We start from the raw sequence: 207,741 nt of genomic DNA, 5'->3' as shown, positions 1-207,741 counted from the left end.
CTCAATCAACAAAGTTGCGCTTTGCCGACCTGGTGGTTATGGCGGGGTGGCTGCACCCGTTCCCTTTCCGAACACGGCCGTGAAACGCCCCTGCGCCCATGGTACTTCGTCTTAAGACGCGGGAGAGTAGGTCGCTGCCAGGTCTGCTAAACGCAACTCACTTGATAAACAATCTTCTCACAACAAACTCTACGGCCCATGCCGAACAAAAAGGGTCGCGCAAGCGGCCCTTTCTGCTGTAAAATAATATCGCGGGGTGGAGCAGCCCGGTAGCTCGTCAGGCTCATAACCTGAAGGCCGCAGGTTCAAATCCTGCCCCCGCAACCAAACTTCCCAAAAGCCCGCCAACACGGCGGGCTTTTTGTTTGAGTACCGGGTCGAGGATTTTAATGCCTAATCAGGGGCCCGCAAGGAGGCAAAGCCGACGCCGCGGGACAGAAAAACCCCAGATCCTCCACCGCAACCAATCAACTTGCAAGGTTACCTACGCAAGTCGCTTGACAGAAAGCTCCTCGACATAAACCTCAAGGAGCTTTTACGATTCTGCAGGGTGTTCAACTCCTCGGATGACGCCAGCTGACCTGCCACGGACCTTTCATCCGGCGCGATGAGAGCCTCTGCGGTCTTTGATACGCAATATGGCGCGGTGCAACCGCAGAAACGCGAAGCCTTCATCTTGCGCAGCGAGCTACTCGTCTCAAAACGTCCCGAGCCGAACGCATCACAGCCCGCGACGGCATAACACCGACGGCATTGTATGAGGTGCGTCGCCGTTGTACCATGTAGCCTGACAAGTGTGCGCAGTCCTAAATGTAGAGCCGGAGCCAAAGCCCGGTCGCGCGCTTCAACCCGATGAATAAGTAGCCCGGATCATGGAACTTATCGTCGCCCTTGGCCTGATCGTCGTGAAGGTCGCGTTCCTGATTGCGATCCTGCTGTTGCTACCCTTGCCGCTAACCTGGCTCGAACGGAAGGTTGCCGGGCACATGCAGCAGCGGATGGGGCCGATGCGCGTGGGATGGCACGGGCTGTTGCAGCCGGTGGCGGACGGAATCAAGCTCCTGACGAAAGAGGATAACATCCCGGCCGACGCCGATCGGTTCCTGTTCAAACTGGCGCCAATCCTGGCGCTCGCCCCGCCTTTTGTGGTGTTCGTCGCGATCCCCTTCGGCGAGACTGTCTCAGTCCTCGGCCACGACATCACGCTCTACGTCTCCAACATGAATGTGGCGCTCCTTTTCGTTTTCTCGGTGATCGGGATCGAGGTTTATGGCGTCATCTTCGGCGGCTGGGCCTCCAACAGCAAATACGCTGTCCTGGGCAGCCTCAGAACCTGCGCGCAGATGATCAGCTACGAAATCCCGATGGGGTTCGCGGTCATCGGCGTGGTCATGCTGGCGCAATCCATGAGCCTTCTCGAGATCGTGCGGGCGCAGGCAGAGGTCTGGAACATCGTCTACCAACCGGTCGGGTTCTTCGTGTTCTTCGTCGCCGGATTGGCCGAAGCGCAGCGCATTCCCTTCGACCTGGCGGAAGCGGAAGGCGATCTAGGGGCCGGGTTCCATACCGAATACAGCGGTATTCGCTTTGCCTTCTTTATGGTCAGCGAATATGCCATCGTATTGCTTGTGTCGGTCTTGGTGGTGATCCTGTTCTTCGGCGGTTGGAACGGAGTACTGATTCCCTTGCCACCGCTCCTGTGGTTTGCTCTCAAGGTCGCGTTCTTCGTCTATGTGTTCATCTGGTTCCGCTTCACTTTCCCCCGCTACCGCTACGATCAGTTGATGGCGATCGGATGGAAAGTCTTGCTTCCTCTGTCGATGGCGAACATAATTATAACTGGCGTACTTTTAGGGGCCGTGACGGCTCCATAGCGAGGCGGCGATGTCGCGCGCGCAGGACAGAGTTGGAACATGGATTGGCTGGGCGTTCTTCGCCGATCTGGCGAATGCCTTGGCTCTGACCTTTGGATATCTGTTCACCAAATCCGTGACCATGCAGTATCCGGACAACGAAAAATGGTTGCCCTACTCGCGTTACCGCGGACATCACTTTCTGAAGCGTGACGAGGAGGGCGAGATCAAGTGCGTGGCCTGCGAACTCTGCGCCCGGATCTGTCCCTGCGACTGCATTGAAGTCGTCCCGTACGAGGACGAGAAGGGCAACCGGCACCCGGCGAAATTTGAAATCGACACAGCACGCTGCCTGTTCTGCGGGTTGTGCGAGGACGCCTGCCCGGCGGATGCAATCGCGCTTGGGCAACAATACGAATTTTCCAGTTTTTCCTCAGCTGACCTGGTGATCGGGCGCGACGATCTGCTCGTCAAGCCGGGTAAGGCGGCAACCGGCGGCGGCGTGGTTGCCGCGCGCCTGAATACGAAGAAGGACGTACTTGTCGAGACGAAAGAGACGCAGGGCTACAACTGGTGGCGGAATATCCGCCGAACATGAAAGCGCGCCAGCCATCACACCGAAGCGCTCGAACAGGAGGCTCAGATGTTTGTCGGTGAAATCATGAAGAACAAGGGTGTCGGTGTCATCGCAGTCGCTCCCGATCAGACGATGGTGGAGGTACTAAGGTTGTTTCGAGACAACAATATCGGCTTCGTCGTCGTGAGCCGCTCGAACAGCAAATACATCGGTACACTGTCGGAGCGGGATTGCTGCAACGCGATGGCGGAATACGGGGCCGAGGCGGCGGCGATGCGGGTCGCGGACATCATGAACCGCAACGTGGCGACGTGTTCGACACAAGATCTGCTGCCCGTTGCGATGGGGATCATGACCCAGCGGCGTACGCGCCATGTGTTGGTCACGGATGGAGGCAACGTGCTCGGCGTGGTCAGCATCGGAGATGTGGTTAAGCACAGGCTCGACGAAGCGCAGCGTACAGAGCAGGAGCTGCAGGATTACATATGCGGGACCAGGTATCACTGACGCCGCCAACTCGATGTGATGACGCTGGGGCGGGCAGCTTGCCGCGAAGCCTTGCGCTGCCCTATCCCAAATCTTCAAACCCCACGCCAGATCCGGCCTGGGTGGTCGACGTCAGAAGTGGCATGCGCCTTCTGGACTTCCACCGCGCATGGATATTCGCCTCGCCGCAGCAGGCTGTTGAGACGCAAGGCGCTATAATTTTCCGGAACGAAGACGAGGCCCTTGGGAAACCGCCTGTCGACCTTGAGCTGCGCCGTCAGTTCGCCCTGGCCGGAACGCACGATTACCTGATCGCCATCCGAAAGGCCAAGCTCCGCAGTATCTGGCGCGCTCATCGCAACATAGGGATCGTTGGCGATCGTGTTCAGCATGTCCGACCGTTCGGAAAGATATCCGTTGTGGAACAGGCAGTCGCCGGTGATCAGCATGAGCCGGTCGGCTGCTGTTCGAACAGATGGCGGCGAAAGGACCAGGCCGGCCGATAATGTTGGCACCGTCCTGGTGAATGCGCCGTCGGCGCCAAGTCCGTCCTGCGTTAACCCCTGATAGGCCGGAACCAGCCGGGCAATCTCGTCGAAAATTTCGCCTTGCGTCGATGGCCGCAGCGCCTCGTTGCGTAGCGCGGCGACGAAGTCGACAATCGCCAGATTGCCTCGCGCCTCGAAAACGGGCTCACGGAATTTGCGAACGTTCTGGACCCGGCCCTCATTGTTGGTGAATGTTCCGGATTCCTCGCCGTAGCCCGCCGCAGGCAGGACGACCTCGGCCATGCCCGCCGTATCCGTGAGGAACGCGTCCTGCACGATCACGAGATCAGCTGCGCCAAGCGCCCGCGTCACAAAGTCCCGGTCGGGATAGGCGGCCAGGGGGTCGGTTCCGACGATGTAGAGTGCGCCCATCCGGCCCCCGACGCAGAGCTCCAGCATGGCGTCGAGATTCGCGCCGGGTTGAGACGGCATTTGGGCGCCCCAGTTTCGTGCAAGAGCTGCGCGCGCCGCGTCATCGGCGACCGCCCGCAGCCCCGGCAGAGCCGCCGGCAGGACCCCCATGTCCCAGGCGCCCATCTGGTTGGCACGGTCGAACAGAAACTGCATCGCCGGGCCCTTGCCTAGCAGGCGCAGAACCTGCAGCAGGTTGTTGAGCTGCAGCAGCGTCGCGCGCGCTTCGGGTGATCTCAGGAGGTCGACGCTGACAAGCACGGTGACGCTACGGCCTTCCTTGAGCGCGGTGGCCAGACGATCCGGCCCGTCGCTGCCGGTGCCCGCTGCCGGCCTGCCGATCGTCGCACCGATGTCCGCAAATGCGTCGCCCGGCAAGGTCTGATCGGCCACCGCCATGAGCGCGGTTACCACCGCCGCAAGGCTCGCCTCTTCTCCGCCCGGCGGCACGCGAACCACCACCCTGGCATCGGCGTCCAGACGCGAGGGCCGCGCCGAAAGCATCAGCAATCCGGCCTGCCGCCGCCGCACGGCGTCTCGCAGCAGGTATTCGGTGACGGGATTCTCCTCGGTCACGTTGCCGCCGACGACGAGCACGCAGTCGTTGCCGATTACATCGTCCAGCGGGGTGCGGCTGTAGAAAGTTCCCAATAGCGGGCCGAGCGTATCGAAGGGCGCGGCCCAGCGTGACGAACAATCAATGTTGTTGGTCCGGAATACTGTTCGCATCAGCTTCTGGAACTGATAAAGCACCTCGTTTGGCAGGCGAGGCGAGGCCAGCCCGCCGGCATCCTTGCTCTCGACAGCCACCAGTCGCCGGCGCAGATAATCCCCCGCTTCGTCCCAGGAAACCGGAACCAGGGCGCCATCCTGACGGATCATTGGCTGCTTGATCCGGTCCCGGCTTGCAACGAAATCGAGGCCGAAGCGTCCTCGCACGCAGAGAGTTTCGTGGTTGACACCGTCGTCCCACTTCGAGCGCACCCGCATGAACTCGCCCTTGCGCGTGCCCACTGTCAGCTGGCAACCGGTGCCACAATGCGGGCAGATCGTGTCGGTCTCTACGAGATCCCAGGGGCGCGCCTTGTAGCGGTAGGGAAAGCTCATCAGCGCGCCGACCGGGCAGACCTCGACGCAATTGCCGCACTGGTCGCAACTCGCCAGACTGCCCTCGAAGCCGGTGACGGCGGTATCCATGCCTTTTTCGACGGTACCCAGCGCCACCGCGCCGACGACCTCCTCGCACATACGGACGCAGCGCTGGCACTGGATGCAGCGGTTGACGTTCATGATGATAACCGGGCTCAGGCGAATGTCGTCGGAGTGGAACACACGTTTGTCATCGCGGAACTGGCTTTCTCGAGGCCCATAGGCCATCACCATGTTCTGAAGCTCGCATTCGCCGCCCTTGTCGCAGATCGGGCAGTCAAGGGGGTGGTTGGCGAGCAGCATGTCGAGCATGGAAGAGCGCGTTTCCTCGATCAGAGGCGTATTCGTCCGCACGACCATTCCATCGGTGACCGCAGTGGCACAGGACGGCTGCAGCCGCCGCAGGCCCTCGATCTCCACCAGACACATGCGGCAGGAGGCCAGCGGCGGCAGACGCTTCAGATAGCAAAAGGTCGGGATATCAGTGCCCAAACGCCGGGCGGCCTGCAACACTGTCGCGCCAGCCTCAACTTCCAGCGTTTGTCCATCGATCGTGACTTTAAGCATGGTTTCCTCGCAACTCTGATCCAGCACACTCCTTCAGTGGAACGGGCACCTCCGCTCCTCGACATGGGCGACGAATTCATCTCGGAAATGTGCAAGTGCCGCCCGCAATCCCATCGCTGCACCGTCACCCAAGGCACAAAACGTGTTGCCGAATATGCCCTTGCAGAGCATATCCAGCTGCTCCAGATCGCCGGGTGCGCCATCCCCGCCTTCAACCCGGCGCAGGACCTTCACGACCCAGTTCAATCCTTCCCGGCAGGGCGTGCACTTGCCGCAGGACTCATGGTGGAAGAACTCGACGATCCTGGTGGCGACCTTAACCATGCAGGTGCGATCGTCGATCACGATAACGCCAGCCGAACCGAGCATCGAGCCGGCGGCAGCCAGCGAGTCGAAATCCATCCTCACCTCCAGGCCGTGCTCAGGGATGACCGGCGCTGAGACCCCGCCCGGGATCACTGCCTTGATTTTGCGTCCCGGCAAGGCTCCGCCGGCATGTTCCTCGACCAGCTCGCGCAGCGGTATGCCCATCGGCAACTCGTAGAGGCCGGGTTTGCGCACCTGCCCACTGAGGCAGTAGAGCTTCGGGCCGGGGCTCTTGTCCGGGCCGATACCCCGAAACCAGTCCGACCCCCGCATAACGATGTGCGGCACGCAGGCCAGCGTCTCGACATTGTTGATCACAGTCGGGCTGGCGTAGAGCCCGGCCACGGCCGGAAACGGCGGCTTCAATCGCGGCTGCGCCCGCTTGCCCTCGAGCGACTCGAGCATTGCAGTCTCCTCGCCGCAGATATAGGCGCCGGCGCCGCAGTGGATGTGTACCGCGAAATTGAAATCCGAGCCCAGAATGCGCTTTCCGAGATAGCCCTTTGCGTGGGCCTCGGCGATCGCTTGCTCCAGACGACGGATCGCCGCCACATATTCTCCGCGAATGTAGACATAGGCGGTTTCGGCCCCAATCGCGTAGGCACTTACCGCCAGCCCCTCGATCAGTTGATGCGGGTCGCGCTCCATGATGATCCGGTCCTTGAACGTGCCCGGTTCACCCTCATCGGCGTTGCAGCACAGATATGTCGGCTTGCCGGTGCGCTTCGGCACGAAGCCCCATTTCATGCCCGTCGGGAATCCGGCACCGCCGCGACCGCGCAGGTTGGACCGTTTGATGAGGTCGATAACCTCGTCAGGCGTGTACTCGCGCAGCGCCTTCGCCAGCGCCTGATAGCCGCCGCCAGCCTCGTAGGTCGACACCAAATGACCATCCGCAACATCGACATTTTTGAGAAGAACCGGCTCGAACATGGCGCTACTCCCAAGGCACCCGCGCAGAGGCGCGCTCGACGCTCGCGGCTCCCGCTATCGCCCGCAGACGGTCCAGCAGTGCGTTTATCCGCATCACATCAAGGTGGGCGTGGTAATCGTCGCCGACCTGCATCACCGGCGCCATCTCGCAGGCGCCGAGGCATTCGACCGTCGAAAGCGTGAACAGCCCGTCCGGGGTGGTGTCGCCTTTCCTGATCCCCAGCACTGTTTCCAGATGGCCCAGCAGGTCCTCCGATCCGCACAGCATGCAGGAAACATTGTTACAGAGCTGCAAGTGGAACATCCCCACCGGTTCGGTATGGAAGAGGGTATAGAAGGTCGCCAACTCGTAGACCCAGATCCGCTCGACTCCGAGAATATCGGCGACCTCTTCCAGCACTGGCCCAGGCAGATGGCCATGTTCTTCCTGGGCGATCAGGAGCGCGGGCATGATCGCAGAGCGCTGGTCGGGATACCGCGCCGCCGCCTCTTCGATCTTTTCACGCATGGTCATCGCATTCAAATCCTTGCTACTTGTCCACCTCCGCCATCACAGGGTCGAGGCTGCCGAGCACGGCGATCATGTCCGCCAGATAGCGGGCGTTGGTGACCCCGAAGAGGGCCTGAAGATTGACGAACGAGGGGGCCCGCACCTTCATGCGGAACGGTTTTGGCGACCCGTCACTGATGATGTAGAAGCCAAGCTCACCCTTTGGCGCCTCGATTGCCGAATAGACCTCGCCCCTCGGCACCTTGAAGCCGTAAGCCGACAGGTCGAAATGCTGGATCAGCGCCTCCATCGAGCAGTGCACCCGATCCTTGTCCAGCGGGAAGGCGATTGTCGGCATGTCGATCTGGAACGGCCCCTCAGGCATCTGGTCGATGCATTGTTCGATGATCCCTATGCTCTCGCGCATCTCATCGACACGGCATCGCCAGCGTGCATAGCAATCGCCCTCGTCACGGGTGATGACGTTGAACGCGAGCCGGTCATAGATCTCGTAGGGCTCGTCGCGGCGGATGTCCCAGTCGACACCGGAAGCACGCAGGTTCGGGCCGCTGAGGCCGAGATCGACGCCATCCTCTGCGGAGATCACGCCGATCCCCTTCGTGCGATTGAGAAACACGCGGTTATCTTCGAGCAGTCGCTCATAGTCGCGGATCCGGTTCGGGAAGATATCGCAAAACTCCCGGATCTTGGGGAGGAACCCGTCAGGCAGGTCCTCGCGCACCCCGCCGACCCGGCAGAAGGACGTGTGCATGCGCGCACCGGTTATCATTTCCAGGAGATCCATGATCATTTCGCGCTCGCGCATGACGTAAAGCAGCGCGGTCATGGCGCCGAGATCCATCGGCAGCGCGCCGGTGATCAGGAGGTGACCGGAGATCCGTGCGAGCTCGGCCATCATCACGCGGATATATTGCGCGCGGATCGGCGCTTCTATGCCGAGGAGTTTCTCCACCGCCAGCGCGAAGGCGAGGTTGTTCGAGGGCGGACAGAGATAGTCGAGCCGATCCGTCAGCGGGAAAATCTGGGTATAGGTGAAGCTCTCCGCCAGTTTTTCGGTGCCGCGATGGAGATAGCCGATATGCGGATCGACGCGCTCGACGAACTCGCCGTCGAGTTCGAGGACGAGCCGAAGAACACCATGGGTGCTGGGGTGCTGCGGACCGAGGTTGAGAAGCACTTCCCTGGTATTGAGCGCTTCACCCTCGGGCCTGCTGAGCTCGGTGACTTCAGTCATCTCAACGTTCCGGCGTAGAACGGCCTCCCTTACGGAATGTCCCTGGTGGCAAGGTCGGGCTGCGTTGGCGGCGGACCCTCGGCACCCAAGGGGTTCAACTTGTCCTTATAGCCCCTGAGGGGGAAATCCTTGCGCTGTGGGAAGCCTTCGAAGCCTTCCCACATGTAGATCCGGCGCAGATCGGGATGTCCCTCGAACCGGATACCATACATGTCCCAAGCCTCACGCTCATGCCAGTTGGCGGTACGCCAGACTGCCGTGACCGAAGGCACTTCAGGAGGATCGCCAAGTCGGCACTTGATGCGCACCCGCCACCTGTTGGGCAGCGAATAGAGGTGGTAGACCGCCTGGAACCGCGGCGTTTCGGGATAATGATCGACGCCGCAAATGTCCGAGAGGAAATTGAATTGCAGCGCCGGATGCTCTTTCAGGAGCCGGCAGAACTCGACGATCCTCTCGGGCGGCACGGCAAAGGCGTCGATACCGTGCGCAGTGCCGAGGTCCTCGATCGTGTCTCCGAAGCGCTCCATGATCGGAGCGCGATTGAGGGACGGCTCCACACTCATGACGCTATAACCCGATCCAGAGGTGTGCCCGCGAGCGCCCGGGACCTCTTGATCTTTTCTTGAAGCAGAAGGAAGCCGTGCATCAGCGCCTCGGGCCGGGGGGGACAGCCAGGCACATGCACATCGACGGGCACGAAGGTTTCCGATCCCTGCACCACGGCATAGGTGTTGTAGACTCCGCCCGAAATAGCGCAGGTGCCCATGGCGATCACCCAGCGCGGTTCCGGCATCTGGTCATAAAGTCGCCGCACGACGGGCGCGAATTTCCGGGTCACGGTGCCGGCGATGATCATGACGTCGGATTGTCTCGGCGAAGGGCGGAACACCACGCCGAACCGGTCGAGATCGTAGCGGGCGCAACCGGCCGAGATCATCTCGATGGCGCAGCAGGCAATGCCGAAGGTCTCCGGCCACAGTGCCGATCTCCGGCTCCAACCGATGATGCTGTCGGCCGTGGTGAACAGCACGCTGTCGCGGATCGCGTTGTTTACGCTTCCCATTCGAGCGCTCCTTTCAGCCAGGCGTAGGCGAAGCCCACGAGAAGCAGCAATATGAAGATGAACATCTCGATATAGCCGACCAGCCCGATCTCTTGCAGGACGACGGCCCAGGGAAAGAGGAACATCGCTTCGACATCGAAAACGACCAGCAGGATCGCGAGGATAAAGAACGGCACCCTGAAGCGGCCCGCCGCCGCCTCGCCCGCTGCATCCATGCCGCATTCATAAGGCATGTTCTTGGCGGTATAGGGATTGGATGGGCGCAGCAGCGAGGAAACGAACAATGTCACCCCCGCCACCAGAACGACCCCGGCGACCATGAAAAGAACCGGCAAGAATTCCATTGCAGTCATATCACTGCACCGGTTGCCCACCGACCTCATCCCGAACGGGCAAGTCGATCACGCCACGGCGTGACTGGGCAATCCTTTCTCTGCGTCCAAGTCTATTCCGTCGGTGTGATCATTGCAAATCCAATCGCTCACCCGCCAAGGACCGAATCTTGGGCAAGCTTCAGGAACCACGACGGAAACAGGCCGATGCCGATGGTACCGGCGGCGGTGACGGCGAGTGTCGCGCCCACCAGAGGCGTCAGCGCCGGGGCGAACGCCCTCTTCGGCTCGCGCATGTAGATCACCATGACGATGCGGATGTAGAAATAAGCAGCGACGGCGCTGAGCAGCACGGCGATTATCGCCAGCATGACGAAACCATGCTCGACGAGGGCGACCAGCACGTAAAACTTGGCGAAGAACCCGGCGGTCGGCGGAATGCCGGCCAGCGAGAAGAGATAGAGCAGCATCAGAAGCGCCAGCCCCGGATGTGACTTGGCGAAACCCGCATAGTCCTCGATGACCTCACCCGAGAAATCGCCGTTCCGCATCATGATGACAGCGCCGAAAATGCCGAGATTCATGATGGCGTAGATCAGCAGATAGAGCATCACGCTGGCGACCCCATCGGCGCCGCCAGCGGCTACGCCGAAAATGGGGAAGCCGGCATGGGCGATGCTGGAATAGGCCAGGAGACGCTTGAAATTGTCCTGCACCAGCGCCACGAAGCTGCCGAGCGCCGTCGTCACCACCGCAATGACGGCAACGATGATCCAGACGTCCGAGGCTGCGACCAGAGGATTGAGGAACACCCGCAGGATCACCGCGAACCCCGCCGCCTTGGGGCCAACCGACATGAAGGCAGTGATCGTCGTTGGCGCGCCTTCATAAACGTCCGGCAGCCACATGTGGAAGGGAACCGCGCCGACCTTGAAGACCAGCCCCGCGACGATGAAGACCACTGCCAGCAACAAACCTGGATCGAGCGGATCGCCAGTCACGGCCGCAGCCATCCCGTCCAATTGCGTTGTGCCGGTGAGCCCGTAGACCAGCGAAACGCCGTAAAGGAAAATCCCGGTCGAGACCGCGCCAAGGATTACATATTTCAGCGCTGCTTCGTTGGACCGCCGCTCAAGCCGCAGGAAGCCGGTCAGCACATAGGTGCAAATCACCATCAGTTCGAGGCCCACATAGATCGACAGGAGATCGGTCGCCGAGGCCATAATCATCATGCCGGAAAGCGCAAAGAGCAGCAGGACATAATATTCGCTGCTGCCGATCCCTTCGATATCGGCATATTTTCGCGAAAGGAGGAATGTCAGAACGGTGGCTAGGTAGAAAACGAACTTGAAGAAGACCGCGAAGCGGTCGGTGATGAACATGCCCGTGTAGGCCGGCCGTACCTCGCTCGCCAGCATGAGTGTCGCCAAGGCGGCAATCAATACGATCGCGACCGACGCCCAGACAAGGAGATGTTCCTGTCCCCTTCGCACAAACTGTCCCAGGATCAGCAGGATGCAGGCGCCGGTGATCACCACGATCTCGGGCAGGCTCGCCAGGGCCGACTGGAAAAGCGCGGCGGCGGTCATGGGCTGCTCCCCCTACTATGCACGTGCGTCAGCAGATGCTTCACCGAGGCATCGATGATCTCGAGAAAGGGTTTCGGATAGAGCCCAACCCAGAGCACGAAGACGGCCAGCGGCAGGATCGCAGCCATCTCACGGGCGTTCACGTCGCGTGTCTTCAACCGGGCACCGACGCTGGCCGGGCCGAGCGCGATTTTCCCGTACATGCCGAGCAGATAGGCAGCCCCGAGTAATGCGCCCAAAACGGCGGCCGAGCCGGCGACCATGTTGGCCGCAAACCCGCCTGACAGCACCAGCAACTCGCCGACGAACGAATTCGTTCCCGGCAGCGCCATCGACGACAGGGTAAACAGTGCCAGAAACGTCGTGTAGACCGGCGCCACCTTCATCAATCCGCCATAGTCGGCGATGCTGCGGGTATGGGTCCGCTCGTAAATGAGCCCGACGAACAGGAATAAGGCGCCTGTCGTCACGCCGTGATTGAACATCTGCAGGATGCCGCCCTCAAGCCCCCGGAAATTCAGCGCAAAAATCCCCAGCGTCACGAAGCCCATGTGGCTGATGCTGGAATAAGCCACCAGCTTTTTCAGATCGTCCTGTGCCAGCGCGAGCAACCCGCCATAGACGATCGCAAGCCCCGAAAGCGCCAGCATCAGCGTCGAATAATACATCGATGCCTCCGGCAGCATCGGCAGCGAGAACCGCAGGAATCCGTACGCGCCCATCTTCAGAAGCACTCCGGCAAGAATAATGCTGCCTGCCGTCGGCGCCTGCACATGGGCGTCCGGCAGCCAGGTATGAACCGGCACCATCGGCACCTTGACCGCAAAGGCGATCAGGAAGGCGAAGAACAGCCAGGACTGGATCCGGAACGGCAAGTCCTGCTCTGTCAAGGCGAGGATATCGAAGGTCCTGCCACCGTAGAAATAGAGCACGATGACACCGATCAGGAACAGAAGGCTGCCCACCAGCGTGTAGAGGAAAAACTTGATCGCCGCATAGACCCGACCCTCGCCGCCCCAAACACCGATGATGAGGTACATCGGGATCAGCATCGCCTCCCAAAAGACGTAGAAAAGAAATAGATCGAGCGCGCAGAAGACACCGAGCATCAGCGCTTGCATGAAGAGCAGGCAGATCATGAATTCCTTCACCTTGCGGTCGATCGCGACCCAGGAGGCGAGCACGCAAGTCGACCCCAACAGTGCGGTCAGGAACACGAAGAGCGCGCTGATTCCGTCGATGCCAAGCGCATAATTGATCCCAAGCGCGGGCACCCAGGGACGCGTCTCGGTGAACTGCATTGCATGGGTCATGGTGTCGAAGCCGACCAGCATGGCGATGCAGAGAGCAAGGTCGAGGACGGTGAAGGAGAGCGCAGTCCACCGCACCGCATCGTCACCGCGCAGGAACATCAGAACCGCGGCCCCGAAAACGGGTGTGAATATGATGAGGCTGAGCAGCGGGAAGCCCATTGCACCCCCTACCGCCACGCCACGACGAAGACGGCGGTGGCTGCGATAAGACCGACGATCATCGCTAGCACGTAATGGGTCACGACACCCGTCTGGAGCCGCCTGAGCCGCCCGCCGCCGTACAGGATCGAGCGGGCAATGCCATTCACAACGGCATCCACGCCGGCAAGATCGAGTCGGAGTCCTGCCCGCGCCGCGCCGCGCAGTAAGGGCAGCGCCGCGGTCTCGGAGACATTGCTCACCACCTGCTCATAGCGCGCCAGCGGCCGTTCGGCGAGCCACATGAAGGCCCGCGCACCCTTGCGGTAAAACCAGTCGGTGTCGAGGCTGATCGTGTTCTCGGGATCGAGGGCCCAGAGGAACAGCACGAACCCCAGGGCGGTGAACATCAGCAGCCCGAGGCTCTCCGTGACGTGCGAACCCGTATAGGGTTCGAAATCCACCGGATAGGGCAGAAGCGCATAAAGCGGCTGAGGGAACACCCCTATCGCAATGCAGAGGACCGCCGCCATGCCCATGGCAATCAGCATGTTGCGCGGCGGCTCCCGCGCCTCCAGTTTCCGGTCCGTTCCGAAGAACATGTAATAGGGAAGCTTGAGGCCAGTGTGCAGGAACGTCCCGGACGATGCCATGGTCAGCGCCAGCACCACCAGTGCGCGGTGATCCGCTCCTGCAGCCGCTATCACCATCGATTTGGTGACGAACCCCGAGAAGAACGGGAAGGCCGAGATCGCGAAAGCGCCTACCATGTAAAGCGCCACCGTCAGCGGCATGGTCTTGTAAAGCCCGCCGAGCTCGGTGAGCTTGCGTCGGCCGGTGACGTAGATGACTGCACCGGCACCCATGAACAGCAGCGCCTTGTAGAGGATATGCGCGAAGGCGTGGCTGGCGGCTCCGTTCACCGCCATCTCGGTGCCGATGCCGATACCCGCGACCATATAGCCCACCTGGCTGACGATGTGATAGGCGAGAAGCCGCCGGCAATCGTTCTCCAGCACTGCGTAGATGACGCCGTAGAGCGCCATGATGGTGCCAAGCCAGACAAGGAGCTCGGTCCCCGGAAACGCACGCGCCAGCACATAGACGGCGGTCTTGGTGGTAAACGCGCTCATGAACACCGCCCCGGTGACGGTCGCCTCCGGATAGGCATCGGTCAGCCAGGCATTGAGCGGCGGCACGGCCGCGTTGAGGATGAAGCCGGCGAGGATCAGGTAGTCGCCGACCCCCATTCCTCCGTTGGTGAAGGCCCCCGCGATCGGGCCAAAAAGCAGTGAACCGGTGGCGAGCCCGTGGGAAATGATGCCGCCGAGCAGGACGACGCCGCCGGTGATATGGACCATCAGGTAGCGGAACCCGGCCCGGATCGCCGGCCCACCACGCTGCGCGAAGACCAGATAGGCGGAGGCGAATGCCATGCCCTCCCAGAACAGGTAGAGGGTCAGGTAGTCACCGGCAAACACCACGCCAAGTGCGCTGCCGACATAAACGAATGCCGCCACGTGCTGGCCGGCATCCGTCAGATGCAACGCGTAGACCATGCCGATCAACGCCATGAGGGTGAAAACGCTGGCGAAGACGATGCTGAGCTTGTCCACCTTCGCGATCAGGATCTCCTGTCCGATGAACCGCGCTTCGCCGTAGCTGCCCGGCTCCATCGCAAGCACGGCAAGGATTGCCAGCGCAGGGATCAGAAGCAGATAGGCCTTGCGGACCGAGCCGCTGAGGAAAGGGATCGGCAGGGCACCAAGAATAAACAGCAGAGCTGGATGGATGAAGTCAGTCATAATAGTCCTCGCGCCGCATCAGCCCGACCCGATGGCCGAGAAACTTGGAAACGAAGATAAGCAGGACGCAGGAGACGAAGCCGTAGAGGGCGGACCAGCCCGGCAGGCGGTCCCACGGATATTCGGCGTGTTCGCGAGAGACCAGAAAGTCGGCGACAACGATCATGACGAGCACGAGGTAGAACAGTCGGCGGCGCGGCCTCGCATATTGCTCGGCACCAAAGAAGTCGATGACACGCTTGATCATCGGATCACTCCATCTGCCAGGATGAGAAAATAGCCGGGAAAAATCCCCATCAGCACCGACAGGATCGCCGTCGCGACCAGCGGAATCGTCACCAGTGGAATTTCACGGACCTTCGCCCGGCTCTCCTGCTTCTCCGCCTGGAAGAAGGCGGCATAGCTGACTGGCAGGAAATAGGCGGCGTTCAGGACTGAGCTCACCAGGATGACCACCAGGAACGCGGTCTCTCCCGCCGCCACGGCGCCCTCCGCCAGATACCACTTACTGACGAAGCCGGCGGTCGGCGGTATCCCGATCATGCTCAGCGAAGCGATGAAAAATGCCCCCATCGTCCAGGGCAGCCTGCGGCCGATACCGGCCATGTCGCTGATGTTGCGCTTGCCCGACGCGCAATAGATCGAGCCGGCGCAGAAAAAGAGCGTGATCTTGGAGAATGCGTGCGCCGCGATGTGGATGATTCCGCCGACCATCGCGACCGGCGACAACAGAACCGCGCCTAGCACGATGTAGGAGAGCTGGCTGACCGTCGAATAGGCAAGCCTGGCCTTCAGGTCATCCCGCGTCAGGGCGTAAACCGACGCCATCAGGATCGTGAACGAAGCGAGATAGGCCGTGGCGATGCCGAGGCTCAGCCCACCCACCAGCCCCGTGCCGAAGACATGGAACACCACCCGCAGCACGCAGAACACGCCCATCTTGACCACTGCCACTGCATGCAAAAGCGCGCTGACCGGTGTCGGCGCGACCATCGCGGCGGGCAGCCAGGCGTGCATCGGCATCACAGCGGCCTTGGCGAAGCCGAAAAGATAGCAGAAATAGACGACCGTCAGCAGCGCCGCCGAGGCATCACTCCCCGCCAGCAGCCCCCCCGCGACAAAGTCGAGCGACCCTGCAATATGGTAGGTCAGCGCCAGTGCGGCGAGCAGCGCGCTTTTCGAGGCGCCCATCAGATAGACGAGGTACTTGCGGCCGCCCCTCCATCCCTCCTCGTCCTCGTGGTGGTAGACGAGCGGATAGGTAACCAGACTGAGCACTTCGTAGAAGATCACCAGCGTAAACAGATTGGCGGCGAACGCGCCGCCGGCGGCGGCCGCAAGACTGCTGGCGAAGCAGGCGAAGAACCGGGTCTGCGCATGCTCGTTCAAATGCCGCATATAACCGATGGAATAGATCGCCGCCACGATCCACAGCAGCGACGAGACGGTGGCAAACACCATGCCGAGCGCATCGACCCGGAAACCAAAGTCGATCCCCGGCAAGATCTCGAACAGGCGCAATTCGACCGTTCCGCCCGCCAGCACCGTGGGCGCCATCGACAAGACAATCGCGAGCATGGCGATCGCGGCCAATGGCGAGACCAGATCGCGAAGTCTCTCGCGGTTATTCAAAAGGAGAACTGCAAGGGCCGCCAGACCGGCGACGGCGATGGCAAGCAATGGCCGGATCGATACAACCGGGTCCAAAGCCGTTATCCTTTCATCACCGTCACGTCGTCGATCTTGAGGGTGGATTTGTTCCTCACGAGGGCAACCAGGATACCGAGGGCGACGGCAACTTCCGCCGCGGTGATTGCGATGACGAAGATCGCGAAGATCTGCCCGCGGAAATCGGCGTGGTAACGCCCGAAAGCGATGAAATTGATGTTGACCGAGTTGAGCAGCAGCTCCAGCGACATCAGCACGATGAGAATATTGCGCCTGAGCAGCACGCCCGCCGCTCCGATCACGAACAGGACCACTCCGAGCGCAATATACCACCAGAGCGGAACCATCACCCCTGCTCCTTCCGCGCCAGCATGATGGCGCCGACCAAGGCCGCCAGCAGGATTACGGAGGCGGTTTCAAACGGCAGGAGATAGTCGGCGAAAAGTGCTGTGCCAAGCTGCCTGACGTCATCGCCGCCGCGCATCGCGACGGGCTCCATGACCGAAAAGCGGTTGCTCCAGAGCACCAGCACGAGCATCTCGGCCCCGAGCAGGACAAGCAGTACCAGAGCCGGGAGGTTGCCGCCTGGCAAGAACCGCTGCAACACCGCTTCGCGCACATCGATCATCATGATCACGAACAGGAACAGGACCATGATCGCGCCGACATAGACGAAGATCTGGATGACCGCGAGCAACGGTGCCTGGAGCAATACGAAGATTGCCGAGACCTGCAGGAAACACGCCATCAGCGCCAATGCGCTGTGAACCGGATTGCGCGCCAGGACCACCGTCAGGGCCGTGATCACGGATACCGCAGCGAACAGAAGAAAAAACCCCTGATCCATCGACGCCGACCCTCCGACGCGAACTGCCACTCGGCGCGAGACGGCCGGATTCGAGACTGCGCCGCAACTTCAGATGCCTTCGCAAATTGTGCCCTAGTATCGGATTTTTCACAAGATTATTGTCATCGGGGAGTAAGATCGAGTCGGCCCGGATGTGGCGAAGGTCGCTTGCCCAGCGCGCTTTCGATAGGTCGTACCGACTTCATGGTTCCATAGGCAAATGGGTTTGGCCGGTCGGGTACCGAAGTTTTGTTACGGCGTTGTGGGAAATTTCTTCAAAATAACATTGGCCGTTCCGCCGAAGTTGCAAGTCTCTCTGCCATTGGGGCCCGATGGCGGGTGACCTGCCGCGTCAAGTCCCTTCCGTGGCAGTGATCACAAGCGTGGCGTGAGCAGCCGGTAAAAGAGGCTTCCGCCGGCCTCTGTCTCATAATCGCTGGGGCAGATAACAAAAAATATGACAATTTGTACTGAAACATTACATTCGCCGGATTATCTATAGTGAGGGCAAATATAACCCTGAAGTATAAAGTGAAACAAAATACAACCGAAGAGTAGTATCGTATCGTTTATCATTCCCGAAAACTAATCACTTTGGGCCATTTCCTTCCTTCTCAATCCGTATTAACATAATTAAGAAATGTCTAAAGAATAAGGCGATGACATAAGGGGGCCGGCATTTCATACTATCTTATACCTGCCATCGCTTCATGTTCGAGTAAAGTGTACCGCTAGGGGAGGCGTATATGTTCATGACAGGCTCAGGAATGGAGAATACGGACCAGACAAGAAAGTCTAGCCCATCCGGAGATACTATCCTTGTAGTTGCTAAGGCCGACCTGTTTTCAGAGTGCATGGTGGAGGCGCTGGCAAAGAAATTTCCAAATTGCGATGTGCCAAGCATAACCAACACAAATCTGATGCTGGAAAAGGATACCAGCGATATAAAGCTGGTTTTATTCTACCATATACCTGCGCCGGAGCTGCAAGACGCGCTGCAGGCAGTCAGGGAACATCACCCGGAAACCTCGATCGGACTTGTCGTCGAGGCCATCGACATGATGGAACCCTATGTCAGCCGCTTGGTGGAGGCACGGATCATCGACGGGGTCCTGCCGCTTAACCTTAGGCTTGATGTCTTCATGGCCGCAGTGGATCTGCTGATGAAGGGCGGGGAGCATTTTCCCTCGGCGCTTCTCAACCGTCTCGCCAACAAGAGCGCCCAGCTGGAGCCCTCACTCTATCAGACGAAATCGGTCGACGTCGCACGCAACAGTGCGCTCAAGCTGAGACGCGACAGCATCTCGGCTCTGACGACCCGCGAGGTTCAGATCCTGGACCTCATCTGCAAGGGGACGCAGAACAAGATTATTGCCGACAAGCTGCATCTTTCAGAAAACACGGTGAAGGTCCACGTCCGCAACATCTATAAGAAGATGAACGTCCGAAATCGCACGGAAGCTGCGTCCCGCTTCTTCAACGATCACCCGGTCGGCGATGACGACATGTCCAGCCGGTGGCGCAACTGAGCCACAGCGCCACGGCTCTTTTCAGACGCGCTGCAAATCGATTCCCGATTTAGCAACGATGCAGTGACGCTTTTGCTTCAGATCGAGGGACGCGCAAAGCAGCGCGACTTCTGCCCGAAACCGCTTGGAGAACAGATATAGGGCGCAGACCCGTGATAGGCGACGACCCTGGCTCGTGCCGTGGCCGGTCGAGCGGTCCGATGTTCGGGGTAGGCGTAAGCCTTCGAGACCCGTGGAGTCTCGGCGATCACGACGTTCTTCTTCGCGACGGCGGCTACGTTGTCGTCAATGACGACGCAGGCCGTTGCTCCGATCGCAAGTAGCGTCGCTTGGCAAGCGAACATCACAAAGTGAGATAGACGCCAGCCGTTCGGCTGCGCTGCAGCTTGTTTTGTGAACATCGCCAAAACCCCTCGCATATGGCGCTTCCGGATGCAAGACCGGTCATGCAGGTGCGCGCGGCCAACCTTCCCTTTGTTTATCCCATCTTTATTGAGAGAAGCTTGCGAAACGTCTTGACACTCGTGGGGCGTGAAAAAAAGAGTGAAAATGATTAATCATCCGTTACTTTCAAGAACAAATGCGTAATTATTTTGGATATCTCGCGTTTTTAAAGTTGACCTCGGTAACATTCGTCTTATCATCTCAATAGTAATTCGCTTGTGCAAAGAATAGCCTTCTGGTTATTCATGTATTAGTACTCAGTTACATGGATATACATAAGGTAGCAGAGGTAGTGAAACGCATAACTAAATCAAAAGACTAGAGAATTGGGGAAGGAGTTTGTAATGCGTAGTTTCGTTCCCAGCGAAGGTTATTCTGAAGCAAAGGGCATGCCGGTGCTCAGGGATCTGGGCACCGCTCTTGTCAATGGCGGAGCCGGGTTTCTTGGCTCGCATCTATGTGAACGGCTTCTGCTGCGCGGCCACAGCGTCATATGTCTCGACAATTTTTCGACCGGCCGCCGTGCAAATGTCGAGCATCTCGCCTCGAACGCCCGCTTCCGCATCATCGAGCACGATGTCCGTCAGCCCTTCGACATCGAAACATCGCTCATTTTCAACTTCGCCTCTCCCGCCTCTCCGCCGGACTATCAGCGGGATCCGGTCGGCACCTTGCTCACCAACGTCCTCGGCGCCGTCAACACCTTGGATTGCGCGCGCAAAACTGGCGCAATCGTCGTTCAGTCGTCGACATCGGAGGTCTATGGCGACCCGACCCAGAGCCCGCAACGCGAATCCTATTGCGGCAATGTCAATCCGATCGGACCGCGAGCCTGTTACGACGAGGGCAAACGCAGCGCCGAAACCCTGTTCTTCGACTACCACAGGACCTACGGCGTCGACATCAGGGTCGGCCGCATCTTCAACACCTACGGGCCGCGCATGCGTCTGGATGACGGCCGGGTGGTCTCCAACTTCATCGTGCAGGCCCTCCGCAATGCCGACCTGACGATCTACGGCGATGGTCAGCAAACCCGTTCTTTCTGTTATGTCGATGATCTTGTTGAAGGTTTCCTGCGTTTCTCGGCGGCCGGCAGCGCATGCCACGGCCCGATCAATCTCGGGAACCCCGGTGAGTTCACCGTTCGGCGCCTGGCGGAAATCATCCGGGATCTCACGAATTCGCGCTCCCGCATCGTTCACCTGCCTGCTGTCGTCGACGATCCCCGCCAGCGGCGGCCGGACATTTCCCGGGCGATGACCGAGCTGGAATGGCAGCCTCGTATCGAGCTCGAAGCCGGCCTGGCTCGCACCGTCGAATATTTTGACGGCGTGCTCGCCGGCACAGCGCGGGCGGAGGCCGTATGAGATGCCCCGCTACATTCTCGTCACCGGCGGCGCCGGTTTCATAGGCAGTCATATCTGCAAGGCGCTGTCGCGCGCCGGGATGATCCCGGTTACCTACGACAACCTGTCGACGGGACATGCCGACAGCGTCCGCTGGGGCCCGTTCGTCCGCGGGGAACTTGGTGACGCAGCCGCGCTGCGCCGGACGATGGCCGAATTTTCGCCAGATTGCGTCATCCATTGCAGCGCCAATGCCTATGTCGGCGAATCCGTCGACATGCCGAGGAAATATTACCGCAACAATGTCGTCGGCAGCCTGACGCTGCTCGAGGCCTGTCTTGACCAGGACATAGACCGAATCGTCTTTTCGAGCAGTTGCGCCACTTATGGCGTTCCCGCCTCGTTGCCGATACGCGAGGAATGCCCGCAGCGACCGGTCAATCCCTATGGCCGCACCAAGCTGATCTTCGAAATGGCGCTTGAGGATTTTGCCGCCGCCTATGGCATCCGCTTCGCCGCCTTGCGTTATTTCAACGCGGCCGGCGCCGATCCGGAGGGCGAGCTTGCCGAGCGTCACGAGCCCGAGACGCATCTTATCCCTCGCGCCCTTCTTGCTGCCGCGGGCAGATTGGACCGGCTCGATATCTTCGGAACCGATTATGCGACCGAGGACGGAACCTGCGTGCGTGATTATATCCACGTCAGCGATCTCGCGCAGGCCCATCTCGCCGCCGTCAATCATCTGCTTGCGGACGGCGGCTCGCTCAGCGTCAATCTCGGTTCCGGCCGCGGCACCTCCGTACGTGAGATCCTCGACGCGGTCTATCGCGCGAGTGGCCGCGAAGTCCCGGTCCGTTATCGGCCGCGTCGTGTTGGCGATCCGCCAATCCTATTTGCCAACACGGCAAGGGCGAAGGCGGAACTCGGCTTCGCGCCCACACTCTCGGATATCGATACGATCATCCGTACTGCCGGCCCGACCTTCGGGCTGGAGGTGACTGGATGAGCCTGATTTCGGACTTCGGTTACCGAGTCACAACGGCGAAAGCGGCTGCCGACCCATTCAAGCCAGTGTTCACCGGGTGGAATCGTGCAGCCTATGGTTTCGGCATCTTCTGCTGGCTGGCCGCACTCGGCTATTTCTGGATCTGGTGGTGCCAGTCCACCCATATCCTTTCCTGGGTCGCCTTCGTGCTGGTCACCGTCGTGCTCGCCTGGATCACGCTCGTCCCGGCCTATTTCATCCTGATCTTCCTCGATGCGAGAACGCTCAGTTCGCGCGCACGGCTGCCGGAGGGACGCGTGGCAATGGTCGTCACCAAGGCGCCGTCCGAACCCTTTGCCGTCGTCCGCGCGACGCTTGAGGCGATGCTCGATCAGGTCGGCGTCGAATTCGATGTCTGGTTGGCCGACGAAGATCCTTCGGAGGCAACCAGGCGCTGGTGCGCCGAGCATGGCGTGCTGATCTCCACCCGCAAGGGGGTGGCGGAGTACCACCGCACGACATGGCCGCGCCGGACGCGCTGCAAGGAGGGCAACCTCGCCTATTTCTACGACCATTTCGGCTATGCGCGTTACGATTTCGTCGCTCAGTTCGATGCCGATCATGTGCCGACGCCGACCTATCTTCGTGAAGTGCTGCGCCCCTTTGCGGATCCTCGTATCGGCTACGTCTCCGCCCCCAGCATCTGCGACGCGAATGCCGCGGCGAGCTGGGCCGCCCGCGGCAGGCTCTATGCCGAGGCAAGTCTGCACGGTTCGCTTCAGACCGGTTACAACAATGGCTGGGCGCCTCTTTGCATCGGCTCCCACTATGCGGTCCGCACATCGGCGCTCCGCCAGATCGGCGGCCTTGGCCCTGAACTTGCAGAGGATCATTCGACGACGCTGATGATGAACGCCGGTGGCTGGCGCGGCGTCCATGCGGTCGATGCGATCGCTCACGGCGACGGCCCGGCGAATTTCGTCGATCTGGCCGTGCAGGAATTCCAGTGGTCGCGCAGCCTCGTCACCATCCTGCTGCAATATTCCCGCGGCTACCTCATCCATCTGCCCTGGCGGCTGAGGTTCCAGTTCGTTTTTTCGCAGCTATGGTATCCGCTGTTTTCGGGCTTCATGGCCGTGATGTTTCTGCTGCCGGTTGCTGCTTTGCTGACGGGCCATATTTTCGTCAACGTCACCTATCCGGATTTCCTGCTGCATTTCGCGCCGATCTCCATCGTGCTGATGTTGTTTTCCTTCTTCTGGCGGGCGACGGCAACCTTCAGGCCGCATGATGCGAAACTGTTCGGCTGGGAGGGGCTTGCCTTCATCTTTCTGCGCTGGCCGTGGTCGCTCGCCGGCAGCCTGGCAGCTGTTCGCGACTATATCTCCGGCTCGTTCGTCGACTTCCGCATCACGCCGAAAGGCAGGCAGGAGCAGCAGTCTTTGCCGCTACGCGTCGTTGCCCCCTATATCGGCCTCGCCGGCCTTTGCGCCCTTGCCATGCTGTTCGCCAACGATGCTGCTGCAGCGCAGGGTTTTTATATTTTCGCCGCGGTGAACCTGTCGATCTATCTGTCGCTGACGGTGCTGATCGTCGTTCGCCATACGATCGAGAATGGCTTGCCATTGCTGCCGCAGTCACGCGGGCTGTGGCTTGCGACGGCGACCGGGCTCGCGATCTGCGTCACCGGCGGCATGCAGGCAGGCAGCCATGGGCTGCGCAGTCTCGAGGCCCTTTCCCACGGCCAGACGTTCATCAGTTTCAGCCAATCGCGATTTGCCGTGGCCGGTGCCGGCCTCGGTGGCGGCAAAACACGGATCGTGAAGTTCCGCCTCAGATGGAATGGCTTCGGAAGCGCGGCACGGGACCAACAAGGTGTGTGAGCCGGCTGAACCGGTCAGCTCAAGGAGGAGGATGTAATGCGTATCGGGTCGAGATCATTTGGAGCAGCCCTTGCTCTCAGCCTGTTTTTGCCGCTGGCGGCGCAGGCTGCCGAGGCGGCCAACAAGAAGGCGCCGACGCCGCTCAGCGCCTATGAGCTCTATCGGATTTACGGTGACAGGACCTGGACCTGGGACACCGGCGGCGGGCGCTTCTTCGAGGATGGCCGGCGGTTCGTCGCCTGGGTGAATGATAAGGGCAAGCAGTCCTTCGCCGAAGGCAAATGGGTGGTCGACGATCTCGGCCAGCTCTGCATGCGCGCAACCTGGACGAATGCCGAGGGGGCAGCCCGTGCCAGCACCTGTTTCGGGCACCGCAAGATCGGCAACACGATCTACCAGCGCCGCCAGCCGAACGGCAACTGGTACGTCTTCCGCCATGCCTCGGCGCGCCAGGACGACGAATTCCGCAAGCTCGTCTCCACCGATACCGTCAGCGCCAAGGCACATGAACTGAAGCAGGTCCTGAACCAGGAACTGACCCGAAAAGGAGGGTGAGCCATGCAGAAGCTGACGAGAAGCCACCTTTCGACCGCCGCGCTCGCGCTGCTGCTGTTGTGCGCCGCGCAGCTGCCGGGCCGAAGCGAGGTGCAATATGCCGGATTGGCCCCGAACCCGGCCGCGAGCGCGCGGACGATCATCGACAAACGCCCGGTCGTTCATGCCGACGGCATCAAATTCGGCGCTTACGACCCGCATGGCGATTTCGGCGCTCAGACCAATGTCTCGACCGAAGCCCTGTTCCTGCCATGGGAAGACGTCGACCTGGAGACGCTGCGCCTTGCCGATGCCTATGCGCTGGCCAGAGGCCGCAACCTGCTGATAACGGTAGAGCCGTGGTCCTGGGACGTCGACTGGCGTCCGCCCTCCGAGGAGCTTCGCCGAAAGGTCCTGCGCGGCGATTACGATGTCAACATGCGGGCGATCGCGCAGATGATATCCCAGATGAAAAGCCCGGTGATCGTCCGCTGGGCCCAGGAGATGGAGGATAAGTCCGGGCGGTTTTCGTGGGCCGGCTGGAGCCCGCAGGACTATATCACGGCCTATAAGAGGATGATGGACATCGTCCGCGAGGAGGCGCCCGGCACTGAGCTCATGTGGTCGCCGAAGGGCTTGCCGGGCTTGCAGGACTACTATCCCGGCGACGACTACGTCGATCTCGTCGGGCTCTCGGTTTTCGGCCTCCAGCGCTACGACGAGCTTGCCTACAACAAGCACCGGACTTTCTCGGAAGCGCTGAAGCAGGGCTATGATCTCGTCGCCGGCTTTGGAAAGCCCGTCTGGGTCGCAGAGCTGGGCTACGAAGGCGGCGACGCCTATATGAGGCCATGGATCGAGATGGCGACGCTGAAACAACGCGACTTCCCCAACCTTCGGGAAGTGGTCTATTTCAACGACCGGGAGGTGCACCCCTGGCCGTTCGATCTCGGCCGACCTGACTGGCGCGTGGTCCAAAGCCTGGCGGCCAACTGAGAGGGCATGTCGGCTGCGTTTGCGACAGCGGCACGGAAGAAGCAAGCGTTGAACGCGGAGCCGAAGGACGCCGCCGTGCTTCCGTCTGGACATCAGAGAGGCCCGCCGGGGTTTTGCGGGCCTCTCCTCTCAGACCAGGCGATCGATCATCCCTTGATCGTCGCCTTACCCTCTTCGATGAGCCGGGTTGCCGCATCGACGGGCGAAATCCGTTCGAAGGCAAGCTCGTCGCAGATCGGACGCAGTACGCGCTGGTCGAACTGGGTCGCGCCCATCGGCACCGGCGGCGGATATTCGCCGACCTGATCCTTGAGCATGTTGACGTATTTGACCGTTTCCTGCTCGGTCGGATTGAGCTGCGGCAGTATGGCTTCACGCACCGTCGGCGACATCGGCACACCGCGCTCGACGCCGAGGATCTTGCCCGCCTCCACATCGTTGACGAAGAAGTCGATGAACTTGGCAGCCGCCTCGCCATTCTTGGTGGTGGCGCCGACGCTCCAGATCAGCGCCGGGCGATAATAATGTCCCGAGGGGCCGCCCTTCTTCTCGCGCGGCAACATGGTAATGCCAAGCTTGTTCTTGATGATCAGCTGATAGCCGATCATTTGGTTGGAATAGGCCATGCCGATCACCGATTTGCCGAGACCGAGGGCGTTGGTGTCGATGGTATTCTGGTCGAGCGTCTGGACGTCGGCAGCAACCGTGCCGCCCGCCTTGCGCAGCCCCTCCCAATAGTCGAACCACTGCCTGGCATCATCGGCCGTGAAGCCGAGCCCGACGCTTTCCTTCGCAAACAGGCTCTTGCCGCGCTGACGCAGCCAGGCGTCGAACACATAGGCGTAGCGTGCGGCATAAGGACCGCCGCCCTTGCCCGAGGATTTGGCGAGTTCTACGGCGAGCTTGGCATACTCATCCCAGGTGAGGTCAGGCGTCGGCAGCGGGATGCCGGCCTTTTCGAATTCGACCGTGTCGAAGAACATCGAGAATGAGTTGAGACCGAGGCCGACACCAAAAAGTTTGCCGTCGATCGTGGTTAGTTTCAGCATGTCGGCGCCGAAGCTGTCGACCTTCAGCGTCGAGGGGACGAATTCATCGAGCGGCAGGCAGGCGCCGCGCTTCGAATAGTCGGAGATCGTCCCCGGCTCGAGCTGCAAAACATCCGGGATCGCCCGGCCGGCCATCTGGGTGGCGAGCTTCGTCCAGTAGCCTTCACCGGAGAGCGATTCGCCGACAATCGTGACGCCAGGCGTCTTCGACTGATAAAGCTTGGCCACATCGAGTGTGCGTTTGGCGCGGTCATTGGATCCCCACCACATTGCCCGCAGCTGTGCGTCCTCTGCAAAGGCCGGAACGGCGCTTCCCACGCCGAAGGCAAGGCCCGCGGCCGTACCGGCTGAACCCATCAGGAATGAACGGCGATTGACCTGCATGATATCCTCCTTGTTCCCGTTATGCCCTCTGCCATCCTCCATCGGCGTGCCGGGGCATTTCGGCGGTGAGAGTACGCAAAAATATTTCTAATGCAAGAAATAATGAATATCTTGCAAATTTGCATTATTTGCATAATGCTTGCCGCATGAACGATCAGAAAATCAGACGGCCGCGCCAGGCCGACATCGCCACGCTGGCCGGCGTCTCCGTCTCCACGGTATCGCGCGTGCTTGCCAATGAGCCCGGCATTAGCGAGGCCGTCCGCCGGCATATCCTGAAGGTGGCTGCCGAGCACGGCTATCCGATTAAATCCTCCACTGAGGCCGTTGCCGGAGGCCTGGCGCTGATCGCCAGCGACGGCGTCACGGGCGGGCTCAGCGTCTTCTACGAAGCGATCGTCGAGGGCCTGCGCGCCGGAGCTGCCGGAGCCGGCATGCCTTTCGAGATCCGCCTTGTCCGAGAGGACCGGACGACGCCGGATGCCGTACGAGACTCCATGCAGGCTGCCGGCGCCGAAGGCCTGTTTCTCGTCGGCATCGATCCGAACGAGATGCTGCGAGACTGGCTGGAAGCGACCATGACGCCCACCGTTCTCGTCAACGGCACCGATCCCCGAATGCAGTTCGATGGCGTTTCTCCGGCTAACTTCTTCGGTGCCTTCGAGGCTACCAGCCGGCTGACGAAAGCCGGCCATCGTCGAATCCTGCACCTGACCGCCTCGCATCGCCATACGATTCGCGAGCGCATCCGTGGTTTCGAAGCGGCGATCGCCACCGTATCAGGCGCCGAGGGCCGTCTTGTGCCCTTGGTCCTCCAGGGGAGCCCCAGCCGCGAGGCGCATGAAGGCACGGCCGCGATTCTTGCCGAGGATGCGGGCTTTACTGCTGCCTTCTGCATGAACGACTTCATTGCCGTCGGTGTGCTCGAGGCCGTCACCGAAGCAGGCCTGCGTGTGCCGGAGGATTTCGCGATCGTCGGTTTCGACGATCTGCCCTGCGCGTTGATGACCAATCCGCGGCTTTCCACCATGCGCGTCGACCGCGCCGCCCTCGGGCGCGAGGCCGTCTCGCTGATGCTGTCCCGGTTCCGCAACAGGACGGCCGCGGCGCGCCACATCTGCCAGGCGGTCGTTCCGGTTCCGGGAGGAACCGTTCCGAGTGCCGAATCCGTGAGAGATGCCAATGACCTATGATCCCGCCAGCGCCAACCCCCTTGCCGGCAATCCGCTGGAAACTCGAGCCGATATGAGCCGCGCCCTGCTTGGGCTCTTCGATCCGCTGCTGGCCAGTTTTTCCAAGGGTAATGCCCGCGTCAGGCTCAATGGCGCCGCCGCTCATTTCGACCGGGCCGCGGCCGATCTCGAAGGTTTCGCCCGCCCGCTCTGGGGATTGGCGCCGCTTGGCGTCGGTGGCGGAGACTTTGCCCATTGGGATCGTTTCGCCGAAGGCCTCGCAAACGGCACCGATCCCGCTCATCCCGAATATTGGGGGACGGTCAATGGCCGCGACCAGCGGATGGTCGAGCTGGCCGCCCTCGGTTTTGCCCTGGCGCTGGTGCCGGAAAAGATCTGGGAACCGCTCGATGCGCGCGCCCGCGGCAATGTCGTCGCCTATCTCAACCATGCCAGGCAGTTCGACTATGCCGACAATAACTGGAAGTTCTTCCGCATCTTCGTCGATATCGCCCTCGACCGTCTCGGCGCCGATTTCGACCGCAACCTGACGCGGCAATATCTGCAGGAACTCGAAGATTTCTATATCGGCGATGGCTGGTATCGCGACGGAAACGTGCGCCGCATCGACCACTACATTCCCTTCGCCATGCATTTTTATGGGCTGATCTATTCGAAACTCGTCGACGACGATTATGCCAAGCGCTACCGCGAGCGCGCGATCCTCTTCGCCCGTGACTTCCGTCATTGGTTTGCCGCCGACGGGGCGACGATCCCTTTCGGTCGCAGCCTGACCTATCGCTTTGCCTGCGCCGGCTTCTGGTCGGCGCTCGCCTTTGCCGATGTCGAGGCTTTGCCCTGGGGTGAGGTCAAACATCTCTGCCTGCAGCATCTGCGTTGGTGGAGGGACAAGCCGATTGCCGACCGCGACGGCGTTCTCTCGATTGGTTTCGGTTATCCAAACCTGCTGATGTCGGAGAGCTACAATTCCGCCGGCTCGCCCTATTGGGCTTTGAAGGCCTTCCTGCCGCTGGCGATCACGGAGAACCATCCCTTCTGGAGCGCCAGCGAGAAGGCGCCGGAGAAGGCGCCTGAGGTCGTCCCCCAGCGCCATCCCGGCATGGTCCTGATGCGGGCGGGCCGCGACGTCGTGGCGCTATCTTCCGGCCAGGAAAACCTGCAGATGCGTTTCGGCACCGAGAAATACGCAAAATTCGCCTATTCCACGCGGTACGGCTTCAGCGTCGAGGCCGACGAACGCGGCTTTGCGCTTGCCGCCTTCGATTCCATGCTGGCTTTCAGCGACGACGGCCTGCACTACCGCGTGCGTGAAACGAATGAGGAGGCCCGGCTCTCGGGTGATGTGCTTCATTCGAAATGGTCGCCCTTCCCCGATGTTGAAGTCGAAACTTGGCTCGTGCCCGCCGCCCCCTGGCACATCCGTCTCCACCGGATCAGGTCGGGCCGGCCGCTGCGGATTGCCGAAGGCGGCTTTGCCATCGGCCGCCGCGACTTCGAGCAGGATAGGCTGTCGGCCTCGGATGGGGCAGCCTATGCGATCGGCGAAGCCGATTTCACCGGCATTCTCGATCTCGGCTCTTCGATCAAACGTGTCGGACTCGCCCAGAAGGCCCAGCCCAACACCAATGTGATCGTCGCCAAGACCATCGTGCCGCAGCTGCGCGGCCAGATTCCGGTCGGCGAGACCATTCTGGTGACGGCGGTGCTGGCGCTTGATGATCCCGCTGCTGTCTCCTCCGCCTGGACGCGGCCGCCGCAAGCGCCTGATATTGCGGCGCTGGAGGCGCTGGTGCGCGAAAACGGCGTGATCGTCAGCGCCATCGAAGCGCCGGGTCAGATGCCATGAGCCGCCCGGCGATCGTCCTTGCCATGGAGCCGTCGCGCACCGAGCATGTCCTGCCCGACGAGATCCTGCGCCGGCTCGACACGATCGGTCGCCTGCTCGATCCCGAACCGCTGCAGCGCTTCGACGACGGGCGGGCAAGACGCCTGCTGTCCGAAGCCGAGATCCTGATCACCGGCTGGGGTGCGCCTTATGTCGGGCCCGAGATTCCCGCTGCCGCGCCGCGGCTTCGCCTGATTGTGCACGCGGCTGGTACGGTGAAGGGCATTGTCGACGAAGCCATCTTCGAGGCCGGCATCATAGCGGTCAGTCACGCAGCCGAGGCCAATGCCGTGCCGGTTGCCGAATTCACGCTTGCCGCGATCCTCTTCGCCGGCAAACGCGCCTTCCGTTTCCGCGATCTCTACATCGCCGACCGCAACCGCGATCGGACCTACCCGATGCAGCGTGAAGCGATCGGCAACTATGGCCGCACCCTCGGCATCGTCGGCGCCTCGCGCATCGGCAGGCGGGTAATCGAACTCCTGAAACCCTTCGACTACACTCTGCTGCTGTTCGATCCGATGCTCGATGCGCGCGAGGCAGCTGGCCTCGGAGCGGAGAAGGTCGATCTCGACGAATTGATGCGGCGCGCGGATATCATTTCCCTGCACGCGCCGTCGCTGCCGTCGACGCAGCATATGATCGATGCGCGAAAATTGTCGCTGATGAAGGACGGGGCAACACTGATCAACACCGCGCGCGGCGTTCTCATCGATGAGGCCGCCCTGCTTTCGGAGCTGAAGACCGGCCGCATCGACGCGGTCATCGACGTGACCGATCCGGAAATTCCGGAGGCGGCTTCGGTCTTCTACGATCTGCCGAATGTTTTCCTGACACCGCATGTCGCTGGCGCCATCGGCCTGGAACGGGCGCGTCTCGGTGCGATGGCGGCGGATGAGGTCGAGCGTTTTGTGACCGGCCGGCCGCTGCTCTACCGGATCAGCCGGGAAAATCTCGAAAACATCGCCTGACGCGTCGCGCTGACCATGCGGTCAGCGGGGTGTTCTCAAGGAATTGGGCGAACCGTCATTGGCGAGCTCGGGCATCAGCTCGGCGATATCGACCACCTTGCCGGTGCGCGAGCTCGTCAGCGCCGCAATGCCGCAAAGCACGGACATGGCGCCCGCCCGCGTGCCGGCGCGCTGGCCAAGCCTGTCTTCCATATCGGGCTTGAAGATCATGTTGCGCATCCGGTCGTCGCCGCCGTAATGGCCGCCGGTGAAATGCGGCACGACGATGCGTTCGACAGCTTCCTTGCCGTTCGGGAAATTACGAATGAGCAGGATCGTATCCTGTTTCGGCTCTTCCCAGGGCTGGGCCTCGTACTGGCGGATTTCGATACGGCCTTTGGTGCCGTTGAAGGCGAGATGATGGCCTTCGATCGGCTGGAAGGTGTTCAGTGAATAGGAAACATGGACGTTGTTGCGATAGCGGATGGAAACGACCATCGTATCGGGAATATCGATGTCTTCGCGGAAAACGCAGCCGTCGCGGAAATAGCCGTCGATCTTCGAAGGATCCTCGTAAAGCTGATCGAGGAACGGATCCTTTTCGAGATCGAGATAGTAGTCGCATTCACGCGCATGCGGACAGAGCTTGCAGCGGGGTCCACGGAAAGGGCCCTTACGGCCGTAGTTCTGCAGATCGGCGAAAGAGGTGACAGCCTCGGGATCGCTGTCGAGATACCAGTTCAGCAGATCGAAATGGTGGGTGGCCTTGTGGACGAACAGGCTGCCCGAATTTTCCGTATAGGCATGCCAGCGGCGGAAATAATCGGCGCCATGCTTGGTGTTGAGATACCAGTGAAAATCGACCGAGGTCACGCGGCCGATCTCGCCGGCGTTCAGCAGCTCCTTGATCTTTGCGGCCGTCGGCGCATAGCGATAGTTGAAGGAGACGTCGACCCGCCGACCGGTGCGCTTTTCGGCGTCGAGAATCCGGCGAATTTTCTCGATCGAGGTGGTCATCGGCTTTTCGGTGATGACATCGATGCCGGATTCCAGCGCCCGCACGATGATGTCGTCGTGCGTTTGGTCGGGCGTGCAGACGATGGCGAGATCCGGCTTCTGCTCGGCAAGCATGGAATCGATGTTTTCATAGAGCGGCGCATTGCTGCCGATCATGTTGCGGGCGCGCTCGCCGCGAAGCGAGTTCTTTTCGACGATGGCTGTGAGGTCGACATGTTCGCGCCAGCCGGCAAGCAGGTCCTTGCCCCACATGGTGGTGCCTCGGTTTCCGGTGCCGATCAGGGCAAAACGGCGTTTCTCCATCGGAAGAGTCCTCCTGCATACGTGATGAAACAATTGGATTTGAAATCAGATCTGGCAGCAGTTTCGGAAACGCTCGACGCAAGTGGCGATCACTTCGCTGGCCGGTCGCTTCCACCAGTTTTCGGACGAAAAGATTTCCACTTCCTGCGCGCCGAAGAAACCGGCGGCCTCGATCATTCGTCTTATGCCCTTGAGGTCGATGACGCCATCGCCCATCATGCCGCGGTCGAGCAGCATGTCCTTAGTCGGCACCAGCCAGTCGCAGATGTGATGGGCGAAGATGCGGTTCATGCGCCCGGCGCGGGCAATCTGATTGGCAAGATCGGGATCCCACCAGACATGATAGACATCGATCGCAACCCCGACATCCTCGCCGAGTGGCTCGCACATATCCAGCGCCTGGCCGAGCGTGTTCACGCAGGCGCGGTCGGCGGCATACATCGGATGCAGCGGCTCGATCGCGAGTTTCACGCCGGCAGCCTGCGCATGCGGCAGCACGGCGGCAATGCCATCGAACACCATCTGTCGGGCGGCGACGATATCCTTCGAAGCGCCCGGCAGGCCGCCGACGACGAGCACGAGACAATCGGCCGAAAACGCGGCTGCCTCATCGATGGCGCGTCTGTTGTCGTCGAGGTTCTTCTGCCAGTCGGCCTCGTTTGCCGCGGGAAAAAAGCCGCCGCGGCAAAGACCAGTCAGCTTGATGCCGTTCGATTTGACGATCCGCACCGCCTCGTCGAGGCCGGCCTTGGCGACCTGATCGCGCCAGGGCGCGATCGAGGTGATGCCGTGTTTCAGGCAGATATCGACGGCCTCGGCAAAGCCGCATTGCTCGCGGATCGTCGCCAGGTTGATCGAAAGTCCTTCGACCTGCATGTCATTCTCCTCCCATTCCGAAGCTGATGCTTCAGTTGACGCCGTGGACGGCGAGCACCTGGCGCATGCGGCTTGCCGCAAGTTCGGGATCAGCCAGAACCCGAGCTTTGTCGGCCAGCCGGAAGAGTTCGGCCAGGTGGCCCAGCGAACGCGTGCTCTGCTGACCGCCGACCATGGTGAAATGATCCTGCAGGCCGTTGAGATAAGCGAGGAAAACGACGCCGGTCTTGTAGAAGCGGGTCGGCGCCTTGAAGATGTGGCGCGACAGCGGCACGGTCGGCTCGAGCAGGTCGAAGAACTCGTGATTGCTCTGGCGACCGAGCGCGTCGAGCGCAGCCGAAGCCGCGGGCGCGATGGCGTCGAAGATGCCGAGCAGCGCGTCCGAATGGCCCTGTTCGTCGCCGGCAATCAGTTCCGCATAATTGAAGTCGTCGCCGGTATACATGCGCACCGCTTTAGGCAGTTGCCGGCGCATGGTCACTTCCTTCTCCTTGGAAAGCAGCGAGATCTTGATGCCGTCGACCTTGGCGGCATTGGCTTCGATCACCTGCAGACACGTTTCCATCGCCTTCAGGTGGTCGCCATTGCCCCAGTACCCCTCGAGCGCCGGGTCGAACATCTCTCCCAGCCAGTGGATGATGACGGGTTCCCTTACCTGACGAAGGATGCGGTCATAGACCCTGACGTAATCGTCCGGGCCTTTTGCCGCGACGGCAAGCGCCCGGCTTGCCATCAGAATGATACGTCCGCCGGCCGCCTCCACCGTTTCGATCTGCTCTTCATAGGCCTTGATGATTTTATCGACGGTCACGTCGGGACCGGGTGACAGATGATCGGTGCCGGCGCCGCAAGCGATCAGCGCGTCCTTGCGGCCGGCCGCCTCGGCAAGCGCCCGGCGGATCAGGTCGCGTGCCTCCGGCCAGCCGAGGCCCATGCCACGCTGCGCAGTGTCCATCGCTTCGGCGACGCCGAGGCCGAGATCCCAGAGCCGGTGGCGGAAGGCGAGCGTCCGCTCCCAGTCGATCGCCGGCGTCAGCCAGGGATCGTTGTCGGCAAGCGGATCGGCGACCACATGGGCGGCGGCAAAGGCGATGCGCGGAAAACTCTTGGCGTCGCGTTTCTTCAGTTCGATCGGCGTGCCGGCAAGCGCGTAGGGAACGATCTTGCCGTCGAGGGGAAGATTGATCGTGGTCACGGCTTAAAACTCCAGCGTCGGAACGTCGAGCCAGCGGCGCTCGGCCCAGGATTTCAGCCCGAGTTCGGCAAGCTGCACGCCCTTGGCGCCGGCTTCCAGCCCGTAGGGCCAGCGAGCATCTTCGACGACGTGGCGGATGAACATTTCCCACTGCGCCTTGAAGCCGTTGTCGAAGGCCTGTGTGTCCGGAACCTCATCCCACGTCTTGTAGAAATCGATTGTCTGCGGCTGGTCGGGGTTCCAGACCGGCTTCGGCGTGTTGACGCGATGCTGGCTCCAGCATTTCGTCAGGCCGGCGACGGCCGAACCATGGGTGCCGTCGACCTGGAAGGTCACGAGGTCGTCGCGGCGCACACGAACGGCCCAGGATGAGTTGATCTGGGCGATCGCGCCGCCTTCGAGCTCGAAGGTCGCATAGGCCGCATCGTCGGTGTCGCAGTCATAAGGCTTGCCCTGTTCGTCGATGCGGCGCGGGATGTGCGTCGCGCCAAGGCAGGAGACGGCCTTTACTTCGCCGAACAGGTTGTCGAGCACGTAGCGCCAGTGGCACAGCATATCGAGGATGATGCCGCCGCCGTCGCCCTTGCGGTAGTTCCAGGACGGCCGCTGGGCCGGCACGCCCCAATCGCCTTCGAATACCCAGTAGCCGAATTCGCCGCGCACCGAGAGGATCTGGCCGAAGAAACCGGAATCCTTCAGCAGCGCCAGCTTGCGCAGGCCGGGCAGGAAGAGCTTGTCCTGCACGACGCCGTGCTTGAGCCCGGAGTGGCGCGCCTTGCGGGCAAGGTCGATCGCCACCTGCAAATCGTCCGAAATCGGCTTTTCGCAATAGACGTGCTTGCCGGCGTCGAGCGCCTTCGACAGGAGCTCGGCGCGCATCAGCGTCGTGCCGGCGTCGAAGAAGATCGTGTCGTCGGGATTGGCGAGAGCGGCATCGAGATCGGTCGACCAGCGCTTGATATTGTGCTTCTTCGCCAGCTCTTCCATCTTGGCGCCGTTGCGGCCGACGATGATCGGGTCGATCTCGAGTTTCTCCCCCGACTTGAGCGTGATGCCGCCCTGGTCGCGGAAGGCCAGGATAGAGCGCACCAGGTGCTGGTTGTAGCCCATGCGGCCGGTGACGCCGTGCAAGATGATCCCCAAGCGTGCCATTTTTTCCTCCCTGCAATCTTTTGCGGCGGGAGCGGGCGTTCCGGCCCGGCCCTCCCAAGCCGGTAACTAAACAGTTACTTGATGGCAGAAGAGCGGCGAGCCTGTCAATAGTCAAATCCTGCTTTCAGTGTTCAGCGCTTGATAGAGGCGAGCGTGACGTGGACGATATGCCTTTCCCAGGCATTGAGATGGGCCGGCTCGATCAGGTCGCGGCCGAAGATCGTCGAGAGCGTGTACTGGTTGGAAAGGTAGAAATAGCCGAGCGAGGCGATCGTCAGATAGACATGCAGGGGATCGGCTGTCTCGATGAAGACGCCCTGCTTTTTCCCCCGTTCGAGCACGTCGGAAAGTTCGCCGATCAGATGCGAATGCAGCTCCTTGAGCCGGATGGACTGACGCAGCCAGCGGGCGCGGTGCAAGTTTTCCGTGCCGAGCAGGCTCAGGAACTCCGGATGCTGGAGAAAATAGCGCCAGGTGAAGAGCGCCAGTTCGCCGATGCCTTCCTCCGGGCTGCGGTCGCCGATATGCAGCGCCCGCTCGGCCGTGCGGATGCCGACATAGGCTTCCTCGAGCACCTTGAGGTAAAGCTGCTCCTTATCGCCGAAATAGTGGTAGAGCATGCGTTTGTTGGTGCCGGCGCGTTCGGCGATCGCGTCGACACGAGCCCCGCCCATGCCGTTTTCGGCAAACTCCCGCGTCGCCGCTTCCAGGATCGCGGCGCGTGTCCGCTCCGGATCGCGTTGGCTCGTGCGCTCCTGAGATAGGCGCCGAGGCCGTTTCCCCGCATTCTCCCCGCTGTCGTTCATCGCTCCACCTTCCGTCTTCACGTGTTGCGCTCATAAGCCTTCGGTAAGAAATTGTAAAAACCGAATTCGAAGGCCGGCTCGCGAGCCGACACCCCGCTTGACACGCTTGCCGCTTTGCTCGTAGCTTGTAACCAATTAGTTATTTGCGCAAGCGAAACTAGTCTTGGAAGCGTGTGGAGGCGCTTCCCTTTGGAGGAGGAAAAAATGACCCTACGTGTAAGCAGACGTAATTTTGTCGCGGGAAGTGCGGCGCTTCTGTCCCTCTCTGCGCTTGGAACCAGCGCCTTGGCACAGGAAACGCGCTTGCGTCTCCTGTGGTGGGGCTCGCAGCCGCGCGCCGACCGCACCAACAAGGTGTCGCAGCTCTATCAGACGAAAAATCCGGGCACGTCGATCACCGGCGAGTTCCTCGGCTGGGGCGATTACTGGCCGCGGCTTGCGACCCAGGTCGCCGGCCGCAACGCGCCTGATGTCATCCAGATGGACTATCGCTATATCGTCCAATATGCGCGGCGCGGCGCACTGGCTCCGCTTGAGTCCTATATGCCGGCCAAGCTCAATCTCGACGATTTCGACAAGGCCCAGATCGAAGGCGGCAGCGTCGACGGTCATCTCTACGGCGTGAGCCTCGGGGCCAATTCCGCCGCGACGGTGCTGAACACCACCGCATTCAAAGAGGCCGGCGTCGATCTGCCGACGCAGGCGACCACCTGGGATGAATTCGCCCGCATGGGTGCGGAGATCACCAAATCAGGCAAGCGCAAGGGCATGTTCGGCATTGCCGACGGCAGCGGCGCTGAACCGCTTTTCGAGAACTGGTTGCGTCAGCGTGGCAAGGCGCTTTATACCGCCGACGGCAAGATCGGCTTCGCTGTGGAGGACGCATCGGAATGGTTCGACATGTGGGCCAAGTTCCGCGAGGCCGGCGCCTGCGTTCCCGCTGATATCCAGGCTCTCGACAAGAACGATATCGAAACCAACACCGTATCGCTCGGCAAGTCGGCCGCAGGTTTTGCCCATTCCAACCAGTTCGTCGCCTATCAGGCAATGAACAAGGACAAGCTGGCGCTCACTAACTACATGCGCATCAAGCCGGATTCGAAGGGAGGGCACTATCGCAAGCCTTCGATGTTCTTCTCGGTCTCGGCCCAGTCGAAGTCGGTGGAGAAGGCGGTTGATTACATCAACTTCTTCGTCAAGAACCCCGAGGCCGTGCTGCTCCTAGATGTCGAGCGCGGCATTCCGGAATCGGCCGCCATGCGCGAGGTCGTTGCGGCAAAGCTCGACGAGAACGGCAAGGTCGCGCTGGCCTATGTCAGCGGCCTTGGCGACCTCGCCGGAAAACTGCCCCCGCCGCCGCCGGCCGGTGCCGGTGAGGGCGAGCTGATGTTGCGCAACATCGCCGAACAGGTCGGCTTCGGGCAACTGTCTCCTTCCGACGGCGGCAAGCAGCTTGTCACCGAAATCACGCAGATTCTCGCACGAGGCTGATCCCGTATGAGCAATGCGATGCGCACGCCCGCAGGGGCCATCTCAGTGGAAAGATATCAGGGGGCCGTGGCCGAAGGACGCTTCAGGCGTCTCTGGAATGCCAATGCTCCCGGCTATCTCTTCCTCCTTCCGTGGCTCGTCGGCTTCTTCGGGCTGACGCTCGGACCGGCCCTGATTTCGCTCTACCTCTCCTTCACCGACTACGACATGCTGCAGTCGCCCCGGTGGGTGGGAATGGCGAATTACGTGCGCATCGCCACGGCGGATCCGAAATTCTCGGCCGCCATGAACGTCACGCTGACTTACGTCGTCTTCTCGGTGCCGTTCAAGCTGACCTTCGCGCTGCTGGTCGCCATGGCGCTCAACCGCGGCCTGCGCGGCTTAACCGTCTATCGCGCCATCTTCTATCTGCCGTCGCTGCTCGGCGGCAGCGTGGCGATCGCTGTGCTCTGGCGTCAGCTTTTCGCGAGCGATGGTCTTGTCAACGCCGCGCTCTCGCAGTTCGGCATCGAAGGGCCGAGCTGGATCTCGCATCCGAACTATTCGATCTACACGCTGGTGGCGCTGTCCGTCTGGCAGTTCGGTTCGCCGATGATCATCTTCCTTGCCGGCCTGCGCCAGATCCCGCAGGATATGTACGAGGCGGCCAGCCTCGACGGCGCCTCGAAATTCCGCCAGTTCTACAAGATCACGCTGCCGCTTCTGACGCCGGTGATCTTCTTCAACGCCGTCGTGCAGACGATCGAAGCCTTCAAGGCCTTCACGCCGGCCTTCATCATATCTGGCGGCACCGGCGGCCCGATCAATTCGACACTGTTCTATACGCTCTATCTCTACCAGGAGGCCTTCGGCAATTTCCGCATGGGCTATGCCTCGGCGCTCGCATGGATCCTGGTGGTGATCATCGCGATCTTCACCGCCTTCTCCTTCCTGACCTCGCGTTACTGGGTGCACTACGATGACTGAGATGACCGCTTCCGTTACTGCGGCCAGGCCGCCATCTGATATCACCAAACGCAGCCTGCCGGCCTCGTTCGTCATCCACGCCCTCCTGATCGCCGCCTCGCTTCTCATGGTCTATCCGCTGTTGTGGATGGTGTCGGCATCAGTCAGGCCGGAAACCGAAATCTTCTCGTCGACCTCGCTCATTCCGTCGTCGATCGATTTTTCGTCCTATGCGCGGGGTTGGGTCGGCCTCGATGTCAGTTTCGGCCGGTTCTTCTGGAATTCGCTCGTCATCTCGCTGCTGGTGGTGACGGGCAATGTCATCGCCTGTTCGCTGACGGCCTACGCCTTTGCCAGGCTGCGTTTCGCCGGCCGTAACTTCTGGTTCGCGATCATGCTCGGCACGCTGATGATCCCCTATCACGTGACGCTGATCCCGCAATATGTGCTCTTCCTCGATCTCGGCTGGGTGAACACGATCCTGCCGCTTGTCGTGCCGAAGTTCCTGGCAAGCGACGCCTTCTTCATCTTTCTGATGGTGCAGTTCTTCCGCGGGATCCCGCGCGAACTCGACGAGGCGGCGATGATGGATGGCTGCAGCGCCTGGCGGATCTATTGGAAGATCATGCTGCCGCTGTCGCTGCCGGTGCTGGCGACTGCCGCGATCTTCTCCTTCATCTGGACCTGGGACGATTTCTTCGGACCGCTGATCTACCTGAACGACATGAACACCTATACGATCCAGCTCGGACTGCGCACCTTCGTCGATTCCACCAGCGCCTCCGATTGGGGTGGTCTCTTCGCCATGTCGACCCTGACGCTGGTGCCGGTGTTCTTCTTCTTCCTGTTCTTCCAGCGCCTGCTGATCGAGGGCATCGCCACGACCGGCATGAAACGTTGATGGCGGCAATGGAAAAGAGTGACATGAGCATCAAGACCGTCGCAATCGTCGGCTGCGGCATCGGCCGTTCGCATATCGTCGAAGGTTATCTGCCGCATTCCGACAAGTTCAAGGTGGCGGCGATCTGCGATCTGAACGAAGAACGTTTGACGGCGGTCGGCGACGAGTTCGGTATCGAGCGCCGCACCACTTCTTTCGAGGCGCTGCTGGGCGACGAAACCATCGACATCATCGACATCTGCACCCCTCCGGGCATTCATCTGGAGCAGGTGGTCGCGGCCCTGGCGGCTGGCAAGCATGTTGTTTGCGAAAAGCCGCTGACGGGTTCGCTTGCCGGGGTCGACACGATCATGGAGGCGGAAAAGGCCGCCAAAGGCGTGCTGATGCCGATCTTCCAGTATCGTTACGGCGACGGCATCCAGAAGGCCAAGCGGATCATCGACGCCGGTATTGCCGGCAAGCCCTATACCGCGTCCGTCGAAACCTTCTGGCTGCGCAAGCCCGAATATTACGCCGTGCCCTGGCGCGGCAAATGGGCCACCGAGCTCGGCGGCGTGCTCGTCACCCACGCCTTGCACCTGCACGACATGCTGATGCACCTGATGGGCCCGGCAGCAAGGGTCTTCGGCCGCGTCGCAACCCGCGTCAATGATATCGAGGTCGAGGACTGTGCCTCCGCCAGCCTGCTGATGGAAAACGGCGCCTTCGTCTCGCTGTCCTGCACGCTCGGTTCGCAGGAACAGATCAGCCGCCTGAGACTGCACTTCGAGAACGTCACCTTCGAAAGCACGCACGAGCCCTACACACCAGGCAAGGATCCCTGGAAAATCATCGCCGCCAATGACGACGTCCGGGAGAAGATCGACCGGGTGGTCGGCGACTGGCAGCCGGTCGCGCCGCGCTTCACCACCCAGATGGGCCAGTTCCATGCCTTCCTCAGCGGCGACGGGCCGCTGCCGGTAACGACGGTCGATGCCCGCCGTGCGCTCGAGCTCGTGACCGCCATCTACCAGTCTTCCGACAGCGGCGCCGAAGTGCCGCTGCCGGTCGGTCCAGACAGTCCGAAATACGCCGATTGGCGCGCAAGAACGAAGTAGCCGATAAATAAACGAGAGGGTTTTGGGAAGATGGCAACCAGTGTCGTTCTTCAGAAGGTCGAAAAGCGCTACGGCGCCTTCGATGTTATCCATGGCATCGACCTGACGATCGATCCCGGCGAATTCGTCGTTTTCGTCGGCCCCTCGGGCTGCGGAAAATCCACCCTGCTGCGCATGATCGCCGGCCTCGAGGAAATCACCGGTGGCGCGCTGCTGCTCGACAGCGAGCGCATGAACGAGGTGGCGCCCGCCAAGCGCGGCATCGCCATGGTCTTCCAGTCCTATGCGCTCTATCCCCACATGTCCGTTTACAAGAACCTCGCCTTCGGCCTGGAGACGGCGGGTTACAAGAAGGCCGAGATCCAGCCGAAGGTGAAGCGCGCCGCCGAAATCCTGCAGATCGAGAAGCTCCTCGAGCGCAAGCCGAAGGCGCTCTCCGGCGGCCAGCGCCAGCGTGTCGCGATCGGCCGCGCCATCGTGCGCGAGCCGCGCATCTTCCTGTTCGACGAGCCGCTGTCCAACCTCGATGCCGAACTGCGCGTGCAAATGCGCGTCGAAATCTCCCGCCTGCACCGGCAGCTCGGCAACACCATGATCTACGTCACCCATGACCAGGTCGAAGCCATGACGATGGCGGACAAGATCGTGGTGCTGAATTCCGGCCGCATCGAGCAGGTCGGCGCGCCCCTCGATCTCTATAACAACCCCGCCAACCGTTTCGTCGCCGGCTTTATCGGCAGCCCGAAGATGAATTTCCTCAGGGCCCGGATCGAGCAGGTCGGCGGGACTGAGACCAGCATCAATGTCTGCGGCAATTCCGTTCACCTGCCGCGCCGGCTGAAGGGCGAGGCCGGCCAGGATGTTACTTTCGGCATCCGCCCCGAGCACCTGTCGCTTGCCGGCGGCGCCATCGCGCTCTCCACCGTCAATGTCGACCTCGTCGAAAATCTCGGCGGCGCCACCATGCTCTACACCACGACGCCGGATGGCCAGCTCCTGACCGTCGCACTTGACGGCCAGCAGAAAGTCGAGCGCGGCACCAACGTCACGACCTTCTTCGATCCGGTCCGCTGCCACGTCTTCGATGCCTCGGGCAAGACGATCTGACCGCTCCGCTTGACAGCCGATCTGCCTCTGCCCCATCATTTCGGTGACGGGGCACTGGAACAGGATGAATCCTGTTCCAGGTTAAATAGTTAGAGCATGACGTCGTCCGAAAAACCGCTCACATTTTTCGGCATCATGCTCTGGGGGGATAAGCATGACGCCTGAAGATAGGATTCATGCGCTCGGCATCTGGCAGGGCCCGATCGACATTTCGCCGATAACAGGCGGCATCACCAACAGGAACTATCTGGTCAGCGATGCCGTGGCGCGTTGCGTGGTCAGGCTCGGCACCGATATTCCGATCCATCACATCATCAGGCAGAACGAGCTTGCGGCGAGCCGTGCGGCGCATGCCGCGGGTATATCGCCCGCCATCATCCATCATTCGCCCGGCGTTTTGGTGCTGGAATATATCGAGGCGAGGGCGCTTTCGCCGAAAGACATCAGGACGCCCGACATGCTCGCCCGGGTCTTGCCGCTGGTGCGCGCCTGCCATCACGATATCGCCCGCCATTTCCGCGGTCCGGCGATGATCTTCTGGGTTTTCCATGTCATCCGCGATTATGCCGCCAGCCTGAAGGCGGCGGGCAGCGTCCATCTTCCCTTGCTTGCGAAACTCCTCGCCAAGGCCGAGACGCTGGAAGAAGCGGCAGGACCTTTCGAGATTGCCTTCGGCCACAACGATCTGCTCGCAGCCAATTTCCTCGATGACGGCAAGCGGCTCTGGCTGATCGACTGGGATTATGCGGGCTTCAACACGCCGCTTTTCGACCTCGGCGGGCTGGCCTCCAACAACGAACTGCCGGAAGCCGCCGAACTGACGATGCTGGAGATCTATTTCGGCCGGCCGCCAACCGATGAACTCATCAGACGATACGCCGCGATGAAATGCGCCTCGCTGCTGCGTGAGACGCTGTGGAGCATGATTTCGGAAATTCATTCCACCATCGATTTCGACTATGGCGCCTACACGTCCGAGAATCTCGGGCGGTTCGAGCGAGCCTATCAAGCCTTTGAACAGGATCGATAAATGACGAGACAATTACCGAAGACGGCAAAGGCCGTGGTCATCGGCGGCGGCATCATCGGCTGCTCGACAGCCTATCATCTCGGCAAGCTCGGCTGGACCGATACCGTGCTGCTCGAACGCAAGAAGCTGACCTCCGGCACCACATTTCATGCCGCCGGCCTTGTCGGCCAGCTGCGCACGAGCGCTAACATCACCCAGCTGCTCGGCTACTCCGTCGATCTCTACAAGCGGCTCGAAGAGGAAACCGGCCTCGGCACCGGCTGGAAGATGAATGGCGGCCTGCGCCTTGCCTGCAACGAAGAGCGCTGGACGGAAGTCAAGCGTCAGGCGACCACCGCCCAGTCCTTCGGCCTGGAAATGCAGTTGCTGACGCCGCAGGAGGCTTTCGACCTCTGGCCGCTGATGACGATTGACGATCTCGTCGGCGCAGCCTTCCTGCCCACGGACGGCCAGGCCAACCCTTCCGACATCACCCAGGCGCTGGCGAAAGGGGCCCGCATGTCCGGCGTTTCGATCTTCGAGGATACGGAAGTCCTCGACCTCGAAATCGACAAGGGGAAAATCCGCGCCGTCATCACGGCTGAGGGACGCATCGAATGCGAGCGCGTCGTGGTCTGCGCCGGCCAATGGACGCGCGCCTTTGGCCAGCGCTTCGGCGTCAACGTGCCGCTGGTCTCGGTCGAGCATCAATACATCATCACCGAGTCCTTCGGCGTGCCCTCCAACCTGCCGACGCTGCGCGATCCCGATCGCCTGACCTATTACAAGGAAGAGGTCGGCGGTATCGTCATGGGCGGCTATGAGCCGAATCCCATTGCCTGGGCGGAGAAAGGCATTCCCGAGGGTTTCCATTACACGCTGCTGGACAGCAATTTCGAACATTTTGAGCAGATCATGGAACAGGCGCTCGGCCGCGTCCCGGCGCTGGAGAATGTCGGCGTCAAGCAGCTGCTGAACGGCCCGGAAAGCTTCACGCCCGACGGCAACTTCATTCTCGGCGAGGCGCCGGAACTCAAGAACTTCTTCGTCGGCGCCGGTTTCAACGCTTTCGGCATCGCATCTGCCGGCGGCGCCGGCATGGCGCTTGCCGAATGGGTGGCGAAGGGCGAGCCGCCCTACGATCTCTGGCCCGTCGATATCCGCCGTTTCGGACGCCCGCATTTCGACACGGACTGGGTGCGGACCCGCACACTCGAAGCCTATGGCAAGCACTACACCATGGCCTGGCCGTTCGAGGAGCATTCGAGCGGCCGCCCCTGCCGCAAATCGCCGCTCTACGACCGGTTGAAGGCGCAGGGCGCCTGTTTCGGCGAAAAGCTCGGCTGGGAGCGGCCGAACTGGTTTGCCGATCTCTTTGCCAATGAGGAGCCGAGGGACGTTTACAGCTATACCAGGCAGAACTGGTTCGAGGCCGTCGGCCGTGAGCATAAGGCGGTGCGCGAGGCGGCCGTCATCTTCGACCAGACCTCCTTCGCCAAATTCGTGCTCAAAGGCAGAGAAGCCGAGGCCGCACTGTCCTGGATCGCCGCCAACGATGTCGCAAGGCCCGTCGGCTCGCTGATCTACACGCAGATGCTGAACGACAAGGGCGGCATAGAATGCGATCTGACGGTCGCTCGTATTGCTGAGGACGAATATTACATCGTCACCGGCACCGGTTTCGCCACGCATGACATCAACTGGATCGCACGCAATGTTCCGGAGGGCATGCATGCCGAGCTGGTCGACGTCACCTCGGCCTATTGCGTGCTGTCGCTGATGGGACCCAATGCTCGCGCCGTGCTGGAGAAGGTGACCGGGAGCGATGTTTCGAACGCGGCCTTCCCCTTCGCCCAGGTCAGGACCATCGGGATTGCGGGCTGCCCCGTGCGGGCGCTGCGCATTACCTATGTCGGCGAACTTGGCTACGAGCTGCATGTTCCCATCGAGTATGCGACTACGGTCTACGACGTGTTGATGGCATCGGGCGGCGAATTCGGCCTCGTCAATGCTGGCTATCGCGCCATCGAGAGCTGCCGCCTGGAAAAAGGTTATCGCGCCTGGGGGTCCGACATCGGTCCCGATCATACGCCTGTCGAAGCCGGTCTCGCTTGGGCAGTGAAGACGCGCAAGACCATTGCTTTCCGCGGCCGCGAGGCGATCGAGCGGCAGCTCAAGGAAGGTGTGAAGAAGCGCCTCGCCTGCTTCGTTCCCGACGATCCCGAGACCGTGCTGCTCGGCCGCGAAACCATCTATCGCAACGGCGAACGTGTCGGCTGGCTCTCGAGCGGCGGCTTCGGTTATACGCTGGGCAAGCCGATCGGCTACGGCTATGTCCGCAACCCCGATGGCGTCACGGAGGATTTCATCCTCTCCGGCACTTATGAGCTTGACGTGGCCAGGCAGCGTATTCCTTGCAAGGTATCGCTGGCGCCGCTCTATGATCCCGAGATGGCGCGTGTGAAGGGCTGAGGACACAAAGTGACGCGAAGAGACGGCGTGCCGTGTGGCACCCCCCTCTGCCCTGCCGGGCATCTCCCCCACAGGTGGGGAGATCGGCTGGGCGCAAGGGTTTCCCCAAACAACATTACTTGGCGATCAGTAGATTTCTGGAAAGGGACCGAGCGATCGCCTCTTGCCGATCTCCACCCTTGTGGGGGAGATGCCCGGCAGGGCAGAGGGGGGTGCCACACGGCACGCCTTTCCTTTGCCGAAAAGATTCCCACTTTTTAAAACAGCGGCAGGCGGTCGTCCTGGATCAGGATCTCGAGCTTGTCTGACACATCCTGCGTCCAGGCCCGATGCCCCGTCAAAGCCGACGGGAAAAGACCGGGCAAGGTGAAGAGAGCCGCCGAAATCGCCGGACCGGTCCGGGGAACATCGGCAATCAGCGCAGCGATCTCAGCAGCACGGGGATCGCGCAGCTCATAGCGCTCGCCATTGCCGTGCTCGCCGATTGCATAACGCATCCATGCCGCGACGGCGATCGCATAGGTCTCCGCCCGGTCGCCATGGGCCAGCGCTTCGCATGCCGGCTCCAGCAGCCGCTGTGGCAGTTTCTGCGTGCCGTCCATGGCGATCTGGTAGGTGCGGTGTGCGATCGCCTTATTTGCAAAGCGTGCTATCAATTCGCTGGCATAGTCGTCGAGATCGATGCCCGGCACCGCGTCGAGGGTGCGTGCCGCCGCATGCATGTGGCGGTAGGCGAGCGCTGCCAGCGCCTCATCGTCCATGACGTCGCGGATGTATTCATAGCCGCCTATATAACCGAGATAGGCGAGCAGCGAATGGGCGCCGTTCAGCATCCTGAGCTTCATTTTTTCATAGGCCGAAACGTCCTCGACCATCAGCGCACCGCGTACCTTTTCCCACGCCGGACGGCCATTGGCGAAATGGTCTTCGATGACCCACTGCGTAAAAGGTTCGGTCTCGATCGCCGCCAAGTCGGTGCGGCCCGTCAGCCGCTCGGCATCGGCATAGGTCGCTTCGGTGCTCGCCGGCGTGATGCGGTCGACCATCGTCGAGGGGAAGGGCACATTCGCTTCGATCCAGCGATGCAGATCGGCATCGATGCGGGACGTGAATTCCAGCACGAGGCGCTTCAGCACGGCGCCGTTGCTCGGCAGGTTGTCGCAGCTGAGCGGCGTAAAGGGCGCGATACCCTTCTGCTGGCGGCGCGCAAGACCTTCGACGAGATAGCCGATGACGCCGCGCGGCGCATGCCGGTTGGCGAGGTCGGCGACAATATCGGGGTGCCTGAGGTCGAGACCGCCCGTTGCGGGATCGAAACCATAGGCCTTTTCGGTCACCGTCATGCTGACGATGCGGATGGCAGGATCCTCGAGCCGCGCCAGCAGCCCGGCCGGATCGCGCGGCGCCACATGCGCCTTCAGGATCGAACCGATCACTTCGGCCGTCGTGCCGGACGTATCGCGGATCAGCACCGTATAGAGCCCGTTCTGGGCGGAGAGATTATCCGCGACATCGGGCGTGCGCAGGCTCGCCACCTCGATGCCCCAGTCGCCGCCGGCGGCGGCGAGCGCGGCATCCGTGAAGGGCGCGAAATGGGCGCGGAAGAAGGCTCCCGGGCCGAGATGCAGGATGCCGGCCTTCAGCGCATTTCTGTTATAGGCGGGAAGCTTCGCCGTCGGCGCAAGGCCGGTCACGTTCTGCAGTCTGTCGCTCACAGCTTATAGGCCTTCTTCGCATTGTCATAGGAGAGTTCGCGCGCCACGATCTCGGCTTCTTTCCTGGAAATCCGGTGCTCGGCTGCGAGCTGAGCGAGGAAGCGGCAGACTTCGCGGCGCCAGACGTCATGCCGCGCCGGGATCGACAGCAGTGCCCGCGTGTCGTCGTTGAAACCGGCCATATTGGCGAAACCGGCCGTTTCGACGACCTGGTCGAGATAGCGGCGGATGCCGAGCGGACTGTCGTGGAACCACCAGGGCGGGCCGATCATCAGGCAGGGCCAATGGCCAGCCATCGGCGCCAGTTCCCGGGCATAGGTCGTCTCGTCGAGCGTGAAAAGCAGGATGCGCAGGCCCGGCGCGTGGCCGTATTTGGATAGCAGCGCATGGAGGCCGCCGACCCAGTCGGTGCGGGTCGGGATATCGGCGCCCATATTGGGCCCGCGAGTGGCAAAGAGCCCGCTGTCGGTATTGCGTCTCGAGCCGGCATGGATCTGCATCACCATGCCGTCCTCGGCCGAAAGACCGGCCATTTCGGTCATCATCTGGCCGCGGAAAAGCTCGGCATCGGCAGCCGAAAGGGGACCTTGCAATGCCTTGTCGAGCAGCGCCTGCTTTTCGGCAAGCGGCAGATCTGATGTAAAGGCTGTCGGCACGCCGTGATCGGTCGCGGTCGCGCCGAACTGGCGGAAATAGGCTCGTCGGCGCCGATGTGCCTCGATCAGGCCGTCCCAGCGCGTCACCTCAGTGCCGGTGATCTCTCCGAACTTGACGAGATTGTCTCGGAAACCGACGGCATCGGGATCGGTGACGCTGTCCGGCCGGTAGGTGGTGCGTACCTTGCCGATCCAGCCGTCCGCCGCCATTTTCTGGTGATGGACAAGCGGGTCGAGCGCGCCCTCGGTCGTCGCGATCGTTTCGATGCCGAATCGCTGATGCAGCGCCCGCGGGCGGAACTCGGGACGGGCGAGCTGGGTATTGATGTGATCGTAAAGCGTATCGGCATTATCAGCGGTCAGCGGTTCGGTGCAGCCGAGCACAGCCGACATTGCATGATCCACCCAGAGGCTTGAAGGCGTTCCGCGGAAGAGGTGATAATGTTTGGCAAAGGTCCGCCAGATCGCCCGGCCCTCGGCCACCGGCTTGCCGTCGAGCCGCGGCACTCCGAGCTCGTCCAATGCAACGCCGACGCTGTGCAGCATGCGAAAGAGATAGTGATCGGGAATGACCAGCAGCGAAGCCGCATCTTCGAAAGGCTTGTCGTCGGCGAACCAGGACGGTTCGGTATGCCCGTGCGGGCTGACGATCGGAAGATTGCGCACCGTCTCGTAGAGGTCCCGCGCAATGGTCCGTGTCGCCGGATCGGCTGGAAAGAGCCGGTCCGGATGAAGAAAGCCGTTTCCTGCATCCATCAGTAATCCTCCCTGATGGATAGGGCCTACCCCACAACATCGGGTACGGCAAGGTCTTTTAGTAACCAAACGGTTCAGTTTTGCGCATGGCCGCGCCGGCGGTCGAAAACATTGACGAAGCGGCCTATTTCCGCTTTGGGAAAACCATCTGTTCTGCCGGTGTCGGCAGAGGAGGATCTAGAGCTTTTCCGGATTAGATTGTAGCATTCTGTTGGCTCAAACGGAGTCGGATGGTCGACCGGCCGGCGCGCGTCGTAGCCAAGCTTTACGGCCAAGCCGGCCGGTCGATCAGCCGGCCCGTTTCAGCCAACCCGAAGGGCCGGGCATTTTTCCGCCAGGATCAAAGGCGATCGGCTCGGACGTACCTTGGGGTATGCCCGTCGCCAATCGCCTTTGCCCTGACGAAAACCTGCTCCGGCAGAATGCTGCAATCTAACCCGGAAAAGCTCTAATGTCCGACGAGATCAATCGCATCACCCGGCTGGAGGAAATGCTGGCCTATCAGGCAAAGACGATCGAAGAGCTTTCCGATCAGCTCGCCGAACAATGGAAGATCGTCGAGCAGATGCGCAGCAAGCTTGACCGGCTGACCGAGCGCTTTCTGTCGCTCGAGGAGCAGTCGCTGGAAGCCCCTGGTATCACCCGCCCGCCGCATTATTGATGCGCGCAGTACCGTTTGCTTTCGGATGATTGATCGGACGCCGCCGATCCCTGAGCAGCCGGCGGCCGGAAAGCGGTTTCGCAATCTGCGCCTTTGCGGTATAGCGCTGCTGAATTCCCTAAATCGGAATCGATTTAAGGATAAAATTATGCAGCCCGTTTAAGATGCTGCAGCGTCCTTTGCGCGTCCAAAAAGGCACGGCGGCGCTGTAGGGAAGCATTGCAACGAAAGACAGTCTCATGGCCGCCACCATCCGTTATCACGAAGGCGATATTTCCGCGGCCGATGCGGCCCGCTATACCGGCGCGATCGCGATCGATACCGAGACATTAGGCCTGGTGCCGCGGCGCGACCGTCTCTGCGTCGTCCAGCTTTCTCCAGGTGACGGCACCGCCGACATCATCCGCATCGCCGCCGGCCAGAAAGAAGCGCCCAATCTCGTCGCCCTGCTCGAAGATCCCACCCATCAGAAGATCTTCCACTACGGCCGCTTCGATATTGCCGTGCTCTTCCATACTTTCGGCGTCACCACGAGCCCGGTTTTCTGCACCAAGATCGCCTCGCGCCTCTGCCGGACCTACACCGATCGCCACGGCCTGAAGGATAATCTCAAGGAGATGCTCGACGTCGACATCTCCAAGGCGCAGCAATCTTCCGATTGGGCGGCCGAGACGTTGTCGCCGGCCCAGCTCGAATATGCGGCGTCCGACGTGCTTTATCTGCATGCGTTGCGCGACAAACTGACGGCCCGGCTGATCCGCGACGGCCGCTTCGACCACGCTACGGCCTGCTTCGAGTTCCTGCCGACCCGCGCCAAGCTCGACCTGCTCGGCTGGGAAGAGGCCGATATCTTCGCTCACAGCTGAGGGAATTGCCGTCATTTTCGATTGCTTGCGGCTGCGGATGGGCTGATCCGCCGGCGTTAGCGATTCCTTAATGTCTGGTGTTTAATATTCGATTTAATTTTTATGCATTCGATGGCGCTGCAATTGCGTCATGCGGACAGGAGGATCTGCTCGGGATGCAAGGGACCGGATGAGCGCGGTCCTTTCATAGAGCCTGCTTTCATCGTCACTTTACGAAAGGGCATGCCATGTTGACCCCTGTTCGTGCAGCGTCCAATGCAAGCTTTTCGTCCCAGGGCCAGACCGCGGCGATCGTCGCCGGTGGTCTCGGACGTTCGGTGGTTGCGCCCGCGCCCGTCAACGCCGTTGAAGCCGCCGACCTGAATTCCGCCATTGCCGGCAAGCTCAATATCCTGCTGCTTGCCGCGCGTGAGCGCATGGTCGAAGCCCTTTTCGATGTCATCGATGCGGCGGGCCGCTCGATCTCGCTCGACCGCGGCGAGGACGAAAGCAATCTCGCCTTCGCCTCCCGGCTCGCCGACGCCATCCGCGGGCTGCCGGCCGCCAGGATCGATGAGGCCGAACGCCGGCTGAGTGCGCAGGGCAACAGTCTGCCGCTTCGGATGATCGCCGCAGCCTTGAAGAACCCGGCGGGGCCTGAGGCGGCGCGTATCGTCGCCTATCTGGAAATCGTGCGCTACAAGGACCGCGATCTCGCCGCCCGCGCCGTCGTGCGCTCCTATGGCCAGAACGACGCTTCGCCCACGCGCGCCGAAGCCCGGCCCGAAATCCAGCTGCACGAAACCAGTCTGCCCGCCGCAATCCGCCAGCCGGCGGAAAAGCGCGCTGCGCCAGCCGGCAATGGGATCGAGACCGCGGTGCTTGCGACAGCCGGGGAAACTATTGCCGCCGAAGCCGAGGAAGCCGCCGATCCTGAAAGGCCGCGGTCTGAAAGCCGCATTCGCGCTGCTTCGGTGACGACAGCAGAGGTTGCCCCGAAAACCGCGGAGGTCGAAGCGCGGCAATCGGCGTCGGCGGAGCGGCATGCTGCCGACGCCACGGCCGAGGCGACGGAGCCGCCGGTCATACCGCCTCGCGCGACGTCGGAAAAGGCCGATCCTGTCATTCCCCGGAACTGGACGGGAATCGTCACCTCCATGACCGAGGAGGTCTCCGAGATGATCGTTTCCATCATCCGCGAGCAGGACTTGGAAACAGTGCTGGAGGATGGTCCTGTCGAGGCGGCGGTGGAAATTGATGCCATTCTCGACGATGCCGTCATCAGCGAAGCGACGGAGACCTTGACGAGGCAGCCGGCGGATCTCGCCGCCGCCGATATCAGACAGTCTGCAACGCCCCACCCGCTGCAGGTGGACGCCGAGGCCACTGCTGCGGCTGCCCGCCAGCCGAAGGAAATTGCAGCGCAACCGCAACCGGTGCCGCTTCCCGAGATGGCCGAAGCTACTTATGTGCCGCTCGCGGCCAAGGTGCCGGAGGGCTTTGCCTATGCCCAGCTGCCTTATCAATTCGCCAAGGATACTACGTCGAACGAAAAGGCCGGCGAAACGAGCCACCAGCATCACCATCAGCACGAGGATGCGCCGCAGGACGAGCAGCAGGCGCAATCCGGCGGTGAGGATGCCGAACCCGACGCCGAAGCGGCTGAAACGGCACCCGAGCGCCGGACGCCGAGGATGATCGACGCCGAGCCGAAGGCGTATCAGCCGGACACGACAGCCGATCCGGTCTACGCGCTTTATCAGCGCATGGTCGGCTGGGAATAGCAGTTTTCATTAGCTGAAAATGAAAAACCCGCCGGATCGCTCCGGCGGGTTCTTCAATTCGAAAGCAGCTGCGAGGCTTATTCGCCGCCGCGGTTCTTCAGGGCTGCGCCCAGGATGTCGCCGAGCGAAGCGCCGGAGTCGGACGAACCGAACTGAGCGACGGCTTCCTTCTCTTCCGCAATCTCCAGAGCCTTGATGGACAGCATGATCTTGCGGTCCTTCTTGGAGAAGTTGGTGACGCGGGCGTCGAAGACCTGGCCGACCGAGAAGCGCTCGGGGCGCTGCTCGTCGCGGTCGCGGGCGAGATCGGCGCGACGGATGAAGGAAGTGATGTCCTCGTGGTTGACGAGCTTCACTTCGACGCCGCCGTCGTTGACTGCGATCACTTCGCAGGAAACGACGGCATTCTTGCGCAGGTCGCCCGATGCAGCGGCTTCGCCGACCGCATCCTTGCCGAGCTGCTTGATGCCGAGCGAGATGCGTTCCTTCTCGACATCGACGTCGAGAACGACGGCCTTGACGACGTCACCCTTGTTGAACTCCTCGATGACCTGTTCGCCCGGACGGTTCCAGTCGAGGTCGGAGAGGTGCACCATGCCGTCGACATCGCCGTCGAGGCCGATGAACAGGCCGAATTCGGTCTTGTTCTTGACTTCGCCTTCGACTTCAGTGCCGGCCGGATGGCTGCGGGCGAATGCTGCCCACGGGTTTTCCAGCGTCTGCTTGAGGCCGAGCGAGATGCGACGCTTGGACGGATCGACTTCGAGAACGACGACTTCGACTTCCTGGCTGGTCGACAGGATCTTGCCGGGGTGAACGTTCTTCTTGGTCCAGGACATTTCCGAGATGTGGATCAGGCCTTCGATGCCCGGCTCCAGCTCGACGAACGCACCGTAGTCGGTGATATTCGTGACGGTACCGGAAATCTTCTTGCCTTCCGGATACTTGGCCTGGATGCCATCCCACGGATCGGACTCGAGCTGCTTCATGCCGAGCGAGATGCGGTGGGTTTCCTGGTTGATGCGGATGATCTGAACCTTGACCTGCTGGCCGATGTTCAGGATTTCCGACGGATGGTTCACACGGCGCCATGCCATGTCGGTGACGTGCAGCAGGCCGTCGATGCCGCCGAGGTCGACGAACGCACCGTAATCGGTGATGTTCTTGACGACGCCGTCGACAACCTGGCCTTCTTCGAGGTTCTGAACGATTTCAGAACGCTGCTCGGCACGGGACTCTTCCAGAACCGTACGGCGCGATACGACGATGTTGCCGCGGCGCTTGTCCATCTTGAGGATTTCGAAGGGCTGCGGGTTGTGCATCAGCGGAGTGACGTCGCGGATCGGACGGATGTCGACCTGCGAACGCGGCAGGAAGGCGATCGCACCGTCGAGGTCGACCGTGAAGCCGCCCTTGACCTGGTTGAAGATCACGCCTTCGACGCGCTCGCCGGCTTCGAACTTGGCTTCGAGCTTGATCCAGCTCTCTTCGCGGCGAGCCTTCTCGCGCGACAGAACGGCTTCGCCAAGCGCGTTTTCGATGCGCTCGACATAGACTTCGACTTCGTCGCCGACCTTCAGCGAACCGTCCTTGGCGCGTGCGCCGAATTCCTTGAGCGCAATGCGGCCTTCAACCTTGAGGCCGACGTCGACAACGGCGACGTCCTTTTCGATGCCCGTGACGATGCCCTTGGTGACATAGCCTTCGGCCAGGTCGTTCTTGGCAAAGGACTCTTCGAGAAGAGCCGCGAAATCCTCGCGGGAGGGGGTAGCTACTGACATAAAATCTCCTGCGTGTCCCGAAATGGAATCGGACACGTGCGCGCCGGTTGGTTTGCGTTGAACGGGCCTGAACCCAGTCCGCCCTCTCTCACGAGGGCAATCCGGCGCTTGGACGGAATTTCAGGCTGCATAAAAGCGATATGCGTGCTTCTGAGCACGCGAAATCACTTGAATTTAGGCATTTCGGCTCAAGACTGCATCGATGATCGATTGCGCAGCTTGAAACGCGGCCTCTATACTCATTTCCGACGTATCAAGCAAGTGCGCATCGACCGCTGGTTTCAAAGGGCTGTCGGCCCGTCCCATGTCGCGTTCGTCGCGTCGCTTGACGTCCTCGAAAATCGCATCGAAATCGGCCGTCGCACCCTTGCCGACAATCTCGTCGTAACGGCGTCTCGCGCGCACCTGTGGCGTTGCCGTCACATAGAGCTTGACCGGCGCATCCGGGCAGACGACCGTGCCGATATCGCGCCCGTCGAGCACAGTGCCCGGCGCTTTTTCCGAGAACCGCCGCTGCGCCTCGACCAGCGCCCGGCGCACCGCCGGCATGACGGCGATCTTCGAGGCGGCTTCGCCGATCTCGTGTTGAGAAAGCATATCGCGATCGAGCCCGCCAAGTTCAACTTCCCGCGCCATCTTTTCCGCCACGGCCTCGTCGTCAAGCGGCAGGCCAGCGTCGAGCAGCGCCTTGGCGGTGGCGCGGTAGGTGAGGCCCGTGTCGAGATGGTGGAAGCCATATTGCTCGGCGATGCGGCGCGAAAGCGTGCCCTTGCCGGCCGCCGCCGGGCCGTCGATGGCGATGGTGAAAGTCTTGGTCGTCATGGGATCAATCCTGGAGCAGGGCGCTTACGGGCCTCGGCGCGGCGCCACACGTGGCATAATGCTTTGTAAAGGCGCAGCATTTCCTTCGCAAGTCCGCCCTTTCCGGCGACCGGCTCCGCCCGCTTCTGCAGCCCCCGCGCCTCGTTGCGAGAGGGGAGCCGGCCGGGCATCCGCCGGCGCCGGAAATAGCCGGCACTGCGATGATAAAGTTTGGCTTTGACATGCGAAGCCGCAGCGATTAAGGGGACCGGCTTATAAATTCCGATGGAACGCCGGCTTGAACGGCATTTTGCCGAATCGCGGATTCGGCCATTCTCACGAGGCTTATAGTGGCGAAAGCGGAACTTGGAACCAAGCGCACCGATCCGGAAACCGGCAAGAAGTTCTACGATCTGAACCGGGATCCGATCGTTTCTCCTTATACCGGCAAGTCCTACCCCCTGTCCTTCTTCGAGGAAACCTCGGCGATCGCCGACGTCGCCGAAGAAGACGAGGTAGCGGAAGTCGATACCGAAAACACCGAAGTCGAGCTGGTCTCGCTGGAAGATGCCGATGACGCCGCCGGCGGCGACGACATCCCCGATATCGGCGACGACGATGTCGAAATCGAAGGCGACGACGACGACGATACCTTCCTGACGCCCGACGAAGACGATGACGATGACGACATGAGCGACATCATCGGCGTGACCGGCGACGAAGACGAAGTCTGACGACCGCATTTCGGCCCGGTGAGGAAAAAATTCTCCGGGCCGAATTTTTTAGGCTTGCTATCTCCGAAAACCGGAAGTAATAAGCCGCCACCCCAGAGGCAACGCCCTCCGGAGTATCCCAGGACCGGCCACGCCGGACCACCTTTGATGGGGCTATAGCTCAGCTGGGAGAGCGCTTGCATGGCATGCAAGAGGTCAGCGGTTCGATCCCGCTTAGCTCCACCACGCTTCGCCCTTACGGGCTTCGCGTGGCGCAGCCGCGAGCAGGTATTGCGCCTTTCCCGACAAGTACAAAGCGCTTGAATTCGAGACCTACTTGAAATCGCATTCCGGTAGAGCTTTTGCCAGCAAAAGATTGGTCCAGCCGAATCAGACGCCGGATCATCTCATGAAACAGCAGACCGATTCCGAATAGCCAGAAAAGGCCTCCAGCGGCGTCTGTGGAGACCGGCGCACCCTCCAACGTCTGACGATCCCTTTGATCTATAGTGATAGCGTCGGCGAAGCTTGGCTCCGCCCATTCCTTGCCAATCCTCTTTGCCAATTCCTCAATGAACGGAATTATCCTTGTGCCGAAATCTTAGCGATTCGGCCCCAGGACCCTTGAGCAATGACCAGAGCAAGACGCCGCCGTATCATTCGTACACGACGCACCCTGACCGGACTTGCGCTCGTCGGCTCGATTTCGTTTCTGGCCGGCATGACCGATGCGACCGGCCTGCTGCTGACCGGCGATTTCGTCTCCTTCATGACGGGCAACACGACGCGGGCCGCACTTGCCTTGAGCGAGGGCAATCTTTTTCACGCGGCGGTGCTGATCTCGGCCATTCTCGTCTTCGTGCTCGGCAACGCGGCGGGCATCGTCGTCGCCCATGTCTCGCAGCGCCGGATTTTCGTGGTGCTCGGCTGCGTCGGCCTCGTCCTGGCGCTCGCCTCGATAGTGAGCGCGCAAAGCATGATGCTTCCGAGATTCTACCTGATCGTCTGTTCCATGGGCATGGTGAACGCCGCCGTCGAACATATCGAGGGCCTGCCGATCGGGTTGACCTATGTCACCGGCGCGCTGTCGCGTTTCGGCCGCGGCATCGGCCGCTGGATCATCGGTGATCGCCGTGTCGAATGGACGATCCAGATCGTGCCCTGGGCCGGCATGGTGCTCGGCGCGATCGCCGGGGCGGTGCTGACGCGGCTGGTGGGCGCCCATGCCTTGTGGCTGGTCGCCATCTTTGCCATGGCGCTGGCGCTTGCCGCCATGTTCATTCCCCGGCCGCTTCAGCGGCGCTTCAACCAGAAGCTTGCGCCGCACCGCTCGACCCCACGTGCGAATTAGAACCGTCGCATTCCTGTTACCCTCGAATCGGATAGGAAGGACCGCCGCCAATCCTCAAGGAGCAGGTCTTGTTCGTCATTTCGAAGCTTGTCTGGATTTTCGCTCAGCCATTGTCGCTGGCATTCTTCCTCGTCTTCTTTGCCCTGCTTGCCGGCCTTCTGCGCTGGCGGACCTTAAGCATTCTCGGCGCAACGGGTTCGGCCCTCATCCTCTTCGTCACCCTCTACACCACCACCGGCAACCTGCTGATGCAGGGTCTCGAGCAGCGCTTCGCAAAACCGGCGGCCGATCCGGAGAACCTGCAATGCATGATCGTGCTCGGCGGCGCCTTCGAAAACGAGGTGAACACGGCGCGCCACGGCATCGAATTCAACGGGGGCGCCGACCGCTTCGTCGAAGCCCTGCGGCTCGCGCAGAAATTTCCGCGGTCGCGCATTCTGGTATCTGGCGGCGACGGCTCCATCTCCGGCATCTACGAAGGCGATGCGGCTGCGTCCGAACGCTTCTTCCCGCTGTTCGGCATCGGCAGGGAGCGGCTGATCGAGGAGCGGCAATCGCGCACCACCTTCGAAAACGCCGTAAATACCAAGGAATTCCTGGCAAGCCAGGGCCTTTCCCATTGCCTGCTGATCACCTCGGGTTTTCATATGCCACGTTCCGTCGGCATCTTCCGCAAGCTCGGCATCGATATCGTGCCCTGGCCGACCGATTATCGCACCGACGGGCAGGTGAGGCCGGGCCTGGATTTCACCCAGCCGAACCTCAATGCCCAGAATATGGCGACGGCGATCCGCGAATGGTACGGCCTGGTCGGCTATTACCTCGCCGGCCGGACGTCGGAGCTCTATCCCCGTTAAGCTTATTTCTTCGAGATGGTGACGAATTTCGTGCCGCGCACACGCGCGGTCACGATGCAGGGGTCACCTTCGGTGCGGTCGCAGAAACGCGGATGCATCTTCATCGCCAGCACCATGTTGCCGAAGCGCTGGACGAAGTCATAGCCGTAGATCTGCGCCGTCGCGATCATGAAATAGCCGCCTTCGGCGACCTGCAGATAGAAATTATAGGTGCAGCCGTCGTCATTGCATTGCGGCCCCTTCTGCCCGTCGCAGGTGAGCAGGCCTTCGTTGACCACCGCGTCGATCAGCCCGTCATTGTTGATGTCCTGCCGGGTGATGAAGCCGTCGGCGAATTCGGCCGTCTTGCACTGCTCCTGGAAATGCTTCTTTTCGTAGATCTCCGGGTCGGAGATCAGCGATTGCTGGCCGAGGGCGGCAGCCGGCATGACGAGCAGCAGGAGAACATTCAGAACGGCGAGCACCAGCGGTTTCACGGGCTTTCCTCTTTTGGATAAAGCTCTATCAGCTTGCTTTATGGCCGCCCCGCCTTGCGCCGCCCTTGCCGCCGTGGTTCTTTCCGGAAACTGTTCGCCGGCTCCGGGGTCCTGATGTCCTTGCTCGTCTATCTCGATTATGCCGGCATTGCGCTATTTGCCGCGACCGGCGCGCTCGCGGCCTCGCGCAAGCAGCTCGATCTGATCGGATTTCTGTTTTTCGCCATGGTGACTGGAACCGGCGGCGGCACGGTGCGCGATATCGTGCTCGGCCGCGTGCCGGTCTTCTGGGTGCTGAACCCCGGCTATATCCTCGTCTGCTGCGTCATGGGCGTCATCGTCTTCTTCACCGCCCACCTGCTGGAATCGCGCTATCGTCTGCTGATCTGGCTGGATGCGATCGGCCTTGCCGCCTATTGCGTACTCGGCGCCGCCAAGGGACTTGCCGCCACCGGCTCGCCGACCATCGCGATCGTCACCGGCACGCTCACGGCGACCTTCGGCGGCATCCTGCGCGATCTGATGGCAAACGAGCCTTCGGTGCTGTTGCGGCCGGAGATCTATGTGACTGCAGCCTTGATCGGCGCCGGTGTCTTCACGCTTGCCAATGCGCTGGGAATGCCGCTCTATCTGGCGTCCGCCTGTGGCGTCGTGGCGGCCTTTGCCGTTCGCGGCGGCGCGCTGTGGTTCGGCTGGACCTTCCCGACCTACAAGCACCAGCCCGGCCGGCATCCCGACGATGTCATGTGAGGCGGCTGTGCGTCAGACTTGCTTCGCTCGCAGGCGGATCACCACGTCGACATGGGCGATTTCCATGCCCTCGGGAGGCTCCGGCAGATTGCCGATCGTCAGGTTGCTGACGGGAATGTCGAGCACTTCGTTTTCGCCTTCGATGAAGAAATGGTGGTGGTCCGAAACATTGGTGTCGAAATAGGTCTTGGCGCTTTCGACGGCGAGAACGCGGATGAGACCAGCTTCGGTGAACTGGTGCAGCGTGTTGTAGACGGTCGCCAGCGAAACCGGCACGCCGGCGGCGACCGCCTCCTCATGCAGTTCCTCGACGGTCAGATGCCGGTCGCCCTTGGCAAACAGGAGGTCGCCGAGCGCCACGCGCTGGCGGGTTGGGCGCAGGCCGGCGCCGCGCAGCCTTACCTCTATTGCGATCGGGAGTGCACCCGTCATCAACACCAACTCCGGTTATTCCTGCATCAAGCAATCATGTTTCTCCAAGCGGTATAACTTTTGCACTGGAGCCTTTCAATAGTTCAATGGGGACAAGAGCCTGATAAACGCGGCAAAAACGGGCTCTCGGCGCAAATAGGTCTGGTCCCGGCCCTGGCCTTCCTGTATGCGACCACCAAATAATGACGTAAGCCTGGTCCGGGACGATGAATGAAGCTGCCTTGCTTGTGCTTCATTTTCTGAAGAACTTGGACTACACGTTCACATCCATCGGCTTCACGCGGGGGGAAAAAGAAATTTATGACAACCAGACAGTCCAGCTTCTCGTATGAAGAACTCATCGCTTGCGCCCACGGCGAGCTGTTCGGGCCCGGCAATGCGCAGCTGCCGCTGCCACCCATGCTGATGGTTCACCGCATCACGGAAATTTCCGAAACGGGCGGTGCCTTCGACAAGGGCTATCTCAGGGCCGAGTACGACGTACGCCCCGACGACTGGTATTTTCCCTGCCATTTCGAAGGCAATCCGATCATGCCGGGCTGCCTCGGCCTGGACGGCATGTGGCAGCTGACCGGTTTCTTCCTCGGCTGGCTCGGCGAGGAAGGTCGCGGCATGGCGCTTTCGACAGGCGAGGTGAAATTCAAGGGCATGGTCCGCCCGCACACGAAGCTGATCGAATACGGCATCGACTTCAAGCGCGTCATGCGCGGTCGCCTCGTGCTCGGCACGGCCGACGGCTGGCTGAAGGCGGACGGCGAGACCATTTATCAGGCGGCCGACCTTCGCGTCGGTCTATCGAAAGACAAGGCGGCCTGAAACCGCATTTCGAGCGGCTGACGAAAACAACAAAGGTTTGATCAGATGAGACGGGTAGTTGTCACGGGTCTGGGTATCGTTTCCTCGATCGGAAGCGACGCGGCCGAAGTCACCGAATCCTTGCGCCAGGCAAAGTCGGGCATTTCCTTTTCCAACGATTTCGCCGAACACGGCTTCAAGTGCCAGGTCTGGGGCAGTCCGAAGCTCGGTCCGGCAGAACTGGGCGAACTGGTCGATCGCCGGGCCATGCGCTTCCTGTCGCAGGGCGGCGCCTGGAACCATGTCGCCATGAAGCAGGCGATCGCCGATTCCGGCCTGGAAGAGACGGACTACGCTCAGAACGAACGCGCCGGCATCATCATGGGCTCCGGGGGACCCTCCACCCGCACGCTCATCGAAGCTGCCGATATCACCGTCAAGAACAACAGCCCGAAGCGCATCGGCCCCTTTGCCGTGCCGAAGGCGATGTCCTCGACCGCATCCGCCACGCTCGCCACCTGGTTCAAGATCCACGGCGTCAACTATTCGATCTCGTCGGCCTGCTCGACCTCTGCCCATTGCATCGGCAATGCCGCGGAAATGATCCAGTGGGGCAAGCAGGACGTAATGTTTGCCGGCGGCCATGAGGATCTCGACTGGACGATGTCCAACCTCTTCGACGCCATGGGCGCCATGTCGTCCAAATACAACGATGCGCCCGATACCGCCTCGCGCGCCTATGACGTCAACCGCGACGGTTTCGTCATCGCCGGCGGCGCCGGCGTGCTGGTGCTGGAAGAACTCGAGCGCGCCAAGGCGCGCGGCGCCAAGATCTACGCCGAAATCGTCGGCTACGGCGCGACTTCGGATGGCTACGACATGGTCGCTCCCTCGGGCGAGGGCGCTATCCGCTGCATGCGCCAGGCGCTTTCCACCGTCAAAGGCGATGTCGACTATATCAACACCCACGGCACGTCGACGCCGGTCGGCGACAGCAAGGAGATCGGCGCCATCCGCGAGGTGTTCGGCGCTAAAATCCCGCATATCCAATCGACCAAATCGCTGACCGGCCATTCGCTGGGTGCGGCCGGCGTGCAGGAATCGATCTATTCCCTGCTGATGATGCAGCAAGGTTTCATCGGCGAAAGCGCCCATATCACCGAGCTCGATCCCGAATTCGAGGGCGTGCCGATCGTGCGCAAGCGTATCGACGATGCGAAGATCGATATCGCCCTTTCCAACTCCTTCGGCTTCGGCGGTACCAACGCCACGGTCGTCTTCCAGCGCTATAACGGATAATAACATGACTGGAATCATGCAGGGTAAGCGCGGCCTCATCATGGGCGTCGCCAATAACCATTCGATTGCCTGGGGGATCTCGAAAGCTCTCGCCGGACAGGGTGCGGAGCTGGCCTTCACCTATCAGGGGGATGCGCTCGGCAAGCGTGTCAGGCCGCTTGCCGCCGAAGTCGGCTCGGATTTCGTGCTGCCCTGCGACGTCGAGGATGTCGCTTCGGTCGATAGCGTGGTCGATGCGATCGGCGAGCGCTGGGGCAAGCTCGATTTCATCGTCCACGCCATCGGCTTCTCCGACAAGAACGAGCTGAAAGGTCTCTACGCCGATACGACGCGCGAGAATTTCAGCCGCACTATGGTGATTTCCTGTTTCTCCTTCACCGAAATCGCCAAGCGCTGCGCTCCGCTGATGGAAGGCAGTGGCGCGATGCTGACGCTGACCTATAACGGCTCGACGCGTGTCATTCCGAATTACAACGTCATGGGGGTCGCCAAGGCAGCGCTCGAGGCTTCGGTGCGTTATCTCGCCGCCGATTACGGCCCGCGCGGCATCCGCGTCAACGCGATTTCCGCCGGCCCGATCCGCACGCTGGCCGGCGCCGGCATTTCGGACGCACGCGCGATCCTCTCCTGGAACCAGCGCAATGCGCCGCTGCGCAAGACCGTGACCATCGACCAGGTCGGCAACTCGGCGCTCTACCTGTTGTCCGACCTCTCCGCCGGCGTCACCGGCGAGATCCACTTCGTCGATGCCGGTTTCAACATCACCTCGATGCCGACGCTCGATACATTGCGTACGGCGGACGTGGAATAAAGGCACCCGATTGAAATGCAAAGGCCGTGCGCAGATCCTGCGCACGGCCTTTTCTGTTCCCCGACGAGCATCGGCTCGAAGCCGCTTGGGTCTTACTTCTTCGCCCAAAGCACCTTGAAGCGGGCGTTGCGGCAGGTTTCGCCGCTTTCCCTGAAATTCACTGCCAGAACCGACTCATAAGGCAGGCCGCGATTGGCGACGAGCATCAGCCGGCCACCGCCGCGAAGGGCGGAGGCGGCGGTCTTGATCATCGCCTGGCCGAGCGATGGCTCGGCCGCATGTCCTTCGTGGAAGGGCGGGTTCATGATGACCAGATCGTATTTGTCCTTGACCGGCTCGCCCGCCAGATCGTGCCAGAAAAAGCGCACTGGCGCGTTTGGGCAGTTCTCCGCCAGATTATCCCGTGCGGCATCCAAGGCGGCGTGGTTGGCTTCGTAGAGGTCAAGACGGGCCATTCCGCGCGATCTCTGCGCCAACTCGACCGAGAGATAACCCCATCCGGCGCCGAAATCGGCAGCGTCGCCGGTAAAATCCGTCGGCAGGCGCGAAGCCAGCAGTTCCGAACCGGCATCGATCCGGTCGTGCGAGAACATGCCGGCCGCCGCATGGAAGCGAGCATCGACGCGCACCGGCGACTTTGCCAGTTTGGAGATGATGTCGCCGGCATCGGCGGGGCGGCCGAACCAGAAGGCGACGCCGTGATATTTCGGCATATGGTCGATGGCGAGGCCGAAGCCTTCCAGACGCTTGCGCAGGGGCTGAATGCCGTCCTCCTTGGCGCCGGCAACGACGATCAGGCCGCCGGCCCGCGTGCGGGCGATCGCAGCGGCCAGATTGGCCTCGTTCTCGCCCTTGTGCTTGGTGCAGAGCACGAACGCCGCGTCATAATCCTCGCCGTCGATTTCCGGCTTGGCGTCGATCCGCTGCGCCAGAAGCTGGCGGTAAAGCGGCCGGAAGCCCTGGACGGCGCTGAGCGAGGCGGCAAAACCTTCCGGCAGCGCAAAACCTGCCTCGGCGCCGAGGAAGAGCACACGCTCGCCCTCGCCGGGCGTCCGGACTGTGCCGCTGGCAAAGGGGTGGAACAGGGTCTTCAGCGTCTCGCGGCTCATGGATCTCGTCTCATTTAGAATACAAAAAGGGCGCGGAAGCTTCCCGCGCCCAAAATTAAATCTGGCAGACGCGGCTTATTCGGCCGCTTCTTCCTTCTTCTTCTCGTTCGGGATTTCCTGGCCGGTGGCCTGGTCGACGACCTTCATCGACAGGCGAACCTTGCCGCGTTCGTCGAAGCCGAGCAGCTTAACCCAGACCTTATCGCCTTCCTTGACGACGTCCTGCGTCTTGGCGACGCGTTCCGAAGCGAGCTGCGAGATATGGACGAGGCCGTCGCGGGCACCGAAGAAGTTGACGAAGGCGCCGAAGTCGGCAGTCTTGACAACAGTGCCTTCGTAGATCTGGCCGATTTCAGGCTCGGCGACGATCGAGTGGATCCACTTGCGGGCCGCTTCGATCTCCTTGCCGGAAGAGGAGGCGATCTTGACGGTTCCGTCGTCCTCGATGTTGATCTTCGCGCCGGTCTTTTCGACGATTTCGCGGATTACCTTGCCGCCGGAGCCGATGACTTCACGGATCTTGTCGACCGGGATGTTCATGACTTCGATGCGCGGAGCGAATTCGCCGAGCTGGCCGCGGCTTTCGGTGATGGCCTTGGCCATTTCGCCGAGGATATGGGCGCGACCGCCCTTGGCCTGGCCGAGAGCGACCTTCATGATCTCTTCGGTGATACCGGCGATCTTGATGTCCATCTGCAGCGAAGTGATGCCGTCGGCCGTACCGGCAACCTTGAAGTCCATGTCGCCGAGATGATCTTCGTCACCGAGAATGTCGGAGAGGACGGCGAAGCGATCGCCTTCCAGGATCAGGCCCATGGCGATACCGGCAACCGGCTTTGCGAGCGGGACACCTGCATCCATCAGCGCGAGCGACGTGCCGCAGACGGTCGCCATAGAGGACGAGCCGTTCGATTCGGTGATTTCGGAAACGACGCGCAGCGTGTAGGGGAACTGCTCGGCCGAGGGCAGCATCGGACGGATCGCACGCCATGCGAGCTTGCCGTGGCCGATCTCACGGCGACCCGGGGAGCCCATGCGGCCGGTCTCACCAACCGAGAAGGGAGGGAAGTTGTAGTGGAGCAGGAAGCGCTCCTTATACATGCCGGTCAGGCTGTCGACATACTGCTCGTCTTCGCCGGTGCCGAGCGTGGCAACCACGATCGCCTGCGTTTCGCCGCGCGTGAAGAGCGCCGAACCGTGCGTGCGCGGCAGAAGGCCGACTTCCGAAACGATCGGACGAACGGTTTCAAGGTCGCGGCCGTCGATGCGGCTCTTGGTGTCGAGGATGTTCCAGCGGACGATTTTGGCCTGCAGGTGCTTGAAGATCGCGCCGACTTCTTCGGCCGTATACTTGGCTTCGCCTTCCTCCGGGAGGAAATGCGCCTTTACCTTGGTTTTGACGGCATCGACGGCGGCGTAGCGGTCGGCCTTCAGGGTGATCTTGTAGGCTTCGCGCAGTTCGGCTTCGGCAAGCCCAAGCATTTCGCTTTCGAGCGCGGAGTAATCTTCCGGCTGGAAGTCGCGCGGCTCCTTGGCGGCGACTTCGGCGAGCTTGATGATCGCGTCGAGAACCGGCTGGAAACCCTTGTGGCCGAACATGACGGCGCCGAGCATGACGTCTTCAGGCAGTTCCTTGGCTTCGGATTCAACCATCAGCACGGCGTCGTAGGTGCCGGCGACGACGAGGTCGAGGCTCGACTCATCCATCTCGTCGAGATGCGGGTTGAGGACATATTCGCCATTGATGTAGCCGACGCGTGCGCCGCCGACCGGGCCCATGAAGGGAACGCCGGAAAGCGTCAGCGCCGCCGAGGAGGCGATCATGGACAGGATATCAGGATTGTTCTCGAGGTCGTGCTGGATAACGGTGACGACGACCTGTGTGTCGTTCTTGTAGCCTTCCGGGAAGAGCGGGCGGATCGGGCGGTCGATCAGGCGGGAAACGAGCGTTTCGTTTTCGCTCGGACGTCCCTCGCGCTTGAAATAGCCGCCGGGGATCTTGCCGGCTGCGTAGGTCTTTTCCTGGTAGTTGACGGTCAGCGGGAAGAAGTCCTGGCCGGGCTTCGGCGCCTTGGCCGAGACGACGGTGGCGAGAACGACGGTTTCGCCGTAGGTGGCGAGAACCGCGCCGTCGGCCTGACGGGCGATCTTGCCGGTTTCAAGCTTCAGCGGGCGGCCGGCCCACTCGATTTCCACTGTGTGAGTATCAAACATATCTTGTCCTTCAATGCGGGAGCACGCGCCACTGCCGATATCAAGGCGCAGCGCACAGTCGACCGCAATCAATGCGACATATCACGGGCAAGACAACGGGAGGCTTTACATCAGCAGTTTCCCGGACTTCAGAGTTCCTGAGAAACTGAGGCCAAAGCCTTAAAGAGCTTTGGCCGAAAGCATCCGGCAATCCTGCCCCATGACAGGTCAGCGGTTGGTTTGGCAGAACCGGCCCATCCGGGTCCGCCGGTCATTCCACCGCTTGAGATAGGGCGCGGGCGGAACATTTCATCGGGAACGTCATCCCGAAACAGAGCCGGCGGACGCTTGAAGCGCCCGCCGGACAATCTTAGCGGCGGATACCCAGGCTGGTGATCAGCTTGGAATAACGGCCTTCATCCTTCTTCTTGAGATAGTCAAGAAGCGAGCGGCGGCTCGAAACCATCGTCAGCAGGCCACGGCGGGAATGGTTATCCTTCTTGTGGTCCTTGAAGTGTTCGGTCAGGTTGTTGATGCGTTCGGTCAGGATCGCGACCTGGACTTCCGGAGAACCGGTATCGCCTTCGGCGGTTGCGTATTCCTTGATCAGCGCAGCCTTGCGCTCAGCAGTGATCGACATCGGATGTCCCTTTCTATGAGAGGAGAAGAAGTCGCCAAAAGCCGGGATGCCGTCCAGCTTTGGCCGTGAATGCGAGCAGGCGGACCTGACGCTGGCGCTGCCTATAAACCAAATATGCAGCGATGGAAAGAGGGGACTCCCGTAGCGACCCTCAAGGGCTGGCCATGGCGCCCCGGATCAGGGCATCGTAACCCTCGGGATCCTGCAGCATGGCGAAATGGCTGGCGTCTTTGAGGATGACAAGCTTGGCGCCCGGTATCTGCTTTGCCATCATCTCCGTATGACCGAGCTCGATGGCCTCATCATGGTCGCCGATGGCAAGTGTCACCGGCACCGTGATCTTCGCAAGGTCGGCCGCCGTCCAGTTCGGCTGCGTCGCTCACATCTGCGAAATCTGCGTGACGAAGGCGTCATATTCGTTCGGTGTCGGCGACAGCTTTTTGTACTGCTCGCCGGCGACATTGATGTAGTCGTTGAAAGTCTTGTTGCTCATGACATCGGCCTTGACGCCATCTGTCGTGACATTGGCTGCCTGGGCAATGACTCGTGTGAGCTTTTCCGGATGTTTCATCGCCATGTCGATGCCGATGATGCCGCCGTCCGACCATCCCACCAGCGTCACCTTGTCGATTTTCAGATAATCGAGAAGAGCCGCGTAATCCGATGTCATTAGCTCATAGCCGAAGGGCTGCTGGCTGCGCGTCGAGCGGCCGTGACCGCGGCTGTCGGCAACGATGACCAGATGATCCCTGGCGAACTCGGCGACCTGGTGGCCCCAGACATCGGCATTGCCAAGGCCGCCATGTATGAAGAGGATCGGCTCGCCCTGACCGTATTCGGCATAATACATCTTGATGTCGTTGACACCGGCCATGCCGCTCGTCTTCGCCGCCGGCATTGCAGGAAAGGCCGGAAGTTCGGCCCAGCGCTCTGCGGATCGGGCACCGGCCACGATCAGCAAGGTCGATAAGAACGTCAGTGCAGCAATAATGATCGCGCGCATAATTTCCCCTCAGGCCGCAATGGTCTGACACGGAAGATATCGCAACGTGACCGAATGACAACCATCGGTAGTCAAAAACCGAACGATCTCAGGCGAAAACACGCTTGGGACGAAACTCGCCCTGGCCGATTTCGCCGATCGCGATCAGCCTGCCGCGTGCCGTCGCATAGGCTTCGCTTTCGGCAATCGGGGCATCGCGGCCGCGCACCAGGATCGGATTGCCCATCTTCAGCCGGTGCGCCTGATCGTCGTTGATGACGAGATGGGGCAGGGCAGACAATGCTTCGCAGGTGTCGATCAGCAGTGCGTCGAGAGCGGCGAGCCGCTCGTCCATATCCTCGATCGCTTCGAGCGCCACCAGGTTTGCGAGTGGCACCATGGCCTCTTCCGCGAAGGGCGCGACGAAGGTGCGCCGCAGCCCTGATATATGGCCGTAGCATCCGAGTTCACGGCCAAAATCGCGGGCAAGCGCCCTGACATAGGTGCCCTTGCCGCATTCCACTTCGAAATGCGCGGTATTGGCATCCGGGCAGGCAAGCAGGGTTAAGCGGAAGATTTCGACTTCACGCGAAGGGATCTCGACGGCTTCGCCTTCGCGCGCCAGGTCGTAGGCGCGTTCACCTGCTATCTTAATGGCGGAAAACTGCGGCGGAACCTGGCTGATGGTGCCGATATATTTTGGCAGGATATCGCGGATCTGCTGTTCGCTCGGGCGCTCGTCCGAACTTTCAGTGACCTCGCCCTCGAGATCGTCCGTCGCGCGCTCTTCGCCCCAGCTCACCGTGAATTCATAGATCTTACGGCCGTCCATCACATAGGGAACGGTCTTGGTCGCGTCGCCGAGCGCGATCGGCAGCATGCCGGAGGCGAGCGGATCGAGCGTGCCGGCATGACCGGCCTTCTGCGCCTTGTAGAGCCACTTAATCTTGGAAACGGCTTCTGTCGAGCCGAAATCCACCGGCTTGTCGAGGATCAGCCAGCCGGAAATCGGGCGGCCCTTGGGTTTGCGTGGTTTGGACATCAGTCTCTTCTGTTATTGTTCGTCGTTGTCGCCGTCGAGGTCCCGGCTTACCTCGGGCGAACGCAGCAGCTCGTCGATCTTCTTGTAATTGTCGAAGCTCGTATCGTCGCGGAAGCGCACCTCCGGCATGTATTTCATCTGCCGAAGCTGCGGTCCGAGCCGGCCGCGGATGAACTTCGCATGGCGGTTCAACGCTTCGATGACGATACTGTGGTCGGAAACGCCGAGCGGCGTCACGTAGGCCGTGGCAATCTTCAGATCGGGCGACATGCGCACTTCCGAGATCGAGATCACCGTCGCCTCGATGATGTCGTCACGCACTTCGCCGCGCTGCAGCACCTGGGTGATCGCTGCGCGGACCTGTTCGCCAACGCGCAGCATGCGCTGCGAAGGCGCGGAGGATGTTGGTCTGGTCATTGTTATCTCTATTTGCCGATGCGGCTGGGAATCGAACCCGTCAAAGGAGAGCGTCCATGACTCTTTTGGCCGAAAAGGTCAAGCCGGCAGGGAGAAAAGCCATCCGCCGGGGAGCGGATGGCTGTTGTAAAGCTGCTGTGACGCCTAGGATTAAAGCGTGCGCGTGATATGTTCGACGCGGAAGCACTCGATGACGTCGCCGACGCGCATGTCCTCGTAGTTTTCGAAGGCCATGCCGCATTCCTGGCCCATCGGCACTTCGGAGACTTCGTCCTTGAAGCGCTTGAGGGTCTTGAGCTTGCCTTCGTGAACGACGACGTCGTTGCGGATGAGGCGGACGCCCGCACCACGCTCGACCTTGCCTTCGACGACACGGCAGCCTGCGACCTTGCCGACCTTGGTAATGTTGAACACTTCCAGGATCTCGGCATTGCCGATGAAGGTCTCGCGCCGTTCCGGAGACAGAAGGCCCGACATCGCCGCCTTCACGTCATCCACGAGGTCGTAGATGATGTTGTAGTAGCGGATCTCGATGCCCTGGCGCTCGGCGAACTGCCGCGCCTGCGCATTGGCGCGAACGTTGAAGCCGATAATGGCCGCGTTCGAGGCTTCGGCGAGCGACATATCCGACTCGGTGATGCCGCCGGCGCCCGAATGGACGATACGGGCGCGGACTTCGTCGGTGCCGAGCTTTTCCAGCGCGCCGGCAATCGCTTCGATCGAACCCTGCACGTCGCCCTTGATGACGAGCGGGAACTCCTTGATGCCGGTGCTCTGCATCTGCGTCATCATCTGTTCCAGCGAGCCGCGCTGTCCCGACTGGCGGGCAGCCGCCTTGTCGCGGGCAAGACGCTGACGGTATTCCGAGATCTCGCGGGCGCGGCTCTCGCTTTCGACCACGGCGAACTTGTCGCCGGCCTGCGGCGTGCCGGAGAGACCGAGCACCTCGACAGGCATGGCCGGCGGCGCTTCCTTCATGTGCTCGCCCTTGTCGTTGACGAGGGCGCGCACACGACCCCAGACATCGCCTGCGACGATGATCTGGCCCGGCTTCAACGTCCCGTTCTGAACGAGAACCGTGGCAACCGCGCCGCGGCCGCGGTCGAGCTGGGCTTCGATGACGGTGCCTTCGGCGGTACGGTTCGGATTGGCCTTGAGGTCAAGGATTTCCGCCTGCAGCAGAACGGCTTCGAGCAGCTTGTCGAGGTTCTTGCCTGTCTTGGCCGACACTTCGACGTCAAGTGTTTCACCGCCCATCGATTCCACGAAGACTTCGTGCTGCAGAAGCTGGTTGCGCACCTTCTGCGGATCGGCTTCGTGCTTGTCGACCTTGTTGATCGCCACGATGATCGGAACACCGGCCGCCTTGGCGTGGTTGATCGATTCGATCGTCTGCGGCATGACGCTGTCGTCGGCCGCCACAACCAGGATCGCAATGTCGGTCGCCTGCGCGCCGCGGGCACGCATGGCCGTGAAGGCGGCGTGGCCGGGGGTGTCGATGAAGGTGATCTTCTGGCCGTTCTGCTCCACCTGATAGGCGCCGATATGCTGGGTGATGCCGCCGGCTTCGCCGGCAACCACGTTGGCATGGCGGATGGCGTCGAGCAGCGAGGTCTTGCCGTGGTCGACGTGGCCCATGATGGTCACGACGGGCGGACGGGAAACACGGTCGCCCTCGACGTCGGCAACGTTGAAGATGCCAAGTTCGACGTCCGACTCAGAGACGCGCTTGACCGTATGGCCGAATTCGCCGGCGATGAGTTCGGCAAGGTCGGCGTCGATGACGTCGCCCGGCTTCATCATCTGGCCTTCCTTCATCAGGTACTTGATGACGTCGACGGCGCGTTCGGACATGCGCTGCGACAGTTCCTGAATGGTGATGGTTTCCGGCAGAACGACTTCGCGGGAGATCTTCTCGCGGGTTTCCTGCATCTGGCTGCGGCGGAACTTTTCCTGCCGGCGGCGCATCGCCGAAAGCGAACGGCTGCGGCCGGCGTCCTCACCGTCGACGTCGGCGGTGGTGATCGTCAGCTTGCCGCGGCGGCGTTCGTCATCCGTCTTCGGACGTGTGGTGACCGGCTTTGCGGGCTCGGGACGAACGACGCGGCCACGGGCCGGACTGCCGCGCGCAGCACCCCGATCGTCGTCGCCATCCTCATCGCGACGACCGCGGGCGCCGGCAGGTGCGGCGGCGCCGGGAGCCGGACGGGCGGCGGCAGGTGCAGCGCCATCGGGCCGGCGGGCAGCCGGAGCCGGTGATGCCGGCCGCGGTGTGCTCGGGCGGGCTTCGGCTGCAACGGGAGCCGGTGCTGCCGGTTCGGCGACCGCAGGTGCCTCCGCCTGTCGGACAGCCTCTTCGGCGGCCCTGCGGGCGGCTTCTTCGGCCTCGGCCGCCTTGCGGATAACCTCTTCGGCGGCGCGGCGCTTTTCCTCCTCGGCGCGGCGAATCGCATCCTGGGCGTCACGCGCCTGGGATTCGGCCAACGCGCGGCGTCGCGCATCCATCTCTTCCGGCGACAGATGATTCAGAACCACCGGGCGCGGACGATCGTTCGGGCGCGGCTGCTGATAGGACTGCTGCGGCGGACGCTGGTTGGTCTGGCCCCCGCCAGGCTGGTGAATCCGCGGCGCCGGCGTCGACTGCTGCGGACGCGCCTGAGCGGGTGCCGGCGCCGGCTCGGCTGCGCGAACCGGGGCTGCGGGGACCGCAGGCGTGATCGGCTTTTCGTCTTCCGGACGCATCGGGCGCCGCTTGCGGGTCTCGACCACGACCGCTTTGGAGCGACCCCGACCCATATCCTGGCGAACGGTGCCCTGGCTCATCCCCGATGGTTTCAGGGTAAGCGTCTTCTTGCCCGTTACGCTGAGTGTCTTGTCGTCGTTACTATCGGTCATTCGTTCCCGTTCCTTCGGACAGGGAGCGATGACTAGATCAGACCCTGTCGTTCAAATACTGTCGATCAATGAGAATGAGACCGGCCGATGCCGGTGACCGCCTCATTGTTTTTGCCGGCCAGCGCCGCCCGCTGCCCGGGACTGACCGCCAATACGGTACTGTTCGAGCATCTTTGCGCGCTTCACTACACCCTCACCCGCCTGCCCTGCAAGCACTGCGGCATGGATAAAAGCATTCTGGCCCATCAGGCCCTCCATTTCGCTCTCCGAGAAGAAACGGTAGGAAGGTATCTCCTCCTCGGTCTCCATTCCGAGGTGCCAGGCCTTGCGGGCCTGGTCGATTTTTCGGACTCCGTCGTCCGCTGCGTCAGTCGAGTGAAACACCGCAAGGGCTGCTCCACTTCTGACCGCGGCATCCACTTTCGAGGCGCCGCTGACGAACTGGCCGGCTTTGCGCGCCATATTCATCATCTGCATCAATTGCGCCGCCAGCAGCCGGTCGACGCTGGCGCCGAGATCGTCCGCCGCCCTCACTTCCGCTTTCAGGGCGCGGGCGAAGAGCTTCTTCGCCACCGCCCTGTCGACCAGCGACCGGTCGACTTTCACCCAGCATCCGCGTCCCGGAAGCTCGCGCTTCAGGTCGGCGACGACGGTTCCATCGGGAGCGGCGACGAAGCGGATCAGCTCTTCCGGCGATCCGCTTTCGCGCGTCACGATGCACATGCGCCCGTTCACGTCATAACCTGCAAGATCGTCGTCTTCAGGCAGAGCGTTCGGCTCATGCGCGGTCATCATGCTTCCTGTTCGGCTTCGGTGACCTCTTCTTCGGCCCCCTTCGCCAGGTCCTCTTCCGTGATCCAGCCGGCTGCGAGGCGAGCCTGGACGATCATCTGTTCGGCCTCGACGCGCGAGACGTCGAACTTCGAGAACAGGCCTTCGAACTTCTTCGTTTCGCCGTTCTTGCGTTCCGTCCAGCCGACGAGGTCATCGGCGGCGCAACCCGCGAAGTCTTCGATCGTCTTGATGCCGTCTTCGCCGAGCGCCACCATCATCTGGGCGGTCATGCCGTCGATCTGGCGCAGTTCGTCCTCGACGCCGAGCGCCTTGCGCTTCTCGTCCATCTCGGCTTCGAGACGCTCGAGGAATTCGCGGGCGCGCTGCTGGATTTCCTGCGCCGTCTCTTCGTCGAAACCGTCGATCGAGGAGATTTCGTCGAGATCGACATAAGCCAGTTCTTCGACTGCGGCAAAACCTTCCGATGCCAGAACCTGGCCGACCATTTCGTCGACATCGAGCGAGTCCATGAACAGGTTGGTGCGCTCGTTGAATTCCTTCTGGCGGCGCTCCGATTCCTCGGCCTCCGTCATGATGTCGATATCCCAGCCGGTCAGCTGCGAGGCGAGGCGGACATTCTGACCGCGGCGGCCGATCGCAAGCGACAGCTGCTCGTCGGGAACGACGACTTCGATGCGCTCGGCATCTTCGTCGAGAACGACCTTGGCGACTTCAGCCGGCTGCAGGGCGTTGACGACGAAGGTCGCCGGGTCTTGGCTCCACGGGATGATGTCGATCTTCTCGCCCTGGAGTTCGCCGACGACGGCCTGGACGCGCGAACCGCGCATACCCACGCAGGCGCCGACCGGGTCGATCGAACTATCGTTCGAGATCACGGCGATCTTGGCGCGCGAGCCCGGATCGCGGGCGACCGACTTCACCTGGATGATGCCGTCGTAGATTTCGGGCACTTCCATGGTGAAGAGCTTCACCATGAACTGCGGATGCGTGCGCGACAGGAAGATCTGCGGGCCGCGCTGCTCGCGGCGGACGTCATAGACGTAAGCGCGGACGCGATCGCCATAGCGCACGTTCTCGCGCGGGATCATTTCGTCGCGGCGAATGATGCCTTCGCCACGGCCGAGGTCGACGATGACATTGCCGTATTCGACTCGCTTGACGGTGCCGTTGACGATTTCGCCGACGCGGTCCTTGAATTCGTCGAACTGGCGGTCGCGCTCGGCTTCACGCACCTTCTGCACGATCACCTGCTTGGCGGACTGTGCGGCGATGCGGCCGAAGTCCATCGGCGGCAGCGGATCAGCGATGAAATCGCCGAGAGCGGCGTCGGGATTGCGGTCGCGGGCAAGCTCCAGCGGGATCTGCGTCGAATAATCCTCGGCCTTGTCGACGACTTCGAGCAGGCGCTGCAGCCGGATTTCGCCGGTCTTCGGATTGATGTCGGCCCGGATGTTGGATTCGGTGCCGTAACGCGAGCGTGCCGCCTTCTGGATGGCGTCAGCCATTGCGGCAAGCACGATCTCGCGGTCGATGACCTTTTCGCGCGCCACTGCATCTGCGATCTGCAGAAGTTCGAGCCGGTTCGCACTGACTGCCATTGTCTTGTTTCTCCGTCTTTACCCCGGGGTTCCCGTCCCTGGAGCGGTCTGTTGATCGGTTATTCCTGCTCGTCCGCTTCGTTCTGGTTGGCGGCCTGCGCTTTCGCCAGCTTGTCGGCGCGCAACGCATCGCGGATCAGATCGTCGGTCAAAATGAGCTTCGCATCGCTAAGCGCCGTGAAGGGAATGGTGACCTTCTGCTCTTCCCCATAGGCAACCTGGTCACGCTCGAGCGTGAAACCATTTGCGTCTGCTTCGACGATCTTGCCGCGGAAGCGCTTGCGGTTGTCGATCATGATCGACGTCTCGCATTTCACCAGGTGACCTTGCCAGCGAACGAAATCGGATTTCCGCACCATCGGGCGGTCGATGCCGGGCGAAGACACTTCGAGATGATACTCTTTATCGATCGGATCTTCCACATCGAGGACGGGAGAAATCGCCATCGAGACTTCTTCGCAGTCCTCGACCGTCATCGTGCCGTCGTTGCGCTCGGCCATGACCTGCATGGTCGCACCGTTCTGGTTCAGCATGCGCACGCGGATGAGCCGGAAGCCCAGTCCGATGAGAACGGGTTCGATGATATCGGCAAGACGCTGGTCAAGCCCGGTCTCGGTAATTAGCCGCGGCTCAAGTTCGTTGTCTGCGTTCGTCATGTCCGACAAGCGGTGCGCTCCTCGCAATTTCAAGCTGTTCAGGCGATCGAGCTAATAAAAAAGAGCGGGTCCTTGCGGCCCACTCTTCATCAAGCGATCAAGAATTTGAGAGCCATATAGTCGGGTTTTTACCAAATTGCAAGGTCTGCGGCCAATTCCGCCAATTCGCTTCCGGCAAGGTGAACGAAGGCTATGGCCAGCGAACGTCTTGCGCATATATTGCCGATGGGCGCGATGACAAAGCGGGAGGAAACGTGGCGCATACTTCGTCGACATTGGCGCCGTTGCGGCACGATACCTATCGCGCAATCTGGTTTGCGAGCCTTTCCTCGAATTTCGGCGGCCTGATCCAGGCGGTGGGGGCTGCCTGGATGATGACGACGATCACCGCCTCGGAGGACATGGTCGCGCTGGTGCAGACGTCGACGGCGCTGCCGATCATGCTGTTTTCCCTGATATCGGGCGCGCTTGCCGACAATTACGACCGCCGCCGGGTCATGCTGACGGCGCAGTGCATGATGCTCATCGTGTCGGCGTTACTGACGGCCGCCGCCCTTCTCGGTTGGGTCACCCCCTGGCTGCTGCTCTTCTTCACCTTCCTGATCGGCTGCGGTACCGCGCTCAACAATCCCTCCTGGCAGGCCTCCGTCGGCGACATGGTGCCGCGCGCCGACCTGCCGGGCGCCGTCACGCTGAACAGCATGGGCTTCAACATCACCCGCAGCGTCGGTCCGGCGATCGGCGGCGTCATCGTGGCGGCAGCGGGTGCTGCCGCGGCCTTTGCGGTGAACACCGCAAGTTACCTCGCCCTGATCTACGCCCTGCTGCGCTGGCGTCCGAATACGCCCGTCTCCACCCTGCCGCGGGAGGCGCTGGGCAGCGCCATCTTCGCCGGCCTGCGTTATGTCTCGATGTCGCCCAATCTTGAAAAGGTCCTGGTGCGAGGGCTGATCTTCGGCATCGGCGCGAGCTCGATTCTAGCGCTGCTGCCGGTCGTCGCCCTTCATCTTGTCGCAGGCGGCCCGCTGACCTACGGCTTCATGCTCGGCGCCTTCGGCATCGGCGCGATCGGTGGTGCGATGCTGAGTGCGAGAATGCGCCAGGCGCTGTCCAGCGAGACGATCATCCGCCTGGCCTTTGCCGGTTTTGCGCTGAGTGCCGTCGTCGCCGCCGTCAGCCCGAGCGCCGTCCTCACCTCAGCCGGCTTGCTGGTCGCCGGCGCCTGCTGGGTCTCGGCGCTCTCGCTTTTCAACACCATCGTTCAGCTCTCGACGCCGCGGTGGGTGGTCGGCCGCGCGCTGTCGCTCTACCAGACTGTCACCTTCGGCGGCATCGCCGGCGGCAGCTGGCTATGGGGCGTCGCTGCCGATCGCTATGGCGTCGCCGATGCGCTGCTGATGTCGTCAGTGGTCATGCTGCTCGGCATTGTCATCGGCCTGCGTTTTTCCATGCCGGCCTTCGCCTCGCTCAATCTCGACCCCTTGAACCGCTTCACCGCGCCGGCGCTCAGCCTCGACATCACGCCGCGCAGCGGCCCGATCGTCATCCAGGTCGATTACGAGATTGCCGACGACGACCTGGCCGAGTTCATGGCGCTGATGGGGGAGCGCCGCCGTATCCGCATCCGCGACGGCGCCCGGCATTGGGCGCTGATGCGCGATCTGGAAAATCCCGGGCTGTGGACGGAAAGCTACCATACGCCGACCTGGGTCGAATATATCAGACACAACCAGCGGCGCACGCAGGCCGATGCCGAAAACATCGACAGGCTGCGCGCGCTCCACCGCGGCGAAGGCCCGCCCCATGTCCACCGTATGATCGAGCGCCAGGCCATTCCGCCCGATGACGACGTCTTCCACAAGGCGCCGGTCGACCTGCATCATTGAGAACGACCATGTCCAGTTTCAGGCTCGCCCGCCAAGCCGATCTCGCCGCCATCGTCCGACTCTTGGCCGACGACGATCTCGGCGGCACCAGGGAAATCGTCTCCGATCCCGTCGATCCACGTTATCTCTCGGCCTTCACCGCAATCGAGGCGGATGCCAACCAGTTGCTGGCCGTGGCAATCGACGCGGCTGGCCATGTCGTCGGCTGCCTGCAGCTGAGCTTTCTTCCCGGCCTCTCCCGGACCGGCATGTGGCGCGGTCAGATCGAAAGCGTGCGTATCGCAAGAGAGTTTCGCGGCGCGGGCCTCGGTGCGCAATTCATCGAATGGGCGATCGCCCAATGCGTCGAGCGCGGCTGCGGCCTCGTGCAGCTGACATCGGACAAGACGCGGAAAAACTCGATCCGCTTCTATGAGAAGCTCGGCTTCGTCGCCAGCCACGAAGGCCTGAAGCGCACGCTCTGACGTCGTTACTTCAGCTTGCCCTTCATCGTTGCTTCAGGAAAGCATGTCGGCTTCATGCCGTTCTTCGCCTGCCACTGGCCGATCGACCGCCGCGTCTTGTAGCCCGGCAATCCATCGGACCCGCCGACGTCGTAGCCCTGCCGCTCCAGCGCCTTCTGCATCGCGGCGACATCGGAACGCAGCATCTTGCCGACATCGCCCCATTGGCCCTCAAAGGCGCCGCCGTTGAAGGCGATCCGGTCGGCGAGATTGCCGATATAGAGCGCGTAGAGGTCGGAGTTATTATACTCCTTGATGATGTAGAAATTCGGCGTGACGATGAACTCCGGCCCGTCGCGGCCGGCCGGAACCAGCATCATCCCCTGAGCCTTCATTTCGCTCGGCGGAAAAGCCTTGCTGGAAATGCGCTGGATGCCGAGAGAGGCCCAGTGCGAAAGCGGCTTTGCGAGATCCGGTCCTTCCTGGGCGCAGGAGACCGCTTGGGGTATCGACACCTCGAAGCCCCAGTCGCGGTCGCGCTGCCAGCCCTTCTTGACCAGGTAATTGGCGATCGAGGCGAGCGTATCCGGCACCGAGGTCCAGATGTTGCGGTGGCCGTCGCCGTCGAAATCCACCGCATATTTCAGATAGCTCGTAGGCATGAATTGCGGCTGGCCGAGCGCGCCGGCCCAGGAGCTCTTGAACTCGGCAGGCGCGACGTCACCGCCGTCGAGAATATGCAGAGCTGCCACCAGTTCGGTGCGGAACATCTCCTTGCGCGTCGACATGAAGGCCTTGGTCGCCAGCACCTCGATCGCCGAATTCGGGATCTTCGCGGCCCCGAAGCCCGTCTCCCGACCCCAGATGGCAAGCACGATCGAGCCCGGCACGCCATAGGTCTTCTCGATCCGCTTCAGCGTCGAGCTATACTGCGCGGCAAAGCCGCGTCCCGTCGCGGTGAGCCGCTTCAGCTGGTCCTCGTTGAAATAGGGACCGGGCGAGGAAAATTCCGCCTGCGTCTGCTTCTGCTCCTTCGGCGGCGGGAAACCCGGCGGGGCGAGATCCGGCAGATTCCAGTTCAGCGTGACGCCCGAGAAGGCGGCCCTGAACGTCTTCTCGGAGACACCGCCCGCCTTCGCCTCGGGCCAAAGGTCGCTCCGCACCCATTTTTCGAATTGCGCCTCGACATCGGCTTTTGATGGGGCTGCGTATGAGGGGAGAGGGAGGAGGGCGGCTGTTATAGCGAGTGCGAATATCCGCAGGCGTCGTGGAACACCCCCCTTGTGGGGGTCCGAAGGACGGGTCGAGACCCGTGGCTCGACCCCGGGCCCGGCAGGGCAGAGGGGGTTATATTTCAGCATATACAATCCCCTCATATCGCCGTCCGCGCCCGCAGCGCCGCCGCAAGCGTGCCCTCGTCGAGATAGTCGAGCTCGCCGCCGACCGGCACGCCGTGCGCCAGCCGCGTGATCTTCACCTCGAGCCCCTGCAACTGGTCGGTGATGTAATGCGCCGTCGTCTGCCCCTCGACCGTGGCGTTGACGGCGATGATCAGCTCGCGAATGCCGCCTTCGCCGATGCGATCGACCAGCCCGCGAATGTTGAGATCGTCAGGCCCGATTCCATCGAGCGGCGACAGCGTGCCGCCGAGCACGTGATAGGCGGCGTTCATCGCTCCTGCCCGCTCCAACGCCCAGAGGTCCGACACGTCTTCGACCACGATGATGACGGATTGATCGCGCTGCGTATCGGTGCAGACGGTGCAGGGATCGACGGTGTCGACATTGCCGCAGCGCGAGCAGATCTTCACCTTGTCATAGGCCTCGCCCATCGCGTGCGACAGGGGCCCGAGCAGCTGGTCCTTCTTCTTGATCAGATGCAGTGCCGCCCGGCGGGCCGAACGTGGCCCGAGGCCCGGCACCTTCGCCAGAAGCTGGATGAGTTTTTCGATTTCGGGGCCGGTGACTCGTTTTGCCATGCGCCGTTCTTAACTGATATGGAACGAAAACGGAATCGCGGAAGGATCGGCTGCCCCATGAAAATACTGGCGCTTTGTATCGGCAATCCGGAAAGGCTGGCCGGCAAGAGCTACAAGACCGGCATCTTCAAACATGCGGTCAATGGCGCGGTGATGATCGATGCCGAGGGACTGGTCGGCGATGCCATCTGCAACCGCAAACACCATGGCGGCGTCGATCAGGCGGTTTATATCGAGGGATCGCTGACGCTCGACTGGTGGGCGGGCGAGCTCGACCGGTCGTACGAACCCGGCACCTTCGGCGAAAACATGGTGATTTCAAATCTCGACAATCGCGACGTCGCCGTCGGCGACCGGTTCATATCAGGCGATCTCATCCTCGAAGTCACCGCATGCCGCATTCCCTGTGCCACCTTTGCCGCAAGGATGAACGATCCGAAGTTCGTCAAGCGCTATACGGTGGCCGCCCGCCCCGGCATCTACTGCCGCGTCATCCGCGGCGGTGTGGCCAAGGCCGGAACTGCGGTCGAGCATCAGCCCTTCTCAGGCAAAAGGGTGACGATGCCGGAGCTGATGAAAACGTTCGGCAGGCAGCTTTCGGAGGCGGACCGAGCGCGATATCTCGCCGCTCCTATTCACCACAAGCTGCGAGCGCTGCTGGAAATGCAGCGGTAAGAGTGGTGTCCTAAGATCGATTGCCTGCTATCAAAATGGCAGCTTAAAGCCGGGCGGGATCGGCAGGCCGGCGGTGAGCGCCTTGGTCTTTTCGGCGGCGAGCGCTTCGGCCTTGTCCTTGGCGTCCTTGTGGGCGGCAACGATCAGGTCCTCGAGGATCTCGACATCGTCTTCCTTGAAGAGCGACGGGTCGATCTTCAGGCTCTTCAGCTCGCCCTTGCCCGAGATGACGGCGGTGACGAGGCCGCCGCCGGCCTTGCCTTCGGCAGTGAGCTCGGCGATCTCCGCCTGCATCTGCTCCATCTTGGCCTGCATTTCCTTGACTTTGCCCATCATTCCCATGATGTCGCGCATCGTCTCGCTCCTTCTTGAAACGTCAGAATTCTATGTCGTCGCCGGGCAGGATGTCGCCTTCCTCGGATTCGGCGGCAGCCGGCGGTTTCGCCTCGCCTTCCTCTTCCGGTTCCGGCGCCCGCACGCGCACGTCGATGATCTTCGCGCCCGGAAAATGCGCCAGGATCGCCGCCACGTCAGGATCCTGACGGGCGTCGCTGACGCGCTGTTCCTGCGCCTTGGCTTCCGCCTCCACCATCGTCGGCCCGCCTTCTTCGCGGCTGGTGCTGACGATCCAGTGGATTCCAGTCCACTCCTTGAGCTTGACCGCAAGCTCGTTGAGCAGCGTGTTCGGAGCGCCTTCGGTGAGGTTCACATCCAGCCGGCCGGGCTCGATGCGGACCGGCCGCACGAAGTTGCGCACCAGCGCCTTCAGTTTGACATCCCGCTTTTCGCTGGCGAGGTCGACGATATCACTGACCGAATTGATACGGACGAGCGGCTTCGGCGCCTCTGCGGGTTTGATCTCGGTGCGGCCGATATTCTGCGGCTCCGGATTGGGCACGGCCCGCAGCATCGCGGTCGGCCCCGACGGCTGCGGCCGTGGTGTCGGCTCCGTCGCGCGCGCCGCAACGCTGCTCTGATAGGGAACCCGCGTTCCGTTGCCGCCACCATTGCCGGAGGGCGAGGAGGGCCGCTGGCCGCCATTGTCGCCGGAAAATTCGGCAAGCCGCCGCGCTGCATCCTCGGGCGCCGGCAGATGCGCCGCATGCGCGAGCCGGATCAGCACCATTTCGGCAGCGCCCGCGGTGCGCGACGCGCCTTCGGTTTCAGGAATGCCCTTGAGCAGCATCTGCCATATGCGCGACAGCGTCGTCACCGCGACGCCCTTGGCGAATTCAGCCGCTTTGGTGCGTTCGACTTCGCTGAGCGAGGGATCGTTTGCCGCATCCGGCACATATTTCAGCCGCGTCACCAGGTGGGTGAAATCGGCAAGATCGGTGAGCACGACCACCGGATTGGCACCGGCCTCGTATTGGCTCTGGAATTCGCCAAGGGCGGCGGCCACGTCGCCCTTGATGACATGCTGGAAGAGATCGACGATCCGGGCGCGGTCGGCAAGGCCGAGCATGCCGCGCACGGCTTCGCTCTGGACCACGCCTGCGCCATGGGCGATCGCCTGGTCGAGCAGCGAGAGCCCGTCGCGGGCAGAGCCTTCGGCGGCGCGCGCAATCATCGCCAGTGCGTCCGCTTCCGCCTCGATGCCTTCCTTGGCCGCAATCGTCGAAAACAGCCCGACGAGATCGGATGCACTGATGCGGCGCAGGTCGAAGCGCTGGCAGCGCGACAGCACCGTGATCGGCACCTTACGGATTTCGGTGGTCGCGAAGATGAACTTCACATGCTCCGGCGGCTCTTCCAGCGTCTTCAACAGGCCGTTGAAAGCCTGCGTCGACAGCATGTGCACTTCGTCGATGATGTAGACCTTGTAGCGCGCCGAAACCGGCCGGTAGCGCACCTGTTCGATAATCTCTCTTATATCGTCGATACCGGTGTGCGACGCGGCGTCCATCTCGATCACGTCGACATGTCGGCCTTCCATGATCGCCTGGCAATGGTCGCCGGGGATGCGGAGGTCGATCGTCGGCTTGTCGATATCGGCTGTCTTGTAATTCAGCGCCCGCGCCAGGATGCGCGCCGTCGTCGTCTTGCCGACGCCGCGCACGCCGGTCAGCATATAGGCCTGCGCGATGCGACCGGTCTCGAAGGCGTTGGTCAGAGTACGGACCATCGGCTCCTGGCCGACCATCAGGTCCGTGAAATCCTTGGGGCGGTATTTGCGAGCCAGCACCCGGTATCCGGTGCCCGTCGAGGCGGCATCTTTTGATTGTCGCTCGGTGTCGCTCATCGCCCTGCTTGTCGCCCGGAATTGTCGGGCATTTCGTGGAGAGAAGGTGGGAGGCTGGCACGATGACCCGTGCCGGGCTCGTTAGGGCTGCTTCCTTCCGGACCTGACCCGGTTGGCGAGTGGCTCGTCCACCACCAACCTCCCGGATGCACATATCGGCAATATCGTCATCAAAAGCAAGCCAACATGATAAAAAACTGCTAGTCGTTGGAAAACACGAGGAGAATGCCTTTGAGCGGTTTCGTGCTCGACCCCCGGCTGCAAAACGACAGCGTCAGCATCATGGTCACCGGTCTCTGTGATCTCAGATTGTCTAAGGACGCCCGCTGGCCCTGGCTCATTCTCGTGCCGCGTCGGGCTGGCATCACCGAAATCTTCGAGCTGACGCCGCTGGACCAGGTGCTGCTCGCATTCGAGACGGAGCTGGTCGCCAAGGCCCTGAAGGAGATTACCGGCGCGACAAAAATCAATGTCGGGGCTCTTGGCAATATCGTCCGCCAGCTTCATGTTCATGTTATTGCCCGCTTCGAAGGCGATGCCAACTGGCCGGGTCCTGTCTGGGGCTTCGGGCGGGCAGAGCCCTACGAGGACGCAAAGAGAGATGAATTGACAGCAAAGCTGCGGGAAGCCCTTTCATCATGAGTCATTCGCTTTTCGATTCGGATGTGCCGCATCCGGAACCCAGCAATCTTACGGCCTTTGCAGCCAACGACCTCAACCGCGATTCCGAACATCGCGACGAACAATCCGTCGAAAAGGCGCTGGCGAGGGAGGGCACGCATATCTTCGCCTTCGCGAACGACAAGCTGGTGCTGAAGCATGACGGCCAGGTGCTCGATCCGCTCTTTGCCCGCTACGAACTGCAGGAGCTTCGGCCGAATTGGGACGAGACGGTGCTGTTAGGCTACCGCAAATCCGGCGAGCCGCGTCTTGCCGTTCCCGTCGGCGTCGGTGTCGACGACCTTGCCAGCCAATATAAGCCGGCCGACGGCCGCACCCTGTTTCGCGAGATGCTGATCGACGAGGTGCTGCTCGGCGAATTCGCCCAGGCTGCAAGCCTTATCCGCTGGAACGGCGACAACCGCTTCTGCGGCCGCTGCGGTGCGGCGATGGAGATCCATATCGGCGGCTACAAGCGTGTCTGCACCGCCTGCGAGCACATGATCTTTCCCCGCACCGATCCCGTCGTCATCATGCTGACGGTCGACGAAACGCGCGATCTCTGCCTGCTCGGACGCAGCCCGCATTTTGCCCCCGGCATGTATTCCTGTCTGGCCGGCTTCGTCGAGCCCGGCGAGACGATCGAGAACGCCGTCCGCCGCGAAACGCTGGAGGAATCCGGCATCCGCACCGGCCGCATCCGCTATCATGCGTCGCAGCCCTGGCCGATGCCGCACTCGCTGATGATCGGCTGTTATGGCGAGGCGAAGTCCACGGAAATCAAGCGCGACGAGACCGAATTGGAGGATTGCCGCTGGTTTACCCGGGAGGAAACGCTGGAGATGCTGGAACGCCCGGGCGCCAATGGCAAAGCCTCGCCTCCGAAAGGAGCGATCGCCCACCGCCTGATGCGCGACTGGGTGGAGTGGAAGCGCTAGTGCCATGCCGGTCGCCCGTTCGGAACGGCTGTTGACGCTGCTCCAGACGCTTCGGCGTTATCGCAGGCCGGTGACCGGCACGGTGCTTGCCGAGGAGACCGGCGTCAGCCTGCGCACGCTTTATCGCGACATTGCCAGCCTGCAGGCCCAGGGTGCAATGATCGAAGGCGAAGCCGGCATCGGCTATGTGCTGAAGCCCGGCTTCATGCTGCCGCCGATGATGTTTTCCGAAGAAGAGCTGGAGGCACTGGTGCTCGGCTCGCGCTGGGTGGCCCGCGCCGCCGAGCCGCGCCTCGCCGGCGCCGGCGCCGATGCGCTCGCTAAGATCGCCGCCGTGCTGCCGGCCGATATGCGCGAAATGATCGATTCGGCAGCCCTCTTCGTCGGCCCGAAACGCCGGGATGAGGACAGTGCCGATGTCTCGGCCATCCGCAAGGCCATCCGCCTGGAGCGTATTCTCGAACTGCATTACGGCGACGAGCAGGGCCGCATTTCACGGCGCCGCGTCTGGCCTTTCGCACTCGGTTATTTCGAGCATGTGCGCGTGCTGATGGCCTGGTGCGAGCTGCGCCAGGATTTTCGCCATTTCCGCACCGACCGCATTATCGACATGGCCCTGCATGAGGTGCGCTATCCGCGCCGCCGCACCGTTCTCCTCAAGGAGTGGCGCGAGACGCAGGACGTGCCGATCGAGAGGTGAATGCTGCTGCCATAAACTGTCAGTAGCCGGCGTTATGATCAGACTCAATCCGCTACAGCGCCGCGCGTTTTTGGACGTGCAAAGGACACTGTAGCATCCAGGTTATGCGCATCGAGCCGATGCGCCAGGGAAGGAGTACCGATCATGGCAACGTCTCCAGTCTTCCAGCAAGCCGGTGACCGTTTTGCAGTTGACACCTTTGCCGATGTCATTTCGGCTGAAACTTTCGCCGATGTCCGGCAGTCCGGGCACTCCGGCCTTCTGCGCCGGGTCATGAACATCTTTCGGGTACGCAGTGCAAACCACACCAGCCTCGATATCGAGGCGGCACCGGATTGCCGCAAGCGCGACCTCGGCTTCATGGATGGACGCAATCCGCGCCGCGGGGACCGTTTCCCGCTCTAATCCGTCTCACCAGCAATATTTCATCTGACGAGAACGGGGCGTAGCAATTGCTACGCCCGCTGCATCCTGCTGACATCAATTGTCAGCAGCTGACCTCTCGTCCGCAGCATCCACCAGCAAACGGGAGAACCGAAATGACCAGCCCCAATCTGATTATCCTCTAAGTCAAGGACCCGGGCGAAAGCGCCAGCTTCTACCGGAACCTTCTGAACCGCGAACCGGCCGTGGAGGCGCCGAATTTCGTGGCCTTTCCGCTCGACGGCGGCTTCACCCTCGGTCTCTGGCGGCGCAGCAAGGTCGAGCCGCAGCCTTCCGCCATCGGCAACCGAGGCGAGGTGGCCTTCATGGTGGCGGGGGAAAATGCCGTCGCCAAGCAGTACGAGGACTGGCGTCAGCGCGGCCTGCCGATCGCTCAGGAATTGACCGAGCTCGATTTCGGCCCGACCTTCGTCGTGCTCGATCCGGACGGGCATCGGCTGCGCGTCTGCGAGCCGGATAAATAACACCATGCCGCGAGGTCTGTTAAAGCAGGCCTCGCATAGCATGCCCCTTGTAGACGCCGAGAATGCGCACCTTTTCGGAGAAGAACCGCAGTTCCTCCAATGCCCGGCGAACGTTCGGGTCGTTCGGATGTCCCTCGATATCGGCGTAGAACTGCGTCGCCACGAATTTTCCGCCGAGCTGATAGCTTTCGAGCTTCGTCATGTTGATGTTGTTGGTGGCAAAGCCGCCGAGCGCCTTGTAGAGCGCGGCCGGAATGTTGCGGACATTGAAGACGAAGGTGGTGACGACCTTTTCTTCCGCCGAATTGCGTTGCGCCCATTCCTCATCGCGGGACAGGACGACGAAACGGGTAACGTTGTTTTCCGTATCCTCGACGTTCTCGGCGACGATCTCGAGCCCGTAGAGATCGGCGGCAAGGCGCGGCGCGAGTGCCGCCATCGAGCGATCACCGGTTTCCTTGACGAGTTTTGCCGCCCCCGCCGTATCGCCGGCGATAACGGGCTTCCAGCCGTGAGCGCGCACGATCTTGCGGCACTGGCCGAGCGCGTGGATATGGCTGTGCACCGTGCGGATCTCGTCCTGGGTGACCCCGGGCAGCACCATCAGCTGGAAGCGGATCGGCATGAAATATTCGCCGATGATATGCAGCCGCGATTCCGGCAGCAGATGATGGATATCGGCGACGCGTCCGGCAATCGTGTTCTCGATCGGGATCATCGCGATATCGGCGTCGCCATTGTCGACTGCCGTGAAGGCATCCTCGAAGGTCTGGCAGGGCAGCGGTTCCATGGTGGGAAACATGTCGCGGCAGGCCATGTCGGAATTGGCGCCGAATTCGCCCTGGAAGGCGATCCTGTTGGTCTTGATGTTCATGAGGAAAATCCGTCAGTTGGCCTTCGCGGAAAGAATGCGCCGCGCCTTTTCGAGGTCGGCGGGAGTATCGACACCGAGCGGAACCGTGTCAACGATCTCCGCATCGATGCGCATGCCGGCCTCTAGCGCCCGCAGCTGCTCCAGAGATTCGCGCTTTTCGAGCGTCGACGGGCCGAGCGAGACGAACCGTTCGAGCGCTGCGCGACGATAGGCATAGAGGCCGATATGATGGTAGAGCGGCCCTTTGCCGTAAGGCGCCGTGGCGCGGGTAAAGTAGAGGCCGCGCAGGCGGGTGTCGGAAATCGGCGAGCCGATCACCTTGACGATGTGCGGCGCGGTCTTGTCCTCCTCATTGTCGATTTCGATGGTCAGCGTGCCGATGTCGACCGCTTCGTCCTCGAGGGGGCGCAAAGCCGCACGCACCGTTTCCGGCTCGATCGTCGGCAAATCACCCTGGACGTTGACGATGAACTTCGCCTTGCCGTCCGGATCGACCCTGGTCAGCGCTTCGAAGATACGGTCGGAGCCCGACTGATGATCCCGGCTGGTCATGACGACTTCGAAGCCGGCGGCAGCCACGGTGTCGAACACCTGTTGGTCGTCGACGGCGACGACGACGCGGCCGATTTCCGCTTCGCGAGCGCGCATTGCGACCTGCACGATCATCGGCAGTCCGCAAATATCGGCGAGCGGCTTGCCCGGAAGCCGGGTGGAGGCCATGCGCGCCGGGATCAGCACGAGCACGTCGTCTAAATTTGAATCACGCATTGTTCGGGCCTTCTATTCCGGGCTGAAAAGTGTCAAAAAGTCTCACGCATAAGACCATTTAGACCATTGCAACGATCAGTCAAAAGACATAGGTTCCGCGCGATTTCAAGATGGTCCGGTTCTGGTCTGCCGGCTGCAAGGGGAGCATTGCAGATGAATTCATACGTCAATACGGCCGTGGGGGCGCTGCTCGGAACGATTTTCGTTCTGATGTCCGTCTCGATCGCGTCCGAGGGGATCTTCCATTCCGAAGCGCCGGAGAAGGAAGGTTTCGCGATCGTTGCCGAAGAAGCGCCCGCCGCCGGCGGTGAAGCTGCACCGGCCGCTGCCGTTCCGATCGCGCAATTGCTCGCTTCTGCAGATGCCAAGGCTGGCGAAACGGTCTTCAAGAAGTGTCAGGCCTGTCATGACGCCACCAAAGGGGGGCCGAACAAGGTCGGCCCTAATCTCTTTGGTGTCGTAGATCGCCCGATCGGCTCGCATGAAGGCTTTGCCTATTCCTCCGCCATGAAGGATTTCTCCAGGGGCGGCAGCGAAAAGTGGACCTTCGAATTTCTGAACAAGTTCCTTCTGGCGCCGAAGAAGGACATTCCCGGCACCGCCATGGGCTTTGCCGGCTTGGCGAAGGATCAGGACCGTGCCAACGTCATCCTCTACCTGCATACGCTCGCCGATTCGCCGGTGCCGTTGCCGGATCCGAACACCGCGACGCAGTAAAGCGCGGTAGCATAGGCATGACATAGAAGCCCGGCCGCAAGCCGGGCTTTTTGTTGTCGAGGAACGGTTCAGGCGCCGAGGAAATAGGCCCAGAGCGAGACGGTGACGGCTCCGAGCGCCGTCGTCACCGAGATCGTCGAGGCGGCGAGGCTGTGGCCGACGCCGAAGCGATTGGCGATCAGCCAGGCGTTGACGCCTGTCGGCACGGAGGAGGTCAGCACGATCGCCGCCGTCCATTCGGGGCTGAGGCCGAGGAGATGGCTTGCTGCCCAAACGCAGCCCGGCAGCAGCAGCAGCTTGCACGCCGACGTGACGCTGGCGATGCCGAGATTGCCGGATACACCGTATTTTTCCAATGCCATGCCGAGCGAAATCAGTGCCGCCGGGCCGGCAATGCCGGCGATCTGATTGACGACCGTCGCCAGCGTCGCCGTCATGGTAAGTCCGGAGAGGTGCATGGCCATGCCGGCCGCAAGGCCGATCACCAGCGGATTGCGGATGAGATTGATGGTGATCTGGCGAAGCACGAAAATAATGCTCCGGTCACTTTTGCCGGCGATCTTGCGCTCCGCATGCTCCATAAGCACCGTGCCGGCGACCATCATCACAGGCAGATGCACGGCAAGCAGGATCGACAGCGCCACCAGCCCTTCACCGCCTATGGTGCGCTCGACCAGCGGCAGCCCGATGAACACATTGTTGGCGAAGGCGGAGGACACGCCGGCCAGCACGCCGATCCGTTCGTCGCGGCCGAACAACCGCGTGGCAGCGATATGGCCGGCGGCCCAGGTGATGGCGACGCCGGAGAAATAGACGATCCAAAGCCGGAAAGGCGACGCGCCGTGGAAATCCGCCTCGGCAATGGTGCGGAAGAGCAGAAGCGGCACGGCGATCTTGAAGACGAATTCGCTGAGCGCTTCGCCGACATTCGAGGCCATCAGCCCGCTGCGGACGATCACCCAGCCGATGAGGATCAGGATGAAGATGGGAAGGACGTCGAGAACGATGGCTGACATGAGGCAGGATGCTCTGCGGGGGAGGGGAGTATCCGACCTCTAGCAGCAAAAGGCGCAAGTTGAAAAGGCAATCGCCACCCGTCTTCGAACCGAACGCATTCGGACGCAAAAAAAGCGGGCACGGCCCGCTTTTCCGCTCCGGTCCTTGCCGGATATCCGGATCGCGAAACTGCCAGTTCATCCGTGGTCAGCATCGCGCCGGCAAGATCGAAGGGATCATCCCCCGTGCGCCCGGCTGCAACTGAAAGCTGCTCATGCCGGACTTCCTGCGAGGATTTCTAGATATCGAAGATGACAGGGGCGTGACGAATAAGCGGCACTTTTGCGAAGAAATAGAAGTGCCAATCACCATTTATCCTTCCAAACCGCGGAAATTTCGCTAAGACCGAACCCCGGCTATCACAAATCCGGGACTCCCCATTTCATGACAAGATTCGATGTTCTGACAGTTGGCAACGCCATCGTGGATATCATTGCCCGTTGCAACGACCAGTTCCTCATGGACAACCAGATCACCAAGGCGGCGATGAACCTCATCGATGCCGAACGTGCCGAACTCTTGTATTCGCGCATGGGACCGGCACTCGAAGCCTCCGGCGGCAGCGCCGGCAACACGGCGGCTGGCGTTGCGAGCCTCGGCGGCAAGGCCGCCTATTTCGGCAATGTCGCCGCAGATCAGCTCGGCGAAATCTTCACCCATGACATCCGCGCCCAGGGCGTCCACTACCAGACGAAGCCGAAGGGCACCTTTCCGCCCACGGCCCGTTCTATGATCTTCGTCACTGAGGACGGCGAGCGCTCGATGAACACCTATCTCGGCGCCTGCGTCGAGCTCGGTCCCGAGGATGTCGAGGCCGACGTCGTGGCCGACGCCAAGGTCACCTATTTCGAAGGTTATCTCTGGGATCCGCCGCGCGCCAAGGAAGCGATTCTCGAGTGTGCCCGCATCGCCCATGAAAACGGCCGCGAAATGTCGATGACGCTGTCCGACAGCTTCTGCGTCGGCCGCTATCGCGGTGAATTCCTCGACCTGATGCGTTCGGGCAAGGTCGATATCGTCTTCGCCAATCGCCAGGAGGCGCTGTCGCTTTACGAGACCGAAGATTTCGAAGAGGCGCTGAACAAGATCGCCGCCGACTGCAAGATCGCCGCGGTGACGATGAGCGAGGACGGCGCCGTCATCCTGAAGGGCAGCGAGCGTTATTATGTCGATGCGATCAGGATCAGGGAGGTTGTGGATACAACGGGCGCCGGCGACCTCTTTGCCTCCGGCTTCCTCTATGGCTACACGCAGGGGCGGTCCCTGGAGGATTGCGGCAAGCTTGGTTGCCTCGCCGCCGGCATCGTCATTCAGCAGATCGGCCCGCGCCCGATGACCTCGCTTTCCGAGGCCGCCAAACAGGCCGGGCTTATTTGAAGGCTTCGCCCGGATAGGCGCCCCAGATCTCCGACTGCGCCACCCAACCGGAGGCGCCGTCGGCTTCGGCGCGGCACCAGTCGCCGTTGCATTCGCCGATCGTCAGCATCACCCCGGGTTCCAGCTTGGCGACGATCGAGGCGGAGGGTAGCGCCTCGCGGCGCAGATTGACGTAGACGCCCTTGCCCTTCGTCTTCATCCACGGCGCGGCGATCGCCGCGCGCTGGCCAGACAAGAGCGACTGATTGACCCATCCTTCGGTGCCGTCGGCATCACGGATGCGGCGCCAGTTGTCGTATTCCTGAATGATTTCCACCGGCAGGCCGGATTTCAGATACATCCACGAAACGGCGAAATCCGTTCCCGGACCAATGCGCAGGTTGACGCGCTTGGATTTCAATGTGACGAATCGCGGCAATGGCAGGCCGCTTGGCCCCTTGGCCGCCTGAGCATGAGCAAATTCCAGGGTTCCCCAGGATGTGGCCAGAACGATTGCGAGGGCAAGGCAGGACTTCAGGACTTTGCTGCGCATGGAGACTTCCGTTTGCTCGAACTCGCGGGCAAGCCCGGCCTGCACGCGGTCCGGGCTTTGACATTCCCCGGCTGCACCACGAGTTTTGTTTGTCTTCGCGTGCGGGTCTGGTAGAAATTGCCCGGAACGGGAAAATTATCACCCCTCTTGGTTAAAGACCTCTGAACAAGGCACCGCAGGCAGCCATGACAGCGAAGAAAAAACCGAAGGTCTACATCACCCGCAAGTTGCCGGATGCCGTCGAAACCCGAATGCGCGAGCTCTTCGATGCCGAGCTGAACATCGATGACGCGCCGCGCTCCGTTCCAGAGCTTATCGCCGCCGTCCGGACCGCCGATGTGCTGGTGCCGACGGTCACCGATCGCATCGACGCGGCGCTGATCGATGCGGCGGGACCGCAGATGAAGCTGATCGCCAGCTTCTCCAACGGCACCGACCATATCGACGTCGAGGCGGCGGCGCGCAAGGGCATCACGGTCACCAACACGCCGAATGTGCTGACCGAGGATACCGCCGATATGACAATGGCGCTCATCCTTGCGGTGCCGAGACGGCTTGGCGAAGGGGCGCGGGTGCTGACCGACAAGCCGGGCGAATGGGCTGGCTGGTCTCCCACCTGGATGCTCGGGCGGCGAATTCACGGCAAGCGTGTCGGCATCGTCGGCATGGGCCGTATCGGCACGGCGGTGGCGCGCCGCGCCAAGGCTTTCGGCCTTTCGATCCACTACCACAATCGCAAGCGCGTCAATCCGGCCGTCGAGGACGAACTCGAAGCGACCTATTGGGAAAGCCTCGACCAGATGCTGGCCCGCGTCGACATCGTCTCGGTCAACTGCCCATCAACGCCGGCGACCTTTCATCTGTTATCAGCGCGCCGCCTGGCGCTGCTGCAGCCGACGGCCTATCTCGTCAATACGGCACGCGGTGACGTGGTCGATGAAACCGCGCTCATCAAATGCCTGAGGGAAGGCAAGATCGCCGGCGCCGGCCTCGACGTCTTCGAGAACGAACCGGCCGTCAACCCGAAGCTCATCAAGCTCGCCAATGAGGGCAAGGTCGTGCTGCTGCCGCATATGAGCTCGGCGACGATCGAAGGCCGCATCGACATGGGCGACAAGGTCATCATCAATATCCGCACCTTCATCGACGGCCACAGGCCGCCGAACCGGGTGCTGCCGGGCCGTTGAGGGCGCCGGCCGGGTTCAGGCGAAGCGGGCGGAAGGCGCAAGCACCTTCTGCATCTCGATGAAGGTCGTCCGGACGAAGCCGGGATGCGCCTTCTCGGCTGTTCTGAAAAATCCCCAGGCGGCGAAGACGGCGTGGTTGTCGGTGAGCTCGATCCGGGTTTCCAGCCGCAAGGCCGGAAGGCCGAGCCCTGCAGCCGTCTCCTCGGCAATTGCCAGAAACCTTTTGCCGAGCCCCTTGCCCTGGACGTGCGGCAGAACGGCGAGCTTGCCGATATAGAGACAATCGGGCTCCGGCCGCAGGAAGACGCAGCCGGCAAGCTTTTCGCCATCGATGGCGACGTGAGCAATCTCCGCCTCGGCTTTTTCGGCAAGCGACTGCGTCGTAAGGCTGAGCGCCGAAGAGGGCGGATCGATCCTGCCGTTCATCGAGGCGAAGGCGGCAAGGATGAGCGCGAGCAGTTCGTCCCAGCGCGTGAAGGTCTGATCCAGACGTATGATCTTCATAGGGCCTGTCCTTGCCTGCGTCGTTTATAGCGTATCGTATCGAACCGGGCCGAGAGCGCGTCGTAGAGCAGCAGCCGTCCGATCAGCGGTTCGCCGGCGCCGGTAATCAGCTTGATCGCCTCCATCGCCATCATCGTGCCGATGACGCCGGTCAGCGCGCCGATGATGCCGGCCTCGGCGCAGCTGGGGATCAGCCCCGCCGGCGGCGCCTCCGGAAACAGATCGCGATATGTGGGATTGGGCGTTCCGTCCTCGCCGGTCTCAAAAGGCTTGAGGACTGTCAGCGAACCATCGAAACGCCCGACCGCGCCGGTGACAAGCGCAATCTGCGCCTCTTCCGCCGCGTCGGCGGCGGCATAACGCGTACCGAAATTGTCAGAACCGTCGATCAGCAAATCGAAGCCGGCAAGCTGCCGCTGGGCGGTTTCGGCGGAAAAGCGTTCCTCGAAGCGGATGAGCCGCACATGGGGGTTGAGCCTGGCAATGGCCAGGGCAGCGCTTTCGGTTTTCAACTCGCCGATCGTGCCGGAATCATGGATCACCTGACGCTGCAGATTGGAGAGGGACACCCGGTCGTCGTCGACGATGCCGAGCGTGCCGATACCGGCGGCGGTGAGATACTGCAGGACCGGCGCTCCGAGGCCGCCGGCGCCGATCACCAGCACGCGGGCCGCCTTCAGTTTCTGCTGGCCCGCGCCGCCGATCTCCGGGAGCAGGATGTGGCGGTGATACCGGGCGATTTCATCTGGGCTGAGAGGTTCCATGGCGGCGATGGTAGCATGGTCCTCGACATCGGGAAAAGCTGTCTCCCTCATCCGAACACCCTTCCGTCCGCAACCGTCAAGAACTGCGCTCGGTCTGCGAGCGCCGAAAACATCGTCCGATCGGTGCCGGTCATGAAGGCTTGGCCGCCGAGCCCGTCGATGAGGTCGAACAGCGCGGCTCGACGCCCCTCATCGAGATGCGCGGCGATCTCGTCGAGCAGCAGGATCGGAGCATGGCCGGTGAGATTGCCGACGAGCCGCGCATGGGCAAGCACCAGGCCGACAAGCAGTGCTTTCTGCTCGCCGGTAGAACAACGCTCCGCCTCCATCGCCTTTTCGCGGTGGTGGACGATGAGATCGGCCCGGTGCGGCCCCTCCAGCGTGCGCCTCGCGCCGGCATCGCGATAACGGCTCTCGGCCAGCATCGCCGCGTAGTCGTCCTCAAGGTCGACTGATGGCCGCGAGTACTGGCCGTCCATGAAGCCTGACAGCTGTAGTGAGGCCGAAGGGAAAGGCGAACTCTCCAATGTTTCCTCGATCAACCGGGTCAGCAGGCCGAGCATCTCCTGGCGAGCGAGCGCCATGGCGATGCCGAGGCTCGCCATCTGCTCTTCGATGCCCGCAAGCCAGGACGGATCGAACCGGCCTTCGTCCAGCAGTTTATTGCGGCTGCGCATGGCGCGCTCGAAATCGCTGGCGCGGCGGCCGTGGGCGGGGTCGAGCGACAGCACCAGTCTGTCGAGAAAGCGGCGGCGGTCGGAGGAGGCGCCGGTAAAGAGCCCGTCCATCGCCGGTGTCAGCCAGAGAACACGCAGGTGATCTGTCAACTCGTCGGCGGTTTTGGCCGGGGTGCCGTTGATGCGCAGCCGGCGGGCTGTGGTCTCTTCGCCCGTTTCGACGCCCGTTCCGATCTCGACTTCACCCTCCATGCCGTCAAGTGCCGCGAAGATCGAAAAGCCGCCGGTCGCGCCGACCCGGGTCATCTCGCCATAGGCCGCTCGGCGCATGCCGCGGCCAGGCGAAAGCAGCGAGACCGCCTCCATCAGATTGGTCTTGCCAGCGCCATTGTCTCCCGTCAGCACGGCATGCCGACCATCGAGGCTAAGGCTCGCGGCCGCATAATTGCGGAAGTCTATCAGCTTCAGACGGGAAAGTGAGACCTTATGCGGCATTTCGTGTCCGGTTCGTGAAGCGTGACAGCTAAGCCGAAGCGGCGCCGATGGCAAGGCTCGCCGCTTCGCAGCACCGATCACGCCCCTTTAATAAGAAGCGTAGTGACGCGAACGGTTCCGGAACCGATCAGTACGGTTTTTCAGAGTCCCAAAAAAATACAACCGCCTCAAATGCACTCCGACACCGCCGCCTCACCGACGATGACCATCGCCAGCGCTCTCAGATTGCCTGTATACCAGGGCTTTTACCATAGCCTTCGGGGTCGGCTGACGTAACGTAAAGCCCAGAAAAAGTCGGTTGAATTTTGCAACTCTTTGGTTGCGTTATCTCGCAAAAGCGATATGGTGAACAAAAGGTTCATGTATAAGAGAGTGGTGAAGTGCCAGATCCGGTCGATATCATCGTTGGTCGCAACATCAGACAACTTCGCGCCATTCGTCGTGTTTCCCAACTCGAACTCGGTGAAGCACTCGGACTGACTTTCCAGCAGATCCAGAAATATGAAAAGGGAACGAACCGCGTTTCAGCCAGCAAGCTGCATCAGATCGCGGTTTTTCTCAATGTCGAGATCTCAGCCCTCTTCGAGGGAACCGGCATATCGGAATTCGGCCGTATCGAACTCAGCCCTGATGCCTATGCCCTTGCGCTGAGCTACGACAAGCTGAACTCGGCCGCAGGCAAGGAAGCGGTTAAGACCATCCTTACTCTGATGAGTGGCGAAGCAGTCGAAACCGCTGCCTGACTCCGGCGGAGCAGCCAACTTGGCCCCCGGAAAAGCAGGGTTTCTTCAGCTATCGAAGGCGTCCGGACGGTGCAGGGCTGATCGTCAACAGCCTGAAGCGGAAGACCTGGGCACGCGCAGTGACCGTCGCATGAATCAATTTCGATGCGCGCTGCTTTAGTGAATCTCGCACCCGTGCAATGCCGTCAACAGATCGTCCTGCGTCTGGTGACCGGCATGATAGAGGTCGATTGCCATACTCGCGATGGAAAGCCCCTGCTGGCTGCGGAGCTTGATGTTGCGCTCGGCACACCATGTATAGATGGCGCCGGCGAGAACGTCGACATCTTCTGACTGAGAGGAAAAGGCTGGCGCCATGATCGATACTCTTGCTTCTTGGTCCCCGTTAGAGCGCCCGCGTCCTATTGGACGCGCTGAAAACGCTCTATCGCTCTGAAATTGCGCATCACTTCCTGAGATCGATTCCGCTCTCCTGAGTGATGCGCTGACGGCAGAGATTGAGGTCTTTTGGAAAACTTGCAAGCGGCATCATCGGGCTGCGTTAACGCAAGTCCCTCTGCCGATCCGGCATCGTATCGATCTGGAACAGATCGCTTGGCATGAACGGCATATGGCTCAAAATCAGGATTTGCGCCCTAAAAAAGCCGGAGACGTTTCCGTCCCCGGCTTTCGCGATTGCGGATCGATCGGCGGCTCAGCCTTCGAAGAATTCCTTCATCCGGGCAAAGAAACCCGTCGACTCCGGATTGTTCTCCTTGGAGGAAATCTGCTCGAATTCCTGCAGCAGCTCGCGCTGGCGTTTGGTGAGCTTTTGCGGTGTCTCGATCTGGATCTGGATATAGAGGTCGCCCGTCTGCGCCGAACGCAGCACCGGCATGCCCTTGCTTTTGAGGCGGAACTGTTTGCCCGCCTGCGTGCCCTCAGGCACGGTCACCCGCGATTTGGTGCCGTCGAGCGTCGCCACGTCGAAAGTCCCGCCGAGAGCCGCCGTCGTCATCGAGATCGGGACGGCGCAATAGAGATCGGCCCCGTCGCGCTGGTAGAATTCATGTGGCTTCACCGAAAGGAAGATATAGAGATCGCCCGCCGGTCCGCCGCGAGTCCCGGCTTCGCCCTCGCCCTGCAGGCGGATGCGCGTGCCGTCCTCGATGCCGGCGGGAATGTTGACCGAGAGCGAACGCTCTTCCGTCACGCGGCCCTGGCCGTGGCACTTAGTACACGGATCGGGAATGATCTGGCCGCGGCCGTGGCAGGTCGGGCAGGTCCGCTCTATCGAGAAGAAGCCCTGTGCCGCGCGCACGCGGCCCGTGCCCTGGCAGGTGCCGCAGTTCTTCGGCTGTGTGCCGGGCTTGGCGCCCGAACCCGAACAGACGTCGCAGGTGATGGAAGTGGGAACGCGGATCTGCGCCGTCTTGCCGGAGAAGGCCTCTTCCAGCGATATTTCCATGTTGTAGCGAAGGTCGGCGCCGCGTTCGCGCCCGCCCGACGAGCGCTGGCGCGCCCGTCCGCCGCCCATCATCTCGCCGAAAATATCCTCGAAGATGTCGGAGAAGCCGCCGCCGGCAAAGCCGCCGCCACCGCCGCCCATGCCGCCATGCTCAAAGGCCGCATGGCCATAACGATCATAGGCTGCCCGTTTTTGCGGGTCCTTTAGCATTTCGTAGGCTTCGTTGATTTCCTTGAACTTCCGTTCGGCGTCCTTGTCATCCGGGTTTTTGTCCGGATGGTATTTCATCGCCAGCTTCCGGAAGGCGCTCTTCAGCTCTTTCTCGTCCGCCGACTTGGCTACACCCAGAGTTTCGTAAAAGTCCGCTTTTGCCATTAAGGATTAAACCCCGGAAATGGATTTCCGGCTGCCATGGTAAGCAGCCGGATCAGGTGTTGAAGCATTATCACGCCGCCGCGGATTACGCGGACTTCTTGCGGTCGTCGTCCTTGATCTCCTCATAGTCGGCATCGACGACATTGTCGCCGCCTTCCGCGGAGGTATCGGCAGCAGCGCCGCCTTCGGCCTGCTGTGCTTCATAGATCGCCTGGCCGAGCTTCATGGACACTTCCATGAGGGTCTGGGTCTTGGCCTTGATGTCTTCTGCGTCGATATCGGTTGCCTCGGTCGCGGACTTGAGAGCGGCAATCGCGTCGGAAATCGCGGTGCGGTCGGCTTCGGAGACCTTGTCGCCGTAATCCTTCAGCGACTTTTCCGTCGAGTGAATCAGGCTTTCGGCCTGGTTCTTGGCTTCTACACCTTCGCGACGCTTCTTGTCCTCGGCAGCATGCGACTCGGCATCCTTCACCATCTTTTCGATGTCGGCGTCGGAGAGGCCGCCGGAAGCCTGGATGCGGATCTGCTGTTCCTTGCCGGTGCCTTTGTCCTTGGCCGAAACCTGCACGATGCCGTTGGCGTCGATGTCGAAGGTGACTTCGATCTGCGGCACGCCGCGTGGCGACGGCGGCAGGCCGACGAGGTCGAACTGGCCGAGCAGCTTGTTGTCGGCAGCCATTTCGCGCTCGCCCTGCGAAACGCGGATGGTGACGGCTTGCTGGTTGTCCTCGGCGGTCGAGAAGGTCTGGCTCTTCTTCGTCGGGATCGTCGTGTTGCGTTCGATCAGACGGGTGAAGACACCGCCGAGCGTCTCGATGCCGAGCGACAGCGGGGTCACGTCGAGCAGCAGAACGTCCTTGACGTCGCCCTGCAGGACGCCGGCCTGGATGGCAGCGCCGAGCGCGACGACTTCATCCGGGTTGACGCCCTTGTGCGGCTCCTTGCCGAACAGCTGCTTGACGACTTCCTGCACCTTCGGCATGCGGCTCATACCGCCCACCAGAACGACTTCGTCGATCTCGGCAGCGGTGACGCCTGCATCCTTGAGGGCGGCCTTGCAGGGCGCGATCGTGCGCTGGACAAGATCGTCGACCAGGCTTTCGAGCTTGGCGCGGGTCAGCTTCAGCGTCAGATGCTTCGGACCGGATGCGTCAGCCGTGATAAACGGCAGGTTGATTTCGGTCTGCTGCGAGGACGAGAGTTCGATCTTGGCCTTTTCGGCAGCTTCCTTGAGGCGCTGCAGGGCGAGCTTGTCGTTCTTCAGGTCGATGCCGTTGTCCTTCTTGAACTCGGCAACGAGATATTCGACGAGACGCATGTCGAAGTCTTCACCGCCGAGGAAGGTATCGCCGTTGGTGGACTTCACTTCGAAGACGCCGTCGCCGATTTCGAGGATCGAAATATCGAAGGTGCCGCCGCCAAGGTCGTAGACGGCGATCGTCTTGCCTTCCTTCTTGTCGAGGCCGTAGGCGAGGGCGGCAGCGGTCGGCTCGTTGATGATGCGCAGGACCTCGAGGCCGGCGATCTTGCCGGCATCCTTGGTCGCCTGACGCTGCGCGTCGTTAAAATATGCGGGAACGGTGATGACGGCCTTCTCGACCTTTTCGCCGAGATAGGATTCAGCGGTTTCCTTCATCTTCTGGAGGATCATCGCGGAAATCTGTGCGGGCGAGTAGCCCTTGCCATTGGCTTCGACCCAGGCGTCGCCATTGTCGCCCTTGACGATGCTGAAGGGAACGAGATGCTTGTCCTTCTCGACGGTCGGGTCTTCGTAGCGACGGCCGATCAGGCGCTTCACTGCAAAGAGGGTGTTCGTCGGGTTGGTGACCGCCTGGCGCTTGGCCGGCTGGCCGACGAGGCGCTCGCCGTCATCGGAAAAGGCCACCATGGAAGGGGTCGTGCGCGCACCTTCCGCATTCTCGATGACCTTCGCGTCCTTGCCGTCCATGACTGCGACGCAGGAATTCGTCGTTCCAAGGTCGATACCAATTACTTTTGCCATGTCATTCTCTCCTTGAAGCAAGCTGTCGGAACCCCCAGAAGGCATTTCCCTGACAGCCCCTTACGGGATGGGTCTACTTAAGATTACGCAATCGTGATTGCGGTGATGCGGCGTATATAAGGAGCGGTTTTCTGGACTGCAAGGCGGGAAATAGCCCGGAATCCAGCAAAACGAATGTGTTGCCTTCAATTTTCGCAGGAGCCGGAAAAGAGGTCGCTCCATCTCCGGAAAGCGTGAGATTTCTAGGATATATGGCTTACGCCGGGCATGCAGCAAGGAATTTCACTGACCCATGATCAGATCGAGCAGGGTCGTGCGCCGCGGCTGCACCGAAGAGGTCGTCTGAGGCCCACCGATATCACCGGGCGGCACCATGCCTTCGTAGCCTGGACCGCCGCCTTCGGCAACGTCTGCAGGAGGAACTGGACCGTTTCCTTGGCTTGCCCGCTGTTGCCGGACAGGCGCCTGCGGATAACGCTCGGTATTCTCGCCGCCGCCGAAGACGCCGGAAATGATGCCGCCGATCGTTGTCGGAGGCGGCACTTCGGCCGTGACCGGCTGCCCGCCGTCGGGTGCTGCCTGCGCCATTGGCCGCCCATTGCTAGGATTGTCGATCAGTTGGCCGTTGCCGAACAGCGGCGCCGGCGAAAGACCCTTGTGGGCGGCGATCATGAATTCCTTCCAGGCCTTGGCCGGAAGACCGCCGCCGGTCACCTTCTTCATCGGCTTGCCGTCGTCATTGCCGAACCAGACGCCTGTTGTAAGGTTGCTGGTGAAGCCGACGAAGAGCGCGTCGCGTGAGTTCTGCGTCGTGCCGGTCTTTCCCGCCGCCTGCCAGCCGGGGATCTTGGCGCTCTTGCCGGTGCCATTCTCGATGACGCCCATCATCATCGTGTCCATCTGGGCGGCGATCTCTTCGGAGAGCACACGCGGCGGGCTGTCATAGGTATTTTCGTATAGAACCTTGCCCTCGGCGGTGGTTACCCGGCGGATGACGTGCGGCGTCGCCTTATAGCCGCCATTCATGAAGGCAGCATAGGAGGCGGTGAGTTCCATCAGCGACACTTCGGACGTGCCGAGCGCAATCGAGGCGTTCGGCTGCAGCTCGCTTTCTATGCCGAGCCGGTGGGCGAGCTTGATCACCTGATCCGGCCCGTCATACATCACCAGCTGCGCGGCCACCGTGTTCAGCGATTTGGAGAGCGCGGTCGCCAGCGTCACTTCGCCATTGTATTTCTTCTCGTAATTTTCCGGCGTCCAGTCACCGATGCGGATTGGCGCGTCGTTGAACACCGAAAAGGGTGTCAGCCCCTTTTCCAGCGCTGCCGCATAGACGAACGGCTTGAACGAAGATCCCGGCTGGCGCTTGGCCTTGACGGCGCGGTTGAACTGGCTCGTCGCATAGTCCCTGCCGCCGACGAGTGCCCGGATGGCGCCGGTGCCGTCGATCGAGACGAGGGCTGCCTGCGAGGCATCGAGCTTGTCGCCCTCCTTGTCGAGCACGTCGACCAGCGATTGCTCGGCCTTTTTTTCCAGCGACTTGTCGATGGTCGTATCGACGATGACGTCTTCCTTGACATCGCCGATCAGGCCCGGCAACTGGTCCATAACCATGTCGGCGACATAATGTCCGGCGCCCGACCAGTAGCTCTTGGCCGAAGCCGGGGTCTGCGACATCGCCGTCTTGATCTCGGAATCGGTGATGAAGCCCTGCTCGCGCATCGCCGCGAGCACGAGCTGGGCGCGCGCATTCGCCGCCTCCGCGTCGCGGGCCGGCGAAAGCCGCGACGGCGCCTTGAGCAGGCCGGCCAGCACCGCGGCCTCGCCGAGGTTCACATCCCGCGCCGATTTGTTGAAGTAGCGCCTCGATGCCGCCTCGACGCCATAGGCGTTCGATCCGAAAAACACTCGGTTGAGATACATCGCAAGGATCTGGTCCTTGGTGTATTTCTGCTCCAGCCAGAGCGCCAGCAGCACCTCCTGCACCTTGCGTTCCAGCGTTCTCTCGGGAGAGAGGAAGAGATTCTTGGCAAGCTGCTGCGTCAGCGTCGAGCCGCCCTGCACCATGTGGCCGGCCGTGAAATTGGTGACGATCGCCCGCCCGAGGCCGAGTGGATCGACGCCGAAATGCGAATAAAAACGGCGATCTTCGATGGCGATGACGGCTTCGGGAATATAGGGCGACATGTTTTCGAGCGACAGCGCCTCGCCGCCGGTGGCGCCGCGATTGGCGATGACGCTGCCGTCGACGGCGGTGATCTTGACGTTCGGCGGCCGCTCGGGGATCGCCCACGTGCTGGCGCTCGGCATGCGCGAGCCGTAATAGACCACAAGCCCGGCAACGCCGATGCCGGCCCAGATGAAAAGCACGACGCACCAGTAGACCACCCCGCGCAGGAAGCCGAAAAAGCCGCCGCCGTCACGTTCCCGCGGCTCCCGCCGCCGCTGGCGGGCGGCGCGCTGCTGCGGGGGCTTGGAGCCGCCGCGTCGCGCGGATCTGCTTGCGATGACGCGGTCGTCGGCGTCTAGCGAAAATTCATCATCGTCGCGAGCCGGGCGGCCGCTGAAGGACGGTTCGATTCTGTTGCCTGATTTGCCTCTGCCTGCCATCGCGGACCGGTCGCATCCCCTGTTCGATCGCGAAGCCCACTTCGCATAACGGCGCCCGTTTTACAGCGTCGCGTGTCCATTTAGACGCACGAGGACGCTGTCGCACTTTCAAGTGCTGCATAGTTCCTTAAATCGATCGCGGTTCAAGGAACTATGCGGCGGGCGGCGCGATCATCCGAGTGAACTGTAATTGCGGCGATTTAACGGGGTGTTAAAGGACGACAGCGACGGCGGCCGCACTGTCGAAGCCGCGCGGTCATGAGGCGAGACCGAGGGGTGCATTGCGGCATGATTTTCGATTTAAGGAATTAATGCGGCGAGCGGAACCAATAGGCTCGACGACTGTTTATGGAGAAGCGGGACAGCCCCTCACGTCCCGCGATTGATCGGCCGTCTCCCCTCAACGCGCGCCGATCGACATCAGGCCCGGTGCATCCCCCCAAGGAGCGCCGGGCTTTTTCTTGACTGCGCTTTCGCAGTGAGCCCTCCATGCAGAGAGGGCGGCATCGCTGCCGCCCTCGGTGTTTCAGTCGCAGGAGGGATCGCCCGGGCGGCAGACGAAGGGCGAGGCCCTGTGATCCGGACGGTTATAGGTGTCGGCCTTCCCGCCTCTGAACTGCGGCAGGTCACGGAAATTCGTATCGGTTTCCCGACGCTCCGGCCGGCGGACTTCCTGTCTCCGGTCGTCGTCACGCCAGTCGCGGTCGCGATCCCGGTACTCGCGAACGCGATCCCGATCCCGGTACTCGCGAAGGCGATCCCGATCCCGATAGTCACGGTCGCGGTAATAGTAGTCCGGACCGCGGCTCCAGCGGTCACGTTCGCGATAGAAATCGCGATTGCGGTAGTAACGGTCCCAATAATTGCCGACGCTGAAGGTGACCATCGGAATGCCCAGCGGACGGTAATATCGCGGACCTACATAGACGCGGCGTTGCTCGTAAACCGCCTGCACGTACTGGCCGGAGACCCAGCCGCGGCCACCGTAGAATTCGACGTCGCACCAGTTGACGTTGGAAAGGCATCCACGGATTTCGACGGACGAACCGGCGGGTATGACGGCGACGGCCGGGTATCGGGTGCTTGGACCCGCGCGCATGTTGACGTTTGCCGTCGAGTATCCCTCGGCGGCCTGCGCTATTGCCGGAGCCAGCACAAGCAGCGCGGTCGCGGCTATTTTGACGATGAGGTTTCTCACGCTTCTCACTCCTCGTTGGCGTGTTTTTCAGGCAGCGCTCGGCTGCGTTTCCTTTGGCATATGCCATCTGGAACAAAAGATAGAGCGATTGCCCGCATTTGTTAGGGCGCCATCATTCGCTTGTCTTTCAAAACCTTATAGGCCGAGCGCGATGAACGCAGCTTGAACGGGGGGAGATTTGTGCGCCACATTCAGGTGCGCTCTCAGGGTCATCGAGAACGCCTCATGAGAGGGCCGTTAACCGTCTGTTAACCTTCCAGCGGCAATCTGACGGCAATACCCGCTTGCTCCTTGACCACGGATGAACTGGCACCGAGCCGAGCGGACGACGAAAGGCCGGGCGACCGGCCTTTTGTTTTTGATTTTGAGGGGCGGGCCGTAAGGCGCGCCATCGCCGTTCAGCCGGCGAGGGCCTGAAGGATACGCACCCAGGAGCGGATGCCCTTGTGGTAGGAGACAAGCTCGTACTTCTCATTCGGCGAATGGATCCGGTCGTCGCTGAGACCGAATCCGACGAGCAGCGATTCCATGCCGAGCATCTTCTGGAAATCTCCGACGATCGGGATCGAGCCGCCCATGCCTATGACGATGGCAGGTTTCGGCCACTCGTCGGAAAGCGCCGTCTTCGCCTTGGTCAGAACAGGCGAATCATAGGAGAGATGAATCGCCGGCGAGCCGCCATGCGGATGGAATTCCACCGAGCAGTCGGCCGGAATTTTCGACCTCACATAGTTGCGGAAAGCCTCGCGGATGGCGGCCGGGTCCTGGCTGCCGACGAGCCGGAACGAAACCTTGGCGGAGGCCTTGGCGGCGATGACAGTCTTGAAGCCTTCGCCGGTATATCCACCCCAGATGCCGTTGATTTCCGCGGTCGGCCGCGCCCAGGTCAGTTCCAGCACCGACCGGCCCTTTTCACCAGAGGGAATGGAAAGGCCGACTTCTCCGAGGAAGTTTTCCGCGGTCTTGCCGAGAGTCTCCCATGACGCCTTGATGTTGTCGGGCGTTTCCTCGACGCCGTCATAAAAGCCGTCAAGCGTGATACGGCCTGTCTCGTCGTGCAGGCCGGCGAGCGCCTCGACGAGAATATGGATCGGATTTGCTGCCGCGCCGCCGAAGAGGCCGGAATGCAGATCGCGGTCGGCGGCCGTCACGACCACCTCCTCGCCGACCAGGCCGCGAAGCGCCGCGGCGATTGCCGGCGTATCGCGGTCCCACATGCCGGTATCGCAGACCAGCGCATAATCGGCTTTGAGTTCGGCGGCGTTGGCTTCGAGGAAAGGCTTCAGGGACGGTGAGCCCGATTCCTCTTCGCCCTCGAAGAGAATGGTGATGCGGCAGGGAAGCGCGCCGTTGATCTCCTTATAGGCGCGGCAAGCCTCGACGAAAGTCATCAGCTGGCCTTTGTCGTCGGAAGTGCCGCGACCGGTCAGGATCTTGCGGCCATTGCCGGCATCCTTGATCGACGGCTCGAACGGATCGTTTTCCCAGAGCTCGATCGGGTCGACCGGCTGCACGTCGTAATGGCCATAGAAGAGAACGTGCGGCGCGTCGGCGGAAGCGCCGGCGTGGTGGGCGACCACCATCGGATGGCCGGGCGTGTCACGCACCGATGCGGTAAAGCCGAGGCCTTCGAGATAGGCGACCAGCCATCCGGCTGCCTTCCGGCATTCGGCCTTGTAAGTGGGATCGGTGGAAATCGACTGGATGCGCAGAAGCTCGAACAGCTTATCGAGGCTCGAGGCAAGGTTCTGATCCGCGCGTGCAAGCACCTGTTGTAGATCCGTCATTTTCGACTCCTTTTTGCAATTTGGCGGGACGATAGACCAAACCAGCAAGGCAAGCGAGGCGGAAAAGCAAAAATAGGCGGCGCGAAAAGCGACCCGATCTGGATCGCTCTCAAGAAGATTTGCCGGATAATATAGAAGAAGTTCCTAATTCAATTTACAGTTATTTAGCAGAACCTAAATAACCTGATCGAATTCAGCTTTTGGGGGGGGCGGATGTTTTCGGTCATTACATGTATTCGGGAAGATCACGATTGGCGGCTGGTGCTCGCGGCGGCCGTGGTCTGTCTGGTTGGCGCGATGGCAGCGATGCTGCCGCTTTCGCGCGCCCAGGAATGCGAAGCCGGGCGGCGCAAGGTCTGGATCGGCGCCTCGGCTTTCGCCTTCGGCACCGGCGTATGGGCAACGCACTTTATCGCGATGCTGGCCTATGACGGCGGCATGCCGATCAGCTACCAACTGGGGCTGACGGCGCTTTCCTTCCTCCTGTCGGTTGTCGGTTCGTGGGTGGCGATCCTGGTCGCTTCGCAAAGCCGCGGCCGATTTTCGTGCATCTGCGGCGGCGTCCTGATGGCGCTCGGCATCGCCTCGATGCACCTGACCGGCATGCAGGCGATCGAGACTCAGGCGGTGATCCTCTACGATCCCTCTATGACGCTAAGTGCGGTTCTCGCGGGAGCGCTGCTGTCGAGCGCGGCCTTCCAGGCCTTCTTCCGCTGGAAGGGGGCGAGGCGGCTCCTCGCCTCGTCGGTCACCTTCGTCCTTGCGATCTGCACCCTCCATTTCATTTCGATGGCCAGCATCACCCTCGTGCCCGATCCCGGCAAAGAGGTCCCGGCGACGGTGCTCGATACCAGACTGCTGGCTGCGATCGTCGTGGTCGCGGCGACGGCTCTCATTCTAACCGCCATCGCGGTGGTCTTCATCGAAAGCCACCTGACGGATCTGAGAGGACTGGCAAATGCTTCGCAGGAGGGATTGCTGATTCTGCGGGAAGGCAGGATCATCGATGCCAATGAACGTTTCCAAGGTCTTTCCGGCTGGAAGCTTGCCGATCTTGTCGGCAAGGCGCCCTCCGCTGCTTTGATGGCCATCCAGGGGCACAAGAGGCCCGGCGAAACCTTGCTCAACACCAGCAGCGGCAAGGAGATCGCCGTCGAAGTGAACACCAGCAGGATCGTCTATCGCGGGCACAATTGCGACGTGCTGGCGGTGCGCGACCTGACCGAACGCAGACAGGCCGAGGAGATGATCGAACACCTCGCCCACCACGATGTTCTCACCGATCTTCCGAACCGATCGTTGTTCGACACGCGCATCCGCCAGGCGCTGCAGATGGCCGAACGAATGAACAGCGAGGTTGCCCTCCTCTATATCGATCTCGATCGATTCAAGACCGTCAACGACGTTTTCGGCCACGCCGAGGGCGACCGAATTCTCTGCAAGGTCGCCTCGATCCTGCGTCGCGTGGCCGATGAAAGCGATACCATTGCCCGCCTCGGCGGCGATGAGTTTGCCATCATCCAGCCAGCCGGGCAGCAGCCGGCGGCCGCGCAGAAGCTCGCAGCCGCGATCCTCGACGAATTCGCCGTCGCGATGGATACGGCACGCGACCCCACAGCCGTCGGCGTCAGCCTCGGCATCGCCCTTTATCCGGCCGACGGAAGCGACGCAGACGAGATCTGCAACAATGCCGATATCGCGCTCTATCGGGTCAAGCATGGCGGCCGCGGCAAGGCCTGTTTCTTCGATGCGGAAATGGACGAGGCCACGCGCGCCCGCCGCCAGATCGAAAGCGAATTGCGCCACGCCATCACCCGCAATCAGATCCATGTCAGCTATCAGCCGATTCTCGATGCGCAGAGCGGCCAGGTCAGCGGTTACGAGGCCTTGATGCGCTGGAACCGGCCGGGCCACGGCATGAGCGAGCCGGATGTCTTCATTCCGATCGCCGAAGAAAGCGGGTCGATCGTCCAGCTCGGCGAATGGGTGCTGCGTGAGGCCTGCATGGAGGCCGCCCGCTGGTCGCAACCGCTCAAGATCGCCGTCAACGTCTCGCCGGTGCAGTTCATGCTGCCGAATCTTTCTGAGCGGATCGAGGCGATTCTCAAGGAAACGGGGCTCGCGCCCGACCGGCTGGAGATCGAGATCACCGAGGCCGCTCTCATCCGTGATCGCGATCGGGTCATGGCCACGCTGCAGCGTCTGCGCAGCCTGGGTGTTCACATCGTCATGGACGACTTCGGCACTGGTTATTCCTCGCTTTCCAACCTGCGCACCTTCCCGTTCGACAAGATCAAGGTCGACCGCAGCTTCACCGGCATGCTGGAGCATGACGCGGCGGCGCGTTCGATCGTGCGCGCGATCATCGGCCTCGGTCACAGTCTCGGAATGCCTGTCGTGACGGAGGGCGTCGAAACCGAGACGCAGCGTCAGATCGTCCTCGAAGAAGGCTGCGCCCAGGTGCAGGGCTTCTTGCTCGGCAAGCCGGATATCGAGCCGAGCATCAAGCTCGCCGCCGCCCGCAAAAGCCTGCTGTCATCGACGGCTGACGCAGGCGCGCAGCCGATACCGTGGCGGCGAGCTGCGCGGCTTGCCTGCGAATGATCCATCAGAGCGCTTTGGCGTTTTCCAGCAGCCGGCGGATATATTCGAGCGTCAGCTCGCGCTCGAATCCGCGAAAGCCTTTGAACAGGGCGAGGTCCGCCTCACGCGCCGTCTCGATCGCCTCGGCTTCCATGGCGCGGGCCTTCGGCGTCAGGAAGATCAGCTGAGCCCGCTTGTCGGACGGATGCGGCCGGCGTTCGATCAACCCGTCGCGGACCATGCGCGAGAGCGTATTGGCCATGGTCGCCTGCTCGATATCGACGCGCTCGAGAAGCTGTTTCTGGGTCAGCCCGTCCGCGGCCCACAGTTCCAGCAGGATGGGAAACTGGCCGGGAGAGAAACCGAGCCCGACCGCGCGCTGGTGCAGCGAGCGGGCAAAACCCTTCGCCAGCTGGCTGGCAAGGTAGGCTCCCGAATCCATGCGGTTAAATCCCATGATTGCAAGTTAGGCTCAAAACCGTGCCGGAGACAATGCAGCAAATAGCATAGGGCGCTCCAAAAAATGCAAGCTGTAAAAACAAAAGTCGCCATGGCCTGGAGGTTGGCCATGGCGACTTTAAAATGGGGACAAAGGCCCGGAGAGGGGGATAAGGCCTTTGTCCAAGCCTGATGCGGCGGGGGACAAGCCGGTAATCAGACCCGCGACGCGATCAAGCGCCGGTGACATGGATTTGGAGCTACGAATGTGGTTTTTCAAGGGTCACGGAACGTTACAAATCGGTAACAGTTTGGTGAGCAGGAATTCTCCGCCCTCATTGTTACACCGCGATGGATTTCAGGCTGAAATTATGCGCCAATTCAGAATGCTGCCGCGCCCTCTGCGCGTTTGAATAGAGGCGCGGCGCAGGCGCGCTCGGACCTCATTATCTCTTTGGCGCAACGAACTTTATATGGACCTCCTTTCGTGCCCGCGCTATCCATGCACGCATGAAAAAAGGCGATCACCTCTTCCTAGTCGATGGTTCCGGATTCATCTTTCGGGCATTTCACGCACTGCCGCCGCTGACGCGCAAGTCTGACGGCCTGCCGGTCGGCGCCGTTTCCGGTTTCTGCAACATGGTGTGGAAGCTTTTGAGGGATGCGCGCAATACCGATGTCGGGGTGACGCCGACCCATCTTGCCGTCATCTTCGATTATTCCGCCAAGACCTTTCGCAAAGATCTCTACGACGCCTACAAGGCGAACCGCTCGGCACCGCCGGAAGAGCTCATCCCGCAATTCGGCCTGATACGAGAGGCGACCCGCGCCTTCAACCTGCCCTGCATCGAGACCGAAGGCTTCGAGGCCGACGACATCATCGCCACCTATGCCCGCCAGGCCGAAGCCGCGGGGGCCGATGTCACCATCGTCTCCTCGGACAAGGATCTGATGCAGCTCGTCACATCCAATGTCCACATGTATGACAGCATGAAGGACAAGCAGATCGGCATTCCCGATGTCGTCGAGAAATGGGGCGTGCCGCCGGAAAAGATGATCGACCTGCAGGCGATGACCGGTGACTCGGTCGACAATGTTCCCGGCATTCCCGGCATCGGCCCGAAAACCGCCGCCCAGCTCCTCGAGGAATATGGCGATCTCGACACGCTGCTCGAACGCGCCACCGAGATCAAGCAGGTCAAGCGCCGCGAGACGATCCTTGCCAATATCGAGATGGCGCGGCTTTCGCGCGAACTCGTGCGGCTGCGTACCGACGTGCCGCTCGATCTCGATCTCGACGCGCTGGTATTGGAGCCGCAGAACGGTCCGAAGCTGATCGGCTTCCTGAAGACGATGGAATTCACATCTCTGACCCGACGCGTCGCCGAAGTCTGCGATTGCGATGCGAGCGCCATTGAACCGGCGGTCGTCCCTATCGAATGGGGCAAGGCAGCCCATGGTCCCGATCTCGATGCGGCCGAGCCGGAACCGGTTGCCGGCGGTATCCCCGACGTTTCCGGCGCATCGGTGCCGGTGCCGCCGCGCGCAAAGGTGAAGGCCGGCGTCGAAGGCGCCTTTTCGCCCGCGGATCTCGCCAAGGCGCGGGCCGAGGCCTTTGCAGCGCTGCCCTTCGATCATTCAACCTATGTGACGATCCGCGATCTGGCGACGCTCGACCGATGGATCGCCGATGCGCGCGACACCGGCCTCATGGCTTTCGATACCGAAACTACGTCGCTGGATGCCATGCAGGCCGAGTTGGTCGGCTTCGCGATGGCGATCGCCGACAATATCACCGATCCCACAGGCACGAAGATCCGCGCCGCCTATATACCGCTTGCCCACAAGAACGGCGTCGGTGATCTGCTCGGCGGCGGTCTTGCCGAAAACCAGGTCCCCATGCGCGATGCCTTGCCGCGGCTGAAGGCGTTGCTGGAGGACGAATCGGTTCTCAAGGTCGCCCAGAACCTGAAATACGACTACCTCCTGATGAAGCGCTTTGGCATCGAGACGAAGAGTTTCGACGACACGATGCTGATCTCCTACGTGCTCGACGCCGGCACCGGCGCGCATGGCATGGACCCGCTCTCGGAGAAATTCCTCGGCCATACGCCGATTCCGTACAAGGACGTGGCTGGCAGCGGCAAGGCGAACGTCACCTTCGATCTGGTCGATATCGACCGCGCCACCCACTATGCCGCCGAAGACGCCGATGTGACGCTGCGCCTGTGGCTGGTCCTGAAGCCGAGGCTGGCGGCAGCGGGGCTCACCAGCGTGTATGAGCGGCTGGAGCGGCCGCTGCTGCCGGTGCTGGCGCATATGGAAGCGCGCGGCATCACCGTCGACCGGCAGATCCTGTCGCGCCTGTCCGGCGAACTGGCGCAGGGCGCGGCGCGCCTGGAGGACGAGATCTACCAGCTCGCCGGAGAGCGTTTCAATATCGGTTCGCCGAAGCAGCTGGGCGACATCCTGTTCGGCAAGATGGGGCTTGCCGGCGGCAACAAGACGAAGACTGGACAATGGTCGACCTCAGCCTCGGTGCTCGAGGATCTCGCCGCCGCCGGTTTCGAGCTGCCGCGCAAGATCGTCGACTGGCGCCAGCTCACCAAGCTGAAATCCACCTATACCGACGCGCTTCCCGGCTATGTCCACCCGGAGACCAAGCGGGTGCACACCTCCTATTCGCTGGCTTCGACGACGACGGGGCGCCTGTCCTCGTCCGAACCGAACCTGCAGAACATTCCGGTGCGCACCGCTGAGGGCCGCAAGATCCGCACCGCCTTCATCTCGACGCCGGGTCACAAGCTGATTTCGGCCGACTACAGCCAGATCGAACTGCGCGTGCTTGCCCATGTGGCCGAGATCCCGCAGCTGACCAAGGCTTTCGAGGATGGTGTCGACATCCACGCCATGACGGCCTCGGAAATGTTCGGCGTGCCGGTCGAAGGCATGCCGGGTGAGGTGCGCCGCCGCGCCAAGGCGATCAATTTCGGCATCATCTACGGCATCTCGGCCTTCGGTCTCGCCAATCAGCTCTCGATCGAGCGTTCGGAAGCCGGCGACTACATCAAGAAATATTTCGAGCGTTTCCCCGGCATCCGCGACTATATGGAAAGCCGCAAGGCGATGGCGCGCGACAAGGGTTATGTCGAGACGATCTTCGGCCGGCGAATCAACTATCCCGAAATCCGCTCTTCCAATCCCTCCGTGCGCGCCTTCAACGAGCGTGCGGCGATCAACGCGCCGATCCAGGGCTCGGCCGCCGATGTCATCCGTCGGGCGATGATCAAAATGGAGCCGGCACTGGCCGAAGCCGGCCTTGCCGAGCGCGTTCGCATGCTGCTGCAGGTGCACGACGAACTCATCTTCGAAGTCGAGGACGAGGATGTCGAAAAGGCGATGCCGATCATCGTCTCAGTCATGGAAAACGCCACCATGCCGGCGCACGAAATGCGCGTGCCGCTAAAGGTCGATGCCCGCGCCGCCAGCAATTGGGACGAGGCGCACTAAAACGCCTCGTCAAAAAAGCGAAGATTTTTCCGCTTTACATAAATCATTGAAATGGCATCGAATTATACCCGGAGGCCGTGTCGGAACGGAACGGCCGGAAGGAACTTATTAACCTTCCTTTTCTATCCCGGTAGGGTCGTAATTTGTCAGGCATGAGTGAGTAGCGGACGCATGCGTTTTCCCAGAACCAATTTGACGGATGCCGCGGAATTTTCCAGCGGGCTTGAAACGGAACTTCAGGAGGAAATTGCAGGCGAAAAGCCCGCAGCGCCGATCTGGCAGAGCAACTTTTCCCTCGCGCCGAACGTTCGCTTCACCCGCACGCCGGAAACGCTGATCAGCCGGCGCCGTCCGTCGAACGAGCCTGTTCGCGGCGAACCGCAATCTGAACAGCAGGCAATACGGATCGAGCCGGTCGCGGTTGACGTGCCCTTCGACATCTATCTGCCGGAGCCCGGCGAACTTGCCGCAGCGCCGGCTCAGACGATCGAGACGCCGCAGGCGCCGGCCGTCGCGGTGGAGGCTTCCCCCCTGCGCGCCGCTTCCGAACTGTCTTCGATTTCCGATTTCGCCTTCTGGGAAGTCATGGCCTTCGAAGAAGGCGAACCGGTGCGCGCGCCCGCGATCGTTCTTCCGAAGATCGAGACCGCGCCCGAATCGATCACCTCCCTGTTCCGCGTCATGGAATGGCGTCCGGGCGTGCTGAAGCCCGCCCCGTCGGCATCCCGCCCGGCCCAGCCGCCGGCTGCCACGACCGCGCCGGTGGCTCCGCGCCCGCCGGCGGCGATTTCCCTGGAAAAGCCGCCGCGGGCTCGCGAGGCGACGATCGCGTTGGCGCCCCAGGCCGCACCCCAGGCCACTCCAATGCCTCAGGTCATGCCGGTGCTTCAGGCAACCCCGATGCCTCAGGCCGCCCCGATGCTACAGGCCGCCCCAGCGCCTCGGTCGACGCCTCCGGTCGCCGCCGTCCTGCCGTCGCCGCGCCTTGCGGCGAGACCTGAAAGGGTCGATGCGTCGGGCTATGAATTCCCGCCGCGTGCTCTGTTGCAGGAGCCGCCTGAACGTCTCGGCGAGATCATGTCGCAGGAGACGTTGGAGCAGAATGCCGGTCTTCTGGAAAGCGTGCTTGAGGATTTCGGCATCAAGGGCGAGATCATCCATGTCCGCCCCGGCCCCGTCGTCACCCTCTATGAATTCGAGCCGGCGCCCGGCGTGAAGTCGTCGCGCGTCATCGGCCTCGCCGACGATATCGCCCGCTCGATGTCGGCGCTTTCGGCCCGCGTCGCCGTCGTCCCCGGCCGCAACGTCATCGGCATCGAGCTGCCGAACGTCACGCGTGAAACCGTTTATTTCCGCGAGATGATCGAGAGCCAGGATTTCGACAAGAGCGGCTATAAGCTGGCGCTCGGCCTCGGCAAGACCATCGGCGGCGAGCCTGTGATCGCCGAGCTCGCGAAGATGCCGCATCTGCTCGTCGCCGGCACCACCGGCTCGGGCAAATCGGTGGCCATCAACACGATGATCCTGTCGCTGCTCTACCGCATGACGCCGGAGCAGTGCCGGTTGATTATGGTCGACCCGAAGATGCTGGAACTCTCCGTCTATGACGGCATTCCGCATCTGCTGACGCCCGTCGTCACGGATCCGAAGAAGGCGGTCATGGCGCTGAAATGGGCCGTGCGCGAGATGGAGGAGCGTTATCGCAAGATGTCGCGCCTCGGCGTGCGCAACATCGACGGCTATAACGGCCGCGTCTCCCAGGCGCGCGAAAAGGGCGAGACCATCCACATCATGGTCCAGACCGGCTTCGACAAGGGGACCGGCGCGCCGATCGAGGAAAGCCAGGAGCTGGATCTCGCGCCGATGCCCTATATCGTGGTCATCGTCGATGAAATGGCCGACCTGATGATGGTCGCCGGCAAGGAGATCGAGGGTGCGATCCAACGTCTGGCGCAGATGGCGCGTGCCGCGGGCATTCACCTGATCATGGCGACCCAGCGCCCGTCGGTCGACGTCATCACCGGCACGATCAAGGCGAATTTCCCGACCCGCATCTCCTTCCAGGTCACCTCCAAGATCGACAGCCGTACCATCCTCGGTGAACAGGGCGCCGAGCAGCTGCTCGGCCAGGGCGACATGCTGCATATGCAGGGCGGCGGACGCATCGCCCGCGTCCACGGTCCTTTCGTCTCCGATGCCGAGGTGGAGAAAGTCGTTGCGCACCTGAAGACTCAGGGCCGCCCCGAATATCTCGAAACCGTCACCGCCGACGAGGAGGAAGAGGCGGAAGAGGAAGACGCCGGCGCCGTTTTCGACAAGAGCGGCATGGCCTCCGAGGATGGCAACGAGCTTTACGAGCAGGCGGTCAAGGTCGTCATGCGCGACAAGAAGTGCTCGACCTCCTACATCCAGCGCCGCCTCGGTATCGGTTACAACAGAGCCGCTTCACTCGTCGAGCGCATGGAGAAGGAAGGCCTCGTCGGCCCGGCCAACCATGTCGGTAAGCGCGAGATCGTCTCGGGACGGGGCGACGGGGATTGATAGGGCACTGGCCCTACGCACTCCGATTCATGTCCGTAAGGCTGCCAGCCGCACCGTCTCGCTGACGAATTCGGTCTTACCGCCGGTATAGAAATCCCGATCGCCGCCTGCCTCCACGGCCAGGCGGCGTTTTAGCTCGGCATAGGCCCGGGCTCTTTCCGGGTGATCCCGGAGATAGTCGCGAAACCGGATGCGCTCGCGAGGCGCCCGGTTACCGGGTCCGCAGAGATAGAGCTTGGATCCGTAACCTTCGTGATCCCTGGTGAAGGCCCAGCGTTTCTCTCCCCTATCGACGTGGAAGATGAAATCGGCAGTGCGCACCGCATCGATTGCCGTCGGCAGAGCGTCGTCGGAGATCGTAACGATATCGAGGTCGATCTTCGGCTTGGCGGCCAGGCCCGGCACCGATGTACTGCCGATATGAGCGATGGACAGCACGAGGTCGCCGAGCAGGATTGAGATTTCGGCGCTGATTTCAGCAAAGAGCAGTGGCCAGCAAGGGTCGTAATCGACGACATTGATGGCGCGCATCCCGCTTCTCTACTGTGTCGAGTGCACTTCGGCCAGCAACCCATCCAGGATTGCGATCATCTTCTCTTCGGCCTCTTCGAGCGAGCCGCTATTGTCGAGCTCCGTCACGTCATAATCGCCGCGTACCGTCAGCGGGCCGCGGGCGAGCCTCGCCATGATGTCCTCATGGGTCTCGCGGCCGCGCGCCTCCAGCCGGCTGGCGAGCGCCTCGGGGCTGGCCGTGACATTGATGACCTTCAGCCGGGGGAAGGCGGCCTGGAAGCGGTGAAGCGCCGAGCGCGAGCCGTTAGCCACGACGATATGGCCTCTCGACAGCGCCACCGAGACTTCGGCCGGAATGCCGTATCTCAGGCCATGCGCTTCCCACCAGACGGCAAAGGAGCCTGACTGCTCCATGGCGGCAAAGCCTTCGAGGGAGACGGAAAGATGATCTTCGCCGCCGGCATTACGGTGGCGGGTGATGACGCGGCGCGCGAAATGCACGTTGTCGCGGCCGGAAAAACGCCGCGCAGCCAGGTTCATCAGCGTGTCCTTGCCGGCGCCGCTCGGGCCGACGACCACGACCATGATGCCGCGCTCGGCTCCGGCTGCCGCATGGGGTTCGTGCGGGGTCATGCGACACGGCGTCCCTGGCGCCAAACGGAGCGTGTTACCGGCACGCCATGCGCGCGGTGGACGCGGACAAGGTCGGCGCGCAGGCCGGTCGCGATCCGGCCGCGATCGTCGAGGCTGACGGTGCGGGCCGGCGTCGAAGTCACCATCGCGATCGCCTTCGGCAGCGTGATGCTCTCCACCTCATCGGCGAGGATGAAGGGCGCATGCAGCAGGCTGAGCGGCACGTAGTCGGAGGACAGCACGTCGAGCACGCCCATCTCTGCGAGATCGCGGGCGGCGATGTTGCCGGAATGGGATTTGCCGCGCACGATGTTGGGCGCGCCCATCAACACGCTCATGCCGTGCTCGTGCGACGCCCGGGCTGCATCGAAGCTGGTCGGAAACTCGGCAAGGCGCACGCCATTGTCGATCGCCTCGTCGACGTGGGAAAGCGTGGCGTCGTCATGGCTTGCGACGGTGATGCCGCGCTCGGCGCATACCTTGGCGATGGCGTTTCGATGCGGGGTCGAATTGCGCGCCGATTCCGCCTGGCGCTTGGCGACGAAACGGGCAAAAGCCTCATCGCTCAGGCCTCGCTTCTTCTGGTAGTAGAAGATGTACTGATCCATCGTCTGGAACTGCCGCTGGCCCGGCGCGTGATCCATCAGCGAGACCAACCGCACATGCGGATCCTTTTCGAAATCGGCAAAATGTTCGAGCACGTTGTCGGCCGATACCTCGCAGCGCAGGTGGATGAGGTGCTCGGCGCGCAGCCTGCCCTCCTTCTCCGCCGACTGGATGGCGTCGGCCATCTCACGCATCTCGCCATGTTCGAAACCGCCGTCCTCGTCCGCGCCCATGCGCAGGCAATCGAAGACCGTCGTGATGCCCGATGTGACGATCTGGGCATCATGCGCCTGGACCGCAGCCGTCTTGTGCCAGCGGATGCCCGGGCGCGGCTGATAATGACCTTCGAGATGGTCGGTATGCAGTTCGACAAGGCCCGGAATGATGAAGTCGCCCTCGAAATCTTCGCCGGCTGCCGAATTGCCTTCAGAGATATCGGCGATCTTGCCGTCGCGAATGAGGATCGATCCTGAGAGGATGTCGTCCTCGAGAACGATGCGGGCGTTGGAAAAGACGGTCTCTTTGCTCATATAGTCGGGTCTTTCAGCGTTTGGCGCCGTTGAGCGGCAGCCAGGAATGAACTTTGAACGGGGCACCGCGCGTCTCCTCGGTGAAGACGGCAAGGCCGGAAATCGAAAGCGGCCGACCGGTGAAATCGGCAAAGCGCTCGGTCAGGATCGCCTTCATGACTTCGGCGCGCTCGGCGGGGACCTGGCCGCTCAGCGTCATGTGAAAGCCGAAATCCTCCATGACGTAAGGATAACCCCAGCGTTGCAGGTTGGCGCGCTGGCTTTCGCTGAGCTTCTCCGGGTTGCGCCTGATGATATCGGCCTCGGAAAGTGCCGCGCGAAACGGCTCGAATGACATTACCACCTTCGCGGCGAAATCCTGAAGAGGTTGATGAACGGAGCCGGGAACAAGGGCAAAAAAGCGGCCGAGCCGGCCAAGCACGAGTTCGGGAATCTCGAAGGCCGGCGTGCGCGCGGCAAGCTCCTCGGCAACCGCCATGAGATCCTTCTCGGTGACGGAGGCGGCGAGCGAAAACGGTGCCTTGATCGTCGCGTGAAAGCCGTAGCGGCGCGGCTCGGCGGTCAGCTCGAACTGTTCCGCGGCACCGAGCATCTCATGTTTCGGTGCAGGATAAGTCTCGCCCGTAAAGGCGTCACGACCAAGCCAGAGCGAGGCCGCGCCGGTCAGGGGATCATCCTTCGGCGGCGAGAAATAGAGAGCGTAGCGCAAGGCTGTTTATCCTGGGGATCGTCGAGATGGGGAGCGCAATGTGCAGTGATTTGGCGGCGAACCGCAAGCAGGCTCCCCGGCTAAAAGATTTCCGTGACAGAATGATGATGCGGCAGCTCGTCAGTGGTTCTTTTTGCCCATCACGCGCGAGCGCAGCGCATTCGAGAGATTGTCGAAGGCAAAGACCACCAGGAGGATCAGAAGCACCATATAGGCGACCTTGTCCCAGTCCGAATTGGTCTTCATGGATTCCAGCAGCTTGAGGCCGATGCCGCCCGCACCGACGGCACCGATCACGGTCGCCGAGCGGGTATTCGATTCCCAGAAGTAGAGCGATTGCGAGATGAAGACCGGCAGAACCTGTGGGATGACGCCGAAACGTTGGACGGCGACCGGCGCCGCACCCACCGACTTCACGCCCTCGCGTTGCTTGTCGTCGATGTTCTCGAGAGCTTCGGCGTAGACTTTTCCGAGTGCGCCCGTATCGGTGAAGAAGATTGCCGCGATCCCTGGAAGCGGCCCGGGGCCGAAGGCACGGGTGAAGAACAGTGCCCAGATCAGCATGTCGATCGAGCGCAGGAAGTCAAAGAGCCGTTTCGTGCCCCAGTTCACGGCGCGGCTGCGGGTAATGTTGCGCGCGGCGATGAAGGCGAGCGGGAAAGCGACCAGGGTGCCGAACAGCGTGCCGACAAAGGCCATGACGAGCGTCTGCATCAGTTTCGACAGGATGTCGCCGTGCTGCCAGCTCGCATTGTTGAGGAAGTTGTCCGACGCCAGCGAAGCATTGCTCTGATCGGCAACGAGCCGTTCGCCGGAGAATATCAGGCCGATCACCTCGGGCAGGCTGCGGCCCCAGAAGGGAGATTGGGTATCGAAGAAGAAATTCGCCCAGCCGAGAAAGCGGCGCTGCACATAAACCTGGCTGGTGCGGATTTCTGCCTGTCCGGCAAAGCCGTAATAGACATTCACCTTGTTGTCGTCCTGCTGCATCTGGGCTGGCGCGTCGGCTGGCAGGGAGGCGCGGTCGCGGGTAATGGCCACGGGATAGAGCTTGCCGTCGACATAGACGTCGACGCGGTTCGGGCTTACTTCCAGACGGTCGCCGTCGCTGCCGAAGGTGACAATGTATCTGCTCCCGTCGGCACTAGGCTTCAGCCAATCGATATCGGCGCCCTCGGGATACTGGCGGCGGCTTGTCCATTGCGGAACGACCTGATCGTTCTGGAAACGCAAGCGTGGCTGGGCGCGCCAGGAATACCAGTCCTGGACATAGATCCCAGCACGGTCCCAGTTGCCGTTCACGAAAGTCGGAATGACGTTGAAAAAGGCGAAGCAGAAGGCAAGGTAAACAAGGACCGCCGCCAAAATGAGGGGGAAGCCCCAGCGCTGCATGAAGCTGCGATGGAAGACGTCGGGATAGGCAGCCAGCAGGCGGTTGCGCTTGGCGGCGTCGATCGTCAGAACAGAGGACATCACGCCGCTCCCCGGCCGAATTCGAAGGACTGCTTGCCGATCAGCCGGCGGCGCAGCCAAGCGGAGAACTGGTCGACGCAAATGACGGTGATCAGCAGCAGGATGATGATCGCGTAAGTTTTGGCGGCATGGTCGCGGCCAATCGACAGGCTGAAGACCTCGCCTATGCCGCCGCCGCCGACAGCGCCGATGATGGTCGAGGCTCTTACGTTGATCTCGGTGCGCAGCAGCGTATAGGAGACAAAGTTAGGCAGGACCTGCGGCAGTATGGCGAAGCGCACCCGCTCGATCCAGCCGGCGCCGACGGCGCGCAGGCCTTCATCCGGCTTCATGTCGGCATTCTCGACCACTTCGAAGAACAGCTTTCCCAGCGCGCCGACGGTGTGGATCCAGACCGCGATGATCGCCGAGATAGGACCGATCGACAGGATCGCCGCGAGAAGACCGGCGACGACGATTTCCGGGAAGGCGCGCATGATTTCCATAATGCGCCGGACAATCCAGCGCGTGACGCCGGCACCGACCAGATTGGTGGAAGCGAAAAAGCAGAGCAGGAACGCTCCGCTCGCACCGAGAATTGTGGAGACGATGGCGATGTTGAGCGTGATCGCGAGTTGGTAGAAGAAATTCGGGATATAGAAACTGTCGGTGATCCAGACGCGGTCGCTCGTATAGTCGTATTTTATGGAGCCGTCGGAAAAGGGCGACGGCAGGTCGAACATGGCGCGGAAGATCTCCAACGGGCTGTCCGGCACGAAACTCTTCATGAAATCGAAGAAATAGGGAAGGCGTTCGAAGAACTTGCCCGAATTGGCGCTGTTGGCGAAGTCGAGCGAGGCGCCGAGGATAATCAGGAAGACCACGATTGAAACGACGGTATAGATCCGCCGGGTTCGGACTTGGCTCTGATAATGATCGAGGATGGTGCGGGAGCTCTCCTGCAATCCGCTGAGAGGGTCCGCGCCGGCCGAGTGCGCCATTTGTGGCTTCCTTCTTGGAAAACGGCGGCACCATCATGATGCCGCCGCAAGACTGTTCAGACTGAGGATCAGCCGCCGATAACGGCCTTACGGGCATCGATGATCGTCTGGTAGAAGCTCTGGTCGACCGGCGCCCAGTCAACGTAGCCGCCGCCGGTGAACGATTCGAAGCAGCTCTTGTCTGTCTTCGGCAGCTCGGCGAAGTAGGCGGTAACCTTCTTCTGGAGATCGGCCGGCAGCTTCTGGGAAACCATCAGCGGACCGTTCGGGATCAGCGGCGACTTCCAGACCTCGACGATATCGTCCATGTCGAGCAGGCCCTTGGCGACCATCTGGTGCAGGTTGCCGGAGGTGTAGCCCTGCGCCCACTCGCCCTGGCCGGACCCGAAGGTGGTGCCGACGTCGAACTTCTTGTCGAGAACGCCGAGGACGAGGTTCTCATGACCGCCGCCGAAGCCGGTTTCAGAGAAATACTGCTTGACGGGAGCGCCGGTGTCTTTCGGAAGGGCAACGTTCGGAACGAGGTAACCGGAGGTGGAGTCGGGATCGGCGAAGCCGAGCTTCTTTCCCTTGGCGTCGGCGAGCGTCTTGATGCCGGAATCCTTGCGGGCAACCATGATCGAATAGTAGCCGGTCGAACCGTCGGCCTGCTTCGTGGTCAGAACCGGGGTAACGGCGTTCGGATCCTTGATATAAATCGCCGCGTATGAGGCGGCGCCCATGACGGCGAGGTCGATCGTGCCGCCGAGCAGGCCCTGGATGACGCCGTTGTAGTTCGGCGACGGGAAGAGCTGAACTTCGGAAACACCGGTGGCAGCGATCAAGCCCGGCTTGACGCACTCGGTGCGGCGAACCTGGTCGGCCTCGTTTTCACCGCCATCGAGTCCGATGCGGAGGGCCTTGACATCCTGCGCGGCGGCATTGCCGGCCAGGGCGGCCACGGCGATGGTTGCCATCAGGATCTTGCGGAATGCAGACATGGAAGTCTCCTTTTGTGACGTGGTTTGTCAGTTGGTTCTCCGGCCGTTGTCCCGTCGGCCGGAATCGGTTCAATGCATGGCGGCGGCTTTGGCCATCATGCCGGATGATGCGTTTTCGGCGCGACGCGCGGAGTCGAGGCTGGTTGAGGTCACCGTTTCGTCGATGCCGGCGCCGTCCTTGTCCGTCCCGTAGATTTCCTTGACTGCTTCCGCGGTCAGCTCCGAGGGCTTGCCGTCGAAGACGACGCGGCCGCCGGCCATGCCGACGATGCGCTCACAATAGTTGCGGGCGGTGTCGAGCGTGTGCAGATTGGTGATGACGGTGATGCCCTCGCGCTCGTTGATATCGCGCAGCGCATCCATGACGATCTTGGCGTTCAGCGGGTCGAGCGAGGCGATCGGCTCGTCGGCGAGGACCATCTTCGGGTTCTGCATGAGTGCCCGGGCGATCGCCACGCGCTGTTGCTGGCCGCCGGAAAGCGTGCCCGCCGCCTGCAGCGCCGTCTGCTCGATGCCGAGGCGTTCGAGCGCGGCGATGGCGTGAATGCGCTCCTCGCGGGTGAAGATGCTGAGCAGGCTGAGAAGTGTCGAGCGGTGATTGAGGCGGCCGAGCATGACATTTGTTAAAACATCGAGGCGCGGTACCAGATTGAACTGCTGAAAGATCATCGCGCAGTCGCGTTGCCAGCTGCGCAACGCGCGGCCGCGAAGCCCGGAGACTTCGACGCCGGCGAAATGAATGGAGCCCGAGCTCGGCTCCTGCAGACGGTTGATCATACGCAGGAGCGTCGACTTGCCGGCGCCGGAGCGGCCGATTATGCCGACCATCTGGCCCTGGGGAATATCGAGTGTAACGGCATCGACGGCGAGCTTATTCCCGAAACGACGTGTGACATCCTTCAGCGCGAACATCATGCTCTTCCCTTGCACTCCGGCCCTTGGTCAGGATCGCATTAGTCCCGCCTGATGAACCTCAAATGTCAAATTTGTGTAAGTCTTGTCACAATTCTCCGCGCCTATATCGGAGGTTTAGCCGCCGTAGCGGACAAGGAAATCTTCCGCGCTAAGGTTGCGAAAATCCTGAAGCGCCAGGCGCAGCCGGTCGTGTTCCCAGTCCCACCAGGCGAGCCTGTCCATGCGTTCTCCGAGCGCTTTCGAAAACCGGTCGCGGATGAGCTTGGCCGGCACGCCGCCGACGATCGTGTAGGGCGCGACGTCCTTCGACACGACGGCGCCGGCGCCGATCACCGCACCGTTGCCGACGCTGACGCCCGGCAGGATCGTCGCCCCATGGCCGATCCAGACGTCGTTGCCGATCGTCACGCGGTTCAAGCGCCGCCAGGCGAAGAAGTCTTCCTCCATGTCGCCGTCCGGCCAATAATCGGCGGCGCGATAGGTGAAATGGTGCAGCGTCGCCCGCCAGGTCGGATGGTTGGTGGCGTTGATGCGCACGGCGGCGGCGATATTGACGAACTTGCCGATCGTCGCGCACCAGATGGAGCCGTCCTGCATGATGTAGGAATAGTCGCCGAAGGTGACCTCGCTGATGCGGCAGCGCTCGGAGACCTCCGTATAGCGCCCGAAGGTGGAGTCACTGACCTCGGCCGTTTCGTGAAAATAGGGTTCGGTGCCCAGCTTACGGCTCATGCGGCGATCTTTCCAGGCGAGAACTGCTGGACGTCGAGGATGCGGTCGGCGACCGCCTCGCGAACCTCCTCGTCGTGGAAGATGCCGAGAAGGGCGACGCCCACCTGTTTCTTTTCCGCAATCATGTCGACGACGACGGCGCGGTTGCGGGCATCGAGCGAGGCTGTGGGTTCGTCGAGAAGCAGGATCGTGTGCTCGGTGATGAAGCCGCGCGCGATGTTGACGCGCTGCTGCTCGCCGCCGGAGAAGGTGGCGGGCGGAAGCTGCCAGAGCGCTTCCGGCAGGTTGAGCCTGGCGAGCAGGGCGCCGGCCTTTTCCCGAGCCGCAACCGTTTCTTCGCCGCGGGCCACCAGCGGCTCGGCCACCACGTCGATCGCCGCGACCCGCGGCACGGTGCGCAGGAACTGGCTGACATAGCCGAGCGTATCGCGGCGGACATTGAGCACAGTGCGCGGATCGGCGGCGGCGAGATCGACGATCCGCCCGTCATGGCGGATGAGGATCTGGCCGGTATCGACGGCATAATTGCCGTAGATCATCTTGAGCAGCGAACTCTTGCCGATGCCCGAGGGGCCGCCGAGCACGACGCACTCGCCTGACGACACCGAGAAGGCGACCTCGGAGACGACGGGCAGTCTGATGCCGTCGCGCAGGTGCATGGTGAAGCTCTTCGAAACTTCGGAAACGACGAGGGGCGTTGGCATGATTTCTTCTTTCCTGGTTTCTAACGAGAGTTCAGACCTGCAGGATCGAGGAGACGAGCAGCTGCGTGTAGGGTTCTCTGGGATCGTCGAGCACGCGGTCGGTGAGCCCTTGTTCGATGACATAGCCGTCTTTCATGACCATCATGCGGTGCGAGAGCAGGCGGGCGACGGCAAGATCATGGGTGACGATGATGGCCGAGAGGCCGAGATCGTTGACGAGGCCGCGCACCAGGTCGAGCAGGCGGGCCTGCACCGACACGTCGAGGCCGCCTGTGGGCTCGTCCATGAAGACCAGACGCGGGCCGGTGACGAGGTTGCGGGCGATCTGCAACCGCTGGCGCATGCCGCCGGAAAAGGCGCGCGGCTGATCGTCGATGCGGTCGGCGTCGATCTCGACGCGTTCGAGCCAGTCGATCGCGGCAGAGCGAATCTTGCCGTAGTGCCGGTCGCCGATCGCCATCAGCCGTTCACCGACATTGGCGCCCGCAGAGACGGTCATGCGCAGCCCGTCGGCCGGGTTCTGGTGCACGAAACCCCAGTCGGTGCGCATCAGGAAGCGGCGTTCGGCCTCATTCATGCGGTAGAGGTCGCGGTAGCTGCCGTCGCGCATGTGGTATTCGACACTGCCCGTCGTCGGCATCAGCCGGGTGGAGATACAGTTGAGCAGCGTCGTCTTGCCCGAACCGGATTCGCCGACGATGGCGAGAACTTCACCGGGCCAGAGCTCGAAGGAGACGTTCCGGCAGCCGATGCGATTGCCGTAGAATTTCGAGAGATCGTTGACTTTGAGAAGCGGTGTGTCGGTCATTCTGCAGCCTCCCGGGCGAGCATTTCGCCGGCATGCCCCTGTGCTCGGCGATCTTCGCAATGGTCGGTATCGGAGCAGACGAACATGCGCCCGCCCTTGTCGTCGAGGATAACCTCGTCGAGATAGACCTCCTCTGCGCCGCAGAGCGCACAAGGTTTGCCGAAGCGCTGGATTTCGAAGGGGTGGTCTTCGAAGTCCAGGCTGACGACATCGGTATGGGGCGGCACGGCATAGATGCGCTTTTCGCGGCCGGCGCCGAAAAGCTGCAGCGCCTCCGACCTGTGCATCTTCGGATTATCGAACTTCGGCGTCGGCGAGGGGTCCATGACGTAGCGGCCATGCACCTTGACCGGATAGGCATAGGTCGTGGCGATGCGGCCGTTGCGGGCGATATCCTCATAGAGCTTCACATGCATGAGGCCGTATTCCTCGAGTGCATGCATCTTGCGCGTCTCGGTTTCGCGAGGTTCGAGGAAGCGCAGCGGTTCCGGGATCGGCACCTGATAGACGAGCACCTGGCCGGGCCTAAGTTTTTCCTCCGGGATGCGGTGGCGCGTTTGGATGATCGTCGCCTCGCCGGTATGCGTCGTGACCGCGACATTGGCGACCTTCTGAAAGAAAGCGCGGATCGAGACGGCGTTGGTCGTATCGTCGGCGCCCTGGTCAATGACCTTCAGCACGTCGTCAGGACCGATAATCGAGGCCGTCACCTGCACGCCGCCGGTGCCCCAGCCGTAAGGCATCGGCATTTCTCTGCTGGCGAAAGGCACCTGATAGCCGGGAATGGCGATCGCCTTCAGGATGGCGCGGCGGATCATCCGCTTGGTCTGTTCATCGAGATAGGCGAAGTTGTAGCTGGCGAGATCGCTCATTCGGCGGCTTCCTTCATGTCTTCGCCGCTGCTGCGGGAGGCTTCGAATTCGCGGCGCATGCGGCGGACGAGATCGAGTTCGGCCTGGAAGTCCACATAATGCGGCAGCTTCAGGTGCTCGACGAAGCCCGTCGCCTGGACATTGTCGGAATGGGAGATGACGAATTCCTCGTCCTGCGCCGGCGCGACGATATCCTCGCCGAGTTCTTCGGCGCGTAGCGCGCGATCAACAAGCGACATCGCCATCGCCTTGCGTTCGCTCTGGCCGAAGACCAGGCCGTAGCCGCGGGTGAATTGCGGCGGAGCCTTGGCCGACCCCTTGAACTGGTTGACCATCTGGCACTCGGTGATTTGGATGACGCCGAGTGAGACGGCGAAACCGAGTTCCGGCACGTCGAATTCCACCTCGACTTCGCCGATGCGGATTTCGCCGGTGAAGGGGTGATTCCGGCCATAGCCGCGCTGGGTGGAATAGCCGAGCGCCAGCAGGAAGCCTTCGTCGCCGCGGGAAAGCGCCTGCAGGCGCAGATCACGGGTCATCGGGAACTCCATCGGCTCGCGGGTCAGATCGCCGATCTCGTGATCCTCGGGCATGTCGCCGTCGGCCTCGATCAGGCCCTCTTCGCCCAGAATCTCGGAGACACGCATGACGCGGCCGGTCTCGGCTGCACGCTGCACAGGCGCCTCGACCGCCTCGTCTTCAAGCAGCGTGGGATCGAGCAGCCGGTGGGTATAATCGAAAGTAGGCCCGAGAAGCTGGCCGCCCGGCAGGTCCTTGTAGGTCGCCGAGATCCGCCGTTCGATCGTCATATCAGCCGTGTCGAGCGGTTTGGAGTAACCGAAACGCGGCAGCGTCGTACGGTAGGCGCGCAACAGGAAGATCGCCTCGATCATGTCGCCGCGCGATTGACGGACGGCGAGTGCTGCAAGCGTACGGTCGAAAAGCGAGGCCTCGGCCATGACGCGGTCGACGGCGAGAGCGAGTTGTTCGACGATTTGCTCGATGCCGATCGCCGGCAGCGAGCGATCGCCGCGGCGGCGGTCGGCAAGCAGCCGGTGGGCATTGGCGATGGCGGCCTCGCCACCCTTGACGGCAACATACATGATCTCAGATCTCCGTTGCTGTGATCTTGGTGGTGCGCGGCAGACAGACGAAGCGCTTGCCCGATGTCAGCACGATGTCGATGCCGCGCGGGAAGAGCGCACGGTTCTCGGTCCAGAGCCTGAGGAAGGTCTCCGGCAGCCCCACCGGCGCGATCTCCGCGACGCTCTGGATGCCCGGACCCATCAGCGCCAGCTTGCGTCCGCCCTCGAGTTCGGGAAGTTCGATGACGACAGTCGTCGAGCGGTCGGGATATTCCTGTGTGCCCGATGCGAAGAGGCCGAAGGAACAAAGCGCAGTGCCCACCTCGATGAAGGCAAAACGCGCATCGGCCTTTTCGGCTGTCACCGGAGCGCCTGTATGGAAACCGAGCCACTCCGGCACCGTGGATTTCGCCAGTCCCGAGGTAAGCCAGACTGATGTGTCGTGGTCGCAAAGCGTGAGCGCGATCGTGCCGGCGGCAATGCCGAGCGGTGCCGGCGGATCGATATCGGGCTCAACGCTCTGAATGGCGCCGGGGCGGGCCATGCCGTCCATCAGCATCTTGAAGACGCTCTGTGCATGAAAGACCGGGTCGGTGAAGCCGCCGGTCAAAGCATCCGTCGTGAGGCCCATCAGTTGTCTCCCCGTACCATGGTGAAGAAATCGACGCGGGTGGCGGCCGTCTCGTCCGCCTTGCGGCGTTCGGCAGCAGCGATGCGTGCGGCAATCGGCGAAAGCAACGCCTGTTCGACGAAGTTCCTGGTCGCCTCCTCCTGCCAGAGCGCATCGAAGATCGCCGCAAGCCGTGCCTTCGTGCGGTCGGTGCCGAGCGCCTGCGCGTGGCCGATGGAGCCGGAGTCGAGCCGCACCGTGGCGCGTGTCACCGTCACCTCGCCGAGATTGAAGGGGGCTCCGCCGCCGCCGATGCGTCCGCGCACCATCACCAGCCCGGTTTCCGGTCCGCGCACCGGATGCGCCTGAGGCTTTTCCGGCAACGCATCCCAGACCGACTGGAGTTCGCTCCGTTCCGCCCGCGCCAGCAGATCGGCGGCGCGTTTGCGCGTCGACACCGCCTGTGACGCAGCGTCTTTCCTGTCCGCTGATATCATCGCCGCCTTCCCTCCAAATGTCTATTGATATAGACAACCGTACAAGCTATACCTAGCCTTAAATCGGTGTCGTGACAAGCGTATGACATCGTAAGCAAGGCAGGGCTGAATGGCGGGACTTAAGCAGGTTCAGAGGCAGACAGGCGTGGCGCTCTGGCGTCAGATCGCCGATCGCATTCGCGAGGCGATCGGCAATGGAGCATATGACGAAACGGGAATGGTGCCGGCGGAAACGGTGCTGGCGCTGCAATTCGGCGTCAACCGGCACACGGTGCGCAGTGCGCTCGCGGCGCTGGCGCAGGAGGGGATCGTGCGTGCGGTACAAGGCCGCGGCACGCTGATCGAGCGCAAGGAGCGCTTCAACTTCCCGATCACCCGGCGCACCCGCTTTACCGCCGGCATCGGCGGGCAGGCGCGCGAGATGCGCGGTCTTCTGCTCGAGGAGGCAAAGGAGGAGGCGAGCGCCGAGATTGGTCGCAGGCTAGGCCTGAAGCCGGGGGCACAGGTGATCAGGCTGGAAACGCTGCGCGAGGCTGACAAGCAGCCGGTTTCAAGGGCGACGAGCTGGTTTCCCGCCGAACGTTTCGCCGGGATCGGCGAAGCCTACCGAAAGCATGAATCGATCACCAAGGCTTTCGCCGAACTCGGGCTGGCGGATTATGTCCGGGCGACGACCGAGATAACGGCAGCGCATGCTGCTACAGCCGACCTTGCCGACCTGGAGCTCACCCCCGGCGCGATCCTGCTGATCGCCAAGGCGATGAACACCGATCTCGACGGCGTGCCGGTGCAATATTCGATCAGCCGGTTTGCGGCCGACCGGGTGCAGTTCACCATTGAGAATTAAGAGGTGGTGTGCCAGCCGCTTGCGGCTGGCACCGGCCGGCTTCAGTGCGCGCCGGACATATCGCCGAGCACTTCCTTGGAAGCGACGGTGGAATCGGCGTTCAGCTTGTAGACCATGGGAACGCCGGTCGCGAGGTTGAGGGCAAGCACGCCTTCCTTGCTCAGCTTGTCGAGCACCATGACCAGCGAGCGCAGCGAATTGCCGTGCGCGGCAACGAGCACCTTTTCGCCGCGCAGCACGCGGGGCAGGATTTCGGTGAGATAGTATGGCCAGACACGGGCGCCGGTGTCGCGCAGGCTTTCGCCGCCGGGCGGCGGCACGTCGTAGGAACGGCGCCAGATATGCACCTGTTCCTCGCCCCATTTGGCGCGCGCATCGTCCTTGTTGAGGCCGGAGAGGTCGCCGTAATCGCGCTCGTTCAGCGCCTGGTCGCGGATCGTCTCGAGATCAGGCTGGCCGACCTTGTCGAGGATGAGCTTCAGCGTGTTCTGGGCGCGCACGAGTGCGGAGGTATAGGCGACGTCGAATTTGATCCCGTATTCGGCAAGTGCGGCGCCGCCGGCATTGGCTTCCTGGATGCCGAGTTCCGTCAAATCCGGGTCCTTCCAGCCGGTGAAGAGATTCTTCAGGTTCCAGTCGCTCTGGCCGTGGCGAACGAGGACGAGGGTACCGCTCATGAATATGCCTCCGTAGTATCCTTATTGGGAAGAGAGCCCGAGCACGTCGAGCATGGAATAGAGACCCGGCTTCTTGTCGCGCGCCCAGAGTGCCGCCTTGATGGCGCCGCGCGCGAAGATCGAGCGGTCGGCCGCGCTGTGCGACAGGGTGACGATTTCGCCTTCGCCTGCGAAAAGCACGGAATGTTCGCCGATGACGGAGCCGCCGCGCAGCGTCGCAAAGCCGATCGTACCGGCCTCGCGGGCACCGGTATGGCCGTCGCGCACTCGGACCGATTTCGAGGCGAGATCGATATTGCGGCCCTTGGCCGCCGCTTCGCCGAACAGAAGGGCAGTGCCTGAGGGCGCATCCACCTTGTGCTTATGGTGCATTTCCAGGATCTCGATGTCCCAATCAACAGGATCGAGCGCTCGCGCCGCCTGCTCGGCCAGCACGCTGAGCAGATTGACGCCGAGGCTCATATTGCCCGACTTGACGACGCGGGCATGGCGGGCCGCTGCGGCGATCCTGGCGTTGTCGTCTGCCGAACAGCCGGTCGTGCCGATGACATGGACGATGCGGGCTTGTGCGGCAAGGCCGGAGAATTCCACGGTTGCGGCAGGCGAGGTGAAGTCGAGCACGCCTTCGGCATGCAGGAAGGCCTGAAGCGGGTCGTCGCCGATGATGACGCCGGTCGGGCCGAGGCCTGCGATCTCGCCGGCATCCTTGCCGACGAAGGGCGAGCCAGCGCGCTCGACGGCGGCATGCAGGGTGGCGCCCCCAATGGAATGAATGAGCCGGATCAGCGTCTGCCCCATGCGCCCTGCTGCGCCGACCACCACCAGTTTCATCGCAGCATCGCTCATCTCGGTCTCTCGTATCAGCTCAGTTTGAATCGGAGGCCGAAGGCCTCTGGAGGTTGTTGAGGCGAGCGTAAAGACCGTCGCTGACCTTCGCAAGCGTCTCGTGATTGCCTTCCTCGACGACCCGACCCTGCTGCATGACGACGATCTTGTCGGCGCGTACCACGGTCGAAAGCCGGTGGGCGATGACGACGACGGTGCGCCCGGTCATCGCCTCGTCGAGCGCCTTCTGCACGGCCGCCTCGGATTCGGTGTCGAGCGCGGAAGTCGCTTCGTCGAGGAGCAGGATCGGCGCGTTGCGCACCAGTGCGCGCGCGATGGAAAGCCGCTGACGCTGGCCGCCCGAAAGCGTCACGCCGTTTTCACCGACTGGCGTATCGTAGCCCTGCGGCTGGGCCGAGATGAAATCATGCGCATAGGCAAGCCGGGCAGCATCCTCAACCTCGGCATCGGTCGCGTCCGGCCGGCCATAGCGTATATTGTCGCGGATCGTGCCTTCGAACAGGTAGGGCTGCTGCGAGACATAGGCGAGCTGTTGACGCAGCGACTTTTTGGTGATGTGGGCGATATCCTGTCCATCGATCAGGATTTCCCCTTCGCGCGGATCGTAGAAACGCGGAATGAGGTTTATGACGGTGGATTTGCCGGCACCCGAAGGGCCGACGAGCGCCGTGGTCGCCCCGCCCTCGGCGACGAAGCTGACGCCGCTGAGCACGCTCTCGTTGCCATAGGCGAAGGAAACATTGCGGAACTCGATGCGCGCCTGCGTCACCGTCAGCGGCCGGGCATCCGGAAGGTCGCGCTGGCGCGGTTCCATGTCGAGCAATTCGTAGATCATCCGCGCGTTGACGACGGCGCGCTCCATCTGCACCTGCAGGCGCGCGAGGCGGCGAGCCGGATCATAGGCAAGCAGCAGCGCCGTCACGAAGGAGAAGAAGGCGCCCGGGGCTACATTGTAATAGATCGAGCGATAGGCGGCATAGGCAAGCACGCTGGCGACGGCAAACCCGGCGAAGCTCTCCGTCAGCGGCGAGGTGCGCTCGGAAAGCCGGGCAATCCGGTTCGCCCGGTTCTCGGCGGCGGTGATGAGCTTGTTGACCTTGCTCTCCAGCTCCTCTTCCATCGTGAAGGCTTTGACGATGGCAATGCCCTGGATCGTCTCCTGCATGGCGCCCAGCACGTGGCTGTTCAGATGGACGGCCTCGCGGGTTGCCGAGCGAAGCCGCTTGGAAACATAACGCAGCGCATAGAGCAGCGGCGGCGCCATGATGAACACGGCGAGACTCAGCAGCGGGTCCTGAAGGACCATCACGCCGATCAGCGAAACGAAGGTCAGGAGGTCGCGCACCGTTGAGGTGATCGTCAGGTTGAGCACGTCGCGGATGCCGCTGACGTTCTGGCTCACTTGCGCGGCGATATGGGCCGACCGTGCCTCGCTGAAATAGCCGACAGAAAGCGTCATCAGATGCGCATAGAGACGGCGCTGATAGCGGGCGACAATATTGTTGCCGACCTTGGAAAGCGCTACGGCCTGGCCGTAGCTTGCAAAGCCGCGCAGCACGAAGGCGACGAAGATCGAAAGACAGATGATCCAGACGACGTCGGCGCGGCGGTTGGCGAAAGCCTCGTCGATGATCGCCCGCATGATCCAGGCCGTGAACGCCGTCGAAAGCGCCACGACCACGAGGCAGGCGATCGCGAAGACATAACCCCAGAGATGGTCGCGGCCGTTTTCAGCGATGATGCGCTTGAGGATGCCGGTCACGGTATCGCTGCTGACGCTCTGCTTTCTGCTTTCCACGGCTTCCAAAAATGAGTTTTCCTGTCTTGTGCCAGGCGCCTCTTGACCACGGCGCGCGCTGTTGCCGGCTCTATAAAGAGTTGGGACTGGTTTGGCTAGAGCGCCGCGTGTGCGACACCGGGCGCGACCGACGCTCTGCCCGCCTTGGGCAGGGGTCAGCGCCGCCAGCGGCGGCCTTCGGTCGAGACGCCGAAATTCGCCGGCATGCGGGCATAGGCGGAAAGCCCGGCGAGCGCTGCCAGCGGATGGGTCACCACATAGGTGGGAATGGTGCGAAGCAACGCGCTATGCGGCGCCTTGTCTTCGAAGGCCTGTCGGAATTCCGGCTTCTTCAGCGCCGGGAGGATCTTCTGCGAGATACCGCCGGAGAGATAGACGCCGCCGCGCGCCATGAACACCATCGCCATGTCGCCAGCGACGCGGCCGAGATAGGTGGCAAACAGCGAGACGGTCTCGACCGCCGCCTTGTCGCTGCCAGCTAACGCGTGCGAGGTGATGTCGGCCGGATCCTTCATCGTCGGCTGAATGCCGTCGACGACGCAGATGGCGTTGTAGAGATTGACGAGGCCACGTCCGCAGAGGATCTGCTCGGCCGAAACGCGGCCTTCGATCGTCTCGATATGCGGGAAGAGTTCATAGTCGCGTTTGCTGCGCGGCCCGAGATCGATATGGCCGCCTTCGCCCGGAACCGGGATCCAGCTGTGCTGGGCGTGCACGAGTCCGCCGACGCCGAGGCCGGTGCCGGGGCCGAGCACGACGCGGGAGGCGATCATGTCGCCGGCGGCATTGCCGATGCGTTCGCGGTTTTCATCCGATAGGGCGGCAATCGCGAGCGCCTGCGCCTCGAAATCGTTGACAACAAGCACGTCCTCGATACCGAGGCCGTCGATCATCGTTCTCGGCCTCACCACCCAGTCGCAATTGGTCAGAGGAATCTCGTCGTCGTTGATCGGACCGGCGACAGCGAGGATCGCCGAACGCGGCTGCACCGCTGTCTTGTCGAGCACGCCTTTTTGGATCGCTTCGTCGATCGTGGCGAAATCGGCCGTGCGCACATTCGGAAACTGCTTCGGCTCGGCATAGGCATCGGTCAGGATGGAAAAGCGGGCATTGGTGCCGCCGATATCGCCGATCAGGATCGGGAAAGGCAGCGGAGCGGTGCTGTGGTTCGGTTTGGGCATGGCCGGTTCCGTGCTGATCAGGCTTCGAGTGTGGGAAGGAGCTTTATAGCGGTCGCGTGGTTGAGCGCCATCGGAATGTCGTAGACGATCGCCAGCCGCATCAGTGCCTTCACGTCGACATCGTGCGGCATCGGCGTCAGCGGGTCGACGAAGAAGATCAGGGCGTCGACCTCGCCGGTCGAGATCAGCGCGCCGATCTGCTGATCACCGCCGAGCGGTCCGCTTTTCAGCCTGATGACGTTGAGGTCGGGGGCGGCGTCGAGCACGCGCCCACCGGTCGTGCCGGTAGCGACGATCTTCCAGCGCGAGAGAAGGTCCTGGTTGGCGCGGGCGAACGCGGCCATGTCATCCTTCTTCTGGTCATGCGCGATCAGCGCGAGGCACTTGCTGCCGGCCATGAAGTGAATCTCCGCCCCTTCAATTCAATCGATTTGATCGCTTTATACCAAGAATTTGCGATTTGAAAGACAGTGCATCCGCCGCCTCATTGGAGCGCCGGCTTGTCGTTCGGGATCGGGCCGACATCCGGCAACGCCTCATCGATGTCGTCAGCCGGCGCGGCTGCCGGAGCGGCGGCGAGCGCGCTTGCGGCAGAGGGCCCGCCATAGGTGGCGGCCTGCATCGAGGCGACGGAAGCGGCATCGAGCACCGCGGCGCAAGCCTTCGGCAGATCGGAGACCATCATCTCACGCGGCGGCTTTGGCGGCTTGGCGCCGGGTTTGGGCGGCTTCGGTGGCGCCCAGGGGGCCGGCGTGAACCAATAGGCGAGCGACTTGTCGCAGCCGTCTCCTGAGGCGACAGGGGCTTGCGGCGTGCATCCGGCAGCGCCCGGCGGACATTTGATGCGGATGTGGAAATGCGAGTCATGGCCGTATATCGGCCGGAGCTTACCAAGATTGGTGCGGTCGCCAGTCCAGGTATCGCACATTTTCTTCTTGATCGCCGGATTGACGAAGATCCGCTCCACTTCGGGATAGCTCGCCGCCAGCATCAAAAGCCGCGCGCGCGATTGGCTCCATACCTTGGGGTTGACGGTGAGGAACTTGTCTTTCTGCAGCATGCTGATGAAGGGCAGGTCCTCGCGCTCCTCGGCCGTCATGCGGCGCGCCGGCATCGGGGTGAACCAAATATCGGCATCGAGGCCGATCTGGTGCGAGGAATGGCCGTTGAGCATCGGCCCGCCGCGCGGCTGCGCAATATCGCCGACGAGGATGCCCGGCCAGCCGGCATATTTGACCGCATCCTGCGAAAACCGCTCCAGGAGCGCGATCATCGCCGGATTGCCCCAGCGGCGATTGCGCGAAAGCCGCATCGCCTGCCAGGTCGGCCCGTCGGTCGGCAGCGCAACCGCACCGGTCATGCAGCCCTTTGCATAGAAACCTATCGGCTGCGCCGGCCCCTGCGTCGGCAGGCTGGCGCCTGCAAATAGCGCCTTGGCGCTGCCTGGGCTTGGCGTTTTCTGCTGTGCGCCGACGTCGCCGGCGGCAAGGCCTGCGCCGATCGCGCCGGCAAGCGCCAGTCTGCCGAATGTTCTGAAAGCCTGCGCGAAGCCGAAAGCCATGCTCTTCCCTTAAATCGATGCCGAAGTGATTTGCCTGCGAATCTATCGTGAAAAGCGATTTTGGTGAATCGATGATTTGGTGGCGGGCGCGCGCGCGAAGCCGGGCAGATCGCCGCAGCGCCATCGGAGCGGCTCTTTGACAGGAGTTTACGGCTCAAAAATTCGCGAGCCAGGCAAAAACCAAACTCTCTCCTGTTTTTCGCCCCTATTTCTCGTATTGTCGAATCCATCAATATTCAGGGGAACTGGGAATGGCGGCTTTGTGGTCGAGGATCGGTCTGATTCTATCGCTTGCGGGTGCTCTCGTCCCGATCTCGTCTATGGCTGAGGATCAGCCGTTTCAGATCGGAAGCTCGGTCATCAGCGAGATGAAGTACAAGCCGGGCTTTGCGCATTTCGACTACGTCAATCCAGATGCCCCAAAGGGCGGAGATCTGCGCCTTTCCGCGAGCGGCGCCTTCGATACGTTCAATCCGCTGCTTGCCAAAGGCCAGACGGCGGTAGGCCTGACGCGCGTATACGACACGTTGATGAAGCCCGCCGATGACGAGCTGCTTGTGTCCTATGGCCTCCTTGCCGAAGGGCTGTCCTTCCCCGCCGATGTTTCGAGTGCGACCTTTCGCCTGCGCAGGGAGGCAAAATGGGCGGACGGGCAGCCGGTCACGCCCGAGGATGTCATCTTCAGCCTGGATAAGACCAAGGAGCTCAATCCCGTCACCGCGAACTACTATCGGCACGTAGTAAAGGCCGAAAAGACCGGCGATCGCGATATCACCTTCACTTTCGACGAGAAGAACAATCGCGAGCTTCCGAACATTCTCGGCCAGTTGGTTGTCGTGCCGAAACATTGGTGGGAGGGGCAGGGACCGGACGGCAAGCCCCGCGATATTTCAAAGACGACGCTCGAGCCCGTGATGGGGTCCGGACCTTACAAGATTGCATCCTTCTCGCCCGGAGCGACGATCCGTTATGAACTGCGCGACGACTATTGGGGCAAGGATCTCAATGTGAATGTCGGCCAGAACAATTTCCGTAACATCATCTACACCTATTTCGGTGATCGGGACGTCGAGTTCGAAGCCTTTCGCGCCGGCAACAGCGACTTTTGGCAGGAAACCACAGCTGCCCGCTGGGCGACGGGATATGATTTCCCCGCAGTGAAGGAAGGACGCGTCAAGAAGGAAGAGGTTGCAAACCCGCTGCGCTCCACCGGAATCCTGCAGGCTCTCGTGCCCAATATGCGGCGTGATCTGTTTAAGGACGAGCGGGTCCGCGAAGCGCTGAACTACGGTTTCGACTTCGAGGAGCTGAACCGCACGGTTGCCTTCAACAGCTACAAGCGCATCGACAGCTATTTTTGGAACACCGAGCTTGCCTCTTCCGGCCTGCCGCAGGGACGTGAACTGGAAATATTGCAGGGCATGAAGGACAAGGTTCCGCCCGAGGTCTTCACGACGCCGTACACCAATCCCGTCGGCGGTGACCCGCAGAAAAGCCGCGACAACCTTCGCAAGGCGATTGCACTGCTGAAAGAAGCTGGTTGGGAGATCAAGAGCAACCGCATGGTCAACACCAAGACCGGCCAGCCGATGAGCTTCGAGATACTGTTGTCGAGCCCTATGTTGGAGCGCTGGGCGGTGCCTTATGCCAACAATCTCAAGAAAATCGGCATAGATGCGCGGGTGCGGACAGTCGATGCATCGCAAGCCGTCAATCGCGAACGCAGCTTCGACTACGACATGATCTGGAATGTCTGGGCGCAGTCTATGAACCCTGGCAACGAGCAGGTCGACTATTGGGGATCCGCTTCGGTCAATCAGCAAGGGTCCCAAAATTATGCCGGCATTGCCAATCCGGCGGTCGACGAACTCATCCGCATGATCATCTTCGCGCCGAACCGCGATGAACAGGTCGCGGCGATCAAGGCGATGGACAGGGTCCTGCTTGCAAACCATTACGTCATCCCGCTGTTCTACCGCGGTACCCAGAACATCGTCTATTGGAACACGATCACCCATCCGGCCGAATTCCCGGCTTACAGCCTTGGCTTCCCCGATGCCTGGTGGTCGGCCTCGGCAAAATGAGCGGGCTTGCAATGGTGGGGCTCTGGGCTCCAAATGGCACAATCGAATCACGACAAGCCGGCAGGGCCGGCAAGGGAAGGCTGGCGGATTGAGCGGCATTAGACTGGACGGCAGGCAGACAAGAAGAAGATTTCCGGAGGCCGAAGGCTGATGGGCGCCTATGTCATTCGCCGCCTGCTTTTGATGATCCCGACCATTATCGGCATCATGGCGATATCTTTCATCGTCGTGCAATTCGCCCCCGGCGGTCCGGTCGAGCAGGTGATCGCGCAATTGACCGGCCAGGCCGATGGCGCCGACCAGCGACTGTCGGGAGGCGGCGACCTGATGGGTGATGGAGGAGGGGACGAAGGCTCCAGATATCGCGGCGCCCAGGGGCTCGATCCGGAACTGATCGCCAAGCTCGAAAAACAGTTCGGCTTCGACAAGCCGCCGCTGACGCGCTTTGGCGAAATGATGTGGAATTACATCCGCTTCGATTTCGGCGAGAGCTTCTTCCGCAACACCTCGGTGCTCGACCTCATCAAGGAGAAGCTGCCAGTGTCGATCTCGCTCGGCATCTGGATCTTGATCTTCTCGTACGCCATCTCCATTCCGCTCGGCATTCGCAAGGCGGTCAAGGATGGATCGACCTTCGACGTCTGGACCTCGGGCATCATCGTCATCGGTTATGCCGTGCCGAGCTTTCTCTTCGGTATCCTGCTGATCGTGCTTTTCGCCGGCGGCTCCTTCTACGACTGGTTTCCCCTGCGCGGCCTGGTTTCCGACAATTTCGATCAGCTCGCCTGGTGGCAGAAGCCACTCGATTATTTCTGGCACCTCACCTTGCCGCTGATCTCGCTTTCGCTCGCCGCCTTCGCCACCACGACGCTCCTGACGAAGAATTCCTTCATCGAGGAGATCAAGAAGCAATATGTCGTCACCGCCCGCGCCAAGGGTCTCAATGAACGGCAGGTGCTTTACGGCCATGTTTTCCGCAATGCCATGCTGATCATCATCGCCGGTTTCCCCGGCGCCTTCATCTCGGCTTTCTTCACCGGGTCGCTGCTGATCGAAAATATCTTCTCGCTCGATGGCCTCGGCCGCCTCGGCTATCTCTCGGTCGTCAACCGGGATTATCCGATCGTCTTCGCCACACTTTATATTTTCTCGCTGCTCGGCCTCTTCGTCAGCCTGATTTCCGACCTGATCTACACCTGGATCGATCCGCGCATCGATTTCGAGCGGAGGGATGTCTGATGGACACCGCCGCAAAGCCCGCCACGGCAACCCCCGTCAAGCCGCCGCGCAAGGGCCTGCTTTCGCCGACCAACATTCGCCGCTGGCAGAATTTCCGGGCGAACGGCCGGGGCTACTGGTCACTGTGGCTTTTCCTGCTGCTGTTCGTGCTCAGCCTGTTTGCCGAGTTCCTCGCCAACGACCGGCCGATCGTCGCCTCTTATAAAGGCGAGATCCTGTTTCCCGTGCTGATCGATTATCCCGAGGAAAAATTCGGCGGCTTCCTCGCCGAAACCGACTATCGCTCCTCGGTGATATCGGACGAGATCAACGCCAATGGCTGGATGATCTGGCCGCCGATCCGCTATTCCTACCGCTCGGTCAACTCGAACATTCCGCATTCGGCGCCGACCGCCCCCTTCTGGCTGATGACCAAGGAGGAACGCTGCTCCGGCTATCCGCAAGGGGCGAACGATCCCGCCTGCACGCTCGGCAATCTCAACTGGCTCGGCACCGACGACCAGGCGCGTGACGTGCTGGCGCGCGTCATCTACGGCTTCCGCATCTCGGTGCTGTTCGGCCTGGCGCTGACCATCTGTTCGGCGATCATCGGTGTGACGGCGGGCGCTGTGCAAGGCTATTTCGGCGGCTTGACCGATCTGCTGCTGCAGCGCTTCATCGAGATCTGGTCGTCGATGCCGGTGCTTTATATCCTGCTCATCATCGCAGCCATTCTGCCGCCCGGCTTCTTCGTGCTGCTCGGCATCATGCTGCTCTTCTCCTGGGTGAGCTTCGTCGGCGTGGTGCGCGCCGAATTCCTGCGCGCCCGCAATTTCGAATATGTCCGTGCCGCCCGTGCGCTCGGGGTCAACAACGGCGCCATCATGTGGCGCCACCTGCTGCCGAACGCCATGGTGGCGACGCTCACCTTCCTGCCCTTCATCCTCTCCGGCTCGATCACGACGCTGACCTCGCTCGATTTCCTCGGCTTCGGCATGCCGCCGGGCTCCCCCTCGCTCGGCGAGATGATCGCTCAGGGCAAGAGCAACCTGCAGGCGCCCTGGCTGGGGCTGACGGCCTTCTTCGCCATGTCGATCATGCTTTCCCTTTTGATCTTCATCGGTGAAGCCGTGCGCGACGCCTTCGATCCGAGGAAGACGTTTCAATGAATGACATGACAGAACCGCTCCTCTCCGTCCGCGATCTCTCGGTTGCCTTCCACCAGGGCGGCGAGACCTCGCTTGCCGTCGACCGCATCTCCTTCGATATCGCCAAGGGGGAGGTCGTGGCGCTTGTCGGTGAATCCGGCTCCGGCAAGTCGGTCTCGGCCAATTCGATCCTGCGGCTTTTGCCCTATCCATCGGCAAGCCATCCCTCCGGCGAAATCCTGTTCAAGGGCAATGATCTCTTGAAGGCGTCGGAGCGGGCGCTGCGCGAGGTGCGCGGCAACGACATCACCATGATCTTTCAGGAGCCGATGACCTCGCTCAATCCGCTTCATACGGTCGAGAAGCAGATCGCCGAGATCCTCGCCCTGCACCAGGGTCTCACCGGCCAGCCGGCGCGTGAACGCGTGCTGGAACTTTTGAACCAGGTCGGCATCCGCGAGCCGGAGAAGCGGCTGAAGGCCTATCCGCACGAACTCTCCGGCGGCCAGCGCCAGCGGGTCATGATCGCCATGGCGCTTGCCAACCGGCCGGAACTGCTGATCGCCGACGAGCCGACCACGGCGCTCGACGTCACCGTGCAGGCGCAGATCCTCGAACTGCTCCGGCAGTTGAAGATGGCGCACGGCATGTCGCTGCTGTTCATCACCCATGATCTCGGCATTGTGCGCAAATTCGCCGACCGCGTCTGCGTCATGACCAAGGGTCGGATCGTCGAGACCGGACCGGTCGAGGAGGTCTTTGCCAATCCGAAGCACGAATATACCCGCCACCTCCTCGCTTCCGAACCCCGCGGCGAGCCGCCGCTTGCCGATCCGTCGAAGCCGGTGGTGATGGAAGGCTCCGATATCCGCGTCTGGTTCCCGATCAAGGCGGGGCTGATGCGCCGCGTCGTCGACCACGTCAAGGCGGTCGACGGCATCGATCTTTCGCTGCGCGCCGGGCAGACGCTCGGCGTCGTCGGCGAATCCGGTTCCGGCAAGACCACGCTCGGCCTGGCGCTCACGCGGCTGATTTCCTCGCAAGGCCGTATCGCCTTTGTCGGCAAGGATATAGCCGGCTATTCATTCAATGAGATGCGGCCTCTGCGCAACCAGCTGCAGATCGTCTTCCAGGACCCCTACGGCTCGCTCAGCCCGCGCATGTCGGTCGGCGATATCATCGCCGAAGGGCTGAAGGTGCATGAGCGCGCCTTGAGCGCCGAGGAGCGCGACCAGCGGGTATGCTGGGCGCTGGAGGAGGTGGGCCTCGATCCCCTGACCCGCTGGCGTTATCCGCATGAATTCTCCGGCGGCCAGCGCCAGCGCATCGCGATAGCCCGCGCCATGGTGCTGAAGCCGCGTTTCGTCATGCTCGACGAGCCGACCTCCGCGCTCGACATGAGCGTGCAGGCCCAGGTGGTCGATCTCCTGCGGGATCTGCAAAAGAAGCATGACCTAGCCTATCTCTTCATCAGCCATGACCTGAAGGTGGTCAAGGCGCTCGCCAACGACGTCATCGTCATGCGTTCCGGCAAGGTGGTGGAGCAGGGGCCATCCGCGGAAATCTTCCGTGCGCCGAAGCACGATTACACCAAAGCGCTGATGGCGGCCGCCTTCAATATCGAGGCGGTGCCGACGCCCGCCGTACAGCAGTAAAGAAGACCATGTCCGCACCTCCCGTTCTCGTCGATATCAAATTCAATCCCGAAGGTGTTGCCCGTGCGCTGAAGACGGCGTTTCCCGATCGCGGCAGCATCAATCTCGCCGATCCGGCCGACCGCGCGCGTGATCTCCATGCTGCCGAATATGCTCTTCTCTGGAAGCCGGACGCCGACCTTTTCAGCCGGGCGCCCAACCTCAAGGTCATCTTCTCGGGCGGTGCCGGTGTCGATCACATCATCGGCATGGCCGGCCTGCCTGATATTCCGATCGTCCGTTTCGTCGACCGCAGCCTGACGACCCGGATGAGCGAATGGGTTGTCATGCAGTGCCTGATGCATCTGCGCGCGCAATATGCCCATGACATCAAGCAGCGGCGGCGCGAATGGGCAAAATTGATAGGGCCGGAAGCGGCGGAGGTGACCGTCGGCGTCATGGGTCTTGGAATTCTCGGCCAGGATGCAGTCGCCAAACTGAAAGTGATGGGTTTCAACGTCATCGGGTGGTCGCGCACCCGCAAGGCAATCGACGGCATCGAGACCTTCGATGCGAGCGAACTGGGCAGTTTTCTCGCCAAGACCGATATTCTTGTCGGCCTCTTGCCGCTGACGCCTGAGACGACGGGCTTTTATGATAGCGGGCTATTTAAGAAGCTTCGCCGCGGCGGTGCGCTTGGTCAGCCGGTCTTCATCAATGCCGGCCGCGGCAAGAGCCAGAACGAGGCCGACATCGTCACGGCCATCAGGGAGGGGATCCTCGGCGGCGCCTCTCTCGATGTTTTCGAAGTGGAGCCGCTCGCCGCCGACAGCCCGTTATGGGAGTTGGAGAACGTCTTCATCACCCCGCATGATGCGGCAGTCTCAGAAGAAAACGCCCTGTTCCGCCATGTGGAAACGCAGCTCGCCCGCTTCGAACGCGGCGAGCCGCTGCAATTCGTGATCGACCGCGCCGTCGGATATTAACGGCCTCTCGCGCGAACGCGCGCAGCGATTTGGCATTCCGAAAAGACCGCGGCACCTTTGAGCCCCGGAACCTTCCAGAGGGCCACCCGTTTTTCTTTGCGAAAGTTCTTCGCGGCCTGATCGGCCGCCAAGGCAGCGGAAGGAGACGATGATGGCGCATCAGACGGAAACACGCTGGGAAAAATCCGACGGCAAGCTTCACGAGGAACAGCAAATCCCGCCGGTGCAGGCAAAGCAGGGACGCATGGGTTATCGTATCCTGACGGTGCTGCTCGTCGCGCTGATCCTTGCTTTTGTGGTCTGGATCCCGGTCGAGATCTGGGGCAATCGTGAGGCGGACGAGGTGGCGCCGCAGCAGCCCGGCCAGCAACTCCAAGACCAGCAATCGGACGCAGCACCGGCGCCGACGCTGCAGAACGGCAATGCGGTCCCGACCGAGACGCCGCCTGCCGCCAATACCACGCCCGCGGCGCCGGCCCAACCTGCGACACCCGCCCAACCTGCGGCACCGGCCCAGCCCGCGGCACCGGCCCAGTAAGCGTTCGACAGATGATCTCCCGCCTCCCGCCGCCAGCGCGCGGCGGGATGTTTATGTTTTGTCTGGACTTTTCCCGCCGATTTTTCGATAAGAAGGCGCACGAGCCGGTTTCGTGCGCCGGCCGGAGCTTAGCAGCACCTGAGAACTTGGCAGCACCTGACCGGAGTGGACAGGGGCAGGAATCTCATGGCCAAGACTGATATCGCGAGACGCGTCTACAATCACGCCTGGAAACTCGACCCGATCATCCGCAGCCTGATCGATACCGACTTCTATAAGCTGCTGATGCTGCAGATGATCTGGAAGCTTTATCCGGATGTGAATGCCTCCTTCACCCTGATCAACCGCACCAAGCGCGTCCGTCTCGCCGAAGAGATCGATGAAGGCGAATTGCGGGAACAGCTTGACCACGCCCGCACGCTGAGGCTCTCCAAGAAGGAGATGATCTGGCTTGCAGGTAACAGCTTCTATGGCCGCGCCCAGATCTTCGAGCCGGAATTCCTCGCCTGGCTTTCCAACTTCCAGCTTCCCGAATACGAGCTGTCGAAGAAGGACGGACAGTATGTCCTGGATTTCCATGGATCCTGGAAAGAAACCACCATGTGGGAAATCCCGGCGCTCGCCATCGTCAATGAGCTGCGCTCGCGCTCGGCGATGAAGGCGCTCGGTCCCTTCACCCTCGATGTGCTCTATGCCCGCGCCAAGGCAAAGATGTGGTCCAAGGTCGAGCGGCTGAAGGAGCTGCCCGGCCTGCGCATCTCCGATTTCGGCACCCGCCGCCGTCACAGTTTCCTCTGGCAGCGCTGGTGCGTCGAGGCATTGAAGGAAGGTATCGGTCCGGCCTTTACCGGCACGAGCAACGTCTTGCTGGCGATGGATTCCGATCTTGAGGCGGTCGGGACCAATGCCCACGAGCTGCCGATGGTTGCCGCCGCGCTGGCGCAGACCGACGAGCAGCTGCGCAACGCGCCCTACAAGATCTTGCGGGATTGGAACAAGCTCTACGGGGGCAACCTTCTGATCGTCCTGCCGGATGCCTTCGGCACCGCCGCTTTCCTGCGCGACGCCCCCGAATGGGTCGCTGACTGGACCGGCTTCCGTCCGGACAGCGCGCCGCCGATCGAAGGCGGCGAGAAGATCATCGACTGGTGGAAGAAGATGGGCCGCGATCCGCGCCAGAAGCTGTTGATCTTCTCCGACGGTCTCGACGTCGACGCCATCATCGATACCTACCGGCATTTCGAGGGCCGCGTGCGCATGAGCTTCGGCTGGGGCACCAACCTGACGAATGATTTTGCCGGCTGCGCGCCGACCGAAATCTCCGGCCTCAATCCGATCTCCGTCGTCTGCAAGGTCAGCGACGCCAACGGCCGCCCCGCCGTGAAACTCTCCGACAACCCGCAGAAGGCGACCGGCGAACCGGCCGAGGTCGAACGCTATCTGAAATTCTTCGGCGCAGAGGATAGGGTCGATCAGACTGTCCTGGTATAGGCACGAGGTGAGGCACGGCCATTCCGGGGCATATCGATATGCCCGGTCATCTCGATATGCCCCGTCATCGCATCCTCGATCGACCAGCCGAAACGCCATGCGTCGAACATCGAATACCATTCCTGCAGATCGGTGATCGGCAGGATATCCGGCTTCGACATAGGATTATCAGCCAGGCTGCGGCCACGAGCACGGTCGCGCACGCCGCGCTCCTGCATCTCAAGCAGATTCTCGAACATCATCACCCCGGCCTCCCGTTCCATGGGTTTATGCAATCATGCTAATGAAGCATTGTCGAGTCCGGATGTGATCATTCCGGTTTTTCACAGGATTAGCCCCGATGTGCTATTTTGGGACGATCCCGGCTCGGCCTAATGCCTGTCGCCCGCAACGCTGCAGCGATTCCGGGGTTCGACATGTATCAAGACAAAGAGATAGGCGCTCGCGCGACGCTCTTATCATCCGTTGAGATGGACTGGAGCGTGACGGGGAGGCCCGGCTTCCTGGCTGGGTCCGCCCCCGAGCCTCCCGGCTGGCCGGATCTCGAAGAGCGGCAGCATCAACAAAGTGCCGCTTTCCGCTCCGGCCGATCCAACGGTGATGAGCATCAAAGTAAGCCAAGGGTTAATATCCACCGGCTTCGTCTCAATCCGATGCAATTCCGAGCGCAGGCCTGTGGCCGTCCCTCGGCTTAAGCAGCCAGTCTGCGAAACCGCGTCCTGATCCGGTCGAGATAATAATGCCCCGGAGACGGCGCCGCCGTCATCGCACGGGCTTCGGAAGAGGGCACGCCCTCGAACAGGCGCTCCTCGCCGTTCTTGAAACAAATCCTGAGCCGTCCGTCTTCCTGGCTGAAATAGACGGATTTGATGATCTTCGACTTCACCGAAAGTTCTTCCACCTGTTTTACCTCTGTTTTTTAGTTTGGCAGAACCTAAACCCAAACGTGCAAAGACGCGGTGAAGCAGCATGGTAAAAAATCAGGGAATTTTCGGATCAGGCGGCCGGGCGAAACGATTGGCTCTTCGCTTCGGCGGGAAGAAGACATAATCGGCGCCGCTGAATGGGCAGCGCCTGTTCGGCTTCACCCAAGGCTCGGTGCTCTCACAGAGAACAACGCAAACCATCGACAACCCGATCGGCGGGGAAGTCTATGTCGTAGGCACGTCCCGCTACTTGTGTCTTCGGTATGGACAAAACGTGAAATGGCGGACAGGGAGGGATTCGAACCCTCGGTACGCTTTCACGTACACACGCGTTCCAGGCGTGCGCCTTAAACCACTCGGCCACCTGTCCTTTGGCGTTCGCGCCCGGAGAGGAGCAAATCGTCGGAACGGCGCGATATATACCGATGAATTTTTGCCGATCAACCCAAATCTAACAGTTTTTTGACTTCTTCCGATAAAACTCCCCTCGGCCCATCCCATTGTGCTTCACCTCATCGATAACTATGTAATTCTCAGGTGGAGAATGGCGCGGGCTCGCCGGAATTATCCGGCATATCGAAGCGTCGGAGGGTTTGATGCGTTTCCTGTTGCGTCTGGCGAGTCTTGTCGCGCTTGCGGCGGCCGTTATTGCCGGGACCATCGATTCGATCCAGTCGGTTGCCGCCTCCGCTGTCGTGATGACGCCGATGTCGTCTGCCTGGCAGGATGTCAGCCCGGACACGTTGACCTCGCTGCAGTCGGCGCTTTCCTACTATATCCACCCGCGCTTCTACGCCTTCATCTTTCAGTGGCTGATGCTCCAGCCAGCCTTTGCGGTTTTTCTGGTGATCTCGCTGCTTCTCTGGATGATCGGGTACAAGAAGCCGCAGGTGTCCGGTCGCTTCATCGCATAGCAAATCCTGTTTGAGCCGCTACGATCCGGCCAAGACTGGTGCGCAGCCCCGGTCTCGGCGTCCGCCGAGGCATTGGCGCGAAAATCTGCACCTCGATAGGGAAATGTCCAAAAAACAGCCCTAGAGAATTGATTTTAAGCAATCGCTGCAAATCTTTACCGCTTGAAAAATTTCTGGTGAATTTTTCCGTGAGCCATGCAAGGATGCGCGCAGCCAGGCCTCCGGGGGGAGGTCGGTGGTTCCGCAGACATGCCCAAAAAGGGCTTGCGGGAGGACCCCTAACGAATAGAAACAACAGGGCTGCACAATGAAAAAATCCCTTCTCACTCTTCTTGCCGTGGCTGCCATGTCGACGACGGCGCTGGCCGCCGATGTCAAGCCGGCGCTGGTTTACGGCACCGGCGGGAAGTTCGATAAGTCTTTCAACGAAGCGGCCTATAACGGCGCCGAGAAGTTCAAGGCCGAAACCGGCATCGCCTATCGCGACTTCGAGCCGACGGGAGACACGCAGGGCGAACAGGCCATCCGCAACTTCGCAAGCCGCGGGTTCAATCCGGTCGTCGCCGTTTCCTTCGCCTGGACGTCGGCCATCGAGAAGGTCGCAGCCGAATTCCCCGACACCAAGTTCATCATCGTCGACTCCGTCGTCGACAAACCGAACGTTCGCTCGGTCGTCTACAAGGAAGAAGAAGGCTCCTACCTCGTCGGGATTCTCGCCGGCATGGCATCCAAGACCGGTAAGGTCGGCTTCGTCGGCGGTATGGATATTCCGCTGATCCGCAAATTCGAATGCGGCTATGAGCAGGGCGCCCGCGCCGCCAAGGCCGATATCCAGGTTTTCCAGAACATGACCGGCACCACCGGTGCGGCCTGGAATGACCCTGTTCGCGGCGGCGAGCTCACCAAGAATCAGATCGACCAGGGTGCGGATGTCATCTACGCGGCAGCCGGCGCCACCGGCCTCGGCGTGCTGCAGACCGCCGCCGACAACAAGAAGCTGTCGATCGGCGTCGACTCCAACCAGAACCATCTGCATCCGGGCTCTGTCCTGACCTCGATGGTCAAGCGCGTCGACCTCGCCGTCTACAACGCCTATAGCGACACCAAGAACGACAAGTTCACCGGCGGCGTCCAGGCGCTCGGCGTCAAGGAAGACGGTGTTGGCGCCGCGATCGACGACAACAACAAGTCGCTGATCACCCCGGAGATGCAGGCAGCTGTCGACAAGGCCAAGGCCGATATCATTGCCGGAACCGTCAAGGTTCACGATTATACCTCGGACAATTCCTGCCCGAAGTGATCCGCGCCCTGATGTAATCGACGATTGAGATCGGGCGTATGGCGGAGGGGATTTTCGCCATACGCCCTTTTCTTATTTGGAGCCTGCAGTGACAGATAAGCCCGCTATCGAGCTTGTCGGCATCGATAAGAAATTCGGTGCCGTCCACGCCAATAAGGACATCAACCTCACCGTTGCCAAGGGGACGATCCACGGCATCATCGGTGAAAACGGCGCCGGCAAATCGACGCTGATGTCGATCATCTATGGTTTCTACCACGCCGATAGCGGCGAGATCCGCGTCAACGGCAATCCGGTCACCATCCGTGACAGCCAGGCGGCGATCGCAGCCGGCATCGGCATGGTGCACCAGCATTTCATGCTGGTCGATAATTTTACGGTGCTCGAGAATATCATGCTCGGCGCCGAAGGCGGCACGCTGCTGGCCAGAGGCGTCGCATCGGCCCGCGCCGAGCTGAAGCGGCTGGAAACGGAATACGGCCTTGAGGTAGATCCGGATGCGCTGATCGAAGAGCTTCCGGTCGGCTTGCAGCAGCGCGTCGAAATCCTCAAAGCCATGTATCGCGGCGCCGAAATCCTGATCCTGGACGAACCCACGGGCGTGCTGACGCCGGCCGAGGCCGATCATCTTTTCCGCATCCTCAAGGTGCTGCGCGACCAGGGCAAGACGATCATTCTCATCACCCATAAGCTGCGCGAGATCATGGCGATCACCGACACGGTCTCGGTCATGCGCCGGGGCGAAATGGTCGCGACCCGCAAGACGGCGGAAACGACGGTGGAAGAGCTTGCCGAACTGATGGTCGGCCGCCGCGTGCTGCTGCGCGTTCAGAAGGGGGAGGGCAATCCGGGCGCCGCCGTGCTCTCCGTCCGCAATCTCACAGTCAAGGACAATCGCGGTGTCACCATGGTCGACAACGTCTCCTTCGACGTGCGCGCCGGCGAGATCGTCGGTATTGCCGGTGTTGCCGGCAACGGCCAGTCCGAATTGCTGGAGGCGATTGCCGGCATCCGCAAGCCAACCTCCGGTGAGATTCTTCTCGACGGCCAGACGATCGACAAGGCCGATCCCGCCCGGCTGCGCGATCTGGGCCTTGCCCATATTCCCGAGGACCGCCACCACATGGGGCTGGTGCTGAAATTCGAGGCATATGAAAACTCGGTCCTCGGTTATCACCGCCGCCCGGGCTACAGCAAAGGCCCGCTGCTCGATCTCGAAGCGATCCGCAAGGATGCGATGGAGAAGATTGAAAAATACGACATCCGCCCGCCGAATCCGCGGCTGAAGACGGCGAATTTCTCCGGCGGCAACCAGCAGAAGATCGTCGTCGCCCGCGAGATCGAACGCGATCCGAAGATGCTGATCATCGGTCAGCCGACCCGCGGCGTCGATATCGGCGCCATCGAATTCATTCACCGCCGGATCATCGAAATGCGCGACGCGGGCAAGGCGATCCTGCTCGTCTCCGTCGAACTCGATGAAATCCGCGCCCTTTCAGACCGTATCCTTGTCATGTTCGCCGGCCACGTCGTCGGCGAGAAGACGCCCGATGCCGGTGAACAGACCCTCGGCCTGATGATGGCCGGCATTGCCGCGTGAGGCCTTTATGAGCACTGCTTCCGTTCCGCTACCCAACTGGATCAACTACGGCCTGATCCCGCTTTTGAATCTCGTGGTCGCTTTTCTGATCTCCGGCTTCGTCGTCTGGCTGATCGGCGAGAGCCCGCTGGCTGCTCTCTCCTTGCTGATCGAGGGCGCCTTCGGCAGCGGCGAAGGCGTCGGTTTCACGCTCTACTACGCGACGAGCTTCATCTTCACCGGCCTTTCGGTCGCGGTTGCCATCCATGCCGGTCTCTTCAACATCGGCTCGGAAGGTCAAGCCTATATTGGTGGCCTCGGCTGCGCGCTGGCAGCGCTGGCTTTAGATCATTATGTGCCCTGGTATGTGACGATGCCGGTCGCCATTGTCGGAGCCGGAATCTTCGGCGCCGCCTGGGCCTTCATTCCCGCTTTCCTGCAGGCCAAGCGCGGCAGCCACATCGTCATCACGACGATCATGTTCAACTACATCGCAGCCGCCCTCATGGTCTATCTGCTGGTGCACGTGCTGATCGTGCCGGGCAAGATGGCGCCGGAAACCCGCACCTTCCTCGAAGGCGGGCAGCTTCCCAAGCTCGGTTGGGTCATGGATATCTTCGGCAGTAAATTGGGCGCTGCGCCGTTCAACGTTTCCTTCATCATCGCCCTCCTTGCCGCCTGGTTTGTCTGGATCCTGATCTGGCGCACCAAGCTCGGCTTCGAGATGCGCACACTCGGCGTAAGCTCGACGGCCGCCGACTATGCCGGAATTCCCTATGCCCGCATCGTCATCATCGCCATGCTGCTGTCCGGCGCCCTCGCCGGGATGATGGCGCTCAATCCGGTCATGGGCTCTTCCGCTCGTCTGCAGGTGGAGTTCGTCGGCGGCGCAGGCTTCGTCGGCATCGCCGTATCGCTGATGGGCCGCAACCATCCGCTCGGCATCATTTTCGCCGCAATCCTTTTCGGCACTCTCTATCAGGGCGGCGACTGGATCTCCTTCGAAATGCCGAACATCACCCGGGAAATGATCCTCGTCATCCAAGGTCTGGTCATCCTGTTCGCGGGTGCGCTGGAATATATGTTCCGGCCGGCGATGGTGCACCTCTATCAACAGTTCGTGCGGGCCTGAGGAGCGGACGATGGATTATTACGACATCTTCATCAACGTCCTGAGCTCGACGGTACGGCTCTCCATCCCGCTGATCTTTACAGCGCTCGCCGGGCTGTTTTCCGAGCGCGCCGGCGTTTTCGATATCGGCCTTGAGGGTAAGATGCTGGGCTCGGCCTTTGCCGCCGCCTGTGTCGCCTATCTCACCGGTTCGGCCTGGCTCGGCCTCGGTGCCGGTATCGTCTGCTCGGTGGCGCTCAGCCTGGTGCACGGCTTTGCCTCGATCACCAATCGCGGCAACCAGATCGTCTCGGGCGTCGCCATCAACTTCTTTATCGCCGGCATTACCATCGTGCTTGGCCAGGCCTGGTTCGGCCAGGGCGGGCGCACACCGCAGCTCTCGCCGGATGCGCGCTTCGCGCCAATCATCCTGCCGGGCGCCGACGCCGCCCGCGATATACCGATCCTCGGACCGCTCTACGCCAACGTCATTTCAGGCAACAATATCCTCACCTATCTCGCTTTCCTCGCCGTGCCCTTCTCCTGGTGGGTGCTGTACCGCACGCGCTTTGGCCTCAGGCTGCGCGCTGTCGGCGAGAACCCGGGCGCGGTCGATACGGCAGGCATTTCCGTCGCCTGGCTGCGCTATCGCGCCGTCATGTGCGCCGGCATCCTCTGCGGCTTTTCAGGCACCTATCTTGCCATCGCCCAGTCCGCGGCCTTCATCAAGGACATGTCGGCCGGTAAGGGTTATATCGCACTCGCCGCCCTCGTCTTCGCCAAATGGAAGCCGGTGCCGGTCATGTTCGCATGCCTGCTCTTCGGCTTCCTCGATGCTTTGGCGAACTTCATGCAGGGCAAGCAGGTGCCGCTGATCGGTGAAGTGCCGGTCCAGGTCTTCCAGGCGCTGCCCTATGTGCTGACCTGCATCCTGCTTGCCGGCTTCATCGGTGTCGCAATTCCGCCGAAGGCTGGCGGTGTGCCCTATACGAAGGAACGTTGATCATGTCCCACGACCTGTTCGAAGCCGCCCGCGGCGCCATGGCCTTTGCGCACGCGCCCTATTCGAAATTCCCGGTCGGTGCGGCGATCCGCGCCGAAGACGGCAAGGTCTATACCGGCGCCAACATCGAAAACCTTTCCTTTCCGCAAGGGTGGTGCGCCGAGCCGACCGCGATCGGCGCCATGATCATGGGCGGAGCCAGGAAGATCGTCGAAATGGCGGTCATTGCCGAGAAGCTGCCGCTCTGCCCACCCTGCGGCGGCTGCCGCCAGAAGATCTCCGAATTTGCCTCAAAGAATACGAAGATCTATCTTTGTGACGAAGCCGGCGTGAAGAAGACGATGACGATGGAAGAGCTCCTTCCCTTCAGCTTCGAGACGGAACTCGGATGAAGGCGACGGTCGACCTGCTCGCCGCATTGCTCGGCGCGATCAAGCCGCGCCACGGCATCGTGCTCGGCTCCGGCCTTGGTTCCCTCGTCGGTGATCTGGAAGGCGCCGTCCGTATCCCCTATCGCGACCTGCCGGGCTTTCCCGTCAGCGCCGTCTCCGGCCATGCGGGCGAGGTCGTTGCCGGCCGCCTCGGCGGAAAATCGGTCATCATGCTCTCCGGCCGCGTGCATTATTATGAGAGGGGCGACGCCAGCGCCATGCGCCTGCCGATCGAGGTCTTGAAGGCGCTCGGCGTCGAAGCGCTGGTCCTGACCAATTCGGCAGGATCGCTACGCGACGATATGCCCCCTGGTTCGGTTATGCAGATCACCGATCATATCAATTATTCCGGCATGAACCCGCTGATCGGCGAGGAAAGCGATCTTCGCTTCGTCGGGATGACCAACGCCTATGACGCCGGCCTCGCCGCGGCGATGCAGAAGGCGGCGGCGAAGCTCAAGATAGAGCTGGCGCAGGGCGTCTATATGTGGTTCTCCGGCCCGAGCTTCGAAACGCCGGCCGAAATCCGCATGGCGCGTATTCTTGGCGCCGATGCCGTCGGCATGTCGACGGTGCCGGAGGTGATCATCGCAAGAATGCTGGGCCTCAGGGTTGCGGCCGCCTCCGTAATCACCAACTATGGAGCAGGCATGACCGACAATGAACTCAGCCATCAGGAAACCAAGGACATGGCGCCCGTCGGTGGGGCCCGTCTCGCGGCCATATTGAAAGACATGATTGCGGCTGGAGGAAGCGAAAATGAATAGCCATTCCAACCGGGAAACGGCGGCGGTCGCCCTTTCTCTTCTCGACCTCACCAACTTGAAGGACGATTGCACCGAGGCGCAGATCGACGCGCTCTGCGCCCGCGCGCAGACGCCCTACGGCAATAGCGCCGCGATCTGCATCTGGCCGCGCTTCGTCGCCCGGGCCCGCAATATTCTCGGGGCCGGCCATGCGGTGCGGATCGCAACGGTTGTCAATTTCCCCGCAGGCGATATGGAAGTGGCCGACGTCGCCGCCGAAACCCGCGAAGCGATTGCCGATGGCGCCGATGAGATCGATCTCGTCATCCCCTACCGCAAGTTCATGTCAGGCAATGAGGCTGCCGTGACCGACATGGTCAAGGCGGTGCGCGCCGAATGTGCCGGTCCCGTCCTGCTGAAGGTGATCATCGAGACCGGCGAGTTGAAGGATGCGGCATTGATCCGCCGTGCCTCCGAACTCGCCATCGAAGCCGGCGCCGATTTCATCAAGACCTCGACCGGCAAGGTCGCTGTCAACGCGACGCTCGAAGCCGCCGACATCATGATCCGGGCCATTCGCCAAAGTGGGCGCAAGGTCGGCTTCAAACCGGCCGGCGGCATCGGCTCGGTGGCTGATGCGGCGCTGTATCTCAGCCTTGCCGAAACCATCATGGCGCCGGACTGGGCCATGCCCTCGACCTTCCGCTTCGGCGCTTCCGGCCTGCTCGACGACATACTGGCGGTTCTGAGCGGAGCGCAGCCGGCAGCGGCTGCGGCGTCGAGCTATTGAGATGATTCCGCAGGAGATCATCCGGCGTAAACGCGATGGCGAGGCGCTCGACGCTGCCGATATCAGCTCCTTCATCGCGGCACTCGCCGCCGGTCGATTGTCCGAGGGCCAGATCGGCGCCTTCGCGATGGCCGTCTGGTTGAAAGGCATGTCGCGCGAGGAAATCGTCGCACTGACGCTGGCGATGGCCGATTCCGGCGACAGGCTGCAATGGGCGGATATCGACCGCCCGATCGCCGACAAACATTCGACCGGCGGCATCGGTGACAATGTCTCGCTGATGTTGGCGCCGATCGCCGCCGCCTGCGGCCTCGCCGTTCCGATGATCTCAGGGCGCGGCCTCGGCCATACCGGCGGCACGCTCGATAAGCTTGAATCCATTCCCGGCTATAGGATCACTCCTGATGCGGAGCTGTTCCACAGGGTGGTGAAAGAGGCGGGATGCGCCATTATCGGCCAGACCGGGAGCTTGGCGCCCGCCGACGGCAGGCTTTATGCCGTGCGCGATGTAACCGCCACCGTCGACTCCATTCCCTTGATCACGGCCTCCATCCTTTCGAAGAAGCTTGCGGCCGGCCTTCAGACGCTGGTGCTCGACGTCAAGGTCGGCAGCGGCGCCTTCATGGCTGACCGCAGCCAGGCGGAGATGCTGGCGCGGTCTCTGGTCGACGTGGCCAACGGCGCAGGCCTGAAGACCTCCGCCTTGATCACCGACATGAATGAGCCGCTCGCCGATTGCGCCGGCAATGCCGTCGAGATGCGCAGCTGCCTGGATTTCCTAGCGGGCAGGAAGGCCGGCACCCGCCTCGAGACCGTGGTTTTTGCCTTTGCCGCCGAGATGCTGGTGAAATCGCGCATTGCCGCTTCCTCTGATGAAGCCGATAGGATGGCGCGCCGAGCCCTAGCATCGGGTCAGGCGGCCGAGATCTTCGGGCGTATGGTATCCATGCTAGGCGGACCGGCCGATCTCGTCGAAAATCCGGAGAAATACCTCGCCAGAGCGCCTGTCGAAATAACCGTCCCCGCCGACCGGTCCGGCTGGCTTGCCGCCTGTGACGCCCGCGGTATCGGCATCAGCGTCATCGATCTCGGCGGCGGCCGCCGTCACCCGGCAGATCGCATCGATCACCTGGTCGGCTTCTCCGGCCTCCTGCCGCTTGGCACCAGGGTCAATGCGGGCGACCCGATCGCCCTCGTTCACGCTGCCGACGAAGCGGCGGCGGAAAAAGCCGCTGCGGCCCTAGCCGCCCATTACCGCATCGCTGACAACAAGCCGAGCCCGGCCCCTGCCATTGTTGGCCTGATCTGACGCAGTTTATTGTTTGAGGCTGAGCGAGCCGTCGGCGACGGAATAGGAGGCGAGTTTCTGCAGGAAGCTCATGCCGACCAGCGTGGTCGTCAGCGCGTCGTCCTTCAGGACGAAGGCCTCGACATTCCGGACGCGGATGCCGCCGATTTCCACGCGGTCGAGGGTCACATGCGCGGCCTTCGTCCGGCCGTTTGCCGTGTTGACACCATAGCGGAAGTCGAGCTGATTGGCGGTGTAGCCGAGCCGGCGGGCGAGCGTCTCGTTGAGGGCGACATAGGTGGCACCGGTATCGATCAGTCCTTGCACCGCTTTGCCGTTGATCTTGAAGCTGCCGGTATAGTGGCCCTGCGCATCCGCCTGCAGGCGCATCGTATTGCCGCCATAGGCGGGCGCTGGTGCAATGGGCCGGCCGGTGTCGGTCGAGACGTAATTGGCAGAGAGAACGTCGGCTGGCTGCTGGCTTGCACCTCCGAAGAAGGAAGGCACCTGTGTGGCCAATACCGCGGCGATACTGGCGAATATGACGGTGCGAGCGAGCATGAAACAGAAATCCTTCCTGTATAAACCCTGCTTCATGCGGGGCCTCATGCTTCCAGCTTGCTAAGCCTCAAATCCTGATAAGTTGCTAATATCGACAGCGAAAGGCCCGGAACGAACCGTCCGGGCCATCAAGTCTTTCGATTTGGTAAAGGAAGGCTGAATTATTTGGTTCCGTACATGCGGTCGCCGGCATCGCCGAGGCCGGGCATGATGTAGCCCTTCTCGTTGAGATGGCTGTCGATCGCCGCGGTGAAGACCGGAACATCCGGATGCGCCGCGCGGAAGTTGCGGATGCCTTCCGGAGCGGCAAGCAGGCAGAGAAAGCGGATGTTGTGGGCGCCGCGCTCCTTGAGCTTGTCGATCGCCGCAATCGAGGAATTGCCGGTCGCCAGCATCGGATCGACGACGATGATCAGGCGCTCGGCCACGTCCTCCGGCGCCTTGAAATAATACTCGACCGGCTGCAATGTCTCGTGATCGCGGTAGACGCCGATATGCGAGACGCGGGCGGACGGCACGAGATCGAGCATGCCTTCAAGTAGCCCGTTGCCGGCGCGCAGGATCGAGGCGAAGACCAGCTTCTTGCCTTCGAGGATCGGCGATTCCATCGTCTCCAGCGGCGTCTCGATCGTTGCCATCGTCAATTCGAGATCGCGGGTGACCTCGTAACAAAGCAGCGTGGAGATTTCGCGCAGCAGGCGCCGGAAACTTCCCGTCGATGTCTCCTTGCGCCGCATGATGGTGAGCTTGTGCTGCACAAGCGGATGATCGATGACCGTGACGCCGTCCATGGGGAAGCCTTTCATTCTTTCTGTCGAATGTTTCTTTCACGGAAATCGGCCCGACCGCAAGAGTGGACCCGAATTTGCCCCGATCTTCCCCAATCCATGTCGCCGGAACGGTGCAGCGGTTCCGGGATAACGGCATGCATAAAAAGACACTCGCCTCAAAGCCGGGCAAGCAGATCCTTGCGCGTCCCTTCATCGACGAAGGCTGCCTCGATCGCCGTGCGGGTCATGACGTCGATCTCCGTGTCGCTGAAGCCGAAGGCACCGGCGGCGAGTTCATATTCCCGCTTCAGCGAAGTATGGAAGAATGGCGGATCGTCCGAGCTGATCGTCACCCGCACACCCGCTTCCTTCAGTCGCCGCAAAGGATGGGAGGTAAAATCGGGAAAGACCCTGAGTGCGACATTGGACCCCGGGCAGACTTCAAGCACGGTGCCGAGATCGGCAAGCCGCTTCACCAGATCGAGATCCTCGATGGCCCGCACGCCATGGCCGATGCGCGAGGGACGCACGGCGTCGAGCGCGTCGGCAACGCTGAAAGCGCCGCAGACTTCGCCGGCATGAATGGTCAAGCCCAGGCCGGCATCTCGGGCGATGTCGAAGGCTCTGATATAATCGGCCACCCGGCCCATGCGCTCCTCACCGGCAAGGTTGAAGCCTGTTATCAAAGGATTATCGGCCTTTGCCGCATATTTGGCCGCGCCGATCACACTCTCCGGGCCGAAATGCCGCTCGCCGGTCACGATCAGCCGGGCCTCGATGCCGCTTTTGGCCTTGGCCCGCCGGATGCCTTCACAGACGCCTGATATATAGGCATCGGCGCCGAGCCCAATGCGTTTGCCGTGGTCGGGCGACACGATGAGCTCACTGTAGATCGTATGGATGCCGGCAAGTTCGTCGAGATAGGTCTCGGTCAGAAGCGCGTAATCCTCCTCCGTCCTGTAGACCTCGGAAACCTTGTCGTAGCATTCGAGGAAACTTGCGAAATCGTGCCAGACATAGGCGCCGTCGCGAAGCTCGCCGCTGATGTCGACCCCGTATTTCCGCGCCTGCGCCTCTGTCAAAGCTGGCGGTGCCGCGCCCTCCAGATGGCAGTGCAGCTCGACCTTCTTCAAATGCGATGTCACAGAAAACTCCTTCCATGCGCTCCGGCCGGGATGCCGAGATGGCGCGCAACGCTTTCGCCGATATCGGCATAGGTGCGGCGGACGCCGATGGAACGCGACCGGATGCCCGGGCCGTAGGCAATGATAGGCACGCGTTCACGCGTATGATCCGTGCCGCGCCAGGTGGGGTCGCAGCCATGGTCGGCGGTCAGCACGACGAGATCGCCGGGCTTCAGCTTCTTGTGAACTTCAGGCAGACGTGCATCGAAGGCTTCGAGCGCTGCCGCATAACCGGGCACGTCGCGGCGATGGCCGTAGATCATGTCGAAGTCGACGAAATTGGTGAAGACGAGATCGCCGTCCTCAGCCTCGTCGATCGCCGACAGTGACGCATCCATCAGCGCCTCGTTGCCATTGGCCTTGATGAGCCTGGAAATGCCCTGGTGAGCGAAGATATCGCCGATCTTACCGACAGCATGCACATGCCGGCGGTTCTCGACGAGCCGGTCGAGCAGCGTCGGCTCCGGCGGCAGCACCGAAAAATCGCGCCGGTTTCCGGTGCGCTGGAAGGTGGAGGCCGACTGGCCGACGAAGGGGCGGGCGATGACGCGGCCGATATTGTAGGAATCGAGCAGCCCTCGTGCTGTATTACAGAAGGCGAGCAGCCGATCGAGGCCGAAATGCAGCTCATGCGCGGCGACCTGGAAGACCGAATCCGAAGAGGTGTAACAGATCGGCTTGCCGGTGCGGATATGTTCCTCGCCGAGCCTGGCGATGATTTCGGTTCCTGAGGCATGGCAATTGCCGAGAATGCCGGGAATGTCAGCCTGCCGGCATAGGGCCTCGATAAGCTCCGGGGGAAAGGCATCGCCTTCCGTCGGAAAATATCCCCAATCGAAATTGACAGGTGTGCCAGCGATCTCCCAATGGCCCGATGGCGTATCCTTGCCGCGGGAGACTTCGCTGGCGGCGCCATAAATGCCGTAGACCTTTTCCGGCAGGGGCATGCCCGCCGGAAAATGGCCGGAGGCGGCCCGGGCGATGTGCAGAAGCCCGAGTTCCGACATGTTCGGCAGGGAAAGCGGCCCGCTGCGCAGCCCGGCGCGGTCTCCGGCTCCGGCCGCGCAGAATTCGGCGATATGCCCGAGTGTGTCGGCGCCCTCGTCGCCATAGGCGGCCGCATCCGGCGCCCCGCCGACGCCGAAGGAATCGAGAACGAAAAGAAAGGCGCGCGCCATTTTACCCCCGAAAGGACAGATCGCCGGCCTTCGGAACATCGAAGGCTGAAGCCCACGCATATAGTGCCGCGCCTGGCTTGGCAAATTCGAGATGGGGAAGGGGGTCAGCAGTCGCCGCAGGGGATCGAGTCGCCTTGCCGCTGGCGGTAGAAGTAGCTGCGGCTGATGGTAATCGTGCGCATCCCATCCGGCATGAAGTTCGGCGCAAACAGGAACATCGTATAGGGGATGCTGAGTTCGGTGCGGACGAGGAAGCTGTTTGCCGTCTTCATGTCGGCCGGCACGTTGCTCACAGCCGTGTCCTTGGCGTAAGGCACCGTTCCGTCTTGCGCCCAGGACCAGAGCACTTTCGCGTTGGCACCAGCGTCGATGGTGATCCCGGTGATTTTCAGCGTCAGCGACGTCGTATTGTAAGGCACGAACATCGCCGTTGCGACCGATGGCATCTGCGCGAGCGCGCTCTTCGTGACGGATTGCTGCTGGGTGACGAGGTCGGCGATCGAACCAGCGGCGCGTGTCGCGCGCTTGCTGACGCTGAGGCCGATGGTGATCTCGAAAGCGCCGATATAGAGCATGACGAGAACCGGAAAGAGGATAGCGAATTCGATCGCTCCGGCGCCTTTGCGCTCTCGCGCCAGCCGACGTGCCGTCAGTGCCAGTCTGGTGAAAGGGTTGCGCAACGCCGTCATGGATACTGCTCGTTCTGGAACGCCGAGGTTGCGATAATCAGATATTGCGTCGGCATCGACCCGTCGGACGGACGGATCGTCGTGATATAGGGCCGGACCAGATCCGTGATGATTTCCCAACGATAGTAGGCGCGCAGCATGTTGATCGTGCCGGCGCCGCCAGGCGCATATTTGAAGGCGGCTGTGTTGATGTCGGCGTACCGGTCACCGGAAACCCTGGGGATCGTCGTCGGAATGGCCGAGAAGGTGGCGAACGTCTGCACATCCAGGTAAAGCTTGCTCGGTGTGGCGGCTTCGCTCGTCGAGCAGCTGATCAGGATCGAGATCTCGTTGCAGAACGCCTGGCGGAATTGCGTCTGGCTCATGTCGGTCGTACGGCCGAGATTGTAGGTGATCTGCCCGGTTCGCATCCGGCGGCTCATCGTATCGACGGCGTTGGAGACGAGTTCTTCGGCGGCAAAAGCGATGAAGGTTTCGAGGATCGCGAAGATCACGACGAAATAGGGGATGGCAAGCAGGGCAAATTCGATCGCCGCTGCGCCGTCGCGCGAGCGGGCGACAGCGCGAAACTGGGAGAAACGGAACGGCGCGAAGGCGCGCTCCCTATCCGTCTTCTGATCAACTACCGTCATTGCCTGGACCCGAGCGACATCTCTGCCTGCCACACTAGGGTCCGTTCGTTGATTTTCCGTTTCAGCCCGATACGACCATTTTAACGAAGAGCCGAAGATAGACGCTGCGCGATCAGGGTGACGTGGTGCCGCCGGTCGCTTGCTGCGCGTGCTGCTCGCAGTTCGGCGTGCAGGACAGCACGGAGCGCTCGGTCTGTCGGAAGACACGCACCGTGTTGCCCTCGTCTATCGACACAAGGACGCGCTCGTCCAGGATTGCGTTGCCGTCGGCGTCCAGAAGAACGAGATTGGTGGTGCCGAAGCTGCGTCCTGTCAGCACGATGGTCTTGGCATCGGCCACGGTCGCGTCGGCGACGTTGGCGTTGCCGACGATGACCTTGCTGACGGGGCGGTCGAGCTTCAACACGCGCGCGTGATCCATATAGACGCGCAGCATGTCATCGTCTGCGGCTGAGGAAACTCCCGAAACACCGGAAACGGCGATCATGCCGGCAAATAAAATGGTTTTGCCGCTCGATGACATTTGGTCCTCTTTCACGATCACAGCGCAATAGACGTATAGAATGGAAAAAAATGGTGAATGAAGCCTTAAACTCACCGTGCTGTTTCGAGGTGAAGCAGGATGATCCGATTTGGAACGGCGCGGGATGACGCAGGTTCCGCCCGAATGCGGCGCCTGTGCAATTTCCAGAATGAATCGCGTTGTTAACCTCTGAATATCGCTAAATATTGAGCGAAATGAATAAGGTAAAGCTTACCATGTGGGAGCCTAGAGCGGCCTTCACATGGTGTTAACTCTTTTTCTTAAGCCGATGGAAACGCCCATTCACTAGATTGTTGTCATCCGATCAACGGCAACAGTTGGCGGACGTGCTGAACATCAACTGGAGTTAGGAGTACCCATGACCAAGCTTTTTAGCCGTTTTCTGAAGGACGAATCCGGCGCGACCGCAATCGAATACGGCCTGATCGCTGCCCTCATTTCCGTAGCGCTGATCACCGGCGCCACGACCCTCGGCGGGAAGATCGGCAACACGTTCAACGGTTTGAGCACCAAGATGACGGGCGCTCAGACCGCGACCCAGTAAGGCGGGCGCCACTCACGCAGCGTCACCTAATGCCGGCCGGCTTTACTTCGGCCGAATTTTCGAGCGGGCTCACAGGCTGAACGGCCGTGAGCCTTTTCGTGTCTCACTATGATCGGGGTGTACGCATGGTCGCAACTGCAGTCTTCGTGATACTGCCACTTTGCCTCGCCTTCGCGGCCTTTTCGGATCTGTTCACCATGACGATTCCGAACCGTGTTTCCCTGATCCTTATTGTCTCCTTCTTCGCGCTGGCGCCGTTCTCGGGTCTCGGCCTGCAGGCAATCGGCATGCATCTTGCCGCCGCCGCGATCGTCTTCAGCGCCTGCTTCGCCCTTTTTGCATTCAACGTGATGGGCGGCGGAGACGCCAAGCTGCTGAGCGCCACCGCGCTCTGGTTCGGTCTGAACCAGTCCCTGCTTTTCCTGATGACCGATGTTGCCATCATCGGCGGCTTGCTCACCCTGCTGATCCTGCTGGTGAGAGCCCAGTCGAACACTATCCTCGCCATCGGCCTGCCGGTGCCGAACTCTTTGCTGCTCGCCAAGAAGATCCCTTACGGCATCGCCATCGCGATCGGCGGCTTCATGGCCTTCCCATCCTCGCCGATCTTCATCGCCGCGCTGGAAAGCCTGAAATAACGGCATTTTAAATGCCCGTTAACTTAAAATGTAAGCACTCCATTAACCATAATTATACCAATTGCTGAGCATTCTGCAGGGCGAACATATCGTGCCTTGAGGAATGATCGATGAAACCGGCCCGCCTTATAATCCTAGCTGTCGCCGTGGTGGCAGCCGGCCTCGCCGGGCTCCTGGCCATGCGCATGGCTGGCAGCGGTGGCGTCGTCACCCAGGTGCAGTCGGTCATCGAGAAAGAACCCACCGTCAACATCCTCGTCTCGAGCGGCAATCTGCCGGTCGGAGCAAGGCTGGGCGAGGACTCGGTGCATTGGATGGCCTGGCCGAAGGACGGCGTCGTTCAAGGCTTCATCACCGAAGCCGACAAGCCGGATGCGATCAAGGACCTGCAGGGCAGCGTCGTGCGTCTGCCGATCTTCGAAGGCGAGCCAATCCGGCCTGAAAAGGTCGCCGATTCCAGCAGCCGCATCCTGTCCTCGCTGTTGCCGGCCGGCAAACGCGCGGTCGCGACCGAAATATCCGTGGCAACGGGCGCCGGCGGTTTCATCCTGCCGAATGATCGCGTCGATGTCATCATGGTCCGCAAGGGTACCGAGGCCAACAAGCTCATCACGGAAACCGTGCTGAGCAATGTGCGCGTCCTCGCCATCGATCAGCAGATCCAGGAGAAGGACGATGGCTCCAAGGCGGTGGTCGGCACCACCGCGACGCTCGAGCTCACTCCCGATCAGACCAAGGTTCTCGCCGTCGCCCAGCAAATGGCCGATCGGCTGTCGCTCGCGCTCCGCTCCGTCGCCGATGCGCGGGAGCAGGATACCAGTGCCGCCGACTATCTGCTGAGCGGCGACAACGGCAGCGCGAGCATTCAGGTCATCAAATCGGGCTCCATCGTGACGGATGCCGGCGCAGCGCCGAAGCCGGAGTAAAGGAACGTGCAAATGGGCAATTCAACGCGGCGGGCCAGACTTCTCCTGACAGGCTGCCTTTCGCTGGCAATCGGCGCTTCCGGCGCGGTGCCGGCCTCCTTCACGCCGCTTCTCGGTGCAGGCGAGGCGCGTGCCGATTCCGACAGCCTGGTGCGTATTTCGCAGGCCGGCCCCAATTCCCATCGGCGGCTCAAGCTCGGGCTCAACAAGGCCGTCGTCGTCGATCTTCCGGAGGATGCGCATGATATCCTCGTCTCTGATCCGTCCATGGCCGATGCCGTCACCCGCACCTCGCGGCGCATCTACCTGTTCGGCAAGAAGGTCGGCCAGACGAACATTTTCGTCTTCGGCGGCAATGGCGAGGAGATCGTCAATCTTGATATCGAGATCGAGCGCGATGTTTCCGGCCTCGAAGTCAATCTCCGCCGCTTCATTCCCGATTCCAGCATCAAGGTCGAAATCGTCTCCGACAATATCGTCCTGACCGGCACCGTGCGCACGCCGCAGGACGCCACGCAGGCGGCCGATCTGGCGCAGGTTTTCCTGAAGGGCGGCGAAGCGACCACGAGAACCGAGACGGCGTCCGGCAGTGGCGGCGACAGCTCTGTGGCGCTCTTCGCCGAAGGTCGTCAGACCTCGCAGGTGGTCAACCTCCTGCAGATAGAGGGCGAGGACCAGGTCACCCTCAAGGTGACGATCGCCGAGGTCCGCCGCGAAGTCTTGAAGCAGCTCGGCTTCGACAATCTCGTCTCCAATTCTTCCGGCATGACGGTCGCCCAGCTCGGCAGTCCTAACGCCGACGGCGCGACGGCGACCGTCGGTGGCGGCCTGGCGGCTCTCTTCAAGAGTTCGATCGGCAAATACGACATCTCCACCTATCTCAACGCATTGGAACAGGCCAAGGTCGTCAGGACCCTCGCCGAGCCGACGTTGACGGCGATATCGGGCCAGGCGGCAACCTTCAATTCCGGCGGCCAGCAGCTTTATTCGACAACCGACAATGATGGCAACGTCACCGTTGTTCCCTTCAACTACGGCATCAACCTTGCCTTCAAACCGGTCGTGCTGTCGTCGGGCCGCATCAGCCTGGAAATCAAGACCAACGTTTCCGAGCCGGTGGCCGGCAGCGGCAACGCCACCTATCAGCGCCGTTCGGCGGAAACTTCGGTGGAACTGCCCTCGGGCGGCTCGATTGCGCTCGCCGGCCTCATCCGCGACAATGTTTCCCAGACGATGGGCGGCACGCCCGGCGTCTCGAAGATCCCGCTGCTCGGCACGCTGTTCCGCCAGAAGGGCTTCGAGCGTCAGGAAACCGAGCTCGTCATCATTGCCACACCCTATCTGGTGCGTCCGGTGGCGCGTAACCAGCTGAACCGGCCGGACGACAATTTCAGCCCCGAGAATGACGGCGCAACCTTCTTCCTCAACCGTGTGAACAAGGTCTACGGCCGCCGCGAAGCGCCCGTCGCCGACGCGCAGTTCCACGGCTCGATCGGGTTCATCTACAAATGAGCGCGGCAGGATCGGCAGCAATGGACGAGAACAGAGATCAGGCGATGGCCCTCATGAATTCGACGACACCCCGGCTCGGTTACTCCAAGGCGCTTCTTGCCGCGGCCGCCGTGTCGATGGCGACCCTTTCCGGATGCGCCGGCCCGCATGACCAGCTGACGACAGGCGGCATTCCCGACGATTACCGCGCCCGTCACCCGATCATCGTCACCGAAGCCGAACAGACGGTGGATATCCCGGTCGCCTCGACCGATCGCCGCCTGACCATCGCCCAGCGCGATCTCATCCGCGGCTTTGCCGCAAACTACACATCACGCGCCTCAGGCCCGGTGTACGTCCTGTCGCCGGAGGGTTCGCCCAATTCCGCAGCCGCCTATCAACTGCGCAACCAGGTGCGAGCCGAGCTGACGACAAAAGGGATCGCAAGCTCGAAGATCATCAATACCTCCTATGCCGCCGCCGATGCCGGCGATGCCGCGCCGATCCGGCTGAGCTTTACCGGCACGACCGCGGTCACGACGCAGTGCGGTCAATGGCCAAAGGATATCTCGAACGATTTCGCCAATCAGAACTATTATAATTTCGGCTGCGCCTCGCAGAACAACCTCGCTGCCCAGGTCGCCAATCCGGAGGATCTGGTGGCGCCCCGCGGCATGACCCCGATCGACGCCCAGCGACGCAACAACGCCATCAAGGAATACCGGACGACGACGACGACGATCGAAGATGCCTCCGGCAGCAGCGGATTCTGAGGCGGAACGGGACGATGAGCGCGATCGAATACGACATCAAAAACCCCATCGAACTTCGCCACGCCGAAGAGGCGGTGCGCATGGCGGATCTGGAAAATATGCGGCCGTTGCCGCGCATCTCCGTTCATGCCTTTTGCGAAAGCGAAGCCCTGCAGCAGGTCATGGAACGCTGCGCCAATGATCGGCGGATGGCGAAGGTGAGCATGCGCATCACCAGCGGCGGCATAGCCGCCGCCGCCAATATGTTCTCCGGCGCGCCCACGCCCAACCTCATCATTCTCGAGACAAAGGCGAATGTCGGGAGCCTGCTTGGCGAACTCGCGCCGCTCGCCGCTGTCTGCGATCCGACGACCAAGGTCGTGATCGTCGGCTACTACAATGATATCGGGCTCTATCGCGAGCTTATCCGCAACGGCATTTCCGAATATATGGTCCAGCCGGTGGCCATGCCCGACATTCTGACCGCAATGGCGTCGATCTTCGTTGATCCGGAAGCCGAGCCGCTTGGGCGCAGCATCGCCTTCATCGGCTCGAAAGGCGGCACCGGCGCCTCGACCATCGCGCACAATTGCGCTTTCGGCATTTCCAACCTCTTCTCCACTGAAACGATCCTCGCTGATCTCGACCTGCCCTATGGCACGGCGAACATCGACTTCGATCAGGATCCCGCCCAGGGCATTGCCGAAGCCGTCTTCGCGCCCGATCGGCTCGACGAGGTCTTCCTCGACCGCCTGCTGACGAAATGTTCCGAGCATCTGTCGCTGCTCGCCGCACCGTCGCTGCTCGACCGCGCCTATGATTTCGACGGCCAGGCTTTCCAACCGGTGCTCGATGTCCTGCAGCGCAGCGCCCCCGTTACCGTGCTCGATGTTCCGCATGGATGGTCGGAATGGACGCGCTCGGTGCTGGCGAGCGTCGACGAGGTGGTCATCGCGGCGGTTCCCGACCTTGCCAACCTGCGCAATACGAAAAACATGCTGGACGCGCTGCGCAAGATGCGGCCGAACGACAAGCCGCCGCATCTCATCCTCAATCAGGTCGGTATGCCGAAACGTCCGGAGATCTCGCCGTCGGATTTCTGCGAGCCGCTGGAGATCGATCCGATCGCGATCATTCCCTTCGACATCAACCTCTTCGGCAACGCCGCCAACAGCGGCCGGATGATCTCCGAAGTCGATCCGAAGTCGCCGACGGCCGAAACCTTTTCGCAGATATCGCACATCGTCACCGGCCGCGTCGCCATCAAGAAGGCGAAGAAGGGAGGCCTGCTCGGCCTCCTGAAGCGGAAGTAGACGAGTAAAACGAAGAGATTGGATTAAGCGGCATGTTTGGAAAACGCGGAAACGAAGGTTTCGGAAAGGCCGGAGGCGCGATCGCTCCTTCGCCCCCGGCTCCGGCCGCTGCCGCGCCCGTGGCCTCCTCTCCTGCCGTCCTCGTCGAACCTTCGCGTGAGCCACAGCGCCAGCAGGTGACGCCGCCGCCGACGCAGGCGCCGGCGCGCAAGCGCCCGGTTCGCACCGACGAATATTATGACACCAAACAGCAGGTCTTTTCCGCGCTGATCGACACGATCGATCTGTCGCAGCTTTCCAAGCTCGACAGCGAAAGCGCGCGCGAGGAAATCCGCGACATCGTCAACGACATCATCACCATCAAGAACTTTGCGATGTCGATCTCCGAGCAGGAAGAGCTGCTCGAGGATATCTGCAACGACGTTCTCGGCTACGGTCCGCTGGAGCCCTTGCTGGCGCGCGACGACATTGCCGACATCATGGTCAACGGTGCCGGCCAGACCTTCATCGAAGTCGGCGGCAAGACGATGGAATCGGAAATCCGTTTTCGCGACAATGCGCAGCTTCTCTCCATCTGCCAGCGCATCGTCAGCCAGGTCGGCCGCCGCGTCGATGAATCGAGCCCGATCTGCGACGCGCGCCTGCCCGATGGCTCACGCGTCAACGTCATCGCGCCGCCGCTGTCGATCGACGGTCCGGCACTCACCATCCGCAAGTTCAAGAAGGACAAGCTGACGCTCGATCAACTCGTGCGTTTCGGCGCCATCACGCCGGAAGGCGCAACCGTGCTGCAGATCATCGGGCGCGTACGCTGCAACGTCATCATCTCCGGCGGCACGGGCTCGGGCAAAACCACCCTTCTGAACTGCCTCACCAACTATATCGACCGGGACGAGCGCGTCATCACCTGCGAGGACACGGCCGAACTGCAGCTGCAGCAGCCGCATGTCGTCCGTTTGGAAACACGTCCGCCGAACATCGAAGGCGAGGGCGAGATCACCATGCGAGATCTCGTCAAGAACTGCCTGCGTATGCGCCCTGAACGCATCATCGTCGGCGAAGTGCGCGGACCTGAAGTTTTCGATCTGCTGCAGGCGATGAACACCGGTCACGACGGCTCGATGGGCACGATCCACGCCAACACGCCGCGCGAATGCCTGAGCCGTATCGAATCGATGATCGCCATGGGCGGTTTCTCGCTGCCGGCAAAGACGGTGCGTGAAATCATCTCCACCTCGGTCGATGTCATCATCCAGGCGGCGCGTCTTCGCGACGGTTCCCGCCGCATCACCCAGATCACCGAGGTGATCGGCATGGAAAGCGACGTCATCATCACCCAGGACCTGATGCGTTACGAGATCGAAGGCGAGGATGCGGGCGGCCGGCTGATCGGCCGGCACATGTCGACCGGCGTTGGCAAACCGCATTTCTGGGATCGGGCTCGCTACTTCAACGAGGAAAAGCGCCTGGCCGCCGCTCTCGACGCGATGGAAGCGAAAACGAAGGAATAGGAGTGATGTTCGGGTTCGATCCGGTAGTCCTGGCAATCGTCGTCCTCGCAGCGGTCTCCGCGGCGGCGGTCGCCTATGCCCTAATGTTTTCGAAGATCGAGGCCGACAAGAAATCGGCAAGCCGCATCAACCGCGTCGCATCGGCCGAAGTTGACCGGGTCAAAGTCAAGGCTGCTCGTGATCGGGTGCAGGAACTGTCGAAGCGCCGCAAGTCGGTACAGGACAATCTGAAGGATCTGGAAAAACGCCAGAACGAAAAGGCCAAGAAGACCCTGTCGATGAAATCCCGGCTGGTGCAGGCCGGCCTGACGATAAGCCTGGGGAAATTCTATCTCTTCAGCGCCGTCTTCGCTTCCGTGCTGCTGCTCGTGGCCTTCGTCGTCGGCGCATCGTGGATGGTCATGGTCGGTGTTGCCGTTGTTGCCGGTCTTGGCCTGCCGCGTTGGGTTCTCGGCTTCCTCATCAAGCGCCGCCAGACCAAATTCCTCAACGAACTCCCCAATGCGCTCGACGTCATCACCCGCTCGATCAAATCCGGACTGCCACTCAATGACGCAATCCGTCTTATCGCAACCGAAGGCACCGAGCCGGTCAAGAGTGAGTTCCGGAGGGTGATCGAGGCACAGCAGGTGGGCCTCAGCATTCCCGACGCCTGCGCCCGCATGACACTCCACATGCCGCTCCAGGAAGTCAACTTCTTCTCGATTGTCATCGCCATCCAGTCGCAGGCCGGCGGCAATCTTTCCGAAGCGATCGGCAACCTGTCCAAGGTGCTGCGCGAGCGCCGGAAGATGAAGGCCAAGGTCTCGGCGCTGTCTATGGAAGCCAAGGCGTCAGCCGTCATCATCGGCGCGCTGCCCTTCATCGTCGCGACCCTCGTTTACCTCACCTCGCCGAACTACATGATGATCCTTTTTACCGATCCGCGCGGCCATTTCATCATGGGAGTCTCGGCGATCTGGATGTCGATCGGCATCTTCGTCATGCGCAACATGGTCAATTTTGACATTTAGCGGGAGAGAAGCACCGTGTCGCAGGACCTCGCCGCAACACTGACGAATCCGAGCATGCTGATCGCCGTCTTCGTCGCGATCGCCGTCTTCGCCACTTTTTACACGATCGCCATCCCTTTCTTCGAGCGCGGCGACCTCAACAAGCGAATGAAAGCCGTCTCGACCGAGCGTGAGCAGATCCGCGCCCGCGAACGCGCCCGCATGAATACGGAAACCGGCGCCGGAAAGGCTTCGCTCCGCAGCCAGAACAATCGCTCGGTCCGCCAAATCGTTGAGCGCTTCAACCTGCGTCAGGCGCTTGTCGACGAAAATACGGTCAACAAGCTGCGTGCGGCCGGTTTTCGGTCGGAGAATGCGCTGAACACCTTCCTCGTCGCGCGTTTCCTCCTCCCCTTCCTTTTCCTGGCACTTGCCGCTTTCTGGGTTTTCGTCCTCGGCAACCTAGCCGAAAGGGGCATGCCCGTGCGCCTCTTTGCCGTCATCGGCATCGGCTATCTCGGTTTCTATGCGCCCAACATCTACATCTCGAACCGCATGGGCAAGCGGCAGCACTCGATTAAGCGTGCCTGGCCGGATGCGCTGGACCTGATGCTGATCTGCGTCGAATCCGGCATCTCGATTGAGGCCGCGATGCGGCGCGTCTCCGAAGAACTCGGCGAGCAGTCGCCGCCGCTCGCCGAGGAAATGGTGCTGACCACGGCTGAGCTCTCTTTCCTGCCGGATCGCCGCGTCGCGCTCGAAAATCTCGCTACGCGCACGCAGATCGAGCTGGTGCGTTCGGTGACCCAAGCGCTGATCCAGGCTGATCGCTACGGCACGCCGGTAGCACAGGCGCTGCGCGTTCTCGCTCAGGAAGGGCGCGACGAGCGCATGAACGAAGCGGAAAAGAAGGCGGCCGCCCTGCCGCCGAAACTGACGGTGCCGATGATCCTGTTCTTCCTGCCGGTGCTGATCGCCGTCATCCTCGGCCCGGCCGGCATCCAGGTGGCCGACAAGTTCTGAGGTATGCTCCGGCCCGGATCGCGAATGCCTCTCATCTCAGCCGCAACCTGGGTGACCGGCGCCGGCATAGCTGGTAAACGGGATAAATAAAGGGCCATCGGGAAGCGCGGAAACGGCCGCCGCTTTCCCTCCGCTATCCGATCCTTAAAGAGAGGTTGCGATGTCTTCTGCCGGCATTTTCATCAGCATCATTGCAGCCTTGGTGATCGGTGCGATGAGCCCCGGCCCGAGCTTCGTCGTCGTCTCCCGGATCGCCATCTCGCGCTCGCGGCTGGATGGATTTGCCGCTGCACTCGGCATGGGCGCCGGCGGCGTCGTGTTTGCCGTGCTGGCGCTTGCCGGTCTAACGGCGCTGCTGTCGCAGTTCGAATGGCTCTATGTACTGCTGAAGGTCGCAGGCGGCGGCTATCTTCTCTACATCGCCGTCAATATCTGGAGGGGCGCCGGAGAGCCGCTCGAGATTTCCGACGCCGTCAATGGCCATCGCGCGCCTATGCGCAGTTTCATGATCGCGTTGCTGACGCAGCTCAGCAACCCGAAGACCATCATCGTCTATGCCAGCCTCTTTGCGGCACTTCTGCCGAGGACAGTACCGCTCGATCTCATAGTGGCGCTGCCGGTCGGCGTCTTCGCAGTGGAGGCGGGGTGGTATTCGATCGTGGCGCTCGCCTTTTCGGCCCGCCACCCGCGGCGCCTTTATCTCTATGCCAAGGGCTGGATTGACCGCGCCGCCGGTGCCGTCATGGGCGGCCTTGGCCTGCGTCTCATTCTTTCCGGCCTGAGCACCCGCTAAGGTCGTCTTGATAGAAGGCGTAAGCCTTGTTGCAGCATGTTCCGGTCAGTTGGTATTGCTGCCCTCAGGCGCGCCCGGCGTCTTGTCCTTGGCGGCGAGCTTCTGCCAGGAATTCTGCTGCGACAGCATGCTTCTCAGATAGGCGACATTGGCATCGGCCTGCTGCGGCGAAAGTTCGCGCCGCGCGATCTGCTCGGCTTCCGGAAAACGCCCCTGCAGGCCAACGACGAGGGCGAGGTTCTGGCGGACGCGGCTGTCGGCGCTCGGTTGGCCGGCGGCGGAGCGCAGATAGGTTTCGGCCGTGCGCAGGTCGCCGGTCAGCACATAGGACATGCCGAGGTTGGAAAGGATAGAAGGTTCGTTCGGCTGGATGTCGAGCGCGTCGCGGTACCGCTTTCTGGCGTCTGTTGCTTTGCCCATCTGGTCAAGGATCGCGCCTTCGGCCGAGATCAGCCTCCAGTCCGGACGATCCGGCGTCTGGGCGCGGGCGATCGTGTTCAGCGCCTGCTCGAACTGACCGGCGGCGGCCTGCGCCTTGCCGTAGGCGGCAAGCACATTGCGGTCTCCCGGATTGGCGATCGCCACCTGCTGCATGACGGCGAGCGCCTGCGCGTCGCGACCGCTCATGCGCAGCAGGTTGGCATAGTTGACGCCGTTGACCGGATCGCGCGGGTTCTTTTCATAGGCCTGACCGATCCGCTCCGTCGCCGAGCGCAACTCGGTCGCGTCCATCTCTTCGACCGGCTTGGTAAGCTTCGGCACCGAGCCTGTCGTCATCCGGTCCTTGGTCGTCGAGCAGCCGGCAAGCGCGAGGACGATCAGCGATGCCGCAGCGCCCTGCAGGATACGATTCATGGATATGACGGTGAGCGAGGCAGTCATCATGCGTTCCTGATTCCGAAATCGGCGCCTGACCTCGAAGCGGAACAGGGAAAGGTTTGACGCAATCTTCGCTCCAGCAATAGTCTGTTAACCCTAACAGACCGTTAAGGAACGATTCCTGACGACCGCCGAAGGACAATCATGGCCCCCTATCAGTTCATCGAAAGACCGACTCCTTTCAACACGAAAGGTGGTTCGACGCTGCCGATCTTCGCCGTCACGCCCGCCCATATCGAGACCGGCACGATCGATCCGATCGCGCTCGATTGGGCGCGCAAGGCGGGCTACAAGGCCGAAAGCGGCTCGCTGCTACTGATTCCAACGGCCGATGGCCATCTCGGCGGCGCACTTTTCGGCCTCGGCACCAACCCGTCCGAGCAGCCTTACATTACCGGCAGGCTGGCCCGCGCGCTGCCGGCCGGCAACTGGCACATCGAGACCGCGCCGCTGACGGCAAATCGCCTGGCCCTCGGTTTCGGGCTCGGCAGCTACCGTTTCGATTGCTATAAATCGGAAAAATCGCCGGCAGCGACCTTGATGATTCCCCGTGATGCCGACGCCGCCGACATCAAACGCCAGCTCGCCGGCGTGTTTCTTGCCCGCGACCTCATCAATACACCGACCAACGACATGGGGCCGGAGCAACTCGAAGCCGCCTTCCGCGGCCTGGCTCAGCACTACAAGGCGGAGATATCTGCCATCACGGGCGACGAACTGCTCAAGCAGAATTTCCCGCTTATCCATACCGTCGGGCGCGCCAGCGCCGATGCGCCGCGCCTGCTCGAACTGCGCTGGGGCAAGAAGGGCCACCGCAAGGTGACGCTCGTCGGCAAAGGTGTTTGCTTCGATACCGGCGGTCTCGACATCAAGCCGGCCGCCTCGATGCTGCTGATGAAGAAGGATATGGGTGGCGCGGCGAATGTGATGGGGCTCGCCCTGATGATCATGGACGCCAAGCTGAAGGTCGATCTGCGCGTCATCTTGCCCGTCGTCGAAAACGCGATCTCCTCCAATGCCTTCCGACCCGGCGACATCTACCGCAGCCGCAAAGGCCTGACCGTCCAGATCGACAATACCGACGCCGAAGGTCGCCTGATCCTGGCCGATGCGCTTGCCTATGCCGATGAGGAGGAGCCAGAACTTCTGATCGACATGGCGACGCTGACAGGCGCTGCCCGCGTTGCCCTCGGTCCGGATCTTCCGCCCTTCTTCACCGACGACGCCCGCCTGGCACATGACCTGACCGAAGCCAGCCTGGAAACGGACGATCCAATCTGGCGCTTGCCGCTCCACGCCGGCTACGAAAAGGATATCCGCACCAAATTCGCCGACCTGACCAACGCGCCGGCCGGCGGAATGGCGGGCTCGATCACCGCCGCGCTTTTCCTCAAGCGTTTCGTCAGCAAGGCCAGGAGCTGGGTGCATTTCGACATTTACGGCTGGGCCCCGTCCGAACGGCCGCATTCGCCGGGCGGCGGCGAAGCACAGGCGATCCGCGCGCTCTATCATCATATCCGCGGGAGCCTGCGCTGATGATGCAACCGAGCGGCGCCTGCCGATCGTTAAAATTTTATTCACCCTGCCGGGCGGCAGTTCCTGCCACCTCTTGCATGTCCACGGCAACTGCCGGAAAATGAAACGCTAGCGTAACGATTTCCGGAGGGGCCGGTGCCGATCGAACTGACCGCCTCGCAGGCGCTGGGGCTCTGGCATGGCGTGGCGCTCGATCAGGTTCGCCATGACGACCGCGATTTGACATTGCGCCAGATGGCAATCCTGCTGCATATTTACTTGGTTCCGCCGCCCCACACGGTGCGCGGGCTTGCCGCCACGCTCAATGTCACAAAGCCGGTCATCACCCGCGCCTTGGATACGATGGGTGAGATGGGCTTGGTGGATCGCGTGCGCGATGATGCAGACCGGCGCAATGTGATCATCAAACGCACAGTCGGTGGCGCGCTTTACCTGGAGAAGCTCGGCGATCTTGTCCGCGATCAGGGCCGCCGGCTGCCGATCTGAAAGGAACAGAATGACGATGCTCGACCGCCGACTGCATGCCTATAGGCCGGATCTCGCCGAAGCGCGGCTCGAGGGCAAGGTGCAGGCGTCTCGCTTCGTGGAAGGCGCTCCGGCGCGCGTTGCCCATCCAGTCGTCGCTCTGCGGCCTGAACCGGAGCTTGCGCGCGGCATCGATACGGAACTGCTCCTCGGGGAGGAGGTGACCGTTTATGATCGCGCCGACGATTGGTGCTGGGTGAAAGCTGTCTCGGACGGCTATGTCGGCTATCTCAAGGCAGAGGCGCTCTCGCAAACCGGGCCGGCGCCGACCCATATCGTCACCGTACAGCGCACCTTACTCTATCCGGAGCCGGAACTACGCAAACCGCACCGGGCCATCCTGTCGATGGGAAGCCGCGTTCACGTCGCCGGCGAGGCGGAAGCGCGCGGCAATCACTACGTCGTGCTGGCGGACGGCACGGCGATCTTCGCCAGACACGTCCAGCCGATCGGCGCTCTCGACGGTGACGATTATGTCGGCATCGCTGCCCGTTTCCTGGAGACACCCTATCTCTGGGGCGGCCGCTCCGGCCTCGGCATCGATTGCTCCGGCCTTGTCCAGCTGGCGATGCTGATGACGGGCAGACAGGCGCCGCGCGATACAGACATGCAGGCAGCCGGACTCGGCGAACCCATCGACCGCTCCGAAATCCGCCGCGGCGACCTGGTGTTCTGGAAGGGCCATGTCGCCCTCTTCGAAGACCCGCAAACCATTATCCACGCCAACGGCCACAGCATGACGGTGGCGCGTGAGAATTTCGAGGCGGCCGTCGAGCGCATCGGCTCGCTGTATGAACGACCTACCGGCTATCGCCGCCCATTTGCGTAATCGGCCGTTGCGGCCAGGCGCTCACGCCACCGGTCCAATCCTCAAAGACTTTCGACAGTCTCAGCACCCGCATGTCGTCGAAGCGCGGTCCGACGATCTGCAGGCCGATCGGCATGCCCGACCGGGAGAAGCCGCAATTGATCGAGGCGGCCGGCTGCTCTGACATGTTCCATGGCACGGTGAAAGCGATGTGTTCGAACGGCCGGGCCGGATCGTTAGTCGGCGACGCCCATTCGGCCGGATAGGAGATGATCGGGTTGGTCGGCGAAAGCAGGGCGTCAACCATGGTGAATAGCTGTCCGCAACTCCTGCGCATTTCGATGGTCTGATTGAAGCCTCTGACGGCATTGGCGCCACTGATATCGGCACCGGACTTCGCCCATTCCCTGATATAGGGCAGGATGCTGTCGCGCCGCTCTTCGTCGAGGCCAGCGACATCGCTCCACAGGCGGGCGCGCCAGAACGTGTCGAGCCCATGAAGCATCGCGCGCGTCAGCACCGGTTGAACGGAGACGATGGTCGCGCCAGCCTGCTCGAAACGTTTCGCTGCCGATTCGACCGCGACCTTGATCTCCTCGTCTACCGCAAGTCCGCAGCCGGCATTGAGCATCAGGCCGATCTTCATGCCGGAGATGTCGATACCGAGATCCATCCAGTTGAAATCGTTCGGCGGCAGGCTGGTGCCGTCGCGCCAGTCGGGTCGTGACAGCGTTGCCATCGAAAAAGCAGCGTCCTCGACGGTGCGTGTCATCGGACCGACGCAGCGCCCGATATAATAGGGATCGGCCGGAATGCGCCCGTGGCTCGGCTTGAAGCCGAAGAGACCGGTCCAGCCGGCAGGAAGTCGCACCGAACCGCCAATATCCGTGCCGATATGCAAAGGCCCGTAGCCGGCCGCTGCCGCTGCCGCGGCGCCGGCGCTCGATCCGCCGGGGTTCTGCGTCACGTCCCACGGATTGCGACTGAGGGGATGAAAACTAGACAGGCCGGAGGAAAGCATGCCGTAATCGGGGCAGGTTGTCTTAGCGAAGATCACCGCGCCGTCCTCGCGCAGCCGCGCGGCGGCCGGCGCGTCGGCTTCCGCCGGCGTCAATTCCACCGCCCGGGTGCCGAGCGGCACGGGCTGGCCTTTCGTCGCGATCAGTTCTTTCAGCGTTGCCGGAATACCGTCGAGCGCGCCGAGCGGTTGTCCCTTCGCCCAGCGCTCCGTCGACGCTTTCGCCTCAGCGCGTGCCGCCTCCGGATCGTAGAGGTAGAGCGCGGAGATCGACGGCTCCCAGGCGGCGATATGGTCTTCGAGTGAGAGCCAGTATTCGAGCGGCGAGAGGCTTTTATCGGCAAAGCGCCGCCTGAGCCCGCGGATGGTAAGGTCGGTTTCGGCCATTGGTGTTTCGTTTCGGGAGGGCATCAGCGGCTCGCCTCGCGTGGATCGAGAAGATCGCGCAAGCCGTCGCCGAGCATGTTGAAGCCGAGGACCGCGAGCGCGATGGCAAGGCCGGGCAGGACCGCCAGCCAAGGGGCGAGCGCCAGATAGGTTTGCGAATCGGCAAGCATCCGGCCCCATGTCGGCGCCGGCGGCGCCATGCCGAGCCCGAGAAAGCTGAGACCGGCTTCGGTCAAGATCGCCAGTCCGAGCTGGATTGCCCCAAGCACGATGATCTGGCTGATGATATTCGGCAGCACATGGCGCAGCGAAATGGTCAGGCGCGTATTACCGATCGCGCGCGCCGCCGTCACATAATCCCGGCTCCAGGCCTGCAGCGAGGTCGCCAGCGTCACCCGGGCAAAAACCGGAATCATGAAGACGGCGATCGCTGTGATCGCCGTGAACCGCCCCGGCCCGAGAAAGGCGCCGAGCATCATGGCCGACAGGATCGGCGGCAAGGCGAAGATGACGTCGCAGATGCGCATCAGCAGCGCCTCGAAAGGACCGCGGAGCGCCGCGGCGGAAATGCCTGATATCGAGCCGAGCGTGCCGCCGATCGCAACCGCAGTGATGGCGACCGACAGCGAATTCCAGCATCCTGCCATCAGCATCGACAGCACGTCGCGGCCGAACTGGTCCGTGCCGAGCAGGCCGAAGGCAAGCGGCGGCTGCAGTTTATGGATGATCTGCATCTTCGCCGGCGGCAAAGGCGTCCAGACGAGCGACAGCAGCGCCACCGTCACCAGCAGGCCGATGATCACGGCTCCGGCGACGAGGTTTATTCGCCGGCTAAGTATACCAGCTCTTCCGGAGCCGGCGATGGCGAAGGATGCGACCTGAACCATGTTTCAGACCGCCTTTCTCATTCTCGGGTCGATCGCCAGATAGGAGAGATCGACGATGAAATTCATGACTATGACGAGACCTGCGAAGAACAGCACGACATCCTGCATCACGATGATGTCGCGCTGGGAGAGCGCCTGAAGCGCGAGCCGCCCGAGACCGGGCAGGTTGAAGACGTTCTCCACCAGCACCGCGCCGGCGACGAGAAAGGTGAACTGCAGCCCGACCATGGTCAGGATCGGGATCAGCGAGTTCGGAACGACATGCCGCCACAGCACCGCACTGCGTGAAAGTCCCTTGGCCACGGCGGTGCGGGCAAAATCCTCATGCATCGTCTCGAGCACTGCCGAACGTGCGACGCGCGTCAACACGCCGGCCTGCGGCATCGCCAGCGCCACGGCCGGCATAACAAGGGCCTGCAACGCCGGCAGAAGGCCCTGGTTCCAGCCGGGGAAGCCGCCGGCCGGCATCAGCCCGAGCATCGTCGAAAACAGGATGATCAACAGCAGCGCCACCCAGAAGGCGGGCACGGCGATGCTGATCTGCGCAAACAGCGTTGCGATGATGGCGAAGACGCCGCCCCGGCGCGAGGCGGCCAGCACGCCGAGCGGCAAAGCGATCGCCACCGAAAGCACGATTGCCATCAGCGCCAGCGGCAGCGTCACCGCCAGCCGCTCGACGATCAATCCGGCAACGGGAACGCCATAGGTATAGGATTGCCCAAGATTGCCGGACAGCGCGCCGGTGAGCCATTGCCCGTAACGCAAGATGAGCGGCTGGTCGAGGCCGAGCTCGTGGCGCAGCGCTGCCAGCGTTTCCGGACTTGCCGATGTGCCGAGCATGATCGAGGCGGGATCGCCGGGCAGGAGATCCATGACGATGAAGATCAGCAGCGAGACGATGAGTAGCGTGAGGATGAGGCCGGCGAAGCGGCGGGCGAGCAGTGAGATCATGCGTGCCACGCTTTCGGTGTGGCGCGGCGGCTAATCGATGCGTGGGCGAGTTTGGCTAGAAAGCCAACACCACTCTTCGTCATCCTCGGCCTTGAGCCGAGGATCCATGCCACCGCCGTTGATGGGTGCGGTGTGGATGCTCGGCTCAAGGCCGAGCATGACGGAGCGCGGAGCGGGTGGAGGTATCCGTTTACAGACTCGGCGCCCGCATCAGGAATGGTAGCTGCCAGGGAAACCAAACAATCACGGTCCAAGCGGGGCTGACTTGGTGAAGGACGTACTACATAGACGAAATGCATCTCGCTCTCCCAGCCCAAGTCGCACCCATTAAATCCGCCGCTTGCTCACTCCTCCCAATAAACCCCCGACAGCACATTCGACGGAATCGGCTCGTTCTCCCACAGCCCCTTCAGCTTCTTGTCCCAGACACCGAGTTTCGGCATGACGAAGAGGTAGAGCGCCGGCACGTCCTCGGCGAGGATCTTCTGCGCTTCGGCGTAGATCGCATTTTGCGCGGCGGGATCGGCCGTCTCCTGGACCTTCTTCATCAGCGCGTTGAAGGCCGGATTCCTGTAGTTGAAGTAATAGGCATCGCGTGCGTAGATGTCGATGTCGAGCGGTTCGGCATGGGCGACGATCGTCATGTCGAAGTTGCGGTCCTTCATGACGTCCTGCACCCATTTCGCCGGAAACTCCGTTGGCTCGATGTTCATCGTCACGCCGATCTCGGCAAACATCGCCTGCATCACCTGGGCGCTGCGCGGCGCATAGGCCATCTGCGGTGATTTGATCGTGAAGGTGAAGCCGTTGGGATAGCCGGCTTCGTCAAGCAGCGCCTTCGCCTTCTCGACGTCGTAGGGCAGCACGCCGGTCATGTCCTGATAGCCGGGATCGTTCGGCGTGTAGTGGCTGCCGATCGGCGTGCCGAGGCCGGACCACGCCCCGTCGACCACCGTCTTGCGGTCGATCGCCATCATCAGCGCCTGGCGCACCCGCTTGTCGTCGAACGGCTTCTTGGCATTGTTCATGCCGGCGACGACCTTGAGTTCGGTATTGCCGACCTTGGTGATGAGCCTGGCATCGCCGTCGAAGGAACTCATCAGCTCGGGTGCGGCAAATTCGGGAAAGGCATCGAGATCACCTGATTTCAGCGCGGCCGCCTGCGCCTGCGGATCGGCGATGAAGCGGAAGGTCACCTTGTCGAGCTTGGCCGCCGCATCCTTGTTCCAGTAGTCGTCGTTCCTGGAGAGTTCGACCCTGTCGCCCTTGGTCCAGCTGGCGAACTTGAAGGGACCGGTGCCGATCGGCGTCACCTTGTCGTCGGCGGCCGTCTTGGGGGCAACCATGACGGATGCCGGCCAGCCGAGCCAGTAGATCAGGCTGCCGGTCGGCGCCGACAGATGTAGCACCAGCGTTTCGGCATCCGGCGTATCGATGGAGGTGATTGAAGCGAAGAAGCGCTTCTGCGGATTGACCGAATCCGCGCCGCGGGCGCGGTCGAGCGAAAACTTGGCGGCAGCGGCATCGAAGGCCTCGCCGTCGTGGAATTTGACACCGGTCTGCAGCTTGAAGGTATAGGTCAAGCCATCGGCCGAAATCTCCCAGCTTTTCGCCAGCTGCGGCTGGACCTTGCCGGCCCGGTCGATCGTCACCAGCCCCTCGAACACGTTCTGCCAGGTGACCTGGCCGATCGCGACCGGTGCGGCGATCGTCGGGTCGAGGCCTGTTGGTTCGACGCTCATGCCGAGATTGAGGGCGGTCTTGGCCGCTTCCGCCGGCGTCATTGCCGTCACCATGAGACCGGCCGACAACACAGCACTGAGAGAAAGCCGCTTTATGAGTCGCGCCGAAGACGCCAACGAAACCTTGTTCGTCAGATCCTCCGGCGCATCGAATCGGTCCGTACCAGCTCGTCGAAAATACATCAGCGCCAGGATCTGCATTCACGTGTCTCCGCCATTCTACCAGATTGCGAACCTATTCAATCAATGGCGATGGGGAAAGCGGTCTCGCCATGCCTTTTGCGCGCCCTCGGCCGGAAGGGCGCTTGCCATATAGACGCCGCGAGCGATTGCCCGCGCCATGACGATAGCGGCAAGGTGACAAAGCTCCATCAGGCTTGCCATGTCGTTTCTTAAATGCTTGGCGGTCGAAGCGGCAAAGACGGTGTCGCCGTCGAGCGGCAGATGGGCCGGCAGCAGAGCCCGGGCAAGGCCGTCATGACCGGCAAGTGAAAGCCTATGCGCCTCCGCCTTCGTCAGTTGCGCGTCGGTGACGACAGCGCCGATCGTCGTCGCCGGCGTGCTCATGCCCTTAAGCCGCATCCTGTGTTCGGTCGTCGCAGGCAGGCCGAGCCCGCCGAATTCGCCGTCTTTCTCGAAGGGCGCGGCCCAGAAATGCGGCCCGTCGCCAATCGTTGCCGAGCCGAGCGCATTGACGGCGACGATCGCCGCGACGCGATGTCCGCCGCTGCTGACGGCGCTCGCCGATCCGAGCCCGCCCTTGAAAGTGGCTGTCGTCGCCCCCGTGCCGGCCCCGGCGGTACCGAGGGCGAAAGCGCCCTTGGCCGCGGCTTTCATCGCGGCGTAACCCATGTCGCGATAGGGCGAATGCAGGCCCCAATCCTTGTCGCCGCCGTTCAGCAGGTCCATCAGGATCGCTTGCGGCACGATTGGAATCTTGACCGGCCCGACTGCAAAGCCGCGGCCGGCTTCGCGCAAGCCGGCCTGCACGCCGCCGGCCGCATCGAGCCCGAAGGCCGAGCCGCCCGAGAGCACGAAGGCATCGACGGCACTGACGGTCATCGACGGGTCGAGCAGGCCGGTGTCGCGTCCACCCGGCGCGCCGCCGAGCACCGTGCCGGATGCGACCGCCGGCTCGTCGAAGACGATGACCGTGACGCCGGATCCCAGCGCGAGGTCGGTTGCATGGCCGACGGAAACGCCTTCGATATCGGTGAGCAGATTGAGAAGATCGGACAAGGGCTGATCCTGGTGGCGCTGATCCGGCCGATAGGACTGCAATTGCCCTCAAAAAACAAGACCGGCCCTTTTGGCAGGACCGGTCACATCAGAATGGCTGCGAAAGTCGATAGCGGCCGCATGCCGTCAGGCATGAAGCGGCTTTGGATGACGGCGGGTCATCAGGTCGTGAATGGCCAGCCGTACCTCGTCGGGCGAGCCGAAACGCTGCTCGTCGAGGTCGTGGACATGGAATTTCACGGCGATGAACTTCAGCCGGTCTTCGTCGGGGATAACGATGCCAACGGGAACGCCGGCATATTCGATAACTTGCTTCTTCATAGATAGAACTCCTGCCGCGCGGCATGCGCAGCCATGGCGAATTGACTTGTCTGATACCGTTGAAAGGAGGACGAACGTCACATTCGACAGTTCGGGCGGGAGAGGGCGCCCGGACGGTCATTGCCAAGCACAGGTCGCCCAAGGAGAGTGGCGAGAATATCGATGTCTATCATGCCTCGTTCCTTTCGTTGGCGTTGCGCTCGAGGGGGCCCGGAACAGCCCGGGGCCGATGATGGCTGCATTCAATATCTACTAACTTAGTAGAGATTACCTGACAGCCTGTCAGAAACATATTCCGAAACGTGTCAAAATATCGACGATCCGAAAAAAATCATTCCATCCCGGTCGAACTTACAGAAAGAAACATATCAGCTCTTCTTAAAATTCGCATGACAGAATCGAAACTGTTCGATCGCCGCAGCAGACATAGGAAGTCTGTCTGATTCCGGCAATGGGCCGCAGGATCAAAAATCGAAATGCCTCGAAATGATCGATTTGGTTAACGCGCCAAATGCATGGATCACCAGCCTTCTTGGAGCACCTTTTCCAGCATGTCGGCGAAGAAATCCGCGCTTTCGATGCTGAGGCAGAGCGGCGGTTTGATCTTCAGCACGTTTTGGTGATCGCCGGTCGGCTGCATGATGATGCCGAGGTCGAGAAGCCGGTCGCAGATCGCCGCCGTCTCTTCCGTCGCCGGCTCCAGCGTCGTTCTGTCGCGGACGAACTCCAGGCCGAGATAGAGACCCATGCCGTGGACGGCGCCGGCGATCGGGTGCCGGTCGATCAGCGCGGCAAGCCGCGCCTTCAGATGATCGCCGACCGTGCGGGCATTTTCCTGCAGCTTCTCGTCGGCCATGATGTCGAGCACCGTCATGCCGACGACGCAGCTGACCGGGCTGCCGCCGGTCGAGGAGAAGAAGGGCCCTTGCTTCTCCAGCGACTGCGCAATCTCCCGTCTGGTAATGACGGCGCCGAGCGGATGGCCATTGCCCATGCCTTTGGCGATGGTGATGATATCGGGCACGACCCCTTGCTGTTCGAAGCCCCAGAAATAATGGCCGAGCCGGCCGAAACCGACCTGCACCTCGTCGGCGATGCAGAGCCCGCCGCGGGCGTGCACCTCGGCATAGATCTCCTTCAGATACCCTTCCGGCAACGGAATGCCACCGGCATTGCCGTAGACCGATTCGCAGATAAAGCCGGCAAGGCCTTCGCCGCCGGCGTCGATTGCCTCGAGCATAGGCGTGACGGCGGCCAGATAGTTCGCCGCGGTATCGGGTCCGCGAAAGGCGCCGCGATAGGTATTCGGCGAAACGGCCGCATGCACCCAGCCCGGCCGGGTCGTCAGCGCCAGCGGATTGTCGGCGATCGAAGTGGAGACGGCGTCGCTCGCCGCCGACCACCCATGATAGGCTTCGAGCAGGCAGAGCATGTTGCGCGCGCCGCTATGGGCTTGCGCCAGGCGTATCGCCAGATCATTGGCCTCAGAGCCGCTGTTGACGAGGAAGACCGCGTCGAGGCCATCAGGCGCGAGCGCCGCGAGGTGTTCGGAATATTTCGCGATTGCCGCATAGTGGAAGCGTGAATTCGTATTGAGCCGCAGCCATTGGGCGCTGATTTCCGCCGCCAGCCTGGGATGGCCGTGGCCGAGAATGGTGACATTGTTGACCATGTCGAGATAGGCGCGGCCCTCGACATCGAACAGATGCTCCCTCCAGCCGCGTTCGATCTGCGGCGGCGCGGCATAATAGTTCTTCTGGGCGCTGGCGAGATGGGCCTTCCGCCGGACGAGCAGTTCGGCAGTCTCGGCTTGCGGCGCACCGGCTCCCGGGCTGAGAAGCGGCGAAGGCGAAGGGCAGAGCGCCGACCAGGCCGCTGCCTCGCGCGGTGTGGCAAAGAGCGGCGGTTCAAGACCCGCGACGCTGCAGAGCTGGAGGCGCAGCCCGCCGAGCGAAGACGCTTCACCAAAAACCGAACCAAGCGGATCGCCGGCGGCAAGCACGGCGCCGTCCTCGACCCCGCCCTCGATCGAAGGGTCGAGCCCGTCAAGGTGCAGGGTCATGGTTTCGCCGGCGAGCGTCAGATGCTGGTCCTTCCAGCCGATACGGCCGGCAAAGGGCGCCGCGACCGCGCTTCCTGCGGCAAGGCATATGTCGACATGCAGGGCGAAGGTCGCCTGTCCCGCAGTGCTTCCAAGGGCGGCGCGGGAAAGCCGATATTCGCCATAGCGCGTCGCCGCAGTGCCGTTTTCGGTTGCAGCCCGGGCAAGCAGCCGCCAGTCCATATCGGCGTTCAGCCAGTTGCCGGCAGAAAAATGCGCACTGCGCACGCCGAGATCGACATAGGCGATCGCGGCGGCATCGATGTCGGGCAGCAAGGGCAGCCATCCTGACGTCAGCGGTGCGGCGACATCTGCGCCGACCGCCTTGAGGATCGCCGTTTCCATGAGTTCGAAAGGAACGGACATTGCCGTATCGAAGATTGCCCGCTCTCGGTCGAGATTGCCGCGGACATAGTCGTTGTCCGGATCGATCGACATCTGCTGCTCGCTGCTGGCGACGAGAATGACCGCGCGGGCAACGATCAACGGCCAGAGCGCCTTCAGTTCCTCGTCGCTCAGCGGATAGATCGCCTGATAGGCGGTGACGGCGGGCAGGATATGAAAGGGATCGCCATTCGCCTGATGCAGCAGCGAAGCGCAGGTGACGGCCAAGTCGCCGACCAGCCAGCCGCGAATGATGTCGCCGAAATCGATCACCCCGTCGGGGATCGTGCGGCCATGGGCGTCGCGATGGCCGACGACGTTGTCGCCGGTGACATCGTGATGGACGGCCTGGAGCCGAAGCGACGGCGCCAGGGGCTGGATGCGGCGAACGGCCATCACCATGGTTTTGGCGATCCGGTCACGGGCGGCGCTGTCGGTGATGGCGGAAAGTAGCTGTACGGCGACAGGTCCGGCGCGTCTCAAATCCCACTGCAGGCTGCGGTCGAGGCCCGGATGGTCAAAATTGGCGAGCGCCTGCGCCAGCCTCGCGCAGAGCGCCCCGAGCGCCGCGACGCAAGCCGGCGCCAGATATTTCATTTCCGTCAGCCCCTGACCTTCCAGAAATTCCAGCAGCCGGACCTGGTAGCCCCGTCCGCGCACGGTAAGGACGACGATCTCCCGCCCGTCATTCGTGGCAATCACCGTTGGAACGCGTGGCGCATCCTCTCGGCGCTTGAGGTATTGGAGCGCCGCGTTCTGCGCTTCCAGCTCGCGCGTCTCATAGGCGGCATGGCAGATCTTCAGGACGTATCGGCCGCGATCGCTGTCGATGCGGTAGTTCCGATCCTGCTGGCTGCCGAGTTCGGTGAGCGTGCCGGACAGGCTGTAATGGGCAAGAAGAATCTCTTCCGCCTCAGCAATGGTGACGTCAGGACGCGACAGCGCCATGCGATCCACAAGCGCCTCGTCGGTCATGACACCCCCTGCCGCAGCATGATTCGATTACCCGTTGAGCGAGATAATCAAATACTTGCTGCTGGCAGGCAACGGGAGATTGTCGTTTGCCAGCAAAAGAGACGCGCGGTCTCGACCGGCCTCACCCCATGCGTTCGGAGGCGTAGCTTCCTGGGCTTGCCGGGAAGACGACGGTGCGGTTGCCGTTGATGAAGGTGCGGTGATGGATATGGGCGTGGATGGCCCGGGCCAGCACCTGGCTTTCGACGTCGCGGCCGATCGAGACATAATCGTCGGGCGACTGGGCATGGGTGATGCGCGCCGTATCCTGCTCGATGATCGGACCTTCGTCGAGATCGGCGGTGACGTAATGGGCGGTCGCGCCGATCAGCTTGACGCCGCGCTGGTAGGCCTGCTTGTAGGGGTTGGCGCCCTTGAAGCTCGGCAGGAAGGAATGGTGGATGTTGATGATCTTGCCGGACATCTGCTTGCAGAGCTGGTCGGAGAGAACCTGCATGTAGCGGGCGAGCACGATCAGCTCGGTGCCGGTCTGCTCGACGAGGTCGACGAGCTGTGCTTCGGCCTGCGGCTTGTTCTCCTTCGTCACCTTGATGTGGTGGAAGGGGATGTCATGATTGACGACGACCTTCTGGTAATCGAAATGGTTGGAGACGACGCCGACGATGTCGATCGGTAGCGCCCCGATCTTCCAGCGGTAGAGGAGGTCGTTGAGACAATGGCCGAAGCGCGACACCATCAACAGCACCTTCATGCGGCTCTCGCTGTCGTGGAATTCGTACTCCATCTCGAAAGGCGCGGCGACGGCGGAAAAACCGGCGCTGATCGCGGCGCCCGACAGGCCCTCTTCCGAAATGAAAGAGACGCGCATGAAGAACCTGCCGGTATCGAGATCGTCGAACTGCGAGCTGTCGATGATGTTGCAGCCCTTTTCGGCCAGATAGCTCGAAATCGCCGCGACGATGCCGCGCGTCGACTTGCAGGATACCGTCAATACATAGCTTTTCATGTCTCTCCCTCTTCCCTCTTGGAGGCCGCAGCCCGTGCTTAGATCAAAGCCCGAGCCGCGAATAGGCCGGCGCACTTTCATTTATGCGACAAATTGCAAGATAAACCATCACGTTCCTGCAAGTTCTCTCATCGCCGCATCAGCTTAGGAGAAGTTGCTCGAAACGCTGTGCCGCCAGCGCCGCCTGCATGTGTATTCTCGCCTTCAGTGAGGGAAATTAGAGCATGTCCCTGAAAGCTGATGAGCAATTTGCGACATCGAGAGGCGGGAAACCAAGGATGTGATGAATCTCAAGATCTAGGCCGGCGGCCGGTCTGCCACTGCCACCTTCCGGCGCGGCGTGGTGATTTCATGGACGAATGCGCCGCCGATCGACGAAAGCACCAGCGACAAAATCACGAAGAGCACCGGCTGCTGCAGGATGTCGATCGGCAGGCGGTCCGAAACCACCCTCAGGAAGGCGAGCGTGAAGGCGTGGGTGATATAGATGCTGTAGGAGCAGTCGCCGAGGTAGTTCAGCCATCCCAGAACCGGCAGTCGGGAACAGTCGATGGAGACTGCGCCGTAGATGATAAAGATCGCCGGGATGCCCCAGGCGTAGAACCGGCTCTCCGGCGGCATCAGCGCTTCGTTGACGAGGAGGAACGCAAAGCCGATCGCCAGCGCGGCCCAGGCCCAGCCATTCGGCAGAAGAAGCTTCTGCCCGTAAAGCCAGCCGAGTACGGTGCCGGCGAGAAACTCCAGCATGATCGGTTCACCGTAGAAGCGGGTGGCCGCCGTTTCCGGCAGCAGCCGGCAGGCAATAAGGATTGCAGCAAAGACGGCAAACATCGCTGGAATCCGCCGGACCTCCGAGAGCGGCAGCAGCAGCGCGAAGACGAAGTAGAAGAACATTTCGTAATTCAGCGTCCAGCCCGGAATGACCACCGGAGTGATCGTGCTGGGATCGGCGGGATTGGCCCATGGCAGGAAGAATAGCGAGGCGATGAGATGCGGCAGATCGAACACCGTCGATTTCAGCAGTGAAGGGGCCAGCAGCGCCACGGCAGCCGAAAACAGCGTTGCCAGCCAATAGAGCGGGACGATCCTTCTGATGCGGCGACGGGCGAAATCGATGGGGCTGATCGCGCGCCCGCTCGTCGTCAGCCACATCACGAAACCGCTGAGCACGAAGAAGATGTCGACGCCAGTTTCACCATAAAGAAAAGCCGTGGCGTCGCTGGCGGGATTGACCTTGGCAAGCTGCAATATCGCATGGAAATAAACGACCATCAGCGCCGCAACGGCGCGCAGATATTGAAGCTGGACAAGCATCTGATGTCTTGCTCCTCGGGCTCGCGCGATCGCCGTTTCCACCGTGCCGCTGCGGTCAACTCAGTACATCTGCCGCACGCCCCTGTCGGATGCGCGGGCTGTCGTGGAAGCGCATATATCCGACGACGAACCACAAGAGACCGGCAATCTTCATCGAAAAGACCGCGGTGCCCCCGATCATCATATTCAGAAAAATGAAAAGAGAAAGTGAATGGGCGCAACGCCGCTGCGCTGCCGTGCGTCCGGCGGGGAAGAGGCAGACGAACAGCCAGAGGGCGACGACGCCGAAGATCGTCGCCGCGTAGATCAGGTAGACGTAGCCGCTGTCGGCGAACTCGGCGACCCTGTCGACCGACAGCCCGAGGACGGCGAGAGGATCGAGCTCCATGATCTTCTTCATCGTCAGGTTGATGCGGCCGGTGAAATTGTCGCCCGTAGCATTGGGTTTGAGGGTATAGACGACGAAACCTGCGGCGACGATCAACGGCATCAGCGCCAGATTGAAATTCCTCGGGATCTTCGGGAAGACGAAATAGCCGACGATGCAGGCAAAACAGAAAATCAGCATCGTGCGCGTATCGTTCGTCACCAGGATCAGCACCGCCGTGCTGATGAAGAGCAGCCGGTCCCAGCGCCCCAATCTTTCCCACATGGAAATCAGGTAGATCGCGATCACGCCGCAGAAATTGGCAAGCGACACCTGTTCGAGGAAGATCGAGGAGGAGCGATGGTCGATAATGCCGAAGGAGAAGCGCTCGGGAAAACCGAGCGCGTTCTGAAACAGGCCTGTCTTGTTGTAGCTGAGCGGCAGCAGTCCGCGCGTATTGGCGAAATAATCGGACGGATGCACGATGCTGACATAGAAAGGCACGCTGATGATCTCGAAGATCAGGAAGATCAGCACCGTCAGGCTCGCCCAGCGAAAGGCAAGCTTCATCGTTTTCTCGTTGCTCCAGCCGCCGAGCCCAGTAAAGCAGAAGATGATCAGCACGTTGCGGAAATGGTCGACGAACGGCACGCGGTTCAGCACGCTGACATAGATGGTCACCACAAGCGTGAACAGCAGGAACAGGAAGGACGGCAGATCCGTCTCGTAGATCCCCTTGTGGAGGATATAGATGATGGCGCTTGCCAGGATCAGGCCTTCGCTGGCAGCGACGTGCGTCATCGAAAGCGGCATGATGTTATGGTTGATGAAGGCGAGAACGCCGTTATAGAGCACCGAGAGCAGGCCGAGCCAGAGCACGGGATGGTCGACGCGTGATGTCCCTGCGGCCGCATCGGGCCGGTTGCCGGCCACAGTGAAAGTCGCTGCATTCTGATCGACGGCTGCCACGCTCAGTTCCTCGCGGGCTTGACGGCGGTGCAGGCGTCGGCATCGGCTTTCGCCGAGGCGGCAAGCAGCCGCATCTGCGGTCGCTCGGTGCCCTTGTGCGGCTGCACGTTGAAAGGTTCGTCCGCCGGCCACCATTCGCCCGCCGCCCAGTAGGACCAGCCGAGCCAGACGTCGCTGTTGTCGGACATGGTGGCGTAGATCTCGGTCAGCCCGCTCATGCAGTCCTTCTCGGTGGAGGCGCCGAATTCGCCGAGAAAGCCGCGTTTATTGTTACGTTTCAGCCAGGCGGTGACGCCGGCGATCGCCTTGACCGCCGCGGCGGCGCCTTCGCAGGTGGGATGGGTTCCCGACGAATCGACGTCAAGATATTGGTGGACCTCGTAGGCGTAGAAGTCGAGCGGATCGCGCACGCCGAGCATTACCGTGCCGTTGGCACCGCCGATCACATCCTTTTCCCAACTGTGAGCGCCGCTCCAGGAAGTTCCCGGTACGAGGATGAGGTTGCGTGCGCCGACGGCGCGGATGGCGCGGATCGCCGCGTTGGCGGCATCGAGCCAATCTGTCGCCTTGATGTCATACGGTTCGTTCATCAGGCCGAAGAGAACGCCGTCCTGATTGGCGAATTCGACCGCGAGCCTTGCCCAGAAGTCGGCGAATGCGGCGTCCGTCGCCGGCGCCGTGCCGACCTGCGTCTTGTCGTAATAGCCGAAATTATGCGGGTCGAGCAGAACGGCCATGCCCTGCTTTCGGATCAGGCCGACGGTTTCCTTGATCCGCTTGATTTCATCGTCGTCGAGCCGCCCGCCGAGCGCCGGCTGCAGCCGCTCCCAGCGGAAGGGCAGCCTGATGATCGTCATGCCCTTTTCGGCGAAATAGCGGATCGTCTGCTCGCTCGGATAGATGTAGTTCGTGCCGTAGATGGCGCCGCGCTCGCCATATTCGCCGCCGGAAAGGTTGACGCCGCGATAGCAGGGCGCGCCGGCCGCAAAGACCGGTGACGGCGTGAGGGCGGCTGCAAGCAGCAGCGCCACCAGATGTCGTGTCGTCCGCATGGCTATCCTCGCAATCAGGGCAAATCGCGACATCGACGTCGCTGAAACCATCTTAACGGTCCGTTAGCTAAGAATTTCTAAAGTCGCGGCACCTCGGCTTCAGTCTTTCACGCTGGGCGGGACACGAGTGCGCGTATGAGCCAGTATGACAGGAACAGGGTGAGCCGGCTGCCCGGCTGGCGGAGTTATGAGCCGCCTCAGACTGCGTCGGAAGGCGTGCGCCTGCGCAGTCCCGTCGTTCGCCCGGATGATTTCGCCCGTCCGGAGCCCGAACCGCCGTCGGCCCGGGTTGCCGAAACCCGGCGGTACGAGCAGCCATCACCTGCTCTCGCTGAACAGCCTGCGGCCGTGATACCTCCGAGTACGGCCGCACCTGCCGCCCCGCTTCTCGACCTCCGCTCCAGCATCGCGGCGATCTGGAGCCGTCGGCTGGTAGTGCTTGCGCTGGCCCTTCTCGGAGCTGTCGGGGGCGGCGCGGTGGCGCCGTTGATCGGCCAGAAATTTACCGCCGTCAGCAGTCTTTATTTCGATCCGCGCCAGATCGGCCTTGCCGAGGCGGGCGCGCAATCTTCAGGTCCGTCGCCGGAAATGATCTCGGCGCTCATCGACAGCCAGGTGCAGATTCTGACCTCCGGCAATGTGCTGCGCCGCGTCGTTGAGGCGATGAAGCTCGACCAGGATCCGGAATTCAACGGCGGCAGGACGGATGGCGCGGCCGTGATCGGCGCCCTGCAGAAGGCGCTTGTGATTACCCGCCAGACCGGCACCTATGTCGTTTCGCTCGCCGCGACGACCAATGATTCCGAGAAATCCGCAAGGCTTGCCAACCAGGTCGTTACCTCCTTTACCCAGGAGGAAAACAGCGCCTCGAACGGCCTCTACGAAAACACCTCCTCGACGCTGGACGGACGCCTTGCCGACCTGCGCCAGAAGGTGCTGGAGGCCGAGCAGGCGGTCGAGACCTTCCGTGCCGACAACGACATGGCCGCGACCGAAGGGAACCTGATTTCCGATCAGCGGCTCGCCTCGCTGAACACGCTGCTGGTGACGGCGCAGGAAAAGACCATTCAGGCCAAGGCCCGCGCCGATGCCGTGGCCGATCTGCGCGTCGAAGACATCGTCGCCGGCAACCAGGCAGATGGCGGCGTCACCTCGCCGCTCGTCAGCCTGCGCCAGCAATATGCCACTCAGGCCGCCGCCGTCGGCAGCCTTGAAAGCCAGATGGGCACGCGCCATCCGCGCCTGCAGGCGGCGCGCTCCTCGCTCCAAAGCATATCCGGCGAAATCAAGGGCGAATTGCAGCGTCTCGCCACCTCGGCAAGAGGCGAATACGAGCAGGCCAAGGCCGCCGAAGACAGCGTTGCCAAGGAGCTCGCCGTCCAGAAGGCGCTGCAGGCGACGACCTCGGACAAGCAGGTGGAACTGAACGAATTGCAGCGCAAGGCGACGGCGGCGCGCGATATCTACGAGACGGTGCTCAAGCGCTCGAGCCAGACGAGCGAGGAGCAGAACCTCAGCCAGAGCAACATTCGCGTCATCTCGCCGGCGGAGCCGCCGGTCAAGGCCGATGGCCCGGGGAAGAAGATCCTGCTGGTCGCCGGCATTATCGGCGGCGCTCTCGCCGGTTTCTTCCTCGGCGCTGCCTTTGCCATCCTCGCCGGTCTCTTCGGCCACCCCGTCATCAGAGCCTATTTCAGGAAATCGCCCGCCGCGGCGGCTTGATCACGCTCTTCGGCTTTCCTACATCGGAGAAGGCGGCTTATCGCCGGCAGGAGAATTTCCATGCGGCTGTTGATGATGTTTCTGATATCGCTTGTTGCCGTGTCTGGCCTCGTCCCAGCCGCTGCCTTCGCCGTCGATTGGACGAAGCCCATTCAATCTGACGTCAAACCTCTTTATCCCTATAGGGACCTCCCCGGCGTCAAGGCACAGCCGGACAAGAAGGAAGAGGAATCCTATAATTGCCGCACCGAGACCGTCCAGATCCGCCGCCGTTATGACGAAATCTTCCGTTCCGGCGGTATGCCGACGCTGATGTATGTCTGCGAGCGTGACGGTTTCGTCACCATGGGCCGCAAAGTGCCGCTCCGCGGCCATTACCAGCCGGTGCGGTAAGACCGAAGGCGAAAGGTACCACCGACTTTTTCGTTTCAGGCTTCCAACCAGACGAGTTCCAGGCCCGGCTTTTGCAGGTAGGGCATGCTGCCGATTATGGTGCGGGCCTTCAACGGGTTGAGGCCGATGAACAGCGCTTCCGCGTCATCGGCGATCGCCGTCGGTGCAATGACCGGGTAGCCGAAATGCACCGCGTTTTGCAGATTCGGATTTTGGTCAAGGAAGGCAGTCAGCTCGACATCGTTACCAATACGGCTAAAGATCCAGCTTCCATAAAATCCTGCACCGTAAACCGCGGCTTTGCGCCCGCGGAACGTGGCGGCACGTCCCTCGATGATGGCAGCCGAAGTTCGCCAAAAATCACAGATCTCAAGCCCTTGCGCGACTGAATGCTGGACGAGAGCGGCGTCCTGCTCTTGCCGGACCGGTGTTTCACTGCGAACGGCGACGGCAAAGAAGGCGCCGGGAAAGGAGGTCGTGTCGATCGTGGATACTTCGAATCCGCCCGCAGCGAGCGTTCGGCGCAGTGAAGCCTCGCTGAAATGATTGATGTGATCGGCCACCGTCATGTCGCCCGGGTTGGCCGAAACGTCGGGCATCGAAAGAAGCAGCGTGCCGCGCGGCTTCAAGAGCTTATGGATCCCAACAATGAAACCGATGGGATCTGCCACGTGCTCAATCACGAAATGACTCATTGCCGCATCGAAGCGGCCGTTCCATGCCACCGGAACCTCGTAGGTCGCCTGCGCATGCGGCGCGATCCAGCCGTCCCATGCCGGAGCGTAGTCGCTCGAAACATCGAATACATGCGGATCGATATCCGGCCTGGCGGCGATGATCTTGCGCAGCGTATCGGCCTTTGCCGCGCCGTAATCCAGAAGCTTTGCCCCCTGCGGGAGGTCGAGCAGATGGCGCGCAATCTCCGCCTGGTGATCCGTCCGGTAAATGATGGCGCCATCGGGCTTGACCGCAAAGATCTGGTCATGGCCTTCGCTGTTCAACGAAATGCGGTAGCCGGTATCATAAAAGGCTTCGATATCAGGAATCTCATCACATTGGGCATGGCCGCATCCATCGCAGACATATACGCGCGTCGGAATGTCGATCAGGGTCATGATGGAGGTCAGCGCAGGCGCCGGCGTTTCATAAGCCGGCGTCGCAATCTTCCCACCGCAGACGCGGCAAGTCGTCATTCGGCCGCCTCGCGCTGAAGGGAAAGCTCCGGAAGTACGTCGGCGAACTTTACGCCGGCGGCAAACGAACCTTTCCAGCCGATGCGGATGCCGACCGGCTCGAGATAGTTGAAGTAACGAAACTGGATGCTCCAACGCGGCGTGGTCGAGACATTGTGGCCCGACTGGTGCAGCGTGAGGAAGTCCATCAGCACGAGATCGCCGGGGTTCGTCAGAGGCGCGACGTGCTTATAGCGGGCAAGGCGCTCTTCGGCACGGTCGAGATGCAGTGCGTAAGCGCCCGTCTTGCCAGCGCCGGCGTCATCCTCGTAAACGGGAACCAGGCCTTCGGCATGCGAGCCTTCGGCAATCTGTACAGGGCCCATTTCCTCCGTGACAGATAATAGCGGCGTCCAGAAGACAACGCCATCGACACTGCGCAGCTGGCCTGGAAATTCCTGATGCCATTGCGCACGGAACTTTTCTTCGCCCGGATTGTCGATGCGGATGCCGTAGCCGCCGGCGGCAATGCCGGGGACACTCTCCGGACGCAGTGCCTTGAAGGCTTCATCGTTGGCGATGTTCGTAACGAGGCGCATGAAGGCAGGGATCTGCTTGATCGCGTCATATACCTCGCCGCCCCACGAGCGGTTCGTGACGATCAGCTTCGGATAGGCGATGGTCATTGCCTCATGCGTGGTCGCGATCGGGGCATCGACGCCATACTTCCTGCAGATAACTTCAATAATTTCGCGGATACCTTCCTGGATTGGCGCGATGTCGGCGGCCGGATCATAGAATCCCGGCATGACGAGATAGCCCTTGGTGCGGAAATCAGAGCGCAGGCTGTCGGTAATTTTTGCGTGTGTCATGATGTGACCATTTCCTCCTTCAGGAAGTCTTGCCATGCTACCGTTGCCGGGATGAGACAGTTACGCGCCTCCGAGCCCGTTCGGGCGATAAGATCGAGTACAGAAACATAGGGGGTGAACGAGCCCACTGGCTGAGGCCAGGGGGTGCGGCTGTACTTCATGTATTCCACCAATACGCCGGCCTGTTCGAAGGTTGCGTGGTCGAGATAGTTCGACGCGCCGTGGCCCGTGAGATAACGGGTACCCCCGGCCTTCAGCACAATATCGAGCACACGTTGCCAGGATGTGCCCTCGACACCCATCTCGCTCGTCTTTTCGATCGTTCGGTTTCGGCCGATGCCGAGATAGTGCGCAGGTTCCTCGATGCTGGCGATAAGGAGATCCAGCAGACAGGAATGGCGATAGACGCTGTCGAAGATCGAGAGCGCATCGTCGATGAAGGGAGCGCCGAGCAGTGACTGGCGCAGCAGCGCGCGATGGCTTGCCTTCCAATCGTCGCCCGCGGCGGTGAGTTCGGAGATCTTCCGGAAGCTCCCCTTTCCGGCGAGCGGTATCGTCATCCAGCAGCGGTCGCTGCCGCGCAGAAGCTGGATACGGTTTGTGAAGCTGCCCTTCGAGAACTGGGTGTCGTCCAGATAGATATAATTGTCGGCTAGCATTAACTGCTCAAAGAAGCCCGGCCAGGGAAAGAGCATCGGTTGGGTAATGACGACGGCGGTCATATCATTTGCGCTCCAAGCGCCTTTCGAACAGCATCACGTCGCGCGGCATGCCATTGACGTCGGTAAAATGCGCCTCGAGGAGGCCGACCTCGCGATAGCCGAGCGACAGATGCAGGCCGATGGAGGCGGCGTTGTCGACGTCGATTTCGGCCATCAGTTTGCGAAGACCGAGCACACGAGAAGCATGGAGCATAAGTTCGGTAAGGGCTGCACGTCCGAGCCCGAGGCCACGTGCCTCCTCCGCGAGAACGATGCCGCCGTAGCCGTTCGCGTTCCGACGATGGACCTGGGTGATCTGCGTATAGCCGGCAGCCTCGCCGCTGGCCAAATCCTCGATGATGAGAAATGCTCCGCCGGTCTCTGTGCGCCGCCTTTCCAACCATGAGTCGAGCGCCGCATCATCGGTCGCATCGGGCACCGTCAGCAGGAGCGACTGGAGCGCGTGGTCGCGCCGGAGGGAAAAGAGCAGCGGTCGGTCGCCATCCGCCACCCCGCGCAGTCTGACCGACGCGTGATGTGGAACATGGCGGTGACCCATCATTGGCGAACGCATTTGAGATATCCTCCTGGCGAGCTGGAGAGCACCAGCTTGCCGTTCAGCACCTCGTCAGTCTCGAAACGATCGGTTTCCTCAAGATAGGCGTTGAGCGCCGCATAAGGCTCATCCCCAGGATACCAGATCTTCGAGCGCTTGGTCGGTGTCTGCGACATGTCTCCGCGCCCGAGCAGCGTATCGGCGACAACGATGTACTGGCCTTCGGTGACCAGCGGGCCGTAGCAGCGCAGCTCGTCGAGAACGTGATCGCGACTGTGGTCGCTGTCGAGGACCACCATAACGGAGGCGTCGGCGGGGATTTCGGCCTTGACCTTGGCGAGAGTCCCGGCCGTCGTCGACGGTCCCTCGATGAGCGTGATTGACGGCGAGAGCGGGTGCTTTTCAATGGAATCGCGGTTATGGGCGCGGATATCGATATCGACACCGATCACCTTGCCCTTTCCGATCACCTTCAGGAGCGACGCCATGAAGATCATCGAGCCGCCGCGGGCCACGCCGGTTTCTATGATAACGTCGGGCCTGGTGTTCCAGATCACCTCCTGGGTGGCCATGATGTCGGCAGGCATCTGGATGATGGGCACGCCCATCCAGGACCAGAGATAAGCGTAGTCATATTTGTCCAGCGCTACCAGGGTGTTGAGTGCATGCTGAAAGGCTTCCTCGTCCTTTCCGAGAGCAAGCGCCATCTCGCGCTTGTGGGATTCGAACTCGAGGCGATCGTCCTTGGTGGTCATAACTCTCCGAAACCTTCTTTAAATTTTGCGCTCAGGCCGACTGACGGGGGCGAACGGCGCTGTTGTTCCGATGGCTGCGGACGACCGAGAGCAGCGTCTCCGCCACGCGATCAATATCCGCCTCGCTCATGTCGTGGTAGCTCGGCAGGTTGATTGCCCGCTCCGGGATGCTCCAGGCGTTGATATTGCCCGGCTTGTCCTCGAACATCGAAAGGCTCGAAAGCGGGTGGAAGAAGACGCGCGCATCGATATCGGCGGTTTCGAAGGCCTGTTGCAGCATTTCGCGGGTGATGCCGGTGGCGGGGTGGAAGACGGCAGTCGGCATCCAGGCGCCGTTGATCGTGCCGGTATATTCCGGGTTCATGCTGATGCCGTTGAGCGGCGAAAGGCGTAACATATAGGCTGCAAGGATTTCCCGCTTACGGGCGACGAGCTCATCAATGCGCTCCAGCTGCGCGCAGCCGATGGCCGCTTGGACGTTCGACATCTTGTATTTGAAGCCGATCGCATCCGGCCAGAACTGCTTCTTTGAGCCGCGGGCGCGGCCGTGGTTGCTGAGCGTCAGTACCTTTTCGTAAAGATCGGCGTCGCTGGTGACTAACATGCCGCCTTCACCAGTGGTTAGGGTCTTGGTGCCGTGGAATGAGAACGTGCCGAAGGCGCCGATCGAGCCGGCGCGACGGCCGCGCCAGATCGAGCCGATTGCCTCTGCCGCGTCTTCGACCACGGCCACGCCGCGCTGCTTGCCGATCTCCATCAGGGCATCCATGTCGCAGAGATTGCCGTAGATGTGCGTGGCGATAATCGCCTTAGTGCGCGGCGTGATGCTGCGCTGAACCGCGGCAGGATCAATGCACCATGTATCAGGCAGGACGTCGACAAAGACGGGCTTCGCGCCGAGATGCACGACAGGCGCCACCGTCGCCACCCAGTTCGTGTCGGCAAGAATCACCTCGTCACCGGGGCTGATGCCGAGTGCGGCGAGCCCCATATGCATCGCGCCGGTGCAACTCGACGTCGCGGTCGCAAAGCCGCTGCCGAGATAGGCGGCGAAATCGCGCTCGAAGCGGTTGATATAATCGTAGCAGCGCGCACCCCAGCCGTTCGCAGCCGCATCGGCGGCATAACCGGTTTCCAGCTCGGTGATCGATGGCCTGGTGTAGAATATCCTGTTCGTCATGCCGTATTCTCTTGGGATGAGGGCTTGGGATTCGCGAAGTTGGGGCACATTAAACTGAATAGCGAATGAAACTGGCGCGAGGCTGAGCGTTGGCCACATCGCTCCCTCGTGAGTCGACCTCAGACGATCACATGGCGGATGAGATCCTGCTCGCTGAAGATCAAGTTCGACTTATAGCCCAGTGCGACGAATTCGCTGTGGCGGGCAGCATCTGCGATGAAAACTGCTGTTTTCTTCACAATGCCGGCGTCATGGCCTGCCGTCTCCTCGGTGACGGCAACCTCCGCCGGTAGCCCGAGATCGCGCAGCAGCTCCTCAATCGCGCGTGGGTCCGCGATGCCACTGAGCATCAGCCGGCTTACTCCCGCGGTTGCGCCGACCTGATATGCAAGCGTCTGGATTGCCACCATCAGCGGCAGCGCGTTACGGAAAGGCATGACTTCGGGATGGTCGGGCATGCCCCCGATCGCCAGCCGGGTATAGAGTTCATAGGCCTTGATGAAGTCCTTGCGTTGCGCCCAGAAGCGGAATGCAACTGCCATGCGGTTGAGCGTGAAAACCTTGCAAAGCTCCTCGAAAACGACCCGCGCTTCGCGGGTCGTGGCAAGGTTGCCTCGCTTGGACCCGATATAGAGGAAATATTCGAGGCCCCCGCGGTATTTATCCCAGGAGGTCATGACGTCGTCGTTTCCTGCCTGCTGCCGGTTCGGCGCGATCTTGGAGACGGCCACCGAGCGGTAGAAAGGCTGCTTCAGAAAGGCGACGGCGCCCTGGTCCAGGAAATGGGCGAGATACGAGAAGGCCCAGAAGCAGAAATCGCGGGGAATCCAGGAGGAACGCAGCGCCGAGGCGCGATAGATTCCGATTTCTGGGAAGATGTGACGCTCGCAGACGAACTGAAAAACCGCTGCGAAATTGCGCTGCTCGAACTTGATATTCTCATCGATAGCGTAGAACTGAGAGAGATCGCGGTCGGTCATTTCGTCGTAGAAATACCAAGGCGCGTGGCATGCTGCGACATCTGGGTTGGCGTCCAGATAGGCCATCGCCGCCTCGACGCCGCTTGGGACCAGAAAATCGTCATCGGCAAGATAGATCGAATACTCCCCCACCGCATGATGGAAGGCGCAGGCGAGGTTCGGGCCTGAGCCGCCGTTGACGGCGCGGCGGTGATAGTGGATCGGCAGACCTCTGGCGATGAATTCCTCAACGAGCTGGGTCGTATTATCCGTCGAAGCATTGTCCGAAATCACGATCTCGTAGGGAAAGCTGAAATTATATTTCTCGCAGTGTTCGAGCGCATTCCGCAAATAAGCTTCGCGGTTATAGGTCGGAATGCAGATGCTGAGTTTGATGCCGCTCAAAGGCTTGTCTCCTGGCTATAGCTTTCAAGCGCGGCGTCGCGCTCGCTGATGACGCTCGGCTTGAAGGGCCAGGCGATGGAAAAGGCGGGATCGTCCCAGCGGACGCCGCGGGCAAGCTCCGATACATAGACTTCGGACATCTGGTAGAAGAGTTCGCAGTCGTCCTCGAGCGTCAGGAAGCCGTGTGCGCATCCGGCAGGTATGTAGAAGGCGTTGTGACTACGAGCATCGAGCTCGACCGAGGCCCATGCGAGATAGGTCGGGGAATCCCGCCTGAGATCGAGCGCCACGTCGAAAACCCTGCCGCGCGTGGCGCGCACCAGCTTGATCTCCGGCCTGGGATCTGCCTGATAATGCATGCCGCGCAACGTGCCGCGCTTGTGGTTCTGCGAGATATTGCACTGCGGATAGACAGGCACGAGACCATGGTCGGCAAAGCTCTTGGCATCGAAAGTCCGCGCGAATAGTCCGCGTCCGTCCGAGCGCGCGTCGACTTGCACGACAAAAGCACCTGAAACCGCGGTCGGAACAAATCTCATCCGATTACCGTCAGTTCAGGCACGGCGACGGCGAAAAGTCCACCCCAGTCTCTGACCCTGCTGTTGGCCGCCATGACCTCGTTCTTGATGTTCCACGGCAGGATCAGAACGTAGTCCGGCTTCGTCTCGTTCATTATCTCCGGCGCGTAGATCGGCAGCTTGCTGCCCGGCAGGTAATGTCCCTGCTTGTGCGGGTTACGGTCGACCACGTAATCGATGAGGTCGGTGCCGACGCCGCAGAAATTCAGGAGCGTATTGCCCTTGGCGGCGGCCCCATAGGCTGCGACCGTCTTGCCGTCGCGCTTGGCCTCCTTGAGGAAGGCCAGCAGCCCATCTTTGATCGGGGCCACGCGGCTCTGGAAAGCCTCGTAGGTTTCGACCTTGTCGAAGCCGGCGGCCGCTTCGTCGGCCCGCACCTTGGCGACGCCAGGGCCGGTCGGATGAGCTGTCGACGTCGTGCGGCAGGCGAGCACGCGGAGGCTCCCGCCATGGGTCGGCAGTTCTTCCACATCGAATACAGCGAGGCCGTGCGCCGCAAAGGCCTTCTCGACGGCCAGCAGCGACAGATAGTAGAAATGCTCGTGATAGACGGTATCGAACTGGATGTTTTCCATCAGCCGCAACAGATGCGGGAATTCGACGCTGACGACGCCATCCGGCTTCAGAACGGCAGAGAGCCCACCGACGAAGTCGTTGATGTCGGGGACATGCGCCAGCACATTGTTGCCGATGACGATGTCGGCGGCAAGACCGCGGGAAACGAGATCGGCGGCCGTTTCCTTGCCGAAGAAGCGCGCCTCCGTGGGAACGCCGATCTGCCGTGCCACTTCTGCAACATTTTCGGCCGGCTCGATGCCGAGCACCGGCACGCCGGCCTCGACAAAATGCTTGAGGAGATAGCCGTCATTGCTTGCCACCTCGATCACTTTGGATGCCTCCCCGAGACCGAAGCGCTTGCGCGCCGCGACGGTGAACTGGCGGGCATGCTCGACCCAGCTGTCGCTGTAGGAAGAGAAATAGGCGTAGTGGCTGAAGATGTCTTCCGGCGGAACGAATGCATCGGCCTGCACCAGCCAGCACTCGGAGCAGACGAAGGCGCGTAGCGGATAGGAAGGCTCCGGCTGCTTGAGCTGCGCTTCCGTCAGATAGGCGTTGGCAAGCGGCGTCGAGCCCAGATCGACGAAGCGATGTTTCAAGGGAGCGCGGCAGAACCGGCAATTGTGCGCTGTCATGATATTGCTTCCTCATAGGCCGCGATCTGACCGAGCGAGAAGGCGCGCATGTCGGCCCCTTCTCGGTTGGCCTGGTACCAGGCGGCTGTCCAGTCGATTGTCTGTTGCAGGGTCAGGCGCGGTCGCCAACCGATGGTTGAAAGCGCAAGCTCCGAGCTCAGTGTCAGGGCAGGCGCTTCCGGCAGATGCGTTCCGGGTGCCAGTCTCCAGACGTCTTTGACGCCATGGGCAAGGCCCAGAGCTTCGGCAAGGTCCGACACTGTCGCGAAACTCTGCGGATCTGGGCCGAAGTTGAGGGCTTCGGGCAATTCCTCTTGGGCCGAAAACGTCAGGGCCTCGGCGAAGGCGAGGTAGCCGCCGAGCGGCTCCAGCACGTGCTGCCAGGGACGGATTGCCCCGGGATAGCGCAGCAGGATCGCTTGGCTGCTTTCGAAGGCGCGAATGAAATCCGGGATCAGCCGGTCCCTCGACCAGTCGCCGCCGCCGATGACGTTGCCGGCGCGCACGGTGGCGACCCTGATGTCGCGCTCTTTGAAGAAGCTGTCGCGATAACTCTGGACCACCAGTTCGGTGCAGGCTTTGGAGTTGGAGTAGGGGTCCTTGCCGCCGAGCGTATCGGTTTCGATGAAGGGGACGCCGCTGCCGTTATTGGCATAGACCTTGTCCGACGTGACGACGAGAGCCGTTTTGACCGAGGCCGTTTCGCGGATGGCATCCAGAACATTCGCGGTTCCCATGACGTTGGTCGCGAAGGTTTCGGCAGGGTTTTCGTAGGAGCGTCGCACCAAGGCCTGCGCTGCCATGTGGATGACGATTTCGGGCTCGAAATCAATGAGGCGCTGCCTGAAAGCCGCAGCGTCGCGGATGTCGGCTATGTGATGGCCTTTCCCGTTCCACGGTGAAAGCCGCGAATAGAGGGAAGGACTGGTTTCGGGCTCCAGCGAGACGGCCATTACCTCTGCTCCAAGCTTTTCCAGCCAGAGCGAGAGCCATGATCCCTTGAACCCGGTATGTCCCGTCAGGAATATACGCCTGCCATTCCAGAAGTTCGTCAGGCCCATAGCTTCCACGGTGCCTTTCCGGAGTTCCAGAGTTCTTCCAGATGGGTGCGCTCGCGAAGCGTATCCATCGGCTGCCAGAAGCCGTCATGCTTGAAGGCGGCGAGCTGGTTATTGGCGGCAAGCCACTCCAGCGGCCCGGCTTCCCAGATGGTATCGTCGCTGGGGATGAGATCGACCACCGAGGGGTCGAGCACGAAGAAGCCGCCATTGATGCGCTGGCCGTCGCCTTTGGGCTTCTCGACGAAGGAGGTGATGAATTGCCCTTCGATATTGGTGGCCCCGTAGCGTCCGGGCGGCGAGACGGCGCACATCGTCGCCTTCAAGCCATGGCTGCGATGAAAGGAGACCTCTGCAGCGATGTCGATGTCGCCGACGCCGTCGCCATAGGTCATGCAGAAGGGCTCGCCCGGTGTCAGATGGTCGCGAATGCGCCCGATGCGGCCGCCCGTCATCGAATGCACGCCGGTATCGACCACAGTCACACGCCAGTTGGGGCGTTTGCCGCCATGATAGTTGATACTATTGGCGCCGAGGTCGACGGTGATGTCGCTGTGGTGCAGAACAAGGTTTACGAAGTATTCCTTGATCATATAGCCCTTGTAGCCGGCGCAGACGATGAAATCGTTCAGCCCGTGATGGGCGTAGATGTTCATGATGTGCCAGAGGATCGGCATGCCGCCGATTTCGACCAGGGGCTTGGGGCGAACACTGGTTTCCTCGGCAAGACGCGAGCCAAGGCCACCGGCGAGAATTACGACTTTCATCCCAAGCGAACTCCAGAGTGTCTAGCCGAGCTTCCCGCCCCTGTGAGCGCTCGGCTCTTTGGCGGAACGGCCGTATGTTCATCCCTGAGCCGGTATCCGATTTCGTTCTTGTGCGAGGCTTGCGGAGTGGGGAAGAGGCGGCCGAGCCTTTCGGCGGGCCGTGCTTTGAATGGCGGAAACGCTTCCGCGCCGGTGATCGACCTGTCGCCGAGACCTCTCATAGAAGCGGCATTATCGGGGAACGAAAACCGCCTTCACCGATTGACGGCACGCTTCTTGCATTGTTACTAATATTCTAACCCTTGGGGAGAAAGTGCCATGCAATGGAACACATCGGCGGATTTTTCGCCTCTCGTTCTCTTTCTAGGTAGCCGGCACAAGCGCAAGATCGTCAGGACCCTCCGAGACGCCGCCGAGGTGCTGATGATCGATTGGCCGTTTGAAGATGGAGAGGAATATGTGGCGGCCGTGAAAGCATGCGCCGATGCCATTACAGGGCAAGCCGGCATTGACGAACTCAGAGAATTGCTACTGAGCGCCGCCAGAGAAGCTGGGATTGCCGTTCTCACCGTCATTCCGGACTGCAAGACGACACCGCACTTGGCGGCGTGACTGGCCTGCAATATTTGGAAGGTTTAATTCCTTGATCGAGGTAGCGATCAAGATTGGAATGGTGCCCAGAAGAGGACTCGAACCTCCACGCCTCGCGGCACAGGTACCTGAAACCTGCGCGTCTACCAATTCCGCCATCTGGGCGACGGAGAGCGATGTAAGGGGGTGGCTCGTGACTGTCAACTGGGTTTTTGAAGTTTTCCTGACAGTCGGCGAAAAACAGCCGATCACATGCGGGGGAGCGGCCGGAGGGCAGGCATAGCGCATCACTTCGGGCTCCCTATATAGAGGGATATCGAAAGGAATGCCTCATGTCCGCTGCCCGAACGCTTCTGCTCGCCAGTCTTTTTGCCGTTTTCGCGCCAGCCATGGCCAGCGCCGATTCGCCGAAGCCGGGTATCGGGCCGCTCAATACGGGATCGACGCTCTGTGATTTTCGCGGCTGCTTCGGTTTCGGGCCGCAGCAATGGCATCGCCCGGCCTACGTCCAGCCGAATTACCGTCCGCGCGGCGCCGGGCCGACCTTTTATCTGCCGGGCGCGGCCGGGCGGCCGCAATTGACCTATGACCCGCCGCCGGTGCGCCGCGTACAGCCGGCGGCGCGCGATATGAACAAGCATATCGCCTGGTGCACCAATGAATATCGTTCCTATAATCCGCGGACGGATCACTTCCTCACCTATGAAGGTGTCTACAGGGTCTGCCGCTCGCCCTTCCGCTGAGCGGCCTGATCAGCTTTCGAGCGAGGCGCGGTCGACATGGCCGAGATCGCGGCCGGGCTCGATGATATCGCGGACCCGCTGCTTCAGCTCTTTCGGCCCGGGAAAGCCGCCGTCGCGCTTGCGCTCCCAGATGATATCGCCGTTGACGCGGATTTCGAAATTGCCGCCGGTGGCGGGGATCAGCGCCACTTCGCCGAGGCTGTCGGAAAAGGTGCTGAGCAGCTCCTGCGCCATCCAGGCGGCGCGCAGCAGCCAGTTGCACTGGGTGCAGTAGAGGATCGAAACGCGGGCTTTTTCGGTCATGGCGGTTCCTTTCGTTGGCGGTGATTTAAGCCTTTGCAGCGTGCGGACGCAATCGCGCATGCGCAAGGCTCTTGCTCGCCATTCTCCGGCATGGTCTCTTCCTGCTGACCATCGGGGAGAACCTATGCGAGTCGCAGTCGTCGAAAATATGCGCAATACCGGTCTCGGGGCGCTTGCCGGAGCGCTCGACGAGGCCGGAGCTGATATCGACTGGTTTCGGGTGTGGCGGGACGGCGTTCTGCCGCGCGACGTATCCAATCATGACGCGCTGGTCGTTCTCGGCGGCGAGCAGAGCGCGCTTGATGACGAGACGCATCCTTACCTGCCGGAGCTCGTGCAGCTGACGCGCCGCTTCGGCGATGCCGGCAAGGCCGTGCTCGGCATTTGCCTCGGCTGTCAGATCCTTGCCCGCGCCTATGGTGCCGACAATCTGCTGGGCGCTGCCCGCGAATTCGGCTGGCACAGCATCGGCGTCACCGGAGAAGGCAGGGCCGATCCGCTGTTGTCTGATGTCGGTGGCGAATTCACCATCTTTCAATGGCACGCCGATACCTTTTCCCTGCCTGCAGGCGCTGTTCGTCTCGCGACGAGCCCCGTTGCCGAGAACCAGGCCTTCCGCATCGGCCGCGCCGTCTATGGTACGCAGTTCCATTTCGAGGCCGATAGAACGGTGGTCGAGCAGTGGAAGGCGGAATTCCCCGACACGATCGAACGGATTGCGCCCGGCTGGCTGGAAAACTACGCCGAGCTGGCTGTGCAGCATGCCGGTGCCGCCGATGCCGCCGGTCTCGCCATTGCACGCGCCTGGGTCGGACTCATCGAGCGGCAAGAGGTCGGGCTGTTGTCACAGGCCTCCGCGTGAGGGGCGATGCGATGCCGGCAAGCGAACGCGAAAAGATGGCGGCGGGTGAATGGTATTGCTGCCTTGATGACGAGCTCGATCTTCTGCGTCAACAGGCGCGGTTGGCCGTCCATGCCCATAACACGCTGCCGCCGGACGAGCGCGGCGCTATGGCGCCGGCCCTGAGGGCGCTCTTCGCCGCGGCCTCACCCGATGTTTTCATCGAAGCGCCGTTTCACTGCTCCTACGGCATCAATATCGTTCTCGGCGAGCGCGTCTATTTCAATGCCGGCTGCACCATTCTGGATTCCAGCCGTGTGACGATCGGCGACCGCAGCATGTTCGGACCCGGCGTGCAGATCTATTGCGCCGAACACCACAAGGACCCGGCCCTTCGCAGCCGGGGTATCGAGATCGCCCGGCCGGTCACGATCGGCAGCGACGTCTGGATCGGCGGCGGCGCCATCATCCTCGGCGGCGTGGCGATTGGCGATGGTGCGATCGTCGGTGCGGGCGCCGTCGTGACCAAGGGTGTGCCGGCGGGCGCGACCGTCGTCGGTAACCCAGCCCGCATGCGATAAGCCGATGCCACCCGTCCGCAGTAAACTTCCCATCTCGACAGTGAGAATCACTCCGCTAGATGAGAAAGCGAAACGGAGGGAGCCATGAGCACATTGAATCTACCCATGGAAGGCGGCTGCCGGTGCGGCCGGGTGCGCTTGAAGATCAGTGCTCCGCCGCTACTCACAATGGCCTGCCATTGCACAGGGTGCCAAAAGATGACCGCGAGCTCCTATTCGCTGAGCGCCGCCGTTCCGAGCGAAGGCTTCGAGGTCACCAAAGGCGAGCCGGTCATCGGTGGCCTGCACGGCGTCACCAAGCATTATTTCTGCCCGCATTGCATGAGCTGGATGTTCACCCGGCCGGAAGGCATGGACTGGTTCGTCAATCTGCGCGTCACCATGCTCGACGACCCCAGCTGGTTCACGCCCTTCGTCGAGACATGGACAAGCGAGAAGCTGGCATTCGCCGAGACAGGAGCAGTCTACAGCTACGCGGCGCTGCCGGAGATGAGCGCTTATGAGGGGCTGGTGAAGGAGTACACGGGCAGAGAATGAAGGCTCAGAAGCCCTGGAAGAGAAAACCCGTGGCGCGCAGGATGGTATCACTTTCCGCCGATAAATCTGTGACCGCTTTTCCTATTTCCCCGGTCGGGATTGATGCCATGCGCTGAGTGGCCATGACATAGGTTTCACCCTCGATGGAAAGGTGTGGGTTCAGCCGTGAGATCGACCAACTCAGTTCCCGCACTGGATACAGCGGCACCATGACCCGCGACGGCAGATCGTCAAGCAGATTGGCTTGAAGATCGATGGCAAGGACATTTTCGTTTTTCAGCTGATAGACGTGAAAGCGTGCCATCAAAACTGACGGTACTTGGCGAGCGGCAGACCGTGTTTTTTGACATATTCGTTTTCGAGCCGGATAGCATCGGCGTTCTCGATCCGCCAAAGCCGCTCGCGTTCCGCCTTTATCGCCTTGGCAATACCATCCTCCGCGGCTCGCGATATGTTGATCTTGAGTTCGCGCGCCTGGGAAACGAGGCCTTCGTCAAGTGAAAGATTCGCAGCTTTTCTGGCCTGACGCCCCATAACGATCTCCTCGATCTTATGCGCAAATCATATGCGCATAAGATGCCATTGAGAAGCGTTATTCGTCGCCCATCTTCAGCGCAGCAATAAACGCTTCCTGCGGGATCTCCACCTTGCCGAACTGGCGCATGCGCTTCTTGCCGGCCTTCTGCTTGTCGAGCAGCTTGCGCTTGCGGGTGGCGTCGCCGCCATAGCATTTTGCCGTCACGTCCTTGCGCAGCGCAGAAATCGTCTCGCGCGCGATGACGTTGCCGCCGATCGCTGCCTGGATCGGGATCTTGAACATGTGCTTGGGGATCAGCTCCTTGAGCTTCTCGCACATGTCGCGGCCGCGCTTTTCGGCAGCGGTCCGGTGGACCATCATCGAGAGAGCATCGACCGGCTCGCCGTTGACGAGGATGGACATCTTCACGAGGTTGCCTTCGCGGTGGTCGGTGAGCGTGTAGTCGAAGGAGGCATAGCCCTTCGAGATCGACTTCAGCCGGTCGTAGAAATCGAAGACGACTTCGTTGAGCGGCAGGTCGTAGGTCAGCATTGCGCGCGTGCCAACATAGGTGAGCTCGATCTGGATGCCGCGCCGGTCCTGGCAGAGCTTGAGGATGCCGCCGAGATAATCGTCGGGGGTCAGGATCGTCGCGCGGATCCATGGCTCGTGGATTTCGGAGATCTTGACGACATCGGGCATGTCGGCCGGGTTGTGCAGCTCGCGCTCCGTGCCGTCGGTCATGTACATCTTGTAAACGACGGAGGGTGCGGTGGCGATCAGGTCGAGATCGAACTCGCGTTCCAGCCGCTCCTGGATGATTTCGAGATGTAAGAGGCCGAGGAAGCCGCAGCGGAAGCCGAAGCCGAGCGCGGCCGAGGATTCCATTTCGAAGGAGAAGGAGGCGTCGTTCAGGCGAAGCTTGCCCATGGCGGCGCGCAGATCCTCGAAATCGGCGGCATCGACCGGGAAGAGGCCGCAGAAGACCACCGGCTGCGCCGGCTTGAAACCCGGCAGCGCCTGGGCGGTCGGCCGCTTGTCCTCGGTGATCGTGTCGCCGACGCGGGTATCGGCCACTTCCTTGATCGAGGCGGTGATGAAGCCGATCTCGCCGGGGCCGAGGCTGTCGACATTGACCATTTTCGGCGTCAGCACACCGACGCGCTCCACCTGGTATTTAGCATCCGTGCCCATCATGCGGATCGTCTGGCCCTTGGTCAGCACGCCGTCGATGATGCGCACCAGAACCATGACGCCGAGATAGGTGTCGTACCAGCTGTCGACGAGCAGCGCCTTCAGCGGCGCCTTTTCACCGCCCGGGCTTTTCGGCGCCGGCAGCTTGTTGACGATCGCCTCCAGCACATCGGGAATGCCGAGGCCGGTCTTGGCCGAGATCAGCACGGCCTCCGAAGCGTCGATGCCAATCACTTCCTCGATCTGTTCCTTGATCCGGTCGGGTTCGGCGGCCGGCAAATCGATCTTGTTGAGGACGGTGACGAGCTCGTGGTTGTTGTCGATCGCCTGATAGACATTGGCGAGCGTCTGCGCCTCGACGCCCTGGCTGGCGTCGACGACGAGCAGCGAGCCCTCGCAGGCCGACAGCGAACGCGACACTTCATAGGCGAAGTCGACGTGGCCGGGCGTGTCGATCAGGTTGAGGATGTACTTCTCGCCGTTGTTTGCCTGGTAATGCAGGCGCACGGTCTGCGCCTTGATGGTGATTCCGCGCTCGCGCTCGATATCCATATTGTCGAGCACCTGCTCGGACATTTCGCGCTCGGCAAGGCCGCCCGTCGTTTGGATCAGCCGGTCGGCCAGCGTCGATTTGCCGTGGTCGATATGGGCCACGATCGAGAAGTTGCGGATATGGGACAGCGGAGTGGTGGAATTGGTGCTCATGCGCGCCATATAGCAGCGCCGCCCCCTGCCGCAAAGCGGTAATTATCCCGCTGTTTACGCTATTTCGTGGGCCGGTCGGACGTGGCTCAGACCGGCCACGTCTCCAGCCGCCAGGCCGAATCCCAGAACATCCATTCATATTGCGAGGCGCGCACGAAAACATCCATCATCTGAGTGCGCTCCGTCGGCGATGCCGAGCGGGCGGCGATATCGGTCAGCGCGATCACTTCGCGGGCGCCAGCGGCAAATTGCGGATCGCCATAGGTGTTGATCCAGGCCTGGAAGGCATTGCCCTCGATAACAGGCCGGTTCTTGATCGCTTCGCCGACATGCCAGTAGATCCAGAAGCAGGGCAGGATGGCCGAAAGCGCCACCGCATAGGAGCTGTGATAGGCGGTGGCGAGCAGGAAGTTCGTATATGCAAAACAGGCAGGCGAGGGGTCGGCCGATGTCACGTCTTCCGAGGTGATGCCGAACTGAGTGAGAAAGCCGGCATGCAGGCCCTGCTCGACGGTGATCGCCTTCTGCGCCGAACCGAGGAAGCGCAGCACCTGGGCATTATCAGGCGCCTTCGCGGCCACGATGGCGAGGCAGCGCGCATAATGCTTCAGGTAGAGTGCGTCCTGCAGGATATAGTGCCGAAAAACGTCCGGCGGCAGCGTGCCGTCCGACAGTCGCGTCAGAAGCGGCAATATCTCGATCTCGGCCATGACGGGCGCGATCCTGTCCCAGGCGGCAGCCGTGAAGCTTCCCGTCGCCTCGATGCTCTGCGTACTGGCGTCCATCACTATCTCCTCGGATTTTCGTTGCCATATATCGACGCCGGCGTGGTGAAAGCAAGGCGTCATCCACCCACCGGCAGGGACTTGATTCCATCATCGGATGCTGTATTTCTCTTATAGTAGAATCATGGATCGTTGATGGAACAGGAACTGGAACAGGCAATCGGCATTCGCATCCGCAAGCTGCGGCTGGAAAAGGGCCTGACATTGGACGAACTGGCGGCGGCCTCCGGCGTCAGCCGCGCCATGATCTCGCGCATCGAACGGGCAGAGGCGAGCCCCACTGCGTCATTGCTGGCAAGGATCTGCGCAGCGCTCGGCCTCTCGCTCTCAGCCTTCTTCGCCGAAGACGGGCAGCAATCTTCGCCGCTCGCGCGCCGGCAGGAGCAGCAGGTCTGGCGCGATCCGGAAACCGGTTATCTCAGGCGCGCGGTCTCGGCGCCCGGCACTGCCTCCGCGGTCGACATCGTCGAAGTCGAATTTCCCCCGGGCGCCCGCGTCAGTTTTCCCCCGCACGGCGCATCCCATGGCATGACGCAGCATGTCTGGCTGTTCGACGGTGAGATGGAGATGACGACGGGTGAGACGGTCTACCGGCTGCGTCCTGGGGATTGCCTCTTCATGCCCGTCGGCGAAGGTCACGTTTTCCACAATCCCGGCAACGCGCCAGCGCGCTATTGCGTCGTGCTCGATCGCGGCAGCCGATAACGTTATTCATTTCGGGAGAAGATCATGCCGGATATTCGTAACCTTTCAGCCGAGGAAGCTCGCGCCGCCGTTCCCGCCCTGTCGGCGGTGCTCGCCGATTGTGTCGCGGGCGGCGCCTCCGTCGGTTTCATGCATCCCTATGGACCCGAAGATGCCGAGTTCTATTGGCGCGATGTCGCCGGCGCGGTTGCCGGTGGCGGCAGCCTGCTGCTGGTCGCCGAACTGGAGGGCCGGATCGTCGGCACGGTGCAGGTCGGTGCTGCGCAGATGCCGAACCAGCCGCATCGCGGCGATCTGAAGAAGCTCCTGGTGCATCGTTCTGCCCGCGGGCGCGGTCTCGCCCGTCTGTTGATGGAAGCCGCCGAACGCGAGGCGGCCGCCCGCGGCAAGACCCTGCTCGTGCTCGATACGGCAACCGGCAGTGATGCCGAAGCAATCTATCCGCGGCTGGGCTGGCAACGCGTCGGCGTCATCCCCGATTATGCTCTGTGGCCGCAAGGCGGCTTCTGCGACACCACCCTGTTCTACAAGCGGCTCGCCTGATTGCGCCAGATCGGCTCAAACCGGCTGGCCGAATGCCGGAAATGCGCCCGTAAGTGTAGCACCCGCCGACCATTGCGCCGCGTGCCAGCCGAACTGCCGCGCCGCCTCGATATTTTCCGCCATGTCGTCGATGAAGGCGATTTCGCCGGGCAGCACGCCGGCGCGCTCGGTCGCCAGCCGGAAGAATTCCCGCGATGGTTTCCGGTGTCCAAGGGCAGCGGAATACAGGATGTCATCGAAATGCGCTCCAAGTCCGGCCTGTTCCATCAGGTAGCGCGCCCGCCTGTGCTCCTGGTTGGTCGCCAAAAACAGGGCGACGCCGCTGTCTCTCAGGGCGGCGAGTTCGTCCAGGAGATTGCGGTCGAGGCGGGAATCATTTTCAAACCAGTAATCGATCAGCGCCGCGGCACTGAGGTGAGGGGCGATTTTTGCCAGCACCTGGGCGAGCCTCGGTTCCAGCGCCTCGCGGCCGACAATGATCTCGCCCCAGTGAGTATGGAAGAATTCCCGCTGCAGCTGCTCGAGACTAAGTCCCAGATCGCGTTCCAGAAATGTGAAGAGAGGGAGGCCGTCGGCCGGACGACCGTGAACGAGCACGCCATCGACATCGACCATCAACACTTTCATGCGGCAGGTTCCCTCGCTCCGGAACGGGCCGAAGGTGACCTCCTTTGTTTGGGCAATCAAGAGCGCGGTGACGCTTTTTTGTTGGCCCTGGTCCATGTAAGTGTCGATCTCGCCGATTGATTTTCCTTCGAGGACAGGATTTGAAATGCGCGTCATCTATTCCGAAGACCACAAGCTGCGCGACGCCAGGACAGAGCTCTATGCCGGTCAGCTGGTAACGCCCTTCGAGGCGCCGTTCCGCGCCGAATGGATCCTGACGGCGGTCAAGAAGGCCGGCTTTGCCGATGTCGTGGCGCCGGATGCGCATGGGCTGGAAACAGCCCGGAGGGTGCATGATCCCGCCTATCTCGATTTTCTCGCCACCGTCTGGGATCGCTGGGTCGCGGCCGGCTTCGAAGGCGAAGCGATCGCCAATTCCTTCCCGGTCCGCCGCACCAGCCAGCGCGTGCCCGACAATATCGTTGGTGCTATCGGCCACTATGCCAATGCCGCCGATACCTCGATCACCAAGGGCTCTTACGAAGCGGCGATCGCCTCCATGCGTTGCGCCATCACAGGCGCGGATTGGCTGAATGCCGGCAACCGTTTCGCTTTCGCGCTCTGCCGCCCGCCCGGCCATCATGCCGGCATCGATCTCTTCGGCGGCTATTGCTTCATCAACAATGCCGGGGTCGCCGCCCAGCGTCTCATCGATCACGGCGCGAAGAAGGTTGCCGTGCTCGACGTCGATTTTCACCATGGCAACGGTACGCAGGACCTGTTCTATCACAGAGGCGATGTCTTCACCGCCTCGCTGCACGGCGATCCCATGTTTGCCTTTCCCTATTTCCTCGGCCATGCCGATGAAGTGGGCGAAGGCGAGGGCACTGGCGCCAACCGCAACTATCCGATGCCGCCCCAAACGCCCTGGGAGGTCTGGTCTTCGGCCCTTGCCGATGCGCTCGCCCGTAGCAAGGTCTTCGGCGCCGAGGCGATCGTCCTGGCCCTCGGCGTCGATACCTTCGAGCGCGATCCGATTTCCTTCTTCCAGCTGAAATCCGAAGATTTCATCCGCATGGGAGAGATGATCGCTGCCGCCGGCCTGCCGGTCGTCACCTGCATGGAGGGCGGTTACGGCGTGCCGGAAATCGGCCTCAACGTCGCCAATGTGCTCAAGGGCCTGGAAGCCTGACCGCTTGCTATGACCGACGAGACTGTCTCCTCCGATATACCGACACCGCGCATGCTGAGCTGGGCGCGCAACTCCGCCATCTATCGCCTCGAACGGCGGATGATGACGGAAAAGCAGCTCTTTGACGCCATCACCCGCAAGGCGAAGGAGAAGTTCGAAGATATCGGCGCGGCGCAACTCAAGGCCCTTGCCGATTTCGCCGTCAAATTCGCCTATGACAACAAGGCTCTCGATGATCGCGTCTATGCTGAGATCAGCACGCGCTCGGCCGTGCGCGGTGGCAAATCGAAGCGCGTCATCGCCCGGAAACTTGCGGCCAAGGGTGTCGCAAGCGACAAGGTCGAAGCCGCGCTCGAAGCAGCGGATGACCTCCATGCCGCGACGATCTTCGCCCGCAAACGTGCCTTCGGTCCTTTCCGTCGCGTCGAACTCGACGACAAACGGAAGGCAAAGGAGCTCTCCGCCTTCGCTCGC

The 207,741-nt window shown here is 61.8% G+C and carries 197 protein-coding genes, 4 tRNA genes, 1 rRNA gene, 1 other RNA gene and 3 pseudogenes (1 of these 206 cut by a window edge); 89 read left to right on the top strand and 117 right to left on the bottom strand.

Annotation, left to right across the window (positions count from 1 at the left end; genetic code table 11):
- Positions 1-28: 28 nt before the first annotated feature.
- From rrf to GA0061105_RS09755, 5 genes are all read left to right on the top strand, one after another.
- Positions 29-143: ribosomal RNA gene (gene rrf / locus GA0061105_RS09775) — 5S ribosomal RNA — on the top strand.
- Positions 144-250: 107 nt separating this feature from the next.
- Positions 251-327: transfer RNA gene (locus tag GA0061105_RS09770), tRNA-Met, on the top strand.
- Positions 328-872: 545 nt separating this feature from the next.
- The gene (gene nuoH, locus GA0061105_RS09765; RefSeq protein WP_064693249.1) at positions 873-1,874 is read left to right on the top strand and encodes an NADH-quinone oxidoreductase subunit NuoH; all 1,002 of its coding nucleotides are present in this window, start codon (positions 873-875) and stop codon (positions 1,872-1,874) included.
- Positions 1,875-1,884: 10 nt separating this feature from the next.
- Positions 1,885-2,451, top strand: coding sequence for an NADH-quinone oxidoreductase subunit I (locus GA0061105_RS09760; protein WP_064693250.1), 567 nt, complete (start codon positions 1,885-1,887; stop codon positions 2,449-2,451).
- Between the two features lie 45 nt (positions 2,452-2,496).
- Positions 2,497-2,937, top strand: coding sequence for a CBS domain-containing protein (locus GA0061105_RS09755; RefSeq protein ID WP_092749716.1), 441 nt, complete (start codon positions 2,497-2,499; stop codon positions 2,935-2,937).
- Between the two features lie 74 nt (positions 2,938-3,011).
- Here the strand turns inward: GA0061105_RS09755 and nuoG are convergent, their stop codons facing one another.
- The 14 genes from nuoG to GA0061105_RS09685 form a co-directional block, all read right to left on the bottom strand.
- Positions 3,012-5,591: an NADH-quinone oxidoreductase subunit NuoG gene (gene nuoG, locus GA0061105_RS09750; protein ID WP_092749714.1), complete on the bottom strand. Its 2,580-nt coding sequence runs from the start codon at positions 5,589-5,591 to the stop codon at positions 3,012-3,014.
- A 33-nt stretch (positions 5,592-5,624) separates the two neighbouring features.
- Entirely contained in the window at positions 5,625-6,890 is a 1,266-nt protein-coding gene (nuoF, locus tag GA0061105_RS09745) for an NADH-quinone oxidoreductase subunit NuoF (RefSeq protein WP_064693253.1), read from the bottom strand.
- Between the two features lie 4 nt (positions 6,891-6,894).
- Positions 6,895-7,404, bottom strand: coding sequence for an NADH-quinone oxidoreductase subunit NuoE (gene nuoE / locus GA0061105_RS09740; RefSeq protein ID WP_064693254.1), 510 nt, complete (start codon positions 7,402-7,404; stop codon positions 6,895-6,897).
- Between the two features lie 16 nt (positions 7,405-7,420).
- Positions 7,421-8,635, bottom strand: coding sequence for an NADH dehydrogenase (quinone) subunit D (gene nuoD / locus GA0061105_RS09735; RefSeq protein ID WP_064693255.1), 1,215 nt, complete (start codon positions 8,633-8,635; stop codon positions 7,421-7,423).
- A gap of 29 nt (positions 8,636-8,664) precedes the next feature.
- Positions 8,665-9,201 carry an NADH-quinone oxidoreductase subunit C gene (locus tag GA0061105_RS09730; protein WP_092749712.1) on the bottom strand — a complete coding sequence of 179 codons (537 nt, stop codon included), beginning with the start codon at positions 9,199-9,201 and terminating at the stop codon, positions 8,665-8,667.
- Positions 9,198-9,701: a NuoB/complex I 20 kDa subunit family protein gene (locus tag GA0061105_RS09725; protein ID WP_064693257.1), complete on the bottom strand. Its 504-nt coding sequence runs from the start codon at positions 9,699-9,701 to the stop codon at positions 9,198-9,200. Before GA0061105_RS09725 ends, GA0061105_RS09730 begins: the two co-directional genes overlap by 4 nt.
- Positions 9,689-10,054, bottom strand: a complete 366-nt coding sequence (locus GA0061105_RS09720) for an NADH-quinone oxidoreductase subunit A (protein WP_092749710.1) — start codon at positions 10,052-10,054, stop codon at positions 9,689-9,691. The genes GA0061105_RS09725 and GA0061105_RS09720 overlap by 13 nt, the downstream gene beginning before the upstream one ends.
- Before the next feature lie 128 nt (positions 10,055-10,182).
- Complete coding sequence (locus tag GA0061105_RS09715; RefSeq protein WP_092749708.1) at positions 10,183-11,622, bottom strand: NADH-quinone oxidoreductase subunit N; 1,440 nt, start codon at positions 11,620-11,622, stop codon at positions 10,183-10,185.
- Complete coding sequence (locus GA0061105_RS09710; protein ID WP_092749706.1) at positions 11,619-13,094, bottom strand: NADH-quinone oxidoreductase subunit M; 1,476 nt, start codon at positions 13,092-13,094, stop codon at positions 11,619-11,621. Before GA0061105_RS09710 ends, GA0061105_RS09715 begins: the two co-directional genes overlap by 4 nt.
- Before the next feature lie 8 nt (positions 13,095-13,102).
- Positions 13,103-14,878, bottom strand: coding sequence for a Na(+)/H(+) antiporter subunit D (locus tag GA0061105_RS09705; protein WP_092749704.1), 1,776 nt, complete (start codon positions 14,876-14,878; stop codon positions 13,103-13,105).
- Positions 14,871-15,125 carry a hypothetical protein gene (locus GA0061105_RS09700; RefSeq protein WP_092749702.1) on the bottom strand — a complete coding sequence of 85 codons (255 nt, stop codon included), beginning with the start codon at positions 15,123-15,125 and terminating at the stop codon, positions 14,871-14,873. The genes GA0061105_RS09705 and GA0061105_RS09700 overlap by 8 nt, the downstream gene beginning before the upstream one ends.
- Complete coding sequence (locus GA0061105_RS09695; protein ID WP_092749700.1) at positions 15,122-16,585, bottom strand: monovalent cation/H+ antiporter subunit D family protein; 1,464 nt, start codon at positions 16,583-16,585, stop codon at positions 15,122-15,124. The genes GA0061105_RS09700 and GA0061105_RS09695 overlap by 4 nt, the downstream gene beginning before the upstream one ends.
- Positions 16,586-16,590: 5 nt before the next feature.
- Entirely contained in the window at positions 16,591-16,893 is a 303-nt protein-coding gene (nuoK, locus tag GA0061105_RS09690) for an NADH-quinone oxidoreductase subunit NuoK (RefSeq protein ID WP_064693264.1), read from the bottom strand.
- The gene (locus GA0061105_RS09685) at positions 16,893-17,393 is read right to left on the bottom strand and encodes an NADH-quinone oxidoreductase subunit J family protein (protein ID WP_064693265.1); all 501 of its coding nucleotides are present in this window, start codon (positions 17,391-17,393) and stop codon (positions 16,893-16,895) included. Before GA0061105_RS09685 ends, nuoK begins: the two co-directional genes overlap by 1 nt.
- A gap of 746 nt (positions 17,394-18,139) precedes the next feature.
- Between GA0061105_RS09685 and GA0061105_RS09680 the strand changes: the two genes are divergently transcribed.
- A complete protein-coding gene (locus GA0061105_RS09680; RefSeq protein ID WP_064693266.1) occupies positions 18,140-18,922 on the top strand; it encodes a helix-turn-helix transcriptional regulator in 783 nt (260 codons plus the stop codon).
- Positions 18,923-18,999: 77 nt separating this feature from the next.
- On the opposite strand, the gene GA0061105_RS09675 is transcribed toward GA0061105_RS09680, so the two are convergent.
- Complete coding sequence (locus GA0061105_RS09675) at positions 19,000-19,323, bottom strand: hypothetical protein (RefSeq protein ID WP_064693735.1); 324 nt, start codon at positions 19,321-19,323, stop codon at positions 19,000-19,002.
- A gap of 387 nt (positions 19,324-19,710) precedes the next feature.
- On the opposite strand from GA0061105_RS09675, the gene GA0061105_RS09670 reads away from it, so the two are divergent.
- Genes GA0061105_RS09670 through GA0061105_RS09650 form a run of 5 tightly spaced genes read left to right on the top strand, consistent with a single transcriptional unit; the run spans position 19,711 to position 25,110 of the window.
- The gene (locus GA0061105_RS09670; protein ID WP_064693267.1) at positions 19,711-20,733 is read left to right on the top strand and encodes a UDP-glucuronic acid decarboxylase family protein; all 1,023 of its coding nucleotides are present in this window, start codon (positions 19,711-19,713) and stop codon (positions 20,731-20,733) included.
- A 1-nt stretch (position 20,734) separates the two neighbouring features.
- A complete protein-coding gene (galE, locus tag GA0061105_RS09665) occupies positions 20,735-21,718 on the top strand; it encodes a UDP-glucose 4-epimerase GalE (RefSeq protein WP_092749698.1) in 984 nt (327 codons plus the stop codon).
- Positions 21,715-23,580 (top strand): glycosyltransferase family 2 protein, encoded by a 1,866-nt coding sequence (locus GA0061105_RS09660; RefSeq protein WP_092749677.1) that lies wholly within the window; start codon positions 21,715-21,717, stop codon positions 23,578-23,580. The genes galE and GA0061105_RS09660 overlap by 4 nt, the downstream gene beginning before the upstream one ends.
- Before the next feature lie 36 nt (positions 23,581-23,616).
- Positions 23,617-24,135: a DUF995 domain-containing protein gene (locus tag GA0061105_RS09655; RefSeq protein WP_064693270.1), complete on the top strand. Its 519-nt coding sequence runs from the start codon at positions 23,617-23,619 to the stop codon at positions 24,133-24,135.
- Between the two features lie 3 nt (positions 24,136-24,138).
- Positions 24,139-25,110 carry a glycoside hydrolase family 26 protein gene (locus GA0061105_RS09650; protein WP_064693271.1) on the top strand — a complete coding sequence of 324 codons (972 nt, stop codon included), beginning with the start codon at positions 24,139-24,141 and terminating at the stop codon, positions 25,108-25,110.
- 146 nt (positions 25,111-25,256) lie between these two features.
- Here GA0061105_RS09650 and GA0061105_RS09645 read toward each other — a convergent pair whose 3' ends face one another.
- Positions 25,257-26,543: an ABC transporter substrate-binding protein gene (locus tag GA0061105_RS09645; RefSeq protein ID WP_092749675.1), complete on the bottom strand. Its 1,287-nt coding sequence runs from the start codon at positions 26,541-26,543 to the stop codon at positions 25,257-25,259.
- Between the two features lie 146 nt (positions 26,544-26,689).
- Between GA0061105_RS09645 and GA0061105_RS09640 the strand changes: the two genes are divergently transcribed.
- Genes GA0061105_RS09640 through GA0061105_RS09630 form a run of 3 tightly spaced genes read left to right on the top strand, consistent with a single transcriptional unit; the run spans position 26,690 to position 30,592 of the window.
- Positions 26,690-27,736: a LacI family DNA-binding transcriptional regulator gene (locus GA0061105_RS09640; protein WP_092749673.1), complete on the top strand. Its 1,047-nt coding sequence runs from the start codon at positions 26,690-26,692 to the stop codon at positions 27,734-27,736.
- Positions 27,726-29,582, top strand: a complete 1,857-nt coding sequence (locus tag GA0061105_RS09635; protein ID WP_092749671.1) for a DUF2264 domain-containing protein — start codon at positions 27,726-27,728, stop codon at positions 29,580-29,582. Before GA0061105_RS09640 ends, GA0061105_RS09635 begins: the two co-directional genes overlap by 11 nt.
- Positions 29,579-30,592, top strand: a complete 1,014-nt coding sequence (locus tag GA0061105_RS09630; protein WP_092749670.1) for a hydroxyacid dehydrogenase — start codon at positions 29,579-29,581, stop codon at positions 30,590-30,592. The genes GA0061105_RS09635 and GA0061105_RS09630 overlap by 4 nt, the downstream gene beginning before the upstream one ends.
- A 21-nt stretch (positions 30,593-30,613) precedes the next feature.
- On the opposite strand, the gene GA0061105_RS09625 is transcribed toward GA0061105_RS09630, so the two are convergent.
- The 5 genes from GA0061105_RS09625 to GA0061105_RS09605 form a co-directional block, all read right to left on the bottom strand.
- Positions 30,614-31,891, bottom strand: a complete 1,278-nt coding sequence (locus tag GA0061105_RS09625) for a Gfo/Idh/MocA family protein (RefSeq protein ID WP_092749668.1) — start codon at positions 31,889-31,891, stop codon at positions 30,614-30,616.
- A gap of 45 nt (positions 31,892-31,936) precedes the next feature.
- Positions 31,937-32,767 carry a sugar phosphate isomerase/epimerase family protein gene (locus GA0061105_RS09620; RefSeq protein WP_092749666.1) on the bottom strand — a complete coding sequence of 277 codons (831 nt, stop codon included), beginning with the start codon at positions 32,765-32,767 and terminating at the stop codon, positions 31,937-31,939.
- A gap of 31 nt (positions 32,768-32,798) precedes the next feature.
- Entirely contained in the window at positions 32,799-33,962 is a 1,164-nt protein-coding gene (locus GA0061105_RS09615) for a dihydrodipicolinate synthase family protein (protein WP_092749664.1), read from the bottom strand.
- 3 nt (positions 33,963-33,965) lie between these two features.
- On the bottom strand, positions 33,966-35,114 hold the full coding sequence (locus GA0061105_RS09610; protein WP_092749662.1) for a Gfo/Idh/MocA family protein: 1,149 nt from the start codon (positions 35,112-35,114) through the stop codon (positions 33,966-33,968).
- 131 nt (positions 35,115-35,245) lie between these two features.
- Entirely contained in the window at positions 35,246-35,920 is a 675-nt protein-coding gene (locus tag GA0061105_RS09605; protein WP_092749660.1) for a TetR/AcrR family transcriptional regulator, read from the bottom strand.
- Positions 35,921-36,124: 204 nt separating this feature from the next.
- Here GA0061105_RS09605 and GA0061105_RS09600 point away from each other — a divergent pair, with 204 nt between their 5' ends.
- The 7 genes from GA0061105_RS09600 to GA0061105_RS09570 all read left to right on the top strand — a co-directional run bounded on the left by GA0061105_RS09600 (position 36,125) and on the right by GA0061105_RS09570 (position 44,942).
- The gene (locus GA0061105_RS09600) at positions 36,125-37,411 is read left to right on the top strand and encodes an ABC transporter substrate-binding protein (RefSeq protein ID WP_092749658.1); all 1,287 of its coding nucleotides are present in this window, start codon (positions 36,125-36,127) and stop codon (positions 37,409-37,411) included.
- Positions 37,412-37,417: 6 nt separating this feature from the next.
- On the top strand, positions 37,418-38,377 hold the full coding sequence (locus tag GA0061105_RS09595) for a carbohydrate ABC transporter permease (protein ID WP_064693282.1): 960 nt from the start codon (positions 37,418-37,420) through the stop codon (positions 38,375-38,377).
- Positions 38,370-39,257, top strand: coding sequence for a carbohydrate ABC transporter permease (locus GA0061105_RS09590; protein ID WP_092749656.1), 888 nt, complete (start codon positions 38,370-38,372; stop codon positions 39,255-39,257). Before GA0061105_RS09595 ends, GA0061105_RS09590 begins: the two co-directional genes overlap by 8 nt.
- Positions 39,257-40,354 (top strand): Gfo/Idh/MocA family protein, encoded by a 1,098-nt coding sequence (locus tag GA0061105_RS09585; protein WP_208601634.1) that lies wholly within the window; start codon positions 39,257-39,259, stop codon positions 40,352-40,354. The genes GA0061105_RS09590 and GA0061105_RS09585 overlap by 1 nt, the downstream gene beginning before the upstream one ends.
- Before the next feature lie 30 nt (positions 40,355-40,384).
- Entirely contained in the window at positions 40,385-41,461 is a 1,077-nt protein-coding gene (locus tag GA0061105_RS09580) for an ABC transporter ATP-binding protein (protein ID WP_092749654.1), read from the top strand.
- A gap of 154 nt (positions 41,462-41,615) precedes the next feature.
- Positions 41,616-42,491: a choline kinase family protein gene (locus GA0061105_RS09575; RefSeq protein WP_092749652.1), complete on the top strand. Its 876-nt coding sequence runs from the start codon at positions 41,616-41,618 to the stop codon at positions 42,489-42,491.
- Positions 42,492-44,942 carry a GcvT family protein gene (locus GA0061105_RS09570; protein WP_092749650.1) on the top strand — a complete coding sequence of 817 codons (2,451 nt, stop codon included), beginning with the start codon at positions 42,492-42,494 and terminating at the stop codon, positions 44,940-44,942.
- Between the two features lie 257 nt (positions 44,943-45,199).
- On the opposite strand, the gene GA0061105_RS09560 is transcribed toward GA0061105_RS09570, so the two are convergent.
- Positions 45,200-46,657 (bottom strand): mannitol dehydrogenase family protein, encoded by a 1,458-nt coding sequence (locus GA0061105_RS09560; RefSeq protein WP_092749648.1) that lies wholly within the window; start codon positions 46,655-46,657, stop codon positions 45,200-45,202.
- Positions 46,654-48,069 carry a glucuronate isomerase gene (uxaC, locus tag GA0061105_RS09555; protein WP_092749646.1) on the bottom strand — a complete coding sequence of 472 codons (1,416 nt, stop codon included), beginning with the start codon at positions 48,067-48,069 and terminating at the stop codon, positions 46,654-46,656. Before uxaC ends, GA0061105_RS09560 begins: the two co-directional genes overlap by 4 nt.
- 451 nt (positions 48,070-48,520) lie before the next feature.
- On the opposite strand from uxaC, the gene GA0061105_RS09540 reads away from it, so the two are divergent.
- The 3 genes from GA0061105_RS09540 to GA0061105_RS09530 all read left to right on the top strand — a co-directional run bounded on the left by GA0061105_RS09540 (position 48,521) and on the right by GA0061105_RS09530 (position 51,359).
- Entirely contained in the window at positions 48,521-48,730 is a 210-nt protein-coding gene (locus tag GA0061105_RS09540; protein WP_064693289.1) for a SlyX family protein, read from the top strand.
- Between the two features lie 239 nt (positions 48,731-48,969).
- Complete coding sequence (locus GA0061105_RS09535; RefSeq protein WP_064693290.1) at positions 48,970-49,596, top strand: ribonuclease D; 627 nt, start codon at positions 48,970-48,972, stop codon at positions 49,594-49,596.
- Positions 49,597-49,823: 227 nt separating this feature from the next.
- Complete coding sequence (locus tag GA0061105_RS09530; RefSeq protein ID WP_092749644.1) at positions 49,824-51,359, top strand: hypothetical protein; 1,536 nt, start codon at positions 49,824-49,826, stop codon at positions 51,357-51,359.
- A gap of 77 nt (positions 51,360-51,436) precedes the next feature.
- Here GA0061105_RS09530 and rpsA read toward each other — a convergent pair whose 3' ends face one another.
- Together rpsA and cmk are read right to left on the bottom strand one after the other, a co-directional pair.
- Positions 51,437-53,140, bottom strand: coding sequence for a 30S ribosomal protein S1 (gene rpsA / locus GA0061105_RS09525; protein ID WP_028757934.1), 1,704 nt, complete (start codon positions 53,138-53,140; stop codon positions 51,437-51,439).
- 174 nt (positions 53,141-53,314) lie between these two features.
- Positions 53,315-53,962 (bottom strand): (d)CMP kinase, encoded by a 648-nt coding sequence (cmk, locus tag GA0061105_RS09520; RefSeq protein WP_064681613.1) that lies wholly within the window; start codon positions 53,960-53,962, stop codon positions 53,315-53,317.
- Between the two features lie 329 nt (positions 53,963-54,291).
- Between cmk and GA0061105_RS09515 the strand changes: the two genes are divergently transcribed.
- The 5 genes and pseudogenes from GA0061105_RS09515 (at position 54,292) to GA0061105_RS09495 (ending at position 56,862) form a co-directional block, all read left to right on the top strand.
- Complete coding sequence (locus tag GA0061105_RS09515; protein WP_085776500.1) at positions 54,292-54,675, top strand: TIGR02300 family protein; 384 nt, start codon at positions 54,292-54,294, stop codon at positions 54,673-54,675.
- A gap of 149 nt (positions 54,676-54,824) precedes the next feature.
- Positions 54,825-54,900: transfer RNA gene (locus GA0061105_RS09510), tRNA-Ala, on the top strand.
- A 43-nt stretch (positions 54,901-54,943) separates the two neighbouring features.
- Positions 54,944-55,090, top strand: a pseudogene (locus GA0061105_RS33290) (GIY-YIG nuclease family protein); the annotation flags it as partial.
- 195 nt (positions 55,091-55,285) lie between these two features.
- Complete coding sequence (locus GA0061105_RS09500) at positions 55,286-56,005, top strand: YoaK family protein (protein WP_092749642.1); 720 nt, start codon at positions 55,286-55,288, stop codon at positions 56,003-56,005.
- 68 nt (positions 56,006-56,073) lie between these two features.
- Positions 56,074-56,862, top strand: coding sequence for a YdcF family protein (locus GA0061105_RS09495; RefSeq protein ID WP_092749640.1), 789 nt, complete (start codon positions 56,074-56,076; stop codon positions 56,860-56,862).
- A 2-nt stretch (positions 56,863-56,864) separates the two neighbouring features.
- Here GA0061105_RS09495 and GA0061105_RS09490 read toward each other — a convergent pair whose 3' ends face one another.
- On the bottom strand, positions 56,865-57,338 hold the full coding sequence (locus tag GA0061105_RS09490; RefSeq protein ID WP_092749638.1) for a hypothetical protein: 474 nt from the start codon (positions 57,336-57,338) through the stop codon (positions 56,865-56,867).
- A 114-nt stretch (positions 57,339-57,452) separates the two neighbouring features.
- Here GA0061105_RS09490 and GA0061105_RS09485 point away from each other — a divergent pair, with 114 nt between their 5' ends.
- Positions 57,453-58,088: a trimeric intracellular cation channel family protein gene (locus GA0061105_RS09485; RefSeq protein WP_092749636.1), complete on the top strand. Its 636-nt coding sequence runs from the start codon at positions 57,453-57,455 to the stop codon at positions 58,086-58,088.
- A 12-nt stretch (positions 58,089-58,100) separates the two neighbouring features.
- Here the strand turns inward: GA0061105_RS09485 and irrA are convergent, their stop codons facing one another.
- Complete coding sequence (gene irrA / locus GA0061105_RS09480; protein WP_064693738.1) at positions 58,101-58,520, bottom strand: iron response transcriptional regulator IrrA; 420 nt, start codon at positions 58,518-58,520, stop codon at positions 58,101-58,103.
- A 300-nt stretch (positions 58,521-58,820) separates the two neighbouring features.
- Here irrA and fabA point away from each other — a divergent pair, with 300 nt between their 5' ends.
- The 3 genes from fabA to fabI are packed head-to-tail and all read left to right on the top strand — an operon-like array spanning position 58,821 to position 61,425.
- The gene (gene fabA / locus GA0061105_RS09475; RefSeq protein ID WP_064693298.1) at positions 58,821-59,336 is read left to right on the top strand and encodes a 3-hydroxyacyl-[acyl-carrier-protein] dehydratase FabA; all 516 of its coding nucleotides are present in this window, start codon (positions 58,821-58,823) and stop codon (positions 59,334-59,336) included.
- A 45-nt stretch (positions 59,337-59,381) separates the two neighbouring features.
- Positions 59,382-60,614, top strand: a complete 1,233-nt coding sequence (gene fabB, locus GA0061105_RS09470) for a beta-ketoacyl-ACP synthase I (RefSeq protein WP_092749634.1) — start codon at positions 59,382-59,384, stop codon at positions 60,612-60,614.
- A 4-nt stretch (positions 60,615-60,618) separates the two neighbouring features.
- Complete coding sequence (fabI, locus tag GA0061105_RS09465) at positions 60,619-61,425, top strand: enoyl-ACP reductase FabI (RefSeq protein WP_064693300.1); 807 nt, start codon at positions 60,619-60,621, stop codon at positions 61,423-61,425.
- Between the two features lie 92 nt (positions 61,426-61,517).
- Here the strand turns inward: fabI and GA0061105_RS09460 are convergent, their stop codons facing one another.
- From GA0061105_RS09460 to rimP, 10 genes and pseudogenes are all read right to left on the bottom strand, one after another.
- The gene (locus GA0061105_RS09460) at positions 61,518-62,534 is read right to left on the bottom strand and encodes a class I SAM-dependent methyltransferase (protein ID WP_092749632.1); all 1,017 of its coding nucleotides are present in this window, start codon (positions 62,532-62,534) and stop codon (positions 61,518-61,520) included.
- 75 nt (positions 62,535-62,609) lie between these two features.
- On the bottom strand, positions 62,610-64,748 hold the full coding sequence (gene pnp / locus GA0061105_RS09455) for a polyribonucleotide nucleotidyltransferase (RefSeq protein WP_064693302.1): 2,139 nt from the start codon (positions 64,746-64,748) through the stop codon (positions 62,610-62,612).
- Between the two features lie 349 nt (positions 64,749-65,097).
- Positions 65,098-65,367, bottom strand: coding sequence for a 30S ribosomal protein S15 (gene rpsO / locus GA0061105_RS09450; RefSeq protein ID WP_064693303.1), 270 nt, complete (start codon positions 65,365-65,367; stop codon positions 65,098-65,100).
- 151 nt (positions 65,368-65,518) lie between these two features.
- Positions 65,519-66,370, bottom strand: a pseudogene (locus tag GA0061105_RS09445) (alpha/beta fold hydrolase).
- Between the two features lie 88 nt (positions 66,371-66,458).
- Positions 66,459-67,391 carry a tRNA pseudouridine(55) synthase TruB gene (gene truB, locus GA0061105_RS09440; protein ID WP_064693305.1) on the bottom strand — a complete coding sequence of 311 codons (933 nt, stop codon included), beginning with the start codon at positions 67,389-67,391 and terminating at the stop codon, positions 66,459-66,461.
- Positions 67,392-67,403: 12 nt separating this feature from the next.
- A complete protein-coding gene (gene rbfA / locus GA0061105_RS09435) occupies positions 67,404-67,808 on the bottom strand; it encodes a 30S ribosome-binding factor RbfA (RefSeq protein ID WP_009993666.1) in 405 nt (134 codons plus the stop codon).
- 150 nt (positions 67,809-67,958) lie between these two features.
- On the bottom strand, positions 67,959-70,703 hold the full coding sequence (gene infB / locus GA0061105_RS09430; protein WP_092749630.1) for a translation initiation factor IF-2: 2,745 nt from the start codon (positions 70,701-70,703) through the stop codon (positions 67,959-67,961).
- Between the two features lie 102 nt (positions 70,704-70,805).
- Positions 70,806-71,498 (bottom strand): RNA-binding protein, encoded by a 693-nt coding sequence (locus tag GA0061105_RS09425; protein WP_208601633.1) that lies wholly within the window; start codon positions 71,496-71,498, stop codon positions 70,806-70,808.
- Entirely contained in the window at positions 71,495-73,096 is a 1,602-nt protein-coding gene (gene nusA / locus GA0061105_RS09420; RefSeq protein WP_092749626.1) for a transcription termination factor NusA, read from the bottom strand. Before nusA ends, GA0061105_RS09425 begins: the two co-directional genes overlap by 4 nt.
- 59 nt (positions 73,097-73,155) lie before the next feature.
- Positions 73,156-73,761 (bottom strand): ribosome maturation factor RimP, encoded by a 606-nt coding sequence (gene rimP, locus GA0061105_RS09415; RefSeq protein WP_092749624.1) that lies wholly within the window; start codon positions 73,759-73,761, stop codon positions 73,156-73,158.
- Between the two features lie 245 nt (positions 73,762-74,006).
- On the opposite strand from rimP, the gene GA0061105_RS09410 reads away from it, so the two are divergent.
- Both GA0061105_RS09410 and GA0061105_RS09405 read left to right on the top strand, forming a co-directional pair.
- On the top strand, positions 74,007-75,638 hold the full coding sequence (locus GA0061105_RS09410) for an MFS transporter (RefSeq protein WP_092749622.1): 1,632 nt from the start codon (positions 74,007-74,009) through the stop codon (positions 75,636-75,638).
- An 8-nt stretch (positions 75,639-75,646) separates the two neighbouring features.
- Positions 75,647-76,102: a GNAT family N-acetyltransferase gene (locus tag GA0061105_RS09405; RefSeq protein WP_092749620.1), complete on the top strand. Its 456-nt coding sequence runs from the start codon at positions 75,647-75,649 to the stop codon at positions 76,100-76,102.
- Between the two features lie 5 nt (positions 76,103-76,107).
- Here GA0061105_RS09405 and GA0061105_RS09400 read toward each other — a convergent pair whose 3' ends face one another.
- The gene (locus tag GA0061105_RS09400; RefSeq protein WP_425348757.1) at positions 76,108-77,439 is read right to left on the bottom strand and encodes a lytic murein transglycosylase; all 1,332 of its coding nucleotides are present in this window, start codon (positions 77,437-77,439) and stop codon (positions 76,108-76,110) included.
- Between the two features lie 14 nt (positions 77,440-77,453).
- The gene (recR, locus tag GA0061105_RS09395; protein ID WP_092749618.1) at positions 77,454-78,059 is read right to left on the bottom strand and encodes a recombination mediator RecR; all 606 of its coding nucleotides are present in this window, start codon (positions 78,057-78,059) and stop codon (positions 77,454-77,456) included.
- An 18-nt stretch (positions 78,060-78,077) separates the two neighbouring features.
- Between recR and GA0061105_RS09390 the strand changes: the two genes are divergently transcribed.
- On the top strand, positions 78,078-78,734 hold the full coding sequence (locus GA0061105_RS09390) for an MOSC domain-containing protein (protein WP_064693314.1): 657 nt from the start codon (positions 78,078-78,080) through the stop codon (positions 78,732-78,734).
- A gap of 30 nt (positions 78,735-78,764) precedes the next feature.
- Here GA0061105_RS09390 and GA0061105_RS09385 read toward each other — a convergent pair whose 3' ends face one another.
- The 3 genes from GA0061105_RS09385 to ffs all read right to left on the bottom strand — a co-directional run bounded on the left by GA0061105_RS09385 (position 78,765) and on the right by ffs (position 81,119).
- A complete protein-coding gene (locus GA0061105_RS09385; protein ID WP_064693315.1) occupies positions 78,765-79,088 on the bottom strand; it encodes a YbaB/EbfC family nucleoid-associated protein in 324 nt (107 codons plus the stop codon).
- Positions 79,089-79,110: 22 nt separating this feature from the next.
- Positions 79,111-80,976 carry a DNA polymerase III subunit gamma/tau gene (locus tag GA0061105_RS09380; protein ID WP_092749616.1) on the bottom strand — a complete coding sequence of 622 codons (1,866 nt, stop codon included), beginning with the start codon at positions 80,974-80,976 and terminating at the stop codon, positions 79,111-79,113.
- A gap of 46 nt (positions 80,977-81,022) precedes the next feature.
- Positions 81,023-81,119, bottom strand: an RNA gene (ffs, locus tag GA0061105_RS09375) — signal recognition particle sRNA small type.
- An 88-nt stretch (positions 81,120-81,207) separates the two neighbouring features.
- Here ffs and GA0061105_RS09370 point away from each other — a divergent pair.
- From GA0061105_RS09370 to GA0061105_RS09350, 5 genes and pseudogenes are all read left to right on the top strand, one after another.
- Positions 81,208-81,618, top strand: coding sequence for an HIT domain-containing protein (locus GA0061105_RS09370; RefSeq protein WP_082928953.1), 411 nt, complete (start codon positions 81,208-81,210; stop codon positions 81,616-81,618).
- Positions 81,615-82,574, top strand: coding sequence for an NAD(+) diphosphatase (gene nudC, locus GA0061105_RS09365; protein WP_064693318.1), 960 nt, complete (start codon positions 81,615-81,617; stop codon positions 82,572-82,574). The genes GA0061105_RS09370 and nudC overlap by 4 nt, the downstream gene beginning before the upstream one ends.
- A gap of 4 nt (positions 82,575-82,578) precedes the next feature.
- Positions 82,579-83,274, top strand: a complete 696-nt coding sequence (locus tag GA0061105_RS09360; RefSeq protein ID WP_064693319.1) for a helix-turn-helix transcriptional regulator — start codon at positions 82,579-82,581, stop codon at positions 83,272-83,274.
- 144 nt (positions 83,275-83,418) lie between these two features.
- Positions 83,419-83,679, top strand: a complete 261-nt coding sequence (locus GA0061105_RS09355; RefSeq protein WP_064693320.1) for a hypothetical protein — start codon at positions 83,419-83,421, stop codon at positions 83,677-83,679.
- A gap of 134 nt (positions 83,680-83,813) precedes the next feature.
- Positions 83,814-84,182: pseudogene (locus tag GA0061105_RS09350) on the top strand (VOC family protein).
- Positions 84,183-84,201: 19 nt separating this feature from the next.
- Here GA0061105_RS09350 and GA0061105_RS09345 read toward each other — a convergent pair.
- Positions 84,202-85,056: a prephenate dehydratase gene (locus GA0061105_RS09345; RefSeq protein ID WP_092749614.1), complete on the bottom strand. Its 855-nt coding sequence runs from the start codon at positions 85,054-85,056 to the stop codon at positions 84,202-84,204.
- 12 nt (positions 85,057-85,068) lie between these two features.
- Complete coding sequence (locus tag GA0061105_RS09340; protein WP_092749612.1) at positions 85,069-85,824, bottom strand: 3-deoxy-manno-octulosonate cytidylyltransferase; 756 nt, start codon at positions 85,822-85,824, stop codon at positions 85,069-85,071.
- 153 nt (positions 85,825-85,977) lie between these two features.
- Between GA0061105_RS09340 and GA0061105_RS09335 the strand changes: the two genes are divergently transcribed.
- Positions 85,978-86,541, top strand: a complete 564-nt coding sequence (locus tag GA0061105_RS09335) for a c-type cytochrome (protein WP_092749610.1) — start codon at positions 85,978-85,980, stop codon at positions 86,539-86,541.
- 68 nt (positions 86,542-86,609) lie between these two features.
- Here the strand turns inward: GA0061105_RS09335 and GA0061105_RS09330 are convergent, their stop codons facing one another.
- Positions 86,610-87,557 carry an AEC family transporter gene (locus GA0061105_RS09330; RefSeq protein WP_064693324.1) on the bottom strand — a complete coding sequence of 316 codons (948 nt, stop codon included), beginning with the start codon at positions 87,555-87,557 and terminating at the stop codon, positions 86,610-86,612.
- Between the two features lie 424 nt (positions 87,558-87,981).
- On the opposite strand from GA0061105_RS09330, the gene GA0061105_RS09325 reads away from it, so the two are divergent.
- The gene (locus tag GA0061105_RS09325) at positions 87,982-88,974 is read left to right on the top strand and encodes an adenosine kinase (protein WP_064693325.1); all 993 of its coding nucleotides are present in this window, start codon (positions 87,982-87,984) and stop codon (positions 88,972-88,974) included.
- Here GA0061105_RS09325 and GA0061105_RS09320 read toward each other — a convergent pair.
- Complete coding sequence (locus GA0061105_RS09320) at positions 88,967-89,506, bottom strand: SH3 domain-containing protein (protein WP_064693326.1); 540 nt, start codon at positions 89,504-89,506, stop codon at positions 88,967-88,969. The genes GA0061105_RS09325 and GA0061105_RS09320 overlap by 8 nt on opposite strands.
- 185 nt (positions 89,507-89,691) lie before the next feature.
- Between GA0061105_RS09320 and GA0061105_RS09315 the strand changes: the two genes are divergently transcribed.
- On the top strand, positions 89,692-90,693 hold the full coding sequence (locus GA0061105_RS09315; protein WP_092749608.1) for a 2-hydroxyacid dehydrogenase: 1,002 nt from the start codon (positions 89,692-89,694) through the stop codon (positions 90,691-90,693).
- Positions 90,694-90,708: 15 nt separating this feature from the next.
- On the opposite strand, the gene GA0061105_RS09310 is transcribed toward GA0061105_RS09315, so the two are convergent.
- The 3 genes from GA0061105_RS09310 to recF are packed head-to-tail and all read right to left on the bottom strand — an operon-like array spanning position 90,709 to position 93,133.
- A complete protein-coding gene (locus tag GA0061105_RS09310; protein WP_092749606.1) occupies positions 90,709-91,197 on the bottom strand; it encodes a GNAT family N-acetyltransferase in 489 nt (162 codons plus the stop codon).
- The gene (locus GA0061105_RS09305) at positions 91,194-92,012 is read right to left on the bottom strand and encodes a molybdopterin-synthase adenylyltransferase MoeB (RefSeq protein WP_064693329.1); all 819 of its coding nucleotides are present in this window, start codon (positions 92,010-92,012) and stop codon (positions 91,194-91,196) included. Before GA0061105_RS09305 ends, GA0061105_RS09310 begins: the two co-directional genes overlap by 4 nt.
- A complete protein-coding gene (gene recF / locus GA0061105_RS09300; protein ID WP_092749604.1) occupies positions 92,009-93,133 on the bottom strand; it encodes a DNA replication/repair protein RecF in 1,125 nt (374 codons plus the stop codon). The genes GA0061105_RS09305 and recF overlap by 4 nt, the downstream gene beginning before the upstream one ends.
- Before the next feature lie 380 nt (positions 93,134-93,513).
- Between recF and GA0061105_RS09295 the strand changes: the two genes are divergently transcribed.
- Positions 93,514-93,876, top strand: a complete 363-nt coding sequence (locus GA0061105_RS09295; RefSeq protein WP_064693331.1) for a helix-turn-helix domain-containing protein — start codon at positions 93,514-93,516, stop codon at positions 93,874-93,876.
- Between the two features lie 156 nt (positions 93,877-94,032).
- On the opposite strand, the gene GA0061105_RS09290 is transcribed toward GA0061105_RS09295, so the two are convergent.
- The 6 genes from GA0061105_RS09290 to GA0061105_RS09265 all read right to left on the bottom strand — a co-directional run bounded on the left by GA0061105_RS09290 (position 94,033) and on the right by GA0061105_RS09265 (position 103,295).
- Positions 94,033-94,233, bottom strand: a complete 201-nt coding sequence (locus GA0061105_RS09290) for a hypothetical protein (RefSeq protein ID WP_064693332.1) — start codon at positions 94,231-94,233, stop codon at positions 94,033-94,035.
- Between the two features lie 337 nt (positions 94,234-94,570).
- On the bottom strand, positions 94,571-95,698 hold the full coding sequence (dnaJ, locus tag GA0061105_RS09285) for a molecular chaperone DnaJ (RefSeq protein ID WP_092749602.1): 1,128 nt from the start codon (positions 95,696-95,698) through the stop codon (positions 94,571-94,573).
- A gap of 85 nt (positions 95,699-95,783) precedes the next feature.
- Positions 95,784-97,700 carry a molecular chaperone DnaK gene (gene dnaK, locus GA0061105_RS09280; protein WP_092749600.1) on the bottom strand — a complete coding sequence of 639 codons (1,917 nt, stop codon included), beginning with the start codon at positions 97,698-97,700 and terminating at the stop codon, positions 95,784-95,786.
- Positions 97,701-97,982: 282 nt separating this feature from the next.
- Positions 97,983-100,310, bottom strand: coding sequence for a transglycosylase domain-containing protein (locus tag GA0061105_RS09275; RefSeq protein ID WP_092749598.1), 2,328 nt, complete (start codon positions 100,308-100,310; stop codon positions 97,983-97,985).
- A gap of 526 nt (positions 100,311-100,836) precedes the next feature.
- Positions 100,837-101,508 (bottom strand): SH3 domain-containing protein, encoded by a 672-nt coding sequence (locus tag GA0061105_RS09270; RefSeq protein ID WP_092749596.1) that lies wholly within the window; start codon positions 101,506-101,508, stop codon positions 100,837-100,839.
- Positions 101,509-101,906: 398 nt separating this feature from the next.
- A complete protein-coding gene (locus GA0061105_RS09265; RefSeq protein WP_092749594.1) occupies positions 101,907-103,295 on the bottom strand; it encodes a dipeptidase in 1,389 nt (462 codons plus the stop codon).
- 213 nt (positions 103,296-103,508) lie between these two features.
- On the opposite strand from GA0061105_RS09265, the gene GA0061105_RS09260 reads away from it, so the two are divergent.
- Positions 103,509-105,899, top strand: a complete 2,391-nt coding sequence (locus tag GA0061105_RS09260) for a bifunctional diguanylate cyclase/phosphodiesterase (RefSeq protein ID WP_092749592.1) — start codon at positions 103,509-103,511, stop codon at positions 105,897-105,899.
- A gap of 4 nt (positions 105,900-105,903) precedes the next feature.
- On the opposite strand, the gene GA0061105_RS09255 is transcribed toward GA0061105_RS09260, so the two are convergent.
- Positions 105,904-106,320: a MarR family winged helix-turn-helix transcriptional regulator gene (locus tag GA0061105_RS09255; RefSeq protein ID WP_064693338.1), complete on the bottom strand. Its 417-nt coding sequence runs from the start codon at positions 106,318-106,320 to the stop codon at positions 105,904-105,906.
- A gap of 506 nt (positions 106,321-106,826) precedes the next feature.
- On the opposite strand from GA0061105_RS09255, the gene polA reads away from it, so the two are divergent.
- Both polA and GA0061105_RS09240 read left to right on the top strand, forming a co-directional pair.
- The gene (gene polA / locus GA0061105_RS09245) at positions 106,827-109,826 is read left to right on the top strand and encodes a DNA polymerase I (protein WP_092749588.1); all 3,000 of its coding nucleotides are present in this window, start codon (positions 106,827-106,829) and stop codon (positions 109,824-109,826) included.
- A gap of 171 nt (positions 109,827-109,997) precedes the next feature.
- Positions 109,998-112,367, top strand: coding sequence for a DNA translocase FtsK (locus GA0061105_RS09240; RefSeq protein ID WP_092749586.1), 2,370 nt, complete (start codon positions 109,998-110,000; stop codon positions 112,365-112,367).
- A gap of 27 nt (positions 112,368-112,394) precedes the next feature.
- Here GA0061105_RS09240 and GA0061105_RS09235 read toward each other — a convergent pair whose 3' ends face one another.
- From GA0061105_RS09235 to phnG, 15 genes are all read right to left on the bottom strand, one after another.
- Positions 112,395-112,898: a GrpB family protein gene (locus tag GA0061105_RS09235; protein ID WP_092749584.1), complete on the bottom strand. Its 504-nt coding sequence runs from the start codon at positions 112,896-112,898 to the stop codon at positions 112,395-112,397.
- A 9-nt stretch (positions 112,899-112,907) separates the two neighbouring features.
- Positions 112,908-113,513, bottom strand: a complete 606-nt coding sequence (phnN, locus tag GA0061105_RS09230) for a phosphonate metabolism protein/1,5-bisphosphokinase (PRPP-forming) PhnN (protein WP_092749582.1) — start codon at positions 113,511-113,513, stop codon at positions 112,908-112,910.
- A complete protein-coding gene (locus tag GA0061105_RS09225) occupies positions 113,510-114,649 on the bottom strand; it encodes an alpha-D-ribose 1-methylphosphonate 5-triphosphate diphosphatase (RefSeq protein ID WP_092749580.1) in 1,140 nt (379 codons plus the stop codon). Before GA0061105_RS09225 ends, phnN begins: the two co-directional genes overlap by 4 nt.
- Positions 114,650-114,662: 13 nt before the next feature.
- Positions 114,663-115,358, bottom strand: coding sequence for a DUF1045 domain-containing protein (locus GA0061105_RS09220; RefSeq protein WP_092749578.1), 696 nt, complete (start codon positions 115,356-115,358; stop codon positions 114,663-114,665).
- Between the two features lie 120 nt (positions 115,359-115,478).
- Positions 115,479-116,831 (bottom strand): phosphonate ABC transporter, permease protein PhnE, encoded by a 1,353-nt coding sequence (phnE, locus tag GA0061105_RS09215; protein WP_092749576.1) that lies wholly within the window; start codon positions 116,829-116,831, stop codon positions 115,479-115,481.
- On the bottom strand, positions 116,831-117,811 hold the full coding sequence (gene phnE, locus GA0061105_RS09210; RefSeq protein ID WP_092749574.1) for a phosphonate ABC transporter, permease protein PhnE: 981 nt from the start codon (positions 117,809-117,811) through the stop codon (positions 116,831-116,833). The genes phnE (GA0061105_RS09215) and phnE (GA0061105_RS09210) overlap by 1 nt, the downstream gene beginning before the upstream one ends.
- A gap of 68 nt (positions 117,812-117,879) precedes the next feature.
- A complete protein-coding gene (phnD, locus tag GA0061105_RS09205) occupies positions 117,880-118,791 on the bottom strand; it encodes a phosphonate ABC transporter substrate-binding protein (protein WP_092749572.1) in 912 nt (303 codons plus the stop codon).
- A 69-nt stretch (positions 118,792-118,860) separates the two neighbouring features.
- Positions 118,861-119,703, bottom strand: coding sequence for a phosphonate ABC transporter ATP-binding protein (phnC, locus tag GA0061105_RS09200; RefSeq protein ID WP_092749570.1), 843 nt, complete (start codon positions 119,701-119,703; stop codon positions 118,861-118,863).
- 117 nt (positions 119,704-119,820) lie between these two features.
- A complete protein-coding gene (locus GA0061105_RS09195) occupies positions 119,821-120,438 on the bottom strand; it encodes a DapH/DapD/GlmU-related protein (RefSeq protein ID WP_064693349.1) in 618 nt (205 codons plus the stop codon).
- On the bottom strand, positions 120,435-121,142 hold the full coding sequence (phnL, locus tag GA0061105_RS09190) for a phosphonate C-P lyase system protein PhnL (protein WP_092749568.1): 708 nt from the start codon (positions 121,140-121,142) through the stop codon (positions 120,435-120,437). The genes GA0061105_RS09195 and phnL overlap by 4 nt, the downstream gene beginning before the upstream one ends.
- A gap of 31 nt (positions 121,143-121,173) precedes the next feature.
- On the bottom strand, positions 121,174-121,950 hold the full coding sequence (gene phnK / locus GA0061105_RS09185) for a phosphonate C-P lyase system protein PhnK (RefSeq protein WP_064693351.1): 777 nt from the start codon (positions 121,948-121,950) through the stop codon (positions 121,174-121,176).
- Positions 121,947-122,822, bottom strand: coding sequence for an alpha-D-ribose 1-methylphosphonate 5-phosphate C-P-lyase PhnJ (locus GA0061105_RS09180; RefSeq protein ID WP_064693352.1), 876 nt, complete (start codon positions 122,820-122,822; stop codon positions 121,947-121,949). The genes phnK and GA0061105_RS09180 overlap by 4 nt, the downstream gene beginning before the upstream one ends.
- Positions 122,819-123,925, bottom strand: a complete 1,107-nt coding sequence (locus GA0061105_RS09175; RefSeq protein WP_092749566.1) for a carbon-phosphorus lyase complex subunit — start codon at positions 123,923-123,925, stop codon at positions 122,819-122,821. The genes GA0061105_RS09180 and GA0061105_RS09175 overlap by 4 nt, the downstream gene beginning before the upstream one ends.
- Positions 123,926-123,929: 4 nt before the next feature.
- Positions 123,930-124,538 carry a phosphonate C-P lyase system protein PhnH gene (gene phnH, locus GA0061105_RS09170; RefSeq protein WP_064693354.1) on the bottom strand — a complete coding sequence of 203 codons (609 nt, stop codon included), beginning with the start codon at positions 124,536-124,538 and terminating at the stop codon, positions 123,930-123,932.
- Entirely contained in the window at positions 124,538-125,014 is a 477-nt protein-coding gene (gene phnG / locus GA0061105_RS09165) for a phosphonate C-P lyase system protein PhnG (protein ID WP_092749564.1), read from the bottom strand. The genes phnH and phnG overlap by 1 nt, the downstream gene beginning before the upstream one ends.
- A 109-nt stretch (positions 125,015-125,123) precedes the next feature.
- Between phnG and phnF the strand changes: the two genes are divergently transcribed.
- Positions 125,124-125,861, top strand: coding sequence for a phosphonate metabolism transcriptional regulator PhnF (gene phnF, locus GA0061105_RS09160; protein WP_092749562.1), 738 nt, complete (start codon positions 125,124-125,126; stop codon positions 125,859-125,861).
- A gap of 41 nt (positions 125,862-125,902) precedes the next feature.
- On the opposite strand, the gene GA0061105_RS09155 is transcribed toward phnF, so the two are convergent.
- The 6 genes from GA0061105_RS09155 to mepA all read right to left on the bottom strand — a co-directional run bounded on the left by GA0061105_RS09155 (position 125,903) and on the right by mepA (position 131,924).
- The gene (locus GA0061105_RS09155; protein ID WP_064693357.1) at positions 125,903-126,538 is read right to left on the bottom strand and encodes a 2,3-bisphosphoglycerate-dependent phosphoglycerate mutase; all 636 of its coding nucleotides are present in this window, start codon (positions 126,536-126,538) and stop codon (positions 125,903-125,905) included.
- 21 nt (positions 126,539-126,559) lie between these two features.
- Complete coding sequence (dapB, locus tag GA0061105_RS09150) at positions 126,560-127,384, bottom strand: 4-hydroxy-tetrahydrodipicolinate reductase (protein ID WP_092749560.1); 825 nt, start codon at positions 127,382-127,384, stop codon at positions 126,560-126,562.
- Positions 127,385-127,403: 19 nt separating this feature from the next.
- Complete coding sequence (locus tag GA0061105_RS09145) at positions 127,404-129,191, bottom strand: ABC transporter ATP-binding protein (protein WP_092749558.1); 1,788 nt, start codon at positions 129,189-129,191, stop codon at positions 127,404-127,406.
- A gap of 146 nt (positions 129,192-129,337) precedes the next feature.
- Positions 129,338-130,363, bottom strand: a complete 1,026-nt coding sequence (locus tag GA0061105_RS09140) for a glucokinase (protein WP_092749556.1) — start codon at positions 130,361-130,363, stop codon at positions 129,338-129,340.
- Between the two features lie 17 nt (positions 130,364-130,380).
- Positions 130,381-130,761 carry a methylglyoxal synthase gene (locus GA0061105_RS09135; protein ID WP_064693361.1) on the bottom strand — a complete coding sequence of 127 codons (381 nt, stop codon included), beginning with the start codon at positions 130,759-130,761 and terminating at the stop codon, positions 130,381-130,383.
- An 86-nt stretch (positions 130,762-130,847) separates the two neighbouring features.
- On the bottom strand, positions 130,848-131,924 hold the full coding sequence (gene mepA / locus GA0061105_RS09130) for a penicillin-insensitive murein endopeptidase (RefSeq protein WP_092749554.1): 1,077 nt from the start codon (positions 131,922-131,924) through the stop codon (positions 130,848-130,850).
- A 251-nt stretch (positions 131,925-132,175) separates the two neighbouring features.
- Between mepA and GA0061105_RS09125 the strand changes: the two genes are divergently transcribed.
- From GA0061105_RS09125 to pncB, 7 genes are all read left to right on the top strand, one after another.
- The gene (locus tag GA0061105_RS09125; RefSeq protein ID WP_092749552.1) at positions 132,176-134,008 is read left to right on the top strand and encodes an extracellular solute-binding protein; all 1,833 of its coding nucleotides are present in this window, start codon (positions 132,176-132,178) and stop codon (positions 134,006-134,008) included.
- 150 nt (positions 134,009-134,158) lie between these two features.
- A complete protein-coding gene (locus GA0061105_RS09120; protein WP_064693364.1) occupies positions 134,159-135,247 on the top strand; it encodes a microcin C ABC transporter permease YejB in 1,089 nt (362 codons plus the stop codon).
- Complete coding sequence (locus tag GA0061105_RS09115) at positions 135,247-136,395, top strand: ABC transporter permease (protein ID WP_092749550.1); 1,149 nt, start codon at positions 135,247-135,249, stop codon at positions 136,393-136,395. Before GA0061105_RS09120 ends, GA0061105_RS09115 begins: the two co-directional genes overlap by 1 nt.
- Positions 136,392-138,029 (top strand): ABC transporter ATP-binding protein, encoded by a 1,638-nt coding sequence (locus GA0061105_RS09110; protein WP_092749548.1) that lies wholly within the window; start codon positions 136,392-136,394, stop codon positions 138,027-138,029. The genes GA0061105_RS09115 and GA0061105_RS09110 overlap by 4 nt, the downstream gene beginning before the upstream one ends.
- A gap of 8 nt (positions 138,030-138,037) precedes the next feature.
- Positions 138,038-138,994 carry a 2-hydroxyacid dehydrogenase gene (locus tag GA0061105_RS09105; RefSeq protein ID WP_092749546.1) on the top strand — a complete coding sequence of 319 codons (957 nt, stop codon included), beginning with the start codon at positions 138,038-138,040 and terminating at the stop codon, positions 138,992-138,994.
- A 148-nt stretch (positions 138,995-139,142) separates the two neighbouring features.
- Positions 139,143-139,532 carry a hypothetical protein gene (locus GA0061105_RS09100; RefSeq protein ID WP_092749544.1) on the top strand — a complete coding sequence of 130 codons (390 nt, stop codon included), beginning with the start codon at positions 139,143-139,145 and terminating at the stop codon, positions 139,530-139,532.
- A gap of 186 nt (positions 139,533-139,718) precedes the next feature.
- Positions 139,719-141,023: a nicotinate phosphoribosyltransferase gene (pncB, locus tag GA0061105_RS09095; RefSeq protein WP_064693369.1), complete on the top strand. Its 1,305-nt coding sequence runs from the start codon at positions 139,719-139,721 to the stop codon at positions 141,021-141,023.
- Here the strand turns inward: pncB and GA0061105_RS09090 are convergent.
- The 3 genes from GA0061105_RS09090 to GA0061105_RS09080 form a co-directional block, all read right to left on the bottom strand.
- A complete protein-coding gene (locus tag GA0061105_RS09090; RefSeq protein ID WP_064693741.1) occupies positions 141,005-141,262 on the bottom strand; it encodes a CrpP-related protein in 258 nt (85 codons plus the stop codon). The two genes, pncB and GA0061105_RS09090, sit on opposite strands and share 19 nt — an antisense overlap.
- A 452-nt stretch (positions 141,263-141,714) precedes the next feature.
- Positions 141,715-141,924, bottom strand: coding sequence for a KTSC domain-containing protein (locus GA0061105_RS09085; protein ID WP_064693370.1), 210 nt, complete (start codon positions 141,922-141,924; stop codon positions 141,715-141,717).
- A gap of 305 nt (positions 141,925-142,229) precedes the next feature.
- Positions 142,230-142,319, bottom strand: a tRNA-Ser gene (locus GA0061105_RS09080).
- A gap of 226 nt (positions 142,320-142,545) precedes the next feature.
- On the opposite strand from GA0061105_RS09080, the gene GA0061105_RS09075 reads away from it, so the two are divergent.
- The 9 genes from GA0061105_RS09075 (at position 142,546) to deoA (ending at position 151,132) form a co-directional block, all read left to right on the top strand.
- A complete protein-coding gene (locus GA0061105_RS09075) occupies positions 142,546-142,863 on the top strand; it encodes a hypothetical protein (protein ID WP_064693371.1) in 318 nt (105 codons plus the stop codon).
- A 307-nt stretch (positions 142,864-143,170) separates the two neighbouring features.
- Positions 143,171-144,163 carry a BMP family lipoprotein gene (locus tag GA0061105_RS09070; protein ID WP_092749542.1) on the top strand — a complete coding sequence of 331 codons (993 nt, stop codon included), beginning with the start codon at positions 143,171-143,173 and terminating at the stop codon, positions 144,161-144,163.
- Between the two features lie 88 nt (positions 144,164-144,251).
- Positions 144,252-145,763, top strand: coding sequence for an ABC transporter ATP-binding protein (locus GA0061105_RS09065; protein ID WP_064693373.1), 1,512 nt, complete (start codon positions 144,252-144,254; stop codon positions 145,761-145,763).
- 7 nt (positions 145,764-145,770) lie between these two features.
- On the top strand, positions 145,771-146,874 hold the full coding sequence (locus GA0061105_RS09060; RefSeq protein WP_064693374.1) for an ABC transporter permease: 1,104 nt from the start codon (positions 145,771-145,773) through the stop codon (positions 146,872-146,874).
- Between the two features lie 10 nt (positions 146,875-146,884).
- Entirely contained in the window at positions 146,885-147,856 is a 972-nt protein-coding gene (locus tag GA0061105_RS09055; RefSeq protein ID WP_092749540.1) for an ABC transporter permease, read from the top strand.
- Positions 147,857-147,858: 2 nt separating this feature from the next.
- On the top strand, positions 147,859-148,248 hold the full coding sequence (locus tag GA0061105_RS09050; protein WP_092749538.1) for a cytidine deaminase: 390 nt from the start codon (positions 147,859-147,861) through the stop codon (positions 148,246-148,248).
- Positions 148,245-149,054 carry a purine-nucleoside phosphorylase gene (locus GA0061105_RS09045; RefSeq protein ID WP_092749536.1) on the top strand — a complete coding sequence of 270 codons (810 nt, stop codon included), beginning with the start codon at positions 148,245-148,247 and terminating at the stop codon, positions 149,052-149,054. The genes GA0061105_RS09050 and GA0061105_RS09045 overlap by 4 nt, the downstream gene beginning before the upstream one ends.
- Positions 149,047-149,823 carry a deoxyribose-phosphate aldolase gene (gene deoC / locus GA0061105_RS09040; protein ID WP_092749534.1) on the top strand — a complete coding sequence of 259 codons (777 nt, stop codon included), beginning with the start codon at positions 149,047-149,049 and terminating at the stop codon, positions 149,821-149,823. The genes GA0061105_RS09045 and deoC overlap by 8 nt, the downstream gene beginning before the upstream one ends.
- Position 149,824: 1 nt before the next feature.
- Positions 149,825-151,132, top strand: coding sequence for a thymidine phosphorylase (deoA, locus tag GA0061105_RS09035; RefSeq protein ID WP_092749532.1), 1,308 nt, complete (start codon positions 149,825-149,827; stop codon positions 151,130-151,132).
- Positions 151,133-151,138: 6 nt separating this feature from the next.
- On the opposite strand, the gene GA0061105_RS09030 is transcribed toward deoA, so the two are convergent.
- The 7 genes from GA0061105_RS09030 to GA0061105_RS09000 all read right to left on the bottom strand — a co-directional run bounded on the left by GA0061105_RS09030 (position 151,139) and on the right by GA0061105_RS09000 (position 156,648).
- Entirely contained in the window at positions 151,139-151,708 is a 570-nt protein-coding gene (locus GA0061105_RS09030) for a TIGR02281 family clan AA aspartic protease (RefSeq protein WP_064693380.1), read from the bottom strand.
- 125 nt (positions 151,709-151,833) lie between these two features.
- Positions 151,834-152,463, bottom strand: a complete 630-nt coding sequence (gene upp, locus GA0061105_RS09025) for a uracil phosphoribosyltransferase (protein ID WP_064693381.1) — start codon at positions 152,461-152,463, stop codon at positions 151,834-151,836.
- 155 nt (positions 152,464-152,618) lie between these two features.
- Positions 152,619-153,587, bottom strand: coding sequence for an adenosine deaminase (locus tag GA0061105_RS09020; protein ID WP_092749530.1), 969 nt, complete (start codon positions 153,585-153,587; stop codon positions 152,619-152,621).
- Positions 153,584-154,804, bottom strand: coding sequence for a phosphopentomutase (locus GA0061105_RS09015; RefSeq protein ID WP_092749528.1), 1,221 nt, complete (start codon positions 154,802-154,804; stop codon positions 153,584-153,586). The genes GA0061105_RS09020 and GA0061105_RS09015 overlap by 4 nt, the downstream gene beginning before the upstream one ends.
- 104 nt (positions 154,805-154,908) lie before the next feature.
- Positions 154,909-155,493, bottom strand: a complete 585-nt coding sequence (locus GA0061105_RS09010) for a TadE/TadG family type IV pilus assembly protein (RefSeq protein ID WP_092749526.1) — start codon at positions 155,491-155,493, stop codon at positions 154,909-154,911.
- Entirely contained in the window at positions 155,490-156,125 is a 636-nt protein-coding gene (locus tag GA0061105_RS09005; protein ID WP_092749524.1) for a TadE/TadG family type IV pilus assembly protein, read from the bottom strand. The genes GA0061105_RS09010 and GA0061105_RS09005 overlap by 4 nt, the downstream gene beginning before the upstream one ends.
- A gap of 112 nt (positions 156,126-156,237) precedes the next feature.
- Positions 156,238-156,648, bottom strand: coding sequence for a pilus assembly protein N-terminal domain-containing protein (locus tag GA0061105_RS09000; protein WP_092749522.1), 411 nt, complete (start codon positions 156,646-156,648; stop codon positions 156,238-156,240).
- A gap of 379 nt (positions 156,649-157,027) precedes the next feature.
- On the opposite strand from GA0061105_RS09000, the gene GA0061105_RS08995 reads away from it, so the two are divergent.
- From GA0061105_RS08995 to GA0061105_RS08950, 10 genes are all read left to right on the top strand, one after another.
- Positions 157,028-157,213 carry a Flp family type IVb pilin gene (locus tag GA0061105_RS08995; protein ID WP_092749520.1) on the top strand — a complete coding sequence of 62 codons (186 nt, stop codon included), beginning with the start codon at positions 157,028-157,030 and terminating at the stop codon, positions 157,211-157,213.
- Between the two features lie 125 nt (positions 157,214-157,338).
- On the top strand, positions 157,339-157,851 hold the full coding sequence (locus GA0061105_RS08990) for an A24 family peptidase (protein WP_092749518.1): 513 nt from the start codon (positions 157,339-157,341) through the stop codon (positions 157,849-157,851).
- A gap of 110 nt (positions 157,852-157,961) precedes the next feature.
- Positions 157,962-158,777, top strand: a complete 816-nt coding sequence (cpaB, locus tag GA0061105_RS08985; RefSeq protein WP_092749516.1) for a Flp pilus assembly protein CpaB — start codon at positions 157,962-157,964, stop codon at positions 158,775-158,777.
- Between the two features lie 12 nt (positions 158,778-158,789).
- Entirely contained in the window at positions 158,790-160,289 is a 1,500-nt protein-coding gene (locus GA0061105_RS08980; protein WP_092749514.1) for a type II and III secretion system protein family protein, read from the top strand.
- Positions 160,286-161,041 carry a CpaD family pilus assembly protein gene (locus GA0061105_RS08975; RefSeq protein ID WP_092749513.1) on the top strand — a complete coding sequence of 252 codons (756 nt, stop codon included), beginning with the start codon at positions 160,286-160,288 and terminating at the stop codon, positions 161,039-161,041. Before GA0061105_RS08980 ends, GA0061105_RS08975 begins: the two co-directional genes overlap by 4 nt.
- 14 nt (positions 161,042-161,055) lie before the next feature.
- A complete protein-coding gene (locus GA0061105_RS08970) occupies positions 161,056-162,333 on the top strand; it encodes a CpaE/TadZ family protein (protein WP_092749511.1) in 1,278 nt (425 codons plus the stop codon).
- A 32-nt stretch (positions 162,334-162,365) separates the two neighbouring features.
- Positions 162,366-163,844 carry a TadA family conjugal transfer-associated ATPase gene (locus GA0061105_RS08965; protein WP_092749509.1) on the top strand — a complete coding sequence of 493 codons (1,479 nt, stop codon included), beginning with the start codon at positions 162,366-162,368 and terminating at the stop codon, positions 163,842-163,844.
- 5 nt (positions 163,845-163,849) lie between these two features.
- Positions 163,850-164,857 carry a type II secretion system F family protein gene (locus GA0061105_RS08960; RefSeq protein WP_092749507.1) on the top strand — a complete coding sequence of 336 codons (1,008 nt, stop codon included), beginning with the start codon at positions 163,850-163,852 and terminating at the stop codon, positions 164,855-164,857.
- Between the two features lie 15 nt (positions 164,858-164,872).
- On the top strand, positions 164,873-165,859 hold the full coding sequence (locus GA0061105_RS08955; protein WP_092749505.1) for a type II secretion system F family protein: 987 nt from the start codon (positions 164,873-164,875) through the stop codon (positions 165,857-165,859).
- A gap of 160 nt (positions 165,860-166,019) precedes the next feature.
- A complete protein-coding gene (locus tag GA0061105_RS08950; protein ID WP_092749503.1) occupies positions 166,020-166,652 on the top strand; it encodes a LysE family translocator in 633 nt (210 codons plus the stop codon).
- 45 nt (positions 166,653-166,697) lie between these two features.
- On the opposite strand, the gene GA0061105_RS08945 is transcribed toward GA0061105_RS08950, so the two are convergent.
- Positions 166,698-167,534, bottom strand: a complete 837-nt coding sequence (locus GA0061105_RS08945) for a tetratricopeptide repeat protein (RefSeq protein ID WP_092749760.1) — start codon at positions 167,532-167,534, stop codon at positions 166,698-166,700.
- 141 nt (positions 167,535-167,675) lie between these two features.
- Here GA0061105_RS08945 and GA0061105_RS08940 point away from each other — a divergent pair, with 141 nt between their 5' ends.
- From GA0061105_RS08940 to GA0061105_RS08930, 3 genes are all read left to right on the top strand, one after another.
- On the top strand, positions 167,676-169,067 hold the full coding sequence (locus GA0061105_RS08940; protein ID WP_092749501.1) for a leucyl aminopeptidase family protein: 1,392 nt from the start codon (positions 167,676-167,678) through the stop codon (positions 169,065-169,067).
- Between the two features lie 135 nt (positions 169,068-169,202).
- A complete protein-coding gene (locus tag GA0061105_RS08935; protein WP_011423607.1) occupies positions 169,203-169,553 on the top strand; it encodes a MarR family transcriptional regulator in 351 nt (116 codons plus the stop codon).
- 10 nt (positions 169,554-169,563) lie between these two features.
- The gene (locus GA0061105_RS08930; RefSeq protein ID WP_092749499.1) at positions 169,564-170,421 is read left to right on the top strand and encodes a C40 family peptidase; all 858 of its coding nucleotides are present in this window, start codon (positions 169,564-169,566) and stop codon (positions 170,419-170,421) included.
- On the opposite strand, the gene GA0061105_RS08925 is transcribed toward GA0061105_RS08930, so the two are convergent.
- The 11 genes from GA0061105_RS08925 to GA0061105_RS08875 form a co-directional block, all read right to left on the bottom strand.
- On the bottom strand, positions 170,393-171,805 hold the full coding sequence (locus GA0061105_RS08925; RefSeq protein WP_064693400.1) for an amidase: 1,413 nt from the start codon (positions 171,803-171,805) through the stop codon (positions 170,393-170,395). The genes GA0061105_RS08930 and GA0061105_RS08925 overlap by 29 nt on opposite strands.
- A 23-nt stretch (positions 171,806-171,828) precedes the next feature.
- Positions 171,829-172,692 carry an ABC transporter permease gene (locus tag GA0061105_RS08920; RefSeq protein WP_092749497.1) on the bottom strand — a complete coding sequence of 288 codons (864 nt, stop codon included), beginning with the start codon at positions 172,690-172,692 and terminating at the stop codon, positions 171,829-171,831.
- Positions 172,693-172,695: 3 nt separating this feature from the next.
- Entirely contained in the window at positions 172,696-173,643 is a 948-nt protein-coding gene (locus GA0061105_RS08915; RefSeq protein WP_092749495.1) for an ABC transporter permease, read from the bottom strand.
- A gap of 344 nt (positions 173,644-173,987) precedes the next feature.
- Entirely contained in the window at positions 173,988-175,568 is a 1,581-nt protein-coding gene (locus GA0061105_RS08910) for an ABC transporter substrate-binding protein (RefSeq protein WP_208601636.1), read from the bottom strand.
- Between the two features lie 60 nt (positions 175,569-175,628).
- Positions 175,629-176,624 (bottom strand): P1 family peptidase, encoded by a 996-nt coding sequence (locus GA0061105_RS08905; protein WP_092749756.1) that lies wholly within the window; start codon positions 176,622-176,624, stop codon positions 175,629-175,631.
- A 126-nt stretch (positions 176,625-176,750) separates the two neighbouring features.
- Entirely contained in the window at positions 176,751-176,945 is a 195-nt protein-coding gene (locus GA0061105_RS08900; protein ID WP_003544544.1) for a hypothetical protein, read from the bottom strand.
- Positions 176,946-177,465: 520 nt separating this feature from the next.
- Positions 177,466-180,405 carry an aminotransferase gene (locus GA0061105_RS08895; protein WP_092749493.1) on the bottom strand — a complete coding sequence of 980 codons (2,940 nt, stop codon included), beginning with the start codon at positions 180,403-180,405 and terminating at the stop codon, positions 177,466-177,468.
- Between the two features lie 121 nt (positions 180,406-180,526).
- On the bottom strand, positions 180,527-181,411 hold the full coding sequence (gene purU, locus GA0061105_RS08890; protein ID WP_092749491.1) for a formyltetrahydrofolate deformylase: 885 nt from the start codon (positions 181,409-181,411) through the stop codon (positions 180,527-180,529).
- Between the two features lie 297 nt (positions 181,412-181,708).
- Positions 181,709-182,725 carry an acyltransferase family protein gene (locus tag GA0061105_RS08885; RefSeq protein ID WP_092749489.1) on the bottom strand — a complete coding sequence of 339 codons (1,017 nt, stop codon included), beginning with the start codon at positions 182,723-182,725 and terminating at the stop codon, positions 181,709-181,711.
- A 55-nt stretch (positions 182,726-182,780) separates the two neighbouring features.
- Positions 182,781-184,061, bottom strand: a complete 1,281-nt coding sequence (locus GA0061105_RS08880; protein ID WP_092749487.1) for a hypothetical protein — start codon at positions 184,059-184,061, stop codon at positions 182,781-182,783.
- Positions 184,062-184,063: 2 nt separating this feature from the next.
- Positions 184,064-185,113: a glycoside hydrolase family 5 protein gene (locus GA0061105_RS08875; RefSeq protein WP_092749485.1), complete on the bottom strand. Its 1,050-nt coding sequence runs from the start codon at positions 185,111-185,113 to the stop codon at positions 184,064-184,066.
- A 135-nt stretch (positions 185,114-185,248) separates the two neighbouring features.
- Here GA0061105_RS08875 and GA0061105_RS08870 point away from each other — a divergent pair, with 135 nt between their 5' ends.
- Both GA0061105_RS08870 and GA0061105_RS08865 read left to right on the top strand, forming a co-directional pair.
- Positions 185,249-186,835: a GumC family protein gene (locus GA0061105_RS08870; RefSeq protein WP_092749483.1), complete on the top strand. Its 1,587-nt coding sequence runs from the start codon at positions 185,249-185,251 to the stop codon at positions 186,833-186,835.
- Positions 186,836-186,895: 60 nt separating this feature from the next.
- Complete coding sequence (locus GA0061105_RS08865; protein WP_092749481.1) at positions 186,896-187,228, top strand: hypothetical protein; 333 nt, start codon at positions 186,896-186,898, stop codon at positions 187,226-187,228.
- 35 nt (positions 187,229-187,263) lie between these two features.
- On the opposite strand, the gene GA0061105_RS08860 is transcribed toward GA0061105_RS08865, so the two are convergent.
- From GA0061105_RS08860 to rfbF, 11 genes are all read right to left on the bottom strand, one after another.
- Positions 187,264-188,421, bottom strand: a complete 1,158-nt coding sequence (locus GA0061105_RS08860) for a class I SAM-dependent methyltransferase (protein ID WP_092749479.1) — start codon at positions 188,419-188,421, stop codon at positions 187,264-187,266.
- The gene (locus GA0061105_RS08855; protein ID WP_092749477.1) at positions 188,418-189,272 is read right to left on the bottom strand and encodes a phytanoyl-CoA dioxygenase family protein; all 855 of its coding nucleotides are present in this window, start codon (positions 189,270-189,272) and stop codon (positions 188,418-188,420) included. The genes GA0061105_RS08860 and GA0061105_RS08855 overlap by 4 nt, the downstream gene beginning before the upstream one ends.
- Complete coding sequence (locus tag GA0061105_RS08850) at positions 189,269-189,994, bottom strand: WbqC family protein (protein ID WP_092749475.1); 726 nt, start codon at positions 189,992-189,994, stop codon at positions 189,269-189,271. Before GA0061105_RS08850 ends, GA0061105_RS08855 begins: the two co-directional genes overlap by 4 nt.
- A gap of 1 nt (position 189,995) precedes the next feature.
- Positions 189,996-190,547: a GNAT family N-acetyltransferase gene (locus tag GA0061105_RS08845; RefSeq protein WP_245304234.1), complete on the bottom strand. Its 552-nt coding sequence runs from the start codon at positions 190,545-190,547 to the stop codon at positions 189,996-189,998.
- A complete protein-coding gene (locus GA0061105_RS08840) occupies positions 190,532-191,284 on the bottom strand; it encodes a cephalosporin hydroxylase family protein (protein WP_092749471.1) in 753 nt (250 codons plus the stop codon). Before GA0061105_RS08840 ends, GA0061105_RS08845 begins: the two co-directional genes overlap by 16 nt.
- 31 nt (positions 191,285-191,315) lie before the next feature.
- Entirely contained in the window at positions 191,316-192,464 is a 1,149-nt protein-coding gene (locus GA0061105_RS08835; RefSeq protein WP_092749469.1) for a DegT/DnrJ/EryC1/StrS family aminotransferase, read from the bottom strand.
- A gap of 119 nt (positions 192,465-192,583) precedes the next feature.
- Positions 192,584-193,828 carry a glycosyltransferase family 2 protein gene (locus GA0061105_RS08830; protein ID WP_092749467.1) on the bottom strand — a complete coding sequence of 415 codons (1,245 nt, stop codon included), beginning with the start codon at positions 193,826-193,828 and terminating at the stop codon, positions 192,584-192,586.
- Positions 193,825-194,367 (bottom strand): dTDP-4-dehydrorhamnose 3,5-epimerase, encoded by a 543-nt coding sequence (rfbC, locus tag GA0061105_RS08825; protein WP_092749465.1) that lies wholly within the window; start codon positions 194,365-194,367, stop codon positions 193,825-193,827. The genes GA0061105_RS08830 and rfbC overlap by 4 nt, the downstream gene beginning before the upstream one ends.
- Positions 194,364-195,599 (bottom strand): class I SAM-dependent methyltransferase, encoded by a 1,236-nt coding sequence (locus GA0061105_RS08820; protein WP_092749463.1) that lies wholly within the window; start codon positions 195,597-195,599, stop codon positions 194,364-194,366. Before GA0061105_RS08820 ends, rfbC begins: the two co-directional genes overlap by 4 nt.
- A complete protein-coding gene (gene rfbG / locus GA0061105_RS08815) occupies positions 195,596-196,660 on the bottom strand; it encodes a CDP-glucose 4,6-dehydratase (protein ID WP_092749461.1) in 1,065 nt (354 codons plus the stop codon). The genes GA0061105_RS08820 and rfbG overlap by 4 nt, the downstream gene beginning before the upstream one ends.
- Positions 196,651-197,424, bottom strand: coding sequence for a glucose-1-phosphate cytidylyltransferase (gene rfbF, locus GA0061105_RS08810; RefSeq protein ID WP_064693418.1), 774 nt, complete (start codon positions 197,422-197,424; stop codon positions 196,651-196,653). The genes rfbG and rfbF overlap by 10 nt, the downstream gene beginning before the upstream one ends.
- Positions 197,425-197,742: 318 nt before the next feature.
- Here rfbF and GA0061105_RS08805 point away from each other — a divergent pair, with 318 nt between their 5' ends.
- On the top strand, positions 197,743-198,036 hold the full coding sequence (locus tag GA0061105_RS08805; RefSeq protein WP_092749459.1) for a DUF982 domain-containing protein: 294 nt from the start codon (positions 197,743-197,745) through the stop codon (positions 198,034-198,036).
- 59 nt (positions 198,037-198,095) lie between these two features.
- On the opposite strand, the gene GA0061105_RS08800 is transcribed toward GA0061105_RS08805, so the two are convergent.
- Positions 198,096-198,180 (bottom strand) — tRNA-Leu (locus tag GA0061105_RS08800).
- A 167-nt stretch (positions 198,181-198,347) separates the two neighbouring features.
- Here GA0061105_RS08800 and GA0061105_RS08795 point away from each other — a divergent pair.
- Positions 198,348-198,758, top strand: a complete 411-nt coding sequence (locus GA0061105_RS08795) for a BA14K family protein (protein WP_092749457.1) — start codon at positions 198,348-198,350, stop codon at positions 198,756-198,758.
- A gap of 9 nt (positions 198,759-198,767) precedes the next feature.
- On the opposite strand, the gene GA0061105_RS08790 is transcribed toward GA0061105_RS08795, so the two are convergent.
- A complete protein-coding gene (locus GA0061105_RS08790) occupies positions 198,768-199,061 on the bottom strand; it encodes an Rdx family protein (protein WP_092749754.1) in 294 nt (97 codons plus the stop codon).
- A gap of 124 nt (positions 199,062-199,185) precedes the next feature.
- Between GA0061105_RS08790 and GA0061105_RS08785 the strand changes: the two genes are divergently transcribed.
- From GA0061105_RS08785 to GA0061105_RS08775, 3 genes are all read left to right on the top strand, one after another.
- Positions 199,186-199,923, top strand: a complete 738-nt coding sequence (locus GA0061105_RS08785; RefSeq protein WP_092749455.1) for a type 1 glutamine amidotransferase — start codon at positions 199,186-199,188, stop codon at positions 199,921-199,923.
- 11 nt (positions 199,924-199,934) lie between these two features.
- The gene (locus tag GA0061105_RS08780) at positions 199,935-200,483 is read left to right on the top strand and encodes a sugar O-acetyltransferase (protein ID WP_092749453.1); all 549 of its coding nucleotides are present in this window, start codon (positions 199,935-199,937) and stop codon (positions 200,481-200,483) included.
- A gap of 84 nt (positions 200,484-200,567) precedes the next feature.
- The gene (locus tag GA0061105_RS08775; RefSeq protein ID WP_092749451.1) at positions 200,568-201,020 is read left to right on the top strand and encodes a GFA family protein; all 453 of its coding nucleotides are present in this window, start codon (positions 200,568-200,570) and stop codon (positions 201,018-201,020) included.
- 4 nt (positions 201,021-201,024) lie between these two features.
- Here GA0061105_RS08775 and GA0061105_RS08770 read toward each other — a convergent pair whose 3' ends face one another.
- The 4 genes from GA0061105_RS08770 to tenA all read right to left on the bottom strand — a co-directional run bounded on the left by GA0061105_RS08770 (position 201,025) and on the right by tenA (position 204,221).
- Complete coding sequence (locus GA0061105_RS08770; protein ID WP_092749449.1) at positions 201,025-201,324, bottom strand: CcdB family protein; 300 nt, start codon at positions 201,322-201,324, stop codon at positions 201,025-201,027.
- Positions 201,324-201,554: a type II toxin-antitoxin system CcdA family antitoxin gene (locus tag GA0061105_RS08765; protein WP_064693443.1), complete on the bottom strand. Its 231-nt coding sequence runs from the start codon at positions 201,552-201,554 to the stop codon at positions 201,324-201,326. The genes GA0061105_RS08770 and GA0061105_RS08765 overlap by 1 nt, the downstream gene beginning before the upstream one ends.
- A 58-nt stretch (positions 201,555-201,612) precedes the next feature.
- Positions 201,613-203,445 carry a translation elongation factor 4 gene (lepA, locus tag GA0061105_RS08760; protein ID WP_064693444.1) on the bottom strand — a complete coding sequence of 611 codons (1,833 nt, stop codon included), beginning with the start codon at positions 203,443-203,445 and terminating at the stop codon, positions 201,613-201,615.
- A 77-nt stretch (positions 203,446-203,522) separates the two neighbouring features.
- Positions 203,523-204,221, bottom strand: coding sequence for a thiaminase II (tenA, locus tag GA0061105_RS08755; protein WP_064693445.1), 699 nt, complete (start codon positions 204,219-204,221; stop codon positions 203,523-203,525).
- A gap of 135 nt (positions 204,222-204,356) precedes the next feature.
- Here tenA and GA0061105_RS08750 point away from each other — a divergent pair, with 135 nt between their 5' ends.
- On the top strand, positions 204,357-204,926 hold the full coding sequence (locus GA0061105_RS08750; protein WP_092749447.1) for a helix-turn-helix domain-containing protein: 570 nt from the start codon (positions 204,357-204,359) through the stop codon (positions 204,924-204,926).
- A gap of 24 nt (positions 204,927-204,950) precedes the next feature.
- Positions 204,951-205,469 (top strand): GNAT family N-acetyltransferase, encoded by a 519-nt coding sequence (locus GA0061105_RS08745; protein WP_064693447.1) that lies wholly within the window; start codon positions 204,951-204,953, stop codon positions 205,467-205,469.
- Between the two features lie 15 nt (positions 205,470-205,484).
- Here the strand turns inward: GA0061105_RS08745 and GA0061105_RS08740 are convergent, their stop codons facing one another.
- Positions 205,485-206,096, bottom strand: coding sequence for an HAD family hydrolase (locus GA0061105_RS08740; protein ID WP_092749752.1), 612 nt, complete (start codon positions 206,094-206,096; stop codon positions 205,485-205,487).
- A 145-nt stretch (positions 206,097-206,241) separates the two neighbouring features.
- Between GA0061105_RS08740 and GA0061105_RS08735 the strand changes: the two genes are divergently transcribed.
- Together GA0061105_RS08735 and recX are read left to right on the top strand one after the other, a co-directional pair.
- Positions 206,242-207,267, top strand: a complete 1,026-nt coding sequence (locus GA0061105_RS08735) for a histone deacetylase family protein (RefSeq protein WP_092749445.1) — start codon at positions 206,242-206,244, stop codon at positions 207,265-207,267.
- A 9-nt stretch (positions 207,268-207,276) separates the two neighbouring features.
- Positions 207,277-207,741: the 5' portion of a recombination regulator RecX gene (recX, locus tag GA0061105_RS08730; RefSeq protein ID WP_092749443.1), read on the top strand. The gene runs 87 nt beyond the window's last position; only the first 465 of its 552 coding nucleotides appear in the window; its start codon is at positions 207,277-207,279; its stop codon lies beyond the right edge, outside the window.

Origin of the sequence: Rhizobium aethiopicum, assembly GCF_900094625.1 — a bacterium.
Lineage (GTDB): Bacteria > Pseudomonadota > Alphaproteobacteria > Rhizobiales > Rhizobiaceae > Rhizobium > Rhizobium aethiopicum.
Note: the sequence above shows the minus strand (reverse complement) of the source record. Positions and strands in the feature narration are given on the sequence as shown.

What these genes read in the sequence shown, in the direction of transcription:
- GA0061105_RS09115 (WP_092749550.1), top strand. Translation starts at nt 135,247, where the DNA reads ATGGACACCGCCGCAAAGCCCGCCACGGCAACCCCCGTCAAGCCGCCG.
- GA0061105_RS09120 (WP_064693364.1), top strand. Translation starts at nt 134,159, where the DNA reads ATGGGCGCCTATGTCATTCGCCGCCTGCTTTTGATGATCCCGACCATT.
- GA0061105_RS09460 (WP_092749632.1), bottom strand. Translation starts at nt 62,534, where the DNA reads ATGAGCCGCGAGACGCTGAAGACCCTGTTCCACCCCTTTGCCAGCGGC.
- GA0061105_RS08995 (WP_092749520.1), top strand. Translation starts at nt 157,028, where the DNA reads ATGACCAAGCTTTTTAGCCGTTTTCTGAAGGACGAATCCGGCGCGACC.
- dnaK (WP_092749600.1), bottom strand. Translation starts at nt 97,700, where the DNA reads ATGGCAAAAGTAATTGGTATCGACCTTGGAACGACGAATTCCTGCGTC.
- GA0061105_RS08845 (WP_245304234.1), bottom strand. Translation starts at nt 190,547, where the DNA reads ATGCGTTCGCCAATGATGGGTCACCGCCATGTTCCACATCACGCGTCG.
- GA0061105_RS09725 (WP_064693257.1), bottom strand. Translation starts at nt 9,701, where the DNA reads ATGGGAAGCGTAAACAACGCGATCCGCGACAGCGTGCTGTTCACCACG.
- GA0061105_RS08900 (WP_003544544.1), bottom strand. Translation starts at nt 176,945, where the DNA reads ATGAAGAAGCAAGTTATCGAATATGCCGGCGTTCCCGTTGGCATCGTT.
- phnF (WP_092749562.1), top strand. Translation starts at nt 125,124, where the DNA reads ATGGCGGGACTTAAGCAGGTTCAGAGGCAGACAGGCGTGGCGCTCTGG.
- GA0061105_RS09390 (WP_064693314.1), top strand. Translation starts at nt 78,078, where the DNA reads ATGGAACGAAAACGGAATCGCGGAAGGATCGGCTGCCCCATGAAAATA.
- GA0061105_RS08785 (WP_092749455.1), top strand. Translation starts at nt 199,186, where the DNA reads ATGCGAGTCGCAGTCGTCGAAAATATGCGCAATACCGGTCTCGGGGCG.
- GA0061105_RS09535 (WP_064693290.1), top strand. Translation starts at nt 48,970, where the DNA reads ATGGCCGCCACCATCCGTTATCACGAAGGCGATATTTCCGCGGCCGAT.
- GA0061105_RS09705 (WP_092749704.1), bottom strand. Translation starts at nt 14,878, where the DNA reads ATGACTGACTTCATCCATCCAGCTCTGCTGTTTATTCTTGGTGCCCTG.
- GA0061105_RS09585 (WP_208601634.1), top strand. Translation starts at nt 39,257, where the DNA reads ATGGCGGCAATGGAAAAGAGTGACATGAGCATCAAGACCGTCGCAATC.
- GA0061105_RS08975 (WP_092749513.1), top strand. Translation starts at nt 160,286, where the DNA reads ATGAGCGCGGCAGGATCGGCAGCAATGGACGAGAACAGAGATCAGGCG.
- GA0061105_RS09240 (WP_092749586.1), top strand. Translation starts at nt 109,998, where the DNA reads ATGCGTTTTCCCAGAACCAATTTGACGGATGCCGCGGAATTTTCCAGC.
- rfbC (WP_092749465.1), bottom strand. Translation starts at nt 194,367, where the DNA reads ATGAGATTTGTTCCGACCGCGGTTTCAGGTGCTTTTGTCGTGCAAGTC.
- GA0061105_RS08950 (WP_092749503.1), top strand. Translation starts at nt 166,020, where the DNA reads ATGTCTTCTGCCGGCATTTTCATCAGCATCATTGCAGCCTTGGTGATC.
- GA0061105_RS08965 (WP_092749509.1), top strand. Translation starts at nt 162,366, where the DNA reads ATGTTTGGAAAACGCGGAAACGAAGGTTTCGGAAAGGCCGGAGGCGCG.
- truB (WP_064693305.1), bottom strand. Translation starts at nt 67,391, where the DNA reads ATGTCCAAACCACGCAAACCCAAGGGCCGCCCGATTTCCGGCTGGCTG.
- GA0061105_RS09610 (WP_092749662.1), bottom strand. Translation starts at nt 35,114, where the DNA reads ATGGCACGCTTGGGGATCATCTTGCACGGCGTCACCGGCCGCATGGGC.
- nuoG (WP_092749714.1), bottom strand. Translation starts at nt 5,591, where the DNA reads ATGCTTAAAGTCACGATCGATGGACAAACGCTGGAAGTTGAGGCTGGC.
- GA0061105_RS08840 (WP_092749471.1), bottom strand. Translation starts at nt 191,284, where the DNA reads ATGACCACCAAGGACGATCGCCTCGAGTTCGAATCCCACAAGCGCGAG.
- polA (WP_092749588.1), top strand. Translation starts at nt 106,827, where the DNA reads ATGAAAAAAGGCGATCACCTCTTCCTAGTCGATGGTTCCGGATTCATC.
- GA0061105_RS08865 (WP_092749481.1), top strand. Translation starts at nt 186,896, where the DNA reads ATGCGGCTGTTGATGATGTTTCTGATATCGCTTGTTGCCGTGTCTGGC.
- rpsO (WP_064693303.1), bottom strand. Translation starts at nt 65,367, where the DNA reads ATGTCGATCACTGCTGAGCGCAAGGCTGCGCTGATCAAGGAATACGCA.
- GA0061105_RS09755 (WP_092749716.1), top strand. Translation starts at nt 2,497, where the DNA reads ATGTTTGTCGGTGAAATCATGAAGAACAAGGGTGTCGGTGTCATCGCA.
- GA0061105_RS08770 (WP_092749449.1), bottom strand. Translation starts at nt 201,324, where the DNA reads ATGGCACGCTTTCACGTCTATCAGCTGAAAAACGAAAATGTCCTTGCC.
- GA0061105_RS09140 (WP_092749556.1), bottom strand. Translation starts at nt 130,363, where the DNA reads ATGCCCAAACCGAACCACAGCACCGCTCCGCTGCCTTTCCCGATCCTG.
- GA0061105_RS09090 (WP_064693741.1), bottom strand. Translation starts at nt 141,262, where the DNA reads ATGTTCGAGAATCTGCTTGAGATGCAGGAGCGCGGCGTGCGCGACCGT.
- GA0061105_RS08910 (WP_208601636.1), bottom strand. Translation starts at nt 175,568, where the DNA reads ATGTATTTTCGACGAGCTGGTACGGACCGATTCGATGCGCCGGAGGAT.
- tenA (WP_064693445.1), bottom strand. Translation starts at nt 204,221, where the DNA reads ATGGACGCCAGTACGCAGAGCATCGAGGCGACGGGAAGCTTCACGGCT.
- nuoK (WP_064693264.1), bottom strand. Translation starts at nt 16,893, where the DNA reads ATGGTTCCGCTCTGGTGGTATATTGCGCTCGGAGTGGTCCTGTTCGTG.
- GA0061105_RS09425 (WP_208601633.1), bottom strand. Translation starts at nt 71,498, where the DNA reads ATGATGACCGCGCATGAGCCGAACGCTCTGCCTGAAGACGACGATCTT.
- galE (WP_092749698.1), top strand. Translation starts at nt 20,735, where the DNA reads ATGCCCCGCTACATTCTCGTCACCGGCGGCGCCGGTTTCATAGGCAGT.
- GA0061105_RS09125 (WP_092749552.1), top strand. Translation starts at nt 132,176, where the DNA reads ATGGCGGCTTTGTGGTCGAGGATCGGTCTGATTCTATCGCTTGCGGGT.
- GA0061105_RS09580 (WP_092749654.1), top strand. Translation starts at nt 40,385, where the DNA reads ATGGCAACCAGTGTCGTTCTTCAGAAGGTCGAAAAGCGCTACGGCGCC.
- GA0061105_RS09195 (WP_064693349.1), bottom strand. Translation starts at nt 120,438, where the DNA reads ATGAGCCGTAAGCTGGGCACCGAACCCTATTTTCACGAAACGGCCGAG.
- fabA (WP_064693298.1), top strand. Translation starts at nt 58,821, where the DNA reads ATGACAACCAGACAGTCCAGCTTCTCGTATGAAGAACTCATCGCTTGC.
- GA0061105_RS08945 (WP_092749760.1), bottom strand. Translation starts at nt 167,534, where the DNA reads ATGACTGCCTCGCTCACCGTCATATCCATGAATCGTATCCTGCAGGGC.
- nuoH (WP_064693249.1), top strand. Translation starts at nt 873, where the DNA reads ATGGAACTTATCGTCGCCCTTGGCCTGATCGTCGTGAAGGTCGCGTTC.
- cmk (WP_064681613.1), bottom strand. Translation starts at nt 53,962, where the DNA reads ATGACGACCAAGACTTTCACCATCGCCATCGACGGCCCGGCGGCGGCC.
- GA0061105_RS08765 (WP_064693443.1), bottom strand. Translation starts at nt 201,554, where the DNA reads ATGGGGCGTCAGGCCAGAAAAGCTGCGAATCTTTCACTTGACGAAGGC.
- upp (WP_064693381.1), bottom strand. Translation starts at nt 152,463, where the DNA reads ATGGACGGCGTCACGGTCATCGATCATCCGCTTGTGCAGCACAAGCTC.
- GA0061105_RS09590 (WP_092749656.1), top strand. Translation starts at nt 38,370, where the DNA reads ATGACTGAGATGACCGCTTCCGTTACTGCGGCCAGGCCGCCATCTGAT.
- nuoE (WP_064693254.1), bottom strand. Translation starts at nt 7,404, where the DNA reads ATGACCATGCGTGAAAAGATCGAAGAGGCGGCGGCGCGGTATCCCGAC.
- GA0061105_RS09405 (WP_092749620.1), top strand. Translation starts at nt 75,647, where the DNA reads ATGTCCAGTTTCAGGCTCGCCCGCCAAGCCGATCTCGCCGCCATCGTC.
- phnG (WP_092749564.1), bottom strand. Translation starts at nt 125,014, where the DNA reads ATGATATCAGCGGACAGGAAAGACGCTGCGTCACAGGCGGTGTCGACG.
- GA0061105_RS08740 (WP_092749752.1), bottom strand. Translation starts at nt 206,096, where the DNA reads ATGAAAGTGTTGATGGTCGATGTCGATGGCGTGCTCGTTCACGGTCGT.
- GA0061105_RS09670 (WP_064693267.1), top strand. Translation starts at nt 19,711, where the DNA reads ATGCGTAGTTTCGTTCCCAGCGAAGGTTATTCTGAAGCAAAGGGCATG.
- GA0061105_RS09320 (WP_064693326.1), bottom strand. Translation starts at nt 89,506, where the DNA reads ATGCGCAGCAAAGTCCTGAAGTCCTGCCTTGCCCTCGCAATCGTTCTG.
- GA0061105_RS08780 (WP_092749453.1), top strand. Translation starts at nt 199,935, where the DNA reads ATGCCGGCAAGCGAACGCGAAAAGATGGCGGCGGGTGAATGGTATTGC.
- GA0061105_RS09135 (WP_064693361.1), bottom strand. Translation starts at nt 130,761, where the DNA reads ATGGCCGGCAGCAAGTGCCTCGCGCTGATCGCGCATGACCAGAAGAAG.
- GA0061105_RS09485 (WP_092749636.1), top strand. Translation starts at nt 57,453, where the DNA reads ATGTCCTTGCTCGTCTATCTCGATTATGCCGGCATTGCGCTATTTGCC.
- GA0061105_RS09260 (WP_092749592.1), top strand. Translation starts at nt 103,509, where the DNA reads ATGTTTTCGGTCATTACATGTATTCGGGAAGATCACGATTGGCGGCTG.
- GA0061105_RS09700 (WP_092749702.1), bottom strand. Translation starts at nt 15,125, where the DNA reads ATGATCAAGCGTGTCATCGACTTCTTTGGTGCCGAGCAATATGCGAGG.
- GA0061105_RS08920 (WP_092749497.1), bottom strand. Translation starts at nt 172,692, where the DNA reads ATGGTTCAGGTCGCATCCTTCGCCATCGCCGGCTCCGGAAGAGCTGGT.
- rbfA (WP_009993666.1), bottom strand. Translation starts at nt 67,808, where the DNA reads ATGACCAGACCAACATCCTCCGCGCCTTCGCAGCGCATGCTGCGCGTT.
- phnE (WP_092749574.1), bottom strand. Translation starts at nt 117,811, where the DNA reads ATGGCGCACTCGGCCGGCGCGGACCCTCTCAGCGGATTGCAGGAGAGC.
- GA0061105_RS09045 (WP_092749536.1), top strand. Translation starts at nt 148,245, where the DNA reads ATGAAGGCGACGGTCGACCTGCTCGCCGCATTGCTCGGCGCGATCAAG.
- GA0061105_RS09155 (WP_064693357.1), bottom strand. Translation starts at nt 126,538, where the DNA reads ATGAGCGGTACCCTCGTCCTCGTTCGCCACGGCCAGAGCGACTGGAAC.
- GA0061105_RS09630 (WP_092749670.1), top strand. Translation starts at nt 29,579, where the DNA reads ATGAGCCGCCCGGCGATCGTCCTTGCCATGGAGCCGTCGCGCACCGAG.
- GA0061105_RS09235 (WP_092749584.1), bottom strand. Translation starts at nt 112,898, where the DNA reads ATGCGCGCCATCAATGTCGTCGATTACGACCCTTGCTGGCCACTGCTC.
- GA0061105_RS08820 (WP_092749463.1), bottom strand. Translation starts at nt 195,599, where the DNA reads ATGACAGCGCACAATTGCCGGTTCTGCCGCGCTCCCTTGAAACATCGC.
- GA0061105_RS09005 (WP_092749524.1), bottom strand. Translation starts at nt 156,125, where the DNA reads ATGACGGTAGTTGATCAGAAGACGGATAGGGAGCGCGCCTTCGCGCCG.
- uxaC (WP_092749646.1), bottom strand. Translation starts at nt 48,069, where the DNA reads ATGGATGCAGGAAACGGCTTTCTTCATCCGGACCGGCTCTTTCCAGCC.
- GA0061105_RS09180 (WP_064693352.1), bottom strand. Translation starts at nt 122,822, where the DNA reads ATGAGCGATCTCGCCAGCTACAACTTCGCCTATCTCGATGAACAGACC.
- GA0061105_RS09335 (WP_092749610.1), top strand. Translation starts at nt 85,978, where the DNA reads ATGAATTCATACGTCAATACGGCCGTGGGGGCGCTGCTCGGAACGATT.
- GA0061105_RS09060 (WP_064693374.1), top strand. Translation starts at nt 145,771, where the DNA reads ATGAGCACTGCTTCCGTTCCGCTACCCAACTGGATCAACTACGGCCTG.
- pncB (WP_064693369.1), top strand. Translation starts at nt 139,719, where the DNA reads ATGGCCAAGACTGATATCGCGAGACGCGTCTACAATCACGCCTGGAAA.
- GA0061105_RS09030 (WP_064693380.1), bottom strand. Translation starts at nt 151,708, where the DNA reads ATGAAGCAGGGTTTATACAGGAAGGATTTCTGTTTCATGCTCGCTCGC.
- GA0061105_RS09650 (WP_064693271.1), top strand. Translation starts at nt 24,139, where the DNA reads ATGCAGAAGCTGACGAGAAGCCACCTTTCGACCGCCGCGCTCGCGCTG.
- fabI (WP_064693300.1), top strand. Translation starts at nt 60,619, where the DNA reads ATGACTGGAATCATGCAGGGTAAGCGCGGCCTCATCATGGGCGTCGCC.
- rfbF (WP_064693418.1), bottom strand. Translation starts at nt 197,424, where the DNA reads ATGAAAGTCGTAATTCTCGCCGGTGGCCTTGGCTCGCGTCTTGCCGAG.
- GA0061105_RS08875 (WP_092749485.1), bottom strand. Translation starts at nt 185,113, where the DNA reads ATGCGGACGACACGACATCTGGTGGCGCTGCTGCTTGCAGCCGCCCTC.
- GA0061105_RS08940 (WP_092749501.1), top strand. Translation starts at nt 167,676, where the DNA reads ATGGCCCCCTATCAGTTCATCGAAAGACCGACTCCTTTCAACACGAAA.
- mepA (WP_092749554.1), bottom strand. Translation starts at nt 131,924, where the DNA reads ATGGCTTTCGGCTTCGCGCAGGCTTTCAGAACATTCGGCAGACTGGCG.
- GA0061105_RS09685 (WP_064693265.1), bottom strand. Translation starts at nt 17,393, where the DNA reads ATGGATCAGGGGTTTTTTCTTCTGTTCGCTGCGGTATCCGTGATCACG.
- nudC (WP_064693318.1), top strand. Translation starts at nt 81,615, where the DNA reads ATGAGTCATTCGCTTTTCGATTCGGATGTGCCGCATCCGGAACCCAGC.
- GA0061105_RS09660 (WP_092749677.1), top strand. Translation starts at nt 21,715, where the DNA reads ATGAGCCTGATTTCGGACTTCGGTTACCGAGTCACAACGGCGAAAGCG.
- purU (WP_092749491.1), bottom strand. Translation starts at nt 181,411, where the DNA reads ATGAAAAGCTATGTATTGACGGTATCCTGCAAGTCGACGCGCGGCATC.
- dnaJ (WP_092749602.1), bottom strand. Translation starts at nt 95,698, where the DNA reads ATGGCAAAAGCGGACTTTTACGAAACTCTGGGTGTAGCCAAGTCGGCG.
- GA0061105_RS08895 (WP_092749493.1), bottom strand. Translation starts at nt 180,405, where the DNA reads ATGACCGACGAGGCGCTTGTGGATCGCATGGCGCTGTCGCGTCCTGAC.
- GA0061105_RS09325 (WP_064693325.1), top strand. Translation starts at nt 87,982, where the DNA reads ATGACAAGATTCGATGTTCTGACAGTTGGCAACGCCATCGTGGATATC.
- cpaB (WP_092749516.1), top strand. Translation starts at nt 157,962, where the DNA reads ATGAAACCGGCCCGCCTTATAATCCTAGCTGTCGCCGTGGTGGCAGCC.
- GA0061105_RS09570 (WP_092749650.1), top strand. Translation starts at nt 42,492, where the DNA reads ATGACGAGACAATTACCGAAGACGGCAAAGGCCGTGGTCATCGGCGGC.
- GA0061105_RS09655 (WP_064693270.1), top strand. Translation starts at nt 23,617, where the DNA reads ATGCGTATCGGGTCGAGATCATTTGGAGCAGCCCTTGCTCTCAGCCTG.
- rpsA (WP_028757934.1), bottom strand. Translation starts at nt 53,140, where the DNA reads ATGTCAGTAGCTACCCCCTCCCGCGAGGATTTCGCGGCTCTTCTCGAA.
- GA0061105_RS09000 (WP_092749522.1), bottom strand. Translation starts at nt 156,648, where the DNA reads ATGTCATCGAGCGGCAAAACCATTTTATTTGCCGGCATGATCGCCGTT.
- GA0061105_RS09385 (WP_064693315.1), bottom strand. Translation starts at nt 79,088, where the DNA reads ATGCGCGACATCATGGGAATGATGGGCAAAGTCAAGGAAATGCAGGCC.
- GA0061105_RS08970 (WP_092749511.1), top strand. Translation starts at nt 161,056, where the DNA reads ATGAGCGCGATCGAATACGACATCAAAAACCCCATCGAACTTCGCCAC.
- GA0061105_RS09605 (WP_092749660.1), bottom strand. Translation starts at nt 35,920, where the DNA reads ATGAACGACAGCGGGGAGAATGCGGGGAAACGGCCTCGGCGCCTATCT.
- GA0061105_RS08855 (WP_092749477.1), bottom strand. Translation starts at nt 189,272, where the DNA reads ATGACACACGCAAAAATTACCGACAGCCTGCGCTCTGATTTCCGCACC.
- GA0061105_RS08885 (WP_092749489.1), bottom strand. Translation starts at nt 182,725, where the DNA reads ATGCTTGTCCAGCTTCAATATCTGCGCGCCGTTGCGGCGCTGATGGTC.
- nusA (WP_092749626.1), bottom strand. Translation starts at nt 73,096, where the DNA reads ATGGCAGTCAGTGCGAACCGGCTCGAACTTCTGCAGATCGCAGATGCA.
- GA0061105_RS09255 (WP_064693338.1), bottom strand. Translation starts at nt 106,320, where the DNA reads ATGGATTCGGGAGCCTACCTTGCCAGCCAGCTGGCGAAGGGTTTTGCC.
- GA0061105_RS09340 (WP_092749612.1), bottom strand. Translation starts at nt 85,824, where the DNA reads ATGCGTGATTCAAATTTAGACGACGTGCTCGTGCTGATCCCGGCGCGC.
- GA0061105_RS09355 (WP_064693320.1), top strand. Translation starts at nt 83,419, where the DNA reads ATGGCAACGTCTCCAGTCTTCCAGCAAGCCGGTGACCGTTTTGCAGTT.
- GA0061105_RS09595 (WP_064693282.1), top strand. Translation starts at nt 37,418, where the DNA reads ATGAGCAATGCGATGCGCACGCCCGCAGGGGCCATCTCAGTGGAAAGA.
- GA0061105_RS09530 (WP_092749644.1), top strand. Translation starts at nt 49,824, where the DNA reads ATGTTGACCCCTGTTCGTGCAGCGTCCAATGCAAGCTTTTCGTCCCAG.
- GA0061105_RS08805 (WP_092749459.1), top strand. Translation starts at nt 197,743, where the DNA reads ATGCAATGGAACACATCGGCGGATTTTTCGCCTCTCGTTCTCTTTCTA.
- GA0061105_RS09310 (WP_092749606.1), bottom strand. Translation starts at nt 91,197, where the DNA reads ATGAAGATCATACGTCTGGATCAGACCTTCACGCGCTGGGACGAACTG.
- GA0061105_RS09625 (WP_092749668.1), bottom strand. Translation starts at nt 31,891, where the DNA reads ATGGAGAAACGCCGTTTTGCCCTGATCGGCACCGGAAACCGAGGCACC.
- GA0061105_RS09105 (WP_092749546.1), top strand. Translation starts at nt 138,038, where the DNA reads ATGTCCGCACCTCCCGTTCTCGTCGATATCAAATTCAATCCCGAAGGT.
- GA0061105_RS09015 (WP_092749528.1), bottom strand. Translation starts at nt 154,804, where the DNA reads ATGGCGCGCGCCTTTCTTTTCGTTCTCGATTCCTTCGGCGTCGGCGGG.
- infB (WP_092749630.1), bottom strand. Translation starts at nt 70,703, where the DNA reads ATGACCGATAGTAACGACGACAAGACACTCAGCGTAACGGGCAAGAAG.
- GA0061105_RS08990 (WP_092749518.1), top strand. Translation starts at nt 157,339, where the DNA reads ATGGTCGCAACTGCAGTCTTCGTGATACTGCCACTTTGCCTCGCCTTC.
- GA0061105_RS09540 (WP_064693289.1), top strand. Translation starts at nt 48,521, where the DNA reads ATGTCCGACGAGATCAATCGCATCACCCGGCTGGAGGAAATGCTGGCC.
- GA0061105_RS09500 (WP_092749642.1), top strand. Translation starts at nt 55,286, where the DNA reads ATGACCAGAGCAAGACGCCGCCGTATCATTCGTACACGACGCACCCTG.
- GA0061105_RS09225 (WP_092749580.1), bottom strand. Translation starts at nt 114,649, where the DNA reads ATGAGCAAAGAGACCGTCTTTTCCAACGCCCGCATCGTTCTCGAGGAC.
- GA0061105_RS09330 (WP_064693324.1), bottom strand. Translation starts at nt 87,557, where the DNA reads ATGTCAGCCATCGTTCTCGACGTCCTTCCCATCTTCATCCTGATCCTC.
- phnE (WP_092749576.1), bottom strand. Translation starts at nt 116,831, where the DNA reads ATGTCCTCTGTTCTGACGATCGACGCCGCCAAGCGCAACCGCCTGCTG.
- GA0061105_RS09010 (WP_092749526.1), bottom strand. Translation starts at nt 155,493, where the DNA reads ATGACGGCGTTGCGCAACCCTTTCACCAGACTGGCACTGACGGCACGT.
- GA0061105_RS09175 (WP_092749566.1), bottom strand. Translation starts at nt 123,925, where the DNA reads ATGTATGTTGCCGTCAAGGGTGGCGAGGCCGCCATCGCCAATGCCCAC.
- GA0061105_RS09070 (WP_092749542.1), top strand. Translation starts at nt 143,171, where the DNA reads ATGAAAAAATCCCTTCTCACTCTTCTTGCCGTGGCTGCCATGTCGACG.
- GA0061105_RS09680 (WP_064693266.1), top strand. Translation starts at nt 18,140, where the DNA reads ATGTTCATGACAGGCTCAGGAATGGAGAATACGGACCAGACAAGAAAG.
- GA0061105_RS09305 (WP_064693329.1), bottom strand. Translation starts at nt 92,012, where the DNA reads ATGAGGGAGACAGCTTTTCCCGATGTCGAGGACCATGCTACCATCGCC.
- GA0061105_RS08735 (WP_092749445.1), top strand. Translation starts at nt 206,242, where the DNA reads ATGCGCGTCATCTATTCCGAAGACCACAAGCTGCGCGACGCCAGGACA.
- GA0061105_RS08960 (WP_092749507.1), top strand. Translation starts at nt 163,850, where the DNA reads ATGTTCGGGTTCGATCCGGTAGTCCTGGCAATCGTCGTCCTCGCAGCG.
- rfbG (WP_092749461.1), bottom strand. Translation starts at nt 196,660, where the DNA reads ATGGGCCTGACGAACTTCTGGAATGGCAGGCGTATATTCCTGACGGGA.
- irrA (WP_064693738.1), bottom strand. Translation starts at nt 58,520, where the DNA reads ATGACGGGTGCACTCCCGATCGCAATAGAGGTAAGGCTGCGCGGCGCC.
- phnL (WP_092749568.1), bottom strand. Translation starts at nt 121,142, where the DNA reads ATGCCAACGCCCCTCGTCGTTTCCGAAGTTTCGAAGAGCTTCACCATG.
- GA0061105_RS09275 (WP_092749598.1), bottom strand. Translation starts at nt 100,310, where the DNA reads ATGGCAGGCAGAGGCAAATCAGGCAACAGAATCGAACCGTCCTTCAGC.
- GA0061105_RS09360 (WP_064693319.1), top strand. Translation starts at nt 82,579, where the DNA reads ATGCCGGTCGCCCGTTCGGAACGGCTGTTGACGCTGCTCCAGACGCTT.
- GA0061105_RS08870 (WP_092749483.1), top strand. Translation starts at nt 185,249, where the DNA reads ATGAGCCAGTATGACAGGAACAGGGTGAGCCGGCTGCCCGGCTGGCGG.
- phnH (WP_064693354.1), bottom strand. Translation starts at nt 124,538, where the DNA reads ATGGGCCTCACGACGGATGCTTTGACCGGCGGCTTCACCGACCCGGTC.
- dapB (WP_092749560.1), bottom strand. Translation starts at nt 127,384, where the DNA reads ATGAGCGATGCTGCGATGAAACTGGTGGTGGTCGGCGCAGCAGGGCGC.
- fabB (WP_092749634.1), top strand. Translation starts at nt 59,382, where the DNA reads ATGAGACGGGTAGTTGTCACGGGTCTGGGTATCGTTTCCTCGATCGGA.
- GA0061105_RS09265 (WP_092749594.1), bottom strand. Translation starts at nt 103,295, where the DNA reads ATGACGGATCTACAACAGGTGCTTGCACGCGCGGATCAGAACCTTGCC.
- GA0061105_RS09380 (WP_092749616.1), bottom strand. Translation starts at nt 80,976, where the DNA reads ATGAGCGACACCGAGCGACAATCAAAAGATGCCGCCTCGACGGGCACC.
- recF (WP_092749604.1), bottom strand. Translation starts at nt 93,133, where the DNA reads ATGCCGCATAAGGTCTCACTTTCCCGTCTGAAGCTGATAGACTTCCGC.
- phnD (WP_092749572.1), bottom strand. Translation starts at nt 118,791, where the DNA reads ATGTCTGCATTCCGCAAGATCCTGATGGCAACCATCGCCGTGGCCGCC.
- deoA (WP_092749532.1), top strand. Translation starts at nt 149,825, where the DNA reads ATGATTCCGCAGGAGATCATCCGGCGTAAACGCGATGGCGAGGCGCTC.
- GA0061105_RS09600 (WP_092749658.1), top strand. Translation starts at nt 36,125, where the DNA reads ATGACCCTACGTGTAAGCAGACGTAATTTTGTCGCGGGAAGTGCGGCG.
- GA0061105_RS08930 (WP_092749499.1), top strand. Translation starts at nt 169,564, where the DNA reads ATGACGATGCTCGACCGCCGACTGCATGCCTATAGGCCGGATCTCGCC.
- GA0061105_RS09720 (WP_092749710.1), bottom strand. Translation starts at nt 10,054, where the DNA reads ATGACTGCAATGGAATTCTTGCCGGTTCTTTTCATGGTCGCCGGGGTC.
- GA0061105_RS08850 (WP_092749475.1), bottom strand. Translation starts at nt 189,994, where the DNA reads ATGACCGCCGTCGTCATTACCCAACCGATGCTCTTTCCCTGGCCGGGC.
- deoC (WP_092749534.1), top strand. Translation starts at nt 149,047, where the DNA reads ATGAATAGCCATTCCAACCGGGAAACGGCGGCGGTCGCCCTTTCTCTT.
- lepA (WP_064693444.1), bottom strand. Translation starts at nt 203,445, where the DNA reads ATGGCGCGCATGAGCACCAATTCCACCACTCCGCTGTCCCATATCCGC.
- GA0061105_RS08925 (WP_064693400.1), bottom strand. Translation starts at nt 171,805, where the DNA reads ATGGCCGAAACCGACCTTACCATCCGCGGGCTCAGGCGGCGCTTTGCC.
- GA0061105_RS09050 (WP_092749538.1), top strand. Translation starts at nt 147,859, where the DNA reads ATGTCCCACGACCTGTTCGAAGCCGCCCGCGGCGCCATGGCCTTTGCG.
- pnp (WP_064693302.1), bottom strand. Translation starts at nt 64,748, where the DNA reads ATGTTTGATACTCACACAGTGGAAATCGAGTGGGCCGGCCGCCCGCTG.
- GA0061105_RS08835 (WP_092749469.1), bottom strand. Translation starts at nt 192,464, where the DNA reads ATGACGAACAGGATATTCTACACCAGGCCATCGATCACCGAGCTGGAA.
- GA0061105_RS09290 (WP_064693332.1), bottom strand. Translation starts at nt 94,233, where the DNA reads ATGGCGCCAGCCTTTTCCTCTCAGTCAGAAGATGTCGACGTTCTCGCC.
- GA0061105_RS09110 (WP_092749548.1), top strand. Translation starts at nt 136,392, where the DNA reads ATGAATGACATGACAGAACCGCTCCTCTCCGTCCGCGATCTCTCGGTT.
- GA0061105_RS09760 (WP_064693250.1), top strand. Translation starts at nt 1,885, where the DNA reads ATGTCGCGCGCGCAGGACAGAGTTGGAACATGGATTGGCTGGGCGTTC.
- nuoD (WP_064693255.1), bottom strand. Translation starts at nt 8,635, where the DNA reads ATGACTGAAGTCACCGAGCTCAGCAGGCCCGAGGGTGAAGCGCTCAAT.
- GA0061105_RS09100 (WP_092749544.1), top strand. Translation starts at nt 139,143, where the DNA reads ATGATGGCGCATCAGACGGAAACACGCTGGGAAAAATCCGACGGCAAG.
- GA0061105_RS09640 (WP_092749673.1), top strand. Translation starts at nt 26,690, where the DNA reads ATGAACGATCAGAAAATCAGACGGCCGCGCCAGGCCGACATCGCCACG.
- GA0061105_RS08775 (WP_092749451.1), top strand. Translation starts at nt 200,568, where the DNA reads ATGAGCACATTGAATCTACCCATGGAAGGCGGCTGCCGGTGCGGCCGG.
- GA0061105_RS09710 (WP_092749706.1), bottom strand. Translation starts at nt 13,094, where the DNA reads ATGGGCTTCCCGCTGCTCAGCCTCATCATATTCACACCCGTTTTCGGG.
- GA0061105_RS09315 (WP_092749608.1), top strand. Translation starts at nt 89,692, where the DNA reads ATGACAGCGAAGAAAAAACCGAAGGTCTACATCACCCGCAAGTTGCCG.
- GA0061105_RS08745 (WP_064693447.1), top strand. Translation starts at nt 204,951, where the DNA reads ATGCCGGATATTCGTAACCTTTCAGCCGAGGAAGCTCGCGCCGCCGTT.
- GA0061105_RS09075 (WP_064693371.1), top strand. Translation starts at nt 142,546, where the DNA reads ATGCGTTTCCTGTTGCGTCTGGCGAGTCTTGTCGCGCTTGCGGCGGCC.
- GA0061105_RS09675 (WP_064693735.1), bottom strand. Translation starts at nt 19,323, where the DNA reads ATGTTCACAAAACAAGCTGCAGCGCAGCCGAACGGCTGGCGTCTATCT.
- GA0061105_RS08750 (WP_092749447.1), top strand. Translation starts at nt 204,357, where the DNA reads ATGGAACAGGAACTGGAACAGGCAATCGGCATTCGCATCCGCAAGCTG.
- GA0061105_RS09620 (WP_092749666.1), bottom strand. Translation starts at nt 32,767, where the DNA reads ATGCAGGTCGAAGGACTTTCGATCAACCTGGCGACGATCCGCGAGCAA.
- GA0061105_RS08860 (WP_092749479.1), bottom strand. Translation starts at nt 188,421, where the DNA reads ATGACGACTTGCCGCGTCTGCGGTGGGAAGATTGCGACGCCGGCTTAT.
- GA0061105_RS09730 (WP_092749712.1), bottom strand. Translation starts at nt 9,201, where the DNA reads ATGAGTGTGGAGCCGTCCCTCAATCGCGCTCCGATCATGGAGCGCTTC.
- phnC (WP_092749570.1), bottom strand. Translation starts at nt 119,703, where the DNA reads ATGTTCGCGCTGAAGGATGTCACACGTCGTTTCGGGAATAAGCTCGCC.
- GA0061105_RS09645 (WP_092749675.1), bottom strand. Translation starts at nt 26,543, where the DNA reads ATGCAGGTCAATCGCCGTTCATTCCTGATGGGTTCAGCCGGTACGGCC.
- GA0061105_RS08790 (WP_092749754.1), bottom strand. Translation starts at nt 199,061, where the DNA reads ATGACCGAAAAAGCCCGCGTTTCGATCCTCTACTGCACCCAGTGCAAC.
- GA0061105_RS09715 (WP_092749708.1), bottom strand. Translation starts at nt 11,622, where the DNA reads ATGACCGCCGCCGCGCTTTTCCAGTCGGCCCTGGCGAGCCTGCCCGAG.
- GA0061105_RS08980 (WP_092749514.1), top strand. Translation starts at nt 158,790, where the DNA reads ATGGGCAATTCAACGCGGCGGGCCAGACTTCTCCTGACAGGCTGCCTT.
- phnK (WP_064693351.1), bottom strand. Translation starts at nt 121,950, where the DNA reads ATGACCGACACACCGCTTCTCAAAGTCAACGATCTCTCGAAATTCTAC.
- GA0061105_RS09635 (WP_092749671.1), top strand. Translation starts at nt 27,726, where the DNA reads ATGACCTATGATCCCGCCAGCGCCAACCCCCTTGCCGGCAATCCGCTG.
- phnN (WP_092749582.1), bottom strand. Translation starts at nt 113,513, where the DNA reads ATGACCCCGCACGAACCCCATGCGGCAGCCGGAGCCGAGCGCGGCATC.
- recR (WP_092749618.1), bottom strand. Translation starts at nt 78,059, where the DNA reads ATGGCAAAACGAGTCACCGGCCCCGAAATCGAAAAACTCATCCAGCTT.
- GA0061105_RS09055 (WP_092749540.1), top strand. Translation starts at nt 146,885, where the DNA reads ATGGATTATTACGACATCTTCATCAACGTCCTGAGCTCGACGGTACGG.
- GA0061105_RS09345 (WP_092749614.1), bottom strand. Translation starts at nt 85,056, where the DNA reads ATGAACATCAAGACCAACAGGATCGCCTTCCAGGGCGAATTCGGCGCC.
- GA0061105_RS08915 (WP_092749495.1), bottom strand. Translation starts at nt 173,643, where the DNA reads ATGATCTCACTGCTCGCCCGCCGCTTCGCCGGCCTCATCCTCACGCTA.
- nuoF (WP_064693253.1), bottom strand. Translation starts at nt 6,890, where the DNA reads ATGTTCGAGCCGGTTCTTCTCAAAAATGTCGATGTTGCGGATGGTCAT.
- GA0061105_RS08795 (WP_092749457.1), top strand. Translation starts at nt 198,348, where the DNA reads ATGTCCGCTGCCCGAACGCTTCTGCTCGCCAGTCTTTTTGCCGTTTTC.
- GA0061105_RS09575 (WP_092749652.1), top strand. Translation starts at nt 41,616, where the DNA reads ATGACGCCTGAAGATAGGATTCATGCGCTCGGCATCTGGCAGGGCCCG.